Raw genomic sequence first — 169160 nt, 5'->3', positions numbered from 1 at the left:
TCGCCCCGGCATGGCGCAGGTGGTCGATATGCAGTTCGTTCAGCAGCCGGTCGGTCTCGGCGCGGATCTGGTCGCGCGGGTAGTTCAGCTCGACCACCGCCTTGACGTTCTGCTCCACCGTCATGCCGCGGAAGATCGAGGCTTCTTGCGCCAGATAGCCCAGGCCCATGCGGCTGCGCTGATACATCGGCTGGCCGGTGATGTCCTCGCCGTCCAGCCAGATGGTGCCCGAGTCCGGCGGGATCAGGCCGGTGATCATGTAGAAACAGGTGGTCTTGCCCGCGCCGTTCGGACCCAGCAGGCCCGCGACCTCGCCGCGCTGCACCGTCAGGGACACGTCGCGCACCACCTGCCGCGGCCCGAAGGACCGGGCGAGGTTCAGCACCCGCAGACCCTTTTCCGCAGGCGAGACCACCGGCTGCGGCGTCGTCGCCGGCCGGTCGTCCAGGTTCAGGGCTGAGAGTTCCTTGCGCGCCAAATGCTCAGGTCCAGACGGCCGACGGCCTCAGTTTGCGTTGGGGTAGAAGACGCCCTGCACGCGGCTTCCAGCCGCGCCGCGCGGCGCGCCGTCCATGCGGGCGGCCTCGGTGTTGATGTTGTAGACCAGGCGCGAGCCGGTCAGGACGTTCTTGCCCTGGGTCAGGACGACATTGCCCGTCACCACGATCTCGCCATTGCCCAGATTATAGACGGCGCGGTCGCCGCGCATCGACTGATCCGGGGTCACGAAATAGACGGTTCCGGCGGCCTCTGCGCGCTCCAGATCGCCGCCCGCGCCGCTGACCAGGGTCAGGGTGTCGGCGCGAAAACGGTTGCCGCCCTGCGTCGCCTCGGCCCGGCCTCTCAGGATGATGCGGTTGGGGCCATATTCGACCGAGTCCGCGCCATAGGCGACGGGCTGGTTGCCCGTTTGTGATTGCGCGTCGCCGACGGCCGGCAGGGCCACGACCGTCACGGCTGCGACCGTCGCCAGAGCCTTTGAAATCTTCGTCATGATCATCCGCCAGACCCCTTGGGCGTCAGCACGCCCATCACCTTGTTGTCGCCTGCGCCGTCGAAGACGACGCGCTGTCCCTGATCATAGATCGCATAGGACGATGCGTTGATGGTTCCAATAGGGCCGGAACCCTGAACGCCCTTTGAACCGGTGACGTTTCCGGTCGAGGTGTCGACCACCGCCTCGGGCGTGGTGAGGACGAAACCGGTGCCGCCGTCCGAGATCCGTACGTTCGGACCGATGGTCACCGTCTTGGCCTGCTCATTGTATGTGCCGCCGTCAGCGGTCAGTTCGGTCACCTTGCGCCCGCCCAGATTCAGTTTCAGCGCCGGGCCGATCAGGCGGAAATGGCCGGTGGCCGGATCGCGCACCGCCCCCTGGGCGCCGACGGTGAAGGCGCGGCCCTGAGCGTCCTGGCCATGGAACAGGGGGCTGTCCAGACGGACTTCTTGGCTTTGGCTGGCCTTGCGCTCCACCCCCGACATCACGGTGCGGAACACGGTCCAGGTCAGGGCGCCGCCCGCCAGCATCAGGATGATGATCGGCAGCACCCGACGCAGCAGCTTGACCCGCCGCGAGCGCGCACGCCAGCGGGCGCCGGCCAGGGCGACCCTGGCCTCGTCGGCCTCGATGCGGGACTGTTCGCCGGGTTCGGTCAAGCGCGCCTCAGCTGTGGGCGAAGATGTCGATCTCGTCCCAGCCGGCGAGGTCGAGCGCCGAACGGGTCGGCAGGAAGTCGAAACATTTGGCCGCCAGCTCGGCGCGGCCTTCGCGCGCCAGCATCAGGTCCAGCTTGGCCTTGGCAGCGTGCAGATACAGGACGTCCGACGCCGCATAGTCCAGCTGCGCCTGCGTCAGTGTCTCCGCGCCCCAGTCCGACGACTGCTGGGCCTTGGACAGGTCCACGCCGACCGTCTCGCGCACCACGTCCTTCAGACCGTGCCGGTCGGTATAGGTCCGCGCCAGCTTGGAGGCGATCTTGGTGCAATAGACCGGCCGCGTCTCGACCCCCAGGTGCAGCAGGAACATGCCGATGTCGAACCGGCCGAAGTGGAAGATCTTGGTCACCGCCGGATCGGTCAGCACCCGCTTCAGGTTCGGGCAGTCGTAGTCCGGCCGCTTCAGCCGCACGACATAGGCGTTCCCGTCGCCGGACGACAGCTGCACCACGCACAGCGGATCGCGGCGGAAGCGCAGGCCCATCGTCTCGGAATCGATGGCGACCTCGGACCCCAGGTCCAGGTCGTCGGGCAGATCGCCCTCGTGCAGGTAAACGGTCATGCTCTGGCTCTTACACGGCGAACGCGGCGGACGGAACGGGCTACAGCGATGCTGAGCGCCGCGCGCCGCATTCAAGAAACGGCCTCAAGCAGGTAATGCGCCGCGCGCATTCCGGTAGGCCAAAAATACGGCCTCAAGCAGCAGAGCGCCGTGCGCGATGCGATAGGCCAAAAGAATGAAAGCGCCGCACCGTTCGGTGCGACGCTTTCAATAATATGGTGCCCAGAAGAGGACTCGAACCTCCACGGCCGTTAAGCCACTGGCACCTGAAGCCAGCGCGTCTACCAATTCCGCCATCTGGGCCCCGTCGGCAGCGCCTTGCGGCGTTTCCATCGGGAAGGCGCGGACCTCTAAGGCAGCGAAACGACGGGGTCAACAGAGGTTTTTCGCCGCGTGTCGTTTTATTCCGCAAGCGGCGCTTCAAGCCTTGCCGCATCGCCTTTTCGATCCGCGTTCGGCGGCGACTTAACGCCTGCTAAGCCTGTTTTCTAACCCCGTCTTGAGGGCGGACCGCCTAGAACCGCCCCATGGCGGACCCCTCCCTCAGCCCCCACACGCCCGAACGCCGCGTAAAGCCGCGGGCGCCGTTTCGTCAGCGCCGCCGCGCCCACGAGCGGGTGTCCATTCTCGGCCAGCCTGTCGATCTGGTGAAGCCGGAAGAGGTTCTGCACCATGTGCAGCAGGCGGTGCTTGAGGGCGCAAAGAGCCTGATCGCCAACCACAATCTGCACAGCCTGTATCTGATCCAGAAACGCCCGGAACTAGCCGGCTTCTATGACCGGGCCGATCTGATCGAGGTCGATTCCACCCCCCTGCTGTGGTTCTCGCGCGCGCTGGGGCTGCACAGCCGGGGCTTTCACCGCTGCACCTATCTGGACTGGCGCGATCATTTCTGGAGCGTGGCGAACCGCAACGGATGGCGCGTCATGTCCATCGGCGGCGCGCCCGGCGTCGGCGACGAGGCGGCTCATCGGCTGAAGGCCCGCTATCCCGGCGCCGACATCGCCATCCATCACGGCTTCTTCGACGCGCATGGCGACGGGCCCGAGAATGCGGCCGTCCTTGCCCAGATCACCACCTTCCAGCCTCACATCCTGTTCGTCGGCATGGGCATGCCGCGTCAGGAACTGTGGATCGACGACAATTTCGAACGCCTGCCCGATTGCGTCATCCTGTCGGTCGGCGCCGCCTTCGACTATGAGGCGGGCGTCCAGAGCGCGGCGCCCCGCTGGATGGGGCGGGCCGGAATCGAATGGGCCTATCGCCTGGTTCACGATCCCAAACGCCTGTTCGTCCGCTACTGCGTCGAGCCCTGGACCCTGCTGCCCCTGGCCTTGCGCGACATTCGCGACGCCCGCCGCCGCCCGCCTCCCCCCGCCTGATCACGTTATTCCTACTGGTCAGATAGTTATTTATCGCCATGATCCGCCCCGGTCGCCGTGTGTTATCGACACGGCCGGAAACAGAAGCGGGGACGTGAGTGCCACACCAGAATGGACCGCATGTCGCCATCGTCGGCGCTGGATTCAGCGGCCTTCTGACCGCGGTCAATCTTCTGAAGGCCTCGCCCGATGTGCGCGTCACCCTGATCGAACGGCGCGGCGTCTTCGGTCCCGGCACCGCCTATGACACCGGCAATCCCAACCATCTGCTGAACGTCCGCCTGGACAATATGAGCGCCTTTCCCGACCAGCCGGGTCATCTGGCCGACTGGCTGGCGGAACAGCCGTCATGGCGCGCCCAGGACGGCTTCATCACCCGCGGCGTCTATGGCGAATACCTGCGCGCCCTGCTGGACGAGGCGCTGGACGACGCGCCCGACCGGCTGACCCTGATCGGCGGCGAGGCCCGCTCCATCGATCGTCAAGGCGATGCCTGGCATATCGCTGCCAGCGACGGCGAAGTCACCGCCGATCAGGTCGTGCTGGCCCTGGGCAATCTGGAACCCGCCTCGCCCCCCGGCGTCGAGGCCGAGGTTCAGAACTCTGCCGCCTATGTCGAGAACCCCTGGCGCTTCGATCCACGGTCGGTCGGCGACGCGCGCAACGTCCTGCTGATCGGCTCGGGCCTGACGATGGTGGATGCGGCCCTGACGCTGCGTCGCCCTGGTCGGCGGCTGACCGCCCTGTCGCGTCACGGCCTTCTGCCCCGCGCCCACGCCACCGTCCCGCCAGCCCCCTTCGTCGGCGCCTTCGCCGGCAGCCCCGCAGAGATCCTGCGACAGGTCCGCGCCGCCACGGCCGAGGCCGAATGGCGCGCCGTATTCGACCGCCTGCGCCATTCCGCCCGCGACATCTGGCGCGGGTGGTCGCAAAGCCAGCGTAGCCGCTTCCTGCGCCATCTGCGCCCCCTGTGGGACGTGCATCGCCACCGCCTGTCGCCCGGATCGGCCCGCGACATCAACTCCATGCTGGCCGGCGGCGAGCTGACCATCCTGGCGGGCAAGCTGACCGAGCTGAAGACCACCGACGTGATCGAGGTCTCGTGGCGGCCGCGCGGGAAAAAGCGCGCCATCCGCGACCGGTTCGACCTGGTGGTCAACTGCACCGGCCCGCTGGGCGTGATCTCCAGGAGCACCGAGCCGATGATCCGCGACATCCTCGACAAGGGCTACGGCCTTCCCGATCCTCTGGGCCTGGGCTTGCAGGTGGATGACGACGGCGGTCTGCTGGACGGCGCGGGCGAACCGGCGCAAGGCCTGCACGCCATCGGCCCCCTGACGCGCGGCGCCTTCTGGGAGATGACCGCCGTGCCCGATCTGCGCGGTCAGGCCCGCGATCTTGCCCGCCGTATTCTGTCGGATCGGTCCTAGACCCGAACAACCGACACGTTTAGCCTTTACACGCAGGAAATCGGGGAGGGCCTACATGTCGCGGAGCATACGCATCGGCCTGCTGGCCGCGACCCTGGCGTTCGCCCTGGCCGGCTTCGCGCCTCAAGCCGTCTCGGATTACCGCCTGGCCTCCGCCGACAAGGTGCGCATCGACGTCTTCGGCGAGGACGCGCTCAGCGGCGAGTTCACCGTCAATGCCGAGGGCAAGGTCGCCCTACCCCTGATCGGCGAAGTGCAGGCCGCCGGCCTGACGGGCGCCCAGCTTCAGGACGCCGTCACTCAAGCCTTGAGCGAAGGGTATCTGAACCAGCCACGCGTCACGGCCCAGGTCCTAACCTATCGGCCCATCTACATCCTGGGCGAGGTCAATCGGCCGGGCGAATACCCCTATCTCCCGGACCTGACGGTGCTGAATGCCGTGGCGACGGCCCAGGGCTTCACCTACCGCGCCAATGCGCGCCGAGTCTTCGTGCGCCGCGCGGGCTCGCAGACCGAAGAGCCCCAGCCGCTGACCGCCAACACGCGCGTCTCGCCGGGCGATACCCTCCGGATTGGCGAACGCTACTTCTGAGCCTGCCTCAAATCGGCATCGCCATGATTTCCTTGTAGGCGGAAATCACCTGGTCCCGCACCGAGATCACCGTCTCCAGCGACGCCTCGGCCGAGCTGAGCGCGGTCACCACGTCGATCAGATTGCCCTGCCCCTGGACCGATTTCGTCATCTGGGTCTCGGCCGCACGCGACTGCTGGGTCATGTCGGTCATGGCGTTCTTGACCAGATCGGCGAAGCCGCCGTCGCCGGCGCCCGGCGCTTGCGCTGCGCCGGAAAGCCCGGTCGGCATGGCGCCGCCCTGGACGGCGGCATAGGCCTTGGCGGCCATCATCGGGTTCATGGCCTAGTCCTCAGCGTTTGATGATGTCGAGGGTGCGGCTGTCCATCGACCGCGCCGTCTCGATGACGTTCAGATTGGCCTCATAGGCGCGCTGCGCCTCGCGCATGTCCATGGCCTCGACCAGGGTGTCCACGTTCGGCCGCATCACATAGCCCTGGGCGTTCGCGGCCGGGTGCGACGGGTCGTAGTCCATCTTGAACTCACCCTGGTCGGGCCGGACCTCGGCCAAGGTCACCCCGGTCGCCCCATCCACCTCGCGCGCCTGGAAGACGGGGATCTGGCGGCGATAGGGCTCTCCGCCCGGGGTGCGGGCCGTGGACTGGGCGTTGGCGATGTTCTCGGCGATGACGCGCATGCGCGACTGCTGGGCCTTCAGGGCCGAGGCCGCCACGGCCATGGTGCTGTTCGAGGGCGCTATGGGATCAGGCATTTTTCACTTCTCCTCTGGCCTTCTTCAGCCGCCGGGCCGCTTGGCGGCCATGCGGATCATGGACATGGATTTCTGGTAGAAGCCGATGGCGGCGTCATAGGCCATGCGGCTCTCGGCCATCTTCAGCATCTGCTCCTCGACCACGACCGAGTTGCCGTCCAGCGTGGTTTCCGAATCCGGCGACTTGGTCGGATCGAACCGCACAGGCGAACCGGCGGGCGCGATATGGGCGGCGTTGGTGCGCACCATCTGCAGCCCCCCGCCCGACCGCATGGCGGCGGCGAAGTCGGTCGGCTGCTTCAGGTCACGGCCGACGAAGCCGGGCGTATCGGCGTTGGCGACGTTCTCGGCGATAACGCGCTGACGCTCGTCCAGCCAGCCCAGCCGGCCCTTGATCTGCCCCAGCAGCGGTATGTCGGCGACGCCCATGGCGATCTCCCGTGCGACGCGGATGCGCGCAATGGGCAGAAAATGCCGCCTGCATGGTTAATAACCTCTTATCTCAACGCCTCGTTAACCGTGGTGGTTAACATTCGCCGCCTAAGCGCCGACTGCGCGGGGCCTCAAAGCGTCATGAATTTCCTCGATCTCGTCCGGGCGGTCTTCGGCCTGGCCTTCACCCTCGGCCTCATCGGGATCGTGGCCTGGGCCGCGCGCCGCTATGCGCCCCAGCTGCTGGCCAAGCTCAGCGCCGAACGCGGGGCCCGCCGTCTTCAGGTCGTCGAGACCCTGGTCCTGGATCCCGCCCGCCGCCTGGTCCTGGTCCGCGTCGACGACGAGGAACGGCTGATCCTGCTGGGCGAAGGCCGCGAGCTGATCGAACCGCGCCAGACCGGAGTGGGCAAGTGAGCCGCCGCAACACCCCTCTCCCTCCCCGCTCCGGGGAGGGTCGTCGCGCAGCGACGGGGTGGGGGCGGCCTGGCAAGGCCGCACTACCGGACGCAGGACAGGTCCGTGGGGCGTCGCCCGGCGGCCCCCACCCGACCTCGCTCCGCTCGGCCACCCTCCCCCGCCGGGGGAGGGAGAGCATCTTCAACACCCCCACGGGCGCAGAGATCAAACGCGCGGCCCTGCTGTCGCTGTTCACCACCCTCGTCTGCCTGGCCTGGCCCGTCGCGGCCCTGGCCCAGCAGGCGGCACAAAGCGGATCGGCCCTCAACATCGACCTGGGCACCGGCGCCGGCCTAACACAGCGCGTGGTCCAGCTGGTCGGCCTGATGACCGTGCTGTCGCTGGCGCCGTCCATCGTCATCATGACCACCAGCTTCGTGCGGATCATCGTCGTTTTGTCGCTGTTGCGGACGGCGCTGGGCATGCAGCAGTCGCCGCCGAATGCGGTTCTGGTGTCCCTGGCGCTGTTCCTCAGCGCCATCGTCATGGCCCCCACCTGGCAGGACGCCTATGATTCGGGCATCCGCCCGCTGATGGATCAGCAGATCGAACTGCCCCAGGCCTTCGATCTGGCGTCAGAGCCCGTGAAAACCTTCATGCTGGCCCAGGTGGACCGCGGGGACCTGGCCCTGTTCACCCGCCTCAGCAACATCGAGCCGCCCCAGAACGTCCAGGAACTGCCCCTGCGCGTGGTCACCCCGGCCTTCATGATCAGTGAACTCAAGAAGGCGTTCGAAATCGGATTTCTCCTTTTCGTTCCGTTCCTTGTGATCGATCTGGTGGTGGCCAGCGTGCTGATGTCCATGGGTATGATGATGCTGCCCCCGGTGGTGGTGTCCCTGCCGTTCAAGTTGATCTTCTTCGTGCTGGTGGACGGCTGGCGACTGGTCGCCGGAAGCCTGGTCGAGAGCTTCCAGCGAGCGTCCGGTACCGGATAATCCCCCGCCCCATATGGCTTTCAGCGTCATAGACGCTTGCAAAGCCCGTCAAAATCCGTGTTGATCCCCCGGTCCTCGCCCGGAATCGGGCGACTAACACTGGAAACGCTTCTTATGACCACTCAAGCCGAACTGATCGCCGCCGTCGCCAAAGACGCCGGTGTCTCGCAGGCCGACGCCGGCAAGGTGCTGACCGCCATCGTCGAAAACATCCACTCGACCCTGAAGTCGGGCGGCGACATCCGCATCTCGAACCTGGGCGTCTTCGACACCGCCGCCCGCGCCGAGCGCGAAGGCCGCAACCCGGCCACCGGCGCGACCATCAAGATCGCCGCGTCCAAGGCCGTGCGCTTCCGCGTCTCCAAGCCCCTGAAGGACGCCGTCAACGGCTAAGCCTTTTCGGTCCTGCGATGCAGGATCGGCAAAGCTCGACGGGCGGGGGTCGCGACGCGATCTCCGCCCGTTTTCAATTAAGCGGCGGCTTTCGCCTCCGCTTCTTTTCTGAACGCCTGTTTGGCGCTGTTGACCCAGCCGACGAAGGTGTCCGCCTGGCTGGACAGGTTGGCGAAGTCGCCCGCCCCCGCCACGCCCGACAGACTGTCGTCCAGCGCCACGCGCATCGCGGCGCCTGATCGCGCCCCGGCGACGAAGGGCGCATATCGGGCGTTCAGCCTTTGCAGCGCCGCCCGATCGCCGCTCAGCGAATAGCCCACGCCCGCCCGGATCAGCCAGCTTTCCTCGGCCGGCGTCAGCGGCGTGGTCGTCGTCTTGTACCGCTCGCCCAGCCGCGCCTCATAGACCGGCGCCGCATCGGCCCATTTCTGCTGTTTCCAGAAGATGTCGGCCCGCACCTCGCGCGCCGGGTTCGACTGGTCGCGATCCAGCACCTCCTGCGCATGGTCGAACCGGCCCAGGTCCATCAGGGCGCGGGCCTCCAGCGCCCGGCGCTCGCTGTTCATCGCGGCGGGCAACAGGGTGGTGCGCGAGCCCCAGATGGCCTGCAGCGCCTTCTCGGGCTGGCGATCCATCAGATAGACGGTGGCCAGATTGGTGGCGACCTGGGCCTTGGCCACCCCGTCCAGCCGCTCGTCCACCTGGTGTTTCAGCAGTTCGGCGGCCTGATCCAGCAGATCGACGTCGATCAGGCGGCGCGACAGGCGGCGCACCATCTCGTCCCCGTCGGCCCCGATGGGCGTCAGCTCGCGGAAATCATAGAACAGGGCCAGCGCCTGCACCGGCTGCAACCCGTCCGCCGCCCCTTCCAGGAACAGGGCGCGGAAGGCGTTGGATTGGTCGGCCTGGACCTCGGCCGCGCCCGGCACGCCCGCCATCCGCTTGCCCGCCCCGCGCAGCGCGTCCAGCGCCTCGCGGTATCGCCCCTGTTGCAGATAGATGCCCGACAGCTTGCGCACGACCGCCATCTCGGTCGCGTCCCCGCGCCAGCGCCACTTCAGCTGTTCCAGCTGCGCCGTCGCCTGATCCGGCGTGATCGCGCCCTTGTCCAGCTCCAGGCTGATGGCGCCCAGTTTGGCCGGCGTCGCGATCCCGTCCAGCGGCGCGCGCGCCACGGCCTTGTAGATCGCCAGCGCCCGGTCCTTGTCGCCGTTCAGGTCGAACATCCGCGCCTGCACCAGCCGCGCCGTCAGTTGATCGATCGCCGGGGCATCCTGGCTGAACACATAGGCCAGCAGCTGCTGGGCGGCGGGCAGGTCGTTCAACTGTATGGCCGCCATGGCGTGGGCCGCGCCGAACCGCGCGCGCCATTCCTTGGGGAAACTGTCGATCACCGAGGCGCCGGCGGCGAAGTTCCTGCGCGCCCCCTCCCAGTCGCCCATCTCCGAGGCGATATAGCCCAGCCAGACCTTGGTCGCCGGGTCGTTGGTCAGGGCGGCGCCCGAGAAATCGACCTGGGCTTCTTCCAGCCGTCCGATGCCGACGCGCGCCACGCCGCGCAGGCCCCGCACCTCGGGCTCGCCCTGCAGATTGGGCGCCTTGGCGATCAGGGCGTTCAGCACGCCGATGGCCTCGTAGTTCAGGCCCGACCCGACCAGGAACCGCGCCAGCGCCATCCGCGCCTCGATCGGGGCGCGCGGATTGTCGCTCGCCGCGATCGTCTCCAGCCCCGCCGCGTCCTGCAGCCGGCGATAGCGATCAGAGAATCCCGCCTCGCCCGTCGTCGCCCAGGTTTCGTCGATCAGCGCCGGATAGGCCGCCCGCTTGGGCGCGTCGGCCGCCTGGTCGCCGGTCTCCAGCCCCGCCGTCGGCGCCGACAGCGTCAGCCCCTTGGGCCGGCTCAGCGTCACCAGATCGCCCGCCGCCTCGATCTTCAGATCGTCGGCCCCGGTCTCGATCGCCAGGCCCTGGGCCGTCGGGATCAAGGTCAGGTCGACCGTGCGGCGTCCGCCCGCATACCCCTTGCCGGGCGCCAGCGCCGTCACCGCCGCAAATCGGTCCCCGACCAGCGGATCGGTCAGCCAGATCGCCTTGGTCGCCCCGGCCATCTGCGCCACCAGCACCGGCGCGCCGTCGTCGGAACGATCCACCTCGACGCCCTCGACCGCCGACTGGACCCCGCCGAGGGTCACGGTCCAGGTTCCGCCCTGGCCCTGCGCCGAGACGCCCAGGCCTTCCGGCGCGGCGATCCGCATGGCGGTATAGCCCGGCCCCGCCGCCCAGTGCGCGTCCTTGGCCGGCCCCAGGGCCTTGGCCCCGGTCATGTCCATGCGCGCGGCCGTGTCGAACACGATCCACACCGCATCGCCCCGGCGGAAGACGGCGGCCCCCACGGGCGCGCCCCAGTCGAAGGTCAGGACGGTCTTCTGTTCGCTGGATTCGGCCCGCACCGGCACGACGGCCTTGGTCGTCTGCGGCGCGGCCGCGTCGCCGCCTTCCGGCGCCTTGCCGGGCGCATAGAGGTTCAGCCACACCGCCCCGTCCGCGACGCCGGAGCGGGCGTCCGCCCCCTCTTCCAGCGTCAGGATCAGGTCCGTGCCGCCCGCCCGCGCCATCCGCGTCTCGACCGACTTCACCCCCGCCGGCGGATCGACCCTCAGGCGCGACACATCGGGCGCGGCGGTCGTGCCCATCCGCACCACGACCTTGTCGCCTTCGCGGCTGACACGTGAGCGCACCCCGATGACGCCGCCGAATTCGACGCGGGTGAAGGTGTCGTTCTGGCCGATGCTGATCGACAGCGGATCGCGCGACCGGCCGACTTCCTGGGCCAGCGGCGCCATGGGCGCAAACACGACGGCGCCCGCCGTGGCGGCGGCCACAGTCGTCTTCAGCATGCGCTTGGTCGGCGAGGCCCCGGACATATCTCCCGACCCATGCCCCACAAGGCCTTTAATCGCAGTTAACCGACGTTGACCGTAGTTCTACGGATCAGACCGCGTTTCCGGGGACCAACCCGATCCCCAAGGACTGACTTTCGAACGGTAACGCTTTGATTTTAAAGCGGGGCCTTAGGAACCGCCCCCGCACAGCCGGATTGATCCCACTCAGATTGGGAGATCCGACATGAAGGCGTTGTGCTGGCACGGCAAGGGCGACATCCGCTGCGAAGAGGTGCCTGACCCCACCATCGAGGACGGCCGCGACGCCGTCATCCGGGTGACGAGCTGCGCCATCTGCGGCTCGGACCTGCACCTGTACGGCGGCTATGTTCCGGGCATGAAGCACGGCGACGTCATGGGCCATGAGACGATGGGCGAGGTCGTCGCCGTCGGCAAGGACAACGACAAGCTCAAGGTCGGCGACCGCGTCGTGGTGCCCTTCACCATCAGCTGCGGCGACTGCAAGATGTGCCGCGCCAGCCTGTTCAGCCTGTGCCAGCGCTCCAATCCGAACGGCGCCGAACAGGCCAAACAGACGGGCTATCCGACCGCCGGCCTGTATGGCTACAGCGAGATGTACGGCGGGTTCGCCGGGGGCCAGGCCGAATATCTGCGCATCCCCTACGCCGACGTCGGGCCGATCAAGGTGCCCGAGGGGCTGACCGACGATCAGGTCCTGTTCCTGTCCGACATCTTCCCGACCGGCTGGATGGCGGCCGAGAACTGCGACATCCAGCCGGGCCAGACCATTCTGGTGTTCGGCTGCGGGCCGGTGGGCCAGTTCGCCATCCGCAGCGCCTTCATGATGGGCGCCGGCCGCGTCATCGCCATCGACCAGGTGCCCGAGCGGCTGGCCCTGGCCCAGGCGGCGGGCGCCGAGACCCTCGACTTCTCCGAGGGCGACCTGCAGGAGCGGATCAAGGCCCTGACCAACGGCGAAGGCCCCGATGCGGTGATCGAGGCCGTCGGCCTGGAGAGCCACGGCTCGGGCAGCCTGATGGAGAAGGTCCAGGAGACCGTCGCCGGCAAGCTGGAGCGCCCCTATGCGCTGAACGAAGCCATCGTGGCCTGCAAGCCCGGCGGGATCATCAGCCTGCCCGGCGTCTTCGTCGGCATGGTTCCCACGATGCTGGGCGCCTTCATCGGCAAGGCCCTGACGCTCAAGACCGGCCAGACCCACGTGCAGCGCTACCTGGAGCCCCTGATGAAGAAGGTCCTCGACGGCGAGATCGACCCCAGCTTCCTGATCACCCACAAGATCGGGCTGGAAGACGGGCCCGACGCCTACAAGACCTTCCAGGAGAAGAAGGACGGCTGCATCAAGGTGGTCATCAACCCTTAGGTCGCGACCGCGCGACGGCGAGGAGACCAGAGGCCCCCGGGGACACGCGGGGGCCTTTCTTTGTTGGGCGGGCCACGTTTAGAGTGCACAAGACGCATGAGTGCCTATGGGCACTCCGGCCCCATAGCTAACAGCCCGTCAGCTCACGCCGCAGCTTTACGCACATCCATGAGCAAAAAACGGCTGGTCTGCCGAGAAAACCGAGGATTGGTTCGCGGGTCGGCAATCTCACGCCAGGTTGCAAAAGCGTCCACATTCGTAAGCTGATAGGCGCAGGAGTTAAGCAAGCTTTTGCTTGACGAAAACACAGGTCCTGCCATATAGTGATTTGGTCTAGGCCGGGCTGCATTATGCGTGCCCGTTCGAAAGCCCAAACCTTAGCGGTTTGGGCTTTCGTTGTTTTCATCGTCCAATTTTCGCCCCTTGAATGCACGGGGATGGTCTTTGGCGATCTCTGAAATAAGAGCAACGGTCTTATCAAGCTCGTAAACATTACTTACCCGAGCGTTGTTTTGACTAAACCTTGCTCCCCGCTCTAAAAACCCCTTAGCCTCTAACGCGCTAATTGCCCGCTGGACTTGTCGCGGGCTTAGTGCTGTCCGCTTGGCTATGGTTGCCTTACTGGGAAACGGCATCCGCTCTGGGGACCACCAAGCTGACAAGACTTGGAACAAAACGACCAACTCCGTTGGAGATAGCCTGACTGACTCAGGAAGAAACTGATTAACTGACAAAAGGTGGTTTGGAAGAATTGTGAAACCTGCATCAATGGGTGCACGGCCCCATTTTTTTCGCGTTACGTCTAAATTTTCCGCCATCGAAAGTGACCATCCATGACCCATGTAGGAGACACATATGTCCATACACCCCTAGACATATATGTCTATATAATAATACATCACCGATGAATACACATAGGATACACACGAAGTGTGCCGCCTAGCGACAGCGCAGTTTCTCCGGCTTGACGCATGACATCAAGTAAGCCATCGTATGACCGAAGGTTTCGGCCCGGCCTAGACAACCGATCGGACCTTCATGTTTCAACTGCATGAAAGGGTCCCGACATGGGAACTCAGCACTACCTCACGCCTCTGGATGCCGCCTTGATCAAAGGCATGCTTGCCCGGGGCGACCGCCAGAGCGACATCGCCGCCTATTTTGCCGTGAATGGGGGCCGCGTGTCCGAGATTAACACCGGCCTTCGGTTTGCGGAGGTCGAGCCCGTTGAGGGGGAAGCCCTCCCGCCTGCCGGACCTTACTTGGTTGAAGATCGGAGGGCTGCGTGATGGCGGACGCAAAAGTCAGCTGCATCAATAAGCAGCCTCGCGACAACCCCTACGATGGCATTACCCATTTGGGAGGGAAAGAATGGAAGTGGACGAGGCAGCAGGTCATCGACTCGATCGAAGCCAAGACCAACACGTTCTACACAGAGGTCGATGGTAACCGTGGAAATATCGGCGTGGTGAACGGTCCGAACGGAAAGTACCTCCGGACGTACGCCGACGGAGAGTGGAACGACAACCTTCTGTCTCTCCCCGAGTGTCCCTAAAGAAAACTGGAGCGGTGCGAACGAAGTTCGCACCGCTTTTTTTAGGACGGGTTGACTGATTGACTGAACTTAAGATTTCTTTTCAGTGCACCCGCATCTTACCGATCTCCAACCCGCCCTCGCCGGCCGTCACCGCAATTACCCCGCCATCCTCGATCTCGCCGGCCAATAGCTTCCGCGCGATCGGATCGACCAGATCCTTCTGGATCACCCGCTTCAACGGACGCGCCCCATAGGCCGGGTCGTAGCCGCGGTCGGCGAGCCAGGCCAGGGCGCTGTCGTCGAGGTCCATCGACAGGCGGCGGTCGGCCAGCAGTTTTTCGAACCGTGACAGCTGGATCCGGACGATGCCGCCCATCTGGTCGCGGCCCAAGCGGTGGAACAGGATGATCTCGTCGATCCGGTTCAGGAACTCGGGGCGGAAGTGGGCGCGGACGGCGTCCATGACGAAGGGGCGGACGGCCTCGACATCATCCCCCTCGCCCTGTTCGGCCAGATACTGGCTGCCCAGGTTGGAGGTCATGATGATCAGGGTGTTGCGGAAGTCGATGGTGCGGCCCTGGCCGTCGGTCAGGCGGCCGTCGTCCAACACCTGCAGCAGGACGTTGAAGACGTCGGGGTGGGCCTTTTCGACCTCGTCGAACAGGACGACCTGATAGGGGCGACGGCGCACGGCCTCGGTCAGGGCGCCGCCCTCGTCATAGCCGACATAGCCGGGAGGGGCGCCGATCAGGCGGCTGACGCTGTGCTTCTCCATATATTCGGACATGTCGAGCCGGGTGATGGCCGCCTCGTCGTCGAACAGGAACTCGGCCAGGGCCTTGGTCAGTTCGGTCTTGCCCACGCCGGTCGGGCCCAGGAACAGGAAACTGCCCAGAGGACGGTTGGGGTCGTTCAGGCCGGCGCGGGCGCGGCGCACGGCGTCGGAGACGGCGGCCAAGGCCTCGTCCTGACCCACCACGCGGCCGCCCAGGGCGGTCTCCATCTGGAGCAGTTTTTCGCGCTCGCCCTCCAGCATCTTGTCGACGGGGACGCCGGTCCAGCGGCTGACGACGGCGGCGATCTGTTCGGCGTCGACGACTTCTGGCGTTAGAGCCCCCCCGCCCCCCGTCTCAGCGGCCTCGGCCTCGGCCAGTTGCTTTTCGATCTGGGGGATCTGGCCGTAGGCGATCTCGGACGCGCGGCCCAGGTCGCCGGCGCGTTGGGCGTTGGTCAGTTCCAGACGCAGGCGGTCCAGGGTTTCACGCAGTTGCGCCCCCTGCCCCACCTTGTCCTTTTCGGCCTTCCACTGGGTGGTCAGGTCGTCGGACTGGCCTTCCAGATCGGCGATCTCGTCGTCCAGCTTTTCCAGCCGGTGCTGGGACGCCTGGTCGGTCTCCTTCTTCAGGGCCTCGCGTTCGATCTTCAGCTGGACCAGGCGGCGGTCGATCTCGTCCAGGGCCTCGGGCTTGGAGTCCACGGCCATGCGCACGCGGCTGGCGGCCTCGTCGATCAGGTCGATGGCCTTGTCCGGCAGGAAGCGGTCGGTGATGTAGCGGTTCGACAGGGTGGCGGCGGCGACGATGGCGCTGTCGGAAATGCGCACGCCGTGGTGGACCTCGTACTTCTCCTTCAGGCCGCGCAGGATGGAGACCGTGTCCTCCACCGTCGGTTCGGCGACGAAGACCGGCTGGAAGCGACGGGCGAGGGCCGCGTCCTTCTCGACGTGCTTGCGGTATTCATCCAGCGTGGTGGCGCCGACGCAGTGGAGTTCGCCGCGCGCCAGGGCCGGTTTCAGCAGGTTGGAGGCGTCCATGGCGCCGTCGCCCTTTCCGGCCCCGACCAGGGTGTGCATCTCGTCGATGAACAGGATGATGCCGCCCTCGGCCGCCGTGACCTCGGACAGGACGGCCTTCAGCCGCTCCTCGAACTCGCCGCGGTATTTGGCTCCGGCGATCAGGGAGCCCATGTCCAGCGCCATGACGGTCTTGTCGCGCAAGCTCTCGGGCACGTCGCCGTTGACGATGCGCAGGGCCAGGCCCTCGACGATGGCGGTCTTGCCCACGCCGGGCTCGCCGATCAGGACGGGGTTGTTTTTGGTGCGGCGAGCCAGGACCTGGATGGTGCGGCGGATCTCTTCGTCGCGGCCGATGACCGGGTCGATCTTGCCGTCGCGGGCGGCCAGGGTCAGGTCGCGGGCGTAGCGTTTCAGGGCGTCATAGCCGTCCTCGGCGCCCGCGCTGTCGGCGGTCTTGCCCTTGCGCACCTCGGCGATGGCGGCGTCCAGCTTGTCGGCGCTGGCGCCCGAGGCCTTCAGCACCTCGGCGGCGACCCCGCCCTCCTTGGCGAGCGCAGCCAGCAGCCGTTCGGTAGTGACGAAGGCGTCGCCGGCGGTCTTGGAGGCTTCCTCAGCGGCGGCGAAGACGCGGGCGGTATCGCCGTCCAGATAGAGCTGGCCCGAGCCGCCCGAGACCTGGGCGCGCTTCTTCAGCGCGGTTTCGACATCAGCCTCGGCGCGGCGGGCGTCGCCGCCGGCGGCGGTGATCAGATTGCGGGCCAGGCCGTCGCGTTCCTCCAGCAGCACCTTGAGCAGATGCTCGGGCGCGAACTGCTGGTGACGGCGGGCGAGCGCCAGCGACTGGGCCGACTGGACGGCCTGTTTGGCGCGGTCGGAGTAGAGTTCGAGATTCATGGTCTTCAGTCCCCTCGTGAGGCGGATAGGTTTCGGCCCGCCCTCTGCGGAGCAGCGCGCCGTTGAGATCGAGGTGGGTGTGACGATCGGGTCACACAAGGGGTCGGCGCGGCCCACATCGGGGCTGTCCGTTGCGCCCTCTGCGGCCTAGGCTTCGCTGAACAGGAGCGCACCGTGATCGCCCATTCCGCCTGGCCCGTCGATCCGGCCGTCATCGGCCCCTTTCTGATCGCCGTGGCCCTGATCGAGCTGACGCCGGGGCCGAACATGGGCTGGCTGGCGCTGGTCGCCCTGGCGCGCGGGCGTCTGGCCGGCTTCGCCGCCGTGGCGGGCGTGACGGCAGGTCTGGCGGTGTGGATGCTGGCGGCCGCCTATGGGCTGACGGAGGTCTTCGCCATCTGGCCGCCGCTGTATCAGGGCCTGCGCTGGGCGGGCGTGCTGTTCCTGTTGTGGCTGGCGTGGGAGGCCTGGCGCGAGCCGGTTGCAGACGCAGAGCCGACGCCGGACGTGCGCTCGCTGCGGGGGCTGTTCCTGCGGGGCATGATGGGCAATCTGCTCAACCCCAAGGCGGCCGTCTTCTATGTGGCCCTGTTGCCGACCTTCATGCGACCGGACCACGGCGCGCCGCTGACCCAGGCCCTGACGCTGGGCGGGCTGCATCTGGCGGTGGCCGTCATGGTCCACAGCCTGATCGTGATGGGCGCAGCGCGCGCGGCCGGCGCCGTGCTGCCGCGTGTCAAAGGTCCAGGGATACGGGCCGTCATGGCCGCCGGTCTCGTGGTCGTCGCCGTTTGGCTGGCCTGGGAGACGCGGACCTGAGCCCGCGTCTCCGAAACCGGTCGTCCCCGCTTCAGCCTCCGGTCGTCGGGCCCTGGAAGTCGAACTGTTCGGGACGACGCTGACCGCCGCCGAAGTTCCAGGTCAGGCCGATATAGGCCGCACGCCCGCCGAAGCTCTGGTTCGAGCGGTCGCGGAAGGTCGGGGTCGTCAGGGTGGTGGTCGAGCCGAAGTCGTCGAACACATCACGCACCGTCATCTGCATCGACCAGGCATCGTTCAGCTTGCGGCGGTAGCCCAGGTTGACCAGGGTCGACTGCTCGCGCACGCCCTGGGCCAGCAGCTGGTCCCCGCTCCAGATGCCGGACACCTGGACGAAGTCCTTGGGCGTCGGTTGCCAGTTCACCGACAGGCGGCCCGAGACAGCGTTGCCCGAGCGATCCTGGGCGCCGACGATGCCGGCGGCGTCGATCTCCTGACGATAGACATTCAGGCTGGCGTTGTAGCGCAGGGTCGGCAGCAGCGGGCCGTTGGCGACCAGTTCCAGCCCGGTCGAGGTGCTGGCGCCCAGGTTCTCGGGCCGGGTCAGGAAGACGCCGGCGCCCAGGTCGCTGGTCGTCTGGCTGAAGGCCTTGTTGGTGTCGCGGTAATAGAGGGTGGCCTGGTAGAAGGTCTGCTGCACCCGGCGCTGCCAGTTCAGCTCGTACGAATCCGTCTCCTGCGGCTGAAGGTCCGGGTTGCCGGAACGATAGTTCTGCGGATCGCCATAGGTCAGGAAGGGGTTCAGGTCGGCCGGGCCGGGACGCTGGATGCGGCGGCTGTAGCTGGCGCGAAGGGTGTCCTTGTCGTTCAGCTTGTAGGACAGGTGGCCGGTCGGATAGGCGCGGAAATAATCCTGGGACGTCTTCACGCCGCTGGTGACCTGATCCAGGTCCAGGATCGCCTGTTCCAGGCGCAGGCCGAACTGGGCTGACAGCTTCTCGCTGAACGGCTTCTCGTAGGTGACGTAGAGGGCGTGGACGACCTGATCGACGTCGAAACGGTTGGACACCAGCGGGTCGGGCGTCAGCGTCGCCGGCGTCGGGCCGCGCGCGACGCCGTTGTCCAGCTCCAGCAGCGTGGCCTGCAACTCATAGCCGAGGCGCAGCTTGCCGCCGTCCGACAGCGGCCGGACATAGGCGCTGGTGACGCCCCACTGGTCCTGTTCGTTCTTATTGGCGGTGGCTTCGATGAAGTTCGCGGCGGCGGGGATCTGTTGGTCGACGAAGCTGTCGGAGGTGAAGTTGAAGCTGTTGCGGTCGAAGCGGACCTCGTTCGTCCATTCGTGGCCCTGGTCGTCGAAGCGCCGCAGCATCCGCGCCGTCGCGCCCGAGAACTGGCCCTTGAAGCGACCGTCGCCGGCGCGGCGATAGGCCGAGCCGATGCCGCCGGCCGCATTGTCGGCCTCGTACAGGGTGACGCCGTCGCCGCCCGCATCGACCTCTGTGTGGCGCAGTTCGCCGACCAGCTGGGTCTTGGCGTCCAGATTGTATTCGGCGGACAGGCGGACGTAGGCGCTGTCGGACGATCCGTCGATATCCTGGCTCTGGCGCGACTCCAGGAAGCGGCCCGAGCCCGTGTCCAGCCGTTCGCGCACGCGGCTGGTCTCCGACAGATAGCCGTCGTGGCGCAGGCCGACGTCGGCCGTCAGGGTCGTCTTGCCGTTCACATGGGCGACGCTGCCGCCGATGTTGTAGCGGCCGCCGTCGCCGACATTGGCGCGGATCGAGCCGGTGGTCGTCTGTGTCGGCCGCACAGTCGTCGGCTTGGAGATCAGGTTGATGACCCCGCCCGACCCCTCGGGGCTGTAGGCCGCCGACGGATTGGTCATGACCTCGATACGGGCGTATTGGGCCGCCGGAATCTGCTGGATCATCTGGCCGCGGCTGGGGCCGTTGAACTGGGTCGCCGGGCGGCCGTCGATCAGGATGGTGACGTTGGCATCGCCGCGCAGGCTGACGTTGCCGTCGGGATCGACCTCGACCGAGGGAATGTTGCGCAGGGCGTCGGCAAGGGTGCCCGTCGTGGCCTGAAGATCGTTGGCCAGGCTGTAGCTGGTGGAATCGATGGAGGTCCGCACATCGTTGGCGCGCGCATTGACGACCACGTCGCCGACGCTGGCGGGCTGCTGCTGGGCCGGTTCGGGCGTCTGGGCGCGGGGTGCGGGCGTTTGAGGGGGCGGCGTCTGGGTCGTCGCCGGGGTGGTCGGCTGGGCCGGCGCCTGTTGCGCCAGGGCAGCGCCGGGCAGCACGGCCGCAGCCACGCCCAGCATGAGAACGAGTTTGGAGGAGGTCATGCCCCGGAAATCCTGAAAGTGCGCCCAGGCGTCCGCGACGCCCTTCGATAAACGCTGCCTAACGACGCTACTTTGAAAAGCAAAGTTACATCTTCTTCATGCGCACGGCGGGTCGTCAGCCACGCATGGAACCGCCAGCTTCGCCATACGCTTTGACCCGATGCTGACTACAAAGATGAACCCGCGCGTCTTCTGGGGCGCGAGCGCCATCATCGCGATGCTGCTGCTTGTCGCCACCCTCGCTCCCGGACAGTCCGACCGTGTGTTCCAGAGCGTCCAGGCCTGGGTCATCGACACCTTCGGCTGGCTCTACATCGCCTCCGTCGCGGGGTTCGTGGGCCTGGTGCTGGTGCTGGCCATCGGGCCGACGGGCGCGCTGAAACTGGGGCCGGCCGACGCAGAGCCCGACTTCCCCTACCTGTCCTGGCTGGCCATGCTGTTCGCCGCCGGCATGGGGATCGGCCTGATGTATTTCGGGGTCGCCGAGCCGATCCAGCACTATATCAACCCGCCGTCGGGCGAGGGCGGCACCTTCACCGCCGCGCGCGAGGCGATGGGGATCACCTTCTTCCACTACGGCGCGCACGCCTGGGCCATCTATGCCCTGGTCGGGCTCAGCCTGGCCTATTTCGCGCACCGAAAGGGCCTGCCGCTGACCCTGCGGTCGGGCCTGTCGCCGCTGCTGGGCAAGCGGATCAACGGCCCCATCGGCGACGCCGTCGACATCTTCGCCATCTGGGGCACGGCCTTCGGCATCGCCACCTCGCTGGGCTTCGGCGTGTCGCAGATGAACAGCGGCCTGACCTATCTGCTGGGCATTCCCAATACGCCATGGGTTCAGGTGGGGCTGATCGCCGTGGTCATGGCGGCGGCGACCGCCTCGGTGATGAGCGGCGTCGGCAAGGGGGTGCGCCGCCTGTCGGAGCTGAACCTGATCCTGGCCGTGCTGCTGATGCTGTTCGTGCTGGTGGTCGGGCCGACCAACTTCCTGTTCAAGGCGCTGGTCCAGAACTTCGGCCTGTATCTGGACCATTTCTTCGAACGGACCTTCACCCTCTACGCCTATGAGCCGCGCGCCTGGATGGCGGACTGGACCCTGTTCTACTGGGCCTGGTGGATCGCCTGGTCGCCGTTCGTGGGGATGTTCATCGCCCGGATTTCGCGCGGGCGCACGGTGCGCGAGTTCCTGTTGAACGTGCTGCTGGTGCCGGCCGGCTTCACCTTCCTGTGGATGACGGTCTTCGGCAATACGGCCATCAGCCTGGACATGGGCCAAGCCGCAGGGGCGATTTCCAACGCCGTGTCGACCGACCTGTCGACCGCCCTGTTCTACTTCCTGGAACAGCTGCCGGGCGCGGCCTTCACCTCGACCCTGGCGATCCTGCTGGTGGCGGTCTTCTTCGTCACCTCGGCCGATTCCGGCGCCCTGGTGATCGACACCATCGCCTCGGGAGGAGCCGACGAGACGCCGCGTTGGCAGAGGGTCTACTGGTGTCTGCTGCTGGGCCTGATCGCCGCGACGCTGTTGCTGGCGGGCGGGCTGGGCGCGCTTCAGGCCGCCACCCTGGCCGCCGCCCTGCCCTTCGTCCTGATCATGATCCTGCTGTCGATCGGCCTGGTGCGCCAGATGAACGCCGACCTGGCGGGGCGCAACGTCGAGACCGAGGGCCCGCCCCTGTCCGAACGGCTGAAGCGCATCCTGGCCCCCGCCAGCCGCGCCGACATCGTCAAGGAGATCGACCGCCACGGCCTGCCCGCGCTGGAGACGGTTCGCGCCGCCCTGGAGGCCGAAGAGCCGGACGCCGAGATCGACGCAGACGAGGCCGCCGCCTGGCTGACCTTGCGGCATGGCGAACGGACCTTCGTCTATCGCATCGGCGCGCGATCACGCCCGCGACCGACCATGACCGCGCGCGAAACCTCCCAGGGCCGCCGCCTGCTGGAGTGGCGGCTGATGGCCCAGACCGGCGACGGCGCCCGCCCGCACGACATCACCGGCTTCACCCAGGACCAGATCGTCGCCGACGTGCTGGAGCAACTTCAGCGGTGGCGACTGGCCTAGAGCCTGAAGGGGCGCTAGCGTCCGGCGTCTTCGCTGGAGTTCGCCATGTCCCTTCGTCTGTCGCGCCGTTCCCTGTTCGCTTCCGGAGGCGCGGCGGCGCTGGCGGCCCAACCGGTCTTCGCCCAGACCGCCCCCGCGAACGACGATGCGTCGTTGGCCCAGGCGGTGGACGCCTATGTGGCGAAATGCATGGCGGCCTGGCCCGATCAGCCCGCGCTGGGCGTCACGGTGGTCAAGGACGGGACGACCGTCCTGGCGCGCGGATACGGCGTCAAGCTTCAGGGCCAGCCGGCGCGGGCCGATGAGCACACCCTGTTCGCCATCGCCTCAAACACCAAGAACGTCACCGCCGCCGCCCTGGCCATCCTGGTCGACGAGGGCAAGGTGAAGTGGGACGAACCCGTCAAAACCTATCTGCCCGGCTTCACCCTGTCGGACCCCTATATCGGCGAGCACATCACGGTGCGCGATACGCTGAGCCACCGGGCCGGGTTCGGCCTGGGCGCTGGGGACCTGCTGTTCTGGCCCAATTCGGACCGCACCCGCGCCGAGGTGCTGGCCCAGGCCGCCTTCGTGCCGATCGAGGACGGGTTCAGGGCGCGCTATCACTACTGCAACCTGATGTTCGTGGTCGCAGGCGCGGTGCTGGAAGCGGTGTCAGGCCTGACCTGGGAGGCCTTCATCCAGACCCGCATCCTGGACAAGGTCGGCATGACCGAGACCGTGCCGCTGGCGCGTCTGGCCGATCCGGCCAAGTCCGCCCTGCCCCACGGCCGGGTCGGGCCGCCGCTGCGTTACCAGGGGGCGATGACGCCCATCGCCAAGTCCATCGTCGAGGTCTGGAACTGGGATTCCGCCGCTGCGGCCGGCGGCATCTGCACCACCTCAACCGACTGGGCCAAATGGATCGCCGTGCGCCTGAACGACGGCAAACTGGCGGACGGGACCCGGCTCTATTCCGAGGATGCGGCGCGCGAGATGGTTCGGCCCAACATCATCGTCGGGTCGTCGCCCGGACCGACGGCGGAACTGCCGAACCGGGCCATCGCCTCGACCTATGCGATGGGACTTCAGGTCCAGGACTATCGCGGCGAGCGGATCGCCAGCCACGGCGGCGGTTCGCCCGGCGGCATCTCGGCGACCGTGCTGATCCCCGGCCGCAAGACCGGCTTCAGCGTCTTCTCCAACGCCGAGGAAAGCTTCCTGCTGCGGGCGCTGCGCTCGGGGATTTCGGACATCTGCATGGGCAAGATCGACGTCGACTGGATCGCCGACTCCAAGCGGCTGGAGGCCGAGGGAAATGCAAAATCCATCGCCGCCGCCGCCGAGATCGACGCCAAACAGGCGGCCGGCGCCGCGCCATCCATGCCGCTTGAATCCTACGCCGGAACTTGGCGCGACCCCTGGTACGGCGACATCGTCATCGCGCCCAGGACCGAGGGACGCGGGCGCAATCGCAAGAGCGGACTGTGGCTGACCTTCACCCATACCCCGGCCCTTCAAGGCTGGCTGGAGCCGTATGACGGCGAGACCTTCCGCACCCGTTTCCCGGACAAGCGCGAGGAGGACGCCTTCTTCACCTTCGCCATCCTGACGGCCAAGCCCGCGACGGCGACGATGAAGGGGGTCAGTCCCGACATCGACTTCAGTTACGACTATCAGGACCTCAAGCTGACGCGCGTCGATTGAGATGATCGCGACCGTCGCCCTGATCCTGGGTCTGTCCCTAACGCCGCAAACCGAGACTGCGCTACAGGACGCGCCCGCCGTCTGCCGCCCCGACGCCGCCGGGTCGATGGACGTTCAGGCCTGCGCCGATGCGGCGCCCAGGGGATCGCCGGTGCGGGCTTTGGCGCTGATCAACCTGGCGTCGCAGGCCTATCTGGCGGGCCAGTGCGCCAAGGCCCTGGGCTTCTATGACGAGGCCATTCCGCCCGGCATGACGGTGACCTCTGACATCGTCTTCCATGCCTTCCGAGGGGACACATACGCCCACGCCGGGCGCGAAGAGGCGGCGCGGGCGGACGCTGATCTGGCGTGGCGGATGCTGAAGGGCGAAGTCAGCGCGTCGGGCGATCCGGCCAACGACATGCCGGTGGACGACCAGCTGAGGTTCGAGGTTCTGATCCGCATTCTGCCGATCCTGAAGGACGGCGACCAGGCGACCTTTGCGGCGGCCAGAGCGCAGGTCATGGCCTTGCCCGCGACCGACGGGATCGCCCTGACCAACCGCGCCGGACTGCTGGCCAAGCTGGGCGATTATCCCGCCGCCATCGCCGACAGCAGCGCCGCCCTGGCCCTGTCGCCGGACGAGGCCGGGGTGCAGAACAACCACTGCTTCATCCTGTATCAGGCCGGGCGCGCGGCCGAAGGTCTGCCCTATTGCGAGGCGGCGCTGGCGACCCTGCCGCAGGCCGCGCCGATCCGACATTCCTATGCCCGGGCCCTGGCCGAGACCGGCCGCTGCGCCGAGGCTGAGACGCAAATCGCCGAAGCGCGTCAGCTGGATTCCAGCGCCGTGGACTACGTAAAGCCGCTGGACTGCACGGCGCGCTGAACGACGGCGGAGCCCCTGTGACCCAGGGTCGCAAACCGGAACGGTCGCCGCACGGCGGCGCTGTCTTCCCATCAATCCAAAGGGAGACCGTCATGTCCAAGACCCCAAATCCGCGCGCGCTGGATCGCGACGAGGCGGAAATGGTCGAACAGACGAAGGCGCTGGGAGAGCGTTCGCCGGCGGAACTGCGCGACCTGATCGGCCGGTTGCGGGCGCGTCGCGACCGGGTGCAGCGCCAGATCCGAACCCGCGTCCGTGCGGAAAAAGGTGGACCGGACACCGGAGCTGTCGAGAAAAAGGCGCTGCTGACCGAGGCCGTGGGCCGCGTCGCTGACGAGATGGCGCGGCGCAAACCGGGCGCCGAAGCCAAGGCGGCGACGGGAAATCTGCGCGAAGCCGTGAGCCGCAAGGCCGAAAGCCCGACCTGGACCGGGCCGGACGATCGCACAGCCAACTTGGGCCCGATCGAGACGCCCAACGTCAAGATCGCCCCCTCCGGCGCCTTGCACGCCGAAGGGATGCGACCCGCGCTGGGCCGTTCAACCGGTGCGCGCTAGCGTGTGATCTCCAGCAGCTCCAGCTTGGCCTCCTGCTTGGGCCAGGGCAGGACCAGACGCCAGCGATTCTGGCCGACCCGCTCGATGACGCCGACCTGATCGCGCTCGGTCTTCTCGCCATAGGCGGGGAAGGTCTTTTCGTCCGCCCCCCAGGCCTGTGCGCCGACATAGACGGCGCGGCGGTCGGTGTCGGGATAGATCAGGCCGCGCGTGCGCTGCGACCCGCTCGTCTTGGTCAGGACCAGATCGCCGCCCGGCGTCAGTTCGACCGAACAGGCGAACCAGGGATATTCGATATAGGCCAGCCCCTGGCCCTCGACACGGCGGCCCATCTTGATGGTGCGACAGCGATAGGTTCCCGGTCCCGGCTGGATGCGGCCGGTCTGAGCCGCGTTCGGATCGGCGAGCGGACCCAGCGCCTCGACCTGACGCGCGAAACCACCGTCCTCGGCCTCCGCGCGACCCAGATGCCAGGCCTGGTCCAGCCGGCCCAGCAGGCTGGCGTCGGCCGTATTGGCGACCTGACGCCAGTTGTCGGTTCCGCCCTGAAGCCCGCCAGCCGGAGCCTCCTGCTGCTGCGGCGTGGCCATAGCCTCGGGCGCCGCTTGAGCAGGCACGCCGGCCGCCGGCTCGGTCACGGCGGGCGAGGTCTCGGCCGGGCTGGCGGGGCTGTTGTCGCCACACGCCGCCAGGGCCGTCGTGGTCATCAGGGCCAGAACGGCCAGAGGGGTGCGGCGCATGCGGGCGTCTCCATCGGTTGCGGAGACACCAACGGCCCAGCCGCCGCCCGGTTCAGCCGGCGCCAGATTCAGCCGGCGATGGTCTTGCGCGGGTCCAGCAGCAGCCCCGAGACCGTCGCGGCCAACAGGCGCGGCGCGAACGGAAGCCGCGCGGCCTTGCCCAGGATGTGGTCGCGAATCCAGGGCCGCACGCGTCCGTCGGCCTGATAGAAGGGGGTGAACCCCAGGCTGAGCGCCTGATAGAGCCGCAGGTGCCAGCGTCGCTCGCGCGCATAGGCCGAAAGCGCGGCGCCCAGATCGGGATGGCCGCCGATGGCGTCGCACAGGGCATGGGCGTCCAGCAGGCCCATGTTGACGCCCTGGCCCAGTTGCGGACTGGTCGAATGGGCGGCGTCGCCGACGATGGCCAGCCGATCCGCCACGGGATGGGTCAGGGTATGATGGCCATAGCGGGCCAGGACCAGATCATCGACATGCCGATGGCGTCCAGAACCGATGCCGTTTCGGGCCACAGGGCGCGAACCTCGGCCTTCCACCGCTCCAGCCCCGCCTCACGCCAGGCGGGATAGTCTTCGGCCTTCAGGCTCCAGAAGAAGGTCGCCAGCCGATCCGGCGCCTCGGGCCTGGCGCCCACCGGCAGGACGCCGACCATTTTGGACGCCCCGCGATAGACCTGTTGCAGGGCGCGGACATCGAAATGCGGATCGTCCGGCCAGGGCGTCGTCGCCCAAAGCGCGCCGAAGCTGAGGGCCCGCCGCCGCGCCCCGTGGGCCTGGGCGATGGACGAGCGGGCGCCGGTGGCGTCGATGATCAGGTCGAAGCCGGCGGAAATCGATCCATCGGCGAAGGTCAGCCGCCCCTGCGACGCCGCCACGGCCTCGCGCCCCAGCTCGAACGCGACCCCGGCGTCGAGGCAGGCTTGGTGCAGCACATGGAAGATGGCGGCGCGGTGGACGCCCAGGGCCGAACGAGGCCGTTTCAGATCGGCATATCGGACGTCCAGAACGACCCGGCCGCTGGGGGCCGCCCGGCCGAAGATGTGGTCGATGGGCTGGCCCAACGCCTCGATCTGATCGGTCAGGTCCAGGGCGTCCAGCACGGCCAGGCCCGTCGGCTGCAGCATGAAGCCCGCGCCCACCGGCTGGGCGGCATCGAACCGTTCGAACACCACCACGCGCCGCCCCTGACGCGCCAGCATCAGGGCGACGGCCAGGCCGGTCGGCCCGGCGCCGGCGACGGCGATATCTCGCGGCAGGCTCAGCTTCGTGGCGCCGGGACCAGTTCGATCAGGTCGAGATTGGACTCATACTGGGGCCAGGGCAGGACCAGGCGCCAGCGGGCCTCGCCGATCCGTTCCAGCACGGCGACCAGATCGCGGTCGGCGTTGCGGCCGTAGGAGTTGGCGGCGGGTTCCTGGGCCAAAGCCATGGACCCGAGCAGGACCATGTGGCGGTCGTCCTCGGGGAACAGTAGGCCTGACGGACGTTGCGAGCCGGTCAGTTTGGAGAACTTCAGCCCGCGCGGCGTCTGTTCGATGCGGCAGGCGAACCAGCCATAGACGACATAGCCCAGGCCGTCCTCGCCGCCTTGGGAGCCCAGTTTGACGGTGCGGCAGCGATAGTCGCCGGGCGGCGGCGCAACGCCGGGGCGGGCGGCCTTGGGCGAGATCAGGTCGCCCAGTCCGTTCAAGTCGCCCGAGCCGGGCTGACGCTTCGCCTGCTGCAAGGCCAGGGTCCAGGCGGCGTCGACGCGGCGATAACGGTCGCGATCGGCCGAGGTGATGACGCCGCGCCAGTCCATCAAAGCGGCGCCCGTGCCCGCGCTGGACGGCGGCGGAGGCGGGGGCGGCGGGGTCGCAGCGCAGGCGGCGACGGCGCAGAGGGCGACCAGAGGCGCCAGACGGCGGATGAGCGGACGGGACGAAACGAACCGGGCGAACTGACGCATCAACGCTTCCCTTGGGGGCGACCTTGCGGGCGAAGTGGCCCTCTTAGGCCCTCTGGCGCCGGTCGGCGTCAAGGCCGGCGGACGCGGGCGCGGTGCCCAGCACATCGTTCAGCGCGGCCGCGAGGGCGGTCAGGTCCAGCGGCTTGGCCAGATAGGCATCGAAGCCGGCGGCGGCGCCGCGCGTGCGGTCCCTGGGCGAGACGGCGGCGGTCAGGGCCAGGACCGGCACGTGGCGCGTCATCGGATCGGCGTCCAGCCGCGCCTTGACCTCATAGCCGTCCATGTCCGGCAGGCCGATGTCGAGCAGGATCGCGTCGGGCCCCAGGGCGCGGGCCAGATCCAGCCCCTCCGCCCCCGTCGTCGCGGCGTGCAGCGTCAGACCCAATCCGGTCGCGGCCTGTCGCATCAGGGCGATGTTGGCGGGGTTGTCCTCGACATAGAGCACCGCCGCCTGTTTCGGCGTCGCAGCGCCCAGAACACTCGCGGCGGGCAGGCTGAGCGAAAAGATCGTCCCGCCCCAGGGCTCGCGTTGCTGGGTGAGGGCGCCGCCCATCCGCTCGGCAAGCTGCTGGACCGAGGCGACGCCCAGGGCGGTGCCCCCGCGCGCATCCTGGCCGTCCAGGGGGTGGAACAGGCGGCCGGACCCTTCGCCCGTCGTGGCTACTCCGGCGTCATGGACGGCGACGATGACCCGAGCGTCGTCGCGCCTCATCGCCATGCGGACGGTCCCGCCGGCCGGCGAATGGCGCAGGGCGTTCTCGACCAGACGGCGCAGGATGCGGCGGACCTGGCCGGGATCGGCCATGACGCACAGGCCCGACGCGGGCGGGGGACAGTCCAGCGCAACGCCCGCCTCGCGCGCCTGCGGTTCGATCCCGTCGCAGACCTGGCGCAGGGCCAGGCGCATGTCGACGCGGTGGATAGAGGGCGCGGCGCCGGCGTCGCCGCAGGCCACGAAGGCGTCCGCTTCTTCGATCAAGGCCAGGAGCACGGCGCTCGCCGCCTCGATCTGGCGCACGGCCTGGGACTGGCGCGCGGTCAGGGGGTCGGCCTCGGCATTGACCCGCAGCAGTTGGGAAAAGCCCATGACGGTGGTCAGGGGGGTGCGCAGTTCGCGCCCCAGGGCCTGCATCACCTCGCCCTTGGTGCGGTCCTCGGCGGTCAGGCGCTCGACCTGCGCCTCGGCGGTCGTCAGGGCGCGACGCAGGGCCTGGGTCTGTTGGACGATGCGGGTTTCGAGCCGGTCGTTCTCACGGCGCAGACGCAGCGCGACCGCATGCGCCTGAAGCCAGAGCCATATTCCGGCGCAGGTCCCGCCCAGGGCCAGGGACAAGACAAGCAAGACGATATCCATGACGCCCTCCTACGCGCCAGAATGGCGCGCAGGAGTTGCGTTCAGGTAAACACGCTCGCGTAAGTTGTTTCAGTCTTCCGAAGCTGCGGCGGCTTCCGGCTTGCGGCGCGGGGCGCGACGACGCGGGGCCGCCTCGCCTTCGGCTTCCGGGGCCGACGCGGGGGCAGCCGAGGCGGGGGCGCGGGTCAGGAAGCCCGGCAGGGCCGTCGGGGCGTCGGCATCGTCCGCAGCGATGGCGGCGGCGGTGCGGCGCGGACGGCGGGCGGGACGGTCCTCGGCGGCAGGGGTTTCGACCTTGCTCTCGACGACGGGGGTCTCGACGACCGGCGTCTCGCTGACGGTCTCGGTATCACCGGCCTCGGCGTGGACGGGGGCGCCGTCTTCCGCGCCCTCCTGATTATCGAAGCGACGGTTACGTTCCTCGCGGCGACGCTCCCAGCGTTCGCGACGGCTCTCGCGGCGACCGCCCTCGCCCTCGGCGCGGACCTCTTCGCCCTCGCGCGGCTCGCGGGGTTCACGCGGTTCGCGAGGCGGTTGGGCGTCGCGGTTCTGGGTCTGGTCGCGGTTTTGATCGCGGTTCTGGTCGCGGTCACGATTTTGATCGCGGTCACGGTCGCGGTCCCGATCACGGTTCTGCGTCTGGTCGCGGTCGCGGTTGTAGTCGCGGTCACGATTTTGGTCGCGATTCTGGTTCTGCTCGGTGCGGTCGGACGCTTCCTGCGCCTGACGGTCGGCGGCCTGCTGGGCGGCGACGAAGGCGGCGGCCTGGGCGCCGGATTCGTCCTCGAAATCGATGTCGAAGCCCTGGTTCGACTGTTCGCGCGCGGCGATGTCCGAGAAGGACCGTTGCGGCTGAAGCGCGCGCAGGACGCGGTAATAGTGTTCGGCGTGCTGCTGATAGTTTTCGGCCAGCACCCGGTCGCCGCCGGACGAGGCGTCGCGGGCGAGCTGCTGATAGCGCTCGTACACGGTCTGGGCGTTGCCCCGGACCTTGATGTTTTCGGGGCCTTGCGAGTCCCACGAACGATTCGGATTGGCGCTGTTGGCGTTCGAGGCGCCCGCCTTGTTCCGATTGCGTCCGCGCTGACGCTTCATGCCCTTGAAATCTCTCATTCGCGCTACCGTGTGCAGGGATGGAGCCCAGGCCGTCGGCCGGTTCCGTCCGTTTCGTGGTTCCGTTTCGATCGGGGCCGATCCCCGATTGTCGAACTGTCGGAAGGCCTTGCCGCCCGCATGGTGCGCCGGTCCTTTCGGGACCGACCGTCATGATCGGCTCAAGCGCGAACAGCCGGATAGAGGCCCGTAAAGCTGCGTTTGAGTGGGAGACAACGGAGACTTAGCCTGTGCGCCGTCCCTTTCCAAGAGTTTTCGTCAAAGCGTCGCACCAGGGGCCTAACAGCCCCGCTTTGCCATGGCCTTCTGCTGGGCTAGGCATGACCTTTGAGACGACGACGAGGCTATCCCATGCGTGTTCTGGTTCTGGGCGGCGACGGTTTCTGCGGCTGGCCCACGGCCCTGCATCTGTCGGCCGCTGGGTGGGACGTAACCGTCGTCGATAACCTGAGCCGTCGCAACATCGACAACGAGCTGGAGGTCCAGTCCCTGACGCCGATCCGCACCATGGGCGAGCGGATCAAGGCCTGGAAAGAGGTGTCCGGCCGCGACATCGGCTTCGTCAACATGACGGTGGGCAAGGAATTCGACCGGCTGGTCGCCCTGATCCGCGACTATGCCCCCGACAGTGTCGTGCATTTCGCCGAACAGCGCGCGGCCCCCTATTCGATGAAGTCGGCGCGGCACAAGCTCTACACCGTCGACAACAACATCAACGCCACCAACCACCTGCTGGCCGCCATCGTCGAGAGCGGGCTGGACGTGCACCTGGCCCACCTGGGGACCATGGGGGTCTATGGCTACAGCACCGCGGGCCTGCGCATCCCCGAGGGCTATCTGAAGGTGACGGTGGACACCGACCACGGCCCGGCCGAGCAGGAGATCCTGTTCCCGCCCAATCCGGGCAGCATCTATCATATGACCAAGACGCAGGACGCCCTGCTGTTCCAGTTCTACGCCCGCAACGACAATCTGCGGATCACCGACCTGCACCAGGGCATCGTCTGGGGGACGCAGACGACCGAGACCAAGCAGGACGAACGGCTGATCAACCGGTTCGACTATGACGGCGATTACGGCACGGTGCTGAACCGGTTCCTGATGCAGGCGGCGGTCGGCTATCCGTTGACGGTTCACGGATCGGGCGGCCAGACCCGGGCCTTCATCCATATTCAGGACACGGTGCGCTGCGTTGAACTGGCGCTGAAGAACCCGCCCAAGCGCGGCGAGCGGGTCAAGATCCTGAACCAGATGACCGAAAGCCGCCGGGTCCGCGACCTGGCCGCCATGATCGCCGACAAGACCGGCGCCGAAATCCACAACGTCGCCAATCCCCGCCAGGAGGCCGACGAGAACGACCTGGTCGTCGCCAACGACCAGTTCCGCGACCTGGGGCTGAAGCCCATCACCCTGGCCCAGGGCCTGATGGACGAGGTGACCGAGATTGCCCGCCATTACGCCGACCGGGCCGACCTGACGCGGGTGCCCTGCGTGTCCGCCTGGAACCAACGCCGGGCGGAGGCGCTGGAAAATGAGGCGCGTCCGCCAGCCGGTGCGCCGCTTTCCAAAGTTCTGACGGCCTGAGTAAAGCGATGTCCGACGCCTCCCCTTCCCTCAACCTGCTGGTCTTCGGCGGCGGCTATCTGGGACGGGCGACGGCGCTGGAGGCGATCCGGCGCGGCGGACGGGCGACCGCCACCTCGCGCGATCCCGAACGGCGTCGCGCCTTGGCGGCCGAGGGAATCACGGCCATCGACCCGACAGACACGGCTGCACTGAAGACAGCGCTGGAGGCGGCTACCGCCGTCCTGATCACCGCCGCGCCGGACGCCCACGGCTGCCCCGGTCTGCGCGCGCTTGGCCCGCTGGCCGGCGACGCCTGGCCCGACTGGATCGGCTATGTCTCCTCGACCTCCGTCTATGGCGACCGGGCCGGGGGCTGGGTGTTCGAGGACGGGCCGCTGAACGCCGCCAATCTGGAGGGTGCGCGCAGGGTGCGCGCAGAGCGCGACTGGCTGGACGGGGCGCAGGGGATGGGGCTGACGGTGCAGATCTTCCGCCTGCCCGGCTTCTATGGTCCGGGACGCAGCGTGGTCGAGCGGCTGCGAGACGGCACGGCGAAACTGGTGCGCAAGCCGGGCCAGGTCTTCAACCGCATCCATGTGGACGACATCGTCTCGGGCCTGTTCGCCTCGATGGCCCGGCCGCGTCCGGGCGCGGCCTATAATCTGACCGACGACGAACCGTCGCCGGCCGATGTGGTGATGGAATGGGCCGCCGACCGGATGCGCCTGCCCCGCCCGCCGGAAGTCGATTGGACCGACGACAGCGTCAGCGAGGCGATGCGGCGTTTCTACCTGGATTCCAAACGCGTCTCGAACGCCCTGGCCAAGGCCGAACTGGGCTGGCGGCCCGCCTATCCCACCTGGCGCGAAGGGCTGGCGACGCTGCTGGACGCGCCGCCGCCGTTGCGATTGGTGAGCTAGACGACACGCAGCTTGCCGGAGAATGGCGAAAAGATGCGATATCGCTAGGACAACCGGTCCACGCGACAGGACCGCCTTCAGGGCGCATACAGTGGTCCCATGACCGACTATCCCCGCCTCAGCACCCTCAAGACCGGCCTGGCCTGTCGTTGCCCCCGCTGTGGCAAGGGGCCGCTGTTCAAGGGCTATCTGACGCTTCAGACCGACTGCCCCGAATGCGGCCTCAGCTACGCCTTCGCCGACCCGGCGGACGGCCCGGCGTTCTTCGTCATGTCGGCGGTGGGGATCATCGGCATGATCCTGCTGATGGTGTTCGACTTCACCGTCCACCCGCCGATCTGGGTTCATCTGGTTGTCACCCTGCCGATCCTGATCGCCATGTGCCTGGGCTGCCTGCGCCCCTTCAAGGCCTGGCTGGTCGCCGAACAATACATCCACAAGGCCGCCCCGCCCGAGTTCTCCTCGAACGGCAAGCACGGCCCCTTCTAGGGTTCGATCACCGTCAGCTCGGGCCAGCGTTCCAAGGCTTTGGCGGTTATCCGCTCCCAATCCTTGGCCACCGGGCGGTGAGGGTTTGGCCTGATCCGCATGTCGAACACGTCGTCCAAGCCAAAGGGGGCGACCACAGTGATCTGATCATCGTCCTCCAACCTGACGCCCACAGCGAAGGCTGGCGCGACAAACCGGGTCAACGCCTCGGCGGTATCCTTGATGGGCGGATAGGGTTCGCCAAACTTGGCTTCGAACCATTCCGAAACCCGGCGCTGGTTACGAACTTCGACCCGGCTCCGAAGGGGCTCTTCAAAGGCGGCCGCCACGCGTTGGATCACCGCGTCTTCCGCATCCCAAGAGACGTCTTCATCGAAATAGCCGACGTCAAAGTCTTTCACGCCGTAGCCGGGCGCCTGGCCCGTAATGTCATTCCAGGCGGCCTGATAAACTGCCCCGGAGAACACCAACCAATCGTTCAGGCCTAACCCCCGGACGGTCGTCAGGACGGTCATGAGATCGGAATCGTTGCGGACGATTTTCGGTAGGCGCGATTCGTGGATCATACTCGGCGTATATCAGGAGCGTTCGAAAATGTAGCCGCCCCTCCAGTGCGCAACCAAAGTCTAGGTCTCCAGCAGACTAGAAGTAGGCCGCGTTTACCGGGTCGAGCGCAATCAACCGGTCGGTCAGCTTCTGACCAAGGGTGGCTAACCCTTCACCGTTGGGATGATAGCTGAGGTAGCGATGATGGCTAACATCGAACGGTACGTCAGCAGCGCTTTGGGTAATTGGGATAACTGTCTTGCCAAGCGTGTGTGCAATCCCGGCCTCATAGAAAACGTTGGGATTTCTACCTGTGTAGTCACAGATCACAGCGTGGCTTCGAAAAATCAGACTGAACACGTCTTGGATGACGGTAGCATGTTCCCAAATATCATCAGCCCTACGGGCGTAGAACCAGTTGGTGTCTGAACAAGCGCGTTTTATAGTTTCATAGATGGGGGTGAAGCCGGGACCAAAGGGCATCATGACCGCGATCATTTTTGAATCCAACGGCTCCACAGGGACTTCGAAAACGGAAGGGGTGAAACGGATAGTGGTGCCGATCCCTGGCTTTGTAGAAACGTTGCGACCCACTTCTTCGAAGGTGTCAGCAATATAATCTTCCACAATCTTAAGGTTCGCAGGATCGTTGCGGACGATGCTTCCCAGCACGGCAAGACAAGCTTCCGGGTAGTCATCATCGCCGAAGCTCAAGGATCGAAGAAGGCGTCCGTGGCCTTGCACAAGCCCGTCACTCCCGGTCAGAAAACCGAGTTCATTCCAGTGTGCCCCGGTAAATTTCTCGCCCATGAAGCGGCCGATCGGGACAAGACGTTTAGACGTTTCCGGGTCGAGGTAAGCCATACTTGGTCGAATAGCATCGCTTACGACATCGCGTCATCCTCGGCCGCATACGACAGGCCGAGCCATGGAATAGACTAGGTCACAATCCTTGCTTCAACCCCGCACCGGCCAGCCGTGGTCCAGCGGCCCGTGGCCGCCGCCCAGGCCCGGCGCGCGTCGGATCGCCTCGCCGACATAGGCCCAGGCTTCCGCCACCGCGACCTCCAGCGGTCGGCCCAGCGCCAGGCCGGCCGCGCAGGCGCTGGCCAGGGTGCAGCCGGTGCCGTGGGTGTGGCGGGTGTCGATCCGTTCGGCCTCCAGCACCGTCTCGCCGTCGCCGGTCATCAAGAGGTCGATCACCGTCGGCCCCGACACATGCCCGCCCTTCATCAGCACCGCCCGCGCGCCCATGGCCAGCAGCGCCTCGCCGGCCCGCCTCTGGCCGTCCAGATCGTGGACCGCGAACCCCGTCAGGGCCTCGGCCTCGGGCGCATTGGGCGTCAGCAGGGCCGCGCGCGGGATCATCAGCGACTTCACCGCCTCGACCGCCGCATCGGGCAACAGCGGATGGCCGCCCTTGGCCACCATGACGGGATCGACCACAGCCGGGGCGTCGGCTTCGTCCAGCAGGGCGGCGACTGTCTCGACCACCTCGACCGAGCCCAGCATGCCGGTCTTGAAGGCGTCGGTCCCGATATCCTCCAGCACCGCCCGCGCCTGGGCCGCGATCAAATCCAGCGGCACCGGATAGACCCCGTGAACCCCCAATGTGTTCTGCACCGTGATGGCCGTTATGGCGGTGGCGGCGAACCCGCCCATCATCGTCACCGCCTTGATGTCGGCCTGGATGCCCGCGCCGCCGCCGCTGTCGGACCCCGCCAGGATCAAGACGCGTCCCTGATGAAGCGCACTCATGCCGCCGCTCCCGAAAACAGTTTCAGCCCGACGATGCCCGCCACGATCAGCAGGATGCACACCGCCCGCACCGCCGTCGCCGGCTCGCCATAGACCAGGATGCCCACCACGGCCGCGCCCACGGCCCCGATGCCGGTCCAGACCGCATAGGCCGTGCCGATCGGCAGCTTCTGCGTGGCGACCCACAACAGGACCATGCTGCCCGCCAGCGCGACCAGCACCCACAGCGAGGTCCACGGTCGGCTGACGCCTACGTTCTTGAGGCCCGAGGCCCACAGGACCTCCAGCAGACCGGCGACGACCAGCGTCGCCCACGGATTGATCGACATCACCCAGGACATGACGACCAGATGGAACAGGCCGCCGCCCCGATCAAGCCGATAGCAAGCCGCGATCAGGCACCGAGCGGCCCCTTGAAGATGAAGAAGGCCCCCAGGCCGATGAAGGCGAACCCGACCAGATGGTTCACCGTCAGCTTCTCGCCCAGATACAGCACCGAGAAGCCGGCGAAGACCAGCAGGGTGATCACCTCCTGCATCGTCTTCAGCTCGGCGGGCGAATAGACCTGGATGCCGATCCGGTTGGCCGGCACCGCCAGCCAGTATTCGAAGAAGGCGATGCCCCAGCTGGCCGTCACCAACAGCCACAGCGGCTTGTGGTCGAACTTCAGATGCCCGTACCAGGCGAAGGTCATGAAGACGTTCGACAGGGCCAGCATGACGATGGGGGCGATGTAAGAGGTCAGGGGCATGGACGCGGACCCAGGTTGTTGCTTTCGCCGCCTCTACACCAGCCGCGACCAGACGTCGCGGGGCTTCAACCCGCCGCCATCACAGCCGCCTGGACCTTCAGCGCCTGCACCGTCTCGCGCACGTCATGGACCCGCACCATCCGCGCGCCCCGCCGCGCCCCCGCCAGCGCCAGGGCCAGCGACCCGCCCAGCCGGTCGGTCGCCTCGACCGCAGTCGCATCGATGGCCTGGATCGTCCGCTTGCGGCTGGCCGCGTACAGCACCGGAAAGCCCAGATCGACCAGCGCCCCCAACCCCGCTGTCAGCGCCATGTTGTGGTCCAGGGTCTTGCCGAAGCCGATGCCGGGATCCAGCCAGATCCGCTCGCGCGCCACCCCCGCCGCCATCGCCGCCTCGGCCCGCCCGCGCAGATAGTCCCGCACCTCGGCCACCACATCGCCATAGCGGGGGTCGGCCTGCATCGTGCGCGGTTCGCCCTTCATGTGCATCAGCACCACGTCGCAGCCTAGTTCGGCCGCGACCGCCGCACTGTCGGGCGCATGGCACAGCGCCGTCACATCGTTCCACATCGTCGCCCCGGCCGCGACGGCGGCGCGCGCCACGGCGGGCTTCATCGTGTCGATGCTGATCGCCCCGCCCCAGCGCGCGCGGACGCCTGCGATCACCGGCGCGACCCGGTCGATCTCCTCGGCCTCGCCCACCGGCTCCGCCCCCGGCCGCGTGCTCTCGCCGCCGATGTCCAGCACGTCGGCCCCCTCGGCAACCAGCCGCATGGCCTGATCCACCGCCGCCGCCGTCGAGGCCCACCGCCCCCCGTCCGAGAAACTGTCGGGCGTCACGTTGACGATCCCCATCACCTGCGACAAGGCGACCGTCCGCGCGGTTTGACTTTCATGGGCCATGGGACCAGCCTCTAGCCGTGATCACTCAGCCCGTCAGCCAGGCTCGACGCCTTTCTTACGCAGGACGCCTCGTCGCAGGCGACTGACCCGGAACGGCCGAGCGCCTTTCGCCCCGTTCCGGGCATCGATCCACCCCCTGAAAACCGCCAGCGTCCCCGCCGTCATGTCACGGCGCGCGGGCGTTCGCGATCAAGCGAAAGACCCGCCATGACCCTCTCCACCGCCACATCCGCCCGTCCGGACATCTTCCTCAGCGCCGATGACTTCGACGCCCTCTCCCGCCTCGTGGGCGACATGCCCGGCGAGGGCGTCGCCGGACTGCTGCAGCAAGAGCTTGAACGCGCCATCGTCTGCGCCCCCGGCGACCGCCCGTCCGGCGCCGCCCCGCTTCACCGCTGGCTGCACTATATCGACAGCCGCTCGCCCGAGCCGCGCCGCATACAGATCGTCCTGCCGCACCAGGCCGACATCGACGCGGGCAAGGTTTCGGTCCTGTCGCACGTCGGCGCAGGCCTGATCGGCCTGGTGGAAGGCCACACCATCGCCTGGACCGACCCCTCGGGCGCGGAACGCCGCCTGACGCCGGTCATGGTCGAGGATCCGGAAACCCTCGGCGGCGACTAGCGCCCGATCAGTCCGCCCAACGCCTCCAGATAGGCGGCGAAGGCCTTGCGGCCGGCGGGCGTGATCGACACGCGGGTTAGGGGCTTGTTGTTCACGAAGCTCTTGGCCACGGCGACATAGCCCGCCTCCTCCAGCTTCTTGATATGGACGGACAGATTGCCTTGCGTCGCCTCCAGCACCGTCTTCAGCTCGGTGAAGTCGGCGGCCTCGGCGTCCGCCAAATAGACCATGATCCCCAGCCGCATCCGGCCGTGGATGACCTCGTCGATCTTGCCGAGATCGTTCAGCCCCATGGATCAGCCGACGTCCGCATCGACGGCGCGCGTCTGCAAGGCCGCGCGCGTCATGATCCAGCCCGGCCCGGCGAAGAGGGCGAACAGGGCGGCGGTGCAGACATACAAATAGATCACCGGCTCGCGCACCAGCAGCCCCAGCGCCACCGCCGTGATCCAGCCGCCGATCGAGGCGGCCAACATCCAGGGCTTCTTCCTGAGGTTCCAGGCCACGAACCAGGCCGCCGCCTGCAAGGCGAAGATCATCGCCGGATAATAGAGCCAGACGGCGAAATCCTTGTCCCGCGCCGCGCCGACGCCGAACACGATGATGATCGCCAGGTTCGCCATGCCCGCGCCGCTGAAGGCCGCGTTCAGGGTCCGGGTCACGATCGGCCCCGCCGTGCCCAGCTTGCGGTCCTCGCGGATCGCCCAAGTCAGCACGATCAGGAAGGCGACGGTGATCCCGGTCACGAAAGCCAGATTGGCCAGGTCCGGCCAGCGCACCCAGCCCACGGCCTGGCCGACATGGAACAGGCACTGCAGCCCATACAGCAGGCCGCCGGCGAGATAGGCCACGCCCAGGGTCAGGGTCGCCTTGGGATTGTTCCCGCCCTGGACGATGGCCTTCAGGAAGGCCAGGTCGGCTTCGGGCGTGCTGCGAGACTTGTCGGACATCGGGTGATTCCTGTGCGACCGGCGCACGTTCTCGGATGAACGCCGCCGTCGGGGTTGGCAAGCTATTCGGCGGGGACCAGGGCGGGCGTCGGCTTGTTGCGCCACGGCGCGCGTCGCCCGTTCAGCCACCGCCCCATGAAACCGTGGCGGATCAGCAGTTCGTACGAGACCAGGCAGACGGCGAAGACGCCCAGCGAAACGCCGGCCAGTTTCAACGCCCACGGTCCAGCCCAGTCCTGCACCCAGACCTGGGCCAGCATGACCAGCGGCAGGTGCACGATATAGACCCAGTAGGAGGCGTCCGAGAGGTAGCGCCGGACCGGGCTGCGCCCCGACAGGAACCGCAGGCACAGCCCCATGGCGGCCAGGGCCGAGGCATAGACCGCCAGGGCCGTCACGGCGGCGGCCAGCGCCTTGGCGCCGGTCGGCGCGGTCATCGGCGCAATGTTCGGTCCGCCCGCCAGGACATAGGCGGCGACGCCAGAGATCGCCGCCACGATCAGGAACAGCGGCGACCATCTGGCGATCCGCCCCAGCAGGTCGCGCCGACGGTCCAGCATGAAGCCCAGGCCGAAGGCGAGGCCGAACCCGACCAGGGCCGAGGCGTGCGGGATCACGCCCGCATCCGGCGTCGGCACGGCGAAGAAGGCGATCCATTTCGGGTCCAGCCACAGCGCCAAGGCCAGCGGCGCGGCCAGGACGACGGGCGTCCAGGGTCCGATCAGGGCGCCGGTGATCCTGTCTGCGATCGGCCCCGACCGACCCTTGCGATCCACCCCAGAGAGGACCGCGCGAAGGATCAGCACGGCGGCGTAGAACAGGGTCAGCACCCACAGGAACCACAGATGGGTCAGCGGGAAATTGGTCCAGTCGTAGGTCGGCGGCGGGGGCGGCGGCGCGCCCGGCGTGACCAGACCGTTGGCATGGGCGTTCCAGACCAGTGCCGTGACGATCCCCGCCATGACCGGAAACCAGAAGGCCGCCAGCGGCCCGGCGATCCGCATCGCCCGGTCCTTGGCGAATCCGGCCCATCCCCGTCGCGCCAGCATCATGTGGGCGAACAGGCCGGCGATCAGGAAGAAGGCCGTCATGCGAAACAGGTGGATGGCGAAGAACAGCCACGCCGCGCCGATCGATCGACTGTCGTCCGCCACGATCCAGATCTGCTGCGGGAAGAACGACAGGCTTGCGTGCAGTACGACGCCCAGCAACAGCGCACCCGCCCGCAGCGCATCGAGCCCGTGCAGCCGCTCGGCTTGACCCGTTTCAAATGCCGACATGACAACCCCTCCTCAGATTGAGGTCGCCATATCTCACAGACTAGTCTGCAATGCAAACTTGTTCGTTTTATCACTCCATAGCCGTCATCCTAGGCCTTGTGCCTAGGATCCAGACTCCCGTTGCATGGAGTGAGGCATGGGCGGCGATGTGCGGCCGTCCCCACCGCCTGAGTCTCTGTATCCTAGGCACCAGGCCTAGGATGACGAAGTGGGGAGCAGGGCGTCGCTCCGACATCGCCGCCACGCGCCGGCTCTCCACCCCAAAGAAAAACCCGCCGGGAGATCGCTCTCCCGGCGGGTTCATCGTCTTCAGACCTGAACCTCGGTTCAGTGAACCGTCGGCACGCTGGTCGCGGCGGGTGCAGCGACCGGGACCTCGATGTCGGTTCCGTCCGACACCGGCGTCACCGGCACCGAGACCGAAGGTCCGGCGTTGGGGAAGTTGTTCTCGTCGCGGTTCGGCGCGACGCCCTTCTCCAGCAGGTCCTTGATCTCCTCGCCCGACATCGTCTCGTATTCCAGCAGGGCCTGGGACAGTTTCTCGTGGTCCTCGGCCTTGGTGGTCAGGATGCGACGCGCATCGTCCCAGCCTGCGGACACCAGACGACGAACCTCTTCGTCGATGGTGCGCGCCGTCTCTTCCGAGACGTTCTGGCTGCGGGCGACCGAGTGACCCAGGAAGACCTCTTCCTGGTTCTCGCCGTAAGCCACCGTGCCCAGCTTCTCGGAGAAGCCCCAGCGCGTGACCATGGCGCGCGCCAGCTTGGTCGCCTGTTCGATGTCCGACGAGGCGCCCGAGGTGATGTTCTCCTTGCCGAAGATCAGCTCCTCGGCGACGCGACCACCGGCCATGATGGCGATCCGGTCGATCATCTGCTGGTATTTCATCGAATAGCGGTCGCCTTCCGGCAACTGCATCACCATGCCCAGCGCTCGGCCGCGCGGGACGATGGTCGCCTTGTGCACCGGGTCGGCCATCTTGACGTTCATGGCGACGATGGCGTGACCGGCCTCATGATAGGCAGTCAGGCGCTTTTCTTCCTCGTTCATGGCCATGGAGCGACGCTCGGCGCCCATCAGCACCTTGTCCTTGGCGTCCTCGAAGTCGCGCTGGGTGACCATGCGACGGTCCTTGCGGGCCGCCGTCAGAGCCGCCTCGTTGACCAGATTCGCCAGGTCGGCGCCCGAGAAGCCGGGCGTGCCGCGCGCGATGGTCTTGGTGTTCACGTCGGCGGCCAGGGGCACGTCCTTCATGTGGACGCGCAGGATGCGTTCGCGGCCCGAGACATCCGGGTTCGGCACCACCACCTGGCGGTCGAAACGGCCGGGACGCAGCAGGGCCGGGTCCAGCACGTCGGGACGGTTGGTGGCGGCGATCAGGATGATGTTCTCGGAGGCCTCGAAGCCGTCCATCTCGACCAGCAGCTGGTTCAGCGTCTGTTCGCGCTCGTCGTTGCCGCCGCCCAGGCCGGCGCCGCGATGGCGCCCCACGGCGTCGATCTCATCGATGAAGATGATGCAGGGCGCATTCTTCTTGGCCTGTTCGAACATGTCGCGCACGCGGCTGGCGCCGACGCCGACGAACATCTCGACGAAGTCCGAGCCCGAGATCGAGAAGAAGGGCACGCCCGCCTCGCCTGCGACCGCACGGGCCAGCAGCGTCTTGCCGGTGCCGGGAGGGCCCACCAGAAGCGCGCCCTTGGGGATCTTGCCGCCTAGACGCTGGAACTTGCCGGGATCCTTCAGGAAGTCGACGACCTCCTGCAGTTCGTCCTTGGCTTCGTCCACGCCGGCGACGTCATCGAAGGTCTTGCGGCCCTTGTGCTCGGTCAGCAGCTTGGCCTTGGACTTGCCGAAGCCCATGGCGCCCTTCGCCCCGCCCTGCATCTGGCGCATGAAGAAGATCCACACCCCGATCAGCAGCGCGATCGGCAGGATGCCCAACAGCAGGCTCATCCAGATCGACTGGCCGCCCGACTTGGCGTCGATCTCGACGTTGGCCGCCAGCATCTGGGCCACCAGCTGTTCGTTGGGATAGACGGTGGTGGAGGTGAAGCGTTCGCCGTTCTTCAGCTCGCCGTTCACCTTGTCCAGGCGGATGGTCACCTGTTTGACGTCGCCGGCGTTCACCCGCTGCACCAGTTCGGAATAGCTCATCACTTCGGGTTTGCCGCCGGGCGGCTGGCCCGCCACGCCGTTCATGGCGCCGCCCTGGGACAGGGCCGCATAGCCCGCCAGAAGCGCCAGGATGATCACGCCGGTGATCGCCAGATTACGCAGGTTCATTGAGGTCCTCGGTCGTCCGCGAACCCGAGTGGGTCGACGGTCTGGATGTGTCTGCCTGGGAAAATAGGAGCTTAATCAGCGTTACGCTATCGGGTGGCGGAAATCAGGTCGTCTTCGTGCGTCGTTTCGTCCAGCGCCAGCCTGAGCCGTTCCGCGACAAGCGCGCGCCGTTCAACCCCTTCGCCTGCAAGAACCGGCGCCAGACCCCCGTCCCGGACCAGCACAGGCCAGGCCCCGCGCGTCGCCGCCGGCAGGCGATTGATCCAGGCCCTGTCGGCGTCCGACAGGCTCGCCAACCGCCCCCGCGCCGCCACGACCGACCAGCCAGGGTGTTCAGCGCGTAAGGCGAAACGCCCGTCCCACACCGCCTCGACGCCCGGCGTCAGCACCATCGACGCGATCCCGCGCCGCCCCAGCTCGCCCGCCTCGCGCATCACCCGCACCCCATCGCCGGCCGCCTCGATCCGCGCGCCGCACAGGGTCGCAGCGAAATCCTCGCCCACCTTCAGCCGCGCCGTCAGAGCCTGCAACCGCGCCCCACGCGGCGGCGTCGCCCCGCCGCCGACGCAGACCAGGGCCGCCGCCAGCGCCCGCGCTCCAATGTCGCGGTCCACCCTTGCCATCGCCTCGCCGTCCATCGTCGGACGCCCGCCCGCGCCGACCCGCACCGCATCCGGTGTTTCAGGGACCGCCCCCACCAGAGCCTGCCGCGCCCGGCTGCGTCCGAACCTGGGATCTGCGTTGGCGGGGTCCTCGATCCAGTCCGCCCCCTGCCCCGACAGCCAGTCCCGCAACACCCCGCGCCGTTCGCCCAGTAGAGGCCGCAGCAGCATCAGCCCCTGCCCCTGCGGCCAGGCCGGCGACGGCGACCATTCGCGGACCCGCCCCAGCGTCGAGCCTTGCGCCCGCATCAGATCGGCCTCGGCGATGTCGTCGGCGGTGTGGGCGAACAGCACGACCCGCGCCCCGGCCTCGCGCGCAGCATCGGCGATCAGCCCATGCCGCGCCGCCCGCGCCGCCGCCGTCAGACCGGTCTTCGGCTTGTCCCCGTCCCAGCTCAGCCCGCGCCAGTCCGCCCCCGCCGCCCGCGCAGCCTGGGCGGCGAACGCGGTCCAGCCGCCGCTCTCCGCATTCAGGCGATGATCGACGGTCAGGGCCAGCACAGACCGCCCGCGCGACCGCGCCCAGTCGGTCGCCAGCCGCAACAGGGCGACGGAATCCCCGCCCCCCGACAGGGCCAGCGCCACCGGCCGCTCCGCCTCTGTCGTCAGTCGCGCATCCAGCCGCGTGAACGCTCGCGCCGTCAGATCATTGTCGGGCGTCAGGCGCACCCGCCCGTGGTCTTCAACTGGGCCGCCCGCGCCTTTTGCGGGTCCGAGGCGGCGGGCGCATAGCGGCGCGTGAACTCACCCAGGGCGGCACAGCCCTGCGGCTTCCTCTGGGTCGAAAACAGGGCGTCGGCCAGTTTCAGCGTCGTGTCCGCCGCCCAGCCGATGCGCGGCCAGTCCTTCAGCGCGGCGGCGTAATAGGGCACCGCCCCCGCCTTGTCGTTCGCCGCGACCCGCAGGTCGCCCAGGCGCGAGTTGGCCTCACGCGACTGCGGCGTATCGGGCCAGGCCGCGATCACCGTCTCCAGCGCCCGTTCGCCGCGCGGCTTGTCCGTGGACAGCAGGGCCACCGCCGCCGCCAGATCCCGCGTCGCATCCCCGGTCGGCGAGGTCGCCTCGATCGGCGCATTCAGCTCGGCCGCCGCCTCCAGCTTCTGGAGACGCGCCTCGGTCTCGGTCAAACGTGCAGTCAGGGCCTGGTTGTCGCGCGTGGCCTCATCTAGCTGGAACGTCAGCCGCTCGTTGTCGCCGTTGATCCGGCGCACCGTGGCCTCCAGGTCGCCCAGCCGACGATCCATCAGGGCGAATTGCCCCTGCAGCGTCACCACCTCGGGGTCCGGCTCGACCAGCACCGGCTGACCGGCGGCGTTCCTCTGGGTCAGGGCGCGCTCCAGCCGGCGCACATTGCGGTCCAGCTGGTCCAGCCGGCGATTGTCCCACTCGGTCCGCTCCATGATGTTGGGCTGGGCCTGTTGCGCGACGGCGCCGCCGCCGATCAGGAACACCCCGAGGGCGGCGGCGGCGAGAAGGTGAACACGGGAGATCGAGAGCTTGGACATACCTCTAGCTTTCACCGATTTGGGGCCGCCGCAAGGCCAGTCTTCAGTGACCCAGGCCCAGATAGACGATGGCCGTGACGAACAGGCCGACCACGATGTTGCAGAACACCAACAACGCCGTCGTCCGCCACAGGGCCGAGAACCACGACAACGAATAGGCGCCCTTCATCTGGGCGAACATATGCACCGGCACGGCCAGCACCCCCAGGGTGATGACGATCTGACCCAGCCACCCCGCAAGCGTCGCCGACAGCACCATCAACATCAGCAGCATGGCCATGAAGGTCAGCGAATACAGGACATAGACCCCGTGGTCGTACAGGGTGAACCCGCGCTTCCACAGGAACAGCAGGGCCACGAACGGGATCGACAGCGGCACCAGCAGGAAGGCGAACTTGTACATCGTCTGCTGCAATTTATAGAACGCCAGGTCCGGGTTCTGCAGCTTCTTCAGCACCGTGGCGCCGACGCCGTGGCCTTCCTTGTTCGCGTCCTGGCCGACGACCTTCAGCTTGGTCTCGCCGGCTTCGCCGGTCGCCATATCCTTGATGCTGGCCTGCCAGCTGCCGGGCTTCAGCCCGTCGGCGCGGCCGTCACGCTGTTCGACCTCCAGCCGGGCCAAGGCCGCGCGTCGGTCGTCGACCAGCTTCTGTCCGGCGTTGATCGCCATCTGCATCGTCGGGGCAGGCTGGGCTGCGCTCTCGGCGCGCAGCTGCACCAGCGCCTTTTCGGCCTCGGCCAGACCGACGCGCTGGGCGGCGATCCGCTCGCTCATGTCAGCCGCCTCGCCGGTCTTCGATTCGGGGTGCGGCATGAAGCTGAGCGCGAAGAACATCACGAACAGGGTGAACAGGAAGATCGCCAGCGGCGAGACATAGCGCGACCGCTTGCCCTCGACCCACTCGCGCGTCAGCCGGCCGGGGTTCAGCCACAGCAGCGGCAGGGTGCGCCAGATGCGGGCGTCGAAATGCATGACCCCGTGCAGCAGCTCTTCGCCCAGGTGCAGCAGGGTGCGGTGGACGTGGGTCGGCTGGCCACACTCAGCGCAGAAGTTGCCGCTGGTCTGCGCGCCGCAGTCTGAACAGACCCCGTGGGCATGGACCTCGCCCGCCTTGCCCGTCGGCGTCTCGATCGCGCCCGCGACCAGGCCGCCCGTGACGGCGCCGCCCGCCCCTTCGATGTCCATGTCCTGATCCCCCGATCCTTACGGCGACGTTCTTGCCGCCCGCCCGGCGTCAGGACAAGCGCCGAAACGAAAAGAGGCGCCGGCCTTGCAGCCGACGCCCCTTTGCTCTGTCTTCTCAGCCGATGTTTAGCGCGGCGCGCCCGACACGATGGCGGTGTGGGCGTTGCGGTTGCGGGCGAACGAATCTTCGCTCGACCCTTCCGCGATCGGCCGTTCCTTGCCGAAGCTGATGGTGTCGATCCGGCCCGCCGGAATGCCCCGGTTGATCAGATAGGTCCGCACCGACTCGGCGCGGCGCGCGCCCAGGGCCAGGTTGTATTCGCGCGTGCCGCGTTCGTCGGCGTTGCCTTCGATGCGGATCGTGACCTGCGGATAGCGTTGCAGCCACTGGGCCTGGGCGTCCAGGCGCGGCATGGCCTCGGGACGGACCTCATAGGAGTCCAGGTCGAAATAGATGCGGTCGCCGACGTTGACGACGAAGTCCTGTTCGGTGCCCGGCGCGGCCGAACCCATCTCGCCACCGGTGACGGGGCCGGTCGGGGCGGTCGGATAGGCGGGGCCCGTCGGCTGCGTCGTGCCGTCGTTGGGACCAGGCACGCCGGTCTCGACCGGGGGCTTGCGGGTGCAGGCGGCCATGGCGGCGACGGCGCAGCCCACCATCGCCAGCTTGAGAATGCGGGAAGTCTTCATGAGGTCGTCTCCTGACGGTGTTTCGTATGCGAGGCCGCAGCCCTCAAGCTTGGCGTTACTGTCTGCCTTGGGCGATTTTTCGGCGCCAGAGGCGATAACGCACAGTTCAGCTTTAAGGCTCCGAAGTGATCGGCGCAGTGTTTATGACGGACAGGCGTCCGCGCCCTGGTTCATGCCCAGATTGGTCGGCGGGCGGTCCAGCAGCGGCGACCAGGCGGGGTCGGTGCCGCGCCCGTTATAGCCCGCCTGCGACACCATCCGACCCGACAGGTCCACGGTCCACAGACGCGTATCGCCGCCGCGCGTCTGGCGCGCGAACATGACGTAGCGGCCGTTGGGCGCCCAGTTCGGGCCTTCCTCGAAATAGCTGGACGACAGGATGCGCTCGCCCGAACCGTCCGCGTTCATCACCCCGGTCGAGAACTGGCCCCCGCCCTGTTTGGTGAAGGCGATCAGATTGCCGGTCGGGCTCCACGACGGCGCCGTATACAGGCCGCCCCCGCGCGAGATCGGCCGCTGGCCCGATCCGTCCGAGCGCATGACATACAGGCGCGCCGAACCCGAACGGTCCGAGGTGAAGACGATCTGGCTGCCGTCCGGGCTGAACGAGGGCGAGGTGTCGATGCCCGGATCGTTGGTCAGGCGCGTGATCTGGCGGCTGCGCAAATCCATCACATAGACGTCGGTATTGCCGCCCCGGATGATCGAGAAGGCGATCTTGTTGCCGTCGTTGGAGAAGCGCGGCGCCAGCACCTGACCGTCGAACTCGCCCAGGCTCTCGCGTCGGCCGGTCGTCAGATTGTACAGGTAGATGCGGCTGTAATCCTTGCCCAGCGCCACATAGGTGATCTCGTCCGGCTGCGACAGCGAGAAGCGCGGCGACATGATCACCTCGTCGCCTTGCGTCAGATAGGTCGGGTTGAACCCGTCCTGGTCGGCGATGGTCAGGCGGTTGATCCGGTTCAACTGCGTGCCCTCTTCGGACACGAAGATCACGCGCGAATCGAAGAAGCCGGATTCGCCCGTCATCCGCTGATAGATGACGTCGGAAATCTTGTGCGCGATCCGGCGCCATTGTTCCTGGGTCGCCGTGAACTGATAGCTGACCAGCTGGCACTGGCGATACGGATCATACAGGCGGAAGCCCACGTCCAGCCGCCCGTCGCCGCGCGTCGTCACCCCGCCGTACAGCACCGCTTGCGCCCCGATCTGGGTCCACTGCGGAAAGTTGGGCGCATTGGCCAGCGTCAGCCCCGTCTCGATGAAGCTGGACGGGTTCAACGGCTCGAAGAAGCCCGACCGCTTCAGATTGCCGCTGACCACGTTCGAGATGTCCGCCCCATGCGTCCCCGCAAACGGCACGACCGCGACCTGAAGGGCGCGCAAATCTGCTTGGTTGATAACGATGTCAGCAGTCTGAGATGGTGGATTTGTTTGGGCGACCGCACTCACAGGCGCAACTATCGCCATCATTGCGATACCGATGCAGGTTCTTAGCTTCACCAGAATCTCCCTCTTCAATCAGACGAACGGCAAGCGCGGAACATCCGCAGACAGCTTGACGGCCAATAAGGCGTTTTCGAGCCGTAACAGCAAATCAGCACCACGTTGAGGTATTGAATACGAACGGCAAATCTTGCTCTTCATAGCCGTTCGGCATGTTGAAGGGCTGAGACGCCAAAATCGCTTGAACAACGCGTTCAGAAATTGGATTGCGCGCCCCCTGGATGCGAGGCGAACCGACAATCCGCCCCCTGCTGTTTAGTCGAACCAGAACTCTAACCAATGTTGAGTCTGCTCCCGGCAAATCGCAGTTCAGTTGCGGCGGACGAACTTGAGCTCCCAAAGCTTGAAGGTCGGCTCTGCCAACAGCCTGAGACGCCGTTCCCGCCCCCTGCTGACCCGTCGCCGGCCTTCCGCGATTGTTGGTCGGACGCGTCGGTCCAGCCAGCGCATCCAGGTCCAGGCTCGGCTCGGGCCGTTGCGGGGCCGGACGGGCGGGCGCGGGCGTCGCCGGACGTGGATTGGTCGGGGCCTTGGTCGCCGGCGCAGGCGTGGGCGGTTGCGGCCGAGGGGGCGTCGGGCGCGGCGGGGTCGGGCGCGGCGTGGGCGTCGGCGTTGGAGCAGGCGTGGGGCGCGCCGGCGTGGGCCGTGGCGGCGTCGGGGTCGGACGCGGCGCGGGCTGGGGCGGTGTCGGCTGGGGCGTCGGCGGCACGGGGTCGGGCTGCTGCACCGGCGCGGTCGCGGCGTCGTCGGGCGAGGGTTCGGGCTGCGGATTGTCGGCCGGCGCCGCCTGGACGACCTCTTCCGAGACGATGGTCACCGGCACCGAGGCCACCAGCGGCGTCTCGTCCTCGTCCACCTTGTGCGAAAACGTCATGAAGGCGAGCGCGATCACCCCGGCGTGCAGGGCGAGGGATCCGAGGATCGCGGGGCTCGGACGACGCAAGGGGCTCAGGCCTCCGGCGCCGTGTCGGTGATCAGGTTCAGCTTGGTGAAGCCGGACGCGCTCAGCCGCGCCATCACCCGCGCCACCGCCTGATAGGGCGCGCGCCCGTCGGCCCGCACGAACACCGGCCGCTCGGCCGCCTGTTCCGCGCCCCCGGCCTCGGTCAGCAGGCGCGTCGACAGGGCGTCAAACGCCGTCTCGCTGTCGCCGACGAAGATCGCCCCCTGCTGGTCGATGCTGACCGACAGGGGTTCCGACTTGATCTCGACCGCACTGGCCTCGGTCTTGGGCAGTTCGACCGGCACCCCGACCGTCAGCAACGGCGCCGAGATCATGAAGATGATCAGCAGCACCAGCATCACGTCCACCAGGGGCGTGACGTTGATCTCGGTCAGCGGGCCCTTGCGCCCCCGCCGACCGCGACGCCCTCCGCCGCCGCTCGAACCACCGCCCAGCGCCATGGCTCAGCCGCCCCGCTTCAGGCTGAGGTCGCTGGACGCCACGGGCGGAGGCGGCGGGGCCGAGGGGCTGCCCAGGCGGCGCGCCACGGCGGCCTGCAGGTCGTCCGCGAACGCCTCCAGCCGGTTCGAGAACTTGCCCGCGTCGATCGAGAACTTGTTGTAGGCGATATAGGCCGGAATGGCCGCCGCCAGGCCGATGGCCGTGGCGAACAAGGCTTCCGCAATGGCCGGCGCCACGGTCGTCAGATTGGTGTTGCCCGCCGCCGCGATACGGCCGAACGCATTCATGATGCCCCACACCGTGCCGAACAGGCCGATGAAGGGCGAGGCCGTGGCCACCACCGACAGCACGCCCAGACCGTTCTCGATCCGCTGGCTCTCGCGCGTGATCAGACTGTTCATCGCCCGGTCGATGCGGGTCATCAACAGGTCGCCCTGGTGTTCGTTCAGCGCACCCCGCTGACGCGCCTCGCGCCAGTCCGACAGGGCGATCACCAGCATGCGCGGCAGGGCGTGGTCCGGCGCCGGCCCGGCCTGGGCCGCGACATCCTCCAGCGACCGGCCCGACTGGACCGCCTTTTCGAAGTCGTCGGCCTGTTTGTTCAGCGCCGTGAACCGCACCGCCTTGTCGATGATGATGGTCCACGACCAGATCGAGGCCGCCGCCAGACCGATCATCACCGTCTTCACCACCCAGTCGGCGGTCATGAACAGCTCGACGGGGTTCATCATCGAGGCGTCGACGGGCATTGTCATTCAGGCGCTCCGGGCGGAATCGAGTTCGTTCACGCCCTCTTCGACCCAGCGGACGTGACCATTGTGTGGCGTGCGGCCCGTTTAGCTCCGACCCGATCGCCCGTCATCTGACAGGCGCGTCATAAGGGTTAACAGAGGGTTATTCCGCGCCCGATCCACGCGTCGGATCGACCGCGACGGCCACCGGGGCGCCGACGCTGATAATCACGCCCTCGTGGCCTTCCTTGGCGATGGAATAGGTGGCGGCGTCGCGCAGCAGCTGTTCCTCGCACAGGCGGTCTCCGGCCCGGCCCAGTTCGGCGCAGCCGCGCTTGGCCGCATCGGTCCAGCCCAGCACCCGGCGCGTCGCCGCCTCGGCCCGTTTGATCGCCGCCTCGTCTTCTGCGGCGGCCTGCGCGATCAGCGCCTGGCGCGCGCCCTGCTGGTATTGCAGCTCGGCCTGGCCCGCCATCTTGCGTTCCCAGACCTTGTAATAGGGACAGCCCACCAGCCCGCCGCCGATCAGCAGCAGGAACAGCAGGACCGTCACGATCACCGCGCTGGTGGACATCTTGTAGGTTTCGGCAGCCATGACGTTTCCCCTCGTTTGAGCGAACTTTAATCGGCGCCGGCGCCCGCCGCCAGCCACGGCGTCACCTTCTCGATCAGCCCCTTGGAGGGTCGGCGCGGCCGTCCATCCAGATGAATGCAGACCGCCGTCACCTCGGCCCGGCACAGCACCTCGCCCGCCCGCTCCACGCTCTGACGGATGATCAGCCGCACCCCCTTCACCTCTTCGTAGATCGTGCGCACCACCAAGGCGTCGTCGATCCGCGCGGGCTTCAAATATTTGATGTTCATCTCGGCCACGACGAAGGCCAGGGGCTCCGCCTCTTCCAGCAGGTCGGCGTGCCCCACCCCGATGGCGCGCAGGAAGTCGGACCGCCCCCGCTCGAAATAGCGCACATAGTTGGCATGATAGACCAGGCCGGTGAAATCGGTGTCCTCGTAATAGACGCGCACCGGCAACAGGTGATCTCGCCCCTCGAAACGGCCGGCGGTGGGAAGGTCGATGCTCATCCGTTCAGTCTAGCGCAAGGGAGACGGCTTGGGCCGCTCCAAAAAGCCGGGGCAATACCGCTGGCGCATTTCGCGAAACTCGGTCGGCAGGGGATCGTCGCTGAACAGGATGCGGTTGGGGATCGACACGAAGCCGACCGCCGGCCCGCCCGCGACCCGCCCCATATAGCCGCACACCGCCCGCCTCTGGCCGGCCTCGGCATAGCGCAGCTCGGCGCCGGGGCCCGCCTGGATACGGATCTGACGCGTGACCCGTGTCGAGGCCGGCTCCGGCGAGGACGTGTTCGCCGGCCGCGTCGCGACCCAGGCGGCGACGGCGCACAGGGCCAGAACGACCGCCGCCGCGATCATCGTCCACCGCTGTCGCGGGCTGCGATGCGGCGTCATCCTCATGCGACGGGCGCATCCTGGGTGAAGTCCAGCGGCGTATCGGCGGCCGGCAGGCAGCTGCGATCCACCGGCCTGGACGGATCACGCAGGAAGTCGCGTGCCATCTTGCGGGTGCAGGGGCTGGCGTTGATCACGCCGTGGGTGGCGTTGGTCACGATCACCACCTGGCTGTGGGAATAGCCCTTGGCGGCCGCCTCGGTCAGGGGCGGCGGACAGCCCGGATCGATCTCGGCGGCGACGAACAGGGTCGGGATGTCGGTCTGGACCGGCAGGTTCTCGATCGGCTTCGCCGGCCGCTCTCCCACCGCCGCACAGATGTCGAACAGACGCGACAGAGACGGGACCAAAACCTCGGCCACCGGATCACCCGCGGCGCCCGCGACCAGCCGCGCCCTAGACTCGAACGGCAGCTCCTCCTTGCAAAGGTGCGCCATGTGCTGGCCCTCGAAATAATAGGTCCGGTCCTCGGCGATCTCGGCGACCGGGCTCAGGTCGCCGGCGATGATCTTGTCCAGATCGACCGGCAGCCCCCGCACCCCCGTCGCGCTGTATGTCGTGTCCATCAGAAAGGCCGACAGGTCGTCGACGGTGAACGTCCGCCCGTCCTTGCCCGTCACCGGTCCCGCCAGCCATTTGCGCGCCTCGGCCTCGAACCGCGCCTGAAGGTTCGGATGCTGCGCCGCACACGCCGTCTGGGCCACGCATTTGGCCAGGATGATCTTCACCGCCGCCGACACCTGTTCCGGCGTGCCGACGGCCCAGTTGCCCTCGGGCGGCCAGGGGCTGTCCATCACGGCGGCGCGCACGATCTGGGGCTGGTGGGTGATGACGGCGGCCTCGATGCGCGGCCCGTACGATCCGCCCCACAGGTCGATCTTCGTCAGGCCCAGCGCCTGGACCATGTCCTTCACGTCGTCGGCGATGGCGGCGGCGTTGTACTGGTTCAGATCGACGCCCTGCGCCTGATACCCCTTCAGACAGGCGATCAGCCCGTCGCGGTCCGCATCGGACGGCGGCCCCGCATCGGTCAGCTGCACCCCCGGACAATCCATCGACGGCCTGCTCGCCCCGCCGCCGCGCTGGTCGAACAGGATTACGTCCTGATCCACCGCGAAGGCCTCGGGATTGCGGCGCAACGCCCCCAGCATCCGGCCCGCCCCCGGCGTCAACGCCCCGCCCGGCCCGCCATGGAACATCACCATCGGCGGCAGCGCCTGGCCCGAGACGTCCTTGAACGGCGCGCTGGCCTTGACGATCACCACGGCGATGTCGATGCGCCGGTCGCTGACCGACCCGTCGCGCGCCTCGTCCACCGTCAGGGTTCCGCACCGCACCTCGCGCAGACCCGTCGGCCAGTCGCTCGGACAGGGTTTGTCGGTGAACACCGGCGCCGCCGCCTTCGCAGTCGGAGCCAACGCCGTCAAGCCGACCGCAAACGCCATAACGGCCAAGGTGCGCAGGATCATGGGACGGCTCCGGTTCGCCCCCAGCAAACCCCCGCCCGCCCCGCTTGGCAACCGCCTATCGGAGATCAGGCTACCGATCAGCCCTGCGTCAGGCCGCGTGCTTCTTGCGCGCCGCTTCCGTCAGCGCATCGGCCATCCGCTCGCGCCAGTCTTCGCCCTCTTCGGCGAAGGCGCGAATGGTGGCGGCGGGCAGTTTCAATCCCACCTCGCGCTCGGCATCGAGTTGAGCATACAGGTCAGGCAACACGTCTCGCAGCGGCTGCGCCTTGGCGAAGTCCTCTTGGGTCCATTCCGGGTTGTCCTGATCGTCGATCTCGACATCCACATAGTCGCTCGGATCAAGGCTGAGTTTCGGATCAGCCATAGCGTTTGTTCTCCTTGGCGTTCGCGCGCCGCAGACTGATGGCCCTCAACGTCCCGTCCCGGAAGGTGAAGGCCAGCATGTGCAGCCGCCCATCCAACATACCATAGGCCCGCCATCGTGGCTCGCCGTAATCCTGACGCTCGTCCGCAAGCACGAAGGCGGCGCGGAGATCGATTTCGCCGGCACGGGCCAACGACAATCCATGCTTCTCGCGATTGCTCGCATCCTTGCCCGGATCGAAGGCAATCCTCATTCGAACAGGTCGCCCGGTATTGGCCCGGCGGCCGGCGGCGCAGGCGCGCTCAGGCCCAGGTGCGCATAGGCCTTGGCGCAGGCCACCCGTCCACGCGGCGTGCGCATGATGAAGCCCTGTTGCATCAGATAAGGTTCAATCACGTCCTCGACCGCGTCGCGCGCCTCGGCGATCGCGGCCGCTAGCGTGTCCATCCCGACCGGCCCGCCGCCATAGTTCTCGATCAGCGCCTTCAGGAACCGCCGGTCCAGACTGTCCAGCCCGGCCTCGTCAACCTCCAGCCGCGCCAGCGCCCGCGCCGCCACCATTTTGGAGATCGTCTCCGCCCCTTCGGCAGACGCAAAGTCACGCACCCGGCGCAACAGACGCCCGGCGATGCGCGGCGTGCCCCGCGCCCGTGACGCGATCTCGCGCGCGCCTTCTTCGTCGATGGCCGCGCCCATCTTGCGCGCCGTGCCCCGCACCACCGCCGTCAGTTCTTCGGGGCTGTAGAATTCCAGCCGCAGCGGAATCCCGAAACGGTCCCTCAGCGGCGTCGCCAGCAGCCCCGCCCGCGTCGTCGCCCCGACCAGCGTAAAGGGCGCCAGGTCGATCCGCACCGAGCGCGCCGACGGCCCCTCGCCGATGATCAGATCCAGCACATGGTCCTCCATCGCCGGATACAGGATCTCCTCCACCAGCGGGCTCATCCGGTGGATCTCGTCGATGAACAGGACGTCGCGCGGTTCCAGATTGGTCAGGATCGCCGCCAGATCGCCGGCCTTGGCCAGGATCGGCCCCGACGTCGCCCGGAACCCCACGCCCAGCTCGCGCGCCACGATCTGCGCCAGCGTCGTCTTGCCCAAGCCTGGCGGTCCGAACAGCAGCACATGGTCCAGCGCCTCGGCCCGCCCGCGCGCGGCGTCGATGAAGACCTTCAGATTGCCCTTGGCCTGCGACTGCCCGACGAACTCCGCCAGTGTCTGGGGCCGCAGCGCGCGGTCATAGGCTTCGCCGGGGGCGGCGTCGGCGGCGACCAATCTGTCATCGCTCATCGCACCGCTCCCCGACGCGACCGGCCTACAGCCCCTTCAGGACCACGTAACCGACCACCATGGCGATCAGACCGACGGCGAAGACGATCACGACCTGCAGTTTCTTGTTCATTGTCAAATCCACTCTGACGTTTCGGGGGGGCGTCCGCATAGGCCGCGTCGCGCGCCCGGCTCAACCCCGCCGCCCTTGAACATGGCCCGAAACCTGGGGAGCGTTCCGTTCTCACCGCCCCAACTCCTGCAGCGCCGCCCGGATCACGGCAGGCAATTCGGCCTCGTCCCCCCCGTTTTTCGACTCAAGCCGGATCAGCGCCTGATCCACGGCCCGGCGCGCATTAACCTCGGCGACGCCCAGCCCCAGCAGCGCCGACACCGCCTCGCCCGTGATGGAAGGCGCGGGCGGCGCGATCTCGACATGCATCCCCGGCGCGGTCGGCGCGAAACTGACGTCGCCCAGCGGCTTGCCCTTCAGCTCGGTCACGATCCTCAGCGCCAGTTTCGGCCCCACGCCGTTGGCCCGCGCCACGGCCGCCTTGTCTTCGCGCGCCACGGCCCCCGCCAGTTCGCCCGGCGGCAGCACGTCCAGCACCGCCAGCGCCGCCTTGGGCCCCACGCCCTGAATGGCCAGAAGCGTGGTGAAGGCCCGCCGTTCGTCCCGCGTCAGAAATCCATACAGGCGCGGCCCCGCATCCTCGCTCCACTGCGAATGCACATGCACCGTCGCCTCGTCGCCGGGCGCCGGCAACCGCCCCAGCGTCCGCGCCCCGCACGCCACGACATAGCCCACGCCCGCACAGTCGATCAGGCAGTCCGCCTCCCCGACCTCTGCCAGCACGCCTCTCAGACGACCGATCACGCCGCCCCCCGATGCATCGCTTCCAGCAAGGACCGTTTCCTCAGTTGCGCATGGGTGACCGCCACGGCCAGCGCGTCCGCCGCATCCGCCTTCACGTCCCCTGCGGTCGGCAACAGCCGCTTGATCATGAAGGCGATCTGGCTCTTGTCCGCATGGCCCGCGCCCACCACCGCCTTCTTGATCAGGTTCGGCGAATATTCCGCCACCGTCAGCCCCAGCTTGGCCGGCGCCAGCATCACCGCCGCCCGCGCATGGCCCAGCTTCAGTGTCGAGGACGGATTCACATTGACGAACACTTCTTCCACCGCCGCCTCCTCGCAGCCGTGGTCGGCGCAGATCACGCCCAGCGCCTCGAACAGATGCAGCAGCCGCTCGCTGAACGGCGCGCTCTCCGGCGGAGCGACCACCCCGTGCGCCACCCACCTCAGCCGCGCGCCGTCGGACACGATTACCCCCCAGCCGGTGCGTCGCAGACCGGGGTCCAGGCCGATGATTCTGACAGGTTCGTTCGCCATCCGTTCCCCTCATGCCGCAAAGAGGGTTATCGGGCAATGAACGGTTTTCAGTCGTCGCGCGGGTCCAGGCTGTAGGCGACCACGCCGGGTATCGCGCACAGCTGTTCCGCCAGCCGCTTCAGCTGGCTTTCCTCCGCCGCCCTCAACCGCCACGTCCGCCGCACGGTCCGCCCGTCGTCGATCAGTTCGAACGTGTCGTGGCGCACCTCCGCATCGATCGCCCGCAAGGCCGCCTCGATGGCCGGCTCGGGCGACCCTTCGCGCCGCTCCCAGCACACCTCGGCGTCCACCACCGTCCGCGCCGGCAACCGGCCGCTGATCAGCTTCAGCCCGATCAGGATCAGGGCCGTAACGACTGTCGCCGCCGTCCCCAGCGCATACAGGCCCGCGCCGAACAAAATGCCGATCGCCGATGTGATCCACAACGACGCCGCCGTGGTCAGGCCGTGGATCGAGAACCCGGTGCGAAAGATCACGCCCGCGCACAGAAAACCGATCCCTGTCAGCACGCCGTGCGCCATCCGCGTCGGATCGGTGACGATGTTCTCGTCCGGCAGGGCGCGGAACGCCCAGTCCGCCTGCGACATGGCCGCCAGCATCAGCAGGGCCGAAGCCAGACTGACCAATATGTGGGTGCGCAGACCCGCCGGCCGCCCGCGCCATTCCCGCTCGAAGCCGATCACACCGCCCGCGATCACCGCGCCCAGGATCGGCAAAACCGCACCTTCGAGACTGCCCAGATTCATCCGCCCTCAACGACGACACGCGGCGGGATGTTCCTTGGACGGACGGTTCTGCGACACCCTGCTCGCAGGCCGGCCGTCAGCCGTGCTTCTCTATATAGGCCTCGGGGTCCTTGTTCACCGGCTTCACGCCCGTGATGTGCTCGGCCTCGAAGGCGGCGAACTTGACCGCCAGCGCATGGCGCGTCTCGATGTCCGCATTCATGCGGAAGTCGGTCAGCCCCTGCCGCTCCTCCTCGCCCATGTGCTTGGAGTTGACCACGTTCGCCTCGCCCACGGCGTCGAACCAGGCCTTGGTCCCCACCTCGTGCTGCTCGACCGCCTTGACCGCGTTTCGCAGTTTGTTGTGATCCTCGATGGCGTCTTCGGTCTCGCCCTCGACCGTGCCGTCCTCGGCGTCGTTGGCGCCCTCGCCCTGTTTCAGCAGCTCGGGATAGAAGAACCGCTCCTCGGCCTCGGCGTGCACGTCCAGAAACGCCGACAGCCTCAACCACACGGCGCTCAGCGCATCCACATCCTTGGGATCGATCTGTTCGATGATCGCGAACAGCCGACGCTGTTCGGCGTGGTCGTCGAGGATCAGCTGGGTGATATCCATGGGGCGCTCCAGGCGTAACGGTGAAGCCTCGTTACGCCTTCGCCGCCGCCCGGTTCCGTGCGAACGACTCGCTGGTTTCAGTCGAGCGGGCGCCGACTCATGTGCCATACCCTCACCACGACCACCGCGCGGTCCTCAAGACGATAGATCAATTTGAAGGGTGTGGACGCGACCACCAACTCGCGTCGGCCGCCCGTGCGGGCACGTCCCTTGTGAGGCAGATCAGGCAAACCCTCGGCGGCGGCGATGATGCGGTCTTCAACGGCTATGGCTGCCGCGATACTGTCCCGGGCGATGTAGGCGACGCCCTCTTCGACGTCTTGCAACGCCTCCGGAGCCCAGATCAGCTTCAAGCGATGTCTGTCCATCGCTCACGCCGGGCTCGCAGCCGCGCCACGACCTCTTCATGGGGAATGCCCTTGCCGGCGGCCAGAGAAGCTTCGCCCTCTGCAATGGCGGCTTCCAGCGCGGCCTCTTCGAGCGCGATCCGCTCGGCAGCCTCGACCAGCAAGTCACCCGACTGACGGCCCTCCGCCAAAGCCACGGCGTCCAGCCTGGCCTTGACGGCCTCGTCCAGGGCGATTGTCACATGCACGGTCATGCGGGGACCGTATCACAGCCCCCGCTCAGCGGAAATCAGCCCGCGTACTTGGCCGCGTCCTCGTCCGAGATGTCCTCGTTGGAATAGACCGCCGACACGTCGTCCTCGGCGTCCAGCGCGTCGAGCAGCTTGAACAGCGTCCCCACGGCGTCGCCGGTGACCGGCACTTCCGACTGCGGCTTCCACACGATGGCCGTCGATTTGGGATCGCCCAGCACCTTGGACATGGCCTCGGCGACCTCGTTCAGGTCCTCGAAGGCGGTCCAGATCGTGTGGCCCGGCGCGTCTTCGTAGATGTCCGGCTTGACCAGGTCGCTCTCGACGTCCTGGGCGCCGGCCTCGATGGCGGCCTCCATCACGGCGTCTTCCGAACCGGCCTCGGCGGCGTAGGTGATCTTGCCGACCTTGTCCCACATGAAGGCGACCGAGTTCATCTCGCTCAGGGCGCCGCCGTTCTTCTTGAAGGCCGCGCCGATGTTGGACGCCGCGCGGTTGCGGTTGTCGGTCAAAGCTTCGACGATGATGCCGACGCCGCCCGGACCCCGGCCCTCGTAGCGGACCTCTTCCATCGTATCGACGTCGCCGCCCGAGGCCTTGTTGATGGCGCGGGTGATCACGTCCTTGGGCAGGCTCTCGGCCTTGGCGTTGTTGACCGCCAGACGCAGGCGCGGGTTCAGCGCCGGATCGGGCATGCCGTTCTTGGCCGCCACGGTGATGTCGCGCGACAGTTTGGAGAACAGCTTGGAGCGCTGCGCATCGGCGCGCCCCTTGCGGTGCATGATATTCTTGAATTTCGAGTGGCCGGCCATGGGATCGTCTTCGTGCGTTCTGGAACCTGAGCGGGCGGTCATAAAGCCTGATCCGCCGAAGGGAAAGCGCTGCGCGCTTCGACGAGGCGGTGAATCAGGCTTCAAGGTTCAGCCGAAGAGCGTCATCCTGTCACGATGGGTGACAGGGGTGGAACCTCGACCGTTTGCGCGTATTGATCCCCCGCAGACAGACGGAGCGCAGCCATGACCGCAGACGACACCATCTACGAAGCCCAGGGCTACATGGACGAGGACCTGCACGAGGCCGACATCGTCGAATGGTACGAGACCCGCCCGGTCACCGTCTCGACCGCCGTCGCCACCGGCGCCATCGTCACCGCCTTCACCCTGGGCGCCCTGACCGCCGTCGGCGCCCTGTTCCTCATCGGCCGTCTGGACGACTGACGGCCGGGAGACCGGTCGCCGCCGTCAGACGGTCAGTCTTAGGGCCAAGGCCGCCAAGGTCACGGCGAGCACGGGCAGGGTCATGACCACCCCGACCTTGAAGTAGTAGCCCCAGCCGATCTTCACGCCCTTCTTCGCCAGGACGTGCAGCCACAGCAAGGTGGCCAGCGAACCGATCGGCGTCATCTTGGGGCCCAGGTCGCTGCCGATGACATTGGCGTAGATCATCGCCTCCTTGACCGCGCCCGTCGCCGACGAGGCGTCGATGGACAGGGCGCCGATCAGAACGGTCGGCATGTTGTTGGCGATGGACGACAGGAAGGCGGTCAGGAAGCCGGTCCCGAAGGCCGCGCCCCACACGCCGCCTTGCGCGAACCCGTCCAGCAGTCCTGCGACATGGCGGGTCAGGCCGGCGTTCCCCAGCCCATAGACCACCAGATACATGCCCAGGGAGAAGATCACGATCTGCCAGGGCGCCTCGCGCAACACCCTGGTCGTGCTGATCACCGCACCCCGGCCGGCGACCACAAGAAGGATGGCCGCGCCCGCTGCCGCGACGGCGGAAACCGGGACGCCTCTGGGCTCCAGCACGAAGAAGCCGACCAGCAGAAGAGCCAGCACAATCCAACCCGCGACGAAGGTCGCGCGGTCCTTGATCGCCGTCGCAGGCAGGGCCAGGCGGTCGACGTCATAGGCCCTGGGGATGTCGCGCCCGAAGACGGCGAACAGGACCACGAGCGTCGCGGCGATGGCCGCCAGGTCCACGGGGACCATGACCGCCGCATAGCGGTCGAAGCCGATGTCGAAGAAGTCGGCCGAGACGATGTTGACCAGGTTGGACACCACCAGCGGCAGGCTGGCGGCGTCGGCGATGAAGCCCGCCGCCATGACGAAGGCCAGGGTCGCCTTGGGGCCGTAGCCGAGCGCCAGCAGCATGGCGATGACGATGGGCGTCAGGATCAGCGCCGCCCCGTCGTTGGCGAACAGGGCCGACACCGCCGCCCCCAACAGGACGAACAGCACGAACAGCCTGCGCCCATGGCCGCCGCCCCATCGACCGACATGCAGGGCGGCCCATTCGAAAAAGCCTGCCTCGTCCAGCAACAGGCTGATGACGATGATGGCGATGAAGGTCGCCGTCGCATTCCAGACGATGCCCCAGACCACGGGAATGTCGTTCAGGGTGACGACGCCCAGCAACAGCGCGACCGCCGCGCCGCCCATCGCGCTCCAGCCGATCTGCAGGCCCCTCGGCTGCCAGATCACCAGGGTGATGGTGACCGCGAAGATCAGAAGGGCGACGATCATGGGGCGGCTCCGCAGCGGCCGACCAGCGACCTCAGCGCCCCCCTTTAGCTTGCACTCACCCATACTTCCAGTATCTTGGAACAATGGAATCCGAACCCGCCATTCTCGCGCTCGCGGCCCTGGCCCAGTCCACGCGGCTGGACGCCTTTCGGCTGCTGGTCCGCCACGAACCCGACGGCCTGCCTGCGGGAGAGATCGCCGACCGGCTCGCCGTCCCCACCAATACGATGTCGGCGCATCTGGGCGTGCTGTCCCGCGCGGGGTTGATCACGTCTCAGAGGCGCAGCCGCTCGATCATCTATCGCGCCGATCTGGATCGGCTGCGCGAGGTCGTCCTGTTTCTGCTCAAGGACTGCTGCCAGGGCCGCGCCGAGCTTTGCCAACCCCTGCTGGCCGAATTGGCCCCCTGCTGCGACTGAGGCTTCAATGGACATCGTCATCTATCACAATCCCGCGTGCGGGACGTCGCGCAACACCCTGGCCCTGATCCGCCATGTGGGGATCGAGCCGCACGTCGTCGAATATCTGAAGACCCCGCCCAGCCGGGCGCTGGTGGCGCAACTGGTCGAACGGATGGGCGGATCGGTGCGCGACATCCTGCGCGAGAAGGGCACGCCCTATGCCGAGCTGGGCCTGGATGACGCCGCCCTGTCGGACGATCAGTTGTTGGACGCGATCGAAGCACATCCCATAATGATGAACCGCCCCATCGTCGTCTCGCCCCTGGGGGTGAAACTGTGCCGCCCGTCCGAGGCGGTGCTGGACCTGCTGCCCCAGGAGGGACTGAAGCCCTTCGTCAAGGAGGATGGCGAGGTCGTCGTCGACGCCGACGGCCGCCGCGTGATCGGATGAGCCGCCTTCGCGACCTGCCCGATCCCGATCATCTGCCGGCGCTCGATCCGGCCTATCTCTCGACCACGCCCGCGACGGGCCTGGGTCCGGTCAATACCGCGCCGCGCATTCTCCTGCTCTACGGCTCCCTGCGCGAGCGGTCCTTCTCTCGCCTGTGCGTCGAGGAGGCGGCGCGGTTGTTGCAGGTCATGGGTTGCGAGACCCGCATCTTCGATCCGTCCGATCTGCCGCTGACCGATCAGGTCGCCGGCGACGACCATCCGGCCGTCCACGAACTGCGCGAGCACGCCATGTGGTCCGAAGGCATGGTCTGGTGCAGCCCCGAACGCCACGGCCAGATCTCGGCGATCATGAAGCTCCAGATCGACCACCTGCCGCTCAACATGGGCGGCATGCGCCCGACCCAGGGCCGCACCCTGGCGGTCATGCAGGTGTCTGGCGGCTCGCAGAGCTTCAACGCCGTCAACACCCTGCGCCTGCTTGGGCGATGGATGCGGATGATCACCATCCCCAACCAGTCCAGCGTCGCCAAGGCCTTCATGGAGTTCGACGACGCGGGCCGAATGAAGCCGTCGGCCTATTACGACCGCATCGTCGATGTGATGGAGGAACTGGTGCGGTTCACGATCCTGACCCGGCCTCATACCACGCAGCTTGTGGACCGCTACTCCGAGCGAAAGGCGGAGCAGACGCCGATAGACCGATCAAAGGACTTATCCGCAATTGCCGGCGGTTCGTAGACACCGCGCCCTCACCCCGCCCGCAGGTTCTCCACCACGGCCTTCAGCTTGGCCGGCAGCGGCTTGGGCCGGCGGGTTTCGGCGTCGACATAGACATGGACGAAATGGCCGATGGCGGCGGGCACGTCGGCGCTGCGCTTGAACACCGCGAAGCCGTAGCTGACGCTGGAGGTGCCGATCTTGTCGACCTTGATCCCGACCTCGATCACGTCGGGAAATTTCAGCGCGGAGGTGTAGCGGCAGCCCGAATCCACCACCAGGCCGATGGATTCCGTCAGGGCGTCGGCGATCAGCAGATGGGCGTTCACCGCCGAGTCCACGAACTCGTAGAATTTGGCGTTGTTGATGTGCCCGTACTGGTCGTTGTCCGCCCAGCGCGTCGAGACCATGTGAAAGGCCTTGTAGGTCGCGCGGTGCGCCAGGGCGCCCTCGTCTCGTTTCGGCATCGTCATCTCCCTCGGCGACGCGAACCGTCGCTCTCGATACCGACGCTCTAGCTTGGACGACGTTGCGTCAAGCGCCTATCGGTAGAAGCCTGATCACGAACGCGCTGGTCTTTTCGGACATGAGGACAAGAGCATGAGCATCCCGACCCGCGCCGCCGTCCTGTCCCGCATGGGCGCCGCCCACCCTTACGCCGACAGCCGCCCCCTGTCGGTCGAGACCGTGACGCTGAACCCGCCCGGTCCCGGCGAGGTCCTGGTCGCGATCAAGGCGGCGGGCCTGTGCCACTCGGACCTCAGCGTCATCAACGGCGACCGCCCCCGCCCCCTGCCCATGGCCCTGGGTCACGAAGCCGCTGGCGTGGTCGAGGCCTTGGGAGACGGCGTCACGGACCTCCAGATCGGCGACCACGTCGTCATGGTCTTCATGCCGTCCTGCGGTCATTGCGACCCGTGCGCCGGCGGCCGTCCCGCCCTGTGCGAGCCGGGCGCCGCCGCCAACGGCAAGGGCGAGTTGCTGTCCGGCGCCCGCCGCATCTTCCGCGAGGGCGAGCCGGTCAACCACCACCTCGGCTGTTCGGCCTTCGCCGCCCACGCCGTCGTCTCGCGCCGCTCCCTGGTGAAGATCGACCCGGCCCTGTCGTTCGAAGAGGCGGCCCTGTTCGGCTGCGCCGTCCTGACCGGCGTCGGCGCCGTGGTGAACACGGCGGGGGTCAAGGCGGGCCAGAGCGTCGTCGTCATCGGCCTGGGCGGCGTCGGCCTGGCCAGCGTCCTGGGCGCCCTGGCCAGCGGCGCCTCCCCCGTCGTCGCCGTCGATCTGTCGGAGGACAAGCTGGCCCTGGCCCGCACCCTGGGTCCGGTTCAGACGGTCAACGGCGCCGATCCCGATGCGGTCGATCAGGTCCGCGCCCTGACTAAGGGCGGCGCCGACTTCGCCTTCGAAATGGCCGGCTCGGTCCGCGCCCTCGACAACGCCTGGAAGATGACCCGGCGCGGCGGGACCACCGTCACCGCCGGCCTGCCCCCGCCCGAGGCGGCCCTAGCCGTCAACGTCGTCTCCCTGGTCGGCGAGGAACGCACGCTGAAGGGCTCCTACATCGGAACCTGCGTCCCCAGCCGCGACATCCCCCGCTACGTCGCCCTCTATCGCCAAGGCCGCCTGCCGGTGGACCGGCTGATGAGCGGCGTCATCCCTCTGGACGACATCAACGCCGGCTTCGACCGCCTGCACGCCGGCGAGGTGGTGCGGCTGATCGTCAGACCCTGACGACACCGTAATCCCGCCGCCCGGTTTCGGCCGCGACGACCCGGATCAATGTCCGCTCATCATCAGCGCCGTTAGGAAAAATGTTCGTCACAACGGTCACGGCGAGGTCACAGCGAACACGACGGAGCCGTGCCGGTTCGTAAAATCCTTATGGCCTGCGGCGGCGAAGCCGCGATCGACGTCTCGACTTGGGAACTCGGCGCCGACGCGCTTTTGGTCTCGTCGTGTCATCGTGACCTCGTCGTGCCCGCTGTGACGAACCCCTTCAGGCCTGCATCAACGCCGCCACAGGTCGCCGCAGATCACTCCGCCGGCTTCGGCGGCGCGTTCTTCACATACTGGTCCATCCAGCGGGTCATCTCCCACAGGGTATGGCCCACCGATTCCCGCGCGCGATAGCCGTGCGCCTCCAGCGGCAGGGTGACGTAACGCGCCGTCGCCCCCAGCCCCTTCAGCGCCGCATAAAAGCGTTCGCTCTGCACCGGGAAGGTGCCCGAATTGTCGTCCGCCTCGCCATGGATCAGCAGGATCGGCTCGTTCAGCTTGTTCGCATAGGTGAAGGGCGACATCTCGGTATAGACCTCGGTCGCCTCCCAATAGTTGCGCTGCTCGGCCTGGAAGCCGAACGGCGTCAGCGTCCGGTTATAGGCGCCCGACCGCGCGATGCCGGTCCTGAACAGGTCGCTGTGCGCCAGCAGGTTGGCCGTCATGAAGGCGCCGTAGCTGTGCCCCCCGACCGCGATCCGGTCGCGATCCGCCACCCCCATCGCGACCACGGCGTCCACCGCGGCTTTCGCGTCGGCGACCAGTTGTTCGACATAGGTGTCGTTCGGCTCGGCCCCGTCCTTGCCGATGATAGGCATGGAGGGGTTGTCGAAGATCGCATAGCCCTGGGTCAGCAGGAACAGATGGCTGGACCCGCCCGGCCGCACGAACCGATTCTGCACATCCACCGTCTGGCCGGCCACCGCCGCGTCGGTGAACTCGGCCGGATAGGCCCACATCAGCATCGGCAGGGGACCGTCGCGGTCCTTGTCGTAACCGGCCGGCAGATACAGCGTCCCCGACAGCTTGACCCCGTCCGCCCGCTCATAGGTCACCAGCTGCCGCGTAGCCTCGGCCAGCTGCGGCGCCGGATCGGGGAAGTTGGTCAGGGCCGTCGTCTGGCCCGTCGTCAGGTCGCGGATCTGCAGGTTCGGCGGGTCCAGCCGCGTCTCGCGCTGCGTCACCACCCGCTTGCCGTCCGCATCCAGGAAGCCGACCACCGCCTCGTAATCCGTGTCGGCCGAGGTCCACAGGCGCTCGCTGCGCCCCGTCGCCGGGTCCATGGCGGCCAGGAAGGGGAACTCGCCCTGCGGCGTCGCCCCGGCGCCCGACATCAGGATCCGCCCCTGCGGATCGAACCGGATCACCGGCCGGCCCGCCGCATTCGGCTGGGTCACCGGCTGGCCCGGATTGTCGTAGCGGGCCTGATAGTTCCGCTCCAGAAGCACCCGGCCCTCGCCGGGGTTCGACGGATCGACCACGAAGCGCGTCTCGTGCCGGGTGTTGAACCAGCGGCTGTTGACGATGGCCAGGTCGTCGCGACCCCACACGATCCCGCCGAACCGCTCCTTCAGGTCGATCAGCTTGACCGGCTCGGCCGTGAACGGCGCCGCCTGCATGAAGACCCGGTCCCTGAACTCGGCCTCACGCTTGATGTCGCCGCCGTCCAGCGCCTCGACCCAGGTCAGGGTCGCCGGCGCATCGGCCCGCCATCCCACCGAACGCGGCCCCGGCGCCACGGCGTCGAAGGCGGTCGGCACATCGTCCCTCAGCGGCAGGTCGGCGATGGTCCGCACCACCCGGCCGGCCATATCCGTCACGACGATCTCGGTCGGGAACAGGTCGTCCGGCACGACATAACTATACGGCCGCTTGGCGATCTCGTGCAGGATGTACTGGCCATCCGGCGACACCGCGCTATCCAGATAGACCGCCGGCGCCCCAATCGTCCGTGCACGGCCGTTCAACGGAACCAAGGCCAGCTGCGACGTGAAATAATGGTCGAACAGGGCCTCGTCGCCGGGGTTCGACAACAGATCCTGATAGGTCCGCACCGGCGCCACGCGCCCGGCCGTCTCCTCGATGTTCGGCCCCGTCGGCGCCATGGTCACATCGGGCGCCGGCCCCCGTCCGGCCGGAACCGCCTCGACCAGCAGGCCCGAACTGTCGGGCAGCCATTCATAGCCGGACCCGCCCGTCATATTGACCACCGGCTCGGTCAGTTTGCGCGCCCGCGCCGTCGCCACATCCACGACCCACAGCTCCAGCCCCGTCGGCCGATCCAGCACGAAGGCCAGGGATTTCGCATCCGGTGAGAACCGCGGCGCCGTAAACCGCGCCTCGGCCGGCAGGGCCACGACCCGCGCCGCCCCACCGTCCACCGCCTGAAGGCTCAGCCCGGTCAGCCACGACACCCGGCTCTCCGCCAGGCCATTGTTCCTCGGATTGATCCGCGCCCCCGCCAGCCGCAGCATCGGTTCGGCCAGGGCCTTGATGCTGGGCAGGTTCGACCGGTCCAGCAGCACCAGGGTCTTGCGATCCGGGCTCAGCATCGGCGCCGGCGTCGGCTTGGCGTCCAGAATGTCCGCGATGGGCGTCGGCGGCTGTTGATAGACCGAAACCGCCGGGGCCACCGTCTGGGCGCCCGAGCTTTGAGCCAAGGCCGCACCGGCCACGCCGCTCATCAACACCGTCGCCAGCACAAGCCCGACGCCACGAACACGCATCATCATCGTCTGAAGTCCCCACAAAACCCGAACCCCAGACCTAACCCCGCCTGCACACCCGTGCCAACCCGTTTCAGGGTTACGGTGTCACAGGGACGCCATGCAGGCGCTCAGACCGAGATCTCTCCAAAGGCGGCTTCGATCCCATGGCGTGTCTCCAGGCGCAGGACATACGGCCCCGGTCGCAGCATCATCGTGGCTCGCGTCTGTCCCGGCTCCAGCATCAGGTGGTCGGCGGGGATGACCATGCCCTCGCTGGTGTGCAGCGCCTGCAGCAGCGTCGGCCCGTCAAAGGTCGGAACCGAGACCTCCACGGCCTTTCGCAACGGATCGGCCGCCAACCAGCCCGGCCGCCCGGACACACGGTCCAGTCGCGGATGGAAGACGCTCATATCCATCCGCCCTTCATAGTCCCGATGCGCGAAGGCGCGCCCATTGCGAGACACGATGATGGGCGCCGTCGGCTGAAAGCGCGCCAGCACCGCCGCCACATGAGGCGCATCCGCTTGCGGCCGCGTCGCGGGCCAATTCAACGACTGTTCGATGGTCAGGGGATCAATGCCCGTCATGGCCTTCAACCGCGCAGCGAACCAAAGGCCGCCACGGCCCTCGACCTCCATGGCGTGGCTGTATCCGCACAGAACGAATATCCGGGCGTCGGGTCGCGCCTTCAGCACGGTCTCCACCAGATTGCTGGCCTGCGCGGCTTCGCGCACCGCGCTCTGTTCGTCCATCGTCGCGGTTTGCGGCGGCCTTTGATCCCAGCGCCATTCGTAGTCGGCGAAGACATAGCCGAGGGCCGCCGCCTCCCTGACCGCTTCGGCGAACACGGGGTCGGCGATGTAATAGCCAAACCCGGCATGAAACGGCTCGCCCTGCCGGAACCCTCGCATGGACGGCGCGGCCTGTTTCTGGGGTTGGATGAAGGTTTCGGCGGCGAAGGTGTCGAACCCCAACGGCCGCAACGCCCGCATCACGCGCGCCGCGAAACTGCGGTGGCCCGAGATGTTGTGGGCCTCGTTCAGGATGACGATCTGCTTGTCCGCCGCCGCTGCGACGATGGCCGAAAGCGCGTCCTGGCTTTGCGCGCCCTCTAGGTCTGGCAGAACCGCATCGACGGGCCGAACGCGTTCCTGGCTGCCGATCGCCGTCGCCTCGTCGCCCAGGAAGGCGGCGTATTGGGACAGAAACCCTTCCGCCGCCGCATCTCCAGCCGCCGCCTGCGCCTTGAGTTCGAGATACTGCGGCAGGTACCGGCCCTCGATCATGAATTGTTGGGCGGCGCTCAACGGCGTCTGCGCCCATGCGGGTCGCACGACCAGCGCGGTCGTCACCGCCACGGCCAGCCCCAATCCTCGTCGTGTCAGCATTCACCCCTCCATCGCGACATAAGCCACAGGTTGCATTGGGCGAAAGTAGGGCGTCAGCTCCGCTCGGCCAGCAGTTCCTCGACCTCTTCCCGCTCCGGCGCAGACGGCTGAGCCCCCGCGCGCGTCGCCGCGACGGCCCCCGCTGCACAGGCGAACTTCAAGGCTTCGGCGGGGTCCATCCCTTCCAGCAACGCCACGACGATGGCCGCCACGAAGGCGTCGCCCGCGCCGGTCGCGTCGACCGCCTCGACCACAGGCGGGGTCGCCCAGGCCATTTCTACGCCGCGCTGATACATGGACGCGCCCTTGGCGCCCTTGGTCACCACCACACGGCCGCCGCCCCGGTGCAGGCTGTCGCCATAGTAGGCGGCCTCGATCTCGTTGACGACGATAAGGTCGGCGCGGCGCAGCAGGGCCTCCGACACCGGCCCGGCGGGCGCCAGATTGGCGCAGACGAAGCCGGTCGACCGGCCCACCGCCGCCTCCACCGTCGCAAGCGGCAGCTCCAGCTGCACGATCAGCGCCCCCTCGATCCGCTGCGGCAGCTGTTCGGGCGTCACGAAATGATTGGCGCCCGCCGCCACCACGATCTGGTTCTCGCCCGACGGATCGACGGCGATCAGGGCCACGCCGGTCGGCGCCGCAATGTCCGTCTCCACACCCGACAGATCGACGCCCATGTCCGCCATCAGGGCCAGGGCCTCGCCCGACATGGCGTCGTCGCCGACCCGCCCGATCAGGCACACCTCGGCCCCCAGCTTCTCCGCCGCCAGCGCCTGGTTGGCGCCCTTGCCGCCGGGGTGGCGCGCCAGCGTCGCCCCCGTCACCGTCTCGCCCGGCGCCGGCAGGCTGGGCGCCGTGGCGACCAGGTCCAGGTTGATCGAGCCGACGACGGTGATCCTCATGCCCCCGTCCCTCGCGCCTGATCTCTGAGCTTGTCGACGATCAGGTCGAACACCCCCTGCCCGTCCGCCGCCACCACCCAGCGATGCCGCGCCGTCGCCGGATCGACCCGGAACTCCACCGCCGTATGGCCGCGCGTCAGTTCCGACGTCGTCTCGACCTCGATCCGGCATGGCCGCGTCTCGAACAGGTCCGGCCTGATCAGCCAGGCGATGGTGCAGGGATCATGCAGCGGCGCTGAATCCCAACCGACGATCTCGCGCTCGACCCGCTGCGAGAACCGCAGCATCGACGCCGTCGCTCGCGCCGCCTCGCTGTCGATGGTCTCGACGGCGGCGATCCGGTCCTCGGTCGCACGCACCTGATGGGTCGCGTCCAGCCCCAGGGCGATCACCTCGCACCCCGACCCGAACACCACCGCCGCCGCATCCGGGTCGGCCCAGATGTTGAACTCGGCCGACGGCGTGATGTTGCCCCCTTCGGACCGCGCGCCGCCCATGATCACCACCGGCCCCAGCCAGTCGGCCAGCCGCCGCTCGCGCCGCATCGCCAGGGCCAGATTGGTCATCGGTCCCATGACGGCGACCGCCACCGAACCCTGCGACCGGCTCATGACCAGATCGACGATGGCGTTGGCGGCCGGGCCGTCGCCGACAATGCCCGTCGGCTGGAACGGCTCCAGATCGCCCAGACCCTCCGGCCCATGGAACGCGCCCGCCCCCGCCGGCGGCCGCTTCAGCGGCCGCTCGGCCCCGCCATGCACCGGCACGTCCTCGCGCCCGGCGATCTGGCGCACGATCCGCGCATTGCGCTGGGTCAGGGCGCCGGGGACATTGCCCCCCACGGTAGTGACCGCCAGCAGGTTCAACTCGGGCGCCGCAAAGGCCAGGAACAACGCCACGGCGTCATCCACGCCGGGGTCGCAATCGATGATAAGGGACTGAATAGACACCCGCTTCGTTTGCCGCCCCAAAGGCCGGGGGGCAAGCCCCGTTCACACCCCTCTTTCGTCATTCTCCGGCGAGCGTAGCGAGACCGGGGAACCCAGCGGCGCCGAAGGCGATGCTTCCGTCGCAGGATGCTGGGACATCTAATCCGTGACAGGTTCGCGCTCTCGCGCGCCGCTGGGTTCCGGGTCTCAGCTACGCTGCGCCCGGAATGACGAAAGAAAACGACATCTAACCCAGACACGCCCCCACGCACGCCCGCGCCAGCACCTCGGCCGAATCCGTCAGCATCACAGGCGCATCCTCCGCCCGCAGCAGCAACGGAACCTCCGTGCATCCCGCGATCAAGGCCTGCGCGCCCGCATCCGCCAGCACGCCCGCCAGCCGCAACATCCCCGCCCGCGCCGCCTCGCCCACATCGCCGCGCTTGACCCCATAGACCAAACCCATGAAGGCCTCGCGATCCGCGCCGTCCAGCAGCACCGCCTCGACCCCGCGCGCCGCCAGCGCCGCCCGATAAAGCCGCGATCCGCCCGGCGTCGCCAGCACCCCGATCCGCTTCGCACCCGCCACGACAGCGGCATCCGCCGTCGCCGCGATCATGTCGATGAAGCTCAACCCCTGCGCCTCGCAGACGGCGCGTATCCCGTCCGCCTGGGCATGAGCCGTGTTGCACGGCATGGCCATCACCTGCGCCCCCGCCGCCGCCAGCCGCGCCGCCATCTGACCCAGCACCACCTCCGCCTCGCCCGGCCGCGTGTTCCGATCGGGAACCTGCGGGTTCAGATCCATCAAAACCCTGATGTGATCCGCATCCCCCCGCGCCGGCGTCAGCGCTTGCACCCGCTCCAGAAACGCCACCGTCGCCGCCGGCCCCATGCCCCCGATGACGCCCAGGATCTTGCTCATTCCATCACTCCAAACCGAGGCCATCAGGGTGTCGGCGCCGCTAGTTCCCTCGCCTCGCCAGTTCCCTGCGCTTACCCGACCGTCCCCGTGTCCACCATAGTGGGAAGCAGCCTCGACGCCCGTGCTCAAACGGCATGAGAGATAGCATCAGCGTCGCGCCACTGCTCCACCGGCCTCCTGCGAACATTCATCGCGGACGACTGGAACGCGATCACGCAGAGGTTACTGGTTGCAAACACCACAATGTCAGATCGTGCGCCTGCCTTCACGACGAAGGCTCATTGGAGGACACGCCCGTGAAGAAATTCGTCCATCTCGCGCTTGCTGCGGCTTTGATGACGTCTTCGGCTGTAGGCGCCGCAACGCTGTTTCCAACCAACGCAGTCGCCGCAGAGCAACCCTGGCTCATGATCACCTACCTTTCAGGCGGTCAGCCGGTGGGAAACACACAGGTCTTCTGTAACAGTCCCGACATCAACTCCGGCAACACCACCACCTACGACAGCGTCCACTACACCTACTACTTCATGTGCCCGTAAACCCTCCTCGCGCGTAACCGCGCCGGACGGGAAGACCTGTGCTCTAAAAAATGGCCCCTCGACCTCATGGTCGGGGGGTCTTCTCTCAAACTCTTCCCTTCGGACTCGATGGGAAGCGTTCGTCAGCTGCAAATCCGACCCGCGGCACTGCCGCGACCGATCCGATACGGGCCCGCCCGGGTCGCCAAGGGACGACCTTTCCAGCTCAGACGCACCAGCCCGTCGCTCACCATCTGATCGACCGCCGCGTGAACCTCCGGCATCGCCTCGCGCCATTCCCCGGTCGCCACGGTCAGCGCTCGGGCCACTTCGCTGGGACAGACGGTCGCGTCCTCCGCACGGGCGGCCAACAACGCCAAGGTCGCCTCGCGCGCGTCCACCCGACTCACCGCCCTTACAGCGCCTCTTCGATCTCGCTCTGATAGCCGAACAACCCCTGCGCCCCGCCGGTGTGCAGGAAGACCACCGTCTCGCCGCGGAACTGCCCGGCCCGCGCCAGGGCGATCAGCCCCTTCATCGCCTTGCCGGAATAGACCGGGTCCAGCACGATCCCGTCCAGACGCGCGGCCAGGGTCAGGGCGTCGATCACCCCCTGGTCGATCAGGCCGTAACCCTCGCCCACATAGTCGCAGTCGGCGACCACCATCTCGCGCCTCACCCGCCCCCGCTGGCCCAGCAGGGCGGCCGTCTCCTCGGCCAGTTTGAAGACGTTCGCCTCCTGCTTCTCCTTCGGCGCCCGCACCCCGACGCCCAGCACCGCAATGTCCGCCCCCATGACCGCCAGCCCGGCGACCAGGCCCGCATGGGTGCCCGCGCTGCCCGTCGCCGTCACGATCCGGTGGACCTCCAGGTCCATCTCGTCGGCCTGGACCACGATCTCGCGCGCGCAATCGACGTAGCCCAGCGCTCCAATGGGATTCGAACCGCCGCCGGGGATGACATAGGGCTTGCCGCCCCGCGCCCGCACGGCGTCCGCCGTCGCCTCCAGCTCGGCGACCATGTCCGTCCCGCCCGGCACGGTGCGCAGGGTCGCCCCGAACAGCCGGTCCAGCAGCACATTGCCGTTGCCGACATAGTCGCTGGCCTTCGACCCCGTGCGCTCTTCCAGAATGATCTCGCAGGCTAGGCCGTGCGCGGCCGCCGCCGCCGCAGTTTGCCGCACATGGTTCGACTGCACCGCCCCTTGCGTCACCAGGGTGTCGGCGTCCGCTTCGAACGCCGCGCCCAGAAGGAACTCCAGCTTGCGCGTCTTGTTGCCGCCACCCGCCAGGCCGGTGCAGTCATCGCGCTTGATCCACAAATCCACGCCCAGCTCTTCCGACAACCGGGGCAGCGGCTCCAGCGGCGTCGGCAGATGGGCCAGGCGGATGCGGGCGAAACGGGCGAGATGCATGGGGTCGGCTCCTGTTCGAAGTCTTGATAGCGCGCCTACATGACAGGCCCAAGGAGCCAAAACGGAGCGCCAAGCGTTGCCGCCCCATGACCGCCGCCGCCATGATCGACCTGCGCAAGGAGCGCGCCTACATCCGCGATCTGGCCCGCGCCTTCGCCGGCGCCCTGGTGTTCAACATCCCGCTGCTGATGACGATGGAGATGTGGGAGCAGGGCGTGGCCATGGAGCGCTGGCGCCTGCTGACCTTCATCCTGGCCGGCCTGCCCCTGCTGTACGGCCTGGCCTATTATGCGGGCTTTTCAAAGCGGCGCGGGTTTCGAAACGACATCCTCGACACCGCCGTGGCCCTGGCCGTCGGCTTCGTCACCGCCTCGGTGCTGCTGATCCTGTTCGGCGTGGTCCAGTGGAACGCCCCGCCGCACGAGGCCATCGGCATGGTCGCGCTTCAGGCCGTGCCCGGCGCCATGGGGGCGCTTCTGGCCCGACGTCAACTCAGCGGGGCCAGTTCGGAGTCTAGGGGCGGCGACACCGACGAAGACGAGGCCTCCTATTTCGGCGAGTTGTTCCTGATGGCGGCGGGCGCCCTGTTCTTCGCCCTGAACATCGCCCCGACCGAGGAGATCATCCTGATCGCCTACAAGGCCACGGCCCTGCATGTCCTGGCCCTGATCGCCCTGTCGCTGCTGCTGCTGCACCTGATCGTCTTCAACGCCGGCTTCGCCGGTCAGGAAGAGGCGGATCGGCCCCTGCACGCCTTTCTTCACTTCACCCTGCCCGGCTACGCCATCGCCCTGGGGATCAGCCTGTTCGCCCTCTATGTCTTCGGGCGGACGGACGGTCTGTCGGTGCAGGGCGTGGCCCAGATCGCCATCGTGCTGGGCTTTCCCGCCGCCATCGGCGCCGCCGCCGCCCGCCTTCTGGTCTGAGGATCCATGCCCGCCAAACCGCCCGCCAAAGCCAAGTCCGAAGACCCCGGCCGCCCCGTCCTGCAATGGGTCATGGCCGTGGTGGGCGCCGTCGTCACCCTGTCGGCCATCGCCATCGTGGTGTGGGAGGCCCTGCAACCCGCCGCGCCCCCGGCCCTCAGCGCCCGCATCGTCGCGGTCGAGGCCACCGCCGCCGGCCACGTCGCCACCATCCGCGTCCAGAACGACGGCGACGACACCGCCGCCGCGGTCGAGATCGAGGGCGTGCTGGGTGACCAGACCGCGACCGCCAGCCTCGACTACGTCCCCCGCCACGGCCACGCCGAAGCCTACCTCCGCTTCGACGCCGACCCGCGCGCGGCGGCCGTCTCGGTCAAGGGCTGGTCGGCGCCCTGAGCCTGGGTTATGGTCCCTTCGTTCTCCGGGGGGTCGCGATCGAGCGGCTGAGATTGGCGTAGCCGCCTGACCCGTCGAACCTGATCCGGGTCATGCCGGCGAAGGGATGGGAAACGCCTTGGTCCACGCAACAGGACCGTTCCGCCCGACGTCGGCAGACCTCAACCGTTTGAGGCCGCCATGAACATCCAAGTCACGCCCCCCGCCCTGCCCGAAGAGCCCAATGTCGAACTGGCTCTGAAAGACGCGCGCGACGCGGTCATGCGCGAGACCGGAACCATCCCGACCGGCGAACGCGCCGGGTCGCGCAAGGTCTATGTCGCCGGCGAGCTTTACCCCGACATCCGCGTCCCCTTCCGCGAGGTCGCCGTCCATCCCTCGGCCAACGAGCCGCCGGTGACCATCTACGACAGCTCCGGCCCCTATACCGACCCGACGGTCACAATCGACATCAAGCGCGGCCTGCCGCTCGTCAAATCCAGCTGGCAGCTGGATCGCGGCGACATCGCCCCCGTGGCGAACCCCCGCGAGGTCAAGCCCGAGGACAACGGCCACGCCAGCGGCAAGAACCTGGCCCCCCGCTTCGACACCTCGCGCCACCGCGTCTTCAAGGGCGTCGAGGGCCGCCCCGTCACCCAGTACGAATACGCCCAGGCCGGCGTCATCACGCCCGAGATGGAATACGTCGCCATCCGCGAGAACCTGCGCCGCGAGCAGAACGCCCCCTGCATCCGCGACGGCGAAGACTTCGGCGCCAGCATCCCCGACTTCGTGACGCCCGAGTTCGTGCGCCAGGAGATCGCGCGCGGCCGCGCCATCATCCCGCACAACATCAACCACCCCGAGGTCGAGCCGATGATCATCGGCCGCAACTTCCTGGTGAAGATCAACGCCAACATCGGCAACTCCGCCGTCCTGTCCAGCGTGGACGACGAGGTCGACAAACTGGTCTGGGCCACCCGCTGGGGCGCGGACAACGTCATGGACCTGTCCACCGGCCGCAACATCCACAACATCCGCGACTGGATCATCCGCAACTCCAGCGTCCCCATCGGCACCGTCCCCATCTATCAGGCGCTGGAGAAGGTGAACGGCGTCGCCGAGGACCTGACCTGGGAGGTGTTCCGCGACACCCTGATCGAACAGGCGGAACAGGGCGTCGACTATTTCACCATCCACGCCGGCGTGCGCCTGCCCTTCGTGCCGATGACGGCCAAGCGCGTCACCGGCATCGTCAGCCGGGGCGGCTCCATCATGGCCAAATGGTGCCTGTCCCACCACCGCGAGAGCTTCCTGTATGAGCATTTCGAAGACATCTGCGACATCATGCGGGCCTATGACGTCAGCTTCAGCCTGGGCGACGGCCTGCGCCCCGGCTCCATCGCCGACGCCAATGACGAGGCCCAGTTCGCCGAGCTGCGGACCCTGGGCGAACTGACCAAGATCGCCTGGGCCAAGGGCTGCCAGGTCATGATCGAGGGCCCCGGCCACGTGCCGATGCACAAGATCAAGGCCAATATGGATGAGCAGCTGAAACACTGCCACGAGGCGCCCTTCTATACGCTTGGCCCGCTCACCACCGACATCGCCCCCGGCTATGACCACATCACCAGCGCCATCGGGGCGGCCATGATCGGCTGGTTCGGCACGGCCATGCTCTGCTACGTCACGCCCAAGGAGCATCTGGGCCTGCCCGACCGTCAGGACGTCAAGGACGGCGTCATCACCTACAAGATCGCCGCCCACGCCGCCGACCTGGCCAAGGGCCACCCCGCCGCCCGCCTGCACGACGACGCCCTGAGCCGCGCCCGGTTCGAGTTCCGCTGGGAGGACCAGTTCAACCTCGGCCTCGACCCCGAAACCGCCCGCAAATACCACGACGCCACCCTGCCCAAGGAAGCCCACAAGACCGCCCACTTCTGCTCCATGTGCGGCCCGAAATTCTGCAGCATGAAGATCAGCCAGGACATCCGCAGGGATGCAGCGGCGCAGAATGATGCCGGGGGTTCGCTGGAGGAGGCCGAGGCCGGGATGGCGGAGATGAGCGCGAAGTTCCGGGCCGGGGGCGGGGTGGTGGAGGTGAAGTTGTGAGGCGGGCTCAGAGCGCCAACTCAGACGGGAAAAGCGAGTCTACCGACGACCTCATGAACCGGCCTGTTGTCGGTAGAATCGTAAATGCGAGCTTTGTTACATCATCCAACTCGAACGGCGTTCCTCCCATCAGCAGTCGCTCACGGATGTTCTTAGGCGTGGGGGGAAGCATGTCGCTGATGAGCTCCCGCGACACCTCATCAACCCTGTCGAGGTTCACGTCCGAACCGAAGACAAAACTATCTATGGCCTCAATAAGCTCTGCATTGAATCTAGCCCCAGAGACTACCTCTCGTCCTTTTTCGGTGAGCTGCCACTTGCCTTCAGGTGCAACTGCAAATCGCACCCTGAGCAGAAAATCGAGATAAATCTGCAGGCGATCTCTGCTGACATAGCGTCCCGTGATCCCATCGTCGGCCAATTTAAAATCGGCATTAAGCTGAAGATTGTCGATTACTTCTTCGCCTGACCGAGGACTTTCGGCCAAAAGCTGCATAGCAGTCCACATTCGCCCGTAAATGGTTCTCCTACCTGCAAAAGGATGAAACCCGGCTGGAACTTGTGGTGGCGCGGCCAAGATTACTTCATCGCCCAATGAGCCAAAAGAAGTTGGTTCCTGCTTGTAGCCGGATTTGTTTACACCATCGGCAATGATAGACGCCCGAGATAGCTCAAACACTTTCTTTAGGGTGACGCCGCCGTGACGGCGACTAATTCTCTGGTCTTGCCGCTGTGCCGGCCTCTCCAACGTAGCAATTAGTCTTTCTGAAAAATTTGCTTCGAATGCGTAGTTGGAACCCGTGCCAAACATCGCAAATATGTTTGGAAAACTGGCTACTACACGTTCACATCGTCCGCTGTGACAGCTATCGATGCTCAAAATGAATTTTTTGAATCCAGCTTCTCTAACATCTTCAAGCAATCGAGAAACTGAAAGATAGAATTTTCGATCAGATTTTTTATCATGCCTCAATGTTAAATCGAGATCGTGGTCGCCCTTAGGGCGGCTATGTCCTACATAGTGGACCATAAGTAGCGTATTTTCGCTTACCCTAGCCACCTGGTCAGACAGCAAACTCACTATCCGCGCCCTCTCTGGATTGAAGAGCACGTTAGGAGATTTTTCTCGGTCTTCTAGCGATGAGAATCGGTATCGGCTTTCGAGACCAATCGCTCGTTCTAGACGCGAGGCCAAGCCCTGTATTCTTTGATATGAAGGACCAGGCTCATTCTCCAGCCCCCAATGCCCGATAATGAGGGCGCGATGGTCAGGCATCAGAGCCGCCCAAACCTTCTATGAACTCTGAAATCGCCGCCGTGGTAGCTGGCAGAGCGATCTCCTTCGCAGCAATTTTCAGCTTTAACTTTGCCCCGCGATCAAGCGGAAGTTCGGCTTGATCGCCCGTCGATTGCTCTGACCGGGCGTCGTCCCCTCTGATGCCCTTTATAATCTGATCCAACCCATAGAGCAGTGCCTGCGCGTACGCTTTGTACATCGCTGGGTTCTGAGCCACATCGACTATGAACTCGATCAAGGACTCGGCACCCTGAGCGTTCTCCGGCGCAGCCTTCATCTTTTCAGTGGTCTTGCCACCTGCACTCTGAGCGAATCCCTCCACTTCTGCCCTTACGTCGGCGACGAGGTTCTCGTAGTTTTGGCCTGCGGGCTGTTCTCCGCCCGTATCTAGGATGATGCTCACGCTCATATTTGAATTCCTCTGCGAAAGCGCGATTCCACCTCCGCGCGAGTGGTAGAGTATCATCAGTCTTTCACGCTGGAGCAATCTTGTTTCCGGATGTCACGCAGGTCTGTGGTTATGCCCACCCTCGTCCTCCTCGCCGGACCGAACGGCGCCGGCAAGACCACCCTCGTCAACCGCTTCCTGCGTCAGCGGGCGGAGGCGTTTCGGTTCGTGAACCCGGATGAGGTCGCGCGTGGTCTGACGGGCGAAGGCGCGGCGCGCGATCTGGCGGCCGGGCGGCTGGTGCTGGAGCGGTTGGACGCCCTGTTCGGCGAGCGGGCGGACGTGGTGCTGGAGACGACCTTGGCCACCCGCTCCCACGCCCCGCGCATCCGCCGGTTCAAGGCGGCCGGTTACCGGGTCGAACTGATCTATCTGCGCCCGCCCTCGGCCGACTTCTCCGTCGCCCGCGTGGCGCGTCGCGTGGCCCAGGGCGGCCACGGAATACCGGAGGACACGCGCTGCGCCGCCGTTTCGCGCTCAGCCTCGACTATCTGGAGACGGTCTACAAACCGCTGGTGGACTCGTGGGAGGTCTATGCGAGTAGCGACGAGGAGACCGAACGGCTGGATTCGGGGTCCGAAATGAACACGATCTTCGACCGCGAAACCACGCTGAAGGCCCTGCGCGACGCCGCCCGGATCGCCAAGACGGGCACGCGCGAGGAGAAGTCCGGCAAGTTCCTGCCGCCGCCCGGCTGGAAGGGGCATCTGGTCACCGCCGCCGACGCCCCGGCTGCGCCGAAGAGGAAGCGCGCCTGACGTAATCCTCCCCCATCGGGGGAGGGGGACCGCGCAGCGGTGGAGGGGGCCGCCCGCGCATCGGCTCGCGCCCGTTCATCGCCGCTTTCAGAGACAACCGTCCGACACCGTGTCTGGCTCAAGCCCCCTCCACCCCGGCGCAAGGGGCGCCGCGGTCCCCCTCCCCCAATGGGGGAGGAATGGGGGCTTCCTATACAACATGTCCCCTCTCCGACCGTTGAAATCCCTCGGCTTTCCCTGAATCGACGCCGTCTACCCTATCACCCCCTGAGGCGGGGTTAGACTGAGAGGGCGTCCCATGTCGGGGCGGCGGCCTGGGGCCTGGGAGAGCATGGATCAGCATCAACCCCGCATCATCGCGCGCGGCGAGTGGGAGCAGAACGAATACGGCGACCTGCTCTACATCCCCCGCCACAAGGCGCCGCCGATGGGCGATGCGCGCGGCAACATCGGCCCTCGGCAAGAGGGGCGCGATCCCGACGACCTGCCGGTCGACGAATACATCCCCGGCGATCCGACCGATCCGCGCATCACCGAGGCCCTGGCCTCGATGCGCGCCGAGAAAGAGGCCGCCGCCCGACACGAACTGGCGAGGGGCGAACCGGCGAGGGGCGAACCGACGCCGACCGCGCGCGGCGGCTATCGCCCGGCGTCCGACACGGTCTGGGAGAACGCCCGCAAAGAGTATCTGGCCGGCGACACGGCCGAGACGGTCTGCGCCCGTTATGGCATGGGGGTCAGCACCTTCCGCGCCCGCGCCAGCGACGAGGGCTGGCGGCGTCAGGACCAGGACGATCCCGCGCCCCTGCCAATGGATGAACCGATCGACCTGCCGTTCGAGACGGCGCAGGGCCTGCCCGACTTTGCGGAAATGGCGGCTCACGCCCTGGTGCGGATGGGCCGGGCGGTCCAGGCCGGGCGCGCGATGGAGGCGGCGCGGTGGGTGCGGCTGCACGCCCATCTGACCCGCCTGGCGCGCGAGGCGGAGCCGCCGGCGCCGAAGCCCGAGCCCAAACCGAAAGAACCCGACATGGCCGAACGCGCCACGGCCGTCGCGCGGGAAATCGGCGTCATCGCCCTGGAGGCCGCCGCCCTGACCCCCGGCGACTACGCCGGCCGCGACGCCCTGATGGCCCGTGTGGACGCGCTCGACGACCTGAAACCGCCCCCGATTTCAGACGAATTGCACAGTTCAGACGGTGTTTTTGCGGAGGCGGAGTCTGAAACCGACCCGCCGTGATCGTCTCCTCCCCATCGCCTGCGATGGGGAGGACAGGTCGCGTCAGCGACCAGGAGGGGGCGACTCGGTCGTCGAGATGACCCGTATTCCCATCGCACACCCGGTCGCCCCCTCCTGGCGGCGCACGCGCCGCCTGTCCTCCCCATCGGCCTGCGCCGATGGAGAGGTGAGGCTCACACCTCCGACGCAATCTTTCTCAGAGCGTCCTCGAACGTCTGGGCCGGCTGGCCGCCGCTGATCAGATACTTGCCCTCCACCACCACGGCGGGGACCGAGGTGATGCCGCGCGATCGCCACAGGTCTTCGGCCGCGCGCACCGCCTGCGCATAGCGGCCAGAGGCCAGCACCTCGCCCGCCTCGGCCCGGTCCAGCCCGGCGGCCTCGGCGGCGGCGGTCAGGACCCCGGCGTCGGTCAGGTTGCGGTTCTCGGTGAAGTGGGCGGTGAACAGCGCCTGTTTCAGGGCCTTCTGCTTGTCGGGCGCCGTCTCGTGCGCCCAGTGTAGCAGGCGGTGGGCGTCGAAGGTGTTCCAGATGCGGCTGTCGTCGGTCATCCGCATGTCGAAGCCGACCTCGCCCGCCCGCTCGCGGATCATGGCGCGGTTGGCGGCGGACTGTTCAGGGCTCGCGCCGTATTTGCGGCCGATATGCTCGACGATGTTTTCGCCCTCGGGCGCGATCTGGGGGTTCAGCTCGAACGGCTGGAAGGCGATGTCGGCGGCGATCCCCTCGCTCTTGAGGGCGTCCAGCGCCGTCTCAAGCCCGCCCAGGCCCACCACGCACCACGGGCAGACCACGTCGGAAACGAAGTCGATCTTCAGGGTCTTGGTCATGGCGAGGGCCTTCTGGAACAGCAAGTGTTGCTGGAATATAGGGAGGCCAAGCCCGACGCCAAGCCTCAGCCGATCTTCAGATCGCGCGGCGGCCGGATCCTGCGCCAGCGCGCCTCCACGAAGGCGAAGGCGCCGAAGGCCATCAGCCCCGCCGCCGTCAGCCCCAGGATCCACGACCCGCCCGGCTGGGCCTCCAGCGCGTCCAGCGCGGCCGCCGTCGTCGTCACCTCGCCCGAGCGCGCATGCAGCCCCGCCAGAACCACGAACACCCCCAGCGGGAGGTAAGCAAAGCCTCGCGCCCCATAGCCCGCCCGCGCCAGGGCCGTCGCCGTCCCGCAGAAGGCCTTGGGACAGGCCAGGGCGTCGTCGAAATCGTCCCGGAAGGCCCGCACGATATTGCCGATCCCGACGCCCAGAACCACCAGCCCCGCCCCGATCAGCAGCGCCTCGCCGAACGGCAGGCCCAGCAGAACGGCCGCCTTCTCCTGGTTCTCGGCGACGCTCTCGGCCTGGGCTGAGGATGCGCTGGTCGCCTCGCCGAACTCGTCCAGATATTCGAACACCCCCGACGCCAGCACGCCGTAGAACAGGCCGCTGGCCGCCTGCCCGGCCCGCGTCGCCCACCCCTTCAGGTCGGCCCCCTCATGGTCGGCGTCGAACACCGCCTGCAGCACGCGCCAGCCGACGAAGGCCCACAGGCCCAGCCCCAGCAGCACCAGCCACACCTTGCCGAACGGCTGCTCCGCCAGCCACCCCGCCGCCCCGCTGGTCCCCACGGCCTCGCCGATCCGGTCGGTCGCCGCCAGCAGGGTCAGCGCCCCGGCCGACAGATAGACGAAGCCTCGCGCGCCATATCCGACCCGCGCCGCCCACTCGACCAGCGTCGCCAGCGGCGGCAGGCGCACGGCCCGGCCCAGATCGGCGGCGGCGTGGCGAAGGGTCGTGGCGGCTTTCATCGCGTCTCCGGCGTCGAGATGCCCCCTAACGCCTCTGGCCCGGCAAAGGCTCCCGCTGCGGCGACGCTGTGTCGACATCCGACAGACGGCGGCCCGCGTAAGCCGTTACGGTCAAGCCTTAGGAGCCAAGCTTGCGCATCTACGAGTTTCACTTCTTCGACGAGGCCGACCGCCGCCCCCTGCTCGACTTCTTCGACGGGGCCGACGACGACATCGCCGTCGCCGCCGCCCGCAAGCGCCTGGCCGACCACGCCTCCTGCATCGGGGTCGAGGTTCATCAGGCGGAGCGTCTCGTGGCTCGGCTGGAGCGCCCCGCAGCCGACGCCGGCTGATCGGTTTCGTACATATCTCGGTAAAATCAGGGCTTTTCCCCAGAAACCGGGACTGGATACAGCTACGCTGTGTCGAGTTTCGACAGACGCGCGAGGCAGATCGCCTTATGCGCGAACTCATGCGCAGCCTCCCGCCGGGCAACCGGTTGATCCACGACCTGAATCCCGAAGACCGCGACGCCCTGCTGGCGATCGCCGTCCCCGTCGAATTCGCCCTGGGGCATGTGTTCAACGAGCCGGACGACGCCATCGAACACCTGCACTTCATCGACAGCGGCTTCTGCTCCTCGGTGGCGGTGCTGGAAGACGGACGAACAGTGGAGACGGTCATGATCGGGCGCGAGGGGGTGCTGGGCGTCGTGGCCTCGGTCGTGCCGCACCACGCCCATACCCGCAGCGTGGCCCAGGTCGCCGGCACGGCGCGGCGGGTGGACGCCGCCCGTTTCCGAGCGCTGTCAGCCCAGCGGCCGGGCGTGCGCGACGCTGTCGGCAACTATATGGCCCGGCTTCAGGGCGAACTGGAGCAGTCCACCGCCTGCAACGCCCTGCACCACGCGGGCCAGCGGTTCGCCAAATGGCTGCTGCGCTGTCACGACCGGGTCGAGGGCGACACCCTGAACCTGACGCAGGAGTATCTGGCCTCGATGCTGGGGTCGCAGCGCACGACTGTGAACGAGGCGGCGCAGGGGCTTCAGAAGGCCGGCGCCATCGCCTATTCGCGCGGCCGGATCACGGTGCTGGACCGGGCGGCGCTGGAGCGGGCCGCCTGCGAGTGCTACCGCCGGGGCGGCGACCCGCTCTAGTCCGCCTGGGCGGCGGGCAGTTCCAGCACGGCCTTCAGCCCGCCCATATCGCTGTCCGCCAGGTTCAGCCGCCCGCCATAGGCGCGGGTCAGATCATCCACGATCGACAGGCCCAGGCCCGAGCCGGGAGCACTCTCGTCCAGCCGCGCGCCGCGCTGCATGACCGTATCGCGTTGGTCGGCAGGCAGGCCCGGCCCGTCGTCCTCCACCACCAGGATCATCTGCCCCAGGCCGCTGCCGCCCGCCGAAACACGGACCCGGCGCTTGGAGAATTTGGCGGCGTTCTCGATCAGATTGCCCAGGATTTCCTGCAGGTCCTGACGCTCGCCCAGGAAGGACAGGTTGTCGGGCGCGCGCCAGTCGATCTCGACGTTCTTGTCGCGGAACACCTGTTCGATCATGACCGCCAGCTCGTCCAGCACCTCGGCGACCGGCGTGGTCTCGCCCAGGCCGTGGGCGGCGCGGGCGGCGGCGCGGGCGCGGCGCAGATGGTGATCGACCTGGCCCTGCATGACCTTGGTCTGGCGCCGCACCAGTTCGGGCAGGTCGCCCTGCGTCGTCCCCGCCTCGGCCAGCATGACCGAGATCGGGGTCTTCAGCGCATGGGCCAGGTTGCCGACGTGGGTGCGCTGACGCTCCACCACCTCCTGGTTATGATCCAGCAGGCGGTTGACCTGTTCGGCCAGGGGCTGGATTTCCAGCGGATAGGACCGCCCGATCCGCGCCGACTTGCCCTTGCGCACGTCTGCGATCTCGTCACGCAGGTCGAACAGGGGACGCAGGCCGATCCGCACCTGAATGAAGACCGCCGACACCAGGCCCAGCCCCAGGATCAGCATCGCCGTCCAGGTCACGCGGGCGAACTGGCGCGTATCCGCATCGACCTCGGACCGGTCGATGGCGGCGATGAAGATGACCGGATTTTCGTGCCGGGGAATGGACTTCATGCTGGCGGCGACGCGCAGGGGCTCGCGCGTCTCGGCGTCGTCCTTGGGGCCTGTGGTGTTGAAGGTGATGACGTCGCCGAACGCCGCATCAAGCCGGTCGGGCAGATCGGCCGGCAAGGCCAGGTCGTAGCTCCACAGCGATGTGGACCGCGCCAGGCTGACCAGTTGGCCGTCCGGCCGCACCTCCATGATCTGCCAGTATTTGCCCGACAGCAGGCGCAGGGTCCGCGCGTCCTGAATCTGGGGCACCACCTCGCCCTGCGGCGTGCGGCTGGCGGCGACTACGATCTCGTCCGAGGTCTCGCTGAGCATGGAGCCCAGGCGGCGCAGCGCCGATTCCTGGAAGGCCTGGGTCAGGACCAGGGCGGCGACGACCAGGGCCACCAGAATCCAGGCCGAGGCCAGCCAGATCAGCCGCCGGGTCAATGAGCGACCAGGCCGCCCGAACCAGCGGCCCCAATCGCCGCGGCTGGCGCGTCGCCTCGATACCGCCTGCCCGGTCACGCCGGTTCGGATTCGCCCGCCAGAGGCGTCAGCCGATATCCCAGGCCGCGCACGGTCTCGATCCGGTCGGACCCGACCTTCTTGCGCACGCGCCCGATGAAGACCTCGATGGTGTTGGAATCCCGGTCGAAGTCCTGATCGTACAGGTGCTCGACCAGTTCGGTGCGGCTGATGACCCGGCCCTGATGCATCATCATGTAATGCAGCAGCCGGTATTCCAGCGAGGTCAGGCGCAAGGGTTCGCCGTTGACGCTGGCCCGCGCCGCGCGCGGATCCAGCCGCAACCCGCCACAGGCCAGGGTCGCCGAGGCGATGCCGGCCGAGCGGCGCAGCAGGGCCCGCAGGCGCGCCAGCAGTTCCTCGGTATGGAAGGGCTTGGTCAGATAGTCGTCGGCCCCGGCGTCGAAGCCCGCCACCTTGTCCGACCAGGCGCCGCGCGCCGTCAGGATCAGGACCGGCGTGGTCTTGCCGTCGCGCCGCCAGCGCTCCAGCACCGACACGCCGTCGATCTTGGGCAGGCCCAGGTCCAGCACCACGACGTCATAGGGTTCGTTCTCGCCCAGATAATGGGCTTCCTCGCCGTCCGGGGCGTGATCCACGGCATAGCCCGCGTCGCCCAGCGCCGCCTTAAGCTGACGCGACAGATCCGCGTCGTCCTCGACCAAAAGCACGCGCATCAGTCGGGCCTGCGACGTTGATTGTTGTTGTCGTCAGGGCGCGCCTGGCCGGTGCGGCCATCGACCACGACCTCGCGCACGCGGCCGTCACGTTCGACCAGGACGGAGTAGTTGCCGTCGCGGCGCGGTTGGGTGTCGATGGGGCGGCCGCCGCCGGCCGCGCCGCCACGGCGACGCGCCTCGTCCGGGCTGACGCGGGGTGGGGGTCGATCCTGCGACTGTTGACCCTGATCGCGCGACTGAGCGACCGCCGGCGTCGACAGGACGGGAGCGAACGCCAAGGCCAGGGCCAAGGCCAGGGCGGGCGGGGCGACGATGAGGCTGGCGGGTTTACGGGACATGGCGACCGATCTAGGCCCAATCATCTGAACGGGCGCTGAATACGTCGTATAGTTTAAAGCCCACGTCGCGCCAAACCGGCGAACACCGATCCTGTCGAAGTTGTCACCGACATGAACCGAATCTGATCGGCGCTGTTCAGAACCGGCTCAGCCCCCGGATGGTCAACTCTCCTCATCGCTGGTCACCCCGACCGGCGCAGACAGTTTCAAGGAGATCGCCATGCGCAAGCTTATCGTCCCCGCCATCGTTCTGGCCGCCGTTTCGGTCGCCGCCCCGTCCTTCGCGCAATCCTATAGCCGCCCGGCCCCGCCGCATCACGGCGCCCAGCACGCCGGCTATGGCGCCTGGCAGTCAATCAACGCCCGCCAGGCCAACCTGGACCGCCGCATCGACCAAGGCGTCCGCAACGGCCAGTTCAGCCGCCGCGAAGCTGTCCGCCTGCGCGGCGAGTTCAGCAGCATCCTGCGCCTGGAGGCCAACTACCGTCGCGGCGGCCTGACGGCCTGGGAGCGGACCGATCTTGACCGCCGCTTCGACCGCCTGTCGGCCCAGATCCGCAACGAGCGTCGCGATTACGACAACCGTCGCGGCTAATCCCCGTCCACCGATGTAACGCCAGAGGGCGCGGCCGAAAGGCCGCGCCCTTTTACATTTCGCCAAACCGACTTCGGCCGCCTCTCGACTAGAGTGGGAGTTCCACAGCCGACACCATCATCGCCATCCCGAGGCTGCGCCCCGGCGCCAGTCGCTGCAATCCGGTCTGTTCCGACGACGGCGCATTGTGCGCATCGGGTCGATGGGTGACGGGTTCGACGCAGAAGAAGTCGGCCCCCGTCGGCGCATAGACCTGGGTCCAGCGCGCGGGCGCATCGGCGGTCAGCGTCACCCGGCGACCGCCGCCGTCCAGCAACGCCTCGCCGGACCAGCCGGCATAGGCGTGATCCACGAAGGGTGCGTCGGCGAGGGCCAGGCCGTTCGACCAGTCCGCGATCCCGGCTGGGGACGCCAGGCGTTCGGGAATCTCGCGGGCGTCGGTGATCCAGACGCCCTGGGCCGACAGGGTCAGTCGGCTGTCGCTGTATCGGTGAAAATAGGGATGCAGGCCCAGGCCGGCGGGCATGACCGCCTCACCGGTGTTGGTCATTGAAAGGGTGATCGTTAGGCCCTGCTCCGTCAGGTCGATGACCTGATGCGCGCGCCACGGCCAGGGCCAGCCGGCCTCGTCGCCCGGCCAGTCCAGGGTCATCTCGACTCGCCTCTCCGTCTGGTTTTCGACCGTCCAGGGCAGCAGCCAGGCGTCGCCGTGCAGGGCGTGGGGGGCGAACCGGTCCAGGGCGGTCAGTCGCACCGGGCGGCCGTCGAAGACGAAGCGTCCATCGGCGATGCGGTTGGCGTAGGGGGCCAGCGGGAAACAGGCGGTGTCCAGAATGTCGGTCGCGCCGTCCGGCGTGGGGCGGAACACCGGCTGGCCCTGCCAATCCAGGCTGAGCACCGCCCCGCCCTGTTCCGGCGCCACTGTGGCTCGCCAGTCGCCGGCCTCCAGCCGGATCATAGGCGGATCCGGTTCTGCGGCAGGCCCGGCGTCTCGACGCGCACGCGATAAAGCCCGCCCAATGTCGGCTGGTCCGCGCGCTTGTCGGCGTTCCCCAGCCAGGCCGTGGTCATATAGAGGTCGCGTAGATCGGGACCGCCGAAGGCCGCCTTGGTCACCGTTTGGACCGGCATGTCGATCTTGCCCAGCGGCGTCCCGTCGGGCGCGAAACGCGCCACGCCCCAGCCGTTGAACAGGCCGACGTGAAGCACGCCCGCCGCATCCATGCTGGGGCCGTCGGCATAGCCGTCCTCGGTCACGGCGAAGACGCGCCGGTTGGAGATCGCGCCGTCGTCATGGTCGAAGGCCAGGACGGTCTTCTTCAGCGTATCGTGGTGATACAGGGTGCGGCCGTCCGGGCTGAGGCAGGGGCCGTTGGTGACGCCGTATCCGTCGTCGTGCCGCGTCAGCTCGCCTTGGAACCAGCGATAGAGGGCGCCTGTCTGGACTTCCTCGCTGTCATCCATCGACCCGAACCATAGCGAACCGTCCGGCGCGACGAAGCCGTCGTTCAGGCGGTTCTGCGGCCGGTCTTCCTCGACCGGCTGAAACCGCGAGAAGTCGCCCTGATCTGGATCGAAGCGATACAGCCCGCCTCGCACGCCGCAGACCAGCGAACCGTCCTCGGCGGGCAGAGCAAATCCGGTCTGGTCCGGCGTGTCCCACGACCGTTTTTCGCCGGTCGCGGGGGTGTAGCGATGCAGCTTTCGACCCTTGATGTCGACGAACCACACCGCGCCACGCGCCGCATCCCAGACGGGGCCTTCGCCCAGCTCCGCCTGGATGTCCCAAACCAGTTCCACTTCGCTCATAGATCAGCTCGCCGAATAGGAAGTCTTGATCTGGGTATAGAATTCCACCGCAGCAAAGCCCTGTTCGCGTGAGCCATAGCTCGACTTCTTCGATCCGCCGAACGGCACGTGATAGTCGACCCCGGCGGTGGCCAGGTTGACCATGGTCATGCCGGCGCGGGCGTTTCGCTGGAAGTCGCGGGCGTATTTCAGCGACTGGGTGACGATGCCGGCCGACAGGCCGAACTCGACGCCGTTGGCGACGGCGAGGGCCTCTTCATAGCTGGCGACGCGGATGGTCGAGGCGACGGGGCCGAAGACCTCCTCGTTATTGATCCGGGCGTCGGCGACCGTGTCGGCGATCAGCGTCGGCTGGACGTACCAGCCCGGCTTGTCGAGGTTCAGACGCTCGCCGCCGGTGACGATGCGGCCGCCGGCCTCCTTGGCGATGTCGATGTACTTGTATGAGGTTTCGCGCTGGGCCTCCGTGACTGCCGGGCCCATCTGGGTGTTGGGGTCCAGCGCATCGCCGACGCGCAGGGCCGCGACCTTCTCGGCCAGGGCGGCGACGAAGCGGTCGTGGATGCCGTCCTGAACGATCAGGCGGCTGGAGGCGGTGCAGCGCTGGCCGGTGGCGAAGAAGCTGCCGTCCAGGGCGATGGCGACTGCACGGTCCAGATCGGCGTCGTCCAGCACGATCAGCGGGTTCTTGCCGCCCATCTCCAGCTGGACCCGCGCCTGGCGCCGTACCGCGCCCTCGGCGACGCCCGCGCCCACGGCCTGCGAGCCGGTGAAGCTGATGCCGTCGATGCCGGGATGGGCCACGATGGCGCGGCCCACGTCGCCGTCGCCGATGACCATATTGACCACGCCCTTGGGCAGGCCGGCCTCATGCAGGACGGCAATCAGGGCCTCGGCCGTGGCCGGGGTCGGGCCGGCAGGCTTGATGACGACGGTGTTGCCGAAGGCGATGGCGGGGGCGATCTTCCAGGCCGGGATGGCGATGGGGAAGTTCCACGGCGTGATCAAGCCAAACACGCCCACCGCCTGGCGATAGGTCTGTATCTCGACGCCCGGACGGGTCGAGGCCAGGTTCTGGCCGTGGACGCGCAGCGCCTCGCCGGCGAAATATTTCAGGATGCGGGCGGCGCGCATGGTCTCGCCGATGCCCTCGGGCAGGGTCTTGCCCTCTTCGCGGGCCAGCAGGCGACCGATCTGGGCCGCGCGCTCCATGATCAGCGACCCGGCCTTGTCCAGCACGTCGAAGCGGACTTCTGGCGAGGCGTCGGACCAGCCCGGGAAGGCGGCGCGGGCGGCCTGAACGGCCTGATCCACCTCGGCCGCCCCGCCTTTGGGCGTGCGGGCCACGACGTCGCGCGTGTCGGACGGGTTCAGGCTCTCGCCGGCGATCGCGCCCGCGACCTTCTCGCCGCCGATCCAGTGCGAAAGTTCAAGCGTGTCGGTCATGGGATGTCCTTTTCATAAGGCTGACGGGCGGCGGGGGAGCGCCGCCCGTTTCGGGGAGATGGGTATGAGAGGGCGAAAGATCAGCCCGTCATGTCTTCCAGTTCGCGACCGCGCGTTTCCTTCACCCAGGCCTGGACCAGGAAGAAGGAGATCAGGGCGCTGACCGCATAGAAGCCGTAGGTGATCACCAGACCCAGGGTCGCCGCCATCCAGGGGAAGCTGACCGAGATGGCGAAGTTGGCGATCCACTGGGCGAAGCCGGCGACGGCCAGGGCCGAACCGCGCATCTGGTTGGGGAACATCTCGCCCAGCATCACCCACATGACCGGGCCCCAGCTGAAGTTGAAGAAGACCACATAGGCGTTGGCCGCGATCAGGGCGATCAGGCCGGTGTTGTCGTCCAGATGCAGCGACCCGTCGATCAGGGCCGCGCGCGAGAAGCACCAGGCGACCGTGCCCAGGGTCACGAACATGCCCGCCGAACCAATCAGCAGCAGGGGCTTGCGACCGATCTTGTCGATGACCGAGATGGCCGCCAGACAGGCCGCGATCGACAGGACGCCGGACAGGATGTTGATCTGCAGCGCGTCGTTCTCGGAGAAGCCGACCGACTGCCACAGCACGGCGCCGTAGTAGAAGACGATGTTGATGCCGACCAGTTGCTGGAACACGGCCAGGATCAGGCCGGCCCAGACGATGGGGCGCACCTTCTTCGTCGCAGGGTTCAGCAGGTCCGAGAATTTCGGCTTGTGATCGGCGCTCAGCGAGGCGCGGATTTCACCGACCTTGCGGGCGCCGGCGGCGGGTCCGAACAGTTTGGACAGCACGGCCTGCGCCTGGGCGTCCTTGTTCTTGGCGACCAGGAAGCGCGGGCTTTCGGGGATGACCAGCAGGGCCAGCAGATAGATGGCGGCCGGCACGACCTGCAGCCAGAACATCCAGCGCCAGGCGGGGAAGCCCAGCCAGAAGTCGGCGGTCGATCCGCCGGCGGTGCGCGCCAGCACATAGTTGGCCACGAAGGCGCCCGTCAGGCCGGTGATGATCATGATCTGCTGCACCGACGACAGTCGGCCGCGGATCGCCGCCGGGGTCACTTCGGAGATATAGGCCGGCGACAGGACCGAGGCCGCGCCTACGCCTAGGCCGCCGATGAAGCGGGCGATGATGAAGTGGGCCGAACTGTCCGCTGCGCCCGCCCAGAAGGCCGAGACGATGAACAGGACAGCGGCGATCTGCATCACCGTGCGACGGCCGATGGCGTCGGCCAGGCGCCCTGCGATGAAGGCGCCGACGGCGCAGCCCAGCAGGATGGCGCCGACGTTGAAACCGGTGCCCAGCGCCGACAGGTTGAAGGCCGCCTCCAGCCCGTCCTGGGTGCCGTTGATGACGCCGGAATCATAGCCGAACATGAAGCCGCCGATGGTGGCGACCGCCACGATCAGGGCGATGAAGGCCATGTTGACGCGGTCGTCGCCCGCAATGTCGGGGCCTGAGCCCCCCGTCGGTCCTGCCATCTCGATATTCCCTCCGAAACCCGTCTGACGCGGGCGTGAAACTCAGAAAACCCTATCGCCAGCCGGCGTCCACGAAATACTCGTGACCCGTGATCAGGCGCGCGTCGTCGGACGCGAGGAACAGGCCCAGCGCGGCGACATCGTCGGGCTGGAGACGACCGGGCAGGCACTGGGCCGCGACGATCTCGGCCTCGCCCTCGGGCGTGTACCATTTCATCTGGCGCGGGGTCTGGACGTTGCCCGGCACGATGCAGACCACGCGCACGCCGTCGCCGCCCAGCTCGCGCGCCAAGGCCCGCGTCATGCCCTCGATGCCCGCCTTGGCGGTCTCGTACAGCGACAGGTCGGGCAGGCCCAGGTGCCAGCTGATCGAGCCGAGGTTGATGATCACCCCCCGGCCCTGCGCGCGCATGCCCGGCGCGACCGACTGGGCCGCGAAATAGAGGTGACGCAGGTTCACGTTGATCCGATCGTCCCAATAATCAGGCGTGACCTCGGACAGCGTATGGCGATCGTCGTTGGCGGCGTTGTTGATCAGGACGTCGATGGGGCCATGTTCGGCGACGATCTCGGCCAAGCGCCCTTGCAGGGCGGCGACATCGGTCAGGTCGCAGGGACGGAAGGTCGGGGCCGGCGACAGCTCGGCAAGCGACGCCTCCAGCGCCCTGGAATCTGCCTCGGCGATGTCGAAGAAGACGACGCGGGCGCCCTGGCGCGCAAAGGCCTCGGTGAAGCCGGCGCCGATGCCTGAGCCGCCGCCGGTAACGACGACCAGACGGTCCTTCAGCGACGGATAGATTGCGCCGCTCATGCAGCGGCTCCCAGCAAGCCACGACCGGCCAGATTGCGCATCAGCTCCAGCACCCCGAACCGCCAAGGCGGGGCGTGGTCGCAGGTCGCGACGATGTTTTCCAGCACGCCCAGCTTCTCGGACGAGACGCGGACCCGGTCGCCGATCTTGTGGGTGAAGCCCTTGCCCGGCGCATCGCGATCCTCGATCGGCGCGAACATGGTGCCGAGATACAGGGCGAAACCGTCGGGGTATTGGTGGGCGCTCAGCGTCTGGCGCACCAGCTCCTCGGGATCTCGGCTTATCAGGCTCATCGAGCTTTCGCCCGTCATGACGAAGCCGTCCGTCCCCTCGACCTCCAGCCGCACGGTTGCGGCGCGCACGTCGTCCATGCCGAAACCCTCGTCGAACAGGCGGATGAAGGGGCCGACCGCAGCCGAGGCGTTGTTGTCCTTGGCCTTGCCCAGCAGAAGGGCCGACCGACCCTCGATGTCGCGCAGATTGACGTCGTTACCGAGGCTGGCGCCGACCGGCCGACCGGCGGGATCGCAGATAACGACGACCTCCGGCTCCGGGTTGTTCCAGGCCGAGTCCGACCGCACCCCGACCTCGGCGCCCCAGCCGACCGAGGCCAGCACCGGCGCCTTGGTGAAGATCTCGGCATAGGGGCCGATGGCGACCTCCAGATACTGGGACCACAGGCCGTCGGCGATCAGCTGGGTCTTGACGGCTTCCGCTTGTTCCGAGCCCGGCCGCAGATCCTTCAGGTCGCCGCCGATCCGGTCGAGGATGGACTGACGCACCGCATTGGCGGCGTCGGCGTCGCCGCGCGCCCGCTCCTCGATCACCCGCTCCAGCGCCGACACCGCAAAGGTGACGCCCGAAGCCTTGATGCATTGCAGGTCCAGCGGCGACAGCAACTGCATGCCTTGCGACGACCAGGCCGAGGCGACCGTCAGCGCGTCCAGCGGCCCCATGTCCACGCCCGCCGTATCCAGATCATCCAGCGCGACCGCATGCGCCGTCGTGGCGACATGGCTGGAAAGATCATAAAGCCGCCCGCCGCGCGCCAGCACCGGCGAGGGCCCGGCCTCGGTCATCACGCGTCCAAGCAGGCGCGCGTCGCGCCAGTCCGCCGGCAGGCACTCAGCAAGCAACAAGATATCATCCTCCTCACGTTCTTGGACGTGTTAGCGCTAACATCTTTTAGCGGAAGGCGGATGTCAATCGCGTGGTGAGGCGGTGCTTTCGCGGGAGATGAATTGGTGGGGGACCGGACCGTCCGTCTCCCCGCCCCGCCCCAGGATGACGGCGGCCGAACGGGCCATTTCGGCGACCGGCTGGCGGATGGTGGTCAGGGTCGGCCAGACGCTGGCGGCCAGATAGGTATCGTCGAAGCCCGCCACGGAAATGTCGCCCGGCGTCGACAGGCCGGCGGCATGCACGGCCGCAAGCACGCCGGCCGCCATGTCGTCGTTGCTGGCGAAGATAGCCGTCGGTCGCTGCGATCGCGCCAGCAGGCGTTGGCCCGCCTCGAACCCCGACCGATAGGTGAAGTCGCCCGCCTCGGCCCACAGCATGGCGCCGTTGATCGCATCGACAGCAGCCTGGGCGCCCATGCGGCGGTCGGCGCTGGCGCTCTGGTCCTGGCGGCCCTCGACGAAGCCGATCTGGCGATGCCCCAGGTCCAGCAGATACTGCGTCATCTCTTGCGCCGCGCCCCGGTCGTCGACCCGCAGCGAGATCAGGCCGTCGCGTATGACGGGCGCCGCCAACACCACCGCCTTCATGCCGCTGGCCGCGATGGCGTCCAGGGTCGCAGCGGATTCGCCCAGAGGCGGCGGCACGATCACCCCCTGCGCCCCGCCGGCCGCCAGTCGCTGAACCGCCTCGCGCTCCTCGTCCGGCGCCCCCGCCCGCGACGGCTCGATCAGCAGCAACAGCCCCACCGAACGCGCGCCCTCAAGCGCGCCCGACAGAACCTCGGCCAGATAGGCGTTCGACGGGTTGGCATACAGCAGGCCGATCCGGCCGCCTCCGGCCCGCGCCAGAATCCGTGCGGCGGGATCGGGCACATAGCCGGTCTCGCGAATGACCTTCTCGACCTTCTCGCGCGTCGCCTCGCGCACGCGCGCATCCCCATTGACCACACGCGACACCGTCATCGGCGAAACGCCGGCCAGGCGCGCAACGTCGCTCATGGTGTGGTTGCGGTGCGGGCTGGCTTTGGTCGTCATAGCCACCTTGAGTAGCGCGGACGCAGAGGGATGGCGACCCCGGAGGGACTCCAACCCCCGACCTCGGCTTTAGGAAAGCCTTGCTCTATGCAGCTGAGCTACGGGGCCACGGGGGTGACCTAGCGTCTTGGGGGGATTTGGAAAAGTGGGTGTCGCCGCTAGCGTTGAAAAAGTCTGGTTTGGGCGGTCGCGGCGGGTTGGAACAGGCTTGTGGTTAAGAGGCTTTAACCTACCAGATGTCGCGGTGAACAAAGGACGAATGAGGCTGTGTCGGCGATTCGGTCCTGATTCGTTTCACGCTTGTTCCGCAGCATGGGGCCTAGCCGTTAACTCGCCGGAGGGACGTGGGCGGTCAGGGCGCGCAGGCCTTCAAGAAGGCGTTCGGAATCCACTGTAGCCTGGCCCTGAGCAGCCAAGGTCAAGCGCAGGACGCGGACGTGGACCTCGACCGACGGCCAGGACCAGGCGTCGGCGGCGCGCATGCGGTCGGCGATCTCGCACAGGCTGAAGGCGGCCTCGAAGAAGGCGGGGACATCCAGATAGCCGGCCATGTCGACCATGGCGGAGGCGAAGGCGTAGATCTGGGTCGGGGCGTCGTCAGGACGACTGACGCACAGGGCGTCGATGGCGTCGATATTGGTCGCCAGCAGATCGAAGACATGATCGCGCTGGCCCTCCAGCGCCTGATTGGCGCGGGATTCGGCCTCGACGATCAGCCGTCCGCCGGGGCGGGCCATTTGGCGCTGAAGCGAGGTGTGGACCTTGCGGATGGTGGGCTTGGTCATCGGGCGCGGCTCACAGGCTGACCTTCATCGGTTTCAGCAGCATGTCGATGTCGTCTTGATCCATATTCTCCTCGACGGCGGCGCCCAGTTCGCCGGACAGGTCGCTCTCGCGACGACCGTCGGTTCCGGCCGGCGGGCCATAGTTGCGCACGCGGCGGTCGGGTCCGACATAGTGTTCGGCCTCGACGAAATCGCGGTCCTCGGCGCCCAGCCAGATTATGCGCTTGAGCAGCAGCGAGGGCGACAGGGGTTTGGCGACCACGAAGCTGGCGCCGCAGTCGCGGCCCTGCTGAACCTTGGCCTGGGACGCGTGGCCCAGGATCATGATGACGGGCACATAGCGGGTCGGCGTCGGGGCGTCGCGCCGCAGCCAGCGCACGAACTCATAGCCGTCCATGTCGGGCATGATGCAGTCGATCAGGATCAGATCGACGGCTCGGCGGGCCAGGAGTTCCGTCGCCGCCTGGGCAGACGCGCACTTGATCTGTTCCTTGCAGCCGAAGCCCTGGACGATGGAGCCCAACATATCCAGCGACGTGGGCTGATCGTCGATCAGCAGGACTGTGGTGTGCGCCAGATTGACCCGATCGCCCTTGGCCATGACATCAGAACAGCATCAGGTCGCCAGCGTCGGCCGAAGGCGCCGAAGGCGGTTCACCGGCCGCAGGACGCAAACGGCCGGCCATGTCGGCCAGCGACAGTCGGCTGACGGCCTCGGACGGACTGGCGCCGCCGCCCAGCATGCGCAGGACGCCGGACAGGGCCTCCAGCCTCTGGGTCAGGGCGTCCAGGGCCTGGGCCTGGGTCAGGGCGTTGGGGCGTTCCTCGGGCGGGGCGCGGCGGACCAGATCGCTGACCAGAGCCTCGATCCCGTCGATGCCTTCGCGGATCAGCATCAGCTCGTCGGCGACGGCGGCCAGCAGGTCGGCATGTTCGGGAGGGGCGCTCATGATCAGAACAGTTCCAGCGCGCCGGTATCGACCGGGGCCATGACGGGAACGGGCTTGGGCGCGACGACGTCGGTCACGGCGCGTTGCATGGCGCGGCCGGAAACGGGCCAGTAGTGCAGGCGACGACCGCCGTCGCCGCGCAGGCTGCCGCCCACGACCGGAATGCCTTCGTCGCGCAGAAACTTCTCGGCGAAGTCGGCGTTGGCGCGGCCCACGTCGCGCAAGCTGTCGAACATGCGGCCGCCGCCGAACAGCTTGGCCTCCATCCGCTCGCGGCGACCGCCGGCCTTGAGCATGTCGTTGATCAGAAGCTCCATCGCATAGGCGCCGTAGCGACGCCCCGCGTCGGTCCCCGCCCCCGCCCCTTCCGGCAGCAGGAAGTGGTTCATGCCGCCGACGCCGGCCAGCGGATCGCGCAGGCACATGGCGACGCACGAGCCCAGGATGGTGCTGAGCACGACGTTGGGATCGGACGTGATGTGGTGCTCGCCCTGACCGACGTGTACGCGCTTTTCCACGCTCTCTCTCAGGGCGGCGAAGCTCATGTCAGGGGACCGAAGACGGCTTCCAGCTTGCCTTTGAGCTGAGCGACCGTGAACGGCTTGACCAGATAGTTGTTGACGCCGAACTGCACGGCGCGCTGGACCAGTTCGCGGTCGGCCCGGCCGGTCAGCATGATGAAGGCGGTCTTGGACGTGGGCGGGTGGGCGCGCACGGCGCGCAACAGGCCCAGACCGTCCAGGTTCGGCATATTATAGTCCGAGATGATCAGGTGCGCGGGCTTGGAGATAATGTCGCGCAGGGCGATCTCGCCGTCGGCGGCCTCGCGGATTTCGCGAACCCCGAGTTGTTGCAGACTGGTGCGGACCAGCGAGCGCATGGTCATCTGATCGTCGACGACCAGGCAATGAAGTGAGGCGGCGGCGGGCATGATGTACGCTCCCGGTTAGGCGACTGACCGCGCGGCCTGATCGGCGCACAGTTCGAGGATGGCGGGGGACAGGCGGTGCAGCGGCAACTGCCGCTCCACGGCGCCCAGTTCGAAGGCGGCTTTCGGCATGCCGTAGACGACGCAGGTAGCCTCGTCCTGGCCCAGGGTGCGGCCGCCGGCTTCACGCATGGCCAGCAGGCCCTTGGCGCCGTCCTTGCCCATGCCGGTGAGGATGACGCCCGTCATCGGGCGCTTCAGGCGCACGACGGACTCGAACATCACATCGACCGAGGGCCGGTGGCCGTTGACCGGATCGCTGGCGACCAGTCGGCAGCGGGGCGACATGCCGGACGTGACCTCCAGATGGGTCGCGCCGCCGGGGGCCAGATAGATGTGGCCGGTTTTCAGCGGCGCGCCCTCCACCGCCTCGGTGACCGTCGGGGCGCAGACGCGGTCCAGACGAGCGGCGAAGCTGGCGGTGAAGGTCGCCGGCATGTGCTGGGTGATGATCGTGGCGGGACAGTTGGCGGGGAAACCGCTGAGCACGGTCAACAGGGCCTCGACGCCGCCGGTGGACGAGCCGATGGCCAGGATATGATTGGGATCGGGGCGGTAGGTGCTCGGCGCCACGGCGGCGGCGGGGGTGTCGCCACGGGCGCGGACGCGCGAGCGAGCGGCGGTCTTCACCTTGCCGATCAGATCATGGAAGGCGTCCACGCTGGCCACCGCCGGCTTGGCCACGGCGTCCACGGCGCCGATTTCGAGCGCCGCCAGGGTAACGTCGGTCCCGGCCGCCGTCAGGGTCGAGACCATGACGACCGGCATGGGCCGCAGCCGCATGATCTTTTCCAGGAACTCCAGCCCGTTCATGTTGGGCATTTCGACGTCCAGGGTGATGACGTCGGGGTTCAGTTCCTTGATCGCGGCGCGCGCCTCAATGGGATCGGCGGCGGTGCCGACGACGTCGATCTCAGGGTCCGACTTCAGCGCGGCCGAAATCAGGCCCCGCATGGTCAGGCTGTCGTCGACGACCAGGACACGAATGATGCTCATGCCGGTCCACCCAGACGATAGGTGGTCAGGCCGGCGGTCTGAAGCTGACTGGTCGCGGGACCGGAGACACGCTCCGAATGGCCGATATACAGGGTCGCGCCGGGGTTCATCAGAGGCGTGAACCGCTTCCACACCCGCTCCTGGGTCGCGTCGTCGAAATAGATGACGACGTTGCGGCAGAAGATGACGTCGAACTTGCCCTTCATCGGCCAGTCGCCGATCAGGTTCAGCTCCTTGAAGCTGACCAGGCGTTTCAGCTGCTGGCCCGCCGTCCATTGGCCGCGGTCGGCGCGGTCGAAATATTTGCGCCACAGGGTGACGGGCGCCGGTTCCAGCGCCTCTTCGGAATAGGTGCCTTCATGGCCTTGGGCGACCATGTTGGGATCGATGTCGGTAGCCAGGATCCGCACGTCCAGGTCCGCCGCCTCGGGCAGGGCCTGAAGGATCGTCAGCGCCATCGAATAGGGCTCCTGTCCGTTCGAACAGGCGGCCGACCACAGGCGCACCCGGCCGCCGGCGCGCGCACGGGCGGCCAGTTCCGGCATGACCCGGTCGCGCAGGTCGTCGAAATGGTGCGGCTCGCGATAGAAGCGGGTGACGTTGGTCGTCAGGGCCGCCGTCATCCTCTGGCGCTCGTCCACGCCGTCCACGCCCTCGACCAGAGCGCAGTAGTCGCGGAAGCTGGTCAGGCCCAGGGTGCGCAGACGCTTGGCCAGCCGCGAATAGACCAGCGCGGCCTTGCCCTCGTTCAGGGCGATGCCGGCGTGGGCATGCAGCATTTCGGCGATGTGGCGGAAATCATCGGCGGTGAAGACGAACTCGCCCTCGACAATGGATCCCCGACCGGCGGCGGCGTTCATGCGGCTTCGGCTTCGACTTGAGGCAGGATGTAATCCAGTTCGATCAGGCTGATCATGCGGCCGTCGATCGAGAAGATGCCCTTGACGAAGGTCTTGACCTGATCGCTGGCGACGTCGGGCGTCGGCTGGACCGAGGCCTCGCTCATCTGCAGGATGTCGGACACGGCGTCGACCAGCAGACCCACCATCCGGCCGCCGATATGGGCGACCATGATGACGTGGCGCGCCGTCGGTTCCGAGGTCGTCAGGCCGAAGCGCGCGCCCAGATCGATGATCGGCAGTACGGTGCCGCGCAGGTTGATGACGCCCTTCATGTATCCCGGCGAACGCGGCAGGGGCGTCGCCGGCGTCCAGCCGCGGATTTCACGCACCGACATGATGTCGACGCAGAATTCCTGACTTCCGATGCGGAAGGCGATGAGTTCGCGCTGGGGATCTTTGGCTTCGGTCATGGTTCAGCTCGCGAGCTTGAAATCGGGACGGATGGATTTGCGGCGCATATCGGTGACGATGACGTCGACGTCGAGGATCAGGGCCACACGGCCGTCGCCAAGAATGGTGGCGGCGGCGACGCCCTCGACCTGCTGGTAGTTGGTCTCAAGACTCTTGATGACGACCTGGCGCTGGCCCTGGATGGCGTCGAACAGAAGGGCCGCCTGCTGGCCGCTCTCGGTCTCGACGACCACGGCGACGCCGTCGGTCGGGATCATCGGCTGTTCGCGGAAGCCCATGATCAGGGCCACGTCGATCAGCGGCAGGAAGCGGTCGCGGAAGCGGATCACGGGGTCCACGCCACCGACGAAATGCAGGTCGGCGGCCTGGGGCGTCAGGCTTTCCACGATGGTCGGCAGGGGCGCGATCAGCGTCTGTTCGGCGGCGGCGACGACCATGCCGTCCAGCACCGCCAGCGTCAGCGGCAGGCTGAGAGTGAAGGTCGACCCCTTGCCCGGAACCGAACTGATGGAGATCCGGCCGCCCAGGGCCTGGATCGAGCGCTTGACCACGTCCATGCCCACACCCCGGCCCGAGATGTCGGACACGACGGCGGCGGTGGAGAAGCCCGGGGCGAAGATCAGATTGTCGATCTGCTCGTCGGTCAGGGGGGCGTCGGCGGCGATCAGTCCCTTGTCGATGGCGATCTTCTTGACGCGTTCGCGGTTGATGCCGCGCCCGTCGTCGGAAATCTCGATCACGATCCGTCCCGAGCGGTGCAGGGCGGCGAGACGCACCGTGCCCTCGGCCGACTTGCCGGCGGCGATACGCTCGTCGGGCGTTTCCAGTCCGTGGTCGATGGCGTTGCGCAACATGTGGGTGATCGGCTCGGCGAGGCGTTCCACCACGGTCTTGTCGACCTCGGTGTCCTCGCCGACGGTGACCAGGCGCACCTGTTTGGAGACCATGTCGGCGACTTCGCGGACCAGACGCGGCATGCGCTGGAACACCGACTTCACCGGCTGGGCGCGGATGGCCATGACGCTGTCCTGGATCTCGCGGGTCAGCAGTTCGAGGTCTTCAAGGCCGAGGGCGATGCCGGACGAACGGGCCAGGCCGCTTTCCAGCACGCGTTGCGACAGCATGGCCTGCTGGATGACCAGCTCGCCGACAACGTTGATCAGGCGATCGACCCGATCCAGATCGACGCGGATCGTCACCGGCGCCGGCGCAACAGGCGCAGAGGTGGCGACAGGAGCGGCGGCGACGGGCGTAGGGGCAGGCGTTGCGACGGCGGGCGCGGGCTCGGGCTCAATGGCCGCGAACGGGATCGTGTCCGGCACAGGGTCCGCGACCGCTCCGCTGGCCTTGGCCAACAGGGCGGCGATGTCCAGATCGTCGCTGGCCGGCAACACCGCCGCCGGCTCGTCTTCGAACGGTGCGTTCATGTTCGATGCGCCTCCAAGGGGGGTGATAGCCAGTTCGCAGTCGCTTTCGACGAAGTCGAAGACTTCGCGCACGGCGGCTTCCTCGACGGCGGCGTCCAGATCGACGGTCCAGGTCAGGCAGCCGTCCTCAACCGACAGGGCGTCCAGCGTCGGCGTCTCGCTGTCGTCCAGAACGACCGTGGTCGGGCCGAGGCGGCCCAGTTCGCGCAGCAGCAGGCCGGTCTCGTTGGCGTTGGCGTACATCCGCCCCATCGGCTTGAACACGATGCGCCAACCGACGGCTTCAGGCTCGGGCTCGGGTGCGGCGACGGGTTCGTCCAGCGCCATGTCGAAGGCCATGGGCATGAAGCCGAAATCGTCGTCTTCGTCCTCGACCGGGGGGGGAGCCTCGCCGCCGTGGGTCAGCATTTCAAGCTCGGCGACCAGGGCGGCGGAACGGCCCTCGTCCACCTGCGGGATCAGACCCTGGGCCGCCTGGATATGGTCGGCCAACACGTCGGAGGCGCGCAACAGGGTCTTGATGGTGATCGTATCGCACGGCTTACGGCCCGAGCGCAGCTCGTCCATCAGGGTCTCGAAGACGTGGGCGAACCGGACCAACGCCTCCAGCCCGAACGCCCCTGCCCCGCCCTTGACCGAATGCACGGCGCGGAAGACGGCGTTGATCGTTTCGAGGTCGGTCTGACCCTGCTCCAGCAGCATCAGCTTCGCCTCCAGGTCGGCGAGCAGTTCGTCGCATTCCTGGAAGAAGGTGACTTTGATGGCTTCGAAGGCGTCCATTAGGTGCGGGTCCGGCGGGCTTTGGCGATCAGGCTGGGGGCGATCAGGCGGCGACGCGGCGAACGGCGTCCACCAGTTTTGCGGGGTCGAAGGGTTTGACGATCCAGCCGGTGGCGCCGGCGGCGCGGGCGCGAGCCTTCTTCTCGGCGTCGCTCTCGGTCGTCAGCACCAGCACCGGCGTGGTCCGGTGGTTCGGATTGGCGCGCACACCCTCGATGACGCCGAAACCGTCCATGCGGGGCATGTTGATGTCGGTGATGATGACGTCGGCGCCCCTGGCGGCCAGCGTCTCCAGCCCGTCCACGCCATCGACGGCCTGGATCACGGTATAGCCCGCGTCTTCCAGCGCCATCAGCAGCATGTCGCGCATGGTGCGTGAATCGTCGATCGTCAGAACGGTCTTGGTCATGCCAACGCCCCCTCGGTGTTGAAGTCAGGCGCGCCTAGAGCCGCCCACTGTTCTGTCCAATATTGGGACACAGACCCTAAGCTTAGGTTGACGCCGTCGGCGGCCCAGGTCTTGCGGGCCGACATGAGGATTTGCAGGCACAGCCCGCCCAGCCGCTCGACAGCCGAGGCGTCCAGCGTCAGGGCGTGACCTCGCAGGGCCAGTAGCTCAGCCTTCAAAGGCTCGGCTGCATTCAGGTCCAGCACCTCGGCCAGGATCAGGGTCTCGCTCATCAGAACTCCTCCCAGCCGTCTTCGACGGCAGCGGCTTGCGGTTTCAGGGCCGCGCCGCCACGACCGATGGTCTTCAGCGCGGCGACCATGCGGTTGGCGGGCTTGGCGGCAGGGGCCGGCTTGCGAACCGGAGCGGGCGCGTGAGAAGCCTGCTGGTGCGAGCCGACGCGGAACTGGGACACCGAGGCCTGCAGGCTTTCGGCCTCCTGGGCCAGCGAGTGGCTGGCGGCCGTCGATTGCTCGACCATCGCAGCATTTTGCTGAGTGACCTGGTCCATCTGGTTCACGGCGGTATTGACCTGGGCCAGGCCGACGGCCTGCTCCTGGGCCGAGGCGGCGATTTCGGTGACCAGGCTGTCGATCTCGGCGACCCGGTCCACGATCCGTTGCAGCGCCTCGCCGGTCTCACCGACCAGTTTGACGCCGGCGCCGACCTGACCGGTCGAGGCCGAGATCAGGGTCTTGATCTCTTTCGCAGCTTCGGCCGAACGCTGGGCCAGGGCCCGGACTTCCGAGGCCACGACCGCGAAGCCACGACCCGCGTCGCCTGCACGGGCGGCTTCGACGCCCGCGTTCAGGGCGAGCAGGTTGGTCTGGAAGGCGATCTCGTCGATCACGCCGATGATCTGGTTGATCTGGTTGGACGAGCCCTCGATGGCTTGCATGGCCGAGACGGCGTCGCGAACGACCATGCCGCTCTTTTCGGCGTCGCCGCGCGCAGCCTGAACCACGTCGGAGGCCTGACGCGCGCCCGAGGCGGTCTTGTTCACCGTGGCGGTGATCTCGTCCAGGGCGGCGGCGGTTTCTTCCAGCGAGGCCGCCTGCTGCTCGGTGCGGCGCGACAGATCGTCGGCGGCCTGGCTGATCTCGCTGGCGCCGGAACGGATGCCGGACACATTGCCGACCACGACCGAGATCGCCTGCTGAAGTTGGGCGATGGCGGCGTTGAAGTCGGCTTTCAGCGATTCCGAACGGGGCGCGACCTCGACCGTGAACCGATGGGTCAAGTCGCCGTTGGCCATGGCGGACAGACCGTTGGCCAGGGCGTCCAGAGCGACCTTGTCCTCCGCAGCGACGCGGGCTTTTTCGGCTTCGTTGGCGACGCGTTCCTGTTCGCTCATCGAGCGATGCGACGCGGCTTCCTGCTCGACGCGAACCTTGTCGACGGCGGCGTCGCGGAAGGCGACGATGGCCTGGCCCATCTTGCCGAACTCGTCCTTGCGGTCGGCGCCGACGATCTGAATGGCGGTGTCGCCCGCCATCAGCTTCTGCATATAGCCGATCATCGTGAAGATCGGCTGTGTGATGGCGCGGGTCGCGATCAGGCCGGCGACCAATGCGATCGCCAGGGCGGCGATCAGACCGACAATCAGGCCTATCATGGCGGATCGACTGGCCGCACCCTGCGCCTCAGCCGAGGCTTGTCTAAAGATGTCGTTGTTGCTCTCGATCGCCGCGATCGTCTCTTCGATAGGGGCGACATAGTTGTCGGCGGAGCCATTGCGTCCAACCATCTGAACCGCCTGTGCGCCTCGACCATCGCGAACCATGACGACGCCGGCTTCGACGACGTTCTTGTACCAGGTCGCGTTGGCCTCGATGACCTTGTCGATCGGAGCGGCGCGGTCGGCCGGCAATGCGCCGCGCAGTTCCTGCAGCGCGGCGAGGAATTTGGCGCGGTGGGCGTCCAGACGTTCGAGGTAGTAGGGATCCTGAGACAGCAAGTAGCCGCGGAAGGCGTTTTCCTGGCGCGCCATGTAGAATTCAGCGCTCGCCGTAGCGCGGTTCGCTTCGTTCTCGACCGTGCGAACTTCGCCAGCCGCTTCCAGCCTGAGCAGGCTCATCACCACGACCGCGCCCATGATGGCGATCGCCGCCAGCACCAGACCGAAGGCCACGAACAGCTTACGGCCGACGGGCATATTCTCGATAATCTTCAACTCAGCATCCCCCGATGGATCGGTTATTCAAAAAATATAACTATAGGCGACAGGGTGGTCAGACGGCGCGCCAGCGGACCGACGGTCGGCGTCGCATCTTTGCGGATCAATCGCCTTCGTCCGCAAACTTGCGCCTGTAGGCCGACATTCCGTGCGTGTGATCATTGTTCCCCGCCGTCCATGCGATCAAAGGGGTCTGTATCGCGGCATGTTGTCCCGGCGTTCAGAAGCCGATGGACGAAAGACGAACGAGACATGACGGTCCTTGATGCACCTGCATTGTGCCAATCAAGAATGAGGCGATGATTAATATTATTTCTGAACCACGCCGTAGGTAGGAATGCGTAGGAACGGCAGAGCTTGCTCCTCGTGGCCCGACTGCCAATCCGTCGCAGTGATTACGTATTTCCACGCATAGAAAAATCGCCTATACGAAATAAGGCAGAAAAACGACAGGGAAGCGTTCGGGTGGTTTTGCGCAGGCAATATGCTTCATGGCGCAATTAGATTGCGCCGTTTTGAAAAGATCTGACCACCCAGTCTACATGCTGCGGCGCACAAAGACTTGGTGGGGCGGCCTTTCTGTCGCCTTTGTATCAGTATTGGTTGCTATCTCCGTCCGCCTGGCGCTCGAACCTTTCGGTCATTTCTATTATCTGCCGATGATCGTCGCCGTGATGGTCACGGCCTTGTTGGCGCGGCGGCTCTCCGTGCTGTTGGCGATCGGTCTGTCCATCACGGCCAACGAACTGATGGTGCAGCGGGAAGATGCGTTGGACTCGGCGATCAACGCGGCCCTCTTCGCCGCCGTTTCCTGGACCATCGCCGAGGTCTGCCGACGCCTGGGCGGCGCGCTGAGGACCGCTCGGGCGCTGTCGCGCGATCTGGCCATGCGGGAGATGCTGCTCGACACCATCCTGACGTCCGTTCCGGTCGTGACCCTGGATCGCGAAGGCCGCACGCAGCGCGTGACGCCGGCCGCAGCCGCGGTTCTGGGCGTGAGACGCGACGAAGCGATGGCTCTGCCCTTTCACACGATGGTGCCAGGTTTCGATGACGCGGCCCTGATGTCGGCGCGACAGGGCGGCGAGGTTCTGGCGCCGTCTCCGGGCTCCTGGATGGTCAGCCGCGCTGACGCCGGTCCTGTGCCGCTGACCATCCACGCCAATGTGCTGCCGGACGACATCTGGCCGGAACATGTCGTCCTGGCGCTCGCCGATCAGAGCCAGGCCGAAGCGATCCGTCAGCGCGAGCGCGACCTGAGCGAAAGGCTCAACAACGTCTGGCGCCTCAACTCCATGGGCGAGATGGCCGCGACCCTGGCGCACGAGATGAACCAGCCCTTGAGCGCCGCCGCCGTCTATCTGCATGCCGGCCAAGCCGATCTGGCCAAGATAGGGCCGGCCGCCGAAGAGGCGGGTCGCGCACTGGACTTAGCCAGGACCCAGTTGCTACGCGCGGGCGACATCATCCGGCGCATGCGCGAACTCCTATCAACTGGATCGCGCACCTTCACAGAGGAACGCGCGTCACAGATGATCCAGGACCTGGCTCCAGTCTTCACCCTGATCGGGCGAGACACCGATGTCGTCATCGAGATCGACGCCGATGGCGAGGACGATCATGTGGTGGTGGATCGGATCCAGTTGCAGCAGGCCCTCGCCAACCTGGTACGCAACGCTGTGGACGCCGTAGTCGGAAGCGACGCAGGCCGCGTGTCCATTGTCGGCCGTTCGGTCGGCCCCGAGGGCTACGAGATCGCCGTCGAAGACAACGGACGCGGCATTCCCACCGATCAGCGCGAGAGCATCTTCCAGCCCATGATCAGCACCAAGGCCGGCGGCATGGGCCTGGGACTGTCCGTCACGCGCTCCATAGTCGAAAGCCACGGGGGCGCCCTGACCGTCGGCCGTAGCAGACTTGGCGGCGCCGCCTTCACCTTTCGCCTGCCTCACAAATCGGAGCTCGACGCAGCATGAACCCGCATTCCGTCTTCATCGTCGATGACGACCCAGCCATGCGGGACTCGCTTGTCCTCATGTTGCGAGGGGCGGGCTTTCGGGCGCGCGCCTTCGTTAGCGCAGACGAGTTTCTGGAGAACCTGCCCAACGACAAGAGCGCCTGTGTCGTCAGCGACGTGCGTATGCCCGGCGTCGAAGGGCCGGAACTGGTTCGCAAGCTGAAGGTGCTGAGGGGCGACACCTGGCCCGTGATCGTCATCACCGGCCACGCCGACGTGTCGCTGGCGGTTCAGCTGATGAAAGCCGGTGTCGTTGATTTCATTGAGAAACCCTTCGATCCCGAACAGATTCTGGACTGCGTCGGGCGCTGCATCGCCTCGCTGACCAGCCTGGAAGCGGACCGGTCGGCGCGGGACGAGGCCAGGAGCCGTCTGGCGACCCTGACCGCCCGCGAGCGCCAGGTATTCGACGCCCTGATCGAGGGCTGTTCGAACAAGGAGATCGCGCTGCGGCTAGAGATCAGCCCACGCACGGTGGAGATTTTCCGCGCCAAGGTAATGACCAAGATGCAGGCGCCAAACCTGTCCACCCTGGTTCGTATGGGAATGCGCGCCGGCGACGCTTGAGCCGGAGGAGAATCGTCTCCACCTTAGGGCGGCAATGAGCGACCGGTCCGCAGGCCTCGCCCCGTCCCGCGTCACTGCGGTCCTGGGGCCCACCAACACCGGCAAGACCCACCTGGCGGTCGAGCGGATGCTGGGTCACGCCTCGGGCATGATCGGTCTTCCGCTGCGCCTGCTGGCCCGCGAGATTTACGAGCGGATCGTCCGGCAGAGAGGCGCCGCCGCTGTCGCCCTGATCACGGGCGAGGAAAAGATCGTCCCGCCCCGCCCCCACTATTTCGTCTGCACAGTCGAGGCCATGCCGCTGGAGCGGTCGGTCGAGTTCCTGGCCATCGACGAGATCCAGCTGGTCGCCGACCCCGAGCGCGGCCACGTCTTCACCCAGCGGCTGCTGCATGCGCGCGGCCGGTTCGAGACCATGTTCCTGGGCGCCGGAACCATGGAGCCCCTGATCCGCCGCCTGGTCCCGGACGTGGAGATCGTGACGCGGGACCGGCTGTCCACGCTTTCCTATGCCGGGTCCAAGAAACTGACCCGCCTGCCCCGCCGCAGCGCCATCGTCGCCTTCTCGACCGAACGGGTTTACGCCATCGCCGAACTGATCCGGCGTCAGCGCGGCGGCGCGGCCGTGGTCATGGGATCGCTCAGCCCCCGAACCCGCAACGCCCAGGTCGCCCTGTACCAATCGGGCGAGGTCGATTTCCTGGTCGCCACCGACGCCATCGGCATGGGGCTGAACATGGATGTGGACCATGTCGCCTTCGCCGGTTTGCGCAAGTTCGACGGGCGGCGGACCCGCTGGCTGCACGCGCACGAGATCGGCCAAATCGCAGGGCGCGCCGGGCGTCACCTTCGCGACGGGACGTTCGGCGTCACCGCCGAGGCCGAGGATCTGGACGCCGACTTGGTCGAACAGGTGGTCGAGCACCGGTTCGATCCGGTCGAGGCGGCGGAATGGCGCAACGCCAAGCTCGACTTCGACACCCTGCCCGACCTGCTGCGGTCCCTGACCGTCACGCCTCGGACGTCAGGCCTCAGCCTGACCGGCGAAGCGCTCGACGAAACCCTGCTGCGTCGCCTGATCAAGGACGAGGAGGTGGCGCGCATCGGCCGGTCGCGCGGAGCCATCATGCGGCTGTGGGAGGCGTGCCAGTTGCCCGACTTCCAGAAGACGACGCTGGACGAACACGCCCGCCTGGCCAAGGACGTCTTTCACGCCCTGACCGGAAAGCGAGGGCGGCTGACGGACGACTGGATGGCGCCGCGCTTCGCCTTCGTGGATCGCGACGACGGCCAGATCGACCAGCTGTCGGCCCGGCTCTCGGCCGTTCGCACCCTGTCCTATATCGCCAACCGTCCCGACTGGGTTCACGACGCGCAAGGGTGGCGCGACAAGACCCGGGCGCTGGAGGATCGGCTGTCGGACGTGCTGCACGAGCGGCTGACGGCCCGGTTCGTGGATCGTCGCACCACCGCCCTGATGCGGGCCCTGAACATCCGCGAGGATACGTTTGCTGGGGTCGCCGACGACGGCGAGGTCACGGTCGAGGGCCAGGTGGTCGGCCAGTTGGAAGGCGTCCGCTTCCAGATGGAAAAGGGCGCCTCGGCATTGGAGGACCGCACCCTGCGCCAGGCGGCCGTTCGCGCCGTGACGCCCGAGATCAACCGCCGGCTGGGTCGGCTGGCGGCCGAGACCGACGAGGCCTTTTCCGTCACCCCAGACGGGGCCGTCCTGTGGCGCGGCGTGCTGACGGCGCAGATCATCGCGACGCCGACCGGGGCCGATCCGTTCTCGCCCGTCGTCCGCCTGTTGGGCGAACTGGGTCCGACGCCCGCCCGTGAGCGCGCCAAACGCCGGATCGAGGCCTGGCTGGCGTTCGAGGCGGGCCGTGCGCTTCGGGATCTGCGCCGCCTGCGTCAGGCGGTGGAATCGGGGGCGCTGAAGGGCCTGCCGCGCGGGATCGCCTTCCGCCTAATTGAAGCTGGCGGACTGATCGACCGGCGCGACGTGGAGCGCGATCTGGCGGCGCTCAGCCAGGTCGAGCGCCGCACGATCAAGAGCTTCGCCATTCGCGCCGGCGTCCACTCCGTCTGGCTGCCCGGCCTTCAGAAGCCACGCGCCCGGCATTTCGCTCAAGGGTTCGTGGACGCTCCCCTGATCCCGGCGACGCCCGACCTGATCCCGACGCCGGCCGAAGCGCCTTCGCCGCGCCTGCTGTCGGCCCACGGCCTGCGCCAGGCCGGCCGATGGCTGGTCCCGGTCGAGACGCTGGAGAAGATGGCCGACCTGCGGGCCGCGAACCACGGCAGGCTGTCCGACGAAGCCCTGACCGACCTGGGCTGGAGCGCCGATCAGGCGAAACAGGTCATCGCCGCCCTGAAGACCGAACGCGCCCGTCTGCCCGACAAGCCGGGCGCAGCGCCCAAACCGGTTAAGGATTCGCCCTTCGCTGTGCTTGCGGTTCTGACGGAAGCCCCGCCTGCGCGGCCCAAGCGGCGGCGTCCGCGTCGGAAGGCGACGGCTTGAGCCAGGACGCCTGTCGCATCGATCTGTGGCTTTGGCGCGCGCGGTTCGTGAAGACGCGGGTGCTGGCCGCCGATCTGGTTGAGCGGGGCGCGGTGCGGCTGACGCATCAGGGGCGGGAGACGCGGCTCGACAAGCCCAGCCGCTGCGTCCACGTCGGCGATCTGCTGACCTTCGCCCAGAACAGCCGCGTCACCAGCCTGAGGGTGGAGGCGCTGGGCGAAAGGCGCGGACCACCCGAGGAGGCCCGCGCCCTTTATTCACCTACTGCTTGACGGCTCAAGTAGCGCGATAGCCCTATTGCTTCAGCACGAACTCGCCTTCGATGTGCAGCTTCACTTCGTCGGACACGGCCGGCAGGGCGTAGTTAATGCCGAAGTCCGAGCGCTTGATCGTGGCCTCGCCGTCGAAGCCGGACTTGTAGGCGCCCATGACGGTGCCGGCGCCGTTGAACTCGACCTCGATGGTGACGGGTTTGGTCACGCCGCGCAGGGTCAGGTCGCCGACCACGGTCGCCTCGTTGGCGTCGTCCGAATCCACCGTCACCGAGCGCGAGACGAAGGTCGCCGTCGGGTGGTTGGCGGTGTCGAAGAAGTCGGCGGTCTGCAGGTGCGCCTTCAGCCGGTCGTCGTTCGGCGCGACGTCGGTCAGGGGAATGGTGGCGGTCAGAGTGGAGGCCGACGGATTGGCCGGGTCCAGCTTCAACTCGGCCTTCACGTTCACGAACTGGCCCGTGTAGGTCGACAGGCCGAAGTGGTTCACCGACCAGGTGATCTTGCCGTGGCTGGATTCCAGATCGTAGTTTCCGGCGGTGACTTCGGCCGGGTTCTTGGTCAGGGCGGCCTGGGCCACGACCGCGCCGCCGGCGGCGAGGCTGAGCGCCAAGGTGCCGGCTAGGGCGTATTTCATGAAGGGCGTGCGCATGGGGGAGTTCCTGTCGATGGGACGGTGGATATGCAATCAATACAGTTGCGATTAAGCCTGACTGTTGTCAAGCGGCGTCGAACCCGCTTGCGAACGTCTCTCGCCTTAAGCCCTGCTGTTGACAGTTGGTTGCGTGGCCGCCATGTCGCAGGCCTCCCGCTCACAGCTTGCCCCCATATCTTCGCCCAATGACCTACATCGTCACCGACGCCTGCGTGAAATGTAAGTTCATGGACTGCGTCGAGGTGTGTCCGGTGGACTGCTTCTACGAGGGCGAGAACTTCCTGGTCATCGCGCCCGACGAATGCATCGACTGCGGTGTGTGCGAGCCGGAATGCCCCGTCGACGCCATCGTGCCCGACACCGAGGATGAGCCGGACGGCAAGTGGCTTCAGGTCAACGCCGAATACGCCAAGGTCTGGCCCAACATCACCGTCAAGGGCACGCCCCCCGCCGATCGCGAACAGTACGAACGCGAGACCGGAAAATACGAGAAATACTTCAGCCCCAAGCCGGGCAAGGGTTCCTGACTTAGAGCCCGGCGGCGCTCAAGCCTTGCTGCAAATCCACGTCCGCCCTGTGGACGTTTTGAAATTCCGCAGATTTGTGATAGGTTCTGTTTCATTGGATCGGGCGGTCGAAATCTTCGCGCCGCCCGTGTTTGCGACAGAATCCCGCCCACAGACGGGATCGGCCAGAGGTTTGGTGATCCGTTTCCGCATTTGACGCCTGACATCATCCCCTCCGACGGAGCGATCCGGCGGATGAGATTCTGTTTGCGTTTTCTGCGCCTTCGCGTCGCCCGGCCCTGAACCGGGAAAGGACGAATATGACGAGCAAGACTGGTCTGGAGTTCAAGGTTGGCGACGCGGTCGTCTATCCGGCGCACGGCGTCGGGAAAGTCGCGGCGGTCGAGACCCAAGAAGTCGCGGGCATGTCGCTGGAAGTCTATGTCGTGACCTTCGACCACGAAAAGATGACCCTGCGTGTTCCGACCAAGAAGGCCGCGACGGCCGGCCTGCGTTCGCTGGCCGCCGACGACGTCGTGACCAAGGCCCTGAGCACCCTGAAGGGTCGCGCCCGCATCAAGCGCACCATGTGGTCGCGCCGCGCTCAGGAATACGAAGCCAAGATCAACTCGGGCGACCTGATCTCCATCGCCGAAGTGGTCCGCGACCTGCACCGCGCCGACACCCAGCCGGAACAGTCCTATTCGGAGCGCCAGCTCTATGAATCGGCTCTGGACCGCATGGCGCGCGAAGTCGCCGCCGCCAACAAGATCGACAAGGGAGCCGCCGTCGAGCTGCTCGCCAAGTCGCTCAGCGCCAAGAAGCCGATCCCGACCGCCGAAGCCGCTTAATCTTCGACCTCGGACAAACGAAAAGGCCCCGGAGCGATCCGGGGCCCTTTTTGTTTTTCCGGGCCCTACTTGCCGAGCTTTCCCGACTTGCCGGGCACGGGAACCAGATTCTTCAGGCTGGGCTGGGACGCGTTCGCCTTGGGCGGCGCGACCTTCTTGGACTTGCCCTTGCTCTCTTTCACGGTGATCGACCTTTTCTGTGAGAGATCAGCCTAACAGGCCAGCGACCGCCAAATGAGGCCGCACAGGTCCGCGCCCATGGCTTTTGAGCCGAGACTTCCCAAATAGGAGGATGGTCGCCGAGAGCGAACCGCCCGCAGGCGGTTGATCGGATCCGGTTTGACCACCATGCGAAACCTTCGATCTTATGATCTGGCTCATCGAGCTATCCGTCGCGCGCGCCGCCGCGACGGGTCGTCCCCTTTCAATCCAGGGGAGGGCGGACGCATGATCGGCTATCTGATCCTGGTTCACCGCTATCCCGAACAGTTCAAACGCCTGTTCGACGCCGTCTATGATCCCGCCAACCAGTATGTCGTTCACGTCGATCGCAACTCCGGCCCCGAGCTGGAACAGCAGATCCGCCAGTTCTTGGCGCCCTACGACAACGCCGACGTCATCGAAAGCCGGCGCGCCCTGTGGGGCGGCTACAGCCTGATCGACGCGGAACTGCGCGGCATGAAGCGGCTGCTGGAGATGAGCGACGACTGGTCGGTCTTCATCAACCTGAGCGGCCAGGACTTCCCGTTGAAGTCCCAGGCCGACATCATGGCCTTCCTGACGACGCACAAAGGGCAGGAGTTCATCCGCGCGGTCGATCAGCGCACGATCCGCCCCGACACCATGAACCGGGTCCGCAACATGGTGTTCGAGCGCCCCGGCGGCATCCTGCGCACCATCCTGCGCCGCCCGTTCCTGCGCGGCGCCACGCCCTATATCGGCAATCAGTGGATGATGGTCAGCCGCCGCTTCTGCGACTTCGTCTGCAACGACAAGGCGGCGGACCGGTTCAAGGCCTTCTATCGCCACACCTTCATCGCCGACGAAGGCTTCTTCCAGACCGTAATGAAGAACACCGACGCCCATGGGCCGATGGTCAACGACGACATGCGGATGATCGACTGGATCCCCGACGGGGACATCAAGCTGCGTCCACGCACCTACACCCTGGCGGACCTGCCCGAACTGAAGGCCAGCCCGTCATTGTTCGCGCGCAAGTTCGACGCCGAGGTCGATGACGCCGTCATCGACGCGCTGGAAGACTGGATCGCGCCCGTCGGCGCCAACAGACCGATCCCGACCGCCGAAGCCGCATAGACTTCGACCTCGGACGAAAGAAAAGGCCCCGGAGCGATCCGGGGCCTTTTTTTGCTGCTCGGCTATACGGGCCTCAGAAATACTCGGCGTTGGCCGGGCACTGGGCGCTGATGCGGCGCGCGGTGATGCTGGCGGGAATATAGGGGGTGCCGCGAACGATCTGGGCGCCCCCGCGGAAGCTGAAGCTGGTGTCGGTATAGGTCCCGTTCAGGCGCACGGCGATGCGACGACCCTTGCGGTCCTGGCACGTGCCCTCGAATCGGGCGTTGCCATTGCCGACCACCCGGGTCGGATAGGTGCAGCGCCACTTGTTAGTCGACAGGCCGCCGAAGAATCGGTTGATCTCGCTGGGGCGGACACAGCGTTGCAGCGTGTCGCTCTGGCCCACGGCGCTGGTGGTGTATTCCCAATAGCCGGGCAGCACTTCGGACTGGGCCGCCGTCTGTGCGGGGGCGACGGCGGGCGAGGCCAGCATGAAGCCGCCGGCGACGACTGGGGCCAGGACGGCGAGCGCCCGCTTGGGCAGACGGTCGATCAGCGACGGACGGGACATGGCGGCCTTCTGTTCAGCTTTGGTCTTCATGGTATGATCCATATAGGGCGGCATTTGAATGACGGCTGAACGAACCGTCTGGATCATGCGTCCAGACTCAGCTTGACGCCGAACCGCCTCTTCCCTTATACGGCCCCCTCTCGCGCGGGCAGGTTCCTGCGCGCAACTGTTCATGCGTCTTCTCCCATGCTCGGGCTGGACGCCGCATCTTAAGGATCTGACGATGTCGCGTCGTTGCGAACTCACCGGTATCGGCCCGATGGTCGGCCACAATGTGAGCCACTCGAACATCAAGACCAAGCGCCGCTTCCTGCCGTCGCTGAAGACGGTCAAGCTGACTTCGGACAGCCTGGGCCAGACGTTCAGCCTGCGGATCTCGAACGCCGCGCTGCGCACCCTGGACTACAAGGGCGGTCTGGACGTCTTCATCGTCAAGGCTCGCGACGAGCAGCTGTCGATCGCCGCCCAGCGCATCAAGCGCCAGGTTCGCGCCAAGATCGCCGAGCAAGCCGCCGCCGCTGCTGCCTGATCGACCCAGTCGGTAACGACAAAAACTTCTGGAAGAGGCCGGTGGAAACACCGGCCTTTTTCTTTGCGCCCTTGCCGGCCCGCGCTAAGCCTTCCTCGCCAGACCGAAGGGAAGTTCGATGCGCATCAAGGTTCCGCTCGCCGCTGCGAGCCTTCTGGCCCTGACCGCCTGCGCCACCACCCCGACCGCCGCGACGACGCGCGAATCGACCCCCTACACCCTGGCCACCGACCAACCGTTGACGCCCGAACAGCAGGCGATGCGGTTCGACAAGGCTGATCTGACGATCAGGGTCATTCCCGCCGACAAGGCCATCGACGCGGTCGCCGTGCTGGACTTCACCGCCAAGGCCCCGCTGGAGGCCCTGGTCGTCGATCTGGATACGCTGCTGACCATCTCGTCGGTCCAGATCGACGGGGTCGAGGTCGCCGTCGACAGCTGGTCCAATCCCCAGGGCCGGCTGACGGTGCAGCTGGCCCAGACCCTGCCCGCCGGACAGTCCGTCGCCCTGCGCGTCGCCTATGCCGGTCAGCCGCGCGTGGCGCCCCGCGCGCCGTGGGATGGCGGCTTCGTCTGGTCCACCGCGCCGTCGGGCGAGCCCTGGATCGCCACCGCCGTCCAGGGCGAGGGCTGCGACATCTTCTGGCCCTGTATCGACAGCCCGCACGGCGAGCCGGGCCGGGTCGATCTGCACATCACGGTCCCGTCCGGGCTGTCGGCGCCGTCCAACGGCCGTTTCCTGGGCAAGGTCGATCATGGCGACGGCTGGAACACCTGGAACTGGACCGCCAAGTCGCCGAACACCTACGCCATCGCCCTGAATGTCGGCCCCTACGAGGAGGTCGCGGGCGAATATCGCAGCCGGTTCGGCAATACGATCCCGATGGCCTACTGGCATCTGAAGTCGGACACGCCGGAACAGGTCCAGGCCCTGTTCGCCCAATTCCCGAAGATGCTCGACTTCTTCGAGGCGACGGTCGGCCCCTATCCCTTCGGCGACGAGAAGATGGGCGTGGTCGAGACCCCGCACCTGGGCATGGAGCACCAGACCATCAACGCCTACGGCAACGGCTACAAGATCGACGGGCGGGGCTATGACTGGCTGCTTCAGCACGAGTTCGCCCACGAATGGTTCGGCAACCAGCTGACCAACCAGAACGCCGACGACATGTGGCTGCACGAGGGTCTGGGCAGCTATATGCAGCCGCTCTACGCCCGCTGGCTGCTGGGCGACCGCTATATGCAGCGCGAACTGGCCGATCAGCGCGAGGGGCTGATCAACGCATTCCCCGTCGTCTCAGGCGCCCCCAAGACCGAGGATGAGGTCTACAAGGGCGATGTCGGGCCCGGCCTCGACATCTACAACAAGGGCTCGCTGATCAGCCATTCGCTGCGGATGCTGATCGGCGACGCGGCCTTCCACGAGGCGATCACCCGGCTGGTCTATGGCCGACCCGATCCCCGGCCCGGCAATTTCGCGCCGCTCTATCGTTCGACCGGCGACTTCCTGGACATCGTCAATGCGGTGACGGGCCAGGACTATGGCTGGTTCTTCCGGGGCTATCTCTACAACGCCGCCCTGCCCGTGCTGACGCAGACGCAAGAGGGGGGGATGTTGCGGCTGGCGTGGACCACGGGCGACGGCGGGGTATTCCCCATGCCGCTGGAGATCGAGATCGACGGCGTCGTCCAGACCGTGGCGATGACCGGCGGGCGCGGCCGGGTCGCGGTTCCGGCCGGCGCCCACGTCCTGATCGATCCGCAGAACAAGGTGCTGCGCCAGATGGACGTGATCGACGAACTTCAGGCCTATAAGGCGGCGCAGGCGAAGTAGCGGCCGCTCAAGCCGCCGCCACCGTGACCGACTGGCGCACCATCTGGCACCGTTCCTGGGTGGTCAGGAAGGCGATGTCCGCCGCATCCCGCCCGCAGGCGATCCGCACCAGACCCTCGACCGGGGCCAGGCCCGTCGCGTCGACCAGCCACCAGCCGTTGTCCAGCCAGACCTCGAAGATGGCGTGGAAATCGGGCGGCTCCAGCTGGTGGGCGAAGGCGCTGACGGCGCGCGCGGGAATGCCGGAAGCCCGGCACAGGGTCATGCCCAGGTGGGTGAAGTCGCGACACACCCCGGCCCGGTCGATGAAGGTGCGCGCCGCCGTGGTCTCGGTGTCCGAGACGCCGTGCTCGTAATCGACGTTGGCGGTGATCCAGTTCAGGATCGCCAGCACGCGCGCGCCGCCCGCCGTGTCGCCGAACTCGCGCGTGACGAACCGGCCGAACTGGTCCGACGGGCAATACCGGCTGGGCTGAAGATAGGGCAGGACCTCGGCCGGCAGCTCGCCCCAGTCGTGCTGCGACACGCTGGGCGGCAGGCCCTTCAGCACGCCGTTCTCGACCACCGCCTCATAGGTCAGGGTGACCTCGCCCTCGACATGGCAACGCAGGGTGCGGGCGCCGAAATCGACGTCCTCGTCCTCGTGAAACTCGACCGGCGGATCGAAGGTCAGGGTCTCTTCGATGATGTCCTGGCCGGGCCAGTGGGCCACCTGGATCTTGTAGATGGCGTCGGTCGGCGGATCGAAACGATAGACGAGCTCGGCGCGCACGCGCAGTTTCATGAGGGCCTACCGTTCCGAGCGAAAATGAAAATGGACGAGGCTGCTGAACGCCATGCGCCCTGGGCCGTTCCGTGTCCGTGAGGCGCCTTCTAGCGCGGCTTTGCGTCCGTGAAAATCGACAAGACAAGACAGTGTGTTAGTCTGGCGCCCATGATCGCTTCCCCCGCCCTTCTCGCTCTTCGGGAAGCCACCGCATCCGCTCACGAAGCGCTGGAAGTCGAGGCCCGGATCGAACCGCGTCTGGCCGACCGCGCAACCCGCGCCCATGCGGTGCAGGCCTTTCACCGGTTTCACGCCGGTCTGGAGCCGGTCAGCCATCCGCTGGTCGCAGGCCTGAACATTGATGTCGGCGGCGCGTTCGCGCCCCGCTCTCGCGCCGACGGCATCGCCCGGGATCTCGGCACGCTGGGCGTCCGCGTCCCCGCGCCTGCACGCCCCGTCGCGCCGACGACCGCAGGGGCTGCTTTGGGCTGGGTCTATGTCGCCGAAGGGTCGATGCTGGGCGGCCGCATCATTCGTCGTCGTTTGACGGCCGAGGGTCGCGATCTGGACGGCCTCGACTTCCTCGATCCCTATGGCGAAGAGACCGGCGCGCGCTGGCGCGCCTTCATGACCCTGCTGGACCAGGCCTGCGCCTCGGGTCGCGCGACCGTCGAAGAGATCGTGCAGGGCGGTATCGACGGCTTCGCCTTCGCCCACCGGACCCTGCAGCCGCAAACGCAGGACGTCGCCGCATGACCGAGGCCCCGGACCGCGTCGAACCGGCGCTGACGGACTGTGATCGCGAGCCGATCCACATTCCGCAATCCACCCAGCCGCACGGCTTCCTGCTGGTTCTGGACCTGCAATCCCTGACGATCCGACAGGGCGCGGGCGCCATTGAGGATCTGACTGGCCGCAAGGCCTGGATCGATCGCGCCGTCGCTGACGTGCTGGGCGATGTCACGGACCGGCGCATCCGCTCGATGGCGGCGATGCAGGAGACCGGATTCGCCTGCCGCTGGCGCGCGACCAATCGCCTGGAATACGACGTGGTCGTCCACCGTGCGCCCAACGCCGGCCCCCTCGACGACCTGATGATCGTCGAGGTCGAACAGAGCTCGCAACAGGCGCGCCTGGGCATCGACCTGGTCGCCAATCTGGACGCTGCGGGCGCATCGCTGGAACGGGCGGTCACGGTTCAATCGGTGTGCGAACGGGCGGCCGAGGCCTTTCGCAAGCTGACCGGGTTCGACCGGGTCATGATCTACCGCTTCCACGACGACGATGCGGGCCAGGTGATCGCCGAGGCTCGTGCGGACGGAACCGGGTCGTTCCTGAACCACCATTTCCCGGCTGCCGACATCCCCAGACAGGCGCGCGCCCTGTATCTGCGCAACCCCGTGCGGGTCATTCCCGACAGCCGCTATACGCCCCAGCCCTTGCGTCCCGTGGCGCCCGGCGAGACGCCGCTGGACATGAGCGACAGCGGCCTGCGCTCGGTGTCGCCGATCCACCTGCAGTATCTCAGGAACATGGACGTGCGGGCCTCGGCCTCGGTGTCGATCATCGTCGATGACGCGCTGTGGGGCCTGATCGCCTGCCACAACGCCTCGCCCAAGCTGCTGCCCTACGAACTGCGGGTCGGCTGCACGACCCTGGCTCGGAACCTAGCGCGCCAGCTGAAGGCCAAGGGCGACGCCGAGCTTTATCGCGAACGCATCCGCCTGCGCCGTATGGAAGACGAACTGGTCGGACGGCTTTCAACGGACCGCCCGCTGCGCGAGGCGCTGGGCATGCGCGCGGATTCCTTGATGCAGCTGACGAGCGCCGACGGCCTGGCCATCGTCGGCGAGGGCGACGTCCAGATCTTCGGCCATGCCCCGCCCAAGGACGCGGTGAGCGCCATCGCCGCCTGGGCTGCGGAACAGCCCGGTCTGCGCCCCGTGTCATCCCACAACCTCGCCGCCATCCTGCCCGAGGCCAAGGCCTGGTCGATCCATGGCAGCGGGCTCCTGGCCGTCACCCTGCCGATCGACCAGCCGGTGTCGATACTGTGGTTCCGATCCGAAGTGATCGAGACCGTGCGGTGGGCCGGCAATCCTTCGACCGCCGACAAGACCGGCCCCAACGCCGTGCTGACGCCGCGCGCCTCGTTCGAGAGCTGGTCGGAATCGGTCTCGGGCCGCGCCCACCGCTGGAGCCCGGCTGCGATCGAGTCGGCCGCGCGCCTTCGCGACGCCCTGGCCGACTATGCCGCCATCGACCAGCTTCGCCGCCTGAACCGCTCGCTTCAGGACCGCCTGTCCGAGCGGGATCTGCGGCTGGAGCAGCAGCAATACCTGATCCGCGAAGTGAACCACCGGGTCCAGAACAGCCTGACCCTGGTGTCCAGCTTCCTGGGTCTTCAGGCGCGCGAGCAGACGGGCAGCGCCGCCGCCACGGCCCTGAACGAGGCGCGGCGTCGCGTGCGCGCCGTCTCGGCGGTGCATAGCCGCCTTTATCTCGGCGATCAGGTCGCTTCCATCGACATGGCCCGCTACATCGGAGACCTGATCGTGGACCTCAGCTCCAGCATGGGGCCGGACTGGACCGCCGTGATCGAGACGGATCTGGACCCGGTCTGCGCCGACGCCGGGCGGGCGGTCACCATCGGCCTGATCCTGACCGAGCTGATCATCAACGCCCAGAAATACGCCTACAACGGCAAGCCCGGTCCGCTTCGCATCATCATGGAAGACCAGGGCGCGAACTTCCGCCTGTCGGTCGAGGACGAGGGCGCCGGCGGCCATCTGGCGGGCAAGGGTTTTGGCTCGATGATGATCCAGAGCCTGGTGGGACAGCTGGACGGGACCATCGACTATGTGGACCGGGCGCCGGGCCTGGCCGTCAACGTCAAGGCGCGGATCGATCCGCTGATCTGATCGCACGCCCTGTGGCGTGACGCCGCAGGGCGGCGTAAGAGCCGCGCCATGTCCGCCCTTGTTTCGCGTGTCTCGCCTCGCGCCTTCGCCCTGATCGTCCTGCTGATCGCCGCCTGCGTGCTGGGCCTGGCGCCCATCCTGGTGCGGTTGACTGAGACGGGGCCGGCGGCGGCGGGCTTCTGGCGCTTCCTGTTCGCCCTGCCGCTGCTGACCATCCTGGCGGCACGTGAGCCGGGCGGCGTCGCGACGCCTTCGAAATGGGCGCTGCTGGCGGGCCTGTTCTTCGCCCTGGACCTCAGCTTTTGGCACTACGGCATCGTCATGACGTCCGTCGCCAATGCGACGGTGCTGTGCAACCTGACGCCGGTCGTCGTCACCCTGTTCGGCTGGTTCGTGCTGAAGGAGCGGCCCCACCGGCTGTTCCTTGTGGCCCTGGCCCTGGCCATGGGCGGCGCCTTTGCGATGGCGGCGGGAGCGGACGGCGGACAGGGGACCAATCCGCCGCTGGGCGACGCCTTCTCTCTGTCGGTGGCGGTCTGGTATTCGGGCTATTTCCTGGCGGTGAAGGCCGCGCGGCGCACGGCCGGCGCGATGCGCGTCACCTTCTGGGCCACATTGCTGGGCGCGCCCCTGCTGCTGATCGTCGCCCTGGCGCTGGGCGAAGACATCATTCCCGCCGGGCCGGCCGGGTGGGCCGCCTGTATCGCCATGGGGGTCATGCACGTCTTTGGCCAAGGCGGCGTGGCCTGGGCGCTGGGCAAGCTGCCGGCCTCGGTCACGGCCGTGACCATCCTGATCCAGCCGGTGGTCGCGGGTTTGCTGGGCTGGTGGATCTTCGGCGAGACCCTGACGCCGATCCAGGCCCTGGGCGGCGCCCTGGTGCTGGGCGCCATCGTGATGGCGCAGAGGTCGCAGCGGGTGAAGACGGTCACCGCCGCAGAGGCGCCAAACGGGCTCAAGTAGCGCGAAGCGCGGTAGCCGGGAACGATGCGCTCAAGCAGCGCTAAGCGCGGTAGCCCCACAACAAGAAAACGGGCGCAGGAGAAACTCCCGCGCCCGTCCCTAAGCCTTGAAAGCTGATCGACTCAGAGAAGCTTGAGATCGATCGCCGAAGTCTTGCCGCGCTGGTTTTCCAGCTCGTATTCGACCTTGGCGTTCTCATCGAGACCCTGAAGTCCTGCCTTCTGAACGGCGGTGACGTGAACGAACACGTCTGTTCCGCCGCCATCGGGCTGGATGAAGCCGAAGCCCTTGGTGGGGTTGAACCACTTGACCGTGCCGGTCGCCATGTCTGCGTCTCCGTAAACGCGCTTTTCCAGGCGGATCCCCCTTGGGGTGACCCGACAGTCCTCTGGACAGCTCGTTCAGGCGAAGGAGCGAAACGCGGGTATGGACCCCACGTAAAATCCGGACTGTGCTGATGTTGTCACCCGGCTTTTCGAGGCGGTCAACAGCAAAGCGATTCGCGCTGGACGCATTCAGGATTAACGACAGATGCCCCGCGCGGCGCCGTCGATGTGCAGATGGTTGGCGTGGGCGGCGTTGTAGTCAGGCGTCAGAACCGTCGAGAACAGACGGCACGCGCCGTCGCGAACGGCATGCAGGAAGCGCGAGCCCGGCTCGCCCGCAGGACCGTCGCCCCGCCAGTCGTTCAGCACACTGACGGTCCGCCCATCCTTCAAGGTGATGCCTGCGACATCCAGCGCATTGGCCTTGGCGTGTTCACTGGGGCGTTCCTGATCGTCCTGCGAGCCATAGATGCGGCGGCAGGAATAGGTCCCGTAGTTCTCGACCCGCGCCGGGGCCGAGCCCAGGATGTCGCGCGACGCCGGCCGTAGCACCTGTCGGTCCCAGATGACGTAGCGCACCGCCAAGGGGCACTGCATGACGACGCCGGCGGGCGCCAGGGGCGTCACCTCGCCGCCCGTGATGCGCACCGCCCCGCGCACCACGCAGAAGCCGCCGTCGTCGCGGTCGGCCGCCCGTTCGACCTGAACCCCCGCATTGCGCAAGGCCTGCATACAGGCCTCGGTCGCGCTGTTCACCGCCTCGGGCGAGGCGGCGGTCGGCACGTCGAAGGCGGCGACCTTGGCGGTCGTGGCCCGTCCCAGGGGCCGATCCAGATCCAGCGGCTTCCACGGCAGGTCCTGCGCCGGAGCGAAGACGTTCAACAGTGCAAAGCCCGCGCAGACCAGCAGCGCGAGCTCCCACACCAGATTCCACATGTCCGCCAGATCGCGCTTCATTCCGCCCCGTCACGGGCCGAACGGGCCCCGCTGGCAAACGCTGCCAGAGGGTATATGTTCACGCCGCGTAGGCGCGCACCAGTCCCGGCATCAATCCGGTCGCCGCCGCGCCCTCCCCCTGGTTGGTCAGGCCGACGAAGGCTGCGCCCAGGCCCGGCGCGACGATGGCGGTCGCGTACCACATGGTGTTCGACCCATCGTGGGTCAGGATCGCCCCCCTGGACCATGCGCGTCCCGGCAGAACGATCCAGCCCAGCCCATAGGGCGTTCCCTCGCCCGCCAACGGAGTGGAGAGCGTCGCGACCGTTTCGGATTTCAGCCAGCCCGCTCCGTCGTTCAGAAAGACGCCCAGCCATGTCGCATAGTCCGCCATCGTCATGTGCGACGTGCCCGCAGGCCCGAGGGCCAGGGGGTTGTCCGCGCCCGGATCGGCGGGGTCCATGGCGATCCGCCCGGCCCCTACGCCCCTATGTCCCCAGGCATTGGCGCCGCCCGTCGCATTGTGGACCGGCGCGCCGAACCCGCCGGTCGTCAGACCCAATGGGCCATAGACCTCGGCCCGCATCGCCTCTTCCCAAGGTGCGCCGGTGATCCTCTCGATGGCGGCGCCGACGATCATGTAGTCGGCGTTGCTGTATTCATAGACGCCCCTGGGGCCGCTCGGCGGTGCGCCCAGCACCCGCTCGACGACGGCCGCCCGCTGTTCGGGCAGGGATCGCGGATCGTCTCGCGCCGTCATAAAGAAGACCATGCCCAGGGCGGCCGCGTCCTTGACCCCGGCCCTGTGACCCATGAAGTCGCGCATGGTCGTCCCGTCCCAGCCTGGATCGATCGTCATGCCGGCAAACAGTTCGCCCAGGGGCGCATCCCATTGGGTTCGGCCTTGTTCGACCAACCGCGCGAACAGGGCCGCCGTCATCGCCTTGGTGTTCGACCCAAAATGCCAGCGGTCATCGAGCGTCGCCGCATCGTTCCCGCCGAACCGGCGCACGCCCCGGACCCCGGACCATGCCAGCCCCTCGCGCGTCACCACCCCGCCGGCCAGAGCGACTGGGGCCAGAGCGACCGGGGCCTGGGCGGCGAAGGCCGCGTCCAGGGCGGCGTCATAAGCCGCCGCAGTCCGCGCTGCAGCCGGTCGGGCCCCCAACAAGGCGGCTGCGGCGCCGGCAGCCATGACGTTTCGACGATTCAGCGTCATGCGATCCCTCCTCCCGCAAGTCTCCGACCCTAGTCCGAAACCGCGCGGCGTCGCATGAGAAGATCGTAATCTCGCGCCGCTTGCCCCGATCCCGCATCCGGCCCACTCTCTCGTGATGGGAAAGAAATCAGACGCCTATGACGCCGAGCTGGAGCAGATCCAGCTGGCTATCGTCCAGAGCCAGGCCTGGAGCATCGAACACGGCTCGCGCGTGGTCATCGTGCTGGAGGGTCGCGACACCGCCGGCAAGGACGGCGCCATCAAGCGGCTGACCGAACACATGTCGCCGCGCCAGACCCGCGTCATCGCCCTGCCCAAGCCCAGCGACCGCGAAACCAGCCAGTGGTATTTCCAGCGCTATGTCCCGCACCTGCCGGGGGCGGGCGAGACGGTGATCTTCAACCGCTCCTGGTACAACCGCGCCGGGGTCGAGCCGGTGATGGGATACTGCAAGCCTGAGCAGTACGCCCAGTTCATGACCGACGCCCCGCGCTTCGAGCGGATGCTGACCGACGACGGGATCATCCTGATCAAGATCTGGCTGGACATCTCGCGCGAGGAACAGGCCAAACGGCTGAAGGAACGCCGCACCGACCCGCTGAAGAAGTTCAAGCTGTCGTCGCTGGACGCCGAGGCCGAGGCCCGATTCGACGCCTATTCCGACGCCCGCGACCGCATGCTGGACGAGACGGACCGCCCCTTCGCGCCCTGGACCGTCGTGGCCACCGATGACAAGAAAACGGCGCGGCTGAACATCGGCCGCTACATCCTGTCGGTCCTGAAACACGCCAGCGTCGAGGTGAAGAAGCCGGACCCGCAGGTCGTCTTCAGCGCCGCCAAGGCCAAGGGCAAGCTGGCGCGCTGATCGGCCTCAGGCGGTCCTGACGATGCCGCCCGTCGCCGCCACCGGCCAGGGCGTCAGCCGCCCGCCCGCGCAGGGGCCGCCCTTGCATTCGCCGGTCAGGGGCTCGAACACCGCCCCGTGCCAGCCGCACAGGATCAACGATCCGTCGGGGGTCAGATAGCGATCGATCTCCATGGCGATGGGAAAGCCCGCATGGGGGCAGCGATCAACCCAGCCGGCGACCTGACCGTCCTTGCGCACGACGAAGCCGTGGAAGAAGGCCTCGCCGATCTGAAGCACGAAACCGCGCGAGCCGGGGTCGGCGATGTCGCCCTCGGCGCACAGGGCGACGCCCGGCGGCGTTTTCCAGACCCGCTGGCGCTCGGCCGGGGCCTCCTCAGACACGCTCGGCCTTCAGCGGACGCGACAGCAGGCCGTCGATCAGGCCGTCCACGTCGATCTCGCCCGCCAACAGCGCGGCGACACCTTCGGAGATCGGAATTTCCACGCCCAGGCGCGCCGCCAGTTCGCGCACGGCAGGCGCACTCTCATAGCCCTCGGCCACCGACCGCTTGCCCGCCAAAGCTTGTTCGACGGTCTGTCCCTGGCCCAAGGCCAGGCCCAGGCTCATGTTGCGCGACTGGGGGCTGGAGCAGGTCAGGACCAGATCGCCCAGACCGCACAGGCCGGCCACCGTCTCGGCCTGACCGCCCATGGCGACGGCGAGGCGGGTCATTTCCGCAAAGCCGCGCGTGATCAGGGCGGCGTGGGCGCTGCGACCCAACTGTCGTCCCTCGGAAATGCCGCAGGCGATGGCCAGGACGTTCTTCAGCGCCCCACCCGCCTCGGCCCCCACCAGATCGGTCGCCAGATAGGGCCGGAAACCCGGCGCCGACAGGGTGTTCAACAGGGCCTGGCCCAGCGCCGCGTCGGCGCAGGCCAGGGTGACGGCGGTGGGCAGGCCGCGCGACACCTCGCCCGCGAAACTGGGGCCGGACAGGACGGCGGCGGGCGCGTCCGGCAGAGTCTCGGCCAGCACCTCGGTCATCAGCTTCATCGTGCCGCGCTCGACCCCCTTGGAGCACAGCACAATCGGCACGCCGGCGCGGTGATGGGGCGCAAAGGCCGTCAGGGTGGCACGCATATGCTGGGCCGGCGGCACGGCCAGGATCACGTCGCAGTCGCCCAGGTCCGCCAGATCGGCCGTGAACTTCAGCGCGTCCGCCAGCGGCACGCCGGGCAGATAAAGATCGTTGGCCCGCGTCGCCCGCAGGGTCTCGACCAGCTTCTGCTCGCGCGCCTGCAAGGTGGTGTCGAGCCCCGCCCGGACACAGACCTGCGCCAGGGCCGTGCCCCAGGCGCCCGCGCCGATGACCCCTGCCGTGCGGAATTCCATACGCCCTCCCGAGGCTTCTTTTTGCGTCATGCCTTGGCGCCTTTGCGGCCCGGCTTGTGCGAAGGATCGGACAGGGCGCGCGCTTCGTCCAGCGGCCATCGCGGCCGGGCGACGACGTCGATATCGCTGGTCAGACCCAGCGCCAGCCGCTCGGCCCCCGCCAGGGCGATCATCGCCGCATTGTCGGTGCAATAGGCCATGGGCGGCGCCAGGAAGTCGAAGCCGTGCCGGGTCGCCGTCGCCTCCAGCGTGGCGCGGATGGTCTTGTTGGCAGCGACCCCGCCCGCCACCACGAAAAGTCGGTGGTCATGCGTCTCGGCATAGGCCGCCAGCGCCCGCTCGGACCGATCCGACAGCTGTCGCGCGATGGCGTTCTGAACTGCGTTGGCCAGGTCCGCCTTGTCCTGGTCCGTCTCGCACGTCTGGGCGATGCGGAAGGCCGCCGTCTTCAGGCCCGAGAAGGAGAAGTCGCAGTCCTTGCGGCCCAGAAGCGCGCGCGGAAGATCGATCTTCGATCCGTCGCCCTCCGCCGCCAGCCGCTCCAGCGCGGGCCCGCCCGGATACCCCAAGCTCAAGGCCTTTGCGATCTTGTCGAAAGCCTCGCCCGCCGCATCGTCGATGGTGGCGCCGATGCGGCTCATGTCGCCGATGCCGCGCACCTCCAGAAGCTGGCAATGGCCGCCCGACACCAGGAGCAGCAGGAAGGGATAGGCCACCTCTGCTCCCAAGCGCGCCGACACCGCATGGCCTTCCAGATGGTTGACCGCCACCAGGGGCAGGCCGCGCGCCAGGGCCGCCGCCTTGCCGAAGCTGAGGCCCACCATGACCCCGCCGACAAGACCCGGCCCGGCCGTCGCCGCGATCGCGTCCAGCCCGTCATAGCCCATGTCCGCCTCGGCCATCGCGCGGCGGGTGACCTCGGCGATCATCTCGACATGGCTGCGCGCCGCGATCTCGGGCACCACGCCGCCATAGGCCGCATGGTCGTCGATCTGGCTGTGAACCACGGAGGACAGGACCTCGGCCCGCCCGCCAAATTCGGAAGGCGTCAGCCGCACGACCGAGGCGGCGGTCTCGTCGCAACTGGTTTCCAGGCCCAGCACCGTCAGCGCCCGGACATCCCGTCCAGTTGCCGCATGGGCGCGGCTGCTATAGTCGGCGGACATCTCCATCGGGTCGAGGTAGCGACCCGGCGACCGGTGCGCAACGCTCATGACCTTTCCTCTCCGCATCGGCACCCGGCGCTCCAAGCTGGCCCTGGCCCAATCCGGCATGATGCAACGCGCCATCGGTCGCGCCCTGAACGTGCCCGAGGCCGAGATCGAGACCGCCATCCCCCTGGTCGAGATCGTCACCACCGGCGACCGCATCCAGGACCGCCGCCTGCTGGAGGTCGGCGGCAAGGCCCTGTTCACCAAGGAGATCGAGGAGGCCCTGTTGGCCGGCCGGATCGATATCGCCATCCATTCGATGAAGGACGTCCCCGCCGAACAGCCCGACGGCCTGTGCATCGCCGCCATCCCCGAACGTGAGGACGCCCGCGACGCCTTCATCAGCCGCGACTTCGACAGTTTCGACGCCCTGCCCTTCGGCGCGCGCCTGGGCACCGCCAGCCTGCGTCGCCAAGCCCAGGCCCTGGCTCTGCGACCCGACCTGAAGATCGAGATGCTGCGCGGAAACATCGACACCCGCCTGCGCCGCGCGGCCGAGGGCGATTTTGACGCCATACTGCTGGCCGTCTCGGGCATGGCGCGGCTGGGCGTGACCGAACACATCCGCGAGAAACTGTCGCTGGACGCCTTCCTGCCTGCGCCGGGCCAGGGCGCCCTGGCCATCCAAACCCGCGCCGAGGACATCGACGCCCCCCTGAATGCTCAATGGGTCGCCGCCTTGAACCACCCCCAGACCGCCATCGCCGTCGCCGCCGAGCGCGGGGCCATGACGGCGCTGGAGGGATCGTGCCGCACAGCCGTCGGCGCCTACGCCCTGATCGCCAACGATGCGCTGCACCTGACCACGGAAATGCTCAGCCCCGACGGGTCCGCGCGCTGGCGCCGCGTCGGCGACCTGCCTCAACCCACCGAAGCCGACGCCCGCGCCCTGGGCCAGCGTCTGGGCGGCGAGGTCCACGCCTCCGCTGGCGATCAGGAGGTCGATCCCGCGACCCTCGACGGATGACCGCCCCCGACGCTGAAGCTAAGCCCGCCCGCATCTGGATCACGCGCGCCGAACCCGGCGCCTCGCGCACCGCCGCACGCCTGCGAGACATGGGGTTCGAGCCGATTATCACCCCCCTGCTGGCGATCGAAAACCTGACCCCACCTGTCCCCGACCTGGCCCCGTTCACCGCCCTGGCCTTCACCAGCATCAACGGCGTCGCCGCCTTCGCCGCCCTGACTCACGAGCGCGACCGCCCGGTCTTCGCCGTGGGCCCAGTCTTCGCCGTGGGCGATGCGACCGCCCAGGCCGCCCGCGACGCCGGCTTCGCCGACGTCCGCTCCGCCTCCGGCGACCTTCACGCCCTCGCTCGCCTGATCGCCTCCGAACTGAGCGACGGCGTCGTGCTGGTTCCGCAAGCCGAATCCCCCGCCGGCGACTTCGACGCCGCCCTGACTGCAGCCGGCGCCCGCAACGTCTCGATCCAGCCCCTGATCGTCTATCGCGCCAGACGCACCCCCGTCGCTGCACCCGCGGAGTTCGACGCTGTCCTGATCCACTCCCCCCGCGCAGCGCATATCCTGGCCGAACAGGACATCGCCCGGCTGTCGCACGCCCTCACGGCCTGCATTTCCGCCGCCGCCGCCGCCCCGCTGGTCGCCCTGGGCCTGACCCCGGCCGTGGCCGAAACGCCCGACGAAGCCTCATTGCTCACGATCTTGAAAGCGGCGCTTGGCAAGCGCGATGCGGCCGTATAAAGACCCCGTCTCGCGCGGACTGCTTCGTTCGTCGCAACCGGGCCGCTTTAGCTCAGCCGGTAGAGCACATCATTCGTAATGATGGGGTCAGGTGTTCGAGTCACCTAAGCGGCACCACCACTTCCGGCAGGAATGGACGGCGGAAGCGGGCGAAAGCGCGTAAATCCCAGTCCGTACCTGTCCCCAGCCAGAGGGCCCGAACGCTCAATGATCACTCGTGTCACGTGGTGATGTGTTCGAGTTGGTTTAGCGGCTCCGCCCTTCCAGACCGGTGCTAACTTTGAAGTCGGGCTGCGAGGGGCTGGAAGGAGCTTCGGCTTGGGAGTTGTGTGGATTCCGGTGGGAACGCCTTTCAGGCGTACGCAATGCACTCGATCGCGAAGGACGGGGGTTCGGGTCTCTCGATTCAAAAACAACCATATAAGCCGAAACAGCATCGTCAGGTCTGTGTGGTCGCTGTGCGGGAGGAAAACACGGCTCTCCGAATTAGCCCCGACCGAAGTTACGGAGACTTCAGCCAAGTGATCATCCGATTTATCGGGACAGCAGGTCTGCCTCCTTGCGAGCCCGCGATGCAGGTTTTAGCCACTGATCAAGACTTGTAGATCTACAGGCGCTCGTGTTTGCGGGATAAGCGGCCTTTGAGCATCGCTACTCGGTTGATGTGATCAGCGTTGGTGCCTAGATCCACCGAAGATAGCAGTTCGCCTTAGGATAATGTCCGCGCCTCCTGCTGCTGGCTACACTATGCTCAGAATCCTTATGGATAAGATCGACCCGATCCGTCGAAGCGCGAATATGGCCCGTATCAAGGGTCGCAACACCGCGCCTGAGTTGGCTGTCAGACGTATCGCTCATGGTATGGGCCTGCGATTTCGGCTTCATCGTTCAGATCTTCCAGGAAAACCAGATATCGTCTTTCCGCGACACCGCCTCGCACTCTTTGTGAATGGTTGCTTCTGGCATCGCCATGTCGGGTGCAGAAAAGCCACCACGCCAACCACACGTCCGGAGTTTTGGGACGCTAAGTTTAGGGCCACAGTGGACAGGGATGCGCGCCAGCATGCCGAGTTGCAGCAAACCGGGTGGCGCGTGTTGGTGCTTTGGGAGTGCCAAATTTCGCAGCGTCCGATCGTAGAGAACGCGATTCGCGCATTTATCTTTCCAACAAGTGAGTTTGATGATCTTCGAAATTGATTTGATGTGTTTGGCTGTAACGAAATCGGCCGACCATCAGAACTCGCTTCTCCCGTGCGCGCGGTAGAACTCAGCTTGCGAGTCATAGAATGCTTCGAAGATTGGCTGAGCAACATCGACGGAATGCCTGACGTGACCGTGCAGCAGATCGGCGTCAAAAAATTCTGCGGAAAGCATTACCCGGATCGCATCTGCGCAGAAATAGGACAGGCCAACGACGTCTGTGAATATCCGACAGAGCTGACTGGCTTCCAACAGCCGCGCTTCGCCATGTGGTCGGGTTGCGCGATCATGCATAAGATCCAGAGCCGTCGGATCCGCGTGCAGCAGATGGCTAGCCATCCCGTAGCAGTGCAGATAGTCAGCAAGCTGCGGAAGGCCAGCGATATCATTCCTGGGCTTAGAAAGGTGCGCGATGAGTTCCGAGAAAGACCACCGCTGCTCCACGGCTTTTCGGGATTTTTTGTCTGCCTGCGGCTCTGTGGAGAACAACTCCTGGTCACGGAACACATCAATCAGTGCAGCTGACCGCGCATCTCTTCCCGGCCGATCCTTCAAATTTTCCGCCTTAACCGCGCGACGGCGCTCACCGATTCCCCCAAGAACATCCCAGTACTCCTTAAGCCGAGCGGCACGCTCCTCGGGTTCACCAAGGCAGAGTATGAGAATCCTTGCCGTCGCTTCATAGTAAGCGCGCAGCACGATTTCGGCGTCCCACGGCATACCCGAGGTCGCTAGGTAAAGAGCGGCCTGCCCCCGTTGCGACTGATAATTGATCAGACGACGGACAGTGCCCAGACAGGGTTCGTCAGGCGCAGCGCAGTCGATCAGACGGGCTGCCTCATCACGGATAACTGGAAGCGCCGCCATCGCTGCATCTTGAACCTTCAATAGATTAATGACGCCGGCCATCCTCACCTCGTTCCTGTTACCCTGCCACCTGTGGTACCATCCTGGTTGTCCGGCTAGCGACCTTTTTGGCCGATCTGCCTGGAGCTATTTACTGATGTCGGGAAAGATTGAGCGGACCGAGGACGGAGTAGGATTCGTAGCCGGCCTCCAGCATCTGGCGGAAGCTTCTGATGCAAATCTCCGTCTGTTGAGGGCGGCGCTCGATGCGGAAATGAAAAGGCGTGGTCTTGCAACCAATGTCGGTCAGATGGCTGAAGAACTGGCTATCGGATTCTTTAACGGAACCGCCGGACGGCCAAATCTCCTTGCTGCGCCCGTCGGGACGGCGAACGTTGACGCACTGTCGCGACGAGGAGAACGTTACTCCATAAAGGGCATTCTAAACGCGAGAAAAACCGGCACCGTCTATCCGGATGCCGATGATCCTGAGAAGCAGCTTTTCGAGTATCTTCTGATTGTGAAAATGGATCGGGAATGGTCTCTTGAAGCGATATACGAGTTTGACTGGAAGATGTTCGTCCAACTGAGAAGCTGGGACAAAAGGATGGGCGCTTGGTACTTAGGGGCTGCAGCCAGAACGCTCGCTAACGCCAAGATCTATATTCCGAAGGAATTAGAACTTGGGCTATAGACTCCCTCAATCTGCGGGCAGTGCGGGGCAGTGCTGGGCCAGAAATGAAAACGTCTCTTCACCTTCTCGGAACAGTGCCATGCTCTGACCCAGAGATCGCTCCACTACACCAGCGATTCCGATCTGCCTGACGCGATCACTGTTACGACTGAAGAATATGATTGAGATCGGATACTCTCCGTCGTTGCCTTCTCGCGTTCTGAGAAGTACGAAATCTTTGCTGTCAAGCGCACCGAAAGCTGCACCAGCTATCTTTGGCCCGCCTAGTCGCCAGTTCTTGCCAATCAGTCTGAGCGGCCGGACGCCATCAAGTCGCTGATCATCGAAGACACATACGCACCGGAAGTCACTGCCGCCGCTCTGCCAAAGGCGGTCACTTAACATTGCTCGGGCGACACGCGCGTTTACATTGATGGCGCGCTGTTTGCTCCGAAGACCCGAACGCTGCGCTGAAAAGATACCCAAATCCGATACGGTCAACGAACGTACGGCGATAATCTCAGTGCCAGCACTATCAGGCACGCTGTTCCTCCGCAGACTGTTTGCGCGCGGGCTGCACGTTCCGAAGAAGCTGCTCAAGCAGAGACGTAGCCACAGCCTTTGCTAGAAGTGGCGGGACGGCGTTGCCGATCTGCCTGAATGCGGGATTCATAGTGCCAGAAAAGACAAACCCGTCAGGAAACGACTGAAGCCGCGCGGCTTCACGCACCGAGATGGTCCTGGCCTGCGAGCTGTCGTGATGGATATGGCTGTATCCATCCTTCCCGAGGTGCGCCAGCAGAGTCCTGCTGGGCTCGTCACCAGCCAGCTTTCGCCACTTGTTCGGAAACTTGCCTGGACTGTATGGCGGCACAATGCCAGCCCGGAGTGCCTTCCAGCGCACCGATCCCTTGCGGGGACGTTTGCCTTCGGTAGCCAAGCCCTTAAGGGCCTCCTCAAACATCCGTTCTGCTTCGGCAAGCGCCTCCGGGTATTCGTCGCCAGCTTTCATACGGGCAAAGAGCGGGTAGTCTCGCGGAAGATACCTTATGACGTGATCCTTGAAGGTGCCGCCGCCCTCAAAGCCCGGCCACGCTCTCATTCTTTTGCCGTACGCCGACAGGCGATCCGCTCCATCGTAGGCTATGGGCTGATCAAACCGGCGCGCTCCCCGCTTGAGCGATCCGTCAGCTAAGGCGGTGCGCGCGTCAATGGCCGGGAGATCACCGACGGCCTCGGCGACAGTGATCGCAGGAACAAGACCCTTCTTCGCTTCCACAGGGGGGCGGTAGTTGGGATCCTGTCCCTGCCCCCTATTAAGCAGCTTGAGGGCGACAGCTCGAGAACCGTCGTAACCTGACGGCAGAGCAATCCAGTGCGTTGGCTTTGGAAAACTCACCGTTCTGGCAAGCTCGTGCCGGATTGCGATGAGGATCATTCTTTCGCGCATCTGCGGCACGCCATAAAACGAGGCGTTGAGCAGAGTGTAGCCACAAACATAACCTCGAGCGGTTAGAACCTCACAAATCTCTGACGCGAGGTTGTGTCCGCCGTGATTGAGCATGTCTGGAACGTTTTCCATGACAACGGCAAGCGGCGCACATTCCGATACGTACTCAAGGTATTCAATGTAGAGCCGCGCGCGCTGATCATGCCTGAAGGCTTCTGGATGCTCGGCAACCTCACGCAGCTTCGATCGCCCTACTCGTGCAAATGCTTGGCAGGGCGGGCCGCCGATGATGACGTCAAACGGAAGGGCCGGATCGTCTCCAAGCAGAAGAGCTTTCGTAAGTTCTGCAGGTCGAGTCTTTGTAATGTCTCGCGCCACCGCATGCTCGGGCCTGCCGGGGTGAAAGTTCAGGCCGTGAGACTTCGCTGCATCCGGATCGAACTCAAGTGCTGCAGCAATTTCATATCCCGCTGACTTGAAGCCAAGGGACATGCCGCCACATCCGGCAAACAGATCCAGAACGCGCAGTCGAGCCTCGCCGCCCTTCAGGCGGCGGATCTTGTCACGGATTGCCTTTGGTGTTGACCGGTCTATGGGATGCGCTCCGAACGAGACATGGACGGGTTCCACCGGTGCGACCGCAACCGGCGAGCGAAGAGAATCACCCTCCACACATTAGCAGCGATTTGGCCATTTCTGATAGCCGGCATGAACAGGCGTGTAGCGAGTTAGCCACCCGCTCTGCTTAATATGAGGTCCGGCAGAACGCTTCGGACGAAACAACTCTAAGCTGAGACAGGTTTCTGTTGACCCGATGACGCAAATCGCGGAGCTTCACTGAAAGAGAGCCCTTCTAGCGCCCGCCGCATTCACCTGAGGTTGAGCCTGCGGAGGCCAAGAGGATGCGGGTTTCCCGCGCAGGACGTACGGGACAGAAGTGGGCACAAAAGATAGGAAGCTGCAGTTCAGGCCACGAGCCCGAATAATCCGGACCATCGGCGATCAGCTTATTAGCGGTCCGGAGGCCGCGGTCGCCGAACTCGTTAAAAACGCTTACGACGCTGACGCTCGATCTGTCCGCATCACATTCTTCCCGCCTCTATCGCCGGGGGGTGGCCGGATCATCATCCAGGATACCGGGCACGGGATGTCGCTTGCAGATATCCGCGACAAGTGGATGGAGCCGGCGACATCGACAAAAGTGTCTCGACGACGGTCTGCCGTTCTGAATCGTCTAATGATGGGATCGAAAGGAATCGGACGATTCGCCGCTGCAAAGCTCGGCGCGATAATGAGCATGACGTCTGTCACCGATTGCGACGGTAGTCGCGAGGCAGTGCTGATCCCGATGATCGACTGGTCGCTGTTCGACGGCGAAACCTATCTTTCCGACATTGAGATCGACTACATCGTCGAACCCACCACGGCTGCTACGGGCACGGAAATTGAAATCCGTGACCTGAATGAGAGCTGGACAGAGTCACGGCTCCGGAGGCTCTTTACAGAACTTCGCCGCCTAGTTTCTCCGCTGGACGCCGACACAGATCTCGATTTCAGCATTTTTCTTGATCTATCGAAATACACCGTTGAGGAATGCGGGTTCGATGGTGCAGCGATTGTCAACGGCGATGATGACCCTGAAGAGGACGGCGAAGCAGGTGGGGCAACTTCAGGCGGCGGAATAGAGCAGCACCAAGTCACCCCTTTCCCACTGCTGACATCTTCAGACTACGAGGTGAACGGCTCATTCAGCGCCGAAGGCGTTTTTTCTGGCACCATGCAGGTGTTGCGGGCCGGCCAAGCTCCGCGAGAGATTAAACTCAACGTCCCTGTACAGCCGGAAGAAGATCGTTGCGGAACAGTTGGCGTGCGTCTCTTCATCTTCGATCGCGATGCAGAGTCCCTTAAATCAAATATGATGAAGGCGGGGTTCGGAGAGATGTCCGCCAAGGAAGCTCGCGACATCCTCGACCGAACGGCTGGGGTGGCGATCTACCGCGACGGCTTTCGCATTCGGCCATACGGTGACGCTCAGACTGACTGGCTGACTCTGGACAAACGCCGCATTCAAAAGCCCACCCGCCATATCGGCCACAATCAGGTTGCGGGGTATGTAACTGTAGAGGGTCCTGACGTAAGCGGTCTGGAAGAACGCAGCAGCCGAGAAGGACTCGAAGATAACGGGGCATTTCAGCGGCTCCGCAACCTGATCATCCAACTCCTGGCGCAAGTCGTGGAGCCTCGACGCGTCGATTTCCGTGTTAATGCAGGCCTCCAAAACACACGCAATGCCTCATTTGACGAAGTCCGACAGCTGGCCGAGCTTCAGCGGATTCACAAGCTTGTTCAGACTTTGCCTCAGTTGGAACGAGTGGAAGCTGAAAGGATCGTGGCCGAGCAATCTTCGCTTCTCATTGGCAAGATCGAAGCACTGGAAGAGCGTCAGCGCGTTCTCGAGGCCAAATCCTCGCTGGGGGCAATCATGACCGAGATTATCCATGAGGGTGCGCCTGCGGCAGGATTCATCAGCCGCACCACGTCCCAAATCCAGAAGAACTGGAAAGCAGCGATCTCCAATGACCACGTGGCCCGTTCGGAAATACAGCAGGCGCTGCCGCTTCTTCGAACGAGCGCCAAGGGTTTGGCAGAGCTGTTCAGAATGCTTCGACCGCTTTCCGGCGGTCGCCGTGGAGCTCCGCAACTCTTTCGTCCTGCGGAAAGTGCCGTCGTAGCAAAGTCCCTTCTCGCAGGCGCACACGCTGTTGAAATCCGCACGACTGGCGCATGGGATGTCCCTGAAATCCTTGGCTATCAGGAAGATCTGACCACAGCTCTGGTGAACCTCGTCAGCAACTCAATTCATTGGCTGGAACAGTCCGCCACGGAAAACCCGTGGGTGGAAATTCGTTTCGCCCACGAGGACTCGGAACTTGCGGTTTACGTGCAGGACAATGGCCCGGGCGTTCCCGCGGAGTTTGCAGAGCAGATTTTTGATGCCGGATTCACTCTCAAGGAGGGCGGGACTGGTTTGGGGTTGAATATTGCACGCGAGGCTGTCGCACGATCCGGCGGCAAGCTTGGCTTTTACCCGGACAATCAAGACGGAGCCCTGTTCGAAATTCGTTTTTACGCAGGAGTAGTCCGTTGAGTGCGAAGCATATCCTGTTCGTTGAGGACAAAGCACCTGAAAGACACTCCTTTGATCAGGCTCTAAAAGCTTGGAACGCGGCTAGCCCCGACCGCATGTTCGTCGCCTCCGTCGCAGGTACAGTGGCTGAGGCGCTAGAGAAACTGAGCCGACATAGGTTCGACTGCGCACTTTTTGACCTGAAGCTTCCATCCGGTGAGGGCGGCCCAGGTGACGGAAACGATCTTGTGAAGGCTGGCTTGGACGACTTCGGCATTCCCGTAGGGATTATCAGTGGAAACCCTCAAGACGTCGAAGCTGATTTGAAGCGCGTCACGATGCTCAAGACGTTTTCGAAGGATGAGGACGACGCCTACGAGGATGCTCTCAAGTGGCTTGGGGCCCAATGGCAGATGATGGATATCCTCGCCGAAAGCCGGGCCGAAGTTCGTCGGTCTGGGGCTGCAATGTTCCCCAACCGGATTTGGCCGAACTGGCAGAACTATGAAGCCCTTGGCCTCGAAGAGAGGGGAGGGCTCAGCCGGATCGTCGCTCGGCAGTATGCGGCACAGATCGCAGAACATCTCGGCATCGACGGCGGGTCTGGAGGCTGGCATCCCTTTGAGTACTACATTTCGCCTGCAATGCTGGAAGACCGCCCTCAGACAGGTGATCTGTTTCGCTTCGACGGTGAGCTTTGGGTGCTACTTACGCCAGCCTGCGACCTTGCCACTGGCAAGGCACCTGTCGGTCTATTTTCTCATTGCCGGATCACGCCGCCAAATGATCAGGATCCTCTCTTCAAATGGGGAGACTCAGTTGTTGCGCTTTCAGACGGCACTCTGGGAAAAGAAAAACGAAAAATTCGAGACGATTACTTTAGGTCTCTGGTAAACCAGAGTTTTTCTGGAAAGCACTTCTTGCCTCCGCTGCAGGGCAGCCTTCCCATGTTTGTGGAATTCAAGCACCTCAAGACGCTGCCTATCGCAGACTTGGACCTCAAAACGCGCGAGGCTTCAATCGCCCCGGCATTCCTGTCCAACTTGGTTCAGCGCTTCGGCGCGTATATGAGCCGGACAGGTCAACCCAACATCGATATCCGGCACTTTGGGTGATGTGAGGGGCAGCGGCGCATCATTATGATGGCCCCTCTCGAGATGCGTGCCAGGCAGTGTTTCAACACCAACTGGTCACGATCCAAAAATCTTGGCTCAACATCAACAATAGGCGGCGTATTGCCATCTTGCACTCAATACACATTCCATTAGAGTTTTGAGACGCTAATCCGCCCAATTCGCCATGACTGCTTGGCGCGAATTTCGCCATCTTATATGATGGGCTAGCAAATGCCCCTCGGATGCTGGGCTGCTAAATGATCAACACCCTCGAAACCTTTCCCATTACCCGCTCGAATAAGTGTGCAGGATCAGTGTTCATGGCTCTAGCAAGCGCCACGAACTCCAACACGTCCACACGGCGCTGACCGCGCTCTATGATCGAAACAAACGACTGATCCTTTCCTACTCGCTTGGCCAATTCGGCCTGCGTAAGTCCCGACGCTTGGCGCGCTTCGACTAGCACCGCAACAAGGTGTCGATGTTCCCCGCCAAAGATCGTCTTGGGCATCGAATGAGCCGCCGAGTCTAAAATCGGCAACCCACCTATATGGAAAATCCGCTTATGCGATTTTTCCCTTTTAGGTATGGAATATTTCCATATTCGGACGCATCGGCTTGGTGCCTGTTGCGCCGCCTACTCACCTCAAACGAGCCGCAAGGCTCATCTTCAAAGGAAAAACCATCTTGAACCAGACTACGATTCGTATGGCTCTAGCGGCCATTGCCGCCTTCTACGTCGTGATCGGCGGACTGTGGGCGATCAACTACTTTCCCCTGAAAAACTTCTACCACCAGATCGAAGTCAAGGACGCCATCACCAAGAAGCTCGGCTACCCTGCGGCATTCAGGTCGGCCGAGTACACGGCAGCGGAGGAGGCCCAGGCGACCTACGCCCTTAGCCATCCGGACATCCTCGTCACCGAAGGACGTGTGGCCTTTTACAGGTCCTTGCTCATCTGGGGCACGGTGGCGATCGGCGTAGGCGGCGGCGTCCTCTTCCTGACGCGCGGCCGGGGCGTCCAAGCTGCAAAGGGAGCCGCCCGGTGAAGCGCCTCGTCTATGCAGCCCTAGTCGCTGGAGCTCTGGCCCTTAGTGGCTGTGCGTCGGCCCCCGCGCGGACGCCTGGCACATACGTCAGCCAGAGCGAGCCCGTCTATCTGATCACCGAGGCTCAGGCCGATCAAATCCTTGTGGACGCCATGAACGCCGAGTTCGGCACCAGCCCGATCGTGCGCGTCGAACATCCGAACAAGGGGTATCAGGCCACCATCAAGTTCCTGTTCGACAGCCACCAGATCGTTGGCACGGTGGTTCCGTCAAGGGGCCGGAAGGCTGACGGCACGGTGCAGGACGGCTTCTATTTCACCGTCTCCCACAGCGGCACCATGCCCTTGTCTGGGATTACCCGCTCAAAGCGCTTGAAGGACCGGCTCAACCAGGCGGCAGGCGCTCTTTCGCCGAGCGTCCCTCCAGCAAGGCAAGTGGTGCCTTAACGGTCGCTGGCTGGGGCAGGACACCAACGTCCCTCGTCTCAGTCAGCAGCCTGAAAACCCGTTGCGCGTTATCGACTTCAAGGCCGATCACTAGGGCGACCTGACGCCTTCCAAACCACCCACCTCAACCGACCCCCGTAGCCTTCCGCTGCGGGGGTTTTTTTGTGCCCGGAAAGGACACCCTGACCATGCTTTCGCTCACAGACAGAGACGCCGTCACGGCCGCGCTCACCGACCCTAGCCTCGACCCTGCCCTGCGCGCCCTGATCGGACTTCGTGTCTGGCAGGTGGACACCGATCGTCGTCGCCCCCTTGGCGAAATCCTCCAGATCGTTGTCGTCCAACCGAGCGATCCGCCTCAGACCATCCACGACGCCGTTGGCTTCCCGATCTGCTGGGACCAGGCTGACCAACCGGGCTGGGAGTGGTTCAACGACCACGGCTCATGGTTCGAGCTGGCCTACGTTCTCACCGACGACTTCGGCATGCTGGTCTTGGTGGCCGACCATCCCGACACCAACGGCACCCTCCGCTTCAACTGCCTGGGCGTTGCCGACCGCCCTCCGGTTGCCGACGCAGACTAAGCCTCAACCACCCATCCGACCCGCGCCCTCCGACACCCGTCGCGAGGGCTTTTTCGCACCTGAAGGACACCGTCCATATGATCTGCATCAACACGCTTGCCGACGTCGCCGGCGTCATCAGCGACCCGGACCTAGACGACGATTTGCGTACCCTGATCGCCCAACGCGGCTGGCAGATTTACGCCGACCGTCAGCTCCACCTGAGCAAAGACACTCGCATCGTAGTCATCGAAGCCGGGGATACGCCGGAAGTGATCAATTTCGCCGTCCAGTTCGCACTCACTGGAGACGATGCTGAGGAGCCGAACTACGATCGGCTTGAGGACCATGAGGGCTGGTTTGAGATAGTCGTCACGGATCGGGCTGGCCGAGACTTGATCATCTTCGCCGAGGACAGCTGCGCCGTTGATTTGGCCGTACACTGGCTGTGTCTGAGCCACTTCTGGATCGAGGTGGCTGGTCGATGATAAACAAGATTCTGCTCCTCCTCATCATCTGCGTCGCCCTAGCCGCCCTCAGGGCGGTCGCGGTCGTCTTGGTGGCCCTTCTTGGGCTGGCGCTAGTCGTCGCCTTCATCATGCATCCTCGGCACACGGTGGTGTTTCTGGCCACCTTCACCTTGTCCGCCTTGACGGTGGTTCAGCCCGTCGCCTGCATCACGGGGGTCGTCATCATTGTCGTGGTGCTCACACTCGCTCGGAACAGGCGACATCGACTGCGACGACCTATCGGACTTTCCGCTGCCGGCGGCTGAACTTGATGATCGCGGGGGGGCGGTTGGCAACACCGCCAAGCTGATCGCTCCCCGAGCCCTCCTGCATCGATCAGAGGCCACCGCGCGTGCGTGATACTCCTGACACCGCGATTTGACTGCTGCCGAGTAGAGGTCTACCAGCGCGACACCCATCGCAGCCGAGCCTTAACAGGGCCTCGTGCTTGAGCCGCCTAGCCAGCGGTTCACTTCCGACCATCGGGAGCAACGGCCTCCAGCAAGTGCAATCGGAAAACCCCTTCCACACTTAGCAAAGGAGGCGCCTATGGCCCAATGGGTCAGACCGCCAAAATTGATCGATCCAAGAAAGATCGTGGTCCCAAAACCAGCCCTACCCGGTTCCAGCCCCGTATCGGAGCAAGCCGCCCTGTCAACGGCGACACAGCCGCCTACGCCCGTCTTCTCGCCGAAGGAAGAGATGCGCCGTTTAACGGCAAAGCATCCGCTCCTCCGCTTCAGTCTGCTGGAGGACGCCGATAAACTGGAAGCGGAGGCGGCCGACACCAAACGCCTCCTTGGCCAATTTGTAATGGATGGCCAGGCGACCATGATCTACGCCCCGCCCAATACGGGTAAGACGCTGATCATCATCTTCCTGATCCTCAAGGCAGTCGAGGAAGGCCTCATCGATCCAGATAGCGTCTTCTACTTTAATGCGGATGACGGAAGCCTAGGCTTAGCGGTCAAGAACCGGCTGATGGCGGAAGTCGGCGCTCACATGGTGGCTCCGGGTCGTCGAGGCCTGAAGACCAAACATCTTGTCGAGACGATGCTTCAAGCGGCAGCAGACGGCTCGGCACGGGGCACCCTGATCATCATCGACACGCTGAAGAAGTTCGCCGACCCGATGGACAAGAAGGATAGTAGCAGGTTCGCTCAGGTCTGCCGGGAGTACGTCATGGCTGGCGGCACGATCGTCGCGCTAGGACACACGAGAAAGACACCCAAGGCCGACGGCACTTATCCGTACCAAGGCACCACCGACATCTTTGAGGATTTCGACGCCGTCTACATCGCCAGTGTCGTCGCCACAAAGGCAGCGGGTCGGCGGGTCGTCCGGTTCAAGAATGAAAAGAAGCGGGCCGATAGCCCGGACGTGGTCGCGTACTCCTACGCTGACGAGGCCGGCATTAGCTACGAGGAGAAGCTGGCGTCAGTACAGGCCATTGATCCGGACGATATGGAGGCTTGGAGTGAGCCGGGCCAAGGCGTCGAAGAGACCCGCGTCATAACAACCCTGCTCCGCCTGATTGACGATGGGTTCGATGGAGGACGCATGGCCTTGGCGAAAGCGGCGGCGATGCAATGCGGCGTGTCCGAACGCACGGCGCTTTCAGTCCTGCAGCGCTACACTGGCGAGACCTTCGGCGAGGCTTACTGGACCTTCCAAAGGGTCGGCCGTGGCAAGCAGGTGTACGCGACTCTAACGCCAAGCTGATCGGTCTTCAGCTTTGCAGGTTTTCAGTTTCGCAGGTTTTCAGGTTGCGCAGCGGCTGGCCGCCTCACGGCACCGGGAACTGAAAAGCTGAAAATCTGTGGCGGTGAAGGCCCGCCGAAAGCGCCCAGACCCGGTCTTCTGGCCGCCCCCTCGGCACGCCATCGCCTCATCATCCCTGCGCCCGACGCGCCGCCAGCGGCCCACTGTGGGGCTCAACGCGCCAGCCCCGCTCCAGCCTGACCTGCCCTCTCAATGTGATCCGCGTTTCGCCGTGGCTCAATGGTACATCGATGGAAACCTCAAAATGTCCCACTCAGAACTCGACCTTTCCTCCCCTGCTGCCTTGGATGTTGACACCACTATGGTCATCACGTTCCTGAGCCTTATCGACGGCGGTTTCGCTGAAGATCCGGACGTCCTCGCTGAAACGGCCGCCCAACAGTGCGGTGTTGATGTTCCGCGCGCGGCCTCAGTTCTCCAGCGATACACTGGCCCAAACTTCGGCGAGCACTATTGGAGGCTTCGACAATGCACTGGAAGCCACTCAATTTACGAAGTCTTGCCGCCACGCTGACGGAGGCCTCGTCCTAGCTCGCCCGAAACCCGTGCTTCGTACAGCGAGGCGGTGACCGACGGGATTTCCAGACCTCCACACTGCAAACGCGGCCCGTCTGGGCGCGCTCCGGGCCTGCCCATAGCCCGACCATCCCCGCCCCCGACGTGCTGCCCAGGCGGCCGACCCTGGGGCCACGCGGGCCAGACCCACTCCAGACCACCCAACCCTCTATCCCCTCCGCGACGCCATCGCGGTCCGCTGGCGCTCGCGCCGATCCCTAAGATGAAAGGACGGCAGCATGCCGAAGGCCAAACTCGACCAAACGTTCGTGAACGCAGCTCTTTGCGAGCCTGGACGCAACAAGGTTGATTTCTACGACACTCAAATAAAAGGGTATATACTTGAAGTTCGCGTTACTGGGGGAAAAACTTTCGCTTACCGCTACAAGGACCTTAGTAACCGTCAGTGCCAATATAAGATCGGCAAGGTGGAGGATTTGACGGCTGCTGCTGCCCGAAAACAGGCCGAAAGGCTGCGTTCTAGAGTTGCAATAGGCGACTATCCAGGCGCAGCGAAAGCGCTGGCGAAGTCTGTGCCCACCTACGGCAGCCTTGCGGACATGCATTTAGAGTACGCTCTTCTACATCTAAAATCATTCACGAGCACGGAGTCAGTGATCCGCCTGCACATCCTGCCTCGATGGTCTAAGGTCAGGCTTAGCGACATTCATAGTCGCGACGTCGCACTATGGCTCGCCGCCAAGCAAAAGGAAGGCCTCGCCCCAGCGACGATCGAAAAAATTCGAGTAACCTTCGGAAGGTCCTTCGAACTAGGAGTCCGATGGAATGTGCCTGGGTCGGATAAAAACCCAACAAAGGGCATCCCGCGCAAGCCGCTTCTGAATGCTAGAGAACGATTTTTATCAGCTGAAGAAGCATCGCGGTTAAAAAAAGCCGTATCAGAATCCGAAAATAGCCAGTTACAGCATATTGTCGGATTGCTTCTACTAACAGGGGCTAGAAAGCGAGAGCTTCTCGACGCTCGATGGGAAAATATCAACATTGAGAGACGGTCCTGGCTGATCCCAACGTCCAAATCGGGGAAGCCAAGGCATGTTCCCTTGCCTTCTGCGGCGTTAGAGATACTTGCTAGACTGCCTCGTTTCGAGGGTTGTCCTTGGTTAGTGCCCAATCCAGATACTCGCCTGCCCTACATATCTCTGAAAACAAGCTGGGGACGGGCAGTTCGGGTGGCAAATTTGCCGGGCTTAAGGATTCATGATCTTCGGCATTCGGCAGCCTCATTCTTAGTGAATGCTGGAGTTGATCTTTATACCGTCGGTAAAGTACTCGGCCATGCCAACGTTTCCTCGTCAGCGCGGTATAGTCATCTAGCGAACTCAACTTTGCTTGCTGCAATCGAGGCTGGCGCGGCGAAGCAGTCAGTCTAAATCTCACCCGCCTCGTGCACTGGCCTCGGCTGGTTCGCGGGGCGGGTTCTATTTTTTTGGTCCCGCAACAGCTTCTAGTAAGCAATCTCCACTGAGGGCTGCGTGCCATCGCAGCTTCACTCCAAGCCCGGCTCACGCGGACCGAAGTATCTGTCCGCCACCTGCGCAATCTCTGGATACTGGAATTCAAAAATCCGTGAAACGAATAGCGCTCTAGAAACTTCTCTCCGGCTGACCTTCGTGTCGCTTTCGGCACCCTCGTCCCTAGCATGATCAAACAAGGCGGAAGCGCGTGCGTAAACCTCAGCCGAACTGACGACTTGGCCTCGGCAGTAATCCACTGATCCAGAAGCCCGAGGATTGCTAAGTTCCGCAAGAAATCCGAAGGCGCGAGTCTGCTGGACTTGGATGATTTGCAGCAAAGCAACGTAGGGCTTTGCCTGCTCAGCGGAGCAGGCCTCAATCATAGCCTGAATGTCCCGCACGGCCCCCTCCGGCACTTTCGAGAACGTCACGTTACTCGCGCCATCGACCCCCACACCGTCGGGGTCATCACGCCCTCTTTGTCGCCTCGCGGCATCAACTAAGTCTGCCGCATGATGCCAGGAGGTCATGGCTTCGGTCGCCCACCCACAGATTTGGGTTAGCGCTAGGGGTGTAACGGCGCGCGCAGCACGTTCTCGACGAAGACGAAGTTCGTCCTCCTTTCGACGCTCCAGGGCCGCTTGCCACTGAGCGATCCCGATAGCGGCAAGGATAGCAGCTATCGAGCCGATGGCTTGAACCCACGCTGGCCAATCACTGACAGACGGTCGAAACCAGAGAGCCGCCAATCCCGTCAGGAGGGCGACAGTGTAAACAACGACGAAGAGGTGCTGACGGAGCGGAGCCATAGCCCGTTACCGCACAGCGCCCAGCGCCTGTCCATTCTCTGCCGTCAAAGCCCGTGCAGACTTTCAGCGGATTCCCTTCTGCTGCGGGCGATCAAAGCGATGATGACGGCCGCGTAGCTATCAAGTAGGAGTTACAAGCGAAGGCGATTCACGGCTTGGCCAGGCAAAGCCTGTGGCGGGTAGGCAGTCTGGCAGGAGCTAAATGCCTCAACGTGATGTTCTCAGCGATCTAGTTTCAAAGGCCACTGCGGTCGCGGTACGCAACGTGATGAATCCGCTGCTCTGGCTGAACGCGACGGTAGTCCCTGCCGGATTTACCGTGGTGGTTTTGCTTCAAGAAACTTTGATTTTGGCAATACCGATTATGATGACGACGCTGGCTGTACCGATATTCACACTCAAGCATTACGGTTATTTTGCAAAGCACGCGCCGCAACGCCTTCAGTCTGAGGAGTTTATCATTCAGCAACAGAGACTAATGATTCAACAGAAGGGATCCGAGATCGAAATCGACATTACTACGTTAGAGCTAGGTTCCAATCCAGAGATTCCAGCTTTGCCAGACTGGTCGGACAACCAAAAGGCAAGTTCGCAACTTCCCATTCCCCATGAAGTTGATGCCGATAAGGGCCGGCGCGATGTCTGACGGGTTGGCTTCTTACCTCTTGGTAGTCGATAGTTCTCAAACGGCGCTCCAAAAGTGGATCGATGAAATCGACATGATGGTCGAGGTTGTGAACTGGCAAAAAATGTTACCCGATGCTGCTGTCCTCGTCAGCGAACAGGACATTCGTCAGTTGAACTCGCTGTTACGGAAAGTAATGCCCAATAAACGCTATATATTAGTAGAAATTGAGAATGGTAATAAGCAGGGCTGGTTAGCCAAGAGCGCTTGGAAATTTATGAATAACCCTAAGCCCGCATGATGCTTAGAAATTGTTCTAAGATAAATTAGCATTCTGGATTTGCACGTGATGTATTACTCATGCAAATTTTTCTTAACTGCCTATCTTTATCCACATATCGCAAAATATTCTGACATTCCGAAATGAAGACCTTCTGCAGACATGTGGAAATGTTTGACCATAAGGAAACTTTGCATGACTGATCAACCCGTCGCTTCACTTCTGCACATGACCGTGGGGATCGTAGCCAACTATGTGTCGAATAACGACCTCGCACCAGAACGCATTGGCGATCTGATTGCCTCAACCCACGCTGCGCTTGCGAACGTTGGCCAGCCTGAGCCGCAGCCCGTCGAAATCTATGCGCGCGCCAACAGCGGACAGGTCAGAAAGTCGATCACTGACGAGGGTCTGGTCAGCTTCATCGACGGGCGCACCTATAAGTCGCTGAAGCGTCACCTGTCAGCGAACGGGATCACGCCAGACGAATACCGCGATCGATATGGCCTGCCCTCCACCTACCCGATGGTGTCGCCCGCTTATTCGGCGCGCCGATCAGAGTTGGCCAAGTCGATCGGACTTGGCGCAAAGGGCCGTCAATCAAAGGCTGAACAGGCCACCGCTACCACTCCTCCGAAGCGTGGACGTCCCAAGAAATGAAAGCTCAATAGCGTCTTCTACCTTTGCACGGCCCTCGGTGGGCCATGAGCAGACCGATAGAGCAAATACGTCTCGTTCCGACCGTACCAAGCGATCGAATCTCGCTCACTGAGTGAGCTTTGGCGGCACGCCGTGGGCAGACGCGCCGAGCGGGTAGGTCCGCGTTCGACCCGCCAGGACAGCTTCGGAGTGAGTGATAGGAAAGCCAGCGAGGGCGAACGCGTTCAGGATCGTGCCGAAGCGCCGTGTGTATGCGTTGACGCACGGAATGGTCTTGTCGCCGTTGACGAGTCGGACAGAGAGATAGCCATGTCGCTGGTGTAGGACGCCCAGCATCGCGAGCATCTCAGTGTCGGATGGCATTGGCGCGCGACCCTTAACGTACTTAGCGAGAGGGCGTCGGAAACCGACCAGTTCCATCGCGTTATCCAGGCTGCCGAAGTGCTTCCGGTATGAGTTGACGCAAGGGGTGTAGCGGCATTCCTTCACCATACGGGTCGTTAGCCGTCCCCTCTCCTTCAGCAGTCGAGCCAGGGCGGTGATCATCTCGTCGTTGAGATGTTTGTTACGGCCATATCGCAGCTTGAGGCGCAACTGCGCTGCTTCGAAGAGCTTGCGGGACACGATGGGCTTGAACACCTTCGTTCTGATCCACTGGTCAGGCGGATGACGCACCTTCGCCCCTTTCAACCGAGACGAAGTCTTCCCATAGACAAAAGTCCCGACCGCAAACTCGCTCGTCAGGATGCACCGGACCGTCGATGGTTTCCACGGCCCGCCATGACGTGGGCGCGCGTCCTGCTCGTTTAGCAGTCGAGCGATACTCGCCAAGGTAAGGTGATTGACAGCAAACCACCGAAACACCTTTCGAATGACGTCGATCTCAGGTTCCGGCCCCCACATGAAGATCGAGCGCTCGTCTCGCCGTATTTTCCTCTGCCCGATTTGGTCGAGGCTTAGAGGGCGTCCGGCTTGATCGACCAGCACACTCCGAACGCCATAGGGCAGATTTCCCCCGACGAAGAAGCCTTGTGGGGCGTGGCGCATCTTGCCGACGCGGATCTTCTCCCCAAGCTCCCGGCTATATTCCCCCGCCATGACGCGCTTGAGGTGCTTCACCACCGAGGACATGGTCGAGCCGTCGTTCAAGAACGCCTCGGCGACATAGACGACCTCGACGCCGGCCTCCCGGCATATGAACTCGTAATGTGCGGCCTGGTCCGGATCCTGAAAGCGTCCCCACCGGCTGACATCGAGAACCAGGATTTTGGAGAACTCTGCACCACCGGACACTGCCTCCTGCAGCAATGCCTGCAGCCCAGGCCTTTCCCGGAGGGTTAGACCGCTTTTGCCAGGGTCTTCGAAGGTGCGCACAATCTGGAGGTCATGCTGCAAGGCGAACGCGCCGATAGCGGCTGCCTGATTGCTTAGGGAGTATCGCTGATGATCAGTCGACATCCTGAGGTACTGGGCCGCTGGCGTCACCGACGCCTCCACTCATGAGACAGGGGCGATGCCGCTTCATACCATAGGGACAGATGCCGGCTCGCCCGCGAAATTGCGTCAGGGCCTGTGAAAACCGTTCAGAGAACCCTTCGGTTTGTGAAAACAGATCAGATATCCGGAAATCTGTGAAAACCGTTCAGCACCCCATTGGAACCTGCTGGAGCTGGTGCGATGGGCTGGCACCGCCGAGCTGCGACGTTCGCCAGAGGTGCAGATTGCAGGTATGGTGCAGGTCGATTTTTCGGTCGTTCCCACGTTAGCGCGCGCAAACTAGGAAACGCTCTGATCACGCGCTGCCCCCGAATTGGGAAGCGGCTGGGTGGACAGGTCGTGAGGTTGCCGACATAGTGCTAGAAGCCAAGCAGCGAATGGTTTTGACGGCTGAGCTTCCCTGAAATTCGTAATGATGGGGTCAGGTGTTCGAGTCACCTAAGCGGCACCACTTTTCCGAGCGCGGTTCGCGCCGGGAGCGACGGTGAGAACCCCGTCATACATCCCAATGGTTGAATTCACACTCATCAGCACACGTAGCACTCCCTAGTGGAGCAGCTTTGGCTTGACGGCGTTGATGTTTTGGGGCCTTGGCACGCCATTAGTCCTGTCCGTAGGCCCAAATGAACGACGCAGTAGATCCCGTAGACATCGCCATTGGCGGCCGTATTCGCACGCGTCGCGAGGAACTTCGCATTACGCAGGCGCAATTGGCAGCCGGCGCCGGCGTCACCTTCCAGCAGATTCAGAAGTATGAGCGGGGCGTCAATCGGGTGTCCGCCGCCCGTCTGCTGCAGATCGCATCGGTCTTGAAATCAACCGGCGCGGCCCTGCTGGGCGAGTTGGAGACGGCCGAGGGCGACGAGCTTGCGCTGGCCGCCCCTGGCGTCGCCGAACTGCTGGCCGCCTTCCGCGGGATCAAGGACGCCGCTCAACGCGACGCCCTCTTGACCGTGGCCAAGGGCCTGCGCGGCTGAGACGTCGGACCTGAAGCTCAGGTCCGGCCATCCTAGACCTGAGCTTGGCGGAGAAGGCGTTCGACCGACTGTGCTCCAGTGGCTCCGGTCGGGGCATCCGCCAGCCACTGCTGCACCGCGGCGATGGCCCGAAGGTCCAGCCCGTCCGAGCGACCGGCGTCCGCTATATTCTGACGCACCACCTCAAGCAGGCAGGCGGCTTCGACAGCGTTTGACGGCGCATGGTTGAGCAGACTGGTCTCAGCCTCGACCATCGGCCCCAGATCAAGCTCCGCCAGAAGATTTTGAGGACTGCCTTCCAAGCCGGCTGCGCCGATCTTGTCAGCCAGCGAAGCCGTTTCGAACCACGAGCGAAATAGTGGCAAGAAGGCCTTGAGCGGTTGAGTGTTCACGTTTGATATCCTTGTGGGTTCAGAAGGCGCGCGGCTTCGCACGCAGCGCCGAATTGGGTTGGGCGTAGGGAGCAGATCGGGCTTCCCAGACACCGAAGATGGCCAGCACCATAATCCCGACCCACACCGTCATTCGCGCGGTCACGATGGACCAGGTTAGTGCGTCCGGACCGATCATGGACGAGATGTGAGTGGTGAAGGCCAGCAGTTGAGCGCCCGCAGCGAAGAGCAGCCACCAACGATCGTAACGAAGACTGAGCCGCACGAGCAGGATCAGCAGGCCGAGTGAAATCAAGGCCACCGCCCACCGAAACTGACCGATGGCCAGGTGATCGACCCAGCCGGACAAGAGTTGGGTCAGGAAAAGACCCACCCCCGCTTCGCGCTCAGGTCTGCGGCCCTTCCAGACCAGCAGAACGAGCGCGACGACCGTCAGGCCCGTGCCGAAGATCCATAGCGGCGAGGGCATTCAGTCGCGCTCCGTCAAGCGGCCAGTTTGATGACGTCTGCCGGCGCGGCGGCCAGGGGGGTGGTCTTGCTTTCACCCATGCCGTCCATCCGCCACCCGATGCCGTGATCTTCGGCCACGATCGCGAGATCGGCATGACCTGCGACGACACTGGCGCGAACGGTCGCCAACTGTCCTAGCCCAGCAACGATGTTCTCGATCGCCGACTGGCCGACCTCGGCCGCCAGACGGGACTCGACCCGACCTTCGAGCGAGGTTTGGATCAGTCGGCAGACTTCGATCATGGCCTGATCGATGGCGTGTTCCGCAGTCCGCACCTGACGTGCGACTCGGACCCCCACCTGCATGTTTCTCATTAGTCGTTCCTCCAGAATGATGCCCCGTGTCAGCGGGCCCATTCGGGAGCGATCCGGTCGAACAGGGAGGGAACCACCATGCCTGCCGTCACGATCCCGATGGCGAGCAGCAGGGCGACGACGGCGCCGGCGACGATGACCCCCAGTCTCGCACCAAGCCCCCGAGGCGGAGGCGGCAGAATCCAGGATGACGAAGCGAAGGAGCCGTCGTCGACCGACTGCTCGGCCGACGCCGGATCAACAAGCCCGTCATGCGGGGGTTCGGAAATGAGTATCGACGCCTCTGAGTAGACGCTACTCAGCCGACGCGCCGCCAGTTTGCGATCCGATACGCCTAGTTTGGCATAGGCCCGGTGCAGGTGATTGCCGACGGTGCGGGGCGAGATGCCGAGCCGTGCGGCGATCTCCTTGTCCTCCAGGCCTTGACCGGCGAGGTGGACGCATTCGCTTTCTCTCGTCGTCAGGCTGTCAGGCATTCGATCCCCCACAGCCTGTTTACCCTAAAATCCAACGCTGTCAGCCGATCCGCTCGACGTGCGAACCACTTTCCGTCTCATCGCCCGACGTCAGATCACTTGAACATATAAGCATATCTTTATATGTCTGATCGCCTGACACAGACAGGAGCCTCTCTTGGCCGCTCGTTCTTCCTTCCTCTTCACCTCGGAAAGCGTTTCCGAAGGTCACCCCGACAAGGTCGCGGACCGCATCTCCGACACCGTCGTCGACGCCTTCCTGGCCAAGGATCCCGAGGCGCGCGTGGCGTGCGAGACCCTGGTCACGACCCAGCGCATCGTTCTGGCTGGCGAAGTCCGCGCCACCCAGCCAGGCAACACCAAGGAAGAGAACGAGGCCTTCACCCAGGCCATCATCGACAGCCTGGAGCCATTGGTCCGCGCCGCGGTCAAGGACATCGGCTACGAGCAGGACGGCTTCCACTGGGAAACGGCGGACTACGCCTGCCACCTTCACGCCCAGTCGGCCGACATCGCCGTGGGCGTCGACTCGACCAACGAGAAGGACGAAGGCGCCGGCGATCAGGGCATCATGTTCGGATACGCCTCGAACGAGACGCCGGAACTGATGCCGGCGACCCTGCAATACAGCCACAACATCCTGAAACGCCTCGCCGAGGTCCGCCACGCCGGCGGCTCGCAGCTGGAGCCCGACGCCAAGAGCCAGGTCACCATCGAATACCAGGACGGCAAGCCGGTCCGCGCCACCTCGATCGTACTGTCGACCCAGCACGCCAAGGGCCTCAGCTCCGAACAGGTCGCTGAGATCGTCAAACCCTATATCCTCGAAGTGCTGCCGGAAGGCTTCACCGATGAGAACACCGTCTGGCACATCAACCCGACCGGCATCTTCGAGATCGGCGGGCCTGACGGCGACGCCGGCCTGACCGGTCGCAAGATCATCGTCGACACCTACGGCGGCGCGGCGCCCCACGGCGGCGGCGCCTTCTCGGGCAAGGATCCGACCAAGGTGGACCGTTCGGCGGCCTATGCCTGCCGCTACCTGGCCAAGAACGTTGTCGCGGCCGGTCTGGCCGACCGCTGCACCATCCAGATCTCCTACGCCATCGGCGTGGCCAAGCCCCAGTCGATCCACGTCGATCTGCACGGCACGGGCAAGATTTCCGAAACAGTCCTGGAAGACAAGATCCTGGACCTGATCGGCGGCGCCACGCCGCGTGCGATCCGCGAGCATCTGCAACTGAACAAGCCGATCTACGCCCGCTCGGCCGCCTATGGCCACTTCGGCCGCGAACCCGATGCGGACGGCGGTTTCAGCTGGGAAAAGACCGACCTGGTCGATCAACTCAAGGCGCTGGCCTAAAGCCGGTTAGGCGGCCTGGTCCACGACCAGGCCGCGCACGCCCGTCAGATTGGCGTCGGTCAGGTCGGCCTGACGCATTTGGGCGCCGTGCATCGTCGCCCGGCCCAGGTCGGCGCCGACCAGCACCGCGCGCTTCAGATCGGCGCCCGACAAGTCCACGCCGCGCAGCACTGCGCCGGTCAGATCCGCCGGCATCAAGCGATCGGCTGTGATCAGCAGCGGGCCCAGCTGCGCCTCGCGCATGTCCGCGCCGTTCAGCCTGGCCCCCTTCAGACGCGCCCCGCGCAGGTCGGCGCGCCGCAGTCTGGCGGACCTCAGATCGGCGTTTTCGAGCTGGGCGCCCTGTAACTGCACCCCCTCCATGTCCAGGCCGTAGAACACCGCGCCCTTGGCCGACAGGGCGGTCAGGTTCAGGCCCGTGATCGACTTCAGCGGGCGCAGATCGACGCCGTCAAACACCGAAGGCTGCCCCTCGGACCCGCCGGTCTCGCACCAGCGCGCATGTTCGCGCAGCATTTCGGCGGCCGGCATCCGGTCCACGGATTCGCAGGCGGACTTGTTGTCCGTCAGCGCGCCCTGCATGTCCGCGCCGTCCGCGCGCCACATGGTCATCTTGCAGCCGACCAGAATGGCGTCGCGCAGATCGGCGCCCGACAGGTCCGCACCGGACAGATCGGCCCCGGCGAGATCCGTGCCGCGGAAGTTGGCCTGTTTCAGATTGGCCCTGACCAGCTTGCAGTCCTTCATCACCGCGCCGGAAAAGTCGGCCTTCATGGCGATGACGCCCGACATCTTGGAGCGTTGCAGATTGGCGCCGGACAGGTTGGCGCCCACGGCCTCGGTCTCCTCGCGATGACGCGGCTCGATGACCTTGAAGCCCAGTTTGGCGTCGGCGGCGGCGATGGTGCCTTCGCGCAGGTCGGCCTCGAACATGTCGGCGCCCGACAGGTCCGCGCCGCGCAGGCAGGCGCCGCGCAGGTCCGCCCGACGCAGACTGGCCTCGGCCAGGATCGCGTCCTGCATGTCCGCGCCGAAGAAGTTGGCGTTGTCAAGCTTGGCCCCCGTCAGGTCGCAGCCTTCCAGGCAGGCGGCGGCGAAATCGGCGTCGGCGAGATTGCGGCCCTTCAGGCTGAGGCCCGACAGGTCCATCCAGGCGAAGACCGCACGGGCGCCGCCGGGGCGGGCCTGGAACAGCCGGTCATGCCGGGCGCAGACCAGGTCCAGCTCCGCCTGCGTCAGGCGTTTTCTCACGATGGGTTCCGCCAGTGCCATTTCGACACATTGCGCCCGTCTGACTTAAGAAACCCTTGAACGACAGGCGGTTGTCAGACGCTGAGCAGGCCCTGCTCTTCGAGCGCCTCGGCCAACTCGCCGGGGCCGGTCCACAGGCGGGTGTAACCGGCCTCGCCTAGCCGCTTCAGCTCGGTGACCAGATCGGCCTTGGGCGAGGCGACGAAGCGGCCGTCGAAGCCGACGCCGTCCTCACTGACCCGCACCATGGGCCGTCCGGTCTCCAGCCGGTGCAGGAAGCCTTCGCACAGGTAGGCGCCTTCCTCGCACATCAGGCCGGTCTCGACGGTCAACCCTTGCGCGCGCAGGCGCTCGGTGCCCCGGCCGGCGGCGAACGGCGACGGGTCCAGACAGGCGATGACGACGCGAGCCACCCCGGCCTCGGTCAGGAAGTGGGCGCACGACTTGCGGCCCGACGACCGGGCGCCGCACGGCTCCAAGGTGACATAGACGGTCGAACCAACGATCTCGGCGCCGGCGGCAGGCACGGCCTGCTCCTCGGCGTGGGGACGGCCGCCCGGCGCGGTGGCGGCCTGGGCGATCACCCGGCCGTCCTTGACGATGACGCAGCCGACCGCCGGATTGGGCCAGGTCTCGCCCATTCGTCCGGTCGCCAGGGCGATGGCCTGGGCCATGAAGGCCTGGTCGGCGTCGCTCCAGCTCATGATGCGGTCGGCAGCGCTTCGGCGCGGGCGGCGTCGAGATAGCGGGCGGCGGTAGGCTTCAGCTCCGCGTCCAGGTCGATCTCCAGCGGATTGCCCGTGGGGATTTCAACGCCGACGATCTGGTCGTCCGGCACGCCGAACAGCAGTTTGACGATGGCCCGCAGGGAGTTGCCGTGGGCGGCGATCAGCACGTCCTCGCCCGCCTTCAGGCGCGGCGCGATCTCGGCGTCCCAATAGGGTTTCACCCGGTCCAGCGTGGTCTTCAGGCTTTCCGTGTCGGGGATCGCCTTGCCTGCGTAGCGGGGGTCGGCCTCGAAATCGAACTCGCCGCCGGGCGCCAGCGGGGGCGGCGGCACGTCGTAGCTGCGGCGCCAGACCTTGACCTGGTCCTCGCCGTGCTTCTGCGCCGTCTCGGCCTTGTTGAGACCCGTCAGCCCGCCGTAGTGGCGCTCGTTCAGGCGCCAGTCCTCGATCACCGGCACGTCGGTCAGGCCCGCCGACTGCAGGGCCAGGGCGCCGGTGCGTTTGGCGCGCGTCAGGACCGAGGTGAACATGACCGCCGGTTTGAACCCGGCCTCGGCGATCAACTCGCCGCCGTGACGCGCCTGGGCCTCGCCCTCCGCCGTCAGATCGACGTCGACCCAGCCGGTGAAGCGGTTTTCGAGGTTCCACTGGCTCTGGCCATGGCGGAGCAGGATCAGGCGCGGCATTCGGTCGGTCCTTCGGGAAACAGACCTTCGGGGTAGGACGCCCTCCGAAGTCGGTCAAGGCTCACCGGGATCAAGCCGTCGCCCGGCTTGTCGCACCGGGCGCACGGCGGTAACAATCGACCGATGTCAGACCGTCTGTTCTTCCCCCTGGCGCTCGGCGTCGCCGTCGTGATGATCGCGCTGGCGACCGTCTGGCCGTAAGGCGGGCCGCAGCCCGCCCTCCATTCTTCGCGCTTGTCGCCTAGAACAGTATCTTGCGCAGGTTGATGCGGAAGACCCGGCCCTGCGGGTCCAGATAGTCCCGCTGATAGTTGACGGGCGTGGCGCCGTCGCTGCTGGTCACCGAGATCCGGTCGTCGAAGATGTTCTGAACTCCGAACCCGATCCGCGTCCCCTTCAGGAACGGGAAGCGTTCGACCCAGGACGTGCGCTGGGTCAGGTCGGCGAAGGCGAACAGATTGACCGTCGTCCGTCCCGAGAAGTCCAGATCGGGCGAGCCCAGGGCGTCGCCGTTGACCGTGGTGCCCGCACGCCAGTTGGCGTTGACGAAGGCGCCCAGCCCATTCTTGAACAGGCCGGTCTGAAGCTGGACCTCATGGCGCGACTGACCACCTGAACCCGAGATCGAGTCGCCGTCCAGCAGGTCCAGCGGCTCCAGACCCTCGCGGATCACGACCTCGTCCTGGACGCGCCAGGTGTGGGTCAGCGAAAGATTGAACATGCCCTGGCCGGGCTGCATCCCCGGCCCACGCGAGCCGCGCATCCGTCCGCCGCCGCCAGGGCCGCCTGGGCCAGTTATCATCACGCCACCGCCGCCGGGGCGTCCGCCGCCAGGCCGCTGACCGGCCTCTGCCGGGTTCGGCTTGCCGAAGGGACGCGAGAAGTTGAAGCCCCACTGCACGTCCTGCTGCTCGCGCTTGAAGAAGTTCAGCGGCCGGGCGTCGATGGACAGCAGATTGCCGTCGGCGTCGCGCACGAACCGATCCGGCAGGGCCGCTTCCAGGTCCGGGGTGATGGCGGGGAAGCTGGAAATCTCGTTGTCCGCCTCGGTGCGGGTATAGGCCAGGTTCAGCCGGAAATCCTGGGCCGACACGGGCTGCCAGTTCATGCCCAGCTTCAGGATGCGCCGATCCTCGGCCTTCAGATTGGGGTCGCCGCCTGTGATCTGATTGATCTCGACGGTCTGGCTGTTGCGGAAGTCGAAGACCGGCGTATTAGGCGTCGATATCGTCGGGTCGTTCAACTGCTGGACGGTGGGGGCCTTGCCCTCGTCGGAATAGTTGGCCGACAGCGACAGACGCTCGACCGGGGACCAGTTCAGGCCCGCGCCGACGGCGGTGACGCCGCCGAAGTCGGACAGTTCCTGATAGGCCAGGTTCACATTGGCCGACAGGTCGCCGATCTTGTGCAGTATGCCGCGATCGACGCTGGAGATCGGCAGGTCGAAGTTGGCCTGGACATTGCCCGAGTTGCGCGACTGCGACCGATCCACGGCCACGCCGGAGCGCACGCTCTCGGAGTCCAGCGACTGATAGCCGGCGCCCACCTTGAAGGTCGAGGTGATGTCTCCCGCCGGCAGCTCGTACGGCCGGCCGTTCAGCACCAGTTCCGCCGTCGCCGTCTGAGCCAGCGAGTTGGCGGTGTCGCGTGGATTGACCGTGGCCCGGCTGGTCAGATCGCCGAAGGGATTGACCGTCAGATCGCCCGCGATCAAGGCCTGCAGCGCGGCCTCATCCACGCCCCGCCCGGTTGAGGTGTCGGTCTCGACACGGCTGTATTCCCCCGTCGCCGTCCAGCGCCAGTCGCCCACATAACCGTCGAAGACCGTTCCCAGCTCGGCGGTGCGGGTATCGGTCTTGCGCGTCAGGGAGCCGGGCAAGTCTAGATAGCTGAACAGGGTCTCGTCCTGGCCGGACGGCGAAAAGGGATTGGTCCCCGGCACGTTCAGAAGAAGGTTGGGCAGGCCCTGGTAGCTGAAGCTGCTGGAGTCTTCCAAACTGCCGCTCAGCGTCATTCCGACCTTGTCGTTCAGGTCGTGCTTGTAGGTCCCGGCCACCGAAACCTCGTCGGTCTTGGGCAGCAGGGTCCGATAGGCGTTCGCCTCTTCACCGGTCGCTCCACCGGCCGTGGCGCTACGGTCGATATCGCGCTCGGTCTCGAACAGGGTGTTGGCGGTCGTGCCGTTGATGTCCAGCGACCAGCGGTCGCCCCCGGCGATGCGCAGGACGTTGTTCTCGCTGGCGGTCGTGGTGCGACCGCCCTGCTCCGGGCGGCTGACGTTGACCGAGGCCGTCAGGGACTTGAAGTCCGCCTTCAGGACGATGTTCACCACCCGCTGATTGGCGCTGTAGCCATAGGACAGGGCCGTCTCTTCCGGCAGGACGTCGAAACGCTCGATCGCCTCGGGCGGGATGCCGCGGATTTCGCGGAAGCCCGAGATGCGCCGTCCATTGACCAGGAAGACCGGCGACCCGCCGCGCGCGCTGCGGGTCTGGGCTTCCAGCAGCGTGATCAGCTCGCCGATATTGGTCGCGCCGAACGCCTGGATCTGGGCGGCGTCATAGGAGACGATCGGCTCCTGCCCGCCCAGGGCCACGCCACGCCGCGCCGCCGTGACCTCGATCTCGGGCAGAACCACAGCGGGATCTTCCTGCGGCGTCTGGGCCGGTGTGGTCTGGGTGACGCCGGCCGTGGGGGCCAACGCCAACAACATAAGCGCGATCTGGGTCATGGAACGACGGTCCGGGAAACGAATTCAGCCCCTTGCAGGACGGTACAAACATGGCCGTAAAACGACACAATTCATGAAGAAACAGAAAGCGTTGCACCCTTTCAACACAGCGAAAAAAGTCGCGACGGAAAGCGCGTGCTGCGCCGTTTAAGTCACCGCTTGGCGTGCGGATTGCTCAACTCGCCGGTCGGCGCCTTCGGCTCGGGCCCGCGCACCTTTTCCACGGCTGCGGCCACGGCGGCGATCAAGGTCTGCATCGTGATCGGCTTCGAAAGATGACCGTCCGCCCCCGCCGCGCGGCCCGCTTCGATATGTTCGGCCAAGGCGTTGGCCGTCAGCATGATCAGAGGCGTGCGCGCCCGGCCTTGTTCCACCTCCAGGCTGCGGATGGCCCGGGTGGCGCTTAGCCCGTCCATGACCGGCATCTGCATGTCCATCAGCACCAGGTCGAAGCCGCCGTTGCGGTAGGCCTCAACCGCCTGCTGCCCGTCCTCGACCAGGACCAGTTCGGTCGGCAGGCCGCCGAGCATGATCTGCATGACCTTGCGGTTCGCCGGATGGTCGTCGGCCAGAAGGATGCGCGCAGGAAAGACCATCTCCGCCGCCGGATCGACCGGCGCCGACACCGGCGCCTCGACGGCGGGCGCGAGCGGGATCTCGAACCAGAACCGGGCGCCGACGCCCGGTTCGCCGTCGCAGTCCAACTGACCGCCCATCAGCTCGACCAGATCGCGCGAGATCGTCAGCCCCAGACCCGTGCCGCCGAAGCGGCGCGTGATCGATCCGTCCGCCTGCTGGAAGCGCGAGAAGATGCGGCTCTTCTGTTCGGCGTCGAAGCCGCAGCCGGTGTCCGTCACGGAAAATCTCACCCGCCCCTCGCCGGCGGACGTCACGCCGATCGCCACCTCTCCCCGTTCGGTGAACTTCATCGCATTGGAAATGAGATTGGACAGGACCTGGCGCACCCGCACCACATCCCCCTCGACGGCGACGTCCAGCGCTGGCTCGACCTCCAGACGCAGATTCACGCCCTTTTCCTCGGCGCGAGGACGGTAGAGGGCCGCCACGCCGCGCACCGTGTCGCCGAGATCGAAGGTGGCGCGCTCCAGGGAAATCTGGCCGGCCTCGATCTTGGCCGTGTCCAGAATGTCGGACAGAAGGCGTTCCAGGGTGACGCCCGAAGCGTGGATCACCTCGGCCATCTCTCGCTCGCGGGGATCGAGGCCCGCGCGGGACAGGGCGTCGGCCATGGCAACGACCCCGTTCAGCGGCGTGCGGATCTCATGGCTCATATTGGCCAGGAACTCCGATTTCGACTGGCTCGCCTCCTCCGCGCGTCGTTGCGCGATCCGCAGCCTCCGCGACTGACGCCAGAGCCACACAAGGCCGAAGACGGACACCAGGCCGAAGACGGCGGCGATCCCCATCAGCCATCTCTGCGTTTCGATGATGTCGCCCTGCAGCTGGGTGTTGGCGCGCGCGGTTTCCAGCTGTTCACGGCGGCGGGTCAGCTGCTGCTGCATGTCGCCGGTGACCTGGCGAATACCCGCGCTGAAGCGGCTGGCGTCCGCGATCTTGTCCAGTCGGGCATGCTCTCGCAGCCTTTCATAGGCCTCGGACGGGCGTCCCTCGGCGAACAAGATTTCCGCCTCCACATGCGGCAGCTCCGAAGCCTCCTCGTCACGCCGAGCGCCTCCGGCCTGGCGCCGGCGCATCTGCTCAAGGTCGCGGCGAGCTTCGGCGATTTGTCCCGTCTGCGCACGGGCGATCGCCCGTGCGGGCAGCAGATGAGTGGCCAGGAAGGAGGCTTCGCCCAGGTTCTCGCCGTAAGGGGCCAGGCACTGCAGCACATCCCCTGGCGCCTGTCGGGCCTCGGCGACGATGGCGCACAGATTGGCGTCATAGACCGACAGACTGGGCAACCCCGCGCGCTGCGTCAGACGGTGGTGGATCAGATACAGGCGCTGCGCCTGGGCGGCGTCGCCGATCTGGCTCGACAGCCTGGCCAGATTGTAGACGGCGTCGAAATCCGGCCGCGGATAGGCCGGGTTGGCGAAATCGATCTCGAACCGGCCGAAGGCGGCGGTCGCGCCCGCGATGTCGTTGAGCTTCAGCAGGCCGATGCCGGTCATCTCCCACAGTCCCGCCCGCGCCGCGTTCGCATAGGGGGCGTTGTCGGGGATCAGGGCGTCCGCGTTGGTGAGCAGGCTCAGTCCCTCGCCGATCTTGTCCTGGTCCATCAAGGCCAGGGCCCAGATGCGTATGGCGTGGGTGCGTGCGAACCAGTCTTGCTCGGTCTCGGAGATGCGCCGCATCTCCTCGGCGGCGGCCGTGTCGCCCTGATCGTAGCGCAGCGTCAGGGCGTTCAGATGAGCGATCTGCATATATCGCTTGTCGCCCTGGCGACGAGCGGCCTGCGCCAGCCGGTCGTTCCAGGCCTTGGCGCGATCGAACTCGCCCTGGTTCAACAGAATCCAGGCCACATGATAAAGTCGATTCAGCCCCTCGCGGTCGCGCCGCTCCATGGCCTCACGGCCAAAGGACTCCAGCGCCGCGAAATCCGTCGCACCCGCACGACGTTCCACCGCCTGCGCCAAGGCCAACGGCGTGCGGGCCGACGCGGAGGCCTGGCCCTGGGCCAGCGCGACGGGGACAAATAGCCCGGTCAGAACGAGGGCGACAATAAGCGAGACTGAGGATCTGGGCATGCGGGTTCCGGTTCGTCCAGACCCTGCCACACCGTTCGTTGAATAAGGTTTATCAACCGGCGCCGCGACGGTCCGCAGCGGCGTCCTGCGGGATAGAGAGTCGATCCGGCCAAGACTCCGCGTTGACCGCCCCCGGGCTTTCGGCTATAGGCCCGCCCTCTTGAGATTTCCGCGCCGTGGACGTGTGCTCCGCGGCGTTTTCCGTTCGAAGGTTTGACATGGCCAACAACCCCGGCGCCCGCAAGGCGATCCGCAAGATCGAAGCGCGTACCGAAGTGAACAAGGCGCGCCGTTCGCGCGTCCGCACCTATCTGCGCAAGTTCCAGGAAGCTCTGGCCGGCGGCGACGCCGCCGTCGCCAAGACCGCTTTCGTTGAAGCTCAATCCGAGCTGATGCGCGCAGTCTCCAAGGGCGTCGTTCACAAGAACACCGGCTCGCGCAAGGTGTCGCGCCTGGCCGCCCAGCTGAAGAAGCTGTCGGCCGCCTGAGCCAAATTTAATCCGACGCAGACGGAGCAGCTGTCGCTGTTTCGTTGTGGGATTACGAAGCAATATCAACGCCGAAGGAGCGCATGCTCCTTCGGCGTTTTGCGTTGTGTCGCTAAGGTGCAATTTTGAAATCGTCGCTCGTCGAGCGACAGTTCGCCGGAAATTCCAAGCAGGATCAGGGTTTGACGGAGTCAAACAATTTAACTGCGAATCGACCGACGAATCAGCGTTGACCCACCCGGCTCGCAGCGTAAGTTTTGGCCTCTAACGCACTTCCATCCCAGCACGGATGAAGACGGCGCGGGACTTGGTTTCGCGTCGGCGGGAGATGTCTGTCCAGAGGTTCGACCCCGTCCGAAAAGCATCGCTTTTCGGCGCAGGAGAAGTCGTCCCTGAACCATCGCCCTGAAGCTGCGGAAGGTCGGATTTGGTTTTGGACTGGGCGGGCAAGATGGTTGGGGGCGCAACGGCGATGGCGGGCGGAACGAAGACGTCGGGAATGACGGACCCGGACCGCATCTGGAGCGAGGCCTCTCTGCGTTTGCGCGCCGAGATCGGCGACGGCCCCTTCTCGTCCTACATCGCCCCGTCGGCGGTCCGGCTGGACAACGCCGGCGGCCTGATCCTGGTCACCCCCACCGCCTATGCCCGCGACTGGGTGCGCAAGAACGCCCTGCGCCGCATGAACGAGCTGTGGCTGGGCCTGGACGGCCTGAACCGCCGCCTGGAGGTGCGCTGCCGCGCCGAGGTGGGCTCGGCCCCGCCGGCGTCCGCCGTCTTGTCAGGCAATGCGGCCGACACCGCGCCGCGCTTAGCCGCCTTCGCTTCGACGCCCCATATCGCGCCCGCCGCCCCGATCAGCGCCGACGGCGCCCGCGCCGTGCGCGCCGCCGGCCTGCAGGACCGCCTGACCTTCGACAGCTTCGTGGAGGGTCAGGGCAACGCCTTCGCCCTGGCCATCGCCAAACAGGTCGCCAGCTGGGCCGACGGTCACTTCAACCCCGTCTTCTTCTGCGGCCCCTACGGCTACGGAAAGACCCACCTGCTGAACGCCATCGCCTGGGAGGCCCAGCGCCTGCGGCCCGAGGCCAAGGTGGTCTATCTGACCGCCGAACGCTTCCTGTCCACCTTCGTCAAGGCGATGCAGGACCGTTCGACCGCCGCCTTCAAGGAGAGCCTGCGCTCGGCCGACATGCTGCTGCTGGACGACGTCCAGTTCGTGGGCGGCAAGACCTCGACCCAGGAAGAACTGCTCTCGACCCTGACCGCCCTGATCGAGGACGGCAAACGCATCGTCTTCTCGGCCGACCGCGCGCCGATGGCCCTGACCGAGGTCGAGCCGCGCCTGCGCAGCCACCTCGCCGCCGGCCTGACCTGCCCGGTCGAGGCGGGCGACCGCGAGTTGAAGATCGCCGTGGCCCAGAACCGTCTGAAGGCCCTGTCGGCCCTGGGCGTCGTTCAGGGCGAGGCCAACCCCGAAGTTCTGGCCCAGCTGGTGGACCGCACGCCGGGCTCGATGCGCGAGCTCGAGGGCGCCGTGAACACCTTGGCTGCCGCCGCCGGATCGCGCCTGTCCTCCGTCTCGGTGGACGAGGCCTCGACCCTGCTGGGCGCCGCCATGCGCGGCGGGCCCGAGCGCCGCATCACCGTGGACGAGATCCAGAAGACGGTCGCCGACCACTTCAACATGAAACAGGCCGACCTGCTCAGCGAGCGCCGCACCCGTGCAGTCGCCCGTCCCCGCCAGATCGCCATGTATCTGTGCAAGCAGCACACGACCCGCTCCTATCCCGACATCGGTCGGCGTTTCGGCGGTCGCGACCACACCACGGTCCTTCACGGCGTGCGCAAGATCGAGGAGCTGATGCCGCAGGACGACCAGATCGCCCGCGATGTCGAGGCCCTGACACGCAAGCTTCGCGGCTGAAGCTGTGGAGCAGCGGGTCTGACCCGTTGCTCCCGCCGCGCAATCCGCTAGTGTCTGAGGTCACTTAACCGCGGCCATCTGCGAATCGGCCGCGCCGGGCGAGACGACATGCAGCTGACCATCGAACGATCCGCGCTCCTCAAGGCCTTGGGCCACGTCCAGAGCGTCGTCGAACGTCGAAACACCATTCCGATCCTGTCCAACGTCCTGCTATCCGCAGGCCGCGACCGCCTGGCCTTCGCCGCCACCGACCTGGACATGGAGATGGTCGACGAGGCCGAGGCCCAGGTGCAGGTCGAGGGCCAGATCACGGCGCCCGCCCACACCCTGTATGAAATCGTCCGCAAGCTGCCGGAAGGCGCCGAGGTCTCGCTGCTCTATTCGGGCGACGATCCGCGCCTGGTCGTCTCGGCCGGTCGGTCGCGCTTCAACTTGCCGGTCCTGCCGGCGGGCGACTTCCCCGTCATGTCCACCGACAGCGCCGGCGCCTCCTACGTCATGCCAAAGGAAGATCTAGCCCGCCTGATCGACAAGACCCGGTTCGCGGTCTCGACCGAGGAAACCCGCTACTATCTGAACGGCCTTTATCTGCACACGGTGTCGGAGGCCGGCGTGCCCCTGCTGCGCGCCGTCGCCACCGACGGTCACCGTCTGGCCCTGGCCGAGACCCCGGCGCCCGAGGGCGCGGCCGGCGGCCCCGGCGTCATCGTGCCCCGCAAGACCATCGATCAGGTCCGCCGCCTGCTGGACGACGCCGGCGGCCCGGTCGAGGTCACCGTCTCGGCCCAGAAGATCCGCTTCCAGATGGGCGAGGCGTCCCTGACGTCCAAGGTCATCGACGGCGCCTTCCCCGACTATCTGCGCGTCATTCCCAAGGGCAACGACAAACAGGCCGACATCGACAACGCCCTGTTCGCCAAGGCCGTCGACCGCGTCGCCACCATCTCGGCCGAGAAGAGCCGTTCGGTGAAACTGGCCTTCGACAACGACCGCGTAAAGCTGACCGTCCGCAACATGGAAGCCGGCCAGGCCGAGGAAGAGGTCGAGATCGGCTATTCCGACGAGCCGTTCGAGATCGGCTTCAACGCTCGCTACCTGCTGGACGTCGCCGGCCAGATCACCGGCGAAAACGCCGCCTTCCGCTTCGCCGACCCGGCCAGCCCCACCCTGGTCCTCGATCCGGCCGATCCGGGCGTTCAGTATGTGCTGATGCCGCTGCGGGTTTAGATTAGGTATTTCCGCTCATCCCGGCGAAAGCCGGGACCCAGTGCTTTCGTTCGTACCGGAGGCTGGCGTTGGCGTTCTTCACCTACATTCTCGCCAGCCGCCGAAACGGCACACTCTACACCGGCTCGACCGACGACCTGATCAAGCGGGTCGCCGAACACCGCAACAAGTTGCGCCCAGGTTTTACGAGCCGATATGGCGTGGCGCTGTTGGTCTGGTACGAAATCCACGAAACGCGCAATGCGGCCTTCGTTCGCGAACGCCAGATCAAGGAATGGAAACGGGTCTGGAAGCTGGAGCTGATCGAGCGCAAGAACCCGGCATGGGCGGATCTGTTTCCAACATTGCTCGGTTAGATCGTGCCGAGCAAAAGGACTGGGTCCCGGCTTTCGCCGGGATGAGCGGATAGATTGAGCCTCACCTCCCTCACCCTCACCGACTTCCGCTCCTATGCGGGCGCACGGCTGGAGATGACCTCTGGGCCTGTGGTGCTGCATGGGCCGAACGGGGCGGGAAAGACCAATCTGCTGGAGGCGATCAGCCTGCTGACCCCCGGCAAGGGGCTGCGCGGCGCCACCGCCGCCGAGATGGGTCGTCGCGAGCCCGGCGAGGCGACCGGCCGCGCCTGGGCCGTCATGGTCGAACTGGACGACGAGACGCGGCTGGGCACCGGCGTGCAGGCGGCGGGGGCTGCGCGGCGCATCGTCCGCATCGACGGCGAAACGGCCCAGCCGGGCCGATTGCTGGATTATCTGCGCCCCGTCTGGGCCACGCCGGAACAGGACCGGCTGTTCTCGGATGCACGGGCCGAGCGGCTGAAGTTCTTTGACCGGCTGGTCTTCGCCGCCGACCCCGATCACGCCGCCAGCGTCTCGATCTATGAAAAGGCCCTGCGCGAACGGCTGCGCCTGCTGAACGATGCGGCCGACGGACGTGAAGCCGATCCCGTCTGGCTGGATGCGCTGGAGCTTCGGCTGGGCGAGGCCGGGGCCCGGGCCGCCATCGCCCGCGTCGCCGCCCTGCACGCGCTCCAGGCCGCCATCGACGCCCGTAGCGACCGCCCCTTCCCCCAGGCCGACCTGGGCCTGGATGGGTCCGCCGAACAGATGGCCGAGGCCGGGGCCGAGGAAGACGAGATCGCCGCCGCGATCCGCGAAGGCCTGGCCAAGGCGCGCGCCCGCGACGGCGCCGCCGGCCGCTCCCTGTTCGGCCCGCACCGCACCGACCTGACCGCGCTGCACCGCGAGAAGCAGCGCCCCGCCGCCGAGGGGTCGTCGGGCGAGCAGAAGGCCCTGGTCCTGAACCTGATCCTGGCCCAGATCACCCGCCTGTCAGATCATATCGGGACGGGGGCCGTCGCCGGGGCCGCCCGCCCCGTCCTGCTGCTGGACGAAGCCCCCGCCCACCTTGACGAACGCCGCCGCGCCGCCCTGTTCGAAGAGATCGTCGCGCTGAACCTGCAGGCCTTCATGACCGGCACCGAACGCGACCTGTTCGCCGGTCTGGAAGGCCGCGCCCAGTTCGTCCGCGTCGCCGGCGGCGCGCTGGAAAGCGACTAGGGTTTCGACGCGGAAATCCTCGCTTTTTCGCCGAAATTTCCTATATGTTGCGGGCTTCGGCGCGGTGCGACTCCGCCGTCGATTCGAGCGCTTCAAGTGGCGCTCCATCCCCGTCCCGGTCGGGACTTCAGAGCCAAAGATTTCATGACCGATCCGATTGCCGACATGCCCGAATACGGCGCCGATTCCATCAAGGTTCTCAAAGGCCTGGACGCGGTGCGCAAACGCCCTGGCATGTATATCGGCGATACGGACGACGGGTCCGGCCTGCACCACATGGTCTATGAGGTGGTGGACAACGCCATCGACGAGGCCCTGGCCGGCCACGCCGACCTGGTCCAGGTCATCCTGAACGCCGACGGCTCGGTCACCGTAACCGACAACGGGCGCGGCATTCCGACCGGCATCCACGAGGGCGAAGGCGTTTCGGCGGCCGAGGTCATCATGACCCAGCTGCACGCCGGCGGTAAGTTCGACCAGAACTCCTACAAGGTCTCGGGCGGTCTGCACGGCGTGGGCGTGTCCGTGGTCAACGCCCTGTCCGACTGGCTGGAGCTGAGGATCTATCGCGACGGCAAGGCGCACCAGATGCGGTTCGAGCGTGGCGACACGGTCAAGTCGCTGGAGATCACCGGCGACGCCCCGATCCGCGAGGACACCGGCAAGGCCCTGAGCGGCACCGAGGTCACCTTCTATCCGTCGGTCACGACCTTCAGCCACATCGATTTCGACCTGAAGACGCTGGAACACCGGCTGCGCGAACTGGCCTTCCTGAACTCGGGCGTAGTCATCAAGCTGGCCGACCATCGCGGCGCCGAGCCGGTCGAAATCCTGCTGCACTATGAGGGCGGAGTGGAGGCCTTCGTGCGCCACCTCGACAAGTCCAAGACGCCGATCCTGAAAGACGTCATCGTCATTCGCGGCAAGAAGGAAGGGATCGAGATCGACCTCGCCCTGTGGTGGAACGACAGCTACCACGAGACCATGCTGTGCTTCACCAACAACATCCCCCAACGGGATGGCGGCACCCACCTGTCGGCCTTCCGCGCCAGCCTGACCCGCATCATGGGCGGCTATATCGAGAGCTCGGGCGCCGGCAAGAAGGAGAAGGTCTCCGTCACCGGCGAAGACGCCCGCGAGGGCCTGACCTGCGTCCTGTCGGTCAAGGTGCCGGATCCGAAATTCTCGTCGCAGACCAAGGACAAGCTGGTGTCGTCCGAAGTGCGCCCGGCCGTCGAGGGCCTGTGCTCCGAGGGTCTGTCGCAATGGTTCGAGGAACACCCGGTCGAGGCCAAGCAGGTCGTCGCCAAGATCATCGAGGCGGCGTCCGCGCGTGAAGCCGCCCGCAAAGCCCGCGACCTGACCCGCCGCAAGTCGGCGCTCGAGATCAGCAGCCTGCCCGGCAAGTTGGCCGACTGCCAGGAACGCGATCCCGCCAAGTCCGAACTGTTCATCGTCGAGGGCGATTCCGCCGGCGGTTCGGCCAAACAGGCGCGCAACCGCGAGAACCAGGCCGTCCTGCCCCTGCGCGGCAAGATCTTGAACGTCGAGCGCGCCCGGTTCGACCGGATGCTGTCGTCCGAGCTGATCGGCACCCTGATCCTGGCGCTGGGCACCGGCATCGGGCGCGACGACTTCAACGCCGACAAGCTGCGCTATCACAAGATCATCCTGATGGCGGACGCCGACGTCGACGGCGCCCACATCCGAACCCTGCTGCTGACCTTCTTCTATCGGCAGATGCCGGAGTTGATCACGCGCGGGCACGTCTATATCGCCCAGCCGCCGCTCTACAAGGTCGCCAAGGGCAAGCAGTCTCGCTACCTCAAGGATCAGTCCGAGATGGACTCCTACCTGATCGAGGAAGGCTCGTCCGAGGCCGAGCTGGACCTGTCCACCGGCGAACGTCGCCTGGGTCTGGACCTGCAATCCCTGGTGCGCGAGGCCAAGAGCTTCAGCGCCGGCGTCGATCGCCTCAGCCAGCGCGCCCCGGCCTTCGCCATCGAACAGGCGGCGCTCGCCGGCCTGTTCGCCGAAACCTCGGACATGGCGACCGCATCGGCCGCCGCCGCCGTGCGCCTGAACCTCTATGCCGAAGAGGGCGACGGCGACTGGACCGGCGCGCCGGGCGAACAGGGCGCCGTGGTCTTCACCCGCACCCGTCGCGCGGTGCAGGAGACCATTGTGCTGGAAGAGACCCTGATCCGTTCGTTGGACGCCCGTCGCCTTGCCGAACGCGCCCAGACGTTCGACGGCGTCTTCCTCTCGCCCGCAATCTATCGCCGCAAGGACAAGTCCACGACCATTCGCGGGCCGCTGGACCTGCTGAACGCGGTGCTGGACGCCGGCAAGAAGGGCCTGTCGATCCAGCGCTACAAGGGTTTGGGCGAGATGAACCCCGAACAGCTGTGGGAGACGACGCTGGACGTCAACGCCCGCACCCTGCTGCAGGTCTCGGTCGAGCACGAGGAAGACGCCAACGACCTGTTCGCCAAACTGATGGGCGACGTGGTCGAGCCCCGCCGCGAATTCATCCAGGAAAACGCCCTGGACGCCGCCGTCGACGTCTGACGAAAGGGACGCGGCCTACTGGCCGCGTCCGCCGGCGATGAAGGCCTGAATGGTCGGAAAGGCCGTGGTCTGAGGGCGCATCTCCTCGCAGGCGAAGGACTTGATCCCGCCGTAGATGCCGCCGCTGGGCGTCGCCTCCCACGGCGTGTCCTCGGAATAGCGATCGGTTTCCGCGCCATCGGCCCCATAGGTCACGGTCGCGCCCGAGCGCGATTGACCATCCGAACACCGCACCATCACCTCTTCGGTTTCATGGCTCAGATTGGCGGCGTCGCCGCGCGCCGGCACCCGCGCCATTCGCGTCGTCGCCACACCGTCTACGGGCGTCAAACCGTCCAGATCGACGAGATAGACGATGGCGTCACTGCGTGAAAACGTGGCCCAGCTTTCCGCCGCCACGGGCGACGCCAGCGCTGCTGTCGCCATTATCGCTGCAAGACCGATTGTTCTGATCATTCTCTTCCCTCCCCAGGCAAGACGATCATTTCATACCCGTGTGCGGAAGAATTCAATCTCCCTGACGGTCCTGCAAAGCTTTTCCGATCAGGGCCGATCCCGCGACGGCAGGGCCGCGATCTCTTCGGCCGTCAACTTCCTGGCGATGCGGACGCGGCAAGGTTCAGGGCCGGTCGCCGGGCTGCGCAAGGTCGCCTGATCGCCGACGCACAGGTTCGATCCAGAGAGCGGCTCCAGCGCGACCGACAGGGCGCGGGTCATGTCGCGGCAGAAGGTGCTGTCGATCTGAAACACGTCCGAACTGGACGTGCGGACATACAGGGTCTGGTCGTTGGGGGCGGTGAAGTTCCGCACCAGGCTGGGCCGGAAACACTGGGTGGCGTCGACGCGGCTGGCCGTCGTCGCGCCGGGCGATGGCGCACAGGCCGACAACGCCAGGACGGCGGCCGAGGACAGGATGAGACGATGCATGTTTGGCTCCCGAAACAGCCCCCCGGCTTATCCTGCGCTTGCCGGAGACGGGGGCGCAAGGGGATTGCGGATGACCGCCGCCCGGCTTGGCGAAACGCGCACCGCCAGATCGCGCGGCAGGGGCGAAGGCCGGTTCAGGATCAGGGCGGCGACATGCTCCGCCAGCACTGGCGCGACGCAAAAGCCCCGCGAGCCAAGCCCGCCCAGCAGATAGAGACCGTCGTCCAGGCCCCCGGCCAGAGGCAGGCGGTCGGGCGTGGTGGCGCGGATCGCCGCACGGCTCTGCGCCTGTCCCGCCGCCTCGATCTTGTCGGCCAAACCCGGCAGACGCGCCCGCAAGGTCGCCAGGTTTTTCTCGCTGTCTTCCGCCCGCGGCGCCGTGTCGGTGTCGCCCCGGTCATGGGTCGCGCCATAAAGGACGCCATGGCCGGTTGGGACGGCATAGCCGCCCCAGGCCATCGCGTTGGTCGTGATCTCGCCTTCGACCCAATCCGCCTGCCCCCGCACGGGCGACAGGCGCGGCGCCGGGTCATGCCCGTCCAGCAGGGCGGCCGATCCCCAGCCGGCGGCGACCACGACCGCATCGACCTCGGCCAGCACCGCAGCCCCCTCGCCGATCAGACGCCAGCGGCCGTCGGTCCGCTCCAGCTTCGTCACCCGTTCCGACCGCATGTCCGCTTCGCCCAGCCAGTCCGACAGCACGGCGGCGGGATGCACTCCACAGGCGCACCTCATCGACAGAGCGCCCTGCCCCGTCCCCTCGCCCGCCAGGGTCGCGGCCGCGTCTTCGTCCAGCACGACCATCGCGCCCTCGGCCCAGATCGGCTGGCGCGCGATCTTTTCGAACCGGGCCGCATCGCGTGGCGCCTGGGGCAGTTGCAGCACCCCTTGGCCCGTCACGGCGTCCGGCGTCGCGGCATACAGATGCCCCGCCCGTTCCAGCGCCTGGGCGTGCAGGGCGGCGATACCGATGTCGCCCGCATCCAGGCGCGGCGTGACCAGGGCCGCGGGAAAGCCCGATCCGCCTGCGCCCGGCCGTTCGGTCTCGAACACCATGGCCCTGACGCCCTGATCCCTCAGGGCGCGCACCACCGACGCCCCCGCCACGCCTGCGCCGATTACGGCGATGCTGGGAACCTGCGCGGACGCAAAGGTCGAGGGCAGACGCGCCTCCAGCCGTTCGCGCTTGCGGCCATGACCGGGGCGTTTCTCGACCACGAAACCCTGATCGGCCAGGCCACGCCGCACGGCGCCGGCGACGGTGAAGGTGGCCAGGCGCGCGCCGGGTGCAGATCGCGCGGCGATCAGGGCCATCACCTGCGGAGACCACATGCCGGGGTTCAGCGCCGGAGAGAAGCCGTCCAGGAACCAGGCGTCCGCCGCCCCCGACCACTGCTCCAGCGCCCAGGCCGCATCGCCTACGGCGAGATCCAACACAGCGTCGAAGCCCGGCAGGTCCACCCGATGGAATCCCGGCGTCGCGGACGGCCAGGCGTCGATCAACGCCTGCGTCGCCTCAGCCAGCTCAGGCCAGGCGCTCAGGGCCCGCGCCGCCTCGTCCGCCGTCAGCGGAAACCCCTCGGTGGAGAAGATATGCAGCCGCCCGGCCTCGGGCCGGGTCCGCCGCCACAGGTCCAGCAGGGCGGCAATGTTCAGCCCCGTGCCGAAGCCCAGCTCCGCCACCGTGAAACAGTCGCGCCCGGCCCAGGCGTCGGGCAGGCCGCATCCGTCCAGAAACACCGCCCGCGTTTCCGCCAGTCCGTCGTCGCGCGAAAAATAGACATCGCCGAACCGGCCCGAGCGCGGCTCGCCCTCTTCGGTCCAGGTCAGATGCGGCGAGGCGTCGTCATCGGAAATCATGACCCGGCTCTAGCACCTTCGTCGCACAGACGAAAAAGGCCGCCTCGTTCGAGGCGGCCTGATCAATGTCTTGCCGTTGATCCCTAGTGGGCGGCGGGCGCGTGGGGCGGTTCGACCGGGGCTGCGGGGGACGGCGCAGCGGCGGAGGCGTCCGCGCCCTGCATCGTCGT

General features: G+C 66.2%; 179 protein-coding genes, 3 tRNA genes and 1 riboswitch. Of the genes, 71 read left to right on the top strand and 111 right to left on the bottom strand.

The window, feature by feature from the left end; translation table 11 throughout:
* From ACK4MH_RS07510 to ACK4MH_RS07490, 5 genes are all read right to left on the bottom strand, one after another.
* On the bottom strand, nt 1–478 hold a 478-nt coding region (locus ACK4MH_RS07510; RefSeq protein ID WP_409716675.1), incomplete at its 3' end, for an ATP-binding cassette domain-containing protein.
* A gap of 27 nt (nt 479–505) precedes the next feature.
* On the bottom strand, nt 506–994 hold the full coding sequence (locus tag ACK4MH_RS07505) for an LptA/OstA family protein (protein ID WP_409716673.1): 489 nt from the start codon (nt 992–994) through the stop codon (nt 506–508).
* A gap of 2 nt (nt 995–996) precedes the next feature.
* The gene (gene lptC / locus ACK4MH_RS07500; protein WP_409716671.1) at nt 997–1656 is read right to left on the bottom strand and encodes an LPS export ABC transporter periplasmic protein LptC; all 660 of its coding nucleotides are present in this window, start codon (nt 1654–1656) and stop codon (nt 997–999) included.
* 7 nt (nt 1657–1663) lie between these two features.
* Complete coding sequence (locus tag ACK4MH_RS07495; protein WP_409716669.1) at nt 1664–2278, bottom strand: ribonuclease D; 615 nt, start codon at nt 2276–2278, stop codon at nt 1664–1666.
* 216 nt (nt 2279–2494) lie between these two features.
* Nucleotides 2495–2581 (bottom strand) — tRNA-Leu (locus tag ACK4MH_RS07490).
* Between the two features lie 224 nt (nt 2582–2805).
* Between ACK4MH_RS07490 and ACK4MH_RS07485 the strand changes: the two genes are divergently transcribed.
* The 3 genes from ACK4MH_RS07485 (at nt 2806) to ACK4MH_RS07475 (ending at nt 5682) form a co-directional block, all read left to right on the top strand.
* Entirely contained in the window at nt 2806–3660 is an 855-nt protein-coding gene (locus tag ACK4MH_RS07485) for a WecB/TagA/CpsF family glycosyltransferase (protein ID WP_409716667.1), read from the top strand.
* Nucleotides 3661–3758: 98 nt separating this feature from the next.
* Nucleotides 3759–5090 (top strand): FAD/NAD(P)-binding protein, encoded by a 1332-nt coding sequence (locus tag ACK4MH_RS07480; RefSeq protein WP_409716665.1) that lies wholly within the window; start codon nt 3759–3761, stop codon nt 5088–5090.
* 55 nt (nt 5091–5145) lie between these two features.
* Complete coding sequence (locus tag ACK4MH_RS07475; protein ID WP_409716663.1) at nt 5146–5682, top strand: polysaccharide biosynthesis/export family protein; 537 nt, start codon at nt 5146–5148, stop codon at nt 5680–5682.
* A 7-nt stretch (nt 5683–5689) separates the two neighbouring features.
* Here ACK4MH_RS07475 and fliE read toward each other — a convergent pair whose 3' ends face one another.
* Genes fliE through flgB form a run of 3 tightly spaced genes read right to left on the bottom strand, consistent with a single transcriptional unit; the run spans nt 5690 to nt 6863 of the window.
* Nucleotides 5690–6004 (bottom strand): flagellar hook-basal body complex protein FliE, encoded by a 315-nt coding sequence (gene fliE, locus ACK4MH_RS07470; RefSeq protein ID WP_346494190.1) that lies wholly within the window; start codon nt 6002–6004, stop codon nt 5690–5692.
* A 10-nt stretch (nt 6005–6014) separates the two neighbouring features.
* Nucleotides 6015–6434 carry a flagellar basal body rod protein FlgC gene (gene flgC / locus ACK4MH_RS07465; RefSeq protein ID WP_409716660.1) on the bottom strand — a complete coding sequence of 140 codons (420 nt, stop codon included), beginning with the start codon at nt 6432–6434 and terminating at the stop codon, nt 6015–6017.
* 24 nt (nt 6435–6458) lie between these two features.
* Nucleotides 6459–6863, bottom strand: coding sequence for a flagellar basal body rod protein FlgB (flgB, locus tag ACK4MH_RS07460; protein ID WP_135194750.1), 405 nt, complete (start codon nt 6861–6863; stop codon nt 6459–6461).
* Nucleotides 6864–7007: 144 nt separating this feature from the next.
* On the opposite strand from flgB, the gene ACK4MH_RS07455 reads away from it, so the two are divergent.
* The 3 genes from ACK4MH_RS07455 (at nt 7008) to ACK4MH_RS07445 (ending at nt 8656) form a co-directional block, all read left to right on the top strand.
* Nucleotides 7008–7283, top strand: a complete 276-nt coding sequence (locus tag ACK4MH_RS07455; RefSeq protein WP_409716658.1) for a FliO/MopB family protein — start codon at nt 7008–7010, stop codon at nt 7281–7283.
* A gap of 179 nt (nt 7284–7462) precedes the next feature.
* Nucleotides 7463–8263: a flagellar type III secretion system pore protein FliP gene (gene fliP, locus ACK4MH_RS07450; RefSeq protein ID WP_135195594.1), complete on the top strand. Its 801-nt coding sequence runs from the start codon at nt 7463–7465 to the stop codon at nt 8261–8263.
* Nucleotides 8264–8377: 114 nt separating this feature from the next.
* Complete coding sequence (locus tag ACK4MH_RS07445) at nt 8378–8656, top strand: HU family DNA-binding protein (RefSeq protein WP_087120554.1); 279 nt, start codon at nt 8378–8380, stop codon at nt 8654–8656.
* 77 nt (nt 8657–8733) lie between these two features.
* Here the strand turns inward: ACK4MH_RS07445 and ACK4MH_RS07440 are convergent, their stop codons facing one another.
* Complete coding sequence (locus ACK4MH_RS07440; RefSeq protein ID WP_409716655.1) at nt 8734–11553, bottom strand: tetratricopeptide repeat protein; 2820 nt, start codon at nt 11551–11553, stop codon at nt 8734–8736.
* A gap of 229 nt (nt 11554–11782) precedes the next feature.
* Here ACK4MH_RS07440 and ACK4MH_RS07435 point away from each other — a divergent pair, with 229 nt between their 5' ends.
* On the top strand, nt 11783–12940 hold the full coding sequence (locus ACK4MH_RS07435; protein WP_409716653.1) for a zinc-dependent alcohol dehydrogenase: 1158 nt from the start codon (nt 11783–11785) through the stop codon (nt 12938–12940).
* 377 nt (nt 12941–13317) lie between these two features.
* Here ACK4MH_RS07435 and ACK4MH_RS07430 read toward each other — a convergent pair whose 3' ends face one another.
* Nucleotides 13318–13758: a helix-turn-helix domain-containing protein gene (locus tag ACK4MH_RS07430; protein WP_409716651.1), complete on the bottom strand. Its 441-nt coding sequence runs from the start codon at nt 13756–13758 to the stop codon at nt 13318–13320.
* Between the two features lie 470 nt (nt 13759–14228).
* Between ACK4MH_RS07430 and ACK4MH_RS07425 the strand changes: the two genes are divergently transcribed.
* On the top strand, nt 14229–14495 hold the full coding sequence (locus ACK4MH_RS07425; RefSeq protein ID WP_409716649.1) for a DUF3892 domain-containing protein: 267 nt from the start codon (nt 14229–14231) through the stop codon (nt 14493–14495).
* A gap of 82 nt (nt 14496–14577) precedes the next feature.
* Here ACK4MH_RS07425 and clpB read toward each other — a convergent pair whose 3' ends face one another.
* Nucleotides 14578–17166 carry an ATP-dependent chaperone ClpB gene (gene clpB / locus ACK4MH_RS07420; protein WP_409716647.1) on the bottom strand — a complete coding sequence of 863 codons (2589 nt, stop codon included), beginning with the start codon at nt 17164–17166 and terminating at the stop codon, nt 14578–14580.
* 174 nt (nt 17167–17340) lie between these two features.
* Between clpB and ACK4MH_RS07415 the strand changes: the two genes are divergently transcribed.
* Nucleotides 17341–17985, top strand: a complete 645-nt coding sequence (locus ACK4MH_RS07415) for a LysE family translocator (protein ID WP_409716645.1) — start codon at nt 17341–17343, stop codon at nt 17983–17985.
* A 31-nt stretch (nt 17986–18016) separates the two neighbouring features.
* Here ACK4MH_RS07415 and ACK4MH_RS07410 read toward each other — a convergent pair whose 3' ends face one another.
* Complete coding sequence (locus tag ACK4MH_RS07410) at nt 18017–20278, bottom strand: TonB-dependent receptor domain-containing protein (protein WP_409716643.1); 2262 nt, start codon at nt 20276–20278, stop codon at nt 18017–18019.
* Between the two features lie 160 nt (nt 20279–20438).
* On the opposite strand from ACK4MH_RS07410, the gene ACK4MH_RS07405 reads away from it, so the two are divergent.
* The 4 genes from ACK4MH_RS07405 to ACK4MH_RS07390 all read left to right on the top strand — a co-directional run bounded on the left by ACK4MH_RS07405 (nt 20439) and on the right by ACK4MH_RS07390 (nt 25454).
* Nucleotides 20439–22340, top strand: a complete 1902-nt coding sequence (locus ACK4MH_RS07405; RefSeq protein ID WP_409716641.1) for a BCCT family transporter — start codon at nt 20439–20441, stop codon at nt 22338–22340.
* A gap of 45 nt (nt 22341–22385) precedes the next feature.
* Entirely contained in the window at nt 22386–24029 is a 1644-nt protein-coding gene (locus tag ACK4MH_RS07400) for a serine hydrolase (RefSeq protein WP_409716639.1), read from the top strand.
* Nucleotide 24030: 1 nt separating this feature from the next.
* Nucleotides 24031–24897: a tetratricopeptide repeat protein gene (locus tag ACK4MH_RS07395; RefSeq protein WP_409716637.1), complete on the top strand. Its 867-nt coding sequence runs from the start codon at nt 24031–24033 to the stop codon at nt 24895–24897.
* A 92-nt stretch (nt 24898–24989) separates the two neighbouring features.
* The gene (locus tag ACK4MH_RS07390) at nt 24990–25454 is read left to right on the top strand and encodes a hypothetical protein (protein WP_409716635.1); all 465 of its coding nucleotides are present in this window, start codon (nt 24990–24992) and stop codon (nt 25452–25454) included.
* Here the strand turns inward: ACK4MH_RS07390 and ACK4MH_RS07385 are convergent.
* From ACK4MH_RS07385 to ACK4MH_RS07360, 6 genes are all read right to left on the bottom strand, one after another.
* Nucleotides 25451–26194 carry a DUF4893 domain-containing protein gene (locus ACK4MH_RS07385; protein WP_409716633.1) on the bottom strand — a complete coding sequence of 248 codons (744 nt, stop codon included), beginning with the start codon at nt 26192–26194 and terminating at the stop codon, nt 25451–25453. The genes ACK4MH_RS07390 and ACK4MH_RS07385 overlap by 4 nt on opposite strands.
* A 68-nt stretch (nt 26195–26262) precedes the next feature.
* Nucleotides 26263–26616, bottom strand: a complete 354-nt coding sequence (locus ACK4MH_RS07380; protein ID WP_409716632.1) for an FAD-dependent oxidoreductase — start codon at nt 26614–26616, stop codon at nt 26263–26265.
* Between the two features lie 8 nt (nt 26617–26624).
* Complete coding sequence (locus ACK4MH_RS07375; protein WP_409716685.1) at nt 26625–27437, bottom strand: FAD-dependent oxidoreductase; 813 nt, start codon at nt 27435–27437, stop codon at nt 26625–26627.
* Between the two features lie 14 nt (nt 27438–27451).
* Complete coding sequence (locus tag ACK4MH_RS07370) at nt 27452–28141, bottom strand: DUF4893 domain-containing protein (RefSeq protein ID WP_409716630.1); 690 nt, start codon at nt 28139–28141, stop codon at nt 27452–27454.
* A 43-nt stretch (nt 28142–28184) separates the two neighbouring features.
* Nucleotides 28185–29495 carry a response regulator gene (locus ACK4MH_RS07365; RefSeq protein WP_409716628.1) on the bottom strand — a complete coding sequence of 437 codons (1311 nt, stop codon included), beginning with the start codon at nt 29493–29495 and terminating at the stop codon, nt 28185–28187.
* Between the two features lie 69 nt (nt 29496–29564).
* Nucleotides 29565–30608, bottom strand: coding sequence for a DUF4167 domain-containing protein (locus tag ACK4MH_RS07360; protein WP_409716626.1), 1044 nt, complete (start codon nt 30606–30608; stop codon nt 29565–29567).
* Between the two features lie 351 nt (nt 30609–30959).
* Between ACK4MH_RS07360 and ACK4MH_RS07355 the strand changes: the two genes are divergently transcribed.
* The 3 genes from ACK4MH_RS07355 (at nt 30960) to ACK4MH_RS07345 (ending at nt 33583) form a co-directional block, all read left to right on the top strand.
* Complete coding sequence (locus tag ACK4MH_RS07355; protein WP_409716624.1) at nt 30960–32192, top strand: NAD-dependent epimerase/dehydratase family protein; 1233 nt, start codon at nt 30960–30962, stop codon at nt 32190–32192.
* Nucleotides 32193–32200: 8 nt separating this feature from the next.
* Nucleotides 32201–33094, top strand: a complete 894-nt coding sequence (locus tag ACK4MH_RS07350) for an SDR family NAD(P)-dependent oxidoreductase (RefSeq protein ID WP_409716622.1) — start codon at nt 32201–32203, stop codon at nt 33092–33094.
* A gap of 99 nt (nt 33095–33193) precedes the next feature.
* Complete coding sequence (locus ACK4MH_RS07345; RefSeq protein ID WP_159846369.1) at nt 33194–33583, top strand: DUF983 domain-containing protein; 390 nt, start codon at nt 33194–33196, stop codon at nt 33581–33583.
* Here ACK4MH_RS07345 and ACK4MH_RS07340 read toward each other — a convergent pair.
* From ACK4MH_RS07340 to folP, 6 genes are all read right to left on the bottom strand, one after another.
* Nucleotides 33580–34098: a nucleotidyltransferase family protein gene (locus ACK4MH_RS07340; RefSeq protein WP_409716620.1), complete on the bottom strand. Its 519-nt coding sequence runs from the start codon at nt 34096–34098 to the stop codon at nt 33580–33582. The two genes, ACK4MH_RS07345 and ACK4MH_RS07340, sit on opposite strands and share 4 nt — an antisense overlap.
* A gap of 127 nt (nt 34099–34225) precedes the next feature.
* Nucleotides 34226–34993, bottom strand: coding sequence for a hypothetical protein (locus ACK4MH_RS07335; RefSeq protein ID WP_409716618.1), 768 nt, complete (start codon nt 34991–34993; stop codon nt 34226–34228).
* A 93-nt stretch (nt 34994–35086) separates the two neighbouring features.
* Nucleotides 35087–35887: a bifunctional hydroxymethylpyrimidine kinase/phosphomethylpyrimidine kinase gene (thiD, locus tag ACK4MH_RS07330; RefSeq protein WP_409716616.1), complete on the bottom strand. Its 801-nt coding sequence runs from the start codon at nt 35885–35887 to the stop codon at nt 35087–35089.
* A complete protein-coding gene (locus ACK4MH_RS07325) occupies nt 35884–36228 on the bottom strand; it encodes a DMT family transporter (RefSeq protein ID WP_409716614.1) in 345 nt (114 codons plus the stop codon). Before ACK4MH_RS07325 ends, thiD begins: the two co-directional genes overlap by 4 nt.
* A gap of 53 nt (nt 36229–36281) precedes the next feature.
* Nucleotides 36282–36638 carry a DMT family protein gene (locus tag ACK4MH_RS07320; RefSeq protein WP_409716612.1) on the bottom strand — a complete coding sequence of 119 codons (357 nt, stop codon included), beginning with the start codon at nt 36636–36638 and terminating at the stop codon, nt 36282–36284.
* A gap of 65 nt (nt 36639–36703) precedes the next feature.
* A complete protein-coding gene (folP, locus tag ACK4MH_RS07315; RefSeq protein WP_409716610.1) occupies nt 36704–37540 on the bottom strand; it encodes a dihydropteroate synthase in 837 nt (278 codons plus the stop codon).
* A 207-nt stretch (nt 37541–37747) separates the two neighbouring features.
* Between folP and ACK4MH_RS07310 the strand changes: the two genes are divergently transcribed.
* Nucleotides 37748–38164, top strand: a complete 417-nt coding sequence (locus ACK4MH_RS07310; protein WP_409716609.1) for a GreA/GreB family elongation factor — start codon at nt 37748–37750, stop codon at nt 38162–38164.
* On the opposite strand, the gene ACK4MH_RS07305 is transcribed toward ACK4MH_RS07310, so the two are convergent.
* The 9 genes from ACK4MH_RS07305 to tolB form a co-directional block, all read right to left on the bottom strand.
* The gene (locus ACK4MH_RS07305; protein WP_409716607.1) at nt 38161–38457 is read right to left on the bottom strand and encodes a winged helix-turn-helix domain-containing protein; all 297 of its coding nucleotides are present in this window, start codon (nt 38455–38457) and stop codon (nt 38161–38163) included. The genes ACK4MH_RS07310 and ACK4MH_RS07305 overlap by 4 nt on opposite strands.
* Before the next feature lie 3 nt (nt 38458–38460).
* A complete protein-coding gene (locus tag ACK4MH_RS07300) occupies nt 38461–39114 on the bottom strand; it encodes a hypothetical protein (protein WP_409716605.1) in 654 nt (217 codons plus the stop codon).
* Between the two features lie 62 nt (nt 39115–39176).
* Complete coding sequence (locus ACK4MH_RS07295; protein ID WP_409716603.1) at nt 39177–40394, bottom strand: acyltransferase family protein; 1218 nt, start codon at nt 40392–40394, stop codon at nt 39177–39179.
* Nucleotides 40395–40721: 327 nt separating this feature from the next.
* The gene (gene ftsH, locus ACK4MH_RS07290) at nt 40722–42680 is read right to left on the bottom strand and encodes an ATP-dependent zinc metalloprotease FtsH (protein ID WP_409716601.1); all 1959 of its coding nucleotides are present in this window, start codon (nt 42678–42680) and stop codon (nt 40722–40724) included.
* 86 nt (nt 42681–42766) lie between these two features.
* A complete protein-coding gene (gene tilS, locus ACK4MH_RS07285) occupies nt 42767–44011 on the bottom strand; it encodes a tRNA lysidine(34) synthetase TilS (RefSeq protein WP_409716599.1) in 1245 nt (414 codons plus the stop codon).
* Nucleotides 44002–44847, bottom strand: coding sequence for a tol-pal system protein (locus ACK4MH_RS07280; protein WP_409716597.1), 846 nt, complete (start codon nt 44845–44847; stop codon nt 44002–44004). Before ACK4MH_RS07280 ends, tilS begins: the two co-directional genes overlap by 10 nt.
* Nucleotides 44848–44890: 43 nt before the next feature.
* On the bottom strand, nt 44891–46033 hold the full coding sequence (locus ACK4MH_RS07275; protein WP_409716595.1) for a DUF3667 domain-containing protein: 1143 nt from the start codon (nt 46031–46033) through the stop codon (nt 44891–44893).
* 126 nt (nt 46034–46159) lie between these two features.
* On the bottom strand, nt 46160–46723 hold the full coding sequence (gene pal / locus ACK4MH_RS07270; protein WP_409716593.1) for a peptidoglycan-associated lipoprotein Pal: 564 nt from the start codon (nt 46721–46723) through the stop codon (nt 46160–46162).
* Nucleotides 46724–46864: 141 nt separating this feature from the next.
* Nucleotides 46865–48196 (bottom strand): Tol-Pal system beta propeller repeat protein TolB, encoded by a 1332-nt coding sequence (gene tolB, locus ACK4MH_RS07265; RefSeq protein WP_409716683.1) that lies wholly within the window; start codon nt 48194–48196, stop codon nt 46865–46867.
* Nucleotides 48197–48747: 551 nt separating this feature from the next.
* Between tolB and ACK4MH_RS07260 the strand changes: the two genes are divergently transcribed.
* The gene (locus tag ACK4MH_RS07260) at nt 48748–49203 is read left to right on the top strand and encodes a hypothetical protein (protein ID WP_409716591.1); all 456 of its coding nucleotides are present in this window, start codon (nt 48748–48750) and stop codon (nt 49201–49203) included.
* Here ACK4MH_RS07260 and ACK4MH_RS07255 read toward each other — a convergent pair.
* The 16 genes from ACK4MH_RS07255 to ACK4MH_RS07180 all read right to left on the bottom strand — a co-directional run bounded on the left by ACK4MH_RS07255 (nt 49178) and on the right by ACK4MH_RS07180 (nt 59077).
* Nucleotides 49178–49633 (bottom strand): ExbD/TolR family protein, encoded by a 456-nt coding sequence (locus tag ACK4MH_RS07255; protein ID WP_409716589.1) that lies wholly within the window; start codon nt 49631–49633, stop codon nt 49178–49180. The two genes, ACK4MH_RS07260 and ACK4MH_RS07255, sit on opposite strands and share 26 nt — an antisense overlap.
* 3 nt (nt 49634–49636) lie before the next feature.
* Nucleotides 49637–50389, bottom strand: a complete 753-nt coding sequence (gene tolQ, locus ACK4MH_RS07250) for a protein TolQ (RefSeq protein WP_346494221.1) — start codon at nt 50387–50389, stop codon at nt 49637–49639.
* Between the two features lie 139 nt (nt 50390–50528).
* Nucleotides 50529–50960, bottom strand: coding sequence for a hypothetical protein (locus tag ACK4MH_RS07245; protein WP_409716587.1), 432 nt, complete (start codon nt 50958–50960; stop codon nt 50529–50531).
* Between the two features lie 26 nt (nt 50961–50986).
* On the bottom strand, nt 50987–51448 hold the full coding sequence (gene ybgC / locus ACK4MH_RS07240) for a tol-pal system-associated acyl-CoA thioesterase (RefSeq protein ID WP_409716585.1): 462 nt from the start codon (nt 51446–51448) through the stop codon (nt 50987–50989).
* A 9-nt stretch (nt 51449–51457) separates the two neighbouring features.
* Nucleotides 51458–51841, bottom strand: a complete 384-nt coding sequence (locus tag ACK4MH_RS07235; RefSeq protein ID WP_409716583.1) for a hypothetical protein — start codon at nt 51839–51841, stop codon at nt 51458–51460.
* The gene (locus ACK4MH_RS07230; RefSeq protein ID WP_409716581.1) at nt 51838–53304 is read right to left on the bottom strand and encodes an alpha/beta fold hydrolase; all 1467 of its coding nucleotides are present in this window, start codon (nt 53302–53304) and stop codon (nt 51838–51840) included. Before ACK4MH_RS07230 ends, ACK4MH_RS07235 begins: the two co-directional genes overlap by 4 nt.
* A gap of 88 nt (nt 53305–53392) precedes the next feature.
* On the bottom strand, nt 53393–53668 hold the full coding sequence (locus ACK4MH_RS07225; protein WP_409716579.1) for a BrnA antitoxin family protein: 276 nt from the start codon (nt 53666–53668) through the stop codon (nt 53393–53395).
* A complete protein-coding gene (locus tag ACK4MH_RS07220; protein ID WP_409716577.1) occupies nt 53661–53921 on the bottom strand; it encodes a BrnT family toxin in 261 nt (86 codons plus the stop codon). The genes ACK4MH_RS07225 and ACK4MH_RS07220 overlap by 8 nt, the downstream gene beginning before the upstream one ends.
* Entirely contained in the window at nt 53918–54955 is a 1038-nt protein-coding gene (gene ruvB, locus ACK4MH_RS07215) for a Holliday junction branch migration DNA helicase RuvB (protein ID WP_409716575.1), read from the bottom strand. The genes ACK4MH_RS07220 and ruvB overlap by 4 nt, the downstream gene beginning before the upstream one ends.
* A 223-nt stretch (nt 54956–55178) precedes the next feature.
* Nucleotides 55179–55811: a Holliday junction branch migration protein RuvA gene (gene ruvA / locus ACK4MH_RS07210; protein WP_409716573.1), complete on the bottom strand. Its 633-nt coding sequence runs from the start codon at nt 55809–55811 to the stop codon at nt 55179–55181.
* Nucleotides 55808–56326, bottom strand: coding sequence for a crossover junction endodeoxyribonuclease RuvC (gene ruvC / locus ACK4MH_RS07205; protein WP_372692695.1), 519 nt, complete (start codon nt 56324–56326; stop codon nt 55808–55810). Before ruvC ends, ruvA begins: the two co-directional genes overlap by 4 nt.
* A gap of 47 nt (nt 56327–56373) precedes the next feature.
* Nucleotides 56374–57072 (bottom strand): MgtC/SapB family protein, encoded by a 699-nt coding sequence (locus tag ACK4MH_RS07200; protein ID WP_409716571.1) that lies wholly within the window; start codon nt 57070–57072, stop codon nt 56374–56376.
* A 76-nt stretch (nt 57073–57148) separates the two neighbouring features.
* Nucleotides 57149–57667 (bottom strand): hemerythrin domain-containing protein, encoded by a 519-nt coding sequence (locus ACK4MH_RS07195; RefSeq protein ID WP_409716569.1) that lies wholly within the window; start codon nt 57665–57667, stop codon nt 57149–57151.
* Between the two features lie 77 nt (nt 57668–57744).
* On the bottom strand, nt 57745–58020 hold the full coding sequence (locus tag ACK4MH_RS07190) for a type II toxin-antitoxin system RelE/ParE family toxin (protein WP_409716566.1): 276 nt from the start codon (nt 58018–58020) through the stop codon (nt 57745–57747).
* The gene (locus tag ACK4MH_RS07185; RefSeq protein WP_409716564.1) at nt 58017–58268 is read right to left on the bottom strand and encodes a hypothetical protein; all 252 of its coding nucleotides are present in this window, start codon (nt 58266–58268) and stop codon (nt 58017–58019) included. The genes ACK4MH_RS07190 and ACK4MH_RS07185 overlap by 4 nt, the downstream gene beginning before the upstream one ends.
* A gap of 35 nt (nt 58269–58303) precedes the next feature.
* Nucleotides 58304–59077 carry a YebC/PmpR family DNA-binding transcriptional regulator gene (locus ACK4MH_RS07180; RefSeq protein ID WP_409716562.1) on the bottom strand — a complete coding sequence of 258 codons (774 nt, stop codon included), beginning with the start codon at nt 59075–59077 and terminating at the stop codon, nt 58304–58306.
* A gap of 204 nt (nt 59078–59281) precedes the next feature.
* Between ACK4MH_RS07180 and ACK4MH_RS07175 the strand changes: the two genes are divergently transcribed.
* On the top strand, nt 59282–59482 hold the full coding sequence (locus ACK4MH_RS07175; protein WP_346494242.1) for a hypothetical protein: 201 nt from the start codon (nt 59282–59284) through the stop codon (nt 59480–59482).
* 24 nt (nt 59483–59506) lie between these two features.
* Here ACK4MH_RS07175 and ACK4MH_RS07170 read toward each other — a convergent pair whose 3' ends face one another.
* Nucleotides 59507–60790, bottom strand: coding sequence for an arsenic transporter (locus ACK4MH_RS07170; protein WP_409716560.1), 1284 nt, complete (start codon nt 60788–60790; stop codon nt 59507–59509).
* Between the two features lie 83 nt (nt 60791–60873).
* On the opposite strand from ACK4MH_RS07170, the gene ACK4MH_RS07165 reads away from it, so the two are divergent.
* The 3 genes from ACK4MH_RS07165 to arsH are packed head-to-tail and all read left to right on the top strand — an operon-like array spanning nt 60874 to nt 62382.
* Nucleotides 60874–61209: an ArsR/SmtB family transcription factor gene (locus ACK4MH_RS07165; RefSeq protein WP_409716558.1), complete on the top strand. Its 336-nt coding sequence runs from the start codon at nt 60874–60876 to the stop codon at nt 61207–61209.
* 7 nt (nt 61210–61216) lie between these two features.
* Nucleotides 61217–61642: an arsenate reductase (glutaredoxin) gene (arsC, locus tag ACK4MH_RS07160; RefSeq protein ID WP_409716556.1), complete on the top strand. Its 426-nt coding sequence runs from the start codon at nt 61217–61219 to the stop codon at nt 61640–61642.
* Nucleotides 61639–62382: an arsenical resistance protein ArsH gene (gene arsH, locus ACK4MH_RS07155; RefSeq protein ID WP_409716553.1), complete on the top strand. Its 744-nt coding sequence runs from the start codon at nt 61639–61641 to the stop codon at nt 62380–62382. Before arsC ends, arsH begins: the two co-directional genes overlap by 4 nt.
* Before the next feature lie 11 nt (nt 62383–62393).
* Here arsH and ACK4MH_RS07150 read toward each other — a convergent pair whose 3' ends face one another.
* On the bottom strand, nt 62394–62828 hold the full coding sequence (locus ACK4MH_RS07150; RefSeq protein WP_409716551.1) for an acyl-CoA thioesterase: 435 nt from the start codon (nt 62826–62828) through the stop codon (nt 62394–62396).
* A gap of 133 nt (nt 62829–62961) precedes the next feature.
* Between ACK4MH_RS07150 and ACK4MH_RS07145 the strand changes: the two genes are divergently transcribed.
* On the top strand, nt 62962–64092 hold the full coding sequence (locus ACK4MH_RS07145) for a zinc-dependent alcohol dehydrogenase family protein (protein WP_409716549.1): 1131 nt from the start codon (nt 62962–62964) through the stop codon (nt 64090–64092).
* A gap of 302 nt (nt 64093–64394) precedes the next feature.
* On the opposite strand, the gene ACK4MH_RS07140 is transcribed toward ACK4MH_RS07145, so the two are convergent.
* The 5 genes from ACK4MH_RS07140 to ACK4MH_RS07120 all read right to left on the bottom strand — a co-directional run bounded on the left by ACK4MH_RS07140 (nt 64395) and on the right by ACK4MH_RS07120 (nt 70992).
* Complete coding sequence (locus ACK4MH_RS07140; RefSeq protein WP_409716547.1) at nt 64395–66869, bottom strand: S9 family peptidase; 2475 nt, start codon at nt 66867–66869, stop codon at nt 64395–64397.
* Nucleotides 66870–66973: 104 nt separating this feature from the next.
* Complete coding sequence (locus ACK4MH_RS07135; protein ID WP_409716545.1) at nt 66974–68233, bottom strand: hypothetical protein; 1260 nt, start codon at nt 68231–68233, stop codon at nt 66974–66976.
* 53 nt (nt 68234–68286) lie between these two features.
* Nucleotides 68287–69138, bottom strand: a complete 852-nt coding sequence (locus ACK4MH_RS07130; RefSeq protein ID WP_409716543.1) for a ribokinase — start codon at nt 69136–69138, stop codon at nt 68287–68289.
* Nucleotides 69135–70088 carry a nucleoside hydrolase gene (locus ACK4MH_RS07125; protein WP_409716541.1) on the bottom strand — a complete coding sequence of 318 codons (954 nt, stop codon included), beginning with the start codon at nt 70086–70088 and terminating at the stop codon, nt 69135–69137. Before ACK4MH_RS07125 ends, ACK4MH_RS07130 begins: the two co-directional genes overlap by 4 nt.
* 226 nt (nt 70089–70314) lie before the next feature.
* Nucleotides 70315–70992, bottom strand: a complete 678-nt coding sequence (locus tag ACK4MH_RS07120) for an aspartate/glutamate racemase family protein (protein WP_409716539.1) — start codon at nt 70990–70992, stop codon at nt 70315–70317.
* 296 nt (nt 70993–71288) lie between these two features.
* Here ACK4MH_RS07120 and ACK4MH_RS07115 point away from each other — a divergent pair, with 296 nt between their 5' ends.
* The gene (locus ACK4MH_RS07115) at nt 71289–71531 is read left to right on the top strand and encodes a hypothetical protein (protein WP_409716537.1); all 243 of its coding nucleotides are present in this window, start codon (nt 71289–71291) and stop codon (nt 71529–71531) included.
* A gap of 122 nt (nt 71532–71653) precedes the next feature.
* On the opposite strand, the gene ACK4MH_RS07110 is transcribed toward ACK4MH_RS07115, so the two are convergent.
* Both ACK4MH_RS07110 and ACK4MH_RS07105 read right to left on the bottom strand, forming a co-directional pair.
* Nucleotides 71654–71911, bottom strand: coding sequence for a DUF3253 domain-containing protein (locus ACK4MH_RS07110; protein ID WP_409716535.1), 258 nt, complete (start codon nt 71909–71911; stop codon nt 71654–71656).
* Nucleotides 71912–71925: 14 nt separating this feature from the next.
* Nucleotides 71926–72924, bottom strand: a complete 999-nt coding sequence (locus tag ACK4MH_RS07105) for a D-cysteine desulfhydrase (protein ID WP_409716533.1) — start codon at nt 72922–72924, stop codon at nt 71926–71928.
* A gap of 86 nt (nt 72925–73010) precedes the next feature.
* On the opposite strand from ACK4MH_RS07105, the gene ACK4MH_RS07100 reads away from it, so the two are divergent.
* The 3 genes from ACK4MH_RS07100 to thiC all read left to right on the top strand — a co-directional run bounded on the left by ACK4MH_RS07100 (nt 73011) and on the right by thiC (nt 76337).
* Nucleotides 73011–73850 (top strand): TIGR02587 family membrane protein, encoded by an 840-nt coding sequence (locus tag ACK4MH_RS07100; protein ID WP_409716531.1) that lies wholly within the window; start codon nt 73011–73013, stop codon nt 73848–73850.
* Between the two features lie 6 nt (nt 73851–73856).
* Complete coding sequence (locus tag ACK4MH_RS07095; RefSeq protein ID WP_409716529.1) at nt 73857–74246, top strand: hypothetical protein; 390 nt, start codon at nt 73857–73859, stop codon at nt 74244–74246.
* A 16-nt stretch (nt 74247–74262) separates the two neighbouring features.
* Nucleotides 74263–74371: riboswitch (TPP riboswitch) on the top strand.
* 136 nt (nt 74372–74507) lie between these two features.
* A complete protein-coding gene (gene thiC, locus ACK4MH_RS07090; protein WP_409716681.1) occupies nt 74508–76337 on the top strand; it encodes a phosphomethylpyrimidine synthase ThiC in 1830 nt (609 codons plus the stop codon).
* 7 nt (nt 76338–76344) lie between these two features.
* On the opposite strand, the gene ACK4MH_RS07085 is transcribed toward thiC, so the two are convergent.
* Together ACK4MH_RS07085 and ACK4MH_RS07080 are read right to left on the bottom strand one after the other, a co-directional pair.
* Entirely contained in the window at nt 76345–77613 is a 1269-nt protein-coding gene (locus ACK4MH_RS07085; RefSeq protein WP_409716527.1) for a hypothetical protein, read from the bottom strand.
* Nucleotides 77606–78043: a hypothetical protein gene (locus tag ACK4MH_RS07080; protein ID WP_409716525.1), complete on the bottom strand. Its 438-nt coding sequence runs from the start codon at nt 78041–78043 to the stop codon at nt 77606–77608. The genes ACK4MH_RS07085 and ACK4MH_RS07080 overlap by 8 nt, the downstream gene beginning before the upstream one ends.
* Before the next feature lie 111 nt (nt 78044–78154).
* Here ACK4MH_RS07080 and ACK4MH_RS07075 point away from each other — a divergent pair, with 111 nt between their 5' ends.
* The 3 genes from ACK4MH_RS07075 to ACK4MH_RS07065 all read left to right on the top strand — a co-directional run bounded on the left by ACK4MH_RS07075 (nt 78155) and on the right by ACK4MH_RS07065 (nt 80080).
* Nucleotides 78155–78667, top strand: coding sequence for a zeta toxin family protein (locus tag ACK4MH_RS07075; RefSeq protein ID WP_409716523.1), 513 nt, complete (start codon nt 78155–78157; stop codon nt 78665–78667).
* Complete coding sequence (locus ACK4MH_RS07070) at nt 78664–78840, top strand: hypothetical protein (RefSeq protein ID WP_409716521.1); 177 nt, start codon at nt 78664–78666, stop codon at nt 78838–78840. The genes ACK4MH_RS07075 and ACK4MH_RS07070 overlap by 4 nt, the downstream gene beginning before the upstream one ends.
* A gap of 331 nt (nt 78841–79171) precedes the next feature.
* Nucleotides 79172–80080: a hypothetical protein gene (locus ACK4MH_RS07065; protein ID WP_409716519.1), complete on the top strand. Its 909-nt coding sequence runs from the start codon at nt 79172–79174 to the stop codon at nt 80078–80080.
* Between the two features lie 173 nt (nt 80081–80253).
* Here the strand turns inward: ACK4MH_RS07065 and ACK4MH_RS07060 are convergent, their stop codons facing one another.
* Entirely contained in the window at nt 80254–80910 is a 657-nt protein-coding gene (locus ACK4MH_RS07060; protein ID WP_409716517.1) for a DsbA family oxidoreductase, read from the bottom strand.
* Between the two features lie 65 nt (nt 80911–80975).
* Nucleotides 80976–81866 carry a DUF1206 domain-containing protein gene (locus ACK4MH_RS07055; protein ID WP_409716515.1) on the bottom strand — a complete coding sequence of 297 codons (891 nt, stop codon included), beginning with the start codon at nt 81864–81866 and terminating at the stop codon, nt 80976–80978.
* Nucleotides 81867–81997: 131 nt separating this feature from the next.
* Here ACK4MH_RS07055 and ACK4MH_RS07050 point away from each other — a divergent pair, with 131 nt between their 5' ends.
* Nucleotides 81998–82198: a hypothetical protein gene (locus ACK4MH_RS07050; protein WP_372692721.1), complete on the top strand. Its 201-nt coding sequence runs from the start codon at nt 81998–82000 to the stop codon at nt 82196–82198.
* A 107-nt stretch (nt 82199–82305) separates the two neighbouring features.
* Nucleotides 82306–83001, top strand: a complete 696-nt coding sequence (locus ACK4MH_RS07045; protein ID WP_409716513.1) for a Crp/Fnr family transcriptional regulator — start codon at nt 82306–82308, stop codon at nt 82999–83001.
* Here the strand turns inward: ACK4MH_RS07045 and ACK4MH_RS07040 are convergent.
* The 3 genes from ACK4MH_RS07040 to ACK4MH_RS07030 form a co-directional block, all read right to left on the bottom strand.
* Nucleotides 82998–84374, bottom strand: a complete 1377-nt coding sequence (locus tag ACK4MH_RS07040; protein ID WP_409716511.1) for a sensor histidine kinase — start codon at nt 84372–84374, stop codon at nt 82998–83000. The genes ACK4MH_RS07045 and ACK4MH_RS07040 overlap by 4 nt on opposite strands.
* A 74-nt stretch (nt 84375–84448) precedes the next feature.
* Nucleotides 84449–85129 carry a response regulator transcription factor gene (locus ACK4MH_RS07035; protein ID WP_409716509.1) on the bottom strand — a complete coding sequence of 227 codons (681 nt, stop codon included), beginning with the start codon at nt 85127–85129 and terminating at the stop codon, nt 84449–84451.
* Nucleotides 85129–85470, bottom strand: a complete 342-nt coding sequence (locus ACK4MH_RS07030; RefSeq protein ID WP_409716507.1) for a hypothetical protein — start codon at nt 85468–85470, stop codon at nt 85129–85131. The genes ACK4MH_RS07035 and ACK4MH_RS07030 overlap by 1 nt, the downstream gene beginning before the upstream one ends.
* A gap of 220 nt (nt 85471–85690) precedes the next feature.
* Here ACK4MH_RS07030 and ACK4MH_RS07025 point away from each other — a divergent pair, with 220 nt between their 5' ends.
* On the top strand, nt 85691–86065 hold the full coding sequence (locus ACK4MH_RS07025; RefSeq protein WP_409716505.1) for a hypothetical protein: 375 nt from the start codon (nt 85691–85693) through the stop codon (nt 86063–86065).
* An 88-nt stretch (nt 86066–86153) separates the two neighbouring features.
* Here ACK4MH_RS07025 and ACK4MH_RS07020 read toward each other — a convergent pair whose 3' ends face one another.
* The 20 genes from ACK4MH_RS07020 to ACK4MH_RS06925 all read right to left on the bottom strand — a co-directional run bounded on the left by ACK4MH_RS07020 (nt 86154) and on the right by ACK4MH_RS06925 (nt 103703).
* Complete coding sequence (locus tag ACK4MH_RS07020; RefSeq protein WP_409716503.1) at nt 86154–87023, bottom strand: aldose 1-epimerase; 870 nt, start codon at nt 87021–87023, stop codon at nt 86154–86156.
* A complete protein-coding gene (locus ACK4MH_RS07015) occupies nt 87020–87874 on the bottom strand; it encodes an SMP-30/gluconolactonase/LRE family protein (protein WP_409716501.1) in 855 nt (284 codons plus the stop codon). Before ACK4MH_RS07015 ends, ACK4MH_RS07020 begins: the two co-directional genes overlap by 4 nt.
* A gap of 3 nt (nt 87875–87877) precedes the next feature.
* Nucleotides 87878–89320, bottom strand: a complete 1443-nt coding sequence (locus ACK4MH_RS07010) for an aldehyde dehydrogenase family protein (protein ID WP_409716499.1) — start codon at nt 89318–89320, stop codon at nt 87878–87880.
* Between the two features lie 80 nt (nt 89321–89400).
* Nucleotides 89401–90834, bottom strand: a complete 1434-nt coding sequence (locus ACK4MH_RS07005; protein WP_409716498.1) for a sugar porter family MFS transporter — start codon at nt 90832–90834, stop codon at nt 89401–89403.
* A 52-nt stretch (nt 90835–90886) separates the two neighbouring features.
* On the bottom strand, nt 90887–91645 hold the full coding sequence (locus ACK4MH_RS07000; RefSeq protein WP_409716496.1) for an SDR family NAD(P)-dependent oxidoreductase: 759 nt from the start codon (nt 91643–91645) through the stop codon (nt 90887–90889).
* On the bottom strand, nt 91642–92784 hold the full coding sequence (locus tag ACK4MH_RS06995) for a fumarylacetoacetate hydrolase family protein (protein WP_409716494.1): 1143 nt from the start codon (nt 92782–92784) through the stop codon (nt 91642–91644). Before ACK4MH_RS06995 ends, ACK4MH_RS07000 begins: the two co-directional genes overlap by 4 nt.
* A 63-nt stretch (nt 92785–92847) precedes the next feature.
* A complete protein-coding gene (locus ACK4MH_RS06990; protein WP_409716492.1) occupies nt 92848–93861 on the bottom strand; it encodes a LacI family DNA-binding transcriptional regulator in 1014 nt (337 codons plus the stop codon).
* A gap of 31 nt (nt 93862–93892) precedes the next feature.
* Nucleotides 93893–93969, bottom strand: a tRNA-Arg gene (locus ACK4MH_RS06985).
* Nucleotides 93970–94187: 218 nt separating this feature from the next.
* Nucleotides 94188–94646 (bottom strand): hypothetical protein, encoded by a 459-nt coding sequence (locus ACK4MH_RS06980; protein ID WP_409716491.1) that lies wholly within the window; start codon nt 94644–94646, stop codon nt 94188–94190.
* A 10-nt stretch (nt 94647–94656) separates the two neighbouring features.
* Entirely contained in the window at nt 94657–95247 is a 591-nt protein-coding gene (locus ACK4MH_RS06975; RefSeq protein WP_409716489.1) for a response regulator, read from the bottom strand.
* A 4-nt stretch (nt 95248–95251) separates the two neighbouring features.
* A complete protein-coding gene (locus tag ACK4MH_RS06970; protein ID WP_409716487.1) occupies nt 95252–95596 on the bottom strand; it encodes a hypothetical protein in 345 nt (114 codons plus the stop codon).
* A gap of 2 nt (nt 95597–95598) precedes the next feature.
* On the bottom strand, nt 95599–96141 hold the full coding sequence (locus ACK4MH_RS06965) for a chemotaxis protein CheD (protein ID WP_346494401.1): 543 nt from the start codon (nt 96139–96141) through the stop codon (nt 95599–95601).
* Nucleotides 96138–96527, bottom strand: a complete 390-nt coding sequence (locus ACK4MH_RS06960; RefSeq protein ID WP_008262387.1) for a response regulator — start codon at nt 96525–96527, stop codon at nt 96138–96140. The genes ACK4MH_RS06965 and ACK4MH_RS06960 overlap by 4 nt, the downstream gene beginning before the upstream one ends.
* 15 nt (nt 96528–96542) lie before the next feature.
* Nucleotides 96543–97580, bottom strand: coding sequence for a chemotaxis response regulator protein-glutamate methylesterase (locus ACK4MH_RS06955; RefSeq protein WP_409716484.1), 1038 nt, complete (start codon nt 97578–97580; stop codon nt 96543–96545).
* Nucleotides 97577–98440 (bottom strand): CheR family methyltransferase, encoded by an 864-nt coding sequence (locus tag ACK4MH_RS06950; RefSeq protein WP_409716482.1) that lies wholly within the window; start codon nt 98438–98440, stop codon nt 97577–97579. The genes ACK4MH_RS06955 and ACK4MH_RS06950 overlap by 4 nt, the downstream gene beginning before the upstream one ends.
* The gene (locus tag ACK4MH_RS06945) at nt 98437–98892 is read right to left on the bottom strand and encodes a chemotaxis protein CheW (protein WP_409716480.1); all 456 of its coding nucleotides are present in this window, start codon (nt 98890–98892) and stop codon (nt 98437–98439) included. The genes ACK4MH_RS06950 and ACK4MH_RS06945 overlap by 4 nt, the downstream gene beginning before the upstream one ends.
* A gap of 3 nt (nt 98893–98895) precedes the next feature.
* A complete protein-coding gene (locus ACK4MH_RS06940; RefSeq protein WP_409716478.1) occupies nt 98896–101100 on the bottom strand; it encodes a chemotaxis protein CheA in 2205 nt (734 codons plus the stop codon).
* 43 nt (nt 101101–101143) lie between these two features.
* On the bottom strand, nt 101144–101509 hold the full coding sequence (locus ACK4MH_RS06935) for a response regulator (protein ID WP_409716476.1): 366 nt from the start codon (nt 101507–101509) through the stop codon (nt 101144–101146).
* Nucleotides 101506–101781 carry an STAS domain-containing protein gene (locus tag ACK4MH_RS06930; protein ID WP_409716474.1) on the bottom strand — a complete coding sequence of 92 codons (276 nt, stop codon included), beginning with the start codon at nt 101779–101781 and terminating at the stop codon, nt 101506–101508. The genes ACK4MH_RS06935 and ACK4MH_RS06930 overlap by 4 nt, the downstream gene beginning before the upstream one ends.
* Entirely contained in the window at nt 101781–103703 is a 1923-nt protein-coding gene (locus ACK4MH_RS06925) for a methyl-accepting chemotaxis protein (RefSeq protein ID WP_409716680.1), read from the bottom strand. The genes ACK4MH_RS06930 and ACK4MH_RS06925 overlap by 1 nt, the downstream gene beginning before the upstream one ends.
* A 563-nt stretch (nt 103704–104266) precedes the next feature.
* On the opposite strand from ACK4MH_RS06925, the gene ACK4MH_RS06920 reads away from it, so the two are divergent.
* The 4 genes from ACK4MH_RS06920 to ACK4MH_RS06905 are packed head-to-tail and all read left to right on the top strand — an operon-like array spanning nt 104267 to nt 109104.
* Nucleotides 104267–105700, top strand: coding sequence for a two-component system sensor histidine kinase NtrB (locus tag ACK4MH_RS06920; protein ID WP_409716472.1), 1434 nt, complete (start codon nt 104267–104269; stop codon nt 105698–105700).
* Nucleotides 105697–106308, top strand: coding sequence for a response regulator FixJ (fixJ, locus tag ACK4MH_RS06915; RefSeq protein WP_409716470.1), 612 nt, complete (start codon nt 105697–105699; stop codon nt 106306–106308). The genes ACK4MH_RS06920 and fixJ overlap by 4 nt, the downstream gene beginning before the upstream one ends.
* A 34-nt stretch (nt 106309–106342) precedes the next feature.
* Entirely contained in the window at nt 106343–108832 is a 2490-nt protein-coding gene (locus tag ACK4MH_RS06910; RefSeq protein WP_409716468.1) for a helicase-related protein, read from the top strand.
* On the top strand, nt 108829–109104 hold the full coding sequence (locus ACK4MH_RS06905; RefSeq protein ID WP_409716466.1) for an RNA-binding S4 domain-containing protein: 276 nt from the start codon (nt 108829–108831) through the stop codon (nt 109102–109104). The genes ACK4MH_RS06910 and ACK4MH_RS06905 overlap by 4 nt, the downstream gene beginning before the upstream one ends.
* 22 nt (nt 109105–109126) lie before the next feature.
* On the opposite strand, the gene ACK4MH_RS06900 is transcribed toward ACK4MH_RS06905, so the two are convergent.
* Nucleotides 109127–109753, bottom strand: coding sequence for a YceI family protein (locus tag ACK4MH_RS06900; RefSeq protein ID WP_409716464.1), 627 nt, complete (start codon nt 109751–109753; stop codon nt 109127–109129).
* Between the two features lie 188 nt (nt 109754–109941).
* Here ACK4MH_RS06900 and fdxA point away from each other — a divergent pair, with 188 nt between their 5' ends.
* From fdxA to ACK4MH_RS06885, 3 genes are all read left to right on the top strand, one after another.
* Nucleotides 109942–110283: a ferredoxin FdxA gene (fdxA, locus tag ACK4MH_RS06895; protein WP_017505910.1), complete on the top strand. Its 342-nt coding sequence runs from the start codon at nt 109942–109944 to the stop codon at nt 110281–110283.
* 299 nt (nt 110284–110582) lie between these two features.
* Nucleotides 110583–111113, top strand: a complete 531-nt coding sequence (locus tag ACK4MH_RS06890) for a CarD family transcriptional regulator (RefSeq protein ID WP_135194663.1) — start codon at nt 110583–110585, stop codon at nt 111111–111113.
* 447 nt (nt 111114–111560) lie between these two features.
* Nucleotides 111561–112430: a beta-1,6-N-acetylglucosaminyltransferase gene (locus ACK4MH_RS06885; RefSeq protein ID WP_409716461.1), complete on the top strand. Its 870-nt coding sequence runs from the start codon at nt 111561–111563 to the stop codon at nt 112428–112430.
* A 73-nt stretch (nt 112431–112503) separates the two neighbouring features.
* Here ACK4MH_RS06885 and ACK4MH_RS06880 read toward each other — a convergent pair whose 3' ends face one another.
* On the bottom strand, nt 112504–113013 hold the full coding sequence (locus ACK4MH_RS06880) for a DUF3617 domain-containing protein (RefSeq protein WP_409716459.1): 510 nt from the start codon (nt 113011–113013) through the stop codon (nt 112504–112506).
* Between the two features lie 193 nt (nt 113014–113206).
* Between ACK4MH_RS06880 and rpmB the strand changes: the two genes are divergently transcribed.
* On the top strand, nt 113207–113512 hold the full coding sequence (gene rpmB, locus ACK4MH_RS06875) for a 50S ribosomal protein L28 (protein ID WP_409716457.1): 306 nt from the start codon (nt 113207–113209) through the stop codon (nt 113510–113512).
* Between the two features lie 118 nt (nt 113513–113630).
* Nucleotides 113631–115346 (top strand): M1 family metallopeptidase, encoded by a 1716-nt coding sequence (locus tag ACK4MH_RS06870; protein WP_409716455.1) that lies wholly within the window; start codon nt 113631–113633, stop codon nt 115344–115346.
* A 7-nt stretch (nt 115347–115353) separates the two neighbouring features.
* Here the strand turns inward: ACK4MH_RS06870 and ACK4MH_RS06865 are convergent, their stop codons facing one another.
* The gene (locus ACK4MH_RS06865) at nt 115354–116130 is read right to left on the bottom strand and encodes a transglutaminase-like domain-containing protein (RefSeq protein ID WP_372691292.1); all 777 of its coding nucleotides are present in this window, start codon (nt 116128–116130) and stop codon (nt 115354–115356) included.
* 150 nt (nt 116131–116280) lie between these two features.
* On the opposite strand from ACK4MH_RS06865, the gene ACK4MH_RS06860 reads away from it, so the two are divergent.
* Genes ACK4MH_RS06860 through ACK4MH_RS06850 form a run of 3 tightly spaced genes read left to right on the top strand, consistent with a single transcriptional unit; the run spans nt 116281 to nt 119996 of the window.
* Nucleotides 116281–116868, top strand: a complete 588-nt coding sequence (locus tag ACK4MH_RS06860) for a biliverdin-producing heme oxygenase (RefSeq protein ID WP_409716453.1) — start codon at nt 116281–116283, stop codon at nt 116866–116868.
* Nucleotides 116865–119033 carry a histidine kinase dimerization/phosphoacceptor domain -containing protein gene (locus ACK4MH_RS06855; RefSeq protein ID WP_409716451.1) on the top strand — a complete coding sequence of 723 codons (2169 nt, stop codon included), beginning with the start codon at nt 116865–116867 and terminating at the stop codon, nt 119031–119033. The genes ACK4MH_RS06860 and ACK4MH_RS06855 overlap by 4 nt, the downstream gene beginning before the upstream one ends.
* 48 nt (nt 119034–119081) lie before the next feature.
* Nucleotides 119082–119996: a DMT family transporter gene (locus ACK4MH_RS06850; protein ID WP_409716449.1), complete on the top strand. Its 915-nt coding sequence runs from the start codon at nt 119082–119084 to the stop codon at nt 119994–119996.
* 122 nt (nt 119997–120118) lie between these two features.
* Here ACK4MH_RS06850 and ACK4MH_RS06845 read toward each other — a convergent pair whose 3' ends face one another.
* The 3 genes from ACK4MH_RS06845 to ACK4MH_RS06835 form a co-directional block, all read right to left on the bottom strand.
* Entirely contained in the window at nt 120119–120322 is a 204-nt protein-coding gene (locus ACK4MH_RS06845) for a cold-shock protein (protein ID WP_135194657.1), read from the bottom strand.
* Nucleotides 120323–120517: 195 nt separating this feature from the next.
* Nucleotides 120518–121279, bottom strand: coding sequence for an extensin family protein (locus tag ACK4MH_RS06840; protein ID WP_409716446.1), 762 nt, complete (start codon nt 121277–121279; stop codon nt 120518–120520).
* 58 nt (nt 121280–121337) lie between these two features.
* A complete protein-coding gene (locus ACK4MH_RS06835; protein WP_409716444.1) occupies nt 121338–122477 on the bottom strand; it encodes a serine hydrolase domain-containing protein in 1140 nt (379 codons plus the stop codon).
* A 115-nt stretch (nt 122478–122592) separates the two neighbouring features.
* On the opposite strand from ACK4MH_RS06835, the gene ppk2 reads away from it, so the two are divergent.
* Entirely contained in the window at nt 122593–123342 is a 750-nt protein-coding gene (ppk2, locus tag ACK4MH_RS06830; protein ID WP_409716442.1) for a polyphosphate kinase 2, read from the top strand.
* 6 nt (nt 123343–123348) lie between these two features.
* Here ppk2 and ACK4MH_RS06825 read toward each other — a convergent pair whose 3' ends face one another.
* The 3 genes from ACK4MH_RS06825 to tsaD are packed head-to-tail and all read right to left on the bottom strand — an operon-like array spanning nt 123349 to nt 125883.
* Nucleotides 123349–123726 (bottom strand): Rieske (2Fe-2S) protein, encoded by a 378-nt coding sequence (locus ACK4MH_RS06825; RefSeq protein ID WP_135194653.1) that lies wholly within the window; start codon nt 123724–123726, stop codon nt 123349–123351.
* Nucleotides 123719–124717, bottom strand: coding sequence for an NAD(P)H-dependent glycerol-3-phosphate dehydrogenase (locus ACK4MH_RS06820; RefSeq protein ID WP_409716440.1), 999 nt, complete (start codon nt 124715–124717; stop codon nt 123719–123721). Before ACK4MH_RS06820 ends, ACK4MH_RS06825 begins: the two co-directional genes overlap by 8 nt.
* A 26-nt stretch (nt 124718–124743) precedes the next feature.
* A complete protein-coding gene (gene tsaD / locus ACK4MH_RS06815) occupies nt 124744–125883 on the bottom strand; it encodes a tRNA (adenosine(37)-N6)-threonylcarbamoyltransferase complex transferase subunit TsaD (RefSeq protein ID WP_409716677.1) in 1140 nt (379 codons plus the stop codon).
* A 46-nt stretch (nt 125884–125929) separates the two neighbouring features.
* On the opposite strand from tsaD, the gene hemC reads away from it, so the two are divergent.
* From hemC to ACK4MH_RS06795, 4 genes are all read left to right on the top strand, one after another.
* On the top strand, nt 125930–126895 hold the full coding sequence (gene hemC, locus ACK4MH_RS06810) for a hydroxymethylbilane synthase (RefSeq protein WP_409716438.1): 966 nt from the start codon (nt 125930–125932) through the stop codon (nt 126893–126895).
* Entirely contained in the window at nt 126892–127632 is a 741-nt protein-coding gene (locus ACK4MH_RS06805; protein ID WP_409716436.1) for a uroporphyrinogen-III synthase, read from the top strand. The genes hemC and ACK4MH_RS06805 overlap by 4 nt, the downstream gene beginning before the upstream one ends.
* 41 nt (nt 127633–127673) lie before the next feature.
* Nucleotides 127674–127749, top strand: a tRNA-Thr gene (locus ACK4MH_RS06800).
* A gap of 645 nt (nt 127750–128394) precedes the next feature.
* Nucleotides 128395–128829 (top strand): very short patch repair endonuclease, encoded by a 435-nt coding sequence (locus tag ACK4MH_RS06795; protein WP_409716434.1) that lies wholly within the window; start codon nt 128395–128397, stop codon nt 128827–128829.
* A gap of 36 nt (nt 128830–128865) precedes the next feature.
* Here ACK4MH_RS06795 and ACK4MH_RS06790 read toward each other — a convergent pair whose 3' ends face one another.
* Nucleotides 128866–129741: a DUF5677 domain-containing protein gene (locus ACK4MH_RS06790; RefSeq protein WP_409716432.1), complete on the bottom strand. Its 876-nt coding sequence runs from the start codon at nt 129739–129741 to the stop codon at nt 128866–128868.
* Nucleotides 129742–129835: 94 nt separating this feature from the next.
* On the opposite strand from ACK4MH_RS06790, the gene ACK4MH_RS06785 reads away from it, so the two are divergent.
* Nucleotides 129836–130372: a hypothetical protein gene (locus ACK4MH_RS06785; RefSeq protein WP_409716430.1), complete on the top strand. Its 537-nt coding sequence runs from the start codon at nt 129836–129838 to the stop codon at nt 130370–130372.
* A gap of 514 nt (nt 130373–130886) precedes the next feature.
* Here the strand turns inward: ACK4MH_RS06785 and ACK4MH_RS06780 are convergent.
* Nucleotides 130887–132431 (bottom strand): DNA cytosine methyltransferase, encoded by a 1545-nt coding sequence (locus ACK4MH_RS06780; RefSeq protein ID WP_409716428.1) that lies wholly within the window; start codon nt 132429–132431, stop codon nt 130887–130889.
* Nucleotides 132432–132738: 307 nt separating this feature from the next.
* Between ACK4MH_RS06780 and ACK4MH_RS06775 the strand changes: the two genes are divergently transcribed.
* Together ACK4MH_RS06775 and ACK4MH_RS06770 are read left to right on the top strand one after the other, a co-directional pair.
* Nucleotides 132739–134949 (top strand): ATP-binding protein, encoded by a 2211-nt coding sequence (locus ACK4MH_RS06775; RefSeq protein WP_409716426.1) that lies wholly within the window; start codon nt 132739–132741, stop codon nt 134947–134949.
* Nucleotides 134946–136043: a hypothetical protein gene (locus tag ACK4MH_RS06770; RefSeq protein WP_409716424.1), complete on the top strand. Its 1098-nt coding sequence runs from the start codon at nt 134946–134948 to the stop codon at nt 136041–136043. The genes ACK4MH_RS06775 and ACK4MH_RS06770 overlap by 4 nt, the downstream gene beginning before the upstream one ends.
* 253 nt (nt 136044–136296) lie before the next feature.
* Here the strand turns inward: ACK4MH_RS06770 and ACK4MH_RS06765 are convergent, their stop codons facing one another.
* Nucleotides 136297–136554 (bottom strand): helix-turn-helix domain-containing protein, encoded by a 258-nt coding sequence (locus tag ACK4MH_RS06765; RefSeq protein WP_409716422.1) that lies wholly within the window; start codon nt 136552–136554, stop codon nt 136297–136299.
* Between the two features lie 176 nt (nt 136555–136730).
* Between ACK4MH_RS06765 and ACK4MH_RS06760 the strand changes: the two genes are divergently transcribed.
* From ACK4MH_RS06760 to ACK4MH_RS06730, 7 genes are all read left to right on the top strand, one after another.
* Nucleotides 136731–137093: a hypothetical protein gene (locus tag ACK4MH_RS06760; RefSeq protein WP_409716420.1), complete on the top strand. Its 363-nt coding sequence runs from the start codon at nt 136731–136733 to the stop codon at nt 137091–137093.
* The gene (locus tag ACK4MH_RS06755) at nt 137090–137539 is read left to right on the top strand and encodes a hypothetical protein (protein WP_409716418.1); all 450 of its coding nucleotides are present in this window, start codon (nt 137090–137092) and stop codon (nt 137537–137539) included. Before ACK4MH_RS06760 ends, ACK4MH_RS06755 begins: the two co-directional genes overlap by 4 nt.
* A 188-nt stretch (nt 137540–137727) precedes the next feature.
* Nucleotides 137728–138123: a hypothetical protein gene (locus ACK4MH_RS06750; RefSeq protein WP_409716416.1), complete on the top strand. Its 396-nt coding sequence runs from the start codon at nt 137728–137730 to the stop codon at nt 138121–138123.
* Between the two features lie 77 nt (nt 138124–138200).
* Nucleotides 138201–138590, top strand: coding sequence for a hypothetical protein (locus ACK4MH_RS06745; RefSeq protein WP_409716414.1), 390 nt, complete (start codon nt 138201–138203; stop codon nt 138588–138590).
* Entirely contained in the window at nt 138587–138877 is a 291-nt protein-coding gene (locus tag ACK4MH_RS06740; protein ID WP_409716412.1) for a hypothetical protein, read from the top strand. Before ACK4MH_RS06745 ends, ACK4MH_RS06740 begins: the two co-directional genes overlap by 4 nt.
* A gap of 283 nt (nt 138878–139160) precedes the next feature.
* Nucleotides 139161–140333: an AAA family ATPase gene (locus tag ACK4MH_RS06735; RefSeq protein ID WP_409716410.1), complete on the top strand. Its 1173-nt coding sequence runs from the start codon at nt 139161–139163 to the stop codon at nt 140331–140333.
* A gap of 854 nt (nt 140334–141187) precedes the next feature.
* On the top strand, nt 141188–142339 hold the full coding sequence (locus tag ACK4MH_RS06730; RefSeq protein WP_409716408.1) for a tyrosine-type recombinase/integrase: 1152 nt from the start codon (nt 141188–141190) through the stop codon (nt 142337–142339).
* A gap of 116 nt (nt 142340–142455) precedes the next feature.
* Here the strand turns inward: ACK4MH_RS06730 and ACK4MH_RS06725 are convergent, their stop codons facing one another.
* Nucleotides 142456–142953, bottom strand: a complete 498-nt coding sequence (locus tag ACK4MH_RS06725; protein WP_409716406.1) for a hypothetical protein — start codon at nt 142951–142953, stop codon at nt 142456–142458.
* A gap of 481 nt (nt 142954–143434) precedes the next feature.
* Here ACK4MH_RS06725 and ACK4MH_RS06720 point away from each other — a divergent pair, with 481 nt between their 5' ends.
* The 3 genes from ACK4MH_RS06720 to ACK4MH_RS06710 all read left to right on the top strand — a co-directional run bounded on the left by ACK4MH_RS06720 (nt 143435) and on the right by ACK4MH_RS06710 (nt 144797).
* Nucleotides 143435–143878 (top strand): hypothetical protein, encoded by a 444-nt coding sequence (locus tag ACK4MH_RS06720; protein ID WP_409716404.1) that lies wholly within the window; start codon nt 143435–143437, stop codon nt 143876–143878.
* On the top strand, nt 143871–144158 hold the full coding sequence (locus tag ACK4MH_RS06715; RefSeq protein WP_409716402.1) for a hypothetical protein: 288 nt from the start codon (nt 143871–143873) through the stop codon (nt 144156–144158). Before ACK4MH_RS06720 ends, ACK4MH_RS06715 begins: the two co-directional genes overlap by 8 nt.
* A gap of 174 nt (nt 144159–144332) precedes the next feature.
* Complete coding sequence (locus tag ACK4MH_RS06710; protein WP_409716400.1) at nt 144333–144797, top strand: MucR family transcriptional regulator; 465 nt, start codon at nt 144333–144335, stop codon at nt 144795–144797.
* A 105-nt stretch (nt 144798–144902) separates the two neighbouring features.
* On the opposite strand, the gene ACK4MH_RS06705 is transcribed toward ACK4MH_RS06710, so the two are convergent.
* Complete coding sequence (locus ACK4MH_RS06705; protein WP_409716398.1) at nt 144903–146282, bottom strand: recombinase family protein; 1380 nt, start codon at nt 146280–146282, stop codon at nt 144903–144905.
* Between the two features lie 635 nt (nt 146283–146917).
* Here ACK4MH_RS06705 and ACK4MH_RS06700 point away from each other — a divergent pair.
* Nucleotides 146918–147271: a helix-turn-helix domain-containing protein gene (locus ACK4MH_RS06700; protein ID WP_039246365.1), complete on the top strand. Its 354-nt coding sequence runs from the start codon at nt 146918–146920 to the stop codon at nt 147269–147271.
* A 32-nt stretch (nt 147272–147303) separates the two neighbouring features.
* On the opposite strand, the gene ACK4MH_RS06695 is transcribed toward ACK4MH_RS06700, so the two are convergent.
* Genes ACK4MH_RS06695 through ACK4MH_RS06680 form a run of 4 tightly spaced genes read right to left on the bottom strand, consistent with a single transcriptional unit; the run spans nt 147304 to nt 148964 of the window.
* Nucleotides 147304–147663: a hypothetical protein gene (locus ACK4MH_RS06695; protein WP_409716395.1), complete on the bottom strand. Its 360-nt coding sequence runs from the start codon at nt 147661–147663 to the stop codon at nt 147304–147306.
* 19 nt (nt 147664–147682) lie between these two features.
* Nucleotides 147683–148132 carry a hypothetical protein gene (locus ACK4MH_RS06690; protein WP_409716393.1) on the bottom strand — a complete coding sequence of 150 codons (450 nt, stop codon included), beginning with the start codon at nt 148130–148132 and terminating at the stop codon, nt 147683–147685.
* 14 nt (nt 148133–148146) lie between these two features.
* Complete coding sequence (locus tag ACK4MH_RS06685) at nt 148147–148530, bottom strand: hypothetical protein (protein WP_409716392.1); 384 nt, start codon at nt 148528–148530, stop codon at nt 148147–148149.
* Nucleotides 148518–148964, bottom strand: coding sequence for a helix-turn-helix domain-containing protein (locus tag ACK4MH_RS06680; RefSeq protein WP_409716390.1), 447 nt, complete (start codon nt 148962–148964; stop codon nt 148518–148520). The genes ACK4MH_RS06685 and ACK4MH_RS06680 overlap by 13 nt, the downstream gene beginning before the upstream one ends.
* Before the next feature lie 157 nt (nt 148965–149121).
* Here ACK4MH_RS06680 and metK point away from each other — a divergent pair, with 157 nt between their 5' ends.
* On the top strand, nt 149122–150327 hold the full coding sequence (gene metK, locus ACK4MH_RS06675) for a methionine adenosyltransferase (RefSeq protein WP_409716388.1): 1206 nt from the start codon (nt 149122–149124) through the stop codon (nt 150325–150327).
* Between the two features lie 6 nt (nt 150328–150333).
* Here metK and ACK4MH_RS06670 read toward each other — a convergent pair whose 3' ends face one another.
* The 5 genes from ACK4MH_RS06670 to ACK4MH_RS06650 all read right to left on the bottom strand — a co-directional run bounded on the left by ACK4MH_RS06670 (nt 150334) and on the right by ACK4MH_RS06650 (nt 158431).
* A complete protein-coding gene (locus ACK4MH_RS06670) occupies nt 150334–151599 on the bottom strand; it encodes a pentapeptide repeat-containing protein (protein ID WP_409716386.1) in 1266 nt (421 codons plus the stop codon).
* 53 nt (nt 151600–151652) lie between these two features.
* Nucleotides 151653–152282: a bifunctional diaminohydroxyphosphoribosylaminopyrimidine deaminase/5-amino-6-(5-phosphoribosylamino)uracil reductase RibD gene (locus ACK4MH_RS06665; RefSeq protein ID WP_409716384.1), complete on the bottom strand. Its 630-nt coding sequence runs from the start codon at nt 152280–152282 to the stop codon at nt 151653–151655.
* Nucleotides 152279–152992, bottom strand: a complete 714-nt coding sequence (gene gpmA / locus ACK4MH_RS06660; RefSeq protein WP_409716382.1) for a 2,3-diphosphoglycerate-dependent phosphoglycerate mutase — start codon at nt 152990–152992, stop codon at nt 152279–152281. Before gpmA ends, ACK4MH_RS06665 begins: the two co-directional genes overlap by 4 nt.
* Before the next feature lie 241 nt (nt 152993–153233).
* Entirely contained in the window at nt 153234–155723 is a 2490-nt protein-coding gene (locus tag ACK4MH_RS06655) for a TonB-dependent receptor plug domain-containing protein (RefSeq protein WP_409716380.1), read from the bottom strand.
* 152 nt (nt 155724–155875) lie between these two features.
* On the bottom strand, nt 155876–158431 hold the full coding sequence (locus ACK4MH_RS06650; RefSeq protein WP_409716378.1) for an ATP-binding protein: 2556 nt from the start codon (nt 158429–158431) through the stop codon (nt 155876–155878).
* Nucleotides 158432–158649: 218 nt separating this feature from the next.
* Here ACK4MH_RS06650 and rpsT point away from each other — a divergent pair, with 218 nt between their 5' ends.
* The 6 genes from rpsT (at nt 158650) to gyrB (ending at nt 166203) form a co-directional block, all read left to right on the top strand.
* Nucleotides 158650–158919 carry a 30S ribosomal protein S20 gene (rpsT, locus tag ACK4MH_RS06645; protein WP_135194610.1) on the top strand — a complete coding sequence of 90 codons (270 nt, stop codon included), beginning with the start codon at nt 158650–158652 and terminating at the stop codon, nt 158917–158919.
* 451 nt (nt 158920–159370) lie between these two features.
* Nucleotides 159371–160846 (top strand): chromosomal replication initiator protein DnaA, encoded by a 1476-nt coding sequence (dnaA, locus tag ACK4MH_RS06640; protein WP_409716376.1) that lies wholly within the window; start codon nt 159371–159373, stop codon nt 160844–160846.
* A 108-nt stretch (nt 160847–160954) separates the two neighbouring features.
* On the top strand, nt 160955–162073 hold the full coding sequence (gene dnaN / locus ACK4MH_RS06635) for a DNA polymerase III subunit beta (RefSeq protein WP_346494456.1): 1119 nt from the start codon (nt 160955–160957) through the stop codon (nt 162071–162073).
* Nucleotides 162074–162141: 68 nt separating this feature from the next.
* A complete protein-coding gene (locus ACK4MH_RS06630) occupies nt 162142–162429 on the top strand; it encodes a GIY-YIG nuclease family protein (RefSeq protein WP_409716374.1) in 288 nt (95 codons plus the stop codon).
* A gap of 54 nt (nt 162430–162483) precedes the next feature.
* Nucleotides 162484–163632, top strand: coding sequence for a DNA replication/repair protein RecF (gene recF / locus ACK4MH_RS06625; protein ID WP_409716372.1), 1149 nt, complete (start codon nt 162484–162486; stop codon nt 163630–163632).
* A gap of 144 nt (nt 163633–163776) precedes the next feature.
* Nucleotides 163777–166203, top strand: coding sequence for a DNA topoisomerase (ATP-hydrolyzing) subunit B (gene gyrB, locus ACK4MH_RS06620; RefSeq protein ID WP_409716370.1), 2427 nt, complete (start codon nt 163777–163779; stop codon nt 166201–166203).
* 15 nt (nt 166204–166218) lie between these two features.
* Here gyrB and ACK4MH_RS06615 read toward each other — a convergent pair whose 3' ends face one another.
* The 3 genes from ACK4MH_RS06615 to mnmD form a co-directional block, all read right to left on the bottom strand.
* The gene (locus tag ACK4MH_RS06615) at nt 166219–166659 is read right to left on the bottom strand and encodes a hypothetical protein (RefSeq protein WP_409716368.1); all 441 of its coding nucleotides are present in this window, start codon (nt 166657–166659) and stop codon (nt 166219–166221) included.
* An 87-nt stretch (nt 166660–166746) separates the two neighbouring features.
* Nucleotides 166747–167130 (bottom strand): DUF6491 family protein, encoded by a 384-nt coding sequence (locus tag ACK4MH_RS06610; protein WP_409716366.1) that lies wholly within the window; start codon nt 167128–167130, stop codon nt 166747–166749.
* 27 nt (nt 167131–167157) lie between these two features.
* Entirely contained in the window at nt 167158–168990 is a 1833-nt protein-coding gene (gene mnmD, locus ACK4MH_RS06605; RefSeq protein ID WP_409716364.1) for a tRNA (5-methylaminomethyl-2-thiouridine)(34)-methyltransferase MnmD, read from the bottom strand.
* Nucleotides 168991–169160: the final 170 nt, after the last annotated feature.

Source organism: Brevundimonas sp. (genome assembly GCF_046295075.1).
GTDB lineage: Bacteria > Pseudomonadota > Alphaproteobacteria > Caulobacterales > Caulobacteraceae > Brevundimonas.
The sequence above is the reverse complement of the archived record's forward strand: the minus strand, read 5'-3'. Positions and strand labels throughout refer to the sequence as shown.

Bases quoted from the DNA above. Each gene is read 5' to 3' on its own strand.
- ACK4MH_RS06930 (WP_409716474.1), bottom strand. From the start codon at position 101,781: ATGAGCGAGACCCTGATCCTGGCCGAGGTGCTGGACCTGAATGCAGCC.
- ACK4MH_RS06920 (WP_409716472.1), top strand. From the start codon at position 104,267: ATGCTGCGGCGCACAAAGACTTGGTGGGGCGGCCTTTCTGTCGCCTTT.
- tolB (WP_409716683.1), bottom strand. From the start codon at position 48,196: ATGATGGCGATAGTTGCGCCTGTGAGTGCGGTCGCCCAAACAAATCCA.
- ACK4MH_RS07355 (WP_409716624.1), top strand. From the start codon at position 30,960: ATGCGTGTTCTGGTTCTGGGCGGCGACGGTTTCTGCGGCTGGCCCACG.
- ACK4MH_RS06665 (WP_409716384.1), bottom strand. From the start codon at position 152,282: ATGAGCTGGAGCGACGCCGACCAGGCCTTCATGGCCCAGGCCATCGCC.
- flgC (WP_409716660.1), bottom strand. From the start codon at position 6,434: ATGCCTGATCCCATAGCGCCCTCGAACAGCACCATGGCCGTGGCGGCC.
- ACK4MH_RS06955 (WP_409716484.1), bottom strand. From the start codon at position 97,580: ATGAGCATCATTCGTGTCCTGGTCGTCGACGACAGCCTGACCATGCGG.
- ruvB (WP_409716575.1), bottom strand. From the start codon at position 54,955: ATGAGCGATGACAGATTGGTCGCCGCCGACGCCGCCCCCGGCGAAGCC.
- ACK4MH_RS06690 (WP_409716393.1), bottom strand. From the start codon at position 148,132: ATGCCCTCGCCGCTATGGATCTTCGGCACGGGCCTGACGGTCGTCGCG.
- ACK4MH_RS06710 (WP_409716400.1), top strand. From the start codon at position 144,333: ATGACTGATCAACCCGTCGCTTCACTTCTGCACATGACCGTGGGGATC.
- dnaA (WP_409716376.1), top strand. From the start codon at position 159,371: ATGGTTGGGGGCGCAACGGCGATGGCGGGCGGAACGAAGACGTCGGGA.
- ACK4MH_RS07085 (WP_409716527.1), bottom strand. From the start codon at position 77,613: ATGCCTGACCATCGCGCCCTCATTATCGGGCATTGGGGGCTGGAGAAT.
- ACK4MH_RS07180 (WP_409716562.1), bottom strand. From the start codon at position 59,077: ATGGCCGGCCACTCGAAATTCAAGAATATCATGCACCGCAAGGGGCGC.
- ACK4MH_RS07440 (WP_409716655.1), bottom strand. From the start codon at position 11,553: ATGCTGAAGACGACTGTGGCCGCCGCCACGGCGGGCGCCGTCGTGTTT.
- ACK4MH_RS06845 (WP_135194657.1), bottom strand. From the start codon at position 120,322: ATGGCGACCGGCACGGTCAAGTGGTTCAACCCCACCAAGGGCTTCGGC.
- ACK4MH_RS07495 (WP_409716669.1), bottom strand. From the start codon at position 2,278: ATGACCGTTTACCTGCACGAGGGCGATCTGCCCGACGACCTGGACCTG.
- ACK4MH_RS06925 (WP_409716680.1), bottom strand. From the start codon at position 103,703: ATGCCCGTCGGCCGTAAGCTGTTCGTGGCCTTCGGTCTGGTGCTGGCG.
- ACK4MH_RS06935 (WP_409716476.1), bottom strand. From the start codon at position 101,509: ATGACCAAGACCGTTCTGACGATCGACGATTCACGCACCATGCGCGAC.
- ACK4MH_RS07280 (WP_409716597.1), bottom strand. From the start codon at position 44,847: ATGTCCAAGCTCTCGATCTCCCGTGTTCACCTTCTCGCCGCCGCCGCC.
- gpmA (WP_409716382.1), bottom strand. From the start codon at position 152,992: ATGCCGCGCCTGATCCTGCTCCGCCATGGCCAGAGCCAGTGGAACCTC.
- ACK4MH_RS07030 (WP_409716507.1), bottom strand. From the start codon at position 85,470: ATGTCCCGTAAACCCGCCAGCCTCATCGTCGCCCCGCCCGCCCTGGCC.
- ACK4MH_RS06880 (WP_409716459.1), bottom strand. From the start codon at position 113,013: ATGAAGACCAAAGCTGAACAGAAGGCCGCCATGTCCCGTCCGTCGCTG.
- ACK4MH_RS07300 (WP_409716605.1), bottom strand. From the start codon at position 39,114: ATGTCCGACAAGTCTCGCAGCACGCCCGAAGCCGACCTGGCCTTCCTG.
- ACK4MH_RS07445 (WP_087120554.1), top strand. From the start codon at position 8,378: ATGACCACTCAAGCCGAACTGATCGCCGCCGTCGCCAAAGACGCCGGT.
- ACK4MH_RS07505 (WP_409716673.1), bottom strand. From the start codon at position 994: ATGACGAAGATTTCAAAGGCTCTGGCGACGGTCGCAGCCGTGACGGTC.
- thiD (WP_409716616.1), bottom strand. From the start codon at position 35,887: ATGAGTGCGCTTCATCAGGGACGCGTCTTGATCCTGGCGGGGTCCGAC.
- ACK4MH_RS07010 (WP_409716499.1), bottom strand. From the start codon at position 89,320: ATGACCGACACGCTTGAACTTTCGCACTGGATCGGCGGCGAGAAGGTC.
- ACK4MH_RS07035 (WP_409716509.1), bottom strand. From the start codon at position 85,129: ATGCGCGTGCTTTTGGTCGAGGACGACGCGGATCTGTCGCGTCAGCTT.
- ACK4MH_RS06950 (WP_409716482.1), bottom strand. From the start codon at position 98,440: ATGAACGCCGCCGCCGGTCGGGGATCCATTGTCGAGGGCGAGTTCGTC.
- ACK4MH_RS07335 (WP_409716618.1), bottom strand. From the start codon at position 34,993: ATGGCTTACCTCGACCCGGAAACGTCTAAACGTCTTGTCCCGATCGGC.
- ACK4MH_RS07015 (WP_409716501.1), bottom strand. From the start codon at position 87,874: ATGAGCGAAGTGGAACTGGTTTGGGACATCCAGGCGGAGCTGGGCGAA.
- ACK4MH_RS06795 (WP_409716434.1), top strand. From the start codon at position 128,395: ATGGATAAGATCGACCCGATCCGTCGAAGCGCGAATATGGCCCGTATC.
- ACK4MH_RS06650 (WP_409716378.1), bottom strand. From the start codon at position 158,431: ATGCCCAGATCCTCAGTCTCGCTTATTGTCGCCCTCGTTCTGACCGGG.
- ACK4MH_RS07230 (WP_409716581.1), bottom strand. From the start codon at position 53,304: ATGATCCTGCGCACCTTGGCCGTTATGGCGTTTGCGGTCGGCTTGACG.
- ACK4MH_RS06860 (WP_409716453.1), top strand. From the start codon at position 116,281: ATGATCGCTTCCCCCGCCCTTCTCGCTCTTCGGGAAGCCACCGCATCC.
- ACK4MH_RS07360 (WP_409716626.1), bottom strand. From the start codon at position 30,608: ATGAGAGATTTCAAGGGCATGAAGCGTCAGCGCGGACGCAATCGGAAC.
- thiC (WP_409716681.1), top strand. From the start codon at position 74,508: ATGCGCGAGACCGGAACCATCCCGACCGGCGAACGCGCCGGGTCGCGC.
- ACK4MH_RS07195 (WP_409716569.1), bottom strand. From the start codon at position 57,667: ATGGATATCACCCAGCTGATCCTCGACGACCACGCCGAACAGCGTCGG.
- arsC (WP_409716556.1), top strand. From the start codon at position 61,217: ATGGACATCGTCATCTATCACAATCCCGCGTGCGGGACGTCGCGCAAC.
- ACK4MH_RS07175 (WP_346494242.1), top strand. From the start codon at position 59,282: ATGACCGCAGACGACACCATCTACGAAGCCCAGGGCTACATGGACGAG.
- ACK4MH_RS07345 (WP_159846369.1), top strand. From the start codon at position 33,194: ATGACCGACTATCCCCGCCTCAGCACCCTCAAGACCGGCCTGGCCTGT.
- ACK4MH_RS07135 (WP_409716545.1), bottom strand. From the start codon at position 68,233: ATGCTGACACGACGAGGATTGGGGCTGGCCGTGGCGGTGACGACCGCG.
- ACK4MH_RS07145 (WP_409716549.1), top strand. From the start codon at position 62,962: ATGAGCATCCCGACCCGCGCCGCCGTCCTGTCCCGCATGGGCGCCGCC.
- ACK4MH_RS06745 (WP_409716414.1), top strand. From the start codon at position 138,201: ATGATCTGCATCAACACGCTTGCCGACGTCGCCGGCGTCATCAGCGAC.
- ACK4MH_RS07350 (WP_409716622.1), top strand. From the start codon at position 32,201: ATGTCCGACGCCTCCCCTTCCCTCAACCTGCTGGTCTTCGGCGGCGGC.
- ACK4MH_RS06970 (WP_409716487.1), bottom strand. From the start codon at position 95,596: ATGAGCGCCCCTCCCGAACATGCCGACCTGCTGGCCGCCGTCGCCGAC.
- ACK4MH_RS06670 (WP_409716386.1), bottom strand. From the start codon at position 151,599: ATGGCACTGGCGGAACCCATCGTGAGAAAACGCCTGACGCAGGCGGAG.
- ACK4MH_RS06960 (WP_008262387.1), bottom strand. From the start codon at position 96,527: ATGCCCGCCGCCGCCTCACTTCATTGCCTGGTCGTCGACGATCAGATG.
- ACK4MH_RS07140 (WP_409716547.1), bottom strand. From the start codon at position 66,869: ATGATGATGCGTGTTCGTGGCGTCGGGCTTGTGCTGGCGACGGTGTTG.
- ACK4MH_RS06890 (WP_135194663.1), top strand. From the start codon at position 110,583: ATGACGAGCAAGACTGGTCTGGAGTTCAAGGTTGGCGACGCGGTCGTC.
- ACK4MH_RS07275 (WP_409716595.1), bottom strand. From the start codon at position 46,033: ATGGACATCGAAGGGGCGGGCGGCGCCGTCACGGGCGGCCTGGTCGCG.
- ACK4MH_RS06720 (WP_409716404.1), top strand. From the start codon at position 143,435: ATGCCTCAACGTGATGTTCTCAGCGATCTAGTTTCAAAGGCCACTGCG.
- ACK4MH_RS07400 (WP_409716639.1), top strand. From the start codon at position 22,386: ATGTCCCTTCGTCTGTCGCGCCGTTCCCTGTTCGCTTCCGGAGGCGCG.
- ACK4MH_RS07485 (WP_409716667.1), top strand. From the start codon at position 2,806: ATGGCGGACCCCTCCCTCAGCCCCCACACGCCCGAACGCCGCGTAAAG.
- ACK4MH_RS07325 (WP_409716614.1), bottom strand. From the start codon at position 36,228: ATGTCCTGGGTGATGTCGATCAATCCGTGGGCGACGCTGGTCGTCGCC.
- ACK4MH_RS07165 (WP_409716558.1), top strand. From the start codon at position 60,874: ATGGAATCCGAACCCGCCATTCTCGCGCTCGCGGCCCTGGCCCAGTCC.
- ACK4MH_RS07060 (WP_409716517.1), bottom strand. From the start codon at position 80,910: ATGACCAAGACCCTGAAGATCGACTTCGTTTCCGACGTGGTCTGCCCG.
- ACK4MH_RS06785 (WP_409716430.1), top strand. From the start codon at position 129,836: ATGTCGGGAAAGATTGAGCGGACCGAGGACGGAGTAGGATTCGTAGCC.
- arsH (WP_409716553.1), top strand. From the start codon at position 61,639: ATGAGCCGCCTTCGCGACCTGCCCGATCCCGATCATCTGCCGGCGCTC.
- ACK4MH_RS07385 (WP_409716633.1), bottom strand. From the start codon at position 26,194: ATGCGCCGCACCCCTCTGGCCGTTCTGGCCCTGATGACCACGACGGCC.
- ACK4MH_RS07095 (WP_409716529.1), top strand. From the start codon at position 73,857: ATGCCCGCCAAACCGCCCGCCAAAGCCAAGTCCGAAGACCCCGGCCGC.
- ACK4MH_RS07105 (WP_409716533.1), bottom strand. From the start codon at position 72,924: ATGCATCTCGCCCGTTTCGCCCGCATCCGCCTGGCCCATCTGCCGACG.
- ybgC (WP_409716585.1), bottom strand. From the start codon at position 51,448: ATGAGCATCGACCTTCCCACCGCCGGCCGTTTCGAGGGGCGAGATCAC.
- ACK4MH_RS07295 (WP_409716603.1), bottom strand. From the start codon at position 40,394: ATGTCGGCATTTGAAACGGGTCAAGCCGAGCGGCTGCACGGGCTCGAT.
- ACK4MH_RS07370 (WP_409716630.1), bottom strand. From the start codon at position 28,141: ATGCGTCAGTTCGCCCGGTTCGTTTCGTCCCGTCCGCTCATCCGCCGT.
- ACK4MH_RS06715 (WP_409716402.1), top strand. From the start codon at position 143,871: ATGTCTGACGGGTTGGCTTCTTACCTCTTGGTAGTCGATAGTTCTCAA.
- ACK4MH_RS06610 (WP_409716366.1), bottom strand. From the start codon at position 167,130: ATGCATCGTCTCATCCTGTCCTCGGCCGCCGTCCTGGCGTTGTCGGCC.
- ACK4MH_RS06790 (WP_409716432.1), bottom strand. From the start codon at position 129,741: ATGGCCGGCGTCATTAATCTATTGAAGGTTCAAGATGCAGCGATGGCG.
- ACK4MH_RS07245 (WP_409716587.1), bottom strand. From the start codon at position 50,960: ATGGCTGCCGAAACCTACAAGATGTCCACCAGCGCGGTGATCGTGACG.
- clpB (WP_409716647.1), bottom strand. From the start codon at position 17,166: ATGAATCTCGAACTCTACTCCGACCGCGCCAAACAGGCCGTCCAGTCG.
- ACK4MH_RS07005 (WP_409716498.1), bottom strand. From the start codon at position 90,834: ATGGCAGGACCGACGGGGGGCTCAGGCCCCGACATTGCGGGCGACGAC.
- ACK4MH_RS07425 (WP_409716649.1), top strand. From the start codon at position 14,229: ATGGCGGACGCAAAAGTCAGCTGCATCAATAAGCAGCCTCGCGACAAC.
- ACK4MH_RS06735 (WP_409716410.1), top strand. From the start codon at position 139,161: ATGGCCCAATGGGTCAGACCGCCAAAATTGATCGATCCAAGAAAGATC.
- ACK4MH_RS07070 (WP_409716521.1), top strand. From the start codon at position 78,664: ATGAACACGATCTTCGACCGCGAAACCACGCTGAAGGCCCTGCGCGAC.
- pal (WP_409716593.1), bottom strand. From the start codon at position 46,723: ATGAAGACTTCCCGCATTCTCAAGCTGGCGATGGTGGGCTGCGCCGTC.
- ACK4MH_RS07405 (WP_409716641.1), top strand. From the start codon at position 20,439: ATGCTGACTACAAAGATGAACCCGCGCGTCTTCTGGGGCGCGAGCGCC.
- ACK4MH_RS07025 (WP_409716505.1), top strand. From the start codon at position 85,691: ATGCGCAAGCTTATCGTCCCCGCCATCGTTCTGGCCGCCGTTTCGGTC.
- ACK4MH_RS07430 (WP_409716651.1), bottom strand. From the start codon at position 13,758: ATGGCGGAAAATTTAGACGTAACGCGAAAAAAATGGGGCCGTGCACCC.
- ACK4MH_RS07255 (WP_409716589.1), bottom strand. From the start codon at position 49,633: ATGGCGCTGGGCGGTGGTTCGAGCGGCGGCGGAGGGCGTCGCGGTCGG.
- ACK4MH_RS06725 (WP_409716406.1), bottom strand. From the start codon at position 142,953: ATGACCTCCTGGCATCATGCGGCAGACTTAGTTGATGCCGCGAGGCGA.
- ACK4MH_RS07340 (WP_409716620.1), bottom strand. From the start codon at position 34,098: ATGACCGTCCTGACGACCGTCCGGGGGTTAGGCCTGAACGATTGGTTG.
- ACK4MH_RS06750 (WP_409716416.1), top strand. From the start codon at position 137,728: ATGCTTTCGCTCACAGACAGAGACGCCGTCACGGCCGCGCTCACCGAC.
- ACK4MH_RS06980 (WP_409716491.1), bottom strand. From the start codon at position 94,646: ATGACCAAGCCCACCATCCGCAAGGTCCACACCTCGCTTCAGCGCCAA.
- ACK4MH_RS06965 (WP_346494401.1), bottom strand. From the start codon at position 96,141: ATGAGCTTCGCCGCCCTGAGAGAGAGCGTGGAAAAGCGCGTACACGTC.
- ACK4MH_RS06850 (WP_409716449.1), top strand. From the start codon at position 119,082: ATGTCCGCCCTTGTTTCGCGTGTCTCGCCTCGCGCCTTCGCCCTGATC.
- ACK4MH_RS07475 (WP_409716663.1), top strand. From the start codon at position 5,146: ATGTCGCGGAGCATACGCATCGGCCTGCTGGCCGCGACCCTGGCGTTC.
- ACK4MH_RS07225 (WP_409716579.1), bottom strand. From the start codon at position 53,668: ATGGCTGATCCGAAACTCAGCCTTGATCCGAGCGACTATGTGGATGTC.
- ruvC (WP_372692695.1), bottom strand. From the start codon at position 56,326: ATGGCGAACGAACCTGTCAGAATCATCGGCCTGGACCCCGGTCTGCGA.
- ACK4MH_RS07310 (WP_409716609.1), top strand. From the start codon at position 37,748: ATGACCCTCTCCACCGCCACATCCGCCCGTCCGGACATCTTCCTCAGC.
- tolQ (WP_346494221.1), bottom strand. From the start codon at position 50,389: ATGACAATGCCCGTCGACGCCTCGATGATGAACCCCGTCGAGCTGTTC.
- ACK4MH_RS06940 (WP_409716478.1), bottom strand. From the start codon at position 101,100: ATGGACGCCTTCGAAGCCATCAAAGTCACCTTCTTCCAGGAATGCGAC.
- ftsH (WP_409716601.1), bottom strand. From the start codon at position 42,680: ATGAACCTGCGTAATCTGGCGATCACCGGCGTGATCATCCTGGCGCTT.
- ACK4MH_RS07435 (WP_409716653.1), top strand. From the start codon at position 11,783: ATGAAGGCGTTGTGCTGGCACGGCAAGGGCGACATCCGCTGCGAAGAG.
- ACK4MH_RS06945 (WP_409716480.1), bottom strand. From the start codon at position 98,892: ATGACCGAAGCCAAAGATCCCCAGCGCGAACTCATCGCCTTCCGCATC.
- ACK4MH_RS07020 (WP_409716503.1), bottom strand. From the start codon at position 87,023: ATGATCCGGCTGGAGGCCGGCGACTGGCGAGCCACAGTGGCGCCGGAA.
- ACK4MH_RS06655 (WP_409716380.1), bottom strand. From the start codon at position 155,723: ATGACCCAGATCGCGCTTATGTTGTTGGCGTTGGCCCCCACGGCCGGC.
- ACK4MH_RS06740 (WP_409716412.1), top strand. From the start codon at position 138,587: ATGATAAACAAGATTCTGCTCCTCCTCATCATCTGCGTCGCCCTAGCC.
- tsaD (WP_409716677.1), bottom strand. From the start codon at position 125,883: ATGTCCGCCGACTATAGCAGCCGCGCCCATGCGGCAACTGGACGGGAT.
- flgB (WP_135194750.1), bottom strand. From the start codon at position 6,863: ATGGGCGTCGCCGACATACCGCTGCTGGGGCAGATCAAGGGCCGGCTG.
- ACK4MH_RS07390 (WP_409716635.1), top strand. From the start codon at position 24,990: ATGTCCAAGACCCCAAATCCGCGCGCGCTGGATCGCGACGAGGCGGAA.
- ACK4MH_RS07080 (WP_409716525.1), bottom strand. From the start codon at position 78,043: ATGAGCGTGAGCATCATCCTAGATACGGGCGGAGAACAGCCCGCAGGC.
- ACK4MH_RS07455 (WP_409716658.1), top strand. From the start codon at position 7,008: ATGAATTTCCTCGATCTCGTCCGGGCGGTCTTCGGCCTGGCCTTCACC.
- ACK4MH_RS06900 (WP_409716464.1), bottom strand. From the start codon at position 109,753: ATGCGCACGCCCTTCATGAAATACGCCCTAGCCGGCACCTTGGCGCTC.
- hemC (WP_409716438.1), top strand. From the start codon at position 125,930: ATGACCTTTCCTCTCCGCATCGGCACCCGGCGCTCCAAGCTGGCCCTG.
- ACK4MH_RS07170 (WP_409716560.1), bottom strand. From the start codon at position 60,790: ATGATCGTCGCCCTTCTGATCTTCGCGGTCACCATCACCCTGGTGATC.
- ACK4MH_RS06615 (WP_409716368.1), bottom strand. From the start codon at position 166,659: ATGATCAGAACAATCGGTCTTGCAGCGATAATGGCGACAGCAGCGCTG.
- ACK4MH_RS07220 (WP_409716577.1), bottom strand. From the start codon at position 53,921: ATGAGGATTGCCTTCGATCCGGGCAAGGATGCGAGCAATCGCGAGAAG.
- ACK4MH_RS06835 (WP_409716444.1), bottom strand. From the start codon at position 122,477: ATGACGCTGAATCGTCGAAACGTCATGGCTGCCGGCGCCGCAGCCGCC.
- rpsT (WP_135194610.1), top strand. From the start codon at position 158,650: ATGGCCAACAACCCCGGCGCCCGCAAGGCGATCCGCAAGATCGAAGCG.
- folP (WP_409716610.1), bottom strand. From the start codon at position 37,540: ATGGCCCATGAAAGTCAAACCGCGCGGACGGTCGCCTTGTCGCAGGTG.
- fixJ (WP_409716470.1), top strand. From the start codon at position 105,697: ATGAACCCGCATTCCGTCTTCATCGTCGATGACGACCCAGCCATGCGG.
- ACK4MH_RS07120 (WP_409716539.1), bottom strand. From the start codon at position 70,992: ATGAGCAAGATCCTGGGCGTCATCGGGGGCATGGGGCCGGCGGCGACG.
- ACK4MH_RS07150 (WP_409716551.1), bottom strand. From the start codon at position 62,828: ATGCCGAAACGAGACGAGGGCGCCCTGGCGCACCGCGCGACCTACAAG.
- fliE (WP_346494190.1), bottom strand. From the start codon at position 6,004: ATGAACCCGATGATGGCCGCCAAGGCCTATGCCGCCGTCCAGGGCGGC.
- ACK4MH_RS06855 (WP_409716451.1), top strand. From the start codon at position 116,865: ATGACCGAGGCCCCGGACCGCGTCGAACCGGCGCTGACGGACTGTGAT.
- ACK4MH_RS07065 (WP_409716519.1), top strand. From the start codon at position 79,172: ATGGATCAGCATCAACCCCGCATCATCGCGCGCGGCGAGTGGGAGCAG.
- gyrB (WP_409716370.1), top strand. From the start codon at position 163,777: ATGACCGATCCGATTGCCGACATGCCCGAATACGGCGCCGATTCCATC.
- ACK4MH_RS06765 (WP_409716422.1), bottom strand. From the start codon at position 136,554: ATGCCCAAGACGATCTTTGGCGGGGAACATCGACACCTTGTTGCGGTG.
- ACK4MH_RS06730 (WP_409716408.1), top strand. From the start codon at position 141,188: ATGCCGAAGGCCAAACTCGACCAAACGTTCGTGAACGCAGCTCTTTGC.
- ACK4MH_RS07185 (WP_409716564.1), bottom strand. From the start codon at position 58,268: ATGACCGTGCATGTGACAATCGCCCTGGACGAGGCCGTCAAGGCCAGG.
- ACK4MH_RS07365 (WP_409716628.1), bottom strand. From the start codon at position 29,495: ATGGATATCGTCTTGCTTGTCTTGTCCCTGGCCCTGGGCGGGACCTGC.
- ACK4MH_RS06700 (WP_039246365.1), top strand. From the start codon at position 146,918: ATGAACGACGCAGTAGATCCCGTAGACATCGCCATTGGCGGCCGTATT.
- rpmB (WP_409716457.1), top strand. From the start codon at position 113,207: ATGTCGCGTCGTTGCGAACTCACCGGTATCGGCCCGATGGTCGGCCAC.
- ACK4MH_RS07320 (WP_409716612.1), bottom strand. From the start codon at position 36,638: ATGCCCCTGACCTCTTACATCGCCCCCATCGTCATGCTGGCCCTGTCG.
- ACK4MH_RS06820 (WP_409716440.1), bottom strand. From the start codon at position 124,717: ATGGAATTCCGCACGGCAGGGGTCATCGGCGCGGGCGCCTGGGGCACG.
- ACK4MH_RS06865 (WP_372691292.1), bottom strand. From the start codon at position 116,130: ATGAAACTGCGCGTGCGCGCCGAGCTCGTCTATCGTTTCGATCCGCCG.
- ACK4MH_RS07100 (WP_409716531.1), top strand. From the start codon at position 73,011: ATGACCGCCGCCGCCATGATCGACCTGCGCAAGGAGCGCGCCTACATC.
- ACK4MH_RS06870 (WP_409716455.1), top strand. From the start codon at position 113,631: ATGCGCATCAAGGTTCCGCTCGCCGCTGCGAGCCTTCTGGCCCTGACC.
- ACK4MH_RS07075 (WP_409716523.1), top strand. From the start codon at position 78,155: ATGCCCACCCTCGTCCTCCTCGCCGGACCGAACGGCGCCGGCAAGACC.
- ACK4MH_RS07200 (WP_409716571.1), bottom strand. From the start codon at position 57,072: ATGAATCTGGGCAGTCTCGAAGGTGCGGTTTTGCCGATCCTGGGCGCG.
- fdxA (WP_017505910.1), top strand. From the start codon at position 109,942: ATGACCTACATCGTCACCGACGCCTGCGTGAAATGTAAGTTCATGGAC.
- ACK4MH_RS06840 (WP_409716446.1), bottom strand. From the start codon at position 121,279: ATGAAGCGCGATCTGGCGGACATGTGGAATCTGGTGTGGGAGCTCGCG.
- dnaN (WP_346494456.1), top strand. From the start codon at position 160,955: ATGCAGCTGACCATCGAACGATCCGCGCTCCTCAAGGCCTTGGGCCAC.
- ACK4MH_RS06680 (WP_409716390.1), bottom strand. From the start codon at position 148,964: ATGCCTGACAGCCTGACGACGAGAGAAAGCGAATGCGTCCACCTCGCC.
- ACK4MH_RS06910 (WP_409716468.1), top strand. From the start codon at position 106,343: ATGAGCGACCGGTCCGCAGGCCTCGCCCCGTCCCGCGTCACTGCGGTC.
- ACK4MH_RS06975 (WP_409716489.1), bottom strand. From the start codon at position 95,247: ATGGCCAAGGGCGATCGGGTCAATCTGGCGCACACCACAGTCCTGCTG.
- mnmD (WP_409716364.1), bottom strand. From the start codon at position 168,990: ATGATTTCCGATGACGACGCCTCGCCGCATCTGACCTGGACCGAAGAG.
- ACK4MH_RS07000 (WP_409716496.1), bottom strand. From the start codon at position 91,645: ATGAGCGGCGCAATCTATCCGTCGCTGAAGGACCGTCTGGTCGTCGTT.
- ACK4MH_RS07130 (WP_409716543.1), bottom strand. From the start codon at position 69,138: ATGAGGATCACCGTCGTCGGCTCGATCAACCTGGACCTGGTCGCCACG.
- ACK4MH_RS06990 (WP_409716492.1), bottom strand. From the start codon at position 93,861: ATGACGACCAAAGCCAGCCCGCACCGCAACCACACCATGAGCGACGTT.
- ACK4MH_RS07410 (WP_409716643.1), bottom strand. From the start codon at position 20,278: ATGACCTCCTCCAAACTCGTTCTCATGCTGGGCGTGGCTGCGGCCGTG.
- ACK4MH_RS07395 (WP_409716637.1), top strand. From the start codon at position 24,031: ATGATCGCGACCGTCGCCCTGATCCTGGGTCTGTCCCTAACGCCGCAA.
- ACK4MH_RS07045 (WP_409716513.1), top strand. From the start codon at position 82,306: ATGCGCGAACTCATGCGCAGCCTCCCGCCGGGCAACCGGTTGATCCAC.
- ACK4MH_RS07235 (WP_409716583.1), bottom strand. From the start codon at position 51,841: ATGAGGATGACGCCGCATCGCAGCCCGCGACAGCGGTGGACGATGATC.
- ACK4MH_RS07055 (WP_409716515.1), bottom strand. From the start codon at position 81,866: ATGAAAGCCGCCACGACCCTTCGCCACGCCGCCGCCGATCTGGGCCGG.
- ACK4MH_RS06685 (WP_409716392.1), bottom strand. From the start codon at position 148,530: ATGGGCCCGCTGACACGGGGCATCATTCTGGAGGAACGACTAATGAGA.
- ACK4MH_RS06805 (WP_409716436.1), top strand. From the start codon at position 126,892: ATGACCGCCCCCGACGCTGAAGCTAAGCCCGCCCGCATCTGGATCACG.
- ACK4MH_RS06885 (WP_409716461.1), top strand. From the start codon at position 111,561: ATGATCGGCTATCTGATCCTGGTTCACCGCTATCCCGAACAGTTCAAA.
- ppk2 (WP_409716442.1), top strand. From the start codon at position 122,593: ATGGGAAAGAAATCAGACGCCTATGACGCCGAGCTGGAGCAGATCCAG.
- ACK4MH_RS07305 (WP_409716607.1), bottom strand. From the start codon at position 38,457: ATGGGGCTGAACGATCTCGGCAAGATCGACGAGGTCATCCACGGCCGG.